Source organism: Kitasatospora sp. NPDC001603 (assembly GCF_040298365.1).
Classification (GTDB): Bacteria; Actinomycetota; Actinomycetes; order Streptomycetales; family Streptomycetaceae; genus Kitasatospora.
Genome location: NZ_JBEPAA010000008.1, coordinates 1 through 182,491, shown reverse-complemented (window position 1 = coordinate 182,491; position 182,491 = coordinate 1). Strand labels below are relative to the sequence as shown.

Annotated in this window: 152 protein-coding genes, 4 pseudogenes and 1 riboswitch; of the genes and pseudogenes, 73 read left to right on the top strand and 83 right to left on the bottom strand. The window is 73.1% G+C overall.

All coding sequences use genetic code 11. The features are described 5' to 3' along the window. From ABT263_RS08505 to ABT263_RS08485, 5 genes are all read right to left on the bottom strand, one after another. Nucleotides 1–840, bottom strand: an 840-nt coding sequence (locus tag ABT263_RS08505; protein ID WP_352288957.1) for a DUF2637 domain-containing protein, incomplete at its 3' end; no start/stop codon positions are given. Further along, the gene (locus ABT263_RS08500) at nt 837–1,421 is read right to left on the bottom strand and encodes a WhiB family transcriptional regulator (protein ID WP_352288954.1); all 585 of its coding nucleotides are present in this window, start codon (nt 1,419–1,421) and stop codon (nt 837–839) included. The genes ABT263_RS08505 and ABT263_RS08500, both read right to left, overlap by 4 nt. Before the next feature lie 102 nt (nt 1,422–1,523). Then, nucleotides 1,524–2,231, bottom strand: coding sequence for an ATP-binding protein (locus tag ABT263_RS08495; RefSeq protein ID WP_238863344.1), 708 nt, complete (start codon nt 2,229–2,231; stop codon nt 1,524–1,526). Beyond that, entirely contained in the window at nt 2,231–3,217 is a 987-nt protein-coding gene (locus ABT263_RS08490) for a hypothetical protein (RefSeq protein ID WP_352288951.1), read from the bottom strand. The genes ABT263_RS08495 and ABT263_RS08490 overlap by 1 nt, the downstream gene beginning before the upstream one ends. Next, nucleotides 3,217–3,495: a hypothetical protein gene (locus tag ABT263_RS08485; RefSeq protein ID WP_352288948.1), complete on the bottom strand. Its 279-nt coding sequence runs from the start codon at nt 3,493–3,495 to the stop codon at nt 3,217–3,219. The genes ABT263_RS08490 and ABT263_RS08485 overlap by 1 nt, the downstream gene beginning before the upstream one ends. 848 nt (nt 3,496–4,343) lie before the next feature. Between ABT263_RS08485 and ABT263_RS08480 the strand changes: the two genes are divergently transcribed. Together ABT263_RS08480 and ABT263_RS08475 are read left to right on the top strand one after the other, a co-directional pair. After that, a complete protein-coding gene (locus ABT263_RS08480; protein ID WP_352288945.1) occupies nt 4,344–5,276 on the top strand; it encodes a quinone oxidoreductase family protein in 933 nt (310 codons plus the stop codon). A gap of 103 nt (nt 5,277–5,379) precedes the next feature. Next, entirely contained in the window at nt 5,380–6,231 is an 852-nt protein-coding gene (locus ABT263_RS08475; RefSeq protein ID WP_238863340.1) for an IclR family transcriptional regulator, read from the top strand. Between the two features lie 71 nt (nt 6,232–6,302). Here ABT263_RS08475 and ABT263_RS08470 read toward each other — a convergent pair whose 3' ends face one another. After that, a complete protein-coding gene (locus ABT263_RS08470) occupies nt 6,303–7,295 on the bottom strand; it encodes a hypothetical protein (RefSeq protein WP_352288942.1) in 993 nt (330 codons plus the stop codon). An 851-nt stretch (nt 7,296–8,146) separates the two neighbouring features. Between ABT263_RS08470 and lysS the strand changes: the two genes are divergently transcribed. Beyond that, nucleotides 8,147–9,805 (top strand): lysine--tRNA ligase, encoded by a 1,659-nt coding sequence (gene lysS, locus ABT263_RS08465; RefSeq protein WP_502885773.1) that lies wholly within the window; start codon nt 8,147–8,149, stop codon nt 9,803–9,805. A gap of 95 nt (nt 9,806–9,900) precedes the next feature. Here lysS and ABT263_RS08460 read toward each other — a convergent pair whose 3' ends face one another. The 7 genes from ABT263_RS08460 to ABT263_RS08430 are packed head-to-tail and all read right to left on the bottom strand — an operon-like array spanning nt 9,901 to nt 15,818. Next, the gene (locus ABT263_RS08460; protein WP_352288936.1) at nt 9,901–10,440 is read right to left on the bottom strand and encodes a P-loop nucleotide/nucleoside kinase family protein; all 540 of its coding nucleotides are present in this window, start codon (nt 10,438–10,440) and stop codon (nt 9,901–9,903) included. 26 nt (nt 10,441–10,466) lie between these two features. Continuing rightward, nucleotides 10,467–11,312, bottom strand: coding sequence for a class I SAM-dependent methyltransferase (locus ABT263_RS08455; RefSeq protein WP_352288933.1), 846 nt, complete (start codon nt 11,310–11,312; stop codon nt 10,467–10,469). Continuing rightward, nucleotides 11,309–13,066: an amino acid--tRNA ligase-related protein gene (locus tag ABT263_RS08450; protein ID WP_352288930.1), complete on the bottom strand. Its 1,758-nt coding sequence runs from the start codon at nt 13,064–13,066 to the stop codon at nt 11,309–11,311. The genes ABT263_RS08455 and ABT263_RS08450 overlap by 4 nt, the downstream gene beginning before the upstream one ends. Next, on the bottom strand, nt 13,063–13,716 hold the full coding sequence (locus ABT263_RS08445; protein WP_352288927.1) for a hypothetical protein: 654 nt from the start codon (nt 13,714–13,716) through the stop codon (nt 13,063–13,065). The genes ABT263_RS08450 and ABT263_RS08445 overlap by 4 nt, the downstream gene beginning before the upstream one ends. Next, entirely contained in the window at nt 13,709–14,248 is a 540-nt protein-coding gene (gene dcd, locus ABT263_RS08440; RefSeq protein ID WP_352288924.1) for a dCTP deaminase, read from the bottom strand. Before dcd ends, ABT263_RS08445 begins: the two co-directional genes overlap by 8 nt. Beyond that, nucleotides 14,245–14,751 carry a dCTP deaminase gene (locus ABT263_RS08435; RefSeq protein ID WP_352288921.1) on the bottom strand — a complete coding sequence of 169 codons (507 nt, stop codon included), beginning with the start codon at nt 14,749–14,751 and terminating at the stop codon, nt 14,245–14,247. The genes dcd and ABT263_RS08435 overlap by 4 nt, the downstream gene beginning before the upstream one ends. Beyond that, nucleotides 14,748–15,818, bottom strand: coding sequence for a cytochrome P450 (locus tag ABT263_RS08430; protein ID WP_352288918.1), 1,071 nt, complete (start codon nt 15,816–15,818; stop codon nt 14,748–14,750). Before ABT263_RS08430 ends, ABT263_RS08435 begins: the two co-directional genes overlap by 4 nt. Nucleotides 15,819–16,269: 451 nt before the next feature. Here ABT263_RS08430 and ABT263_RS08425 point away from each other — a divergent pair, with 451 nt between their 5' ends. The 4 genes from ABT263_RS08425 (at nt 16,270) to ABT263_RS08410 (ending at nt 19,622) form a co-directional block, all read left to right on the top strand. After that, nucleotides 16,270–17,127, top strand: coding sequence for a helix-turn-helix domain-containing protein (locus ABT263_RS08425; RefSeq protein ID WP_352288915.1), 858 nt, complete (start codon nt 16,270–16,272; stop codon nt 17,125–17,127). Next, nucleotides 17,124–17,414: a DUF397 domain-containing protein gene (locus ABT263_RS08420; protein WP_352288912.1), complete on the top strand. Its 291-nt coding sequence runs from the start codon at nt 17,124–17,126 to the stop codon at nt 17,412–17,414. The genes ABT263_RS08425 and ABT263_RS08420 overlap by 4 nt, the downstream gene beginning before the upstream one ends. Nucleotides 17,415–17,671: 257 nt before the next feature. After that, entirely contained in the window at nt 17,672–18,907 is a 1,236-nt protein-coding gene (locus ABT263_RS08415; RefSeq protein ID WP_352288909.1) for an NsdA family TPR-like regulatory protein, read from the top strand. Nucleotides 18,908–18,923: 16 nt separating this feature from the next. Beyond that, nucleotides 18,924–19,622 (top strand): 2'-5' RNA ligase family protein, encoded by a 699-nt coding sequence (locus ABT263_RS08410; protein WP_352288906.1) that lies wholly within the window; start codon nt 18,924–18,926, stop codon nt 19,620–19,622. A gap of 48 nt (nt 19,623–19,670) precedes the next feature. Here the strand turns inward: ABT263_RS08410 and ABT263_RS08405 are convergent, their stop codons facing one another. Together ABT263_RS08405 and ABT263_RS08400 are read right to left on the bottom strand one after the other, a co-directional pair. Next, nucleotides 19,671–20,663 (bottom strand): aldo/keto reductase, encoded by a 993-nt coding sequence (locus ABT263_RS08405; RefSeq protein ID WP_352288903.1) that lies wholly within the window; start codon nt 20,661–20,663, stop codon nt 19,671–19,673. Further along, nucleotides 20,660–21,136 carry an ATP-binding protein gene (locus tag ABT263_RS08400; RefSeq protein ID WP_352288900.1) on the bottom strand — a complete coding sequence of 159 codons (477 nt, stop codon included), beginning with the start codon at nt 21,134–21,136 and terminating at the stop codon, nt 20,660–20,662. Before ABT263_RS08400 ends, ABT263_RS08405 begins: the two co-directional genes overlap by 4 nt. Before the next feature lie 454 nt (nt 21,137–21,590). Between ABT263_RS08400 and ABT263_RS08395 the strand changes: the two genes are divergently transcribed. The 5 genes and pseudogenes from ABT263_RS08395 to ABT263_RS08375 all read left to right on the top strand — a co-directional run. Further along, on the top strand, nt 21,591–21,944 hold the full coding sequence (locus ABT263_RS08395; protein WP_352288897.1) for a hypothetical protein: 354 nt from the start codon (nt 21,591–21,593) through the stop codon (nt 21,942–21,944). 185 nt (nt 21,945–22,129) lie between these two features. After that, the gene (locus ABT263_RS08390) at nt 22,130–23,389 is read left to right on the top strand and encodes a glutamate ligase domain-containing protein (protein ID WP_352288892.1); all 1,260 of its coding nucleotides are present in this window, start codon (nt 22,130–22,132) and stop codon (nt 23,387–23,389) included. Nucleotides 23,390–23,447: 58 nt separating this feature from the next. Further along, entirely contained in the window at nt 23,448–23,990 is a 543-nt protein-coding gene (locus tag ABT263_RS08385) for a helix-turn-helix transcriptional regulator (RefSeq protein WP_352288889.1), read from the top strand. After that, the gene (locus tag ABT263_RS08380) at nt 23,987–24,205 is read left to right on the top strand and encodes a hypothetical protein (RefSeq protein ID WP_352288886.1); all 219 of its coding nucleotides are present in this window, start codon (nt 23,987–23,989) and stop codon (nt 24,203–24,205) included. The genes ABT263_RS08385 and ABT263_RS08380 overlap by 4 nt, the downstream gene beginning before the upstream one ends. Before the next feature lie 68 nt (nt 24,206–24,273). After that, a pseudogene (locus tag ABT263_RS08375) lies at nt 24,274–24,321 on the top strand (hypothetical protein); the annotation flags it as partial. A 33-nt stretch (nt 24,322–24,354) separates the two neighbouring features. Here the strand turns inward: ABT263_RS08375 and ABT263_RS08370 are convergent. Further along, nucleotides 24,355–24,816: a hypothetical protein gene (locus ABT263_RS08370; protein WP_352289014.1), complete on the bottom strand. Its 462-nt coding sequence runs from the start codon at nt 24,814–24,816 to the stop codon at nt 24,355–24,357. Between the two features lie 202 nt (nt 24,817–25,018). On the opposite strand from ABT263_RS08370, the gene ABT263_RS08365 reads away from it, so the two are divergent. Then, nucleotides 25,019–27,157 (top strand): Helicase associated domain protein, encoded by a 2,139-nt coding sequence (locus ABT263_RS08365; protein WP_352288883.1) that lies wholly within the window; start codon nt 25,019–25,021, stop codon nt 27,155–27,157. A gap of 179 nt (nt 27,158–27,336) precedes the next feature. On the opposite strand, the gene ABT263_RS08360 is transcribed toward ABT263_RS08365, so the two are convergent. Further along, nucleotides 27,337–28,485, bottom strand: a complete 1,149-nt coding sequence (locus tag ABT263_RS08360; protein WP_352288880.1) for a helix-turn-helix domain-containing protein — start codon at nt 28,483–28,485, stop codon at nt 27,337–27,339. Nucleotides 28,486–28,488: 3 nt separating this feature from the next. After that, nucleotides 28,489–28,911 carry an NUDIX hydrolase gene (locus tag ABT263_RS08355; RefSeq protein WP_352288877.1) on the bottom strand — a complete coding sequence of 141 codons (423 nt, stop codon included), beginning with the start codon at nt 28,909–28,911 and terminating at the stop codon, nt 28,489–28,491. A gap of 177 nt (nt 28,912–29,088) precedes the next feature. On the opposite strand from ABT263_RS08355, the gene ABT263_RS08350 reads away from it, so the two are divergent. The 14 genes from ABT263_RS08350 (at nt 29,089) to ABT263_RS08285 (ending at nt 43,329) form a co-directional block, all read left to right on the top strand. Then, nucleotides 29,089–29,907, top strand: coding sequence for a TauD/TfdA family dioxygenase (locus tag ABT263_RS08350; protein WP_352288874.1), 819 nt, complete (start codon nt 29,089–29,091; stop codon nt 29,905–29,907). A gap of 149 nt (nt 29,908–30,056) precedes the next feature. Beyond that, nucleotides 30,057–30,224, top strand: coding sequence for an FxLD family lanthipeptide (locus ABT263_RS08345; protein WP_352288871.1), 168 nt, complete (start codon nt 30,057–30,059; stop codon nt 30,222–30,224). 160 nt (nt 30,225–30,384) lie between these two features. Continuing rightward, nucleotides 30,385–33,306, top strand: a complete 2,922-nt coding sequence (locus tag ABT263_RS08340; RefSeq protein ID WP_352288868.1) for a lantibiotic dehydratase — start codon at nt 30,385–30,387, stop codon at nt 33,304–33,306. Then, nucleotides 33,303–34,562 (top strand): lanthionine synthetase C family protein, encoded by a 1,260-nt coding sequence (locus ABT263_RS08335; protein WP_352288865.1) that lies wholly within the window; start codon nt 33,303–33,305, stop codon nt 34,560–34,562. The genes ABT263_RS08340 and ABT263_RS08335 overlap by 4 nt, the downstream gene beginning before the upstream one ends. Nucleotides 34,563–34,585: 23 nt before the next feature. After that, complete coding sequence (fxlM, locus tag ABT263_RS08330; RefSeq protein WP_352288862.1) at nt 34,586–36,676, top strand: methyltransferase, FxLD system; 2,091 nt, start codon at nt 34,586–34,588, stop codon at nt 36,674–36,676. A gap of 5 nt (nt 36,677–36,681) precedes the next feature. Further along, entirely contained in the window at nt 36,682–37,860 is a 1,179-nt protein-coding gene (locus ABT263_RS08325) for a hypothetical protein (RefSeq protein WP_352288860.1), read from the top strand. A gap of 170 nt (nt 37,861–38,030) precedes the next feature. After that, complete coding sequence (locus tag ABT263_RS08320) at nt 38,031–39,401, top strand: NUDIX hydrolase (protein ID WP_352288857.1); 1,371 nt, start codon at nt 38,031–38,033, stop codon at nt 39,399–39,401. Beyond that, nucleotides 39,398–39,889, top strand: coding sequence for an NUDIX hydrolase (locus ABT263_RS08315; protein ID WP_352288854.1), 492 nt, complete (start codon nt 39,398–39,400; stop codon nt 39,887–39,889). Before ABT263_RS08320 ends, ABT263_RS08315 begins: the two co-directional genes overlap by 4 nt. Continuing rightward, the gene (locus tag ABT263_RS08310) at nt 39,886–40,773 is read left to right on the top strand and encodes a phosphotransferase family protein (RefSeq protein WP_352288851.1); all 888 of its coding nucleotides are present in this window, start codon (nt 39,886–39,888) and stop codon (nt 40,771–40,773) included. Before ABT263_RS08315 ends, ABT263_RS08310 begins: the two co-directional genes overlap by 4 nt. A 33-nt stretch (nt 40,774–40,806) precedes the next feature. Further along, the gene (locus tag ABT263_RS08305; RefSeq protein WP_352288849.1) at nt 40,807–41,292 is read left to right on the top strand and encodes an NUDIX domain-containing protein; all 486 of its coding nucleotides are present in this window, start codon (nt 40,807–40,809) and stop codon (nt 41,290–41,292) included. Continuing rightward, nucleotides 41,289–41,516 (top strand): hypothetical protein, encoded by a 228-nt coding sequence (locus ABT263_RS08300; protein WP_352288846.1) that lies wholly within the window; start codon nt 41,289–41,291, stop codon nt 41,514–41,516. The genes ABT263_RS08305 and ABT263_RS08300 overlap by 4 nt, the downstream gene beginning before the upstream one ends. A gap of 23 nt (nt 41,517–41,539) precedes the next feature. After that, nucleotides 41,540–42,016, top strand: a complete 477-nt coding sequence (locus ABT263_RS08295) for a GNAT family N-acetyltransferase (protein ID WP_352288843.1) — start codon at nt 41,540–41,542, stop codon at nt 42,014–42,016. A gap of 67 nt (nt 42,017–42,083) precedes the next feature. Beyond that, on the top strand, nt 42,084–42,596 hold the full coding sequence (locus tag ABT263_RS08290; protein WP_352288841.1) for an NUDIX domain-containing protein: 513 nt from the start codon (nt 42,084–42,086) through the stop codon (nt 42,594–42,596). Nucleotides 42,597–42,636: 40 nt separating this feature from the next. Further along, on the top strand, nt 42,637–43,329 hold the full coding sequence (locus ABT263_RS08285; protein ID WP_352289011.1) for a hypothetical protein: 693 nt from the start codon (nt 42,637–42,639) through the stop codon (nt 43,327–43,329). A gap of 9 nt (nt 43,330–43,338) precedes the next feature. On the opposite strand, the pseudogene ABT263_RS08280 reads toward ABT263_RS08285, so the two are convergent. The 8 genes and pseudogenes from ABT263_RS08280 to ABT263_RS08245 all read right to left on the bottom strand — a co-directional run. Then, a pseudogene (locus ABT263_RS08280) lies at nt 43,339–43,491 on the bottom strand (ubiquitination-like system serine protease family protein); the annotation flags it as partial. A 50-nt stretch (nt 43,492–43,541) separates the two neighbouring features. Beyond that, entirely contained in the window at nt 43,542–44,711 is a 1,170-nt protein-coding gene (locus ABT263_RS08275; RefSeq protein ID WP_352288838.1) for a ThiF family adenylyltransferase, read from the bottom strand. Further along, the gene (locus tag ABT263_RS08270) at nt 44,686–44,946 is read right to left on the bottom strand and encodes a multiubiquitin domain-containing protein (RefSeq protein WP_352288835.1); all 261 of its coding nucleotides are present in this window, start codon (nt 44,944–44,946) and stop codon (nt 44,686–44,688) included. The genes ABT263_RS08275 and ABT263_RS08270 overlap by 26 nt, the downstream gene beginning before the upstream one ends. Nucleotides 44,947–45,072: 126 nt before the next feature. After that, entirely contained in the window at nt 45,073–45,357 is a 285-nt protein-coding gene (locus ABT263_RS08265) for a DUF3892 domain-containing protein (RefSeq protein ID WP_352288832.1), read from the bottom strand. A gap of 145 nt (nt 45,358–45,502) precedes the next feature. Next, on the bottom strand, nt 45,503–46,528 hold the full coding sequence (locus tag ABT263_RS08260) for an ImmA/IrrE family metallo-endopeptidase (RefSeq protein WP_352288829.1): 1,026 nt from the start codon (nt 46,526–46,528) through the stop codon (nt 45,503–45,505). Between the two features lie 11 nt (nt 46,529–46,539). Beyond that, the gene (locus ABT263_RS08255; RefSeq protein WP_352288826.1) at nt 46,540–47,448 is read right to left on the bottom strand and encodes a hypothetical protein; all 909 of its coding nucleotides are present in this window, start codon (nt 47,446–47,448) and stop codon (nt 46,540–46,542) included. Nucleotides 47,449–47,523: 75 nt separating this feature from the next. Beyond that, a complete protein-coding gene (locus ABT263_RS08250; RefSeq protein ID WP_352288825.1) occupies nt 47,524–48,474 on the bottom strand; it encodes a hypothetical protein in 951 nt (316 codons plus the stop codon). A 556-nt stretch (nt 48,475–49,030) separates the two neighbouring features. Continuing rightward, entirely contained in the window at nt 49,031–50,029 is a 999-nt protein-coding gene (locus ABT263_RS08245) for an adenosine deaminase (protein WP_352288822.1), read from the bottom strand. Between the two features lie 241 nt (nt 50,030–50,270). On the opposite strand from ABT263_RS08245, the gene ABT263_RS08240 reads away from it, so the two are divergent. Together ABT263_RS08240 and ABT263_RS08235 are read left to right on the top strand one after the other, a co-directional pair. Next, a complete protein-coding gene (locus ABT263_RS08240; protein ID WP_352288819.1) occupies nt 50,271–50,555 on the top strand; it encodes a DUF6158 family protein in 285 nt (94 codons plus the stop codon). A gap of 124 nt (nt 50,556–50,679) precedes the next feature. Beyond that, entirely contained in the window at nt 50,680–52,068 is a 1,389-nt protein-coding gene (locus tag ABT263_RS08235; protein ID WP_352288816.1) for an NADP-dependent succinic semialdehyde dehydrogenase, read from the top strand. Between the two features lie 43 nt (nt 52,069–52,111). Here the strand turns inward: ABT263_RS08235 and ABT263_RS08230 are convergent, their stop codons facing one another. Together ABT263_RS08230 and ku are read right to left on the bottom strand one after the other, a co-directional pair. Next, complete coding sequence (locus tag ABT263_RS08230; protein WP_329486470.1) at nt 52,112–52,393, bottom strand: hypothetical protein; 282 nt, start codon at nt 52,391–52,393, stop codon at nt 52,112–52,114. Between the two features lie 52 nt (nt 52,394–52,445). Then, nucleotides 52,446–53,507, bottom strand: a complete 1,062-nt coding sequence (ku, locus tag ABT263_RS08225; protein ID WP_352288814.1) for a non-homologous end joining protein Ku — start codon at nt 53,505–53,507, stop codon at nt 52,446–52,448. A 153-nt stretch (nt 53,508–53,660) separates the two neighbouring features. Between ku and ABT263_RS08220 the strand changes: the two genes are divergently transcribed. Together ABT263_RS08220 and ABT263_RS08215 are read left to right on the top strand one after the other, a co-directional pair. After that, nucleotides 53,661–53,870 (top strand): hypothetical protein, encoded by a 210-nt coding sequence (locus ABT263_RS08220; protein WP_352288811.1) that lies wholly within the window; start codon nt 53,661–53,663, stop codon nt 53,868–53,870. A 161-nt stretch (nt 53,871–54,031) separates the two neighbouring features. Next, nucleotides 54,032–56,281: an MMPL family transporter gene (locus tag ABT263_RS08215; protein ID WP_352288808.1), complete on the top strand. Its 2,250-nt coding sequence runs from the start codon at nt 54,032–54,034 to the stop codon at nt 56,279–56,281. Nucleotides 56,282–56,336: 55 nt separating this feature from the next. Here ABT263_RS08215 and ABT263_RS08210 read toward each other — a convergent pair whose 3' ends face one another. Further along, entirely contained in the window at nt 56,337–57,596 is a 1,260-nt protein-coding gene (locus tag ABT263_RS08210; RefSeq protein ID WP_352289008.1) for a metallophosphoesterase, read from the bottom strand. Between the two features lie 274 nt (nt 57,597–57,870). On the opposite strand from ABT263_RS08210, the gene ABT263_RS08205 reads away from it, so the two are divergent. The 5 genes from ABT263_RS08205 (at nt 57,871) to ABT263_RS08185 (ending at nt 66,078) form a co-directional block, all read left to right on the top strand. Beyond that, the gene (locus ABT263_RS08205) at nt 57,871–59,328 is read left to right on the top strand and encodes an amino acid permease (protein WP_380393866.1); all 1,458 of its coding nucleotides are present in this window, start codon (nt 57,871–57,873) and stop codon (nt 59,326–59,328) included. Between the two features lie 207 nt (nt 59,329–59,535). Then, a complete protein-coding gene (locus tag ABT263_RS08200) occupies nt 59,536–60,456 on the top strand; it encodes an EI24 domain-containing protein (protein WP_352288805.1) in 921 nt (306 codons plus the stop codon). 570 nt (nt 60,457–61,026) lie between these two features. Then, nucleotides 61,027–61,701: an aggregation-promoting factor C-terminal-like domain-containing protein gene (locus ABT263_RS08195; protein ID WP_352288802.1), complete on the top strand. Its 675-nt coding sequence runs from the start codon at nt 61,027–61,029 to the stop codon at nt 61,699–61,701. A gap of 282 nt (nt 61,702–61,983) precedes the next feature. Continuing rightward, complete coding sequence (locus tag ABT263_RS08190; protein WP_352288799.1) at nt 61,984–63,018, top strand: glycosyltransferase family 2 protein; 1,035 nt, start codon at nt 61,984–61,986, stop codon at nt 63,016–63,018. 165 nt (nt 63,019–63,183) lie between these two features. Beyond that, nucleotides 63,184–66,078 carry an FAD-binding and (Fe-S)-binding domain-containing protein gene (locus ABT263_RS08185; RefSeq protein ID WP_352288796.1) on the top strand — a complete coding sequence of 965 codons (2,895 nt, stop codon included), beginning with the start codon at nt 63,184–63,186 and terminating at the stop codon, nt 66,076–66,078. Between the two features lie 26 nt (nt 66,079–66,104). On the opposite strand, the gene ABT263_RS08180 is transcribed toward ABT263_RS08185, so the two are convergent. Continuing rightward, nucleotides 66,105–66,569 carry a CBS domain-containing protein gene (locus ABT263_RS08180; protein WP_329486479.1) on the bottom strand — a complete coding sequence of 155 codons (465 nt, stop codon included), beginning with the start codon at nt 66,567–66,569 and terminating at the stop codon, nt 66,105–66,107. Beyond that, nucleotides 66,566–67,564 carry a slipin family protein gene (locus ABT263_RS08175; protein ID WP_352288794.1) on the bottom strand — a complete coding sequence of 333 codons (999 nt, stop codon included), beginning with the start codon at nt 67,562–67,564 and terminating at the stop codon, nt 66,566–66,568. The genes ABT263_RS08180 and ABT263_RS08175 overlap by 4 nt, the downstream gene beginning before the upstream one ends. Before the next feature lie 152 nt (nt 67,565–67,716). Here ABT263_RS08175 and ABT263_RS08170 point away from each other — a divergent pair, with 152 nt between their 5' ends. Next, complete coding sequence (locus tag ABT263_RS08170) at nt 67,717–68,532, top strand: uracil-DNA glycosylase (RefSeq protein ID WP_352288792.1); 816 nt, start codon at nt 67,717–67,719, stop codon at nt 68,530–68,532. 15 nt (nt 68,533–68,547) lie between these two features. Here the strand turns inward: ABT263_RS08170 and ABT263_RS08165 are convergent, their stop codons facing one another. From ABT263_RS08165 to ABT263_RS08155, 3 genes are all read right to left on the bottom strand, one after another. Then, nucleotides 68,548–70,533, bottom strand: coding sequence for an anthranilate synthase family protein (locus tag ABT263_RS08165; protein ID WP_352288790.1), 1,986 nt, complete (start codon nt 70,531–70,533; stop codon nt 68,548–68,550). Continuing rightward, on the bottom strand, nt 70,530–71,204 hold the full coding sequence (locus ABT263_RS08160; RefSeq protein ID WP_352288788.1) for an isochorismatase family protein: 675 nt from the start codon (nt 71,202–71,204) through the stop codon (nt 70,530–70,532). The genes ABT263_RS08165 and ABT263_RS08160 overlap by 4 nt, the downstream gene beginning before the upstream one ends. A 216-nt stretch (nt 71,205–71,420) precedes the next feature. Next, on the bottom strand, nt 71,421–72,635 hold the full coding sequence (locus ABT263_RS08155) for a 3-deoxy-7-phosphoheptulonate synthase (protein WP_352288785.1): 1,215 nt from the start codon (nt 72,633–72,635) through the stop codon (nt 71,421–71,423). A gap of 532 nt (nt 72,636–73,167) precedes the next feature. Between ABT263_RS08155 and ABT263_RS08150 the strand changes: the two genes are divergently transcribed. Further along, complete coding sequence (locus ABT263_RS08150) at nt 73,168–73,935, top strand: SDR family NAD(P)-dependent oxidoreductase (RefSeq protein ID WP_352288782.1); 768 nt, start codon at nt 73,168–73,170, stop codon at nt 73,933–73,935. Between the two features lie 30 nt (nt 73,936–73,965). Here the strand turns inward: ABT263_RS08150 and ABT263_RS08145 are convergent, their stop codons facing one another. After that, entirely contained in the window at nt 73,966–74,868 is a 903-nt protein-coding gene (locus tag ABT263_RS08145; protein WP_352288779.1) for a ScbA/BarX family gamma-butyrolactone biosynthesis protein, read from the bottom strand. Nucleotides 74,869–75,001: 133 nt separating this feature from the next. On the opposite strand from ABT263_RS08145, the gene ABT263_RS08140 reads away from it, so the two are divergent. The 3 genes from ABT263_RS08140 (at nt 75,002) to ABT263_RS08130 (ending at nt 79,095) form a co-directional block, all read left to right on the top strand. Further along, the gene (locus tag ABT263_RS08140; RefSeq protein ID WP_352288776.1) at nt 75,002–75,655 is read left to right on the top strand and encodes a ScbR family autoregulator-binding transcription factor; all 654 of its coding nucleotides are present in this window, start codon (nt 75,002–75,004) and stop codon (nt 75,653–75,655) included. Nucleotides 75,656–75,897: 242 nt separating this feature from the next. Then, nucleotides 75,898–77,055, top strand: a complete 1,158-nt coding sequence (locus ABT263_RS08135; protein ID WP_352288773.1) for an IS701 family transposase — start codon at nt 75,898–75,900, stop codon at nt 77,053–77,055. A gap of 834 nt (nt 77,056–77,889) precedes the next feature. Continuing rightward, a complete protein-coding gene (locus ABT263_RS08130) occupies nt 77,890–79,095 on the top strand; it encodes an IS701 family transposase (protein ID WP_502885775.1) in 1,206 nt (401 codons plus the stop codon). A gap of 65 nt (nt 79,096–79,160) precedes the next feature. Here ABT263_RS08130 and ABT263_RS08125 read toward each other — a convergent pair whose 3' ends face one another. From ABT263_RS08125 to car, 3 genes and pseudogenes are all read right to left on the bottom strand, one after another. Next, a complete protein-coding gene (locus tag ABT263_RS08125) occupies nt 79,161–79,874 on the bottom strand; it encodes a ScbR family autoregulator-binding transcription factor (protein ID WP_352288768.1) in 714 nt (237 codons plus the stop codon). A gap of 509 nt (nt 79,875–80,383) precedes the next feature. Beyond that, nucleotides 80,384–81,094, bottom strand: a complete 711-nt coding sequence (locus ABT263_RS08120; protein ID WP_352288765.1) for a methyltransferase domain-containing protein — start codon at nt 81,092–81,094, stop codon at nt 80,384–80,386. Between the two features lie 97 nt (nt 81,095–81,191). Then, nucleotides 81,192–84,632: pseudogene (gene car / locus ABT263_RS08115) on the bottom strand (carboxylic acid reductase); the annotation flags it as partial. Nucleotides 84,633–85,197: 565 nt separating this feature from the next. Between car and ABT263_RS08110 the strand changes: the two are divergent. Then, nucleotides 85,198–86,601 (top strand): MFS transporter, encoded by a 1,404-nt coding sequence (locus ABT263_RS08110; protein ID WP_352288762.1) that lies wholly within the window; start codon nt 85,198–85,200, stop codon nt 86,599–86,601. A gap of 119 nt (nt 86,602–86,720) precedes the next feature. Here ABT263_RS08110 and ABT263_RS08105 read toward each other — a convergent pair whose 3' ends face one another. From ABT263_RS08105 to ABT263_RS08095, 3 genes are all read right to left on the bottom strand, one after another. Next, entirely contained in the window at nt 86,721–86,873 is a 153-nt protein-coding gene (locus ABT263_RS08105) for a hypothetical protein (protein WP_352288759.1), read from the bottom strand. Between the two features lie 94 nt (nt 86,874–86,967). Further along, nucleotides 86,968–87,354, bottom strand: coding sequence for a hypothetical protein (locus ABT263_RS08100; protein ID WP_329486498.1), 387 nt, complete (start codon nt 87,352–87,354; stop codon nt 86,968–86,970). Beyond that, nucleotides 87,351–87,743 (bottom strand): hypothetical protein, encoded by a 393-nt coding sequence (locus ABT263_RS08095; protein ID WP_352288757.1) that lies wholly within the window; start codon nt 87,741–87,743, stop codon nt 87,351–87,353. Before ABT263_RS08095 ends, ABT263_RS08100 begins: the two co-directional genes overlap by 4 nt. A 538-nt stretch (nt 87,744–88,281) precedes the next feature. Between ABT263_RS08095 and ABT263_RS08090 the strand changes: the two genes are divergently transcribed. The 3 genes from ABT263_RS08090 (at nt 88,282) to ABT263_RS08080 (ending at nt 90,728) form a co-directional block, all read left to right on the top strand. Then, the gene (locus ABT263_RS08090) at nt 88,282–88,959 is read left to right on the top strand and encodes a hypothetical protein (protein ID WP_352288755.1); all 678 of its coding nucleotides are present in this window, start codon (nt 88,282–88,284) and stop codon (nt 88,957–88,959) included. Between the two features lie 214 nt (nt 88,960–89,173). After that, nucleotides 89,174–90,001, top strand: a complete 828-nt coding sequence (locus ABT263_RS08085) for a DsbA family protein (RefSeq protein ID WP_352288752.1) — start codon at nt 89,174–89,176, stop codon at nt 89,999–90,001. A gap of 64 nt (nt 90,002–90,065) precedes the next feature. Continuing rightward, the gene (locus tag ABT263_RS08080) at nt 90,066–90,728 is read left to right on the top strand and encodes a vitamin K epoxide reductase family protein (protein ID WP_352288749.1); all 663 of its coding nucleotides are present in this window, start codon (nt 90,066–90,068) and stop codon (nt 90,726–90,728) included. Between the two features lie 109 nt (nt 90,729–90,837). Here ABT263_RS08080 and ABT263_RS08075 read toward each other — a convergent pair whose 3' ends face one another. Together ABT263_RS08075 and ABT263_RS08070 are read right to left on the bottom strand one after the other, a co-directional pair. Continuing rightward, complete coding sequence (locus tag ABT263_RS08075; protein WP_329486504.1) at nt 90,838–91,194, bottom strand: hypothetical protein; 357 nt, start codon at nt 91,192–91,194, stop codon at nt 90,838–90,840. A 21-nt stretch (nt 91,195–91,215) separates the two neighbouring features. Then, the gene (locus tag ABT263_RS08070) at nt 91,216–98,445 is read right to left on the bottom strand and encodes an RHS repeat-associated core domain-containing protein (RefSeq protein ID WP_352288747.1); all 7,230 of its coding nucleotides are present in this window, start codon (nt 98,443–98,445) and stop codon (nt 91,216–91,218) included. 350 nt (nt 98,446–98,795) lie between these two features. Here ABT263_RS08070 and ABT263_RS08065 point away from each other — a divergent pair, with 350 nt between their 5' ends. Continuing rightward, nucleotides 98,796–103,688: a LamG-like jellyroll fold domain-containing protein gene (locus ABT263_RS08065; RefSeq protein WP_352288745.1), complete on the top strand. Its 4,893-nt coding sequence runs from the start codon at nt 98,796–98,798 to the stop codon at nt 103,686–103,688. A 117-nt stretch (nt 103,689–103,805) separates the two neighbouring features. Here ABT263_RS08065 and ABT263_RS08060 read toward each other — a convergent pair whose 3' ends face one another. The 3 genes from ABT263_RS08060 to ABT263_RS08050 form a co-directional block, all read right to left on the bottom strand. Further along, nucleotides 103,806–104,888 carry a serine hydrolase domain-containing protein gene (locus tag ABT263_RS08060; RefSeq protein WP_352288742.1) on the bottom strand — a complete coding sequence of 361 codons (1,083 nt, stop codon included), beginning with the start codon at nt 104,886–104,888 and terminating at the stop codon, nt 103,806–103,808. A gap of 58 nt (nt 104,889–104,946) precedes the next feature. Further along, entirely contained in the window at nt 104,947–105,435 is a 489-nt protein-coding gene (locus tag ABT263_RS08055) for a GNAT family N-acetyltransferase (protein WP_502885774.1), read from the bottom strand. Between the two features lie 75 nt (nt 105,436–105,510). Next, nucleotides 105,511–105,927 (bottom strand): ankyrin repeat domain-containing protein, encoded by a 417-nt coding sequence (locus tag ABT263_RS08050; protein WP_329486509.1) that lies wholly within the window; start codon nt 105,925–105,927, stop codon nt 105,511–105,513. A 429-nt stretch (nt 105,928–106,356) separates the two neighbouring features. On the opposite strand from ABT263_RS08050, the gene ABT263_RS08045 reads away from it, so the two are divergent. The 3 genes from ABT263_RS08045 to ABT263_RS08035 all read left to right on the top strand — a co-directional run bounded on the left by ABT263_RS08045 (nt 106,357) and on the right by ABT263_RS08035 (nt 108,944). Beyond that, the gene (locus tag ABT263_RS08045) at nt 106,357–106,551 is read left to right on the top strand and encodes a hypothetical protein (RefSeq protein WP_327674940.1); all 195 of its coding nucleotides are present in this window, start codon (nt 106,357–106,359) and stop codon (nt 106,549–106,551) included. A 115-nt stretch (nt 106,552–106,666) separates the two neighbouring features. Beyond that, nucleotides 106,667–108,289: a hypothetical protein gene (locus ABT263_RS08040; protein ID WP_352288737.1), complete on the top strand. Its 1,623-nt coding sequence runs from the start codon at nt 106,667–106,669 to the stop codon at nt 108,287–108,289. 280 nt (nt 108,290–108,569) lie between these two features. Continuing rightward, nucleotides 108,570–108,944 carry an RNA polymerase-binding protein RbpA gene (locus ABT263_RS08035; RefSeq protein ID WP_030396357.1) on the top strand — a complete coding sequence of 125 codons (375 nt, stop codon included), beginning with the start codon at nt 108,570–108,572 and terminating at the stop codon, nt 108,942–108,944. A gap of 128 nt (nt 108,945–109,072) precedes the next feature. On the opposite strand, the gene fxsA is transcribed toward ABT263_RS08035, so the two are convergent. From fxsA to ABT263_RS08010, 5 genes are all read right to left on the bottom strand, one after another. Further along, nucleotides 109,073–109,642, bottom strand: coding sequence for an FxsA family membrane protein (gene fxsA / locus ABT263_RS08030; protein WP_329486512.1), 570 nt, complete (start codon nt 109,640–109,642; stop codon nt 109,073–109,075). Between the two features lie 145 nt (nt 109,643–109,787). Continuing rightward, on the bottom strand, nt 109,788–111,431 hold the full coding sequence (gene lnt / locus ABT263_RS08025; protein WP_352288734.1) for an apolipoprotein N-acyltransferase: 1,644 nt from the start codon (nt 111,429–111,431) through the stop codon (nt 109,788–109,790). Between the two features lie 170 nt (nt 111,432–111,601). Beyond that, complete coding sequence (locus tag ABT263_RS08020; protein WP_352288732.1) at nt 111,602–112,057, bottom strand: GNAT family N-acetyltransferase; 456 nt, start codon at nt 112,055–112,057, stop codon at nt 111,602–111,604. Nucleotides 112,058–112,100: 43 nt separating this feature from the next. Further along, nucleotides 112,101–113,765 (bottom strand): amidohydrolase, encoded by a 1,665-nt coding sequence (locus ABT263_RS08015; protein ID WP_352288730.1) that lies wholly within the window; start codon nt 113,763–113,765, stop codon nt 112,101–112,103. A gap of 31 nt (nt 113,766–113,796) precedes the next feature. Next, nucleotides 113,797–114,237, bottom strand: a complete 441-nt coding sequence (locus ABT263_RS08010; RefSeq protein ID WP_329486516.1) for an Lrp/AsnC family transcriptional regulator — start codon at nt 114,235–114,237, stop codon at nt 113,797–113,799. A gap of 229 nt (nt 114,238–114,466) precedes the next feature. Between ABT263_RS08010 and ABT263_RS08005 the strand changes: the two genes are divergently transcribed. Next, nucleotides 114,467–114,919 (top strand): hypothetical protein, encoded by a 453-nt coding sequence (locus ABT263_RS08005; protein ID WP_329486517.1) that lies wholly within the window; start codon nt 114,467–114,469, stop codon nt 114,917–114,919. A 127-nt stretch (nt 114,920–115,046) separates the two neighbouring features. On the opposite strand, the gene ABT263_RS08000 is transcribed toward ABT263_RS08005, so the two are convergent. Next, nucleotides 115,047–116,210 carry an acyl-CoA dehydrogenase family protein gene (locus ABT263_RS08000; protein WP_329486518.1) on the bottom strand — a complete coding sequence of 388 codons (1,164 nt, stop codon included), beginning with the start codon at nt 116,208–116,210 and terminating at the stop codon, nt 115,047–115,049. 350 nt (nt 116,211–116,560) lie between these two features. Between ABT263_RS08000 and ABT263_RS07995 the strand changes: the two genes are divergently transcribed. After that, on the top strand, nt 116,561–117,118 hold the full coding sequence (locus ABT263_RS07995; protein ID WP_352289002.1) for a uridine kinase family protein: 558 nt from the start codon (nt 116,561–116,563) through the stop codon (nt 117,116–117,118). Nucleotides 117,119–117,547: 429 nt separating this feature from the next. Then, entirely contained in the window at nt 117,548–119,653 is a 2,106-nt protein-coding gene (locus ABT263_RS07990) for an AAA family ATPase (RefSeq protein WP_352288999.1), read from the top strand. Nucleotides 119,654–119,684: 31 nt separating this feature from the next. Here ABT263_RS07990 and ABT263_RS07985 read toward each other — a convergent pair whose 3' ends face one another. From ABT263_RS07985 to ABT263_RS07940, 10 genes are all read right to left on the bottom strand, one after another. Continuing rightward, nucleotides 119,685–120,668 carry an NAD-dependent epimerase/dehydratase family protein gene (locus tag ABT263_RS07985; protein WP_352288728.1) on the bottom strand — a complete coding sequence of 328 codons (984 nt, stop codon included), beginning with the start codon at nt 120,666–120,668 and terminating at the stop codon, nt 119,685–119,687. Between the two features lie 110 nt (nt 120,669–120,778). Then, nucleotides 120,779–121,825: a hemolysin family protein gene (locus ABT263_RS07980; RefSeq protein ID WP_352288726.1), complete on the bottom strand. Its 1,047-nt coding sequence runs from the start codon at nt 121,823–121,825 to the stop codon at nt 120,779–120,781. Then, nucleotides 121,822–123,165: a hemolysin family protein gene (locus ABT263_RS07975; protein ID WP_352288724.1), complete on the bottom strand. Its 1,344-nt coding sequence runs from the start codon at nt 123,163–123,165 to the stop codon at nt 121,822–121,824. Before ABT263_RS07975 ends, ABT263_RS07980 begins: the two co-directional genes overlap by 4 nt. A gap of 306 nt (nt 123,166–123,471) precedes the next feature. Continuing rightward, nucleotides 123,472–123,906 carry a PH domain-containing protein gene (locus ABT263_RS07970; protein ID WP_329486522.1) on the bottom strand — a complete coding sequence of 145 codons (435 nt, stop codon included), beginning with the start codon at nt 123,904–123,906 and terminating at the stop codon, nt 123,472–123,474. 136 nt (nt 123,907–124,042) lie between these two features. Beyond that, complete coding sequence (hisG, locus tag ABT263_RS07965; protein ID WP_329486523.1) at nt 124,043–124,891, bottom strand: ATP phosphoribosyltransferase; 849 nt, start codon at nt 124,889–124,891, stop codon at nt 124,043–124,045. A gap of 50 nt (nt 124,892–124,941) precedes the next feature. After that, the gene (locus ABT263_RS07960; RefSeq protein ID WP_352288722.1) at nt 124,942–125,214 is read right to left on the bottom strand and encodes a phosphoribosyl-ATP diphosphatase; all 273 of its coding nucleotides are present in this window, start codon (nt 125,212–125,214) and stop codon (nt 124,942–124,944) included. Between the two features lie 111 nt (nt 125,215–125,325). Further along, nucleotides 125,326–125,799, bottom strand: a complete 474-nt coding sequence (ribH, locus tag ABT263_RS07955) for a 6,7-dimethyl-8-ribityllumazine synthase (RefSeq protein WP_329486525.1) — start codon at nt 125,797–125,799, stop codon at nt 125,326–125,328. A 37-nt stretch (nt 125,800–125,836) separates the two neighbouring features. Then, complete coding sequence (locus ABT263_RS07950; RefSeq protein ID WP_352288720.1) at nt 125,837–127,096, bottom strand: bifunctional 3,4-dihydroxy-2-butanone-4-phosphate synthase/GTP cyclohydrolase II; 1,260 nt, start codon at nt 127,094–127,096, stop codon at nt 125,837–125,839. Continuing rightward, the gene (locus tag ABT263_RS07945) at nt 127,093–127,740 is read right to left on the bottom strand and encodes a nicotinamide mononucleotide transporter family protein (protein WP_352288717.1); all 648 of its coding nucleotides are present in this window, start codon (nt 127,738–127,740) and stop codon (nt 127,093–127,095) included. The genes ABT263_RS07950 and ABT263_RS07945 overlap by 4 nt, the downstream gene beginning before the upstream one ends. Then, nucleotides 127,737–128,399 (bottom strand): riboflavin synthase, encoded by a 663-nt coding sequence (locus ABT263_RS07940; protein ID WP_352288715.1) that lies wholly within the window; start codon nt 128,397–128,399, stop codon nt 127,737–127,739. The genes ABT263_RS07945 and ABT263_RS07940 overlap by 4 nt, the downstream gene beginning before the upstream one ends. A gap of 195 nt (nt 128,400–128,594) precedes the next feature. After that, nucleotides 128,595–128,722: riboswitch (FMN riboswitch) on the bottom strand. Between the two features lie 247 nt (nt 128,723–128,969). Here ABT263_RS07940 and ABT263_RS07935 point away from each other — a divergent pair. Next, on the top strand, nt 128,970–129,218 hold the full coding sequence (locus ABT263_RS07935) for an SCO4226 family nickel-binding protein (protein ID WP_329486529.1): 249 nt from the start codon (nt 128,970–128,972) through the stop codon (nt 129,216–129,218). 47 nt (nt 129,219–129,265) lie between these two features. On the opposite strand, the gene ABT263_RS07930 is transcribed toward ABT263_RS07935, so the two are convergent. Further along, on the bottom strand, nt 129,266–129,571 hold the full coding sequence (locus ABT263_RS07930) for an antibiotic biosynthesis monooxygenase family protein (RefSeq protein ID WP_352288713.1): 306 nt from the start codon (nt 129,569–129,571) through the stop codon (nt 129,266–129,268). A 127-nt stretch (nt 129,572–129,698) separates the two neighbouring features. On the opposite strand from ABT263_RS07930, the gene ABT263_RS07925 reads away from it, so the two are divergent. Further along, complete coding sequence (locus ABT263_RS07925; protein ID WP_352288710.1) at nt 129,699–130,394, top strand: MSMEG_1061 family FMN-dependent PPOX-type flavoprotein; 696 nt, start codon at nt 129,699–129,701, stop codon at nt 130,392–130,394. A 174-nt stretch (nt 130,395–130,568) separates the two neighbouring features. Beyond that, complete coding sequence (locus tag ABT263_RS07920; protein WP_352288708.1) at nt 130,569–130,988, top strand: HIT family protein; 420 nt, start codon at nt 130,569–130,571, stop codon at nt 130,986–130,988. 107 nt (nt 130,989–131,095) lie between these two features. Here ABT263_RS07920 and ABT263_RS07915 read toward each other — a convergent pair whose 3' ends face one another. Continuing rightward, on the bottom strand, nt 131,096–131,869 hold the full coding sequence (locus ABT263_RS07915) for a GntR family transcriptional regulator (protein ID WP_352288705.1): 774 nt from the start codon (nt 131,867–131,869) through the stop codon (nt 131,096–131,098). 323 nt (nt 131,870–132,192) lie between these two features. Here ABT263_RS07915 and ABT263_RS07910 point away from each other — a divergent pair, with 323 nt between their 5' ends. From ABT263_RS07910 to ABT263_RS07890, 5 genes are all read left to right on the top strand, one after another. After that, entirely contained in the window at nt 132,193–133,242 is a 1,050-nt protein-coding gene (locus ABT263_RS07910; RefSeq protein WP_352288996.1) for a glycoside hydrolase family 19 protein, read from the top strand. A gap of 156 nt (nt 133,243–133,398) precedes the next feature. Continuing rightward, the gene (locus tag ABT263_RS07905; RefSeq protein WP_352288702.1) at nt 133,399–134,472 is read left to right on the top strand and encodes a serine hydrolase domain-containing protein; all 1,074 of its coding nucleotides are present in this window, start codon (nt 133,399–133,401) and stop codon (nt 134,470–134,472) included. 133 nt (nt 134,473–134,605) lie between these two features. After that, nucleotides 134,606–135,790, top strand: coding sequence for a thiolase family protein (locus tag ABT263_RS07900; RefSeq protein ID WP_352288699.1), 1,185 nt, complete (start codon nt 134,606–134,608; stop codon nt 135,788–135,790). Nucleotides 135,791–136,050: 260 nt separating this feature from the next. Then, nucleotides 136,051–139,677 (top strand): SpoIIE family protein phosphatase, encoded by a 3,627-nt coding sequence (locus ABT263_RS07895; RefSeq protein ID WP_352288697.1) that lies wholly within the window; start codon nt 136,051–136,053, stop codon nt 139,675–139,677. 172 nt (nt 139,678–139,849) lie between these two features. Then, a complete protein-coding gene (locus ABT263_RS07890; RefSeq protein ID WP_352288694.1) occupies nt 139,850–140,296 on the top strand; it encodes a nuclear transport factor 2 family protein in 447 nt (148 codons plus the stop codon). 24 nt (nt 140,297–140,320) lie between these two features. On the opposite strand, the gene ABT263_RS07885 is transcribed toward ABT263_RS07890, so the two are convergent. The 3 genes from ABT263_RS07885 to ABT263_RS07875 form a co-directional block, all read right to left on the bottom strand. After that, complete coding sequence (locus ABT263_RS07885; RefSeq protein WP_352288692.1) at nt 140,321–141,388, bottom strand: S-adenosylmethionine:tRNA ribosyltransferase-isomerase; 1,068 nt, start codon at nt 141,386–141,388, stop codon at nt 140,321–140,323. Then, a complete protein-coding gene (locus ABT263_RS07880; protein WP_329486541.1) occupies nt 141,385–142,137 on the bottom strand; it encodes an SDR family NAD(P)-dependent oxidoreductase in 753 nt (250 codons plus the stop codon). Before ABT263_RS07880 ends, ABT263_RS07885 begins: the two co-directional genes overlap by 4 nt. Before the next feature lie 72 nt (nt 142,138–142,209). Beyond that, nucleotides 142,210–143,271, bottom strand: coding sequence for a pseudouridine synthase (locus ABT263_RS07875; protein ID WP_352288689.1), 1,062 nt, complete (start codon nt 143,269–143,271; stop codon nt 142,210–142,212). A 121-nt stretch (nt 143,272–143,392) separates the two neighbouring features. Between ABT263_RS07875 and ABT263_RS07870 the strand changes: the two genes are divergently transcribed. The 3 genes from ABT263_RS07870 to ABT263_RS07860 all read left to right on the top strand — a co-directional run bounded on the left by ABT263_RS07870 (nt 143,393) and on the right by ABT263_RS07860 (nt 145,988). Further along, the gene (locus ABT263_RS07870) at nt 143,393–144,484 is read left to right on the top strand and encodes a PP2C family protein-serine/threonine phosphatase (RefSeq protein ID WP_352288686.1); all 1,092 of its coding nucleotides are present in this window, start codon (nt 143,393–143,395) and stop codon (nt 144,482–144,484) included. A gap of 138 nt (nt 144,485–144,622) precedes the next feature. Beyond that, a complete protein-coding gene (locus ABT263_RS07865) occupies nt 144,623–145,018 on the top strand; it encodes a DUF3224 domain-containing protein (RefSeq protein WP_352288683.1) in 396 nt (131 codons plus the stop codon). Nucleotides 145,019–145,124: 106 nt separating this feature from the next. Beyond that, complete coding sequence (locus tag ABT263_RS07860) at nt 145,125–145,988, top strand: DUF5995 family protein (RefSeq protein ID WP_352288680.1); 864 nt, start codon at nt 145,125–145,127, stop codon at nt 145,986–145,988. Nucleotides 145,989–146,033: 45 nt separating this feature from the next. Here the strand turns inward: ABT263_RS07860 and ABT263_RS07855 are convergent, their stop codons facing one another. The 4 genes from ABT263_RS07855 to ABT263_RS38885 all read right to left on the bottom strand — a co-directional run bounded on the left by ABT263_RS07855 (nt 146,034) and on the right by ABT263_RS38885 (nt 150,529). Further along, entirely contained in the window at nt 146,034–147,497 is a 1,464-nt protein-coding gene (locus ABT263_RS07855; RefSeq protein WP_352288993.1) for a GuaB1 family IMP dehydrogenase-related protein, read from the bottom strand. Between the two features lie 331 nt (nt 147,498–147,828). Next, the gene (locus ABT263_RS07850) at nt 147,829–148,917 is read right to left on the bottom strand and encodes an rRNA adenine N-6-methyltransferase family protein (RefSeq protein WP_352288677.1); all 1,089 of its coding nucleotides are present in this window, start codon (nt 148,915–148,917) and stop codon (nt 147,829–147,831) included. A gap of 855 nt (nt 148,918–149,772) precedes the next feature. Then, nucleotides 149,773–150,036 carry a hypothetical protein gene (locus tag ABT263_RS07845; protein WP_352288675.1) on the bottom strand — a complete coding sequence of 88 codons (264 nt, stop codon included), beginning with the start codon at nt 150,034–150,036 and terminating at the stop codon, nt 149,773–149,775. Nucleotides 150,037–150,208: 172 nt separating this feature from the next. Next, nucleotides 150,209–150,529 carry a DUF7848 domain-containing protein gene (locus ABT263_RS38885; protein WP_502885772.1) on the bottom strand — a complete coding sequence of 107 codons (321 nt, stop codon included), beginning with the start codon at nt 150,527–150,529 and terminating at the stop codon, nt 150,209–150,211. A gap of 421 nt (nt 150,530–150,950) precedes the next feature. Here ABT263_RS38885 and ABT263_RS07840 point away from each other — a divergent pair, with 421 nt between their 5' ends. Continuing rightward, entirely contained in the window at nt 150,951–151,619 is a 669-nt protein-coding gene (locus tag ABT263_RS07840) for a DUF5919 domain-containing protein (protein ID WP_352288673.1), read from the top strand. A gap of 146 nt (nt 151,620–151,765) precedes the next feature. Here ABT263_RS07840 and ABT263_RS07835 read toward each other — a convergent pair whose 3' ends face one another. After that, nucleotides 151,766–152,026, bottom strand: coding sequence for a hypothetical protein (locus tag ABT263_RS07835; protein WP_352288671.1), 261 nt, complete (start codon nt 152,024–152,026; stop codon nt 151,766–151,768). Between the two features lie 1,004 nt (nt 152,027–153,030). Here ABT263_RS07835 and ABT263_RS07830 point away from each other — a divergent pair. Further along, on the top strand, nt 153,031–154,554 hold the full coding sequence (locus ABT263_RS07830) for an SDR family NAD(P)-dependent oxidoreductase (protein WP_442906768.1): 1,524 nt from the start codon (nt 153,031–153,033) through the stop codon (nt 154,552–154,554). Nucleotides 154,555–154,608: 54 nt separating this feature from the next. After that, on the top strand, nt 154,609–155,064 hold the full coding sequence (locus ABT263_RS07825; RefSeq protein WP_352288668.1) for a nucleotide triphosphate diphosphatase NUDT15: 456 nt from the start codon (nt 154,609–154,611) through the stop codon (nt 155,062–155,064). A gap of 121 nt (nt 155,065–155,185) precedes the next feature. Here the strand turns inward: ABT263_RS07825 and ABT263_RS07820 are convergent, their stop codons facing one another. The 3 genes from ABT263_RS07820 to ABT263_RS07810 are packed head-to-tail and all read right to left on the bottom strand — an operon-like array spanning nt 155,186 to nt 158,618. After that, the gene (locus ABT263_RS07820; RefSeq protein WP_352288666.1) at nt 155,186–157,414 is read right to left on the bottom strand and encodes an ABC transporter permease; all 2,229 of its coding nucleotides are present in this window, start codon (nt 157,412–157,414) and stop codon (nt 155,186–155,188) included. Beyond that, on the bottom strand, nt 157,411–158,097 hold the full coding sequence (locus ABT263_RS07815; RefSeq protein ID WP_352288664.1) for an ABC transporter ATP-binding protein: 687 nt from the start codon (nt 158,095–158,097) through the stop codon (nt 157,411–157,413). The genes ABT263_RS07820 and ABT263_RS07815 overlap by 4 nt, the downstream gene beginning before the upstream one ends. Then, a complete protein-coding gene (locus tag ABT263_RS07810) occupies nt 158,094–158,618 on the bottom strand; it encodes a PadR family transcriptional regulator (protein ID WP_352288662.1) in 525 nt (174 codons plus the stop codon). The genes ABT263_RS07815 and ABT263_RS07810 overlap by 4 nt, the downstream gene beginning before the upstream one ends. A gap of 448 nt (nt 158,619–159,066) precedes the next feature. Between ABT263_RS07810 and ABT263_RS07805 the strand changes: the two genes are divergently transcribed. Continuing rightward, nucleotides 159,067–159,735 (top strand): Rv1733c family protein, encoded by a 669-nt coding sequence (locus tag ABT263_RS07805; protein ID WP_352288659.1) that lies wholly within the window; start codon nt 159,067–159,069, stop codon nt 159,733–159,735. Nucleotides 159,736–159,878: 143 nt separating this feature from the next. Here ABT263_RS07805 and ABT263_RS07800 read toward each other — a convergent pair whose 3' ends face one another. Next, nucleotides 159,879–160,526, bottom strand: a complete 648-nt coding sequence (locus tag ABT263_RS07800; protein WP_352288991.1) for a DUF1275 family protein — start codon at nt 160,524–160,526, stop codon at nt 159,879–159,881. Nucleotides 160,527–160,787: 261 nt separating this feature from the next. Here ABT263_RS07800 and ABT263_RS07795 point away from each other — a divergent pair, with 261 nt between their 5' ends. The 3 genes from ABT263_RS07795 to ABT263_RS07785 all read left to right on the top strand — a co-directional run bounded on the left by ABT263_RS07795 (nt 160,788) and on the right by ABT263_RS07785 (nt 164,742). Beyond that, nucleotides 160,788–161,156 (top strand): BlaI/MecI/CopY family transcriptional regulator, encoded by a 369-nt coding sequence (locus ABT263_RS07795; RefSeq protein WP_352288988.1) that lies wholly within the window; start codon nt 160,788–160,790, stop codon nt 161,154–161,156. After that, nucleotides 161,153–162,040, top strand: coding sequence for a M56 family metallopeptidase (locus ABT263_RS07790; RefSeq protein ID WP_352288657.1), 888 nt, complete (start codon nt 161,153–161,155; stop codon nt 162,038–162,040). The genes ABT263_RS07795 and ABT263_RS07790 overlap by 4 nt, the downstream gene beginning before the upstream one ends. Nucleotides 162,041–162,327: 287 nt before the next feature. After that, nucleotides 162,328–164,742, top strand: a complete 2,415-nt coding sequence (locus tag ABT263_RS07785; protein ID WP_352288655.1) for a galactose-binding domain-containing protein — start codon at nt 162,328–162,330, stop codon at nt 164,740–164,742. 63 nt (nt 164,743–164,805) lie between these two features. Here the strand turns inward: ABT263_RS07785 and ABT263_RS07780 are convergent, their stop codons facing one another. The 7 genes and pseudogenes from ABT263_RS07780 to ABT263_RS07750 all read right to left on the bottom strand — a co-directional run bounded on the left by ABT263_RS07780 (nt 164,806) and on the right by ABT263_RS07750 (nt 176,642). Then, nucleotides 164,806–165,819 (bottom strand): LacI family DNA-binding transcriptional regulator, encoded by a 1,014-nt coding sequence (locus ABT263_RS07780; protein ID WP_329486553.1) that lies wholly within the window; start codon nt 165,817–165,819, stop codon nt 164,806–164,808. Nucleotides 165,820–165,985: 166 nt separating this feature from the next. Continuing rightward, on the bottom strand, nt 165,986–170,284 hold the full coding sequence (locus ABT263_RS07775) for a discoidin domain-containing protein (RefSeq protein WP_502885771.1): 4,299 nt from the start codon (nt 170,282–170,284) through the stop codon (nt 165,986–165,988). 58 nt (nt 170,285–170,342) lie between these two features. Continuing rightward, nucleotides 170,343–171,938 (bottom strand): annotated as a pseudogene (locus ABT263_RS07770) (glycoside hydrolase family 13 protein); the annotation flags it as partial. Between the two features lie 32 nt (nt 171,939–171,970). Next, nucleotides 171,971–172,864, bottom strand: coding sequence for a carbohydrate ABC transporter permease (locus tag ABT263_RS07765; RefSeq protein WP_352288653.1), 894 nt, complete (start codon nt 172,862–172,864; stop codon nt 171,971–171,973). A gap of 81 nt (nt 172,865–172,945) precedes the next feature. Then, nucleotides 172,946–173,878, bottom strand: a complete 933-nt coding sequence (locus ABT263_RS07760) for a carbohydrate ABC transporter permease (protein WP_352288651.1) — start codon at nt 173,876–173,878, stop codon at nt 172,946–172,948. A 96-nt stretch (nt 173,879–173,974) separates the two neighbouring features. After that, entirely contained in the window at nt 173,975–175,372 is a 1,398-nt protein-coding gene (locus tag ABT263_RS07755) for an extracellular solute-binding protein (protein ID WP_352288648.1), read from the bottom strand. 247 nt (nt 175,373–175,619) lie between these two features. Next, a complete protein-coding gene (locus ABT263_RS07750) occupies nt 175,620–176,642 on the bottom strand; it encodes a C40 family peptidase (protein WP_352288645.1) in 1,023 nt (340 codons plus the stop codon). Between the two features lie 364 nt (nt 176,643–177,006). Here ABT263_RS07750 and ABT263_RS07745 point away from each other — a divergent pair, with 364 nt between their 5' ends. Genes ABT263_RS07745 through meaB form a run of 3 tightly spaced genes read left to right on the top strand, consistent with a single transcriptional unit; the run spans nt 177,007 to nt 182,119 of the window. Then, complete coding sequence (locus ABT263_RS07745; protein WP_352288643.1) at nt 177,007–178,914, top strand: methylmalonyl-CoA mutase family protein; 1,908 nt, start codon at nt 177,007–177,009, stop codon at nt 178,912–178,914. Further along, on the top strand, nt 178,911–181,118 hold the full coding sequence (gene scpA / locus ABT263_RS07740) for a methylmalonyl-CoA mutase (protein WP_380386602.1): 2,208 nt from the start codon (nt 178,911–178,913) through the stop codon (nt 181,116–181,118). Before ABT263_RS07745 ends, scpA begins: the two co-directional genes overlap by 4 nt. Nucleotides 181,119–181,129: 11 nt before the next feature. Further along, entirely contained in the window at nt 181,130–182,119 is a 990-nt protein-coding gene (meaB, locus tag ABT263_RS07735) for a methylmalonyl Co-A mutase-associated GTPase MeaB (protein WP_352288641.1), read from the top strand. Nucleotides 182,120–182,491 lie beyond the last annotated feature (372 nt).

Here is a 182,491-nt window from a genome sequence, read left to right as displayed (position 1 = left end):
CGTGCCCGGACCGTCCACGCCCGGACCGCCGGACCGAGAGCCCGGACCGTCCACGCCCGGACCGCCGGACCGAGAGCCCGGACCGTCCACGCCCGGACCGCCGGACCGAGAGCCCGGACCGTCCACGCCCGGACTATCGCGGTCGATGCGTCGGCGGATCCGTGTCGCGATGCGTTCGCGCAGCCGTGTGCCCTTGCGGTGCGCGCGGAGTTTGTCTTCGGCGGACCTGGGCGCTGGCGTTGGGGTCCGTTCGGGCGCGGGCTCCAGTTCCGCTCGGGTGACGGCCTTCATCAGTGTGCTGGTCGCGGCGTCGAGGTGGTCGGTCGCCTCGACGACCGGGTCGGTGCCTGTTCCGGCAATGGGGCCTACTGCGGCCGGCAGGGTGGGCTGGTCTGCGGATTCGGGCGTAGTGGTGCCGTGGCGCGTGACGATGATCCCGAGGTGGACGGCGCCGGCCAGTGCGAGGGGCGCGATGGTGCTCAGGGCTCCGACGGCGGTGTCGCCCAGTTGCAGGCTGTCCGCTTGTGCGGCGGCCTGTTGGTTCAGGCGGACGGCGTGGGCGGCGTTGGCCCACACGCTGGTGCCGGTGGCGCTGGAGAACAGCGCCCAGGTGTAGGCGCGAGCGGTCCAGGGTGCTTCCCGCAGGATCACCAGCGCGCGGACGCCGTAGCCGATGAAGCCGTCGACGACGACCGGGAACAGGTAGGAGAGCTGTCCCCGGACGTGGATCGCCTGTGCCATCTGCTGGAGAGCGTCGTAGGAGAGGGCGAAGCCGAAGGCGCCGAGCACGCCGATCGCCGCGAGGTCCCAGGGGGATACCCGGGGTCGGCGGTTGATCACGCGGCGACCGCCAGGCGCGTCGTGGGGACCTTACGCAGCTCCTTCGACAGCGTGATCTCCTGGTGGCGCATCGAGGCGGGGATGCTCTCCAGCTGGGTGTTGGCCCGGCTGCGGCGCTTGGCCGCGGCCTTGTAGCCGATGCCCAGTGCTTCGGACCAGACGGCGAGCGGGATGCCGGCCTCGATGGCGACGCGGACGACCGCGCGCTTCTCGCGTTCGGACAGACGCGGGCGCTGGGTGCTGGTCAGGGTGGTGCGGACACGGTCGAGGTCGAGTCGGCGGTCCTCGTGGTAAGTGACCATCTCGTCGAGCTGGTCTTCCATGTGGCCTCCGCGGATGCCGTCGCGCACGCCGCACTCGACGGCGTCCTGGAGGCACTCGCTGCGGACCGGGCACTGCCGGCACAGGGCGAGGGCCTGGCGGTGGCCGGCGACGCGGGGCGGGGCGAAGAAGATGTCGGGGTTGGGGATTTCGGCGCACTCGGCCTTCAGGCGCCAGCGGGGGTCCGGGCGGTCCGGGCGGTCCGGGACGGTGTAGGCGGCATCGAGGTCGGCCGCGACAGCAGCGGTGGTCGTGTTCATTCGGGGCAGGTCTCCGGTCGCGCCGCCGGATCGGCGGGCGGGCATGGCGGATCCCGGGGGCGGCTCGGCCGGCCTCGCGCGGGAGCGCTGGGTGTACGGGGATCAGAAGAGGGGGGCGCGTCGCCGATCGGGTCCGGCGAGGACTGCCTTGTGGCACATCTGGCGCAGGCGGCTGGCCGTGCGGTCGCCGAGCAGGCCGGCCAGTTCGGCCGGGGTGATGTTGCTCGTGATGATGGTCGGCAGCTGCTGCTCGTACCGGTGGTTGATCAACCGGTACGTCGTCTCCTCGGTGAACTCCGAGGCCCGGCCTGCGCCGAGGTCGTCCACGAGCAGCAGGGGGGTGCGCTCCAGGTCTCGCATCTCGCGCTCGGCGTCCGCGCCGGGGCGCGGTCGCATCATGGCGTGCAGGCCGACCGAGGTGATCGCCTGCCAGCGCAGCCGGACGCCGGCGCCGAGCAGGGAGCGGATCGCACCGTACGCCTGGTGGGTCTTGCCGGTGCCGGTCTCACCGAGCAGCAGCAGCGAGGAGGCGCGAGCGATGCCGAGCTGCCCTTCGGGGCCGCGGCGGGCGGCTTGCTTGACGTGCTCGACCCAGGCAAGGACCTGCGGGTCGTCGGCCGTGGCGTCGTGGAAGCGGGGCGGGATCCGCGAGGCGGCCAGCTCCAGGGCGTCCCGGTTGTTGGGCTGCGGGACGGCGGAGCGCTCGGGCACTCCGATCACGGCGGGGTCGACGCCGAGGCGCGCGAAGCGGTCGACGATGCCCTGCAGGCCGGTGCCGGCCCGGCGCGGTTCGCGGTCGCGGCCGGCCATCACAGCTCCCCGGTGTAGGCGGCGGACCCGCCGGTCGGGTTGGTCCACGCCCGGTACGGCGCGCCGGCGCTGCGGGGGCGGCCGGGGGTGAGTGCTTCCTGGACGAAGCCCTCCAGTGCGGAGGGGTTCATGGGCTTGTGGGCCAGCAGCCGCAGGCCCGCCCGGACCTGCTCCTGGCTGTAGCCGGAGGCAAGGAGCTGCTGCACCTCGCGCCCGAGGTGCCCGCGAAAGCGCGGGCTGGGCGGCTGCGGGCAGGTGCGGACGTATTCGGCGACCAGAGCGTTGGCACCGGTGGTGTGCGGGTGCATCGCGGCAACGCGCTCCGCGTCCGGCCCCTCCACCGTGCAGTCCTCGGCGGGCGCGGCGCAGCCGCCCCCCGGAGGGGGTGATCCAGGATCCGTGATCCTGGATCCCTTCGTGGAGGCTGTCGTCGAGGGTGTCGTCGAAGGGTGCGGGGTCTGCTCTTCGGCGCTCTCGGTGTGTCCGGCGGTGTCCTGGTTCCCGGTGCCGGGTACCTCGCTGGAGAGGTGCTCGGGGTTGCGGTCGGTCGCGGCCTTCCTGCGAGCGCGGGCAGCGGGGGCCGGCCGGTCGAGTGCGGCTTCCTGGGTCTGGTGGAGCGGGCAGGGAGCCAGCCTGCTCTGGCTGGGGCGGTCGATCTTCTGGTGCTTGTTGAAGGTGACGATGTGGAGGAGTTCCTCGCCGTCGTCAGCAGGGTTGAGGTAGCGGCAGACGAGGCCGACGTCGGCCAGCTGGCTCAGGTCCTCCTCGACGCGCTCGGCGGTGTGGACTCCGCCGTCCCAGCTCTTCTTCCTCTTCCAGATGAGCCCGCGAACGATGCCGGCGTCGTCGATGATCCGGCCGGTGTCGTCGACGTAGTTGAGCATGTATATGAACGTCCGCTCGGCGCTGAGGGAGACCTCCGCCAGCTTGGCGTCCCGGGACATCTCAGGCTTGTGGGTGCGGATGCGCCCGTCCTGGACCGCCATCACGCCGCCTTCGCGAGCGCGCCGGCCGGGACCACGGTTCCGGTGGCGAGGTCGACGTCGTGCTGGTGGCGCCAGTCCAGGGAGGGGAGGTCTCGGGCGACCCAGTGGGCCACCGCCTCCTCGACCGCGAGCGGCAGTCCGACGGGCATGTGGGCGCGGTCGTAGGCGCGGGCCAACCACAGACCGTGAGGCTCGGACACCGAGATCCGCACGACGTCGGCGTCCGGGGCGACCCGTCGGAGACTGTCCGTGACGGCGTGCCGGGTGCCTTCCGACATCCGGTCCAGGACTGCGGGGTGGTGCGCGGCGGGTCGGCCCTGTGCCGCTCCGCCTGTACGCAGAAGCGCAAGCATGGTTCACTACCTTCTGTGTGGTAGCAGGCTGGCCGGGCTCGTCCAAAGGCAGGCCGCCTGCGGGTTGTGTCGAACGACTCACACGGTGTTACGACAGGCGCTCGGAGTTCCAGCTCCGGGCGCCGTCGTCGTTTCCGCCCCGACCCTCGGGGCTCAGTCAGGGTCGCCGCCCTGAGTCACCACCGACCGCTGCCGAGATAGCGGCGGCGAGCGACGGCGGCAGGCGATGTCACTGTTCGTACAGGCCGCACCTTGCGCAGGTTTTCACCCACCGTGACAGCCGCCGCCGGGAGGTCGGCGACTTGCGGAGCGACCCACGCCGGAACCGGCCATATAAATTGTTCCGCCATCGAAATGTGACCCCCCGTCAAAAATGCAGCGCAGGTCTGCACCGCCGGGGACGACAATAGGTAGCCACCTGGATACCGGTCAACGAATTCGCGGGATCTACGCGGGTAGCGCGACCGGTTTTCCAGAGGCTGGAAAATGATCTTGGAATGCCGGATGGAATCACCCTCCGCAAGGGGGCGGGCAGCCAACGCACACATCACGACCTGCAATCCTCACAGTGAGCAACGACCCGACTCCTGCAACTCTGAGTGACGTGACATAGAACACTGGGTAAGGGATCTTGATCGATTCGACGACCGGAGACCCCTATATGCAAAATCGAAGTCGCCGATTCGAAGGCCGGTATATTCCATAGCCGAGCCCCCGGGTTCGCATGAATACCAACTTCGAATGTTCAGGGTTGAACAATGCGTGCGATTGCTGTGAAAGAATTCGGCGGCCCCGAGGTCCTGGAGCTGTGCGAGATACCCGAGCCCGAGATCCGGCCGGGCCGGCTGCGGCTGCGCACCATCCTCGCCGGCGTGAACTTCGCCGATATCCACCTGCGGGAAGGCACCTACCCCGCGCCGATGCCCTGCCCGTTCGTCCCGGGCAACGAGGTCCTCGGCGAGGCCGAGGACGGCCGGCGCTACGTGGCCCTCGGCAAGGGCGGCGGCTACGCCGAGGTCGTCGCGGCGCACCGGAAGCTGGCCTTCGAGGTGCCCGACGGCGTCAGCGACCACGACGCCGTCGCGCTCATGCTCCAGGGCAACACGGCCTGGCACCTTCTGCACACGGACCTCAAGCTGACAGCCGAGGACACCCTGCTGGTGCCCGCCGCGGCAGGCGGCGTCGGCTCGCTCGCCGTGCAGCTCGCCAAGCGCACCGGGGCGAAGGTCGTCGCCATGGCCGGCACCGAGGACAAGCGCCGGATCGCCCTCGGCCTCGGCGCCGACGCCGTCGTCGACTCCTCCACTACCGAGGACCTCGCCGAGCGGATCGTCGAGGCGGCCGGCGGGCAGGTCACCGCCGCTCTGGAGATGACCGGCGGCGATGTCTTCTACGCCACGCTCAACGCCCTCACCCCCCGCGGCCGGATGTCCGTCTTCGGCGCGGTCACCGGCGTCGAAGGACTCGTCCCGATCACGCAGCTCGTCGGCCAGAGCAAGTCGGTCACCGGATTCTGGCTGCCCTCCCTCTACCCGTCGCGCACCCACATCAACGACTCAATGACCGCGCTGTTCGACGCCGTCCAGGAAGGCTGGCTCAAGCCGCTGCCGGGCCCCGTCTACAAGCTCGGCCAGGCCCGCCAGGCGCACACCGACCTCGCCGCCCGCCTGACCTCCGGCAAGGTCGTCCTCAACGTCCGCAGCTGACCCCAGGGTCACCCACTCCTCGCCTGGCCCCCACCGCGCGGGCCAGGCGACCTCCCAATCGCGACCCGGAAGGGCACGACTAACCCTCTGGGGGAACCTACACATGACCATCAGCACCGCGCACGAGGACAGCGTTCCCGTGCACCGTCAGGGCAGCACGCAACCCGCGAAGTCCGGCTCCCTCGCCGCCCGCGCCTACGTCGTCCAGCAGGCGCTCGCCCAGCTTCCGGGCCATGTCCACGCACTGCGGGACATCGCCCGCGTGGCCAAGCTGCCCGAGGCCACCACCCACCGCATCCTGCAGGACGGCGTCGACAAGCACATCTTCGAGCAGGTCGGCCGAGGCATGTACCGGCTCGGCACCGGCACCGCCCGCGCCGGCGTCCAGGCCATGAACCGCCTTCCGGGAGCCACCGGCACGCACACCTACCTCGTCCGGCTCCACCAGGCCACCGGCGGCCTCGCCCTCCTCTACGTCCTTTCGGCGTTCGGCGGCGCGAAGCGCCTGTGCACCGACTACGAAATCGGCGGCATGGACCCGGCAGAGGTCGGCATGACGGCGGAGGACGTCGTCTCGGTCTCCCGGTCGCTGCGCACCGGGGCCTCCGGCCGGGCGATCCTCGCTTATCTGCCGCAGGACGCCCGCGAGCAGGTCCTCGCGGAGGAAGTGCCCCCCACCGCGGGCCCCGGCGTGATCAGGGACAACCAGCAGCTGGCCGACTCCCTGCTCGTCATCCGCGAACGCGGCTACGCCATCGGCCGCCAGGAGTGCATGGCGGGATGGGACAGCGTTGCGGCCCCCGTGTTCTGGCGCTCCCAGGTCATGGGCTCCGTCCTGCTGCTGAAGCCCACCAGCACGATGCCGGAAGACCTGCGCCCGCTGATCCACCACACCCTGCGGGCCGCCAAGGACATCAGCGACCTGACCACCACCCCGGTCTCCGCCGTTCTCTAGCCCCGCCAAGCCGTGTCGGCCGTCCCTTCGAGGGGAGGGGACGGCCGACGCCACCCTCGGCGTACCCGCTGTCACACCGTGGCCGGCTGCCGCCGCCCGCGCATCGCAGCCCGGGCCCGCGCCGCCCCGGCCGCCGTGTACGGCTCGCCGCTGCCGATCCCGGCGACAACGCGGCCGGAGCGTCCCGAGCACCGCCCGCACAACCCCGGCCTGCTCATCGGAGCCCGGCAGTTGTCGCACTCGTGCTCGCACACGGGCGCCAGCGACTCCGCCCGGCGGATCGAGGGCGGCATCTTACGCAGGAGCCGATCGCGCACCACCGCCGCTGGGGAGAAGATCTGCCCCGGCAGCCCCGGCAGCAGCGCGGCGGCCAGCTCCGCCGGACCGCAGCCCACCGCCAGCCAGCGCCCCACCAGCGGCGCCAGCTCCACCACCTCCGCCTCGCCGAGCCGCAGACGCGGCTCGTCCTTCAGCACCCGGTACAGAGCCAGGGCCGCCGCCTGCATCGGTCCCTCCAGGTCCTCGATCGAAGCCTTCGCCCTCCCGCCCTCTGCCTCCGGGCGCCGCGCTGGCGACGCGGAAGGCTTCCGGTCACCTTCGTCGCCACGGGCGGGGAGGGAGGGTTCTTTCTCCAGTTCCTTTAGTACAAGGACGCCAGCACCACCGGAGTCCGGCACACCGGACGCCGGACGCGCCACACTCGGCCCCACCTGCGGCTTCGTCGCCTCCAGTAGCTCCTCGGCAGCCTTCAGGCCAGGGAGCTGCGGGGTGTCGTAGACGTGCGCCTCGCTACGGATCCGCCCGTCGGCCCCGCGGATCTTGCGAACCACGTAGTACCCGGCCTCGATCAGCTCCTTCAGCGCCTTGCGGACCGCCGCCCGGCTGTCGGGGCCCGAGTCGGCCATCTGCCGGGCGTCCTCGCGCCAGCGCTTGGGCCGGGACAGAAGGTCGCTGAGCAGGCCGCGGGCGGCCATGGTCAGCCGTCGGTCCTGGAGAATGGAGTTGGGCAGCACGGTGAAGTTGCGCGCGTGGGCGCTACGATGTACCTGCATCGGGAGTCGCATCTCCTGTTGCCGGACCCCGGGGTGTTAGCGCACCGCCGGGGTCACCTGTATTTGATTGGACTACGGAACGTAGCACAGACAAGTCCCATCACCGGAAGCCCAGTTCGAGCGACCTCGATCACAGTCCGGGCACGCGGTTGCGGTCCCTGTGGCGGGAGCTGCCCACACTGCTGGACTGCACACCAGCTTCGGGCGTCGGCCCTCGCTCGCTCTGCCAATAGAGCGACAGGGCTCGGGAAACCAGCTCAGGGACTCCCACGGTCTCAATACCGAACTGGTGGTAGTAGGCGGAGCGGCCTTGGAGAAGCACCGAGGGCAGTACGCGCCAGGCTCGGGGTCGTCGCGATGCCTTGGGATCACGTGCGCGTGGAGGTGCGGGACCGCGCTGCCCCGAAGTTCGTAGTTCATTTTGGCCAGTCGCAGGCACTGCTCGATTGTGCGGCCTGCGCAGAGCACCTCGGCGAAGAAGCCGATCGCCTCGTCCGGGGCATACTGGGTCGGCTCGGAGACGTGCGGTCCGTTCCAGATCGCCACGGCGTATCCGCGCAGGAGGACCCAGTTCAAGCAGACATCGGCGTAGCTGCCTTTCAGGGTGTGCACCCCGTACCCGCTGTCTTCCAGACCCCGGTTGGCGTACATCCCGCAGTCAAGACCGGCCGTTCGGTCGGTCCAGTCGGCGGGCCAGGTGGACTCGTTCATGACCCCTGCATGGCTCGCCCCACCTCTGCCGAGCGGGCACGGTCGCGGAAGGGACCTGCAGACAGTGACGCACTGTCGCGTTGTGGTTCGGATCAGCTGATTTCGGCTCTAATCTATGACCACCTGAATCCCCATCAGCCGGAGGACTTGACGTGGGCGTGAAGCAACAGAGCGATTGGGTGGTCGCCGCTGCGGACCAGGTGATCGCCGAGGGCAAACGCCGTGGCGGGGCTCCGCTGGTGTGCGCATCCGGAATTAGTCCGTCCGGGCCGGTGCACCTGGGAAATCTCCGCGAGATCATGGTTCCGCACTTCGTGGCGGACGAGATTCGGCGCCGGGGGCTGGAGTGTCGGCATCTGTTGTCCTGGGACGACTACGACCGGCTCCGCAAGGTGCCGGCTGGCGTCCCGGCCAGCTTTGCCGAGCACATCGGACGACCCCTGACCGCGGTGCCCGATCCCTGCGGCGAACATGACAGTTGGGCGGAGCACTTCAAAGCCCCACTGCGTTCGGCCCTCGCCCAACTCGGCGTCGAGGTTGAGGAGATCAGCCAGACGCAGATGTACAAATCCGGGGCCTACCGCGAGCGGGTCGTGCACGCGATGCGTCACCGACAGCAGATCGACGGCGTCCTCGGGCGGTACCGGACGAAGAAGACCGACGTCGAGGTGGAGCAGGACGAGGAGGACGTGGCTGCCGGCGGCGCCGGGGGCTACTACCCGTATCGGCCGTACTGCGAGGTCTGCGGCCGGGACTCCACAACGGTCACCAGCTTCGATGACGCCAGTACGGCCATGGAATATCGGTGCGAGTGCGGTCACGGAGGCGGATTCGCGCTGGCCGAGACCGATGGCGGGAAGCTGGTCTGGAAGGTGGACTGGCCGATGCGCTGGGCCTTCGAGGGTGTGACCTTCGAGGCCGGCGGTGTCGATCACTCCTCGCCGGGCTCGTCCTTCACGGTCGGGTCGCAGGTGGTGCGCGAGGTCTTCGCCGGACTTCCCCCGTCCTACCTCGGGTACAGCTTCGTCGGGATCAGTGGTATGGCCAAGATGAGCAGTTCGAAGGGTGGCGTGCCCACTCCGATCGACATCTTGGAGGTGCTGGAGCCTGCGGTGCTTCGCTGGCTCTACAACCGGCGTCAGCCGCGGCAGTCGTTCCAGATCGCGCTGGACGCGGAGATCCTGCGGGTCTATGACGAGTGGGACGCGCTCGGCCGCAAGGTGGCCTCGGGTACGGCCACGGACCTTGAGGCAGCGGTGCGGGCCCGTTCGGTGGGCCCGGCGTCCGGTCCGCTTCCGACCACGCCCCGCCCGCTGCCTTTCCGTACGCTGGCCTCGGTGGCGGACGTCGCGGCCGGCGACCCGGAGCAGACTCTTCGTATCCTGCAGGACTTCACCGTCGAGGAGCCGCTGGCGGGCCTGGACGAGGCCCGGCCTCGGCTGGACCGCGCGCAGGCGTGGGTCAGTACCTATGTCCCGGCCGAGGACCGGACCCAGGTACGCACGGAGCCGGACCGGGAGCGGCTGGAGCAGCTGTCGGCGGCGAAGCGGGAAGCGCTGAAACTGCTGCTGGACGGTCTGGACGGGCACTGGTCGCTCGATGGGTTGACGTCGCTGGTGTACGGGGTGCCGAAGGTCCAGGCGGGGCTGCCATTGGACGCTCCGGCGTCGCCGGAGCTGAAGGTGGCCCAGCGGGAGCTGTTCGTGCTGTTGTACGAGCTGCTGGTGGGGCGGGACACCGGTCCGCGGCTGCCCACCCTGCTGCTGGCGCTCGGGGCGGAGCGGATCCGGTCGCTGCTGACCGTCGCGTAGTGCGGGAGGCCGGGGCCGTGGTCGCCGGCCTTCTCGCACAGGCGGCCGAGGGCCGGGCCGGAGCGTGTTGCTCCGGCCCGGCCCTCGGCGTCGGGTCAGGCTGCGGGTCGGAGTCCGGTGCGGGTGAGGATCTCATCGGCGACCTCGGCGGCCGGACGGTGAGCGGTGTCGATGTGCTCGGCGAAGGCCGGTTGTCGCAGGGCTTCGAGGCAGCGTTCGACCTGGTTGCCCTCCCAGCTGAGCGGGCCCCACTTGTCCGGGCCTTCGCCGCGCTCGCGCAGACGGGCGCGGATGACGGCGGGCGGGGCGAGCAGGGTGAAGTGGTGCACGTGGTGGCCTGCCTCGTGCAGGGGGCGAACGATCCGGTCGAAGACGGTGTGGCGGGCGATGGTCATCGGGACGATGACCGGGCGGTCGTAGGCCCGGGCGGCCTGGTCGAGCATGCAGTGGGTGAGCGGCGGCCAGAGCGGTTCCAGCTCGAACTCCTCGGTGCGCAGGGCCTCGGGGAGCTGGTCCCAGAGCATGTGGCCGATGGCCTCGGGGTTGATGACCAGGGCCTGGGGCAGCTGTTCGGCGAGCAGGGCGGTGGTGGTGCTCTTGCCGACACCGAACGGGCCGTTGACGAAGACGAACACGGTCGGGACCTTTCTCCGTCGGGCGGTCAGAAGAGTTCGACGTAACGGTTCGGGTAGGCGCGGGCGTCGTAGCGCAGGACCAGCACGGTGTAGCGCTGGTGGGCGCGCAGGGTGTTCGTGGCGTGCTTGATCTCGCGAAGGCGTTCGGTCATGGCGGTGCGGACGGCGGGGTCGGTGTTGCCGCTCTGCTCGCACGCGCGGTCGACGGTGGAGCGGCAGTAGTGCTCGATGGCGGCGGCGGGTTCGGCGGTGAGGGTGTGGTCGGCCTGGTGGAGGACGTCGAGGCCGGCGAACAGGGCGAGAGCCTGGTCGCGGGTCTCCATGGGGCTGGTGATGCCGAAGACCTCGCGGCGGACGGCTGCGGCGTGGTCGGGGAGTGGCTCGGAGGCCCAGAACGGGGCGGCGAGGACGTATCCGCCGTCGTCGAGGAAGCTGAGCAGCCGCGTCGCCATGGCGGGCGGGTCGGGGAAGAAGCCGAGGGCGGCGCCGACGGCGATGTGGCTGAAGGTGTGCTCGGGCCGGTAGGTGGTGCCGTCGGCCTGGTGGTAGGTGAGGCGGAGAGTGGGGTCGAGGAGGCGGTGGTTGTAGCGGGCGAGGGCGACCGAGTCATGGCTGAGGTCGAACCCGGTGGCGGTGCAGCCGGTGAGGCGGGCGAGTTCGCGGGAGGTGAAGCCGGTGGTGCACGCGGCGTCGAGGAGGTGGTACTGGGGGCCGAGGCGGGAGTGCAGCGCCCAGGTGTTCAGCGTGGCGTGGGCGCCGGGCATGACGTTGGTCTGGTTGGTCATGGCGACGAAGTCGGGATAGCTGGCGGCCCGGACGGCGTCGGCGGACCTGGGCGCCGTGGGCAGGGGCCATGTGGTCGCGATGGTCATGGGGTCCTTTCGGTGGTACGGGCGGGAGTGCGGCGCTGGGCCGGCACGAGGGCGGGGCGCAGGTCGGCCAGGCGGGTGACGCTCATGCCGAAGCCGACGCACGGGGGCAGTGCGCTGTCGAACAGGTCGATGACCTGCTGGTAGGTGCGGTGGGCGAGGTGGCGGTCGGCCGTGAACTGGGTGGCGAAGGCGGCGGCCAGGCGGGCGGGGTCGCGTTCGTTGGCGGCGATCTCGGCGAGTTCGAGGCCGTCGGCGTAGAGCCAGACGCGGTGGGCCCGGCGGCCGGTGCCGGCGATCAGGGGGGAGGCGGGGCCGGGGATGTGGGTGATCGCGGTCAGGCCGCGCAGGTGCTGCCGGACGCTGTGGCGCCACAGGCGCCGGGCGAGGCGGTCGGGCTCGTCGGTGTGCTCGGCGGTGTACGGGGTGCGCTCGGCGGCGAGGGCCCGGACGGCGGTGGTGTCGGCGGGGTGGATTCCGGTGATCTCGGCGAAGGCGTCGTCGAAGGTGCGGCGGGCCAGCGGCGCGGCGATGCCCGTGGTGGCGGTGACAAGGTCGGCGAGGTAGACGGTGGCCTGGTCGAGAGTGAGGTCGGCGGCGTACGCCTCCAGCATCACGAACTCGACGGCGGACCGGCCGCGTTGTCCCTCGTTGCGGAAGCTCGGGCCGATCTCGTAGCAGCGGGTGGTGCCGGCCGCGATGACGGCGAGCAGGTCGAGTTCGGTGGTGACGCGCAGGTACTGGCGGCGTCCGGCGGCGTGCGCCCAGGTGGTGAACGGCCGTGCTGCACCGCCGAAGAAGCCGTCGGTGAGGACGGGGCTCATGGTCTCGCGGAAGTCGGCTGCGGCCAGGTACGCGCGGAGCGGGCCGAGGAGTGGAGTGAGGGGGGCGGCGGACGGTAACGGTGGTGGGGCACCGGGCTCGTGGCGCTCCAGGTGGCGGATGAACAGGGTCGGGCGGCCTGTGCGGCTGGTGGAGCAGGTGCCTCGGGCAGCGACGAGATCGCCGGTGTGCAGGGCGACGGCGGGGTCGAAGGCGAGTTGGGCGCTGTGGCGGTCCCAGGTGAGGTCGGCGAAGACGACGTGGCTGTGCGCGCGGACCGCGGTGATGCGCCCGGACAGGGTAAGGACTTGGCCGGGAGCCGGCCAGAGGTCCCAGTCAGCGAGCGGGAGCGGCTCCAGCGGGTGTTCACGGGTTCGGGAGCGGCTACGGGGGGCCGGGGCGATCGGGTCGTAGGAGGCGGTGAGGGTCAGCAGCAGGGTGACCGGGTCGTCGGTTCGGGGGTCGAGGAGCCAGGCGGTGCGGCGGATCAGGTCGCGGTGGAGGTGTTCGTCGGTGTCGGGGAGCAGGCGCAGGAGGTGGAGGACCGCGGCGGCGCGCAGGGCGGTCAGGCGGCAGGGGATGGTGGCGGTGAGCGCGTGGGCGGTGGCGGCCAGGCGGGCGGGGTCGGCGGGGCCGTAGGGCCAGGGCGGTCGGCCGGGTTCGGCGGCGGCGGCGAGGGTGTGGTGAAGGATGTCCCGTTCGCGCGGGCCCCGGGCGGGCGGGTCGGCGTGGAGGGTGACGGCGGGGTGGGGGCCGTGAGCGAGAAGGCGGGCGATGCCGGCCAGGAGTTCGTCGGTGCCGTCGGCGGGGTGGGTGGTGAACAACACCGCGGCGGCGCTGAGCAGTTCGGTGGGCGCGTCCCACGTCGTGGGTGTTGTGGAGCGGTGCGTGGCGGCGATGGTGTCGGCCAGGGTGGCGAGGGTGGTGGTGGTCATGTCCTCTCCGGTTCGGTCGGGCGGGGGTGCCACCAGGTGACGGGCGGGTCACCGGGGCCGAGTGCGGCGACGAACTTGGCTGCCTCGGTCGTCCCTTGGGCGAGCTCGGAGTCGTAGGGGGTGCCAGCGGCGTGGTGGGCGTCGCGGATGCGCTCCCGGACGGCGGGCGCGATGACTGTGCCCTTGGGGGTGGCATGCCGGTCGAAGGTGTGGACGGGCTGGAGGAGGAGGAAGGTGGAGGCCGAGCCTCGGGTGGAGCGTGGGGAGGTGTCGGGATAGCAGGGGGCGAAGACGACGAGGAACCAACGGATGCCGGCCAGCCGCAGCCACCAGCCGTCGGCACCCGCGTGTGCGAGTTCGGCGGCCGGGTCGGCGCCGGTCGCAGCCAGCAGGCCGGTGACGGTCTTCCGGACGGTGGTGACGACGGCGTCGAGGGTGGCACCGAGGCCGGGGTCGGTGAGTTGGAGGACGAGGCCGTCGAGTTCCTCGTCCTCGACGCGGCGCGCGAAGTCGACCAGGACGGGCCCGGCTGCCAGGCCGGCCTCGAACGGCTCGGTCCCCGGGTAGGCGGGAGCGGCCTCGATGCGGGCCCGGGCGGCGAACGGGCAGGCGGATCCGCGGCGGATGGGCTCGAAGCCGTTGTCAGCCACGGGCGGCCACCGCCCAGGCGTCGAGGTGGCTGCGCGAGGGCACCGGGCCGTCCGCGCCCTGGTACTTCCCGGCGTACAGCTGGTCGATCTCCCCGAACGTTTGCCAGAAGCTGACCTGTGCCACGGGCATGCCGGGGTACAGAAGCGTCGGGAGAGTGGCGTACAGCTGGAGGGTGGAGCGCCCGTAGAAGCCGAGGTCGATGAGGTCGGCGGTGCAGTGGGCGAACGTCCCGCGGCGGGCGAACCCGGACTTGGCGTGCACGATGGGTACGAGCGCGTCGCTGCCGAAGCGTTCGACGGTGTGGCCCAGGACGAAGTCGCCGCGCTCCAGGCGGTACCCGGTCGACGGGATCTCGCGGTACTCGACCTCGGGCTCGTGCCTCGGGTCCAGGACCTCGTCGAGGTAGACGCCGACCAGGCTGCCCAGCGCCAGGTCGTAGCTGTTGGTGGTACACCGGGCCGGATCGAACGGGTCGATCCTGATGCGGCCCTGTTCGACTTCCCGGGCGATCTGGGGTCCGGTGAGGATCACGACGGCGCTCCGATCATCGGCGGCTGGGTCTCGCAGGCGTGGTTGAAGAGGGCGTAGGTCGCCAAGGTGGGTCGGATGATCCCGGTGTTGTGCCAGAAGGAGACCTGGCCCGCGACCATGCCTGGGTAGATCCGCATCGGCAGGGCCGCGACGATCTCCAGCGTCCAACGGTGACAGGACGTGGTGTGGCCCAGGTCGGCCGACAACTGGAGAAACAGCCCGCGGCGGCCGTTGCTGCTGCATCCGATCAGCCGCATAGCGAACAGGCTGCTGCCGATCACCTCCTCGGTGTGCCCGAGGTACATGCGATGCGGCTCCAGCTCGAACCCGCCCTCCGGCAGCTCGACGCCCGTCCAGATGCCGGCAGCATCGTCGAAGACCTTGAGCTCGCGGCCCAGGTGGTAGTTGATGCTGTTCGGGTTGACGCCGGCCCGGTCGTACGGGGAGAAGACGATCTCACCCCGGCCGATGAACCGCCGGATCGCCTCGCCGGTAAGGATCACCGGTCCGCCTCCCGCTCGACACGCATCGGCAGGAAGATGGCGGAGCGGATCACCTGCGAGGGTTTCCAGACCACTCCGTCCTCCGCATGGAGCCGGCAACCCCACCGGGCGACGGCACGCAGCACTGCGGCGGCCTCCATGCGGGCCAGCGCGGCACCGAAGCAGGCGTGCGGGCCGTAGCCGAAGGCGACGTGCGGGTTCCGCCGGCCGGGACGGAACTCCTGCGGGCCCTCGAACACCTCCGGGTCACGGTTCGCGGACGCCTGGAGCAGGACCAGGCGACGGCCCGCCGCCACCGGGATGCCGAGAACCTCGCAGTCCTCCGCGGCCGTCCGGGCGGTGATGAGCGCCGGGCCGTCCAGGCGCAGGACCTCCTCGACGAAGCCTCCGACGGCCTCCGCCGACCCGACTGCCGCCCGGGCCTCCCCCGGGTGACCGGCGATCGCCCGGAGGACCGCGCCGATCAGACCGGTTGTTGTCTCGTGGCCGCCGATCAGCAGAGCGATCAGGTTGGAGACGGCTTCTTCGAGCGTGAGGCGTTCACCCTGCTCCTCCACCTCAACCAAGGCCGAGACGATGTCGGCGGACGCATGGCTGCGGCGTCGCTCGACGAGCCCGCTGAAGTAGTCCCACAGGCCCGCCCATGCGGCGGCGAGCCGCTTCTCCTGGCCGTCGGTGAGGGTCGGCTCGGTCAGCAGGATGACGTCGTCGGACCAGCCCTTGACGAGCTCCCGATCGCCTTCCGGAATGCCGAGCAACGCGCAGATCGTGTGGACCGGCAGGGGCTCCGCGACGCTGCGCACCGCGTCACCTCCGCCGGCCATCACGAACCGCGAGACCAGCGCATCTGCCGCCGCCGCAATCTGCGGTTCCAAGGCGGCGATGCGGCGCGGAGCGAACGCGCGCGCCAACAGGCCCCTCAACCGCGAGTGCTGCGGCGCATCCGCGTAGAGCACCCAGGACATCACCGGCTCCATCGCCGGACGCAGGTCCGGGTTGATCTCGTCCAGCAGGCCGGCAGCGGTCGGCGCGCAGACGAACTCCGGGCGCCTGAGCAGGTGGCGCACCTCCCGGTAGCGGGTGAAGACGAGCCGTCCGCTGCCGAGCTCCGGACAGTCGATGGCCCGGGGGCCGTCGCCCAGGGCCACGAGCGCGGCCTCCCGCTCCGGACCAGTAGTGAGTGCTGCCAAGACGGTTGTCTGATCCATGTGTGCTCCCGTCCGCCCGGAAGTCCGCGAAGAGCCGCCCCGGCCGCGTCGCAGAACGGACGTCGTAGCACCAGGGACGAGCCCGCGAGCAGCAACCAGGCTGTGGTGTAGCGAGGTTCGATGGGCCGAAGGGGGGCGCCTCTCCGCGTAGGCTGGCGCGCGGCCCCGTTTCCGACCGTGAACCGATGATGACGCTACGTCAGACTAACGGCAAGAGGGTCGGAAAGGAAACCCTGTCCTTTTCGCTGAACCGGCATATGCGAGCACCTGTCCAAGCGCTAGCCTTTCCCGAAGAAGGGGAGGTGCCGTAGTGCCCGTCGAGCCGACACCCAGGCGACGCCGTCTCGCCAGCGAGGTCCGGCTTGCCCGCAAGCGCCTTGGCTGGAGTGTTGAACAAGCTGCCGTCGAACTCGGATACGGCTCCGCGTCCACCGTCTCGAAGATCGAGAACGGCACTCAGGGGATCAAGCCGCAACAACTCCCGCACTTCTTCGCAGTTCTTGGGATCACCGAACCTGCGGTGCAGGAAGCCTGGCGCGACATGGTCCGGAACGCTCGCGACCAGGACTGGCACCAGCGCTACCCCGGTGTCGCGGACGATCCACTCGGCGACTACCTCGCCAACCTGGAGATCGCGAGCAGCTTGTTCATCTGGTCTCCCGTGGCCGTTCACGGCCTGCTCCAATGCGACGCCTACGAGCGGGCGGTGATCATCGCCGGCCGCGCCTGGAAGAGCGACGAGGACATCGATCGCTTCATCACCGTGCGGCGCAACAGCCGGCATGCCGCTCTCTCCCGCAAGACCCCGCTCAGGATTCGGGCGGTCCTGACCGAAGCCCAACTTCGCCAGGAGGTCGGCGGCCGGGCCACTGCCAGCGCTCAGGCGCTGCACCTCATCGAATTGGCCCGCACGCACAGGAACATCGCCATCCAGGTGATCCCGCTCTCGCACGGCGCGCACGCCGGCTGCGACGGCCCGTTCATGGCGTGGACGTTCCCGACCGGACACGACTCCGTCACCATCGAGGGCATGAAGACTGCCCTCCACCTCAACGACCCCGACACCGTCACCGACTACCACACCACCAGCGATCACCTGAAGACCGACGCACTGCCGCCGAAGGAATCGCTCGAACTCCTCGCTCAAATCGCCAAGGACCTTTCGTGACCCACGATCTCGCACCTCACCACCCAGTGTCCGATTCCGACAGCATCGTCACGGCAGAAGAGAAGAACTCCCTCGATCCGGCCTGGGTCAAGGACCAGCTCGAACGCGCGACGTGGCTGACAGCAAGCACAGGCGGGAGCAACTGCCTCCGGGTCGCGTTTCTTGACCGTGGGCTCGTCAGCACCGGCGACTCGCTGAATCCTGACCGGGCTCCCCTTCTCTTCGCAGCAGGCGAGTGGGACGACTTTCTTGCGGGCGCCAAGGCGGGACGGTTTGATCGTCCCTGACCCCACAACGCCGGGCATGTCGACTCGGCATCGGGGTGGCGCGAGTGTCAGCGCTCCAGGCCAACGCCATGAATGGCTGGGTACTGGTTTGCCAAGTCCCGCTGATCAGCGGGCTTCTGATGTGATTTCCCGGCAGTAGAAATGCGTACCGACTGTATCGTTGCTCGCCGCCTACGGGCTGGCCGTTCAGTGGGGGAGGTGTCCAAGTGCTGCGTATTGCCCAGCTCTGCCAGCGACGTGGTTGGACAAGGTATCTGATGTTCGACATCGAACTGAGTAGAGCCCGGAAGCTCGCTGCGCAGGGGGACGACAACCGGGACCTGCTGTTCGTGACGGTGTCGCGTCGGACCTTCTACCGTTGGATGGGTGACGGCGACCGGCATGAGCCGAAGCCGGAGACCGTGCGCGTATTGATGTACATGTTCGACATGCTCGATGAGCCGCCGATGGCCCTGTTTGAGGAAGTCGGGGACGTGCCTCTTGGCGCGGCTCCAAGCCCCTTCGATGCGAGTGCCCTGCTGGGCATCGGATCGGCGCCTTCGGCTGTGGACCCGGCGCTCCTGGCCCTGGCCGCAGGCCAGATCACCGAAATCGTGGAGCACTACGAGATGCTCGGGCCTCAGCAGTTGGCGCGTGAGGCACTGCTTCTTCGGTCCGTGCTTCACGTGCTTCTCAGCGGACGTCAGACGCTGCGCCAGCGCGAGCGCACGATGCAGTTATGCGGACAGGTCTCGGCCCTGCTCGGGTATATGTCGGTCAACTCCGGCCAGCCGCGAACAGCTGAGGGCTACCTCGCCGAAGCCATGGGCGTGGCGGTGGAGATCGAGGACACCGCGCTCCAGATGTGGGTGCTCGGCACGCAGTCGTTCAGCCTTTACTACCAGCAGGATTACAAGAAGGCGGACGAGGCGGCGCGGATGGCGGTCGAGCTGGACCCGAGCAGCCCGCTGGCGATTCGTCCGCTCATCAACGGGCGAGCCCGCGCGCTCGCCCGCCTCGGGGTGAAGCGAGAGGCCGAGTACGTGATCGGCGCCGGACTGGCCCTTGCCGGACGCGCGGACGATCTGCCGGAGGGCGTGAGTTCCTGCATCTCATTGGGCGCGTACTCGCCTGCCCGTACGCTCGCCAACGCGATTACAGCGCACCTTTCCCTCGGCGACACTTCGAAGGTGTTCTCCCTGGCCAAGGAGATCGAGCCGATGGTCGTTTCCTCTGAGTCGGTCTGGACGCGAGCCCTGGTGGGCCTCGACCTCGCAACCGCGCACCTCCAGGGCAACCGCCCCGACATCGAGCAGGCCATGGCGCTGGGCACCACTGCGATCGAAGCCGGCGGGATGCCCCCGATTCGCTCGGTCCACCAGCGAGGTGGCGAGCTGCTGCGACAAGCTGGTGCCTGGCGCGGCGAGGCCGGGGTGCGGGAGTATGCGGAGCGGCTGCGTTCCTGGGAGGCAAGTCCTCTCGTGGCCCCGCTCGTGGCGAGCGCGACGACCTAGCAAGGAGTTCTGGCACGTGCTTCTGACCGACAGCCGGGCGTTCCCGGCCGAGCCTCCCGCCGACCTGGACAGCCCGGAAGCGATCACCGCACACGACCAGTCGGTGTTCGACGCGACCGCGACCATGAAGAATCATTGGGACCGGGCGGGCTGGAGCTCGGAGCGACGTGCGTTGTACTGGTTCCTGACCTTCCCGGATAATTCCGCTCTGATCGGAGCTGCCCGCGCGTGCCAGGACGGGCTCGACGGGCTCGGCCTGGACCTGGTCCCGGCGGGCGGTCTGCACGTCACCGTGGTACGGATCGGCGAATCCGCGGACACCCCTCCGGAGGTGCTGGCGGAGCTGGTTCGGCGGGTCGGGCAGCTCGGGTTGAAGCGCTTCGAGATCGCGGCGCATCCGCTTGCCGGCTCCCAGGGGGCGGTCCGTTTCACCCTGGCGCCATGGCGGCCCCTGGTGAGACTTCACGCAGCACTGGCTGCCTGCGGGCAGGAAGCCGGGGTACCAGGCGGCCGACAGACCTCCTCGTTCCGGCCGCACCTGAGCATCGCCTACAACCCTTCGATCCGGCCGGCTCAGCCGATCATCGACCAGGTCTCGCGACTCCGGGAGATCCCGCCGATCCCGCTGGAGATCACCGGGGTGGACCTCGTGGAGCTGCGCCGGGAGGCACGTGAATACCGGTGGGAGGTTCTCCACCGCCTCGAACTTCAGTAGGCGGCGGATTCGGCACGGGATTCGCATGTCAAGCTGAGGTTCCACCCGTCACTGGATCTTGGCAAGGTCCAGGGTGTGGTGGTGCAGCTGTGCCCGTACCGAGGCATAGACGCTGTCGGCGAGTTCGATGTCGGACTCGCCGAACGCGTACAAGTTGGTGAAGTTCTGGACGATATGCTCGTGGTTGCCGAAGCCGGCGACTACAACCGTGTTCGGGCTCTGCTCGATGCAGTATCGCAGGGCGATCGCCGCCTCACCGCCCGGAAGATGCGAGACATGGTCGCGGAGCGGCCGTAGTCCTCGGCGGAGGGCAGCCCACGCGGATGCGGGAAGCTTAGGCATCGGCGAGATGCGTCGGCGGGTGTCAGCGAGAGTGCCTCTGGCCAGGGGAGCACAGAGAAGGAGCCCGACCTTTCGCCGCCGGGTGAAGGTGAAGAGATCCTCCCCTTGAACGATGACGAGCTGCTGCAGCGGGTTGAAGCGGGTCAGGACGACATCCGGTTGAACGACCTCGAAGACTTCCGCGAACCGCTGCGTCTGATCGGCTCCGGTTGTCCGGCTCGGATGGGGGCCGCGCAGTCCCACGGCGCCAATGACCCCCATACGCCGGAACGCCGCCAGGGCCTCGGCTGCCTCGTGGAGGTAGCGGTCGTCCGGCCCGAAGTCGAGACTCGGCAGAACGTAGAGCGCGACGTGGTCGTCCCGGAGGTTGTCCAGGGTCTGCTCCAGCTGGTGACGCACGTGAGGTGATGCGTACGGGTGGGGTGCGGTTCCGGCATTCTGGATCTTGGTGACGATTTGGAGTCCGACGCCTCGGTGCTCACCGATCAGCTGACCGAGAATTCGCTCGGCGTGGCCTTGGCCGTAGGTGTCGCCCGTGACGAAGAGAGTCGCGCCGGCCTCTACGGCGGCACGAAGTGCGCCGAGCGTCTCGCGGTCCTGCCGCAGGCCGCCGATGCCGGTCGAACGGCATCCGACGCCAAGTGGGTGGGCTTGGATCGTCCTGCTCAGATGGCGTGCAGCCGGGCTGGACAAGGTCACCGAGCCACGTCCTTCTCCGGGCTGAACAGTGCGGTGACGACCGTGCCTCCGGGGACCAGCTCGACGCACCATGCGGTCGCGCAGTGGTCCACCAATGCCAGCCCTCGCCCGCCTTCGGCCAGTTGGCCGGTAGAGCCCGAGCAAATCGGATCGTGAAGGACGGATGCTCGGTGGGTGATGGTGTCCGCCCCGTTCATCGCGTCCCTCACCGCGATAGTGATCCCGCTCGGGTACCAGCGGATCGTCAGTTCCTCCGCACCACCCGCATGGTTGATCGCATTGGCCACGACCTCGGTAGCGACCAGAACGGCGTCGTCGAGTTGCGAGGCAGGAACCCATCCGGAGACGACTTGCTTCACCATGGTCCTGGCGTAGGAGCACGGCGAGACGTGTGTGTTCAGCAAGGTTCGACGTTCGCCGATGAGATCGCCGAGTCGGAACTGCCCAAGCGTGGTGGAGGCTGCGAAGCCCATCGGCGCCTTCCTGCAACGTAGCCGTCGGATGCAGGTGGTCCTGCTCGCCCTCTCACCATCAGGCAACGCGGGCGGCAAACCAGTGCCAAGCCAGTGCCAAGCCGACGCCGACACCCACGAGCGGTGAGATGTCGTCACCAGAACATGGGCAATCCGTCCTGAAAAGAACTGGCCCTGAGCACAGACGGCGAGGGACCAGCGAACCCGGCACTGCCATGGCACTGCCATGGCACTGCCATGGCACTGGTTTGCCGTCTGGCCTACCCCAGAGTGGAATCCCTGGCCCCAATGAGGTCGTGGAAGCGCCCTCCGAGGCCGTCCGCGACTGTCACAGGGGCAGCCCGAACAACGGTCGCGACCGGGTCGTAGCCGGCACCGTCACCACCGTCCCTCACCATCCGGCAAAGGAGTACTTGTGCAGCCACATCCACAGTCGCTTTCCCTCAGCGATTTAGTGACCGCGACCACAGGTGCTGTCGCCGCCATCCACGTCAGTCCGGAGGGCCTGGTCATGGAGACCTCGCCCGGGATCGCCCGCGACGATGCCGACGGGTGGGCCGCCGCAATGGCCGCGTTGGGCACCGTGAGCGCCGCGAGCGTCGGCATCGTCGGCGACCTCACCGCCGGTGGGTACCCGTGGGGGCACAGCATCATCGAGGACCGGGTCGGCCAGACCCTCGTCCTGGTCGGTGCTCCCGATCAGTCGATGATCGCCGTGGTCGGCGCCAAGGGCGCGGACCTGGGGGAGATCGTCGGCCGGATGATCGAACTCGCGGACCGGGGCCTCCTCCTGCCGGTGACGGCGTGAACGCCTCACCGACTCTCCCGCTTCCCGATGTTCTGGCGGCCCCGCACTTCCCGGATCCAGCGAGTCCTGGGATGGCCGGTCTCGCCTGCTACCTCGCTCGGCGCGGGGCCCGAGTGACGGTAGCGCCGTTGCAGGACGACCGTTACGGCGAGATGATTCGGCGACTCGAGCGCGCCGGTTCCCTCGTGCAACCCGCGGACCCGCGCACCACGACGCTGGTCTGGGGCGGGCACGACGCGGCGGTACCGGAAATCCTGGAGGTCGCGACCGGCCGGTGCCTGCCGACGGTGAGCCACTCCCGGGCCATCGAGCTGCTGGCCGCCACGATGCCGGCGGTCGTCGCGGTCGTCGGCAGCCACTCCACCACGATGGTCGCCGCTGCCCTGACCTGCGCGCTGACCGTTCGTGACCCGGGCTGGATCCTCACCGCCTCCCCGCAGGGTGACGCGCCCGGCTACGACGGCGGCGGCGAGGTTCTGGTGGTGGACCTGTGCCCGGACCTCGCCCTTCACGACGCTGTGCCGCCCGGTCAACGACACCGCGCCTTGGGCTCCGGTGTGCACCCGGCAGTCACGGTGGTCACCGCCGCGGACGCCGCGCCCCCGCAGCACTTCTCGCGCGAGGAGGCGCTCGACGAGATCGAGGCCCTCGCCCGCCGCAGCGGGAGCGTGGTGGTGTGGTCCGAACAGCCGGGCTGCGCGGAGCTGGTGGAGCGGCTTCGCCGCAGGCCGGGCCCGCGGGTGGTGACAGTCGGGCGGGGCCCGGGCGTGGACGTGGCGGTCCTCGGGCTGCTGTGGAGCGGGGAGGACCACCGCCTCACGATCGAGGCCGCAGGTGAACGGTCCACCGTCACGGTGCCCGTCGCGGGCACGAAAGCAGCGCTCGGCGTCGCGAGCGCGTTCGCGGCCGGCTGGGCGCTCGGTGTGTCCGGTGCCGACCTCGCCGACGGCCTGGCCGTCTTCACCGGGGTCGAGCGCTCGCTGACCCGGTTGGGCGCGGCCGGCGGGATCACCGTGATGGAGTCCGTCGCACAGCACCCCGAGGAGATCGCCGCCGACCTCCAGGGCGCCCGAATGCTCACCGAAGGCGCGGTGGTCGCCGTGGTCGAGCCGGTCGGCCACCTACGCACCGCCGCGCTCGCCAGCCGGATCGTCCAGGCCCTGAACGGCGCCGATCACACTGTGCTGCTACCCGTCCTGTCCACCCAGGTCCGCGCCGCGCGCCACTCCGACGGCGCCGAGGCCCTCGCGCACGCCGACCGGCGGGGCACGCTCGTGATCCCCGAGACCGGACCGGGCCCGACGGGCGCCGAGGACGCGGCCGTGGACCTGGCCGTCTCCCTGCTCCGGACCGCAGATCTGGTCCTGACCGTCGGCCCCGACGCCGCCCGCCGCATCGGCCCCCGACTCCTGGCCGCGCTCGATCGGCCCCGGCCCGCCCAGTAGCGGCCCCGCTCCGCCAACTGGCCACCCCTGCCCGCACCCCGCCACAAGGAACTTCGCCATGCGTGTCTCCGTGCCCGAATCCGTGCCCGAGCGGCCCGACCTGTCCACGGCCGAGGTCCTGCTGCTGCGCCAGGTGGCCGGCGGCCATCTGATCGCGGCGGTCAGCCGCGCCACCGGTATCCCCGAGCCGGACGTCACCAGGTCCGTCGACGCACTTCTCGACAGGCTCGGCACGCGGCACCGCCACCGGGCCGCCGCCCTCGGCGTGGGCTGGGGTTGGGTGGGAAGGACGGACGTGCCCGTGTTGAACCCGAGCGGCAAGGCGCTGTCCGCCCGGCCGCGAGAGGTCCTGACGGGCCTGGTCGCCGGGGAGGCGACGGAGGAGACCGCGGCCCGGCTGGGCCTGGCGGAGGCCACCGTGCGGTCCTACGTGCAGACGATCCGGGTCACCCTCGGAGTGCGCTCCCGGCCGCAGGCGGCCGCCCGCGGCCTGCTCGCGGGGATCGTGCCGATGAGCGCCCTGGGCGAGGGCTGGCCGGACATCACGCTCGGCGCGGTCACGGCCGCCGCAACCGACGCGCGGCTGGCCGGTGCGAGGTGAGGTCCGGCCCCGGGGTCTGGGCGGCACTGGTCGGCGGGGCGGCGTGCGTACTGCTCGTGCTCGCGGCCGGTGCGGCGACGGACGCGGCGCTGCGGTACGGAAACGCCGGACAGGGCCAGGTGATACTGGCCGGCGCCACCTACATTTCCGGCCTGGGCCTGCTACTGGCCGCCCTGCTGCTCGGGCCCCGGGGTGGGCGAGGGGGCACGCGGTGAACCCCCATTCCGTCGAGGGCGCGCTGACCGCACTGCAGACCGCCGTCCTGGACCGGGTCGGCGTCGGGATGAGCAACCGCCAGATCGCCGCCGAACTCGCGCTGGGGCCCGACACTGTCAAGCGACACCTGGCGCAGGCGGCCGTACGCCTAAACACGCGGGGCAGGGTCCATTCGTTCGCGCGGGCCTGGCAGGCGGGCCAGGTCCCGCACGGCCGGCCGGTGGCCGAGGCACCCGGCACGGGCAAGGAGCAGACGCTGATCCTGCGGATCTGGGCGTCCGGTGGCGGTCAGGGCGACGTCGCCCGAGCCCTGCATGTCTCGCGCTCCACCGCTGGCCGCCGCGAGCAGGACGTACTCGCGCTCTTCGCCACCCGTCACCGCGCGGTCGCCGTACGCGGCGCGCTGGAGCACGGGCTGATCACCCCGGACGGCGCGAGCCTCGACGTCCTGTGCACCAAACCCACAGCGACCGAATCGAGCCAGGGGCGAACCTACCCACTCCACGATGAGGAGACGACCGATGCCCAGCCCCCCGTAGGCCGTCCGGATCCGGACGCCGCGAGCCGCTTCGAGGAGGTCCTGCGCCGCGCGTCGGGCATGGTCGTGCACCTGGGCACCCTGGCCGGACTGCCGCCCGCGCCGGCCTGCGGGAGAGGACGCGGTGATGAGCGACCCGCTGCCCGTCCGCACGCCGGCCGGGCCCTGGCCGCCGCCCCGGCCGAGCGCACCACCAGCGCCGACGCCACCAGTTCACCCTCACCGCCACGCCGCCGACCACCGTTCCTTCCGCCCGCTCCTCGCAAGGACGCCCATGCATCGCACCGCCCCCGGGATCGAGGACGCCGTCCTGCCCGCAGCCGCCCCTTCCCTCCCTGCCCGGCGTCCGCGTGCGTTCGCCGGCGTGACCTTGTGGCCGGACCAGGACGAGGCGGTCGACAAGGCCACCGCCGCGCTGAACACCACTCCACAGGTCGTCGTCCTGATGGCCTGCGGGTCCGGGAAGACCGTGGTCGCGGGCGCCATCGCGCAGGAGGTCCTCCCCCGCACCGGCAGTGTGCTGATCGCCGTTCCCACGCTGGACCTGGTCAGCCAGACCCTCGACCAATGGGCCAGCGCCTTCGGCCCCGATGCCCTCGGCGAGGTGATCGCGATCTGCTCGGACCGGCGGGTCCTCGGTGACGCCTCCGCCAGTCGTGGTGCCCGGGTCGTCAGCGATCCTCGGGAGCTTGGCGACCTCAGGGCGACGGGGCGACGGATCACCGTGATCTGCACCTACCAGAGCCTGCACATCGTGATCGCCGCCCACCAGTCCGGCGCCGGTGTCTGGGACCTCGTCATCGCCGACGAGCTGCACCGCTCGGACAGCAACACCTGGGCGCGGATCCACAATGATGGGCTCGTTCCGGCCCGGCTCCGGGTATCTCTGACGGCGACCCTCAGGGACCTCGTCGGCACCGACGGCATACCGGTCCGGCCCGACCGGTTCGGGCCCGTCGTCCACCGGCTGTCCGTGGGCGAGGCCATCGAGCGGGGCCGGCTCGCCGACTACGAGCTGGTCATCGCCGACGCCTCCGCCCGGGCCGTCGCCGACCTCGTCCGCCAGGGCACCTTCCTGACGGTGGGCCCCATGCACGTCGAGGCCGGTGTCGTGGCGAAAGCCATCGCGGTCCTGCGCGCGGCCGCGGAGCGCGGCTCCCGCCGCATGATCACCTACCACTCGACGGTCGCGGCGGCCCGCGCCTTCGCCCAACTCCTGCAACACCTGGTCGCCCACCTGCCGTCCGAGCACCGGCCCGCCTCGCTGTGGACCGGACACGTCCACGGCCGGCAGGACCGTGCCGTGCGCCGCCGGATCCTCGACCGCTTCCGGTCGAGCACCGAGGGCCTCGCGGTCCTCACCAACTCCCGGCTCCTGATCGAGGGATTCGACTGCCCGGAGACCGACGCCGTCGCCATCGTCGACCCGCGCCGTTCGAAGATCGAGGTCACCCAGATCGCCGGACGGGCCCTGCGCCGGGGTGACCGGAGCCGCGAGAAGGTCGCGGCCATTATCGTCCCGGCCATCACCGCAGCGAACGCCGGTGAGGACAGCGGGTTCGACACCGTCCTGGCCACCGTCGAGGCCATGGCCGCCATGGACGAGCGGCTCTACCGCCACCTCACCCGCATGCGACGCGCCCGCGACCGCCCCGCCCGACCGGCCCAGCCATCGGGGCTGCCCAAGTGGATCTCCTTCAGCGGGGCCGGCGAGATCTCCGTCGGCTTTATCGAAGCGATCACCACCAGGGCCGTGCTGTCCACCGGTTCCCGCCGGGAGCGGCACCTGGCGGACCTGAGGGCCTTTCGCGCCAGGACCGGACACCTGCGCGTCGCGCGGGACTGGATCGGCCCCAGCGGGGAGAGGACCGGGCAGTGGCTGAACAATGCCAAGTACCGGTACCGCCAGAACTCCCTGCCCGCCTCCGTCGTATGCCGGCTCGAAGACCTCGGTGTCGTCTGGCACACCGGGGACGCCGAATGGAAGCAGTTCCTCCAGGACCTGACCGACTACAAGGCCGCGCACGGCAATCTCCTGGTGCCCAGCCGATACGTCACGCCCGGCGGTCGGCCCCTCGGCTCCCAGGTCCGTGTCAGGCGAAGGCGGGGCGACTTCCTCAGCGCCGACCAGCGCCGCGAACTGGACGCCCTCGGATTCGTGGCCGACGTCGCGGAGGAGCGCTTTCTGGGCAACATCGCGCTGCTGAGGGAGTTCGTGGAGGAGAACGGCCATGCCCGCGTACCGCCATCGGACCGAGGCGGTGACCGCGATCGCCTCGGGAACTGGCTGAAGAACTGCCGAAGGAACGCTCGCCAGGGACGGCTGCCGCTGTGGCAGCACACCGAACTGACGGCATGCGGCGTCGAACTTCCCCTGCATCCCGACAGCACGACCGACCCGCAGCACGAGTAACGCCGACACCTTCATCGCCGGGGTGGAGAAGCACCGCACCTTCGGCCTCCGGCTCCCCAGTCGCGCCTGCACCGCCCTGGAGGAGTGAAGACGCAGGAAGACCGCGGCCAGCCGGTCGTGGTCACAGGCCCCAAGGCCGAATCCGAAGGGGGGAAAGACGAGTGACCTGCGCCAGCTACTCAGGCTGCTATCTCCGCCCGCAGGCGGGTGAGGGTGCCCAGCGCCTGCTCGTGGACATCCGGGAGTCCGCTACTGGCCCGGATAACTCGCTGAACTTGGTGAGGCAGCCGATGAAGCTCGGCTCCGTCCAGAGCAGCGTGCATCTGCTCGCCGGCCGCGTCCCGGTCGCCGCGTCGGAGCAGGATCTGGCCCGCGGTGATCGCGGAGATGATGCGCCACTGCGGGCTGGTCTGGAACCCCGGCGCGGGGGCGCGTTCCAGGAGTTCGACGGCGCGGGGAACGCGGCCGGTGGCGGCGAGGCCGCGCACTTGGACCTCGTGGAGGGTGAACTCGGAGAACAGCGGAGTGGCGTTGGCGGTGTCGAGCAGGCGTCGGCTCTCGACGACGGCGTCGTCGAAGACCGTTGTGGCGCCGGCTGTCCCGGCGGCGCGGGCGAGGAGGATAACGGACGCGGCGCGCTCGTCAGGGGTGCGGGAGAGGTCTCGGGCGCGGCCGAGGCGTTCCAGGGCGGCGTGGTGCAGGCCGGCCTTGCGCAGTTCGTTGCCGTGGTGGCGCAGGGCGTGGGCGTGCAGGGCCCGGTCGTCGAGGCGGCGGGCAATGGCGACGCCCTTGCCGGTCCAGCGCGCCGCGGTGGCGAGGCGCTCCTCGGGCAGGACGTGGCCGAGGGCGACGCCGAGGCCGACGCGAGCGCGAGCGAGCAGACGCAGGACGTCGGTGTCGGTGTGGCCGTCGGCGGCGCGGGCTTCGAGGCGGACAACCAGGGGCCAGAGTTCGTCGACGGCGGCGGCGGCCTGTCCGGCCTGGCGGGCGATCTCGGCCAGGCGCAGGACGCTCTCACCGAACTGGATCATGGCGTGGTGGTCTCCGTCGGCGTCGTCGGTGATGCCGAAGACGTGGGGCGGCAGGCCGAGGCTCTGGGCGATGTGCCGCAGCGCGCCGATGTCGGTGATGGTCCGGTTTCCGTTCTCCACGCGGGAGATGTAGCTGGTGGAGTAGCCGAGGAGGGTGCCGAGTTCCTCCTGCGGAAGCTGGTTGAGCTGCCGGTAGAAAGTGAGGATCTCGGGCAGGCTGCGGCGGCGCAGAATGTCCTGGGCCCGGGGGGTCGTCCAGTGCCAGCGGATGCCGCCGTGCGGGTCGCGGCGTGTCACCGGTCAGGCCCGGCCCTGCAGTTCGTACCAGCGGGCGACGGAGTCCTTGTAGCCCTGGGGCATGACCAGGTGGGGCACCTCGTCGCGGTGGAAGAGCGCGGCTTCCTTGTGCTCGTGGCTGACTGCCGGCGGCCGGTGGGCGTCGGTGGCCGTGCAGCCGTAGGTGACGATGAAGACCTTCCGGCCGGGGATGGGCTCGTACATCCACACGTCCAGCAATGGGCCGGCGGTGGCCGTCCAGCCGCTCTCCTCGCGGATCTCGGTCTCCACCCGCTGTTCCGGTGTCTCGGCGCCTTCCAGCTTTCCGCCGGGCAGCTCCCACTCGGCCCGTTCGTTCTTCAACAGCAGCACTCGCCCCTGCGGGTCGAGGACCACGCCCTTGATCGAGATCGGGAAGGCCGGCGGCACATAGGGCTGTTCAGTCATCTCTACTTCCACGGCGCACGGACGGGCACGGGCCCGACGAACGTAGCAGCCGAACGCCGCCAAACGCTCTCACGGTGCAGTGATCGATCTTTGACAATTTGTCACTTCACTCGGGGCGGGTGCGCCCGCCACAGTGTGTCCTCTCCCATCCGCCCGTTCTCACAAGGGGGATCCTCCATGCCGTCTTCCGGTACCGCACTGCCCGCCGCAGGCGAAGAGTTCACCCTCGGCGCGCTGGGTGGTGACGGGTTGGAACGGGCCGCAGCCGTGCTACGCGAGCGCGGCCTGGTGCGGCTCTCTCGCCTCGGCGGTCGCAGCGATGTGCTCGACACGGCGGCGCTGCTGATGTCCGCGCGGTGGCAGCACCGCGACGCCGATCCGGACGGATTGACCGTCATTCGCGACACCGGCCGGCACGAGGGCCGGACGGGCTTCGCCGGCCTCGGACGCGGCGACCTCGCGCTGCACACCGAGTGTGCCCAGCTGCCCCAACCGCCTCGGCTGATGCTGCTGGCCTGTGCGCGGGCGGCCGAGGAGGGCGGCGAGAGCCTGGTGGTGGACGGCCGAAGTGTCCTCGCCGAACTGGCGGCCTCCCACCCGACCGCGCTGGAGGCCCTCTCTGGGCCGCGGGCCGCGTACTTCGGCGGATCGGACGGCCACTTCGCCCCCGTCCTGGAGCACCTGCCCGACGGGCGATGGCGCCTGCGGCTGCGCCAGGACGAGCTGGCCCGGTTCTCGCCCGAGGCCGAGGCCCACCTGCCCGCGTTGCGCCGAGCCGTCGAGCGCCACACCACCCGCCTGCGCCTGGCCTGCGGGCAGGGCCTCGTGCTGGACAACCACCGCGTCCTGCACGGACGCACCCGCTTCACCGGGGAGCGGCTGCTGCTGCGGGCACTCGGACAGCCGCACCCCTCTCTCGGCCTGGCCGCCGGATTCCCGGCCCCGTGGCCCGCCCCCGGCCCGGCAGGCACCGCACCCCCGGTGGACCGCGGCTGACCGCGGCTGCATCCGGGCGGCCACTTGCCCCCATGTCTTCCGGGGCGGATCCGACGGTCCGCCCCGGACTCACCGACTCCTGGTGATGCGAGGCGCATCCCGCGCTCTGCCGCCAGGTCCCGCAAGGGAAGTCCCCACAGGAGGAACACATGGCCCAGAAGATCACCGCCGAGACCAAGGCCGCCCCGGTCACCGTCAACGACGAGTTCGACCTCGACGTCCGCACCGTCGAGACCACCGACGCGGCCAGCCTGCAGGTCCTGACCGACGACGGCTGCGGCAGCACCTGCGGCGCCTGCACCACCGGCGTGCACTGACCCGCCCGGCCGGTGCCCCGGGGGAAGCACCCCGGGGCACCGGCCGCCACCCCGACCCGATCCGCCCCGACCCCGAGGTCCGCCACCCATGCGCCCAACCGCTTCCTACCGCGCCGCCGGCGTGGCTCTCGTGCGTGCCGTCGCGGACCCCGTCCCTGCGGTGCCTGCCTGGCCGGACCTCGACGAGGCGGGCCAGGCCGACCGTCAGCTGCAGTGGCTGCGCGAGGTGTGGGCGGAGCCGAGCCTCGCCGAGGCCCTCGAACAGGCCAGCCCTGTCCTCGCCCAGCAGGTCCGGCAGCTCACCGCCGCCGACGGCCCCGAGCCCCGCAAGGTGCGGCACGCGGCACTCTCCACCGCCCGCTACGTGCTGCGCGCGACAGGCCGCCCCACTCCGTTCGGCTACTTCGCCGGCGTGCAGGGCGCCTCCTTCGCCCCGGTGTCCGCCCTGCGCTGGGGGCGCGGACACCGCGCCACCCGTACAGCCTCGGCCGCGCGGCTCGACGAGGCGGTCAAGCAGTTGGAGCGCCTCCCCGGTCTGCTGGACCTCCTCGACGTGGTCGCGAACAACACCGTCCAGGTCCGCGGCGAGCGCCTCGTCGTTCCGCACCGCCCGCTCGCCCGCCCCGGCCTCGGCACGGCCGCCGCCGAGACGACCCTGCGCCGCACCCGCCCCGTCGCCCTCGCTGCGGAGACCGGCCGCGCCCCGGTCCGCTTCCGCGACCTCGCCGAGAAGGTCCGCGCCGAGTTCCCCACCGCGACCGCCGAACAGGTCACGAACGTCCTGACCGAACTCGTCACCCACCGCGCACTGATCACCAGCCTGCACGCGCCGTCCACCGACCCCGCCCCCGTCACTCACCTGCACACCACCGTGCAGGGCGTGGGGGCCGCCGAACTGCCGGGCGTCGCCGAGATCCTGGACAACCTGCGCACCGCCGGCACCGACCCCGCGGGGGCGACCGTCGACCTGCGACTGGACGCCGACGTCGTCCTCCCGCAGGCCGTGGCCGACGAGGCTGCCCACGCCGCCCTCCTCCTGACCCGGCTCAGCCCGGCTCCCAAGGGAACAGCCGCGTGGCGGGCCTACCATCAGCGCTTCTACGAGCGGTACGGCCGGGGCACGCTGGTGCCGCTGCTCGACGTGGTGGCGGACAGCGGGATCGGCTGGCCCGACGGCTACCCGGGTGCCCGGCCCGCCGACCGCCCGCGGTTCGACGAACGCGACGAACTGCTCGCCGCCCTCTCCCAGCGCGCGGCGCTCGACGCCGAGCACGAGGTCGTCCTCGACGACGCCCTGCTCGCCTCGCTCGACCTCGCCGGGGACGAGCCGCGGCTGCCCCCGCACCTGGAGATCATCGCCCGCATCCACGCCCGCACCCGGGAAGACCTCGACCGAGGAGCCTTCCACCTGGAGGCCGTCACCGCGTCCCGCGCGGCCGGCGTCTCCGTCGGCCGCTTCCTCCACCTCCTCGAACCCGCACACCGGGCCGCGTTCACCGGCCTGATGACCAGCCTGCCGACGATGGACGAGCACGCCGTCACCGCGCAGCTCTCGTACCCGCCGCTGGACGGGGCGAGCGGGCACGTCGCCCGCAGCATCGCCACCGGTCAGCTGGTGATCGCCCTCGCCGAGCACCGCCCATCCGCAGACGGCGTCCTCGGTCCCGAGGACCTGGCGGTGGGCTGCGACGGGCGGCGCATGTACCTGGCCGCGCCGGCGCTCGGGGTGCGGATCGAGGCCGCCGCCACCCACGCCCTGAACCTGCGAACCCACACCCCGCCGCTGGCCCGGCTGATCACCGAGCTGTCCCGCGCCCACACCGCGCAGGTCACCCGCTTCTCCTGGGGCGCCCTCGGCGCGCTGCCGTTCCGGCCCCGGCTTCGGCACGGCCGCGTCATCGTCTCCGCGGCCTCCTGGCGCCTGACCTCTGCCGAACTCCCGGCCACGACCGCCGGGTTCGCCGAGTGGGACAGGATGCTCTCGGGGTGGCTGGCTCGGCGCCGTGTCGCTCGGCACGTCACGCTGGCCGCCGACAGCCAGGGCCTGCCCCTGGACCTCGACCACCCCGGTCACCGCGTCCTGCTGCGCGAGCACCTTCGCTCCGCCCCGCACGCCGTCCTCGTCGAGGCCCCAGAGCCGGCCGACCTCGGCTGGGCCGGCGGCCGGGCCCACGAGATCGCCATTCCGGTGACGGCCACCCGGGCCCCTGCCTGGCCGCGCCTGCCCATGCCCACACCGGCCAGGATCCTGCGACGCGGCCACGGCGACGCCCCCGCCACCTCCCCGGTGCTCCTCGCCTCCCTCTACGGCGACCTGGAACGCCAGGACACCGTCCTCGCCCGCCACCTGCCCGACCTGCTGGAACGCCTCGGCAACCCGAGGTGGTGGTTCGTCCGCTTCCGCGACCCGCGCCAGCACCTGCGGCTGCGCATCGCACTGCCCACCCCGGACGCCTTCGGCCCCGCCGCCACCGTGATCAGCGGCTGGGCCGCCGAACTCCACCACGCCGGGCTGCTGTCCGAGGTCGTGTACCCGACCTCCTACGCGGAGACCGGCCGGTGGGGCGAAGGCCCGGCCTGGGCCGCCGCCGAGCAGGTCTTCCGCGCCGACTCGGCCGCCGTCCTCGCCCACCTGACCCGGATCGCGCTCCCCGGACGCGAGGCCCTGCTGGCCGCCCACGCGGTCGCCATCGCGGCCCGTTTCACCGGATCGGCAACCGCTGGGCTGCGCTGGCTGATCGCCAATGTCCCCTCCAAGCCCCCGGCGCCCGTCGCCCGGCCGGTGTTCGCCGAGGCGGTCCGCCTCGCGGATCCGGCCGGCGACTGGGCCGCGCTGCGCGCCGAGCCCGGCGGCGCCGCGGTCGTCGACGCCTGGGCCCCACGCGATGACGCACTGGACGCCTACCGCCGTCACTTCCCCGGGCCGTACACCCACGGTGTGGCGGCGGACGACGTGCTCGGCTCCCTGCTGCACTGCAGCTTCGTCCGGGCGCATCGCATCGACTTCGACGACGAGGCCCGAGTCCTGTACCTGGCCCGCGCTGCCGCCCTCGCCCGCCTCTCCCGGGACGGTGACCTGTGAACGCCCCGCACCCCGCCCTTCGGCTGTCCGACCGGATCGCCGAACTGCTCACCGACCCGGCAGCTGCCCCCGTGGCCTGGTCGTCGCGCCCGCAGTGGCGCCAGTCCCTCGCGCACGGCGCCCCGGGCATCGCCCTACTGCACATCGAGCGCGCCGCCACCGGACTGGGCCCGTGGGAACCGGTACGCGCCTGGCTGTCGATCGCCGCCAGTACCGCGGTCACCAGCGGGACGGACAGCTACCTCTACTACGGCGCCCCGGCGCTCGCCCACGCCCTCACCTGCGCCGCCCAGGCCCGCCCCGGCACCTACCAGCGTGCCCTCGACCATCTCGACCAGGTCGTGGCCGCCGACGCGTTGCGCCGCTGCGATCAGGCCGAGGCCCGGACTGCACGGGGCGACCTGCCGACACTCGCCGAGTTCGACACGATCCGGGGGCTGACCGGCATCGGCTCGGTCCTGCTTCGCCGGGCCCCCGACGGGGAGCCGATCCGGCGGATCCTGACCTGCCTGGTCCGCCTGACCGAGGACGTCAAGCACGACGGGGAGGTCCTGCCCGGATGGTGGACCCTTGACGGCCCGTCCGGCGAGCGGGACGAGCGGTTCCCCGGCGGGCACGCCAACAACGGCCTCGCGCACGGGATCGCCGGGCCGCTCGCGCTCCTCGCCCTCGCGCTTCGGCGTGGCATCGAGGTCGACGGCCAGCGCGAGGCGCTCCGCACCGTCCTGGCCTGGCTGGAGCGCTGGCGCGACGGCCACGCCTGGCCGTACTGGATCACCCCCGCGCACTTGTCCGGCCCGGACCGCAGACCGCTCGCGCCGCAGCGGCCGGGCTGGTGCTACGGCACCGCCGGCCTCGCCCGCGCCCAGCAGCTCGCCGCCCTGGCCCTCGCCGACCCGCACCTGCGAAACGACGCCGAGAGCACGCTGGCCACCGCGCTGGTGGACCCGAAAGCTCTCGCCGCGACCACCGACCTGTCCGCCTGCCACGGCTACGCCGGGCTCGCCCACATCGCCCACCGCACCGCCGCCGACGCCACCCCGCGCAACGCCGGCCGGCTTCGCTCGGCCGCCGCCCTGCTCCTGGACACCACCCACCCGCCGCACGCCGACCCCGACGAGCAGGCCCACCGCCTCCTGGCGACCGCAGGTCCGGCCTTCCTGGAAGGCGCCGCCGGGACCGCCCTGGCCCTGCTCGCCCCCGCCACCGACAGCACCCCCGCGACCCGCTGGGACGCCTGCCTGCTCACCTCCTGACCACCCGACCGAGGACCGATCCGATGACCACCGGCTGGATCCAGCACGACCTCGCCTTCGCCGAACCCGCCACCGTCGAACCAACCGCCGCCCACCACCTGGCCCCCGTGCTCGCCTTCGCCCAGGACAACGGCGACCTGGACGGCTGGTGGTACATGCGCAAGAAGGGGCTGCGACTGCGCTACCGGGCCGCCGCCCCCGTGCCCGTCCTCACCTCCCTGCTGGACACCCTCGCCGAGGAGGGCCTCGTCACGGGCTGGGCCACCGTGATCTACGAGCCCGAGACCGAGGCGTTCGGCGGCCCCGAGGCCATGGAGATCGCCCACCGCCTCTTCCACGCCGACAGCCGCCACCTGCTGGCCCGGGCCGCCGAGCCGAACCCGCCCGCCCTCGGCCGCACCGAGACCGTCGTCGTCCTGACCTCCACGATGCTCCGCGCGGCCGGACTCGACTGGTACGAACAGGGCGACGTCTGGGCCCAGTTCGCGATGCTCCGCAATACCCCCGTACCCGTGGCCCCCGAACGCGCGGTCACCCTGACTGCGGCGATGCGCCACCTGATGCGCCTCGACACCTGGGCCCTCACCCGCGACACCACCCCGCTCGCCCACCACGGCGGCTGGGTCCACGCCTTCGAACAGGCCGGGCAGGACCTCGCCCGCCTCGCCCGCGACGGCCGCCTCACCCGCGGGCTGCGGGCGGTCCTCGCGCACCACCTCCTCTTCCACGCCAACCGCGCCGGCCTGCCGGTCGACCACCAAGCCGCTATGGCCGCACGGGCGTTGGACGCCGTCTTCCACTCCGGCGAGGGCCCAGCGCCCTCGATGCCCACCATCCGCACCACTACTAGGGTCACCCATATGACTACTCTCAGCAGCGACACCGCTTCCGCCAGCCCGACCGCCGAGGAGCTGCGCGCCGCCCTCACCGACCGCCTGCTCGAACAGGGCGCCATCCGCACCACCGCGGTGGAGGACGCCTTCCGCACCGTCGCCCGCGAGCACTTCCTGCCCGGCTTCCCCCTGGAGACCGCGTACGCGGACAACCCCACCTACACCAAGGCCGACGGCTCCGGCACGCAGATCAGCGCCGCCTCCCAGCCCGCGATCGTCGCCCTGATGCTGGAGCAGCTCGACCCGCAGCCCGGCGAGCGGATCTTCGAGGCCGGCGCGGGCACCGGCGTCAACGCCGCCTACATGGGTCGCATCATCGGCCCGGACGGGCACGTGACGGCCGTGGACGTGGACGAGGACCTCGTCGACGGCGCCCGCAAGCACCTCGCCGACGCCGGCATCACCAACGTCGAAGCGGTCCTCGGCGACGGCGCCCTCGGCCACCCTGCCGGCGCGCCGTTCGACCGGATCATCGCCACCGTCAGCACCAGCGAGATGCCCACCCCGTGGCTGGAGCAGGTCAAGCCCACCGGGCGGATCGTGCTGCCGCTGCGGCTGCGCGGCACCGCCTCCCGGACCATCGCCTTCGAGCGCGGCGAGGACGGCTGGGTGTCGGTCGACGACCAGCTCGCGGTCTTCATGCCGCTGCGCGGCAGCATGGACGACGCCCGCCGCACCGTCCACCTCACCGGCGAGGGAGACGTCACCCTCCAGGTCCACAAGGACCAGGACGACGCCATCGACGCCTCCCTGCTGCTCGGCGTCCTCGACAGCGGACGCCACGAGACCTGGACCGGGGTGACCATCCCCGGCGGCACCACCTACGAGTACCAGGACCTGTGGCTGGCCCTGATGCTGCCCAACTCCCTGATGCGGATGAGCGTCACCGGCTCCGCCCGCGAGCGCGGCATCGTCACCCCGATGTTCGGCTGGGGCGCCATGGCCACCGTCCGGGACGGCTCCCTCGCCTACCTCATCCTGCGCCCCGGCGAGCCCACCGCCGACGGCCGCAAGACCTACGAGACCGGCGTCATCGGCCACGGCCCCGACGGTGCCGCGCTCGCCGACCTCGTCGCCGAGGAGATCCGCGTCTGGAACGCCGGCTTCCGCACCCGGAGCCTGCGCATCGCCCTCCCCGACACCCCCGGCGCCGCCGACCCGGCGGCCGGCCACTTCGTCCTGGAGCGCCCGAACCACCCGATCACCGTCACCTGGGAGTAGCCGCCGTGCACCCGACCGGACCCGTCGCCCGGCGATTCCCGCTGGTCGCCAGGATCCGGCCCGCGTGCCTGCCCCTGAACGCCCGTGTCGGCCGGCTCTCGGAGCTGGCCGACACGGCCTCACGGCAGACCGATCCGGGCCTGGCATCCACCGTCTTCAACCAGGCGGCCCTCCTCGCCTCCGACCTCGGCCTGCCCGAGTACGCCCGCGAGCTGTGCCACCGCCACGCCGACCTCTACCTGCCCCGTGGCCCGCTGACCGCGATGAGCGCCATCCGCGGCCTGGAGCCGATCGTCAACCTCGCCCGCCTCCACATCCGCGCCGGCCACCACCAGCGCGGCCACCAGCTCCTCCTCGACCTCTACCGCGCCGTCACCACCGCCGCCGCCCCCCTCCTCGACGGCATCACCGTCCCGGCCGAGCTGACCGAGACCGACCAGCAGCGCGCCGAGGTGCGGGCGTGGCTGTGGCGGGTCGTCATCGCCGACGGCACCCGCGCCCTCACCGCCGCCGGCCGCTGGAAGGACGCCCTGCGCCACATCGAGGAGCACCGCGGCATCGGCCGGCGCATCCTCGACGGCCGCCAGGTCGCCGTCCTCGCCTGCGCCACCACCGGCGACCTGCCGGGCGCGCTCGCCCTGCTGGAGGACACCGAGCCAGGCGATACCTGGGAGGCCGCGGTCACCGCTGTGCTCACCGCGCTGTGCCGGCCCGGCGACCACGACGCCGCCGACCAGGCGATCGACCACTGCCTCGCGCTCGACACAGAGGAGGGCCTCGCCGCCTTCACCACCCGCCTCACACTGACCGCCCTCGACGCCGCCGACCCGGACACCCCCTCCGCGCAAAACCTGCTGCGGCGGCTGACCAGCCGAACGAGTGAATCCGGCGACGGCTACGCACTTCGCGACCTCCTCGCCCACGAGGGCATCCGCACCCGCCTCGAACCGGACCGGATCAGCCCGCTCGAACGGGCGCTCGCCGCCTGCGCACTGGACGCCGGCGCCCTGCCCGAGGCCCTGTGGGGCCGCCTGGAGGAGGCCCTCGACCGCGCCCGACGGGTGCTCGAAACAGCCCCGTTCGACCCGGGATCGCCCGGGGGAAATCCGCTTGAGCGACGCAATCGAACAGCACCATCATCGGTCGCCACCCCACACGCCGGACCGCCCAACTCGACTTCTTGACAGCACACTTGCGGCGAACTTCGCTGTCGACAGCCGGTTCGGCGTGCACGGACACCACCAGCGCCCGGAGGTACCCCTGTGGAAGGCCCGACCATCCCGGCCCTCAGTACCCGCGCCCGGCCTCACCACCGGGTGACCCTGCCCGCCCGCGACACCGAGGAGCCCCTCCAGTGATCGACTTCGACACACTCACGGCCCTGGCCGCCAGCGAAGGCATCGAGCGAATCGGCGTCGGCGTCGTGGTCCGGGACACCTCGGGCCGGATCCTGATGATCCGCCGATCCCCCGACGACGTCCTGCCCGGCCTGTGGGAGTACCCGGGCGGCGGCCGGGAGGGCGACGAGCCCGTGGACGCCGGTGCGGTCCGCGAACTCGCGGAGGAGACCGGGATCACCGGCCTGCCGCTGGAGTACGCGCGGCACCTCGACTCCACCAGCCAGTACGGCAACCGGGTACGGCAGTTCGTCTTCACCACCGTCGTGCCGGACGGCACCCCGATCGCCCTCTCCCGGGACCACGACGACCATCAGTGGGCAAGTGCGGACGCTCTGCCTGCGACCGGCGACGGGCAGCGGGAGGTCGTCGAGTGGCTCGTCCGCCGTCTGGCCATCCCAGGCTGGCGGCCGGTCGGCGGCTACATCACCACCGTCGCCCGCCCCACGGCCTACGGCAGCTTCCTGGTCACCGACCCGCAGGGCCGCCTCCTCGGCATGCGCTCGACCATCAACCCGGACGTGTGGAACTTCCCCGGCGGCAACGTCGAGCACGGCCGCACGCCGTTCGCGACCGCGCTGATCGAGGGCATGGAGGAGCTGGGCCTCGATCTCGCCGCGGAGAATCCCGAGATCATCGCCCAGCGGCGCCTGGTGGCCGTCATCCACGAGCAGGCGGGCACGGAGTACCCGGTGCCGGTCTGCGGCTATGTCTTCGACGGTGGCGTCCTCACCCCCGAACAGCAGGCGAGGATCCAACTCGATCCGGCCGAGCACACCGAGTGGCGGTTCGAGACCGCGCACGACTGGCGCGCGCTCATGGAACCGCACCGCTACCAGCGGCTCCTGCAGGTGCTGCGCGCCCACCGCAGCGGCACGCCGCTGTACGTGGAGCGTCCGGCACCACCAGAGGACGACTTCGAAGGTGTCATGGTCCTGGTCACGGACGCCCGGGGTCGACTGCTGATGCACCACCGCGACCACAACCCGGGCATCGCGTGGCCGGGCCACTGGACGCCGATCGGAGGCTGGCGCGAGGGCCGGGAGACGGCCGAGGAGACCGCGGAGCGCGAGGTAGCCGAGGAGGCCGGGATCACCGTCTCCGGCCTACGGCCGGTACCCGGCCCGCAGCACGACCTCGTACACCCGCTCACCCGCGTCCTGCACGGCGTCTGGGACGGCCCCGAGAGCGACCTGCAGCTCGGAAACGAGGGTCTGGCCGTGCGCATGGTCCCCCTCGACGAGGTACCGCTGCTCAAAGTCCCGCCCTATATGCAGCACTACCTGCCACTACTCGCCGTCGGCCAGTCTCCCGGGAGGACGGCGTGAACCAGCGCGACGACCTCCGCCCCGCCGCTGCCCCGGCCTCCGGGACGGATCCGCTGACCCTGGTCGTCGGCGTCCACCTCGTCCTCACCGACGCCGACCGCGTACTGCTCGGCCGGCGCCGCAACACCGCCTACGCGAACGGCCTCTGGCACCTGCCGGCCGGGCACATGGAACGCGGCGAGCCGGTCACCCGCTCCATGACGCGCGAGGCCGAGGAGGAACTCGGCATCACCATCGCCGAGCACGACCTCGCGCTCGTCCACACCCTGCACCACCTCGACGCCGACGACGGCCGCAGCCGCCTCCAGCTGTTCTTCCGCCCCACCCGCTACCACGGCCACGTGCGCAACGCGGAACCGCACAAGTGCGAGGAACTGCACTGGTGGCCGCTCGACTCGCTGCCGGACGACACCGTCCCCTACACCGCCCACGCGCTCACCGAGATCACCCGCGGCAACACCCTGTCCACCGTCGGGTGGACCCCGTGAGCGCCCCCGACATGCCGCCCGACGTCGACCAGCTGCTGCGCACGACGGCCAAGGACTACAAGCTGCTGGGCGTGCGCTCCCTCGACCGGGCCGGCCACCCCGTCGTCTGGGAGGTCCTCGGTGCCGCCGGGCGCAGGCTGTTCGCCAAGCGCCACAAGAACGCGCTCATGCACCAGCGAGAAACCGCCGCCTACCGTCTCCTCGCACCAGCGCTCGGCAGCGGCCGGGCACCGGCCCTGCTTGCCGAGGACACCCGGTCGCTGCTCGTCGTCACCTCCGCGCTGCCCGGCACCCCGGTCATCAGCACCGACCTCACCGCCGCCGAGGAGCAGGAGGTGTACCGGCAGGCCGGGCACCTCGCCGCGGTCATCCACGCGCAGCCGACGGCCGGCGCTCCCGTCGGCGAGTACCTGCCCTGGGACCAGGAGCGCAAACGCGCGCTGGCCCGCGCACGGGAGGCGCGCCTCCCGGAGGAGGACATCACCGTCTTGGCCGAGGCGACCCGCCACGAACCCCCGCGCACGGCGCTCGCCTACTGCCACGGCGACTTCGGCCCGCGGAACTGGATCGTGCGCCGCGAGGGCGACCGGCTGCTGCTCGGGGTCATCGACTTCGAGCGCAGCCACGTCGAAGCACCCGCGCGACGCGACCTGATGCGCCTCACGCTCCAGCTCACCCCCCGTCGCCCCGACCTGCGAGCCGCATTCACTACGGGATACGGGCGCGAACTCACGCCGCAGGAGCGGGCGGCGTGCCGGGCGTGGGCCGCGATCGACTGCCCCGCCGCCCTGCGGTGGGCCCTCGATCACCACCACGACGAGGAGGTCCTCGGCTACGCCCGCACCGTCCTCGACCTGCTACGCCACCCGAACCCCGTTGCGTGAACTCCCATTTCCTCACTACCGGTTGGAGTCTCCGTGCAGTCCCTGCGTCAGGCCGTGTGCGTCATCGTCCACGACGAGAAGGCGAGCAAGGTCGCCTGCGTCCACTACGCCAACGACTCCTGGTCCACCGTGCCTGCCTGGACCGTCCCCGGTGGCAAGGTCGAGGAGGGCGAGCGTCTGAATGAAGCCGCCGCCCGCGAGCTGCGCGAGGAGTCGGGCCTGGTCGTCGCCCCCGAGGACCTGCGGCTGGTCCACACCATCCAGGTCAAGGCCGGGTGGGACGGCAAGGGCCCGTTCCTGCTCTCGGTCTTCGCCGCGACCTCGTGGCGGGGCGAGCTGACGAACACCGAGCCGGACAAGCACCTCGCCGTCCTGTGGATGGACGCCAAGACGCCGCCCACCCCGATGTTCCCCACCTCGCACGCCGCCCTCATCGCCTACCTCGCCGGCGACGGGCGGGGGTTCTCCACCTACGGCTGGGACGCCTCGGAGGACCTGCGCGCCCTGCTCGGGGCGTGAGGCCGGCGGGCCGTCACCGGCGGCCACCCGACCCGGCGCTGCCGACGGACGCCGACATCCGGCTCGACGCGGTCGGCCGTCGGCAGCACGTGGTGGAGGAAGGCTTCGTCGTCTTCCCGAACAGCACCGTCCCGTACGCCTACCGCACCGTGCACCGCCCGGACGGCGGCGTCGACCGGCACCTCGTCCGACTCGATCCCCCGCCACCGCACCTGCCCCACTGACCGCCCCTCCTGGAGGAATCCCCGTGCCCGGCCTTCACGTTCGCCCTGCCGGCCCGCAGGACGCCGACGAGTTGCTGCGCCTGCGCGTCGCGGTCCTCGACGGCGCCCAGCCCACCGACGAATGGCGCACGACCTTCCGCGACGACATGCGCGAACGCCTCGGTAACGACCCGAGCCTGCTCGCCTACGTCGTCCCCGCCGACGAGCACACGCTCGCCTCGTGCGCCATCGGCATCGTCTACCGCGGATACCGCGGCCCCACGCACCCCAGCGGACTGTGGGGCCGCGTCCACACGGTGGCCACCGACCCCGCCCACCGGCGCCGCGGACACGCGCGCTCCGTCACCACCGCCATCCTCCAAGCGCTCAAGGCAGCCGGCTGCGGCTCCATCGAGCTGCGCGCCACCGAGGCCGGTGCCCCGCTCTACCGCTCGCTCGGCTTCGGGCCGCTGGACGGCTACATGGCGCTGCGCCCCGGCCCGCAGGGCTGGACCCAGTGAGCGGCCTCAACCCCACCCCCGGCCTGCGGTCCCGCCCCGGCCACTGCGACCAGCGAGGAGCCTGTCCGTGGCCTTCGTCCCTCCCGAGCAATTCGTCCCGACCCTGCCGCACGGCGTCTCCTACGCTGGCGTGTTCCTCACCGACCGCCACGACCGGCCGCTGCTGCTCACCTCCGTCCACCACCCGGGCGAGTACCAGTACCCCGGCGGTCTCCTCGACCCGCGCGAGGACCCGTGGGCGTGCGCGCTGCGGGAGACCGCCGAGGAGATCGGCTTCGTCCCCGCCTGCCTCGACGACGCGCCGCGCCTGCTGATGCTCTCCTTCACCCCGCCCGAGCCGCCGTGGCCGTGGAAGCTCGGCGTCACCTTCGACGGCGGCCGGCTCACCGACGAGGAGATCGGGCGCATCACCCTCGACCCCGCTGAACACAGCGGCCACGCCGTGCGCACCTTCGAGGAGTGGTCGCACATCGTCGCCCCGCGCCGGCTGCGCACGCTCCGCGCCTCGCTCACCGTCCGTCGCACCGGCGCCGCCGCCTACCTCGTCTCCGAGCCCCGGATCCCCGGCGAGAACGGATGACGGTGTCCCAGCTCCGCAGCTTCCACACGAAGGAGAGTGCTTGAAAACCCGCTTGACCTCCCCCGAGGCCGACCCCGACGAGATCGTCTCCGACAGCGAGCGGTTCCTCTTCGGCGGTCGTCTGCGCTACGACTACGGCTTCACCTCCCACGAGCAGACCATGCTCAAGATCAGCTCCCTCACGGTCGCCCGCCAGATCCCCGGCATGCTCCGCACCGCCATTCAGCTGACCTGGCATGCCGACCGCGCGGCCCTGGTGGTCATCGCCGTCGCCGAGATCGGCCGCACCCTGGCCACGGCGCTCGGCCTGCTGGACACCAACCGGGCGCTCTCCTCCCTCTTCTCCTCCGGTGCCGCCGACCAGCTCCTGCGCGCCGCCCTGCCGACCGCGCTCACCGTCGGCGGCGCCTCCGCCCTCTCCGCACTGCTGGGCATCGCCTCGTCCTGGGCGGGCGACCGGCTGGAGCCACCGCAGGCGTTCCGGGCTTCGCCTCCGCCGTCACGCTCCGTACCTGCGAGCCGCTTCGCCAGGGCGGTGGTTCATCGACCTACGGGCACAAGAACCGCAGATAGCGGCGGAGTCTGGACGGCGGTCTGGCTCGGGGACCGTGGTGTCCAGGTCCAGCAGACGACGGTCCCGAGCCCGGTTCTGATCGATCTCGGCTGCCGAGTACCGGCGGCTCCAGCGGACGCGGCCGTCATGGATCCAGTAGTGCGACTGGCAGGGAAATGACCAGTTGCCGACCGACGGGGCAAGGGACACGTTCTCACCGTCATAGGCGATCGACCACTGCGCCGGGGCGAGCGGTGTGATGACTTCGTGTCCGCAGCCGCAACAGCACAGGTGACCGCAGGTGCGATAAGGGATCGAGACGTACAGCACCCCTGGTTCCATTGTTGGGGGGAATATCTCGGTGAAGACCGGGCGCAGGGTGTCCTGGGCGTTCACGGCAGGTCCTCGTTGGCGATCTCGTTGGTGATCAGCGAGTACGTGGTGTGGCCTTCGTCGGTGGCGTCGGCATAGACGCCGACGGAGCGCTTCCAGCGGATGACGGCCAGGACGGCGTTGAGCGCGTTCAGGTCCGCGGTCTGGATGTTCCGTGTGTAGGCGTCGCGTTCGGGCGCCGGCTGCGGGATGCGGCGGCGGGCTGCGTCACGGCGGCCGGGAAGGCTGATGGTGACGCGCAACAGTCCGCTGAGGCGGCCGTCGATCTCCTCGACGCCCATGCCGACGTCGGTGAACGGCACGTCGTGGGCCTCGAGCCAGTCGATGATCGCTGGCTTGCCGGCGGCGGCGTCGGAGGCGAGGAAGACGAACGTCGCTCCGGTGAGCAAGTGGAGGTTGTCCTCGTCCAGGTACTCCTCGCAGGCCTTCACGCCCCGGTGCATGTTCGCGTAGATCGAGGCGAGGTAGGCGGCCTTGGCCGGGCGGCCGCGCAGGGTCTCGAGAGTCGGGGCGCCCGGAGCTCGGAACGCGTTGTGGTTGTCGAAGGTGTCGCCGTCGACGAGGAGGATCGAGTCCACCTCGGTCTTGGCCACTTGGTCGAGGATGTAGCTCCCGCTGCCTCCGAGACCGACGATCACAACGCGGTGGCCTCGGAAACGGCGGTTGACGGCAGCGATGCCGGCGCGGGAGGTGGCGGTATCCCGGTAGACGAAGGGACTGTCGTCGTCGATCTCCTGCCACGCCGCGCCCGGCGTAGGGGTGGCCGAGGAATCGAGTGCGTGCGCCTGGTCGGCGATGATCCGCGCGTACGCGGTGATTTTCGTGTACTCGTCCGGGTAACCGTCGGGCCCGGGCTTACTGGAGAGCATGAAGTCCGCCCGCACGCCCTCGGCGACCTCCCGCAGCTCGGGGCTCGCCAGGGCCAGCGGCCGGCCGTGCTCGTCACACGGGACGGAGCCGCTGAACCAGATGCGGTGGTCGGTTCCGGAGACCAGGCGGTCTCCGCTGACGGTCACGGGGTAGGCGAGGAAGCCGTGCTCGACGCTGCGGTCTTCGGTGACGTACGGGATGTGCCGGACGATGATGTGGCCTCCGTGGACGACGACGTCATAGCCGTCGTCGAGAAGTCGGGCCAGGTCGGGGTCACGAGCGAGAAGTGCGGTAGACATCGAAGACCATCCCCTTCTTCACCGTGACGCTGTGGCCGACCGTGAGGCTGCCCGCTCCGTGTCCGTCGTGGCCGCGGCTGTAGCGGACCGTGTAGGTGTCCTGGTCGGTCGGCACCTGGCCGGGGTAGGCGAGGTCGACGACCTGCTCGAAGGTGATCTCCTTCGCCCCCCAGGTGTGCGGGCGGGTGTTGACGACAATGGTGACGGGCGCGGGCCCGTGGCTGTCCTGGGACATGAGTCCTCCTGAAGGTGTGATGTGCGGTCGGCCCCGGGTTCTCCCGGGAATTGGTGGGGCGGGCGGGTCGTTCGGCGTGCCGCCGGGAGCGGCGGCACGCCTGACGGGCCCGTGCCAAGCGCTGGGTCAGCGCCGGGGAAGGGCGAGGAGGTTATTGGTCGACACGCCGTCCGCGCGGGTCCGCAGGTACTTCTCGCCCTGGGCGGGCGTCACCACGAAGACTTCCGCGCGGCGCCCGGCCGCGTCGCTGGTGTAGGCCTTTCCGGACTGGTTCTCGATCCACTCGACGGTCTGCGCCCGGGTACTGCTTCCGGTGTTGCCGGATGTCTGGTTGGTCCACCACAGGTGGGTGATGTGCTCGTGCGTGGTACCGCCGGGGGACAGACGTACTGCGGTGATCTGAATGGCCATCGTTCTGTTTCTGCCGGCCGGGGTTCCGACGGCCCCGAGGCCGGCGCCCAGGATCCGTGAGCACCCGGTTCGGGTGCTTCGCCTGGGACAGACGACGTAACTCGCGAGTAGCGGTGTAGGCGGTGCGGATGGGACTTGCGGAGCGTCAGGAACAGTTCACGCAGCGGTCGCTGCCTGGCGAGAACATTCTGGGAGGGTGCAGAGTGAAGCAGTTGGGGCACAGGCGTTCGGCGACGCGGGGCGGGCAGGTGCAGCGGCCGCACTCAGGGCAGCTGGGGACGTGGCAGCGCGGGCAGGCCGGTTCGAAGGAGTGGTACTCCTCGTCGCAGTTCGCGCAGATGTACTCGCGTGACCGGGGGCCGGTGTCGGGGGTTGGCGGGGTGAAGGCGCGCCAGGGGGCGGAGTCGGCGACGAGGACGGCGACGAGGTAGCCGTCCATCGGCGCAATGTCGGTGTGCAGTTCACGTCCGAGGATGCCGTCGCGGTAGCGGACCTGGGTCCGCCCCCGGGCGCGGCCGGAGCCGGCCACGGCGCGGTCGACGACGGGGATATCGCTTTGGAGGCTGCCGCGTGGCAGCGGCGGAAAGCCGTGGGAGGCGCCGAAGACGAGGCGCCCCGCACGGTCGAGGAGAAGGATGTGTCCGGGCGCGGGCAGCCGCTGGGCGGCCCGGACACACACCGCCATTCGGGAGGCATTGCTCGCCCGCCACAGCTGGGCGACCGCCGACGCGTCGGGTCCCTTGGCGTCCAAGTGCCGGTCAACGAGGGAGGCGGGCAGCAGGATCTCCGCGGCAAACGCGTCACAGGCCGCGTCCTCGAGGAGGACGCCACCATCAGGTTCCCTGCTGAAGGCATCCATGAGGGCGAAGCTGTTCTTCTGCAGATGGTGGCCCAGCTCGTGCAGGGCGGTGAAGTCCCGCCGTGCGTGGCTGGCCGAGGTGGCGACCGACAGACGCGGTGGCGGCCCGAAGTCGTACGCCCCGGCGACACTGCATCCTTGCTCCGCCGTATTCTCCTCAACATCCACAACGATCAGCTCGGGCCAGCTCCTCAGCTCCGCGAGAGCGCCCTGCCCCAGGCGATCTACCGCACCGCAACGGGCCGCTTCGAGCTCCTCGACCATCGCCGAGGCCTGGGTCCGGGCCGCGCCGGCAAGCACGTAGTCGACCACGCGTCACTCCCCTACTCGCCCAGAACCAGTTCGAAATAGCGGTCTGTGCGTGCCGTCCAGTTCGGTCCGGCAGGTCCCCCTTGACGCGCCGCAAGCGCGAAGATGCCGTACGCGGCACGCAGCCGCGCATCGTGCTCGGCCTCGTCGTATCGCCCAGCAAGCGCCTTCACCTGCGCGCGGCGCAAGGGCCGGTTCAGCTCGTGCACGACATCCGGCGGCAGGGCGGGGTTGGCTGCGATCAACTGGCCGGCCGGCTGACCGAGGCGCTCGGCCAGCGCGGCGGCCTGATCGGCGGTGAGGGGCTGCTGTCCCCTCCACACGGCCAATGCTTGCGGCGGCGGCAGCTTCAGCTCGGCCGCGAGATCCGCCGCAGTGACAGCCTTGTCTCGAAACAGCTGCGGCAAGCCTCCTGATCCCTGCGGGGCCCACTGCCCCGAGCGGAGGACCGCGATCCGGTCGGCCAGGACCTCGCGGTACTCGTTGCCCGCAGCGGACACGGCTGCGGCACTGCCCCGCCGCGAGCCGGCTAGGGCATCGGCGAGCGTGTGTACCGTGAGGGCGGGAGGACGGCTGGTCAGCTCGCTGACCTGCCGGTCCAGCACACACCACGGAAGGGTGGTCTCCAAGCCCCACCACAGTGCCAACGGCTCCTCCAAGGTGGATGCCGAGGCGGGCAGGAGCAAGGTGTCGGCGTCGGCGAACCGCTCGAAGGACGCCGGTACAGCCTGCACAGTGTCATAGTCGCCGACCGCTGTGACGAGCAGCAGTTGGACCACTTCCTCCCAGACCGCGCGCCAGATCTGGCCAGGTTGCGGGTCCCGGGGTGGTGCGGCGGTTACCCGGAGGACAGCGTCGGGTACCTTCAACTGCGCCGCAGCTGCCACCAGCCGCTGGTAGGCCGTGGTGTGGACAGAACTCATACCGTCTCCCCCGTGGCTGTGGTCCATCAGTGCATTCTCTCTTCACCGGATCCGGACGACATAACTCGAGGCCGTTCAGGACGGGGCACCGCCGCAGCGCCGCAGCAGCGCCGCCATCACCGACTGCTGGTCGCTTTCCGCCGACAAGGCCCTACCAAGCGTCGTCTTGAGGTTCGACAGAACAGCAGCCGCGTGGCCGCGCCGGATCTCCAACAACTGCGCCGCGTGATGAGCGTCCTTGTCGAGGTGGGGAAGCAGCAGGCGCTCGTTGGGGGACAGACGCTGCCAGATGTCGTCGGCCACCCCCTCGACCCCGACAGGATCGGCCGTAGCAGCCGAGCGCTGTGGGACGAGTTCGGAGACAGTCCCCTCATCTGCGTACAGCGTGATGAAACGAGCCGGCGCCAAGAGCTCGAACCGGGCCTGGAGCACCTTGGCGAGATCTTCCTCCCGCACCGCGCCCTGCGCATAATGCAGCACGTTCAGGAGAATGGTCTTGAGGGCATGGACTGTCTGCTTGGGTGTGGGGCCGGAATGGTTCCAGCGGGTGATGCCGACTCCTGTCACCCGTGCCGCTTGCGCAATCAGGTCGTCGAGGTCTCCCTGCCATACGGCGCCCTCGGCATGCTCGGCCAATGCCCATCGCGGTGGCGAACCCGGGCCCTTACGGTAGACCGGGTCCTCGCTCATCAGACGGGCGATCCGGCGCCGGACCTTGCCCCGCGGCGTCTTCTTCGCCTCGTCGATGAAGAAATTCTTGATCGCTGCGAGAAATAGGCGCTCTAGCGAGGCTTCGTCGACAGCGAGAACGGAGCAGCTGGTGACGAACTTCCGTCCCTCTCCCTCGCGGGTCAGCATCGACGTGATTACGTCGTCGGCTGCATCATCGCTCCACTCTGCGTACCCGTCGGGCGGCGGAAAGCCGTAGGTTCGGCGTACCTGGTGAACCAGCCGCCGCAACAGATCGAGTGTGACAGGCCCCAGCTCGCCTGTCGGCGACAGTTCCTCGAAAGCGCTACTTGCCACGAGCCACCCCGATTCCCCGCTCCCCGTCCGGCGTCCGCAGCCAGAGGGCCTCGACCTGCAACACCAACATCTGCACCCATGGCGCGGGACGCGCCGAGGATTCCGAGAAGCGAATATTGGCTGTGCCAATGTTGGAATACAGTAGGCCCCGGCAAATGGCTGATCAAGAGCTCAGGTATGCTCCATCGCTAGCGCCTACGCCTACTACTCGCTCGGCCCTCTTCACCAGTCCCCCGGCCCATCTGACGGCCACGTCCGGACTCGCTGGAGCGTTCGTCGCTCGGAGGCCGCCGTCCCCTCGAGCTGGACGTGACGCGGCGCCACGCAGAGGGCACATCTGAGGGCACATTCGAGCGGGTCACCCCGGGACAGTCCAGGTCAGAGGCTTGTCCGATTTCCACCACTTGCCCGAGTGAAGGCATATTTGCGCAGGCCAGCGCGGTCCGCGTCCAGTCCTGGTACTACTGGCGCACGCTGGTCTGAGCCTCCCACCGGCTCCGGGCCCGTCGCGGCCCGGAGCCGGTGCCTCCGGATTCGATGCCTCCGGAGTCGGGGCTCAGACGCCGGCCGGCTCGAACGCGTAGGCCGCCACCTCGGCCAGCAGCGCCGCCCGGCGGTCCTCGTCCAGGAACGAGGCGCGGAAGGAGTTGGCGGCGAGCAGGCGCAGCGTCTCGGGCGCGAGCGCGAGGGCCCCGGCCACCGCACGGAAGTTGTCGTCGACGTAGCCGCCGAAGTACGCCGGGTCGTCGGAGTTGACGGTCACCAGCAGGCCCGCCGCGAGCATGGCGGGCAGCGGGTGGTCGGCCAGCGTGTCGACGCAGCGCAGGCGCACGTTGGAGAGCGGGCAGAGGGTGAGCGGGATCTGCTCGCGGACCAGGCGGTCGACCAGCGCCGGGTCCTCCAGGCAGCGCAGACCGTGGTCGATCCGCTCGACCCCGAGGACGTCCAGGGCCTCGGTGACGTACGAGGCCGGGCCCTCCTCCCCCGCGTGGGCGACCCGGTGCAGCCCGGCCTCGGCGGCGCGCCGGTAGACCTCGCGGAACTTGGCCGGCGGGTTCCCGACCTCAGCCGAGTCGAGTCCGATCCCGGTGATCCGGCCGAAGTGCGGCCGGGCGGCCTCGAAGGTCTCCAGCGCGGACTCGGCGGACTCGTCCCGCAGGAAGCACATGATCAGCCGGGTGCTGACGCCGTACCGCTCCTCGCTGCGGTCCAGGGCCCGCCCGAGGCCCTCCACCACCACGTCCAGCGGCACCCCGCGGGCGGTGTGCGCCTGCGGGTCGAAGAAGATCTCGGCGTGCCGCACCCCCTGCCCGGCGGCCCGGGCCAGGTACGCGTCGGCGAGGTCGGCGAAGTCCGCCTCGGTGCGCAGCACCGTCATCAGCGCGTAGTAGAGGTCCAGGAAGGACTGCAGGTCGCTGAAGGAGTAGGCCCGGCGGAGCTCCTCGGTGTCGGCGTACGGGAGCGTGACGCCGTTGCGCGCGGCGAGCGCGAAGGCGAGTTCCGGCTCCAGGGTGCCTTCGATGTGCAGGTGGAGTTCGGCCTTGGGCAGCGGCATGGGTGATCGTTCCGAATTCTGGGAGGGAAAGGAAGGGACGTCCGGATAGTCATCGTACGATCCGGTCACCCGCCCGCCACCTCCCCGGGCCCCCGTGCGAGGCGTCCGGGCGGCACGCCTCGCGAAAGGCCCCGGGGGCGACGACACTGCCGGTACGGGAGTCCCGTCGGCACACCGGTGTACCGGCCGCGGTCGGGGGCACCCGGGTACGGGGGGATTCGCGCCGAGGAGGTAGTGGACCATGCGGCACCCGGACGACGCTCCGCACACCAGGCCCGCGGGGATCTCCCCGCACGCCCTGGGCAACGACACCCTGCTGCACGAGCTGGAGCAGCTGCACCGGACCAGGCACGAGACCTTCCTGTACGGGTCGGAGGAGGCCCTGAAGCGGCACACCCTGCGGACCGGGCAGCTGGAGGCGGAGTACCTGCACCGGTTCCCGAACCGGCTGGTCACGGCCGGCCGGACCAGGGCGGGTGCCCGCGCCCGGGAGGCCGCGGCGCGGGTGGAGTCGCTGCCGGAGTGAGGCCGCGGCGGCCGGTGCCCGGCGGGACACGCCGGGCGGCGGTGGTGCGCTCGGGGCGGGGTGTCGGCCAGGGTGGAGCAACGACTCCGGAGCAATCCCCCACGGACACCTGGGAGCCCACCGCATGGCCATCGCAAGCGTCAACCCCGCGACCGGCGAGACCCTGGAGACCTTCGAAGCGCTGGACGCCGCCGGCATCGAGCAGCGGCTGGCCCGCGCCGAGGCGGCGTTCCAGTCCTACCGCACCACTTCCTTCGCGTACCGCGCCGAGCTGCTGCGCCGCGCCGCCGACCTGCTGGACGCCGACCTGGAGTCCGTCGCCCGCACGATGACCGAGGAGATGGGCAAGCCGCTGGCGGCCGCCCGCGCCGAGGCCGCCAAGTGCGCGAAGGCGATGCGCTGGTACGCCGAGAACGCCGAGGGGCTGCTCGCCGACGAGCACCCCGCCCCGGCCGACGTCGCCGACTCCGGCGCCGCCCGGGCCTACGTCCGCTACCGCCCGATCGGGGTGGTGCTGGCCGTGATGCCGTGGAACTTCCCGTTCTGGCAGGTGATCCGGTTCGCCGCGCCGGCCCTGATGGCGGGCAACGTCGGCCTGCTGAAGCACGCGTCCAACGTGCCCCGGACGGCGGTGGCCCTGGAGGAGCTGTTCCGCCGGGCCGGGTTCCCGGAGGGCTGCTTCCAGACCCTGCTGATCGGCTCGGGCGCGGTGGAGGGCGTGATCCGCGACCGCCGGGTGGCCGCGGTGACGCTGACCGGCAGCGAGCCCGCCGGGCGGGCGGTGGCGGCGACGGCCGCGGACGAGGTGAAGAAGGCCGTGCTGGAGCTGGGCGGCAGCGACCCGTTCGTGGTCCTGCCGAGCGCGGACCTGGACGCCGCCGTGGCCACCGCCGTCCGGGCCCGGGTGCAGAACAACGGGCAGTCCTGCATCGCCGCCAAGCGCTTCATCGTGCACACCGCCGTGTACCGGCCGTTCACCGAGGCGTTCACCGCGGCCATGCGGGCGCTGACCGTCGGCGATCCGATGGAGGAGGCGACCGAGGTCGGCCCGATGGCCAGCAGCCAGGGGCGGGACGACCTGGAGGAGCTGGTCGAGGACGCCCGGGCGCACGGCGCCGGGGTGGAGTGCGGCGGCCGCCGACCGGCGGGCCGGGAGGCCGGCTGGTTCTACGAGCCGACGGTGCTGACCGGCATCACCCCGGCGATGCGGATCCACCTGGAGGAGACCTTCGGGCCGGTCGCCACCGTCTACGAGGCCGCCGACCTGGACGAGGCGGTGGCGCTGGCCAACGACACGCCCTTCGGACTCAGCTCCAACGTCTGGACCACCGACCCGGCCGAGCAGGAGCGCTTCGTCCGGGACATCCAGGCCGGCGGGGTGTTCTTCAACGGCATGACGGCCTCGCACCCGGCCCTGCCGTTCGGCGGCGTTAAGCGCTCGGGCTTCGGACGCGAGCTGAGCGGCCACGGGATCCGGGAGTTCTGCAACATCACCACCGTCTGGGTGGCCTGACGGCGGCCGGGGCGGGGTCAGGACGGCCCCGCCCCGGCCGGTGTCAGGCGGCCATCCGGTGCCTGCCCTGGCCGGGCGTCATCCAGCGGGCGACCATGCCGCACAGCGCGATCAGGGTGACGCCCCACACGATGCTGAAGACGATCAGCCAGGGCAGCGAGGTCACCTGGGACCCGACGGCGCCGAGGCCGAGCGAGAGCGCGAGCATCAGCACCACGGCCGTCGGACCGAGGCTGAGCAGGCCGTGCCAGGCCCGGTGCGCCAGGCTCGGGTGCCGCGGCGCGTCGGGGCCCGTGTCGAGCGCCTTGTAGGTCAGTAGGTCCATCTGGGATCGCCTCCGGACGTCGGGGACTGCCGGTGATCAGCTCACCAAGGCCTCACGAGACCTTGCGGGGAGCTGCGGACTTCCTGCTGGTGGTCTTCTTCGCGGCCGCGGCCGGCTTCGCGGTGCCGGCCGCGGTCCTGGTGGCGGCCCGGTCCGCGGTGGCCCGGCCGGTGGCCGTCCTGGGAGCCGTCGCCTTCTTGGCCGCCGCTTTCCCGCCCGCCGCCTTCCCGGCGGGCGCGCGCTTGCGGGGTGCCGGGGCCGCCACCGGGGGCGGCTCCTCCACCGCCGTCGGACCGGCCTCCGGTTCGGCGCCCGGCCCGGCCCGGCGGCTGCGGTGGGCGCCCTTGGCCTCCTTGAGACTGCTGCGCAGCGCCGCCATCAGATCGATGACGTTGTCCGGAGCCTCGCCGGGCTCCTCCTCGTGCGGCACCTCGACGCCCTGGATCCGGGCCTCGATGACCTGCTGCAGCGCCTGCTGGTAGTCGTCGTGGAGCTGGGAGAGGTCGAAGTCCTCGGAGAGCGTGTCCATCAGCGAGCGGGCCATCTTCAGCTCCTGCGGCCGCACGGTCACCTGCTCGTCGGGCGCGATCCCGGCCGCCGGGCGGACCTCGTCGGGCCAGATGCAGGTCTGCAGCACCAGCGTCCCGTCGTGCACCCGCAGCACGGCCGGCGACTCCCTGGTCCGCAGCGCGATCTTGGTGACCGCGATCCGGCCGGACTCGGTGAGCGCGTCGCGCAGCAACGCGTACGGCTTGGCGGCGGCCTTGTCGGCGACACCGACGTAGTAGGCCTTGGAGAACATCAGCGGGTCGATCTCGGCCGCGTCCACGAACGCCAGCACGTCGATGACCTTCTTGCTGGGCAGCGGCAGCTCGGCGAGGTCCTCGTCGGTGAGGGTGACGGTCCGCCCGTCGGGCGACTCGTAGCCCTTGGCGATCTCCGCGTAGGGGACTTCCGTCCCCTCCTGCTCGCAGTACCGCTTCATCCGCACCCGGCCGCCGTCCTTCGCGTGCACCTGGTGCAGCGGGACGTCGTGCTCCTGGGTCGCGGAGTACAGGTGGACGGGGATGCTGACCAGCCCGAAGCTGATCGTCCCCTTCCAGGTGGTCTGCATGGGGTGTCGCCCCTTCCCGGACGGTCCCCCTCCCGGAGATTTCCACTGTGCCCGGATTCACCCCGATCGGCCACACGGTCCCGGTCCGGGCCGACGCGGCGCCGGACCGGGCCGGACCGGCGGACAATGGCCGGGAGCCGAGGAGGTGGCACCATGCCGGGGACGCGCCCGCCCCCGCCGCCCGAGCGGACCACGTACGTCGTGACGTACGCCGTGGCCGGGGAGCCCGGGGTCCGGCGGGCGGAGGTCACGGTGGTGCCCGGGTACTCGCAGGAGAGCGACATCCCGCGGATCCTCGCCGCCCGCCTCACCGGGCGGCCGGAGGGCGCGCGGATCGTCCTGCTGGAGCTGCGCCCGGCCTGAGGCTCCGGCCGGCCGCGGGGGCGGGACCCGCCGAACGGAGGCACCGGGGCGTGTCACCGGGTGATCGCGCCGGATCGCCCGGCACCGCTCCCTAGCATCGGGACTCCGTGGTCCCGCCCGACCAGGCGTGACGGAACGTCACCCCGGCCCCAGGAGCGTTCATGCCCTCGTCCTCGGGCGGCCCCGCCCGCATCCCCGGCCCGGCCCGCCCCCCGCAACCGCCCCGGCGCGGCGCCCTGCGGCGACTGGGCGAGTGGTGCGCGCGCCACTCGGTCCTGGTGATCGTGCTCTGGCTGGTCGCCCTGGCCGGCGTCCAGGTGATCGACCGGGCGGTCGGCGGGACGTTCTCGGACGACTTCTCGCTCTCGGACACCCAGGCGCAGGAGGGCCGCAACGTCCTCCAGGCGCACGAACCGGCGGCCGGCGGCACCAGCTCCCAGGTGGTGCTCCACGACAGCCGGTCACTGACCGGGTTCCAGAGCCAGATCGACCAGGTGGTCGGCTCGCTGAGCGCGCTGCCGCACGTGCAGTCCGCGCAGAGTCCGCTGCCGCCCGCCGGCCAGCCCTCCCCGCCCGGCGGCCCGCTGGCCGCGGACGGCCTCACCGGCTACCTCACCGTCCGCTTCGACGTGAACCCCACGACGCTCGGCGGCGACTACCTCGACGGCGTCGACGCCGCCGTCGCCCCGTTGCGGGCGGCCGGGGTGGAGGTCGAGTACGGCGGGCCGCTGGGCGAACTGGCGCGCCCGGTGGCCGACGACCGGGTCAGCGAGCTGATCGGCTTCGGGGTCGCGATCGTCGTTCTGCTGATCGGCTTCGGCAGCGTGATCGCGGCCGGCCTGCCGCTGGTCACCGCCCTGATCGGGGCCGTCGTCGGCCTCGGGGTGCTCGGCCTGCTGGCCGCCGCCACCACCTTCGCCACGGTCGCCCCCACCCTGGCGACCATGATCGGCATCGGCGTCGGCATCGACTACGCGCTGTTCCTGCTCACCCGGCACCGACAGGGCCTGATGGACGGCAAGGACCCGGTGGCCTCCGCCGGGCACGCCGTGGCGACCAGCGGCCGGGCGGTGCTGGTCTCCGGCTGCACCGTGGTGATCGCGCTGGCCGGTCTGGTCGTCTCCCGGGTCAACTTCATCGCCAAGCTCGGCGCCGCCGCGGGGGTGACGGTGATCTCCGCCGTCCTCGCCGCCCTCACCCTGCTCCCGGCCCTGATGGGCCTGATCGGCCGCCGGATGGACCGCTGGACGGTGCATTCGCCGGTCGCCGAGACCGGCGTCGCGCCCGGCGAGGAGATCACCGGGACGTGGCACCGCTACGCCCAGCGGGTGGAGCGCCGTCCGTGGTGGTTCCTGGCCGCCGGGGTGGTCGTCGTCGGCGTCCTCGCCGTCCCGCTCTTCTCCATCCAGCTCGGCCACATCGACGACGGGGCCGACCCGACCACCTTCACCGACCGGCGCGCCTTCGACCTGATGTCCGACGCCTTCGGCCCCGGCTCCAACGGCCCGATCACCGTGGTCGTCGACCAGAGCGCCGTCGCGGCCGACGCCCGGCCGGCGCTGCTGAGCTCCGTGCAGCAGGCGCTGGCCGGCACGCCCGACACCTCCGGCGTCACCCCGCTCCAGACCAGCTCCGACGGTGACGTGCTGTTCAACACCGTCACCCCCGCCCAGCGGCCGCAGGACGAGCAGACCACCCAGCTGGTCGGGCACCTCTCCGGCACCGTCCTGCCGCAGGCCGTGGCGGGGAGCGGCGCCAAGACCTACGTGACCGGCACGACGGCCGCCCAGGTGGAGTTCGCCGACATCGTGGCCGCCCGGCTGCTGCCGATCATCGCGGTGGTGGTCGGCCTGGCCTTCCTGATCATCCTGACCGTCTTCCGGGGCCTGCTGATCGCGGTGAAGGCGGCCGTGCTCAACCTGATCTCCATCGCCGCCTCCTACGGCGTCCTGGTGGCGGTCTTCCACTGGGGCTGGGGCGGGCCCGCGCTGGGGGTCGCCGGGACGGTGCCGATCGAGAGCTACGTCCCGATGATGATGTTCGCCATCGTCTTCGGCCTCAGCATGGACTACGAGATCTTCCTGCTCTCCCGGGTGCACGAGGCCTGGCTGAGCACCGGGGACAGCCGGGGCAGCGTGGCCCACGCCCTGGAGATCACCGCCAGGGTGATCACCTGCGCGGCGCTGATCATGGTCAGCGTGTTCGCCGCCTTCATCGTGAGCGACAACATCGTGATCAAGATGATGGGCCTCGGGCTGGCCGTCAGCGTGCTGATCGACGCCACCGTGGTCCGGCTGCTCATGGTCCCGGCCGTGATGACCCTGCTGGGCCCCGCCGCCTGGTGGACGCCCCGCTTCCTGGACCGGGTGCTCCCGCACCTCGACACCGAGGGCGCGGGCGAGCGGGCCTGAGGGCGGCGGGGCGGCCGGCCCGGCGGGGCGGCGCGGGCCGGGCGGGCCGCCCGGCTCAGGCCTGGAGCGAGGCCAGCGTGACGATGGTGATGTCGGACGGCGCGCCGACCCGGACCGGCGGGCCCCAGGCCCCGGCCCCACGGGTCACGTACAGCTGGGTGTCGCCGTACCGCTCCAGCCCGGCGACGGTGGGGTTGGCCAGTTCGGCCAGGTAGTTGCCCGGCCAGAGCTGGCCGCCGTGGGTGTGGCCGGAGAGCTGGAGGTCGACGCCGTGCCGGACGGCGTCGTGGACGGTGACCGGCTGGTGCGAGAGCAGCACCGAGGTGCGGGCCCGGTCGCGGTCGCCGAGCGCCTTGTCGAAGTCCGGGCCGTCGCCCTCGGTGCGCCCGGCGATGTCGTTGACCCCGGCCAGGTCGAACCCGGCGAGCTCCACCCGGGCGTTCTGCAGCGGGTGGACGCCCAGCTCGCGGACGAAGTCCACCCAGGGGGCCGCGCCGGAGAAGTACTCGTGGTTGCCGGTGACGAAGTACGCGCCGTCCCGCGCCCGCAGCTGCGCCAGCGGCTCCGCCGCACGCCCGAGTTCGGCGACCGAGCCGTCCACCAGGTCACCGACGATCGCGATCAGGTCGGGCTGCGCGCCGTTGATCGTGTCGACGATCCGCCGGGTGTGCTCGCGTCCGAGGATCGGGCCCAGGTGGATGTCGCTGACCACGGCGATCCGGTAGCCGTGCGCCCGCGCGGGCAGCTTGGCCAGCGGCACGGTGACCTGCTTCAGACGCGGCCCGCGCAGCACCCCGTAGGTGCCGGTGCCGACCACGGCGGCCGCCGCGCCGGAGGCGCCGATCGCGAGCGTCCGGGCGACGAAGAGCCGGCGCCCGGGCGAGGGCACGGCGGTCGGCACCGGCTCGCCGGCGGCCGGCTCGGCTGCGTCGCCGTCCGCCGCCGCGGGGGCGGCCGCGGATGCGGGGGCGGCCACCGGCTCCGGCGGGGTCGCGGCCCGCGGCCGCGGCAGCCGGAGCAGCAGCGGGCGGAGGGCCTCACCGACCGCCACCGCCATCAGCAGGTAGAGCAGCACCGCCAGCCAGAGGTAGCCCGGCCAGGCCAGCCAGCGCTCGACGGACATCGGCAACCCCCGCCCGCCGACCAGCGCGCCCAGCGAGAGCAGCGGCAGCACGACGGCCAGCACGGTGCCCGCCCGGCGCCACCGACCGCCGGGAGCGGAGACGTCGCGCACCAGGCGCCGCCAGAGGTACCAGTGCGCGAGGGCCAGCACGGCCAGGACGGCGAGGACGCCGAGCACCACGAGGACGATCATCACGCCGCCAGTATGAACGCCCGCCCGGCCGGCGCCGACAACGGCCCCCGAGGCCGCCGCACCGGCTGGCGCTGTGTCAGATTTGAGCTTTCCACCACCCCGGTCCACCCGCTCTGACCTGGCGCTTTGTGTCCGCTGAGCGAACATTTCCGAAGGCCTTGTTCCGATACTCGTAGGTAGAAGTTAAGTTGCACCGCAATGCGCGGGTCCGTCCCCCACCCTCCGGCGTTCGAGCCGAGGGGCAGCCGCGCGGGAAAGGCACAGGGCACCCTCGATGAGTGCGGAAACCACCACCTCGGCCGGCTCGCCGCCGGCCGATGCCGCTCCGCAGCAGCAGAAGCAGCTCCAGCACGGTCAGGGCGCCGACGGGCACCTGAAGGCCGGGCTCAAGAACCGCCACCTGTCGATGATCGCGATCGGCGGCGTGATCGGCGCCGGCCTGTTCGTGGGCTCCGGCGCGGGCATCGCGGCCACCGGCCCCGGCATCCTGCTCTCCTACACCCTCGCCGGCGTGCTGGTCGTCCTGGTCATGCGGATGCTCGGTGAGATGGCGGCGGCCGACCCGCAGAGCGGATCGTTCTCGGCCTACGCCGACCGGGCGCTCGGCCGCTGGGCCGGCTTCTCGATCGGCTGGCTGTACTGGTTCTTCTGGGTCGTGGTGCTGGCCGTCGAGGCCACCGCCGGGGCGAAGATCCTCAACAACTGGGTGCCCGGCGTGCCGCAGTGGGCGTTCGCACTGATCGTGATGGCGGTGCTGACCGCCACCAACCTCTTCTCGGTGGCCTCCTACGGCGAGTTCGAGTTCTGGTTCGCCGGCATCAAGGTGGTGGCGATCGCCGCCTTCCTGGTGATCGGCACGCTGGCCGCGTTCGGGCTGCTGCCCGGCACCCACGCGGTCGGCACGGAGAACCTGACCGGCCACGGCGGCTTCCTCCCGCACGGTGTGGGCGCGGTCTTCACCGGCATGCTCACCGTGGTCTTCGCCTTCATGGGCAGTGAGATCGTCACCCTGGCCGCCGGCGAGTCGGAGGACCCGGAGAAGGCGGTCAGCAAGGCCACCAACAGTGTGATCTGGCGCATCGGCATCTTCTACCTGGGTTCGATCCTGCTGGTCGTGACCCTGCTCCCGTGGGACTCGGCGGCCGTCAAGGGCAGCCCCTACGTGGCCGTGCTGGAGCACGTCGGCATCCCGGGCGCCGGCCAGGTGATGGACGTGATCGTGCTGACCGCCGTGCTCTCCTGCCTCAACTCGGGGATGTACACCGCCTCCCGGATGGCCTTCTCGCTGGGCCAGCGCGGCGACGCCCCCAAGGCCTTCGCCTCGGTGACCAGCCGCGGCGTGCCGCGGATCGCGATCCTCGTCTCGGTGGTCTTCGGCTTCGTGGCGGTGTTCTTCAACTACACCTCCCCCGACACCGTCTTCTCCTTCCTGCTCAACTCCTCCGGCGCGGTGGCGCTCTTCGTCTGGCTCGTGATCTGCTTCTCCCAGTTGAGGATGCGCAAGATCATCGAGCGCGAGACGCCCGAGCGCCTGACCGTCCGGATGTGGCTGTACCCCTACCTCACCTGGACCGCGATCGGCATGATCGGCTTCGTGATGGCGTACATGTTCACCGACGCCGACGGGCGGAAGCAGATGTACCTGTCGCTGGTCGCCGCAGCCATCGTGCTGACGGCATCGGCCGTGGTGGGCCGCAGGCGACGGGCTGCGGCAGTGGCGCCGGCTGCCTGAGCCGTCGCGCCGCCCGCACGCCGGGCCCGGGAGCCGTTGCGGAGGCTCCCGGGCCCGGTGGCGTTTTCCGGCCCGGCGCCCCGGGGCCGGGACCGTCTCCGGCGCGCGGTGCGATTTCCGGCCCGGTGCCCGGCGGGCCCGCCCCCGGTACCGGATCAGGACGGGACGGAGATGACCCGCCGACGCCCAGCCCCTACCCTTCCCCCTATGCGAGATCTTGCAGCGGGGTTGGGGTACCTGGCCAAGGGCCAGAAGTGGGTGGGCCGGCACGGCCGCTGGTGGGGCTTCGGGATGCTGCCCGCGCTGATCACCCTGGTCGGGTACGTGGTGGCGCTGGTGTTCCTCGGCGGCTGGTCGGAGGAGCTCGCCGAGTGGGCCACCCCGTTCGCCGACGGCTGGGGCTCGCCCTGGCAGGGCCTGCTGCGCACCGCCCTCGCCGCGATCGTCTTCGGCGGCGGGCTGCTGATCTCCGTCATCACCTTCACCGCCGTCACGCTGCTGGTCGGCCAGCCGTTCTACGAGTCGCTCTGCGAGAAGGTCGACGAGACCGAGGGCGGCGCGCCCACCCCGCCGGACGTGCCGCTCTGGCGCGAGCTGGCCGTCTCGGCGCGGGACAGCCTCTACGTGCTGGTCCGGGTGGCCGGGTTCGGCGTCCTGCTGTTCGCCTGCGGGTTCATCCCGGTGGTCGGGCAGACGCTGGTGCCGGTGGCCGGGTTCCTGGTGTCCGGCTTCTTCCTCACCGTCGAGCTGACGGCGGTGGCCCTGCAGCGGCGCGGCGTGCCGCAGCGCGAGCGGATCCGGCTGCTGCGCTCCCGGCTCGGGCTCGCCTTCGGCTTCGGCGTGCCGCTGATCCTGGGCTTCCTCGTCCCGCTGGTGACCGTCCTCGCGATGCCCGGCGCGGTGGCCGGTGCCACCCTGCTGGCGCGCGACCTGGTGCCGGTGGAGGACGCCGAGGACGAGCCGGACGAGCAGGACCGGCAGGACCGGCAGGACCCGGCGGACGATGCGGGCGGGGCGCCGGAGGTGCCCGGGTACGGCGAGCATGGACCGGTGCCGGGGAACCCGTACGCGACGGGCCCGGAGCCGGTCCGGCCGTACGGGGGGCCGAACCCGTACTCCTCCCGCTGAGGGCCGGGGGCGCGGAGCGGTGACCGTCCGGTCACCGCGCGTCGCACCGGGGCCGCCGCGCTGTGAAGCCGCCCACACGGCTCCGCGCTGCTACTGCCCTCGATAGTTGTCGCCGGGCCGCGGTTCGCCCACGCAGCCGCGGAGCGGCACCGCCCGGCCGTACCGGCCCGGTGGCCGGACCCGGAGCGGACCGCGAAGAACGCAGGCCACCGCGCCGATTCACCCCCTGCTCCGTCGGACCGGCGGTCGACCGGCCGTCGGTCGACGGGATCGGACCCCCCACCTCGAAGCGCCCGGCCGCGGCCGGGCGCTTCGCCGTTCGGGCCGCCCCACCCACTACCCGCCGTAGTAGCCGCTGCCTTTGCCGCCCCCGCCGGGCTCTGCGAAGAATGGCCAGTCGCCAGGCAGCGCGAACCGGTCCGTCCGCCGCGCGTCCCGCCCGCCCCGCCGTCACGGCCGGGGTGCCATGGCCGTCCCGGACGGCCTCGCGGGCCCTGTCCGCCCGTGTCCTCGTGCCGGAGCCCCCGTGCTCCCCGGTACGGCCCCCGACGGAAAAGGATCGTCCGCTCCATGCAGCTCAGCCATGCCCGCCGCAACTCGCTGATCACCGGTATCACCACCCTCGTGGTGGCGGGTGCGGCCACCGCCGCCCTCGCCGTCCCGCAGAGCGGCGGCAGCGTCGCCGAGGCGGCCGCCCCGGTGGCCGGTGTCTCCGTGGACGGGCAGCCGGTGGCCGACCCGGCCGCGGCCGACGCCGCTGCTGCGGCTGCGGCTGCTGCCCAGGCACAGGCGCAGGCCCAGGCCCAGGCCGAGGCGGACGCCGCCGCGCAGGCGCAGGCCGCCGCGCAGGCCCAGGCCGAGGCGAAGGCCCAGGCGGACGCCAAGGCCAAGGCCGACGCGGAGGCCGCCGCCTCCCGCTCGCAGGAGCGCGCCGCGCTCAACGCGAAGCCCGCCTACTCCGGCAGCGCCCGGGAGATCGCCGCCCAGATCGTCCCGGCCGGCCAGCTGCAGTGCTTCAGCAACATCGTGTCCCACGAGAGCAGCTGGAACCACCTCGCCGTCAACGCCTCCTCCGGCGCCTACGGCCTGGTCCAGGCGCTCCCCGGCTCCAAGATGGCCTCGGCCGGCGCCGACTGGCGCACCAACCCCGCCACCCAGATCAAGTGGGGCCTGGACTACATGAACTCCCGGTACGGCAGCCCCTGCGGCGCCTGGTCCTTCTGGCAGAGCCACCACTGGTACTGAGCCGACCCGGCCGGTAGCAGCCCCGAGGACCCCGCGCGGCAGACCCGCGCGGGGTCCTCGCCCTTTCTCGCACCCAGGGGTCCGGGACCGCGCCGCGACCGGCCCGTCCGCGCGGCACCGGCGCCGTCGTCCGATCCGCCCGGCGGCGCCGTTCGACGTGGACACGTCCGGCATGCCGGGTGAAGATATGGCGCACGCTCGTACGATTTGACGCGGATTGATCAGAATTACCGACCGTCAGGGCTTTGCCACCTTCCGGCCGCGCTCCTACGCTCCGGCCTCATGCCCTCTCCCCTGATCAGCGTCGTGCTCCCCGCCTACGACCAGCAGAAACAGCTCGCGGAATGCCTCGACTCGCTCCTCGCGCAGTCCTTCCGCGACTTCGAGGTCATCCTGGTCGCGGACCGTTCCCCCGAGACCCCGGCCGACCTCGCCGACGCGTACGCGGCGCGGCACCCGCAGGTCTCGGCGCTGCACCTCAACGCCGCCGTCGGCGTGGGCGTCAGCCGGGACGCGGGCGCCGCCCGGGCGACCGGCGAGTACCTGCTCTTCCTCGACGCCGACCACCTGCTCCCCCGGGACGGCCTGCGCTCGCTCGCCGACCGGCTGGAGCAGACCGGCCCGGTGGACGTGCTCCTGTTCGGGCACACCCGGCGGCACGGCGGGCGCGACTGGCCGGGCGGCGCGGAGGCGGTGCTGGCCGACGCCGGGCCCGAGGTCACCGGGCCGGCCGCCCGCCCCGAGCTGCTCGGCGCGCCCGCGCTGATCTGGGACCGGCTGCTGCGGCGCGACTTCTGGCAGGGCCGCGCGCTCGCCTTCCCGGACGGCCGCTACGAGGAGATCCCGGCCGTGCACCGGGCCATGCTGACCGCCGGACGGATCGCCGTGCTGCCGCGCGCCTGCGTCCAGCTGCGGCGGCGGGAGACCGTCCACCCGGCCGGCTCGCCCGGCAGCAGCCAGTTCGACATCTTCGACCAGTACGAGCGCAGCTTCGCCCTGCTGGACGAGGTGGCGGCCTGGCAGCCGGAGCTGGAGGCCGTCCGCGACTCCCTGTTCACCCGGATGGTCCGGCACTACCTGTTCGTGTTCGACCTGGCCGGGTGCGTGGCGCGGGCCGAGCGGCCCCAGTTCTTCCACCGCGCCGCCGAGCACCACCGCCGCTTCCAGCCGGCCGGGCACCGGCGGCCCGGCGGGCGCGAGGGCGTGAAGTTCTCGCTGCTGGCCGGCGGAGCCTACCCGGCCTTCGAGATGGCCAAGCTCTCGCACATCGCCAAGGGCACCCTGACCGGCTCGGCCCGCCGGCGGGCCTCGGCCTGACCCGGACGGCCCCGGGCCGGGAGACCGGACAGCCGTCCGGCGGAGCCGGAGCCGGCGTGCGGCCGACACTCCGTCGGCCGCACGCCGGGGTGGCCCGTACCGGGCGCGCCGTCCGGCTGGGATGATCGGCGGCGGTACGCCGAGCCCACCCCCGGGAGGACCCCCGTGAGCCGACCGTCCGCCGCCCCCGGCGCCGACCTCGCCCGGGAGCTCGCCGCGACCCTGCGCGGCGACGTCCGCTTCGGCGCCGCCGAGCGCACCGTCTACAGCCACGACGCGTCCAACTACCGCCACCTGCCGCTCGGCGTGGTCAAGCCGGCCGACCTGGACGACGTCCGGACGGCCGTCGCGCTCTGCCGGCAGTACGGCGTACCGGTGGTGCCGCGCGGGGCCGGCACCAGCATCGGCGGGCAGGCGATCGGCCCGGGCGCGGTCGTCCTGGACTTCCGGCGCCACCTGGGCGCGGTGCACGGCGTGGACCCGGAGCGCCGCACCGCCCGGGTCGAGCCGGGCGCCGTGCTGGACCACCTCCAGCGGGCCGCCCGCCCGCACGGCCTGCGCTTCGGGCCGGACCCGTCCACGCACGGCCGGTGCACCCTCGGCGGCATGATCGGCAACGACTCCTGCGGCGCCCACTCCGTCGTCTGGGGGCGCACCTCCGACAACGTCGAGTCCCTCGACCTGCTGCTCGCCGACGGCACCGAACTCACCGTCGGCGGCCCGCTCGGGCCCGCCGAACGCACGGCGCTGCGCGCCCTGCCCGGGCGCGCGGGCCGGCTCCACCGCGACCTCCAGGACTTCACCGACCGCAACCTCGCCGTGATCCGCCAGGGCATGCCGGACCTGCCGCGCCGCACTTCCGGCTACCCGCTGGACGCCCTGCTCCCCGAACGCGGCCACCACCTCGCCCGGGCCCTCACCGGCACCGAGGGCACCTGCGCGCTGCTGCTCGGCGCCACCGTCCGACTGGTCGAGGACCCGCCCGCCCGCGCCCTGGTGGTGGCCGGCTACCCGGACGAGACGGCCGCCGCCGACGCCGTCCCCGCCCTGCTGCCGCTGCGCCCGCTGACCGTCGAGGGCATGGCCGCCGACCTGATCGCCGCGCTGCTCGCCGCCGGACCGCGCCCGCCCGCACTGGACCGGCTGCCCGAGGGCGCCTGCTGGCTCTTCCTGGAGACCGCCGGCGCGACCCCCGCCGAGGCCCTCGACGCGGCCCGGCGGCTCGCCGACGCCGTCCGCCGGGAGCGCTCCGCCACCACCTCGCTCGTCACCGACCCCGGCGAGCAGCGCCAGCTCTGGGGCGTGCGCGAGGCCGGCGCGGGGATCGTCACCCGGCTGCCCGGCGGCGGCGAGGCCTGGCCAGGCTGGGAGGACTCCGCCGTCCCGCCGGAGCGGCTCGGCGACTACCTGCGCGACCTGCGGGCGCTGCTGCGCCGCCACCACCTGCGCGGCGTCCCCTACGGGCACTTCGGCGAGGGCTGCGTCCACCTGCGGATCGACTTCCCGCTCACCGCGCCGCACGGGCCGGCGGTGTTCCGGGAGTTCCTGGAACAGGCCGCCGACCTCGCGGTCTCGTACGGCGGTTCGCTCTCCGGTGAGCACGGCGACGGGCAGGCCCGCGCCGAGTTGCTGCCCCGGATGTACCTGCCCGGGATCATCGCGCTCTTCGGCGAGTTCAAGCGGATCTGGGACCCCGACAACCTGCTCAACCCGGGCGCCCTGGTGGACCCGCGCCCGCTCGACGCCGACCTGCGGCTGGCCGGGCCGGTGCGCGCGCTCCCGCTCGCCCTCCCGTACGCGCAGGACGACGGCAGCCTCGCCAAGGCCGTGCACCGCTGCGTCGGGGTGGCCAAGTGCGTGGACCCCGACACCGGGGTGATGTGCCCGAGCTACATGGCCACCGGCGAGGAGCGCCACTCCACCCGGGGCCGCGCCAGGCTGCTCGCCGAGATGCTGCGCGGCGCGGAGGGCGCCATCCCGGACGGCTGGCGCTCACCGGAGGTCAGGGAGGCGCTGGACCTCTGCCTCGGCTGCAAGGGCTGCGCCGGCGACTGCCCGGTCCACGTCGACATGGCCACCTACCGGACCGAGTTCCTGCACCAGCACTACCGGCACCGCCCCAGGCCCCTGTCGCACTACTCGATGGGGTGGCTGCCGCTCTGGCTGCGGGCCGTCGCCCTCGCCCCCGGCGCGGCGAACCTGATCGCCCGGTCGGCCGCCGCCGGCCCGCTGAAGCGGCTCGGCGGGGTGGACCGGCGCCGGCCGGTCCCGGTGTTCCCGCCCGAGACCTTCACCCGCTGGTACCGCCGTCACCGCGCCGCGCACCCCGCCCCGGCCGGCGCCCGCCCCGTCCTGCTCTGGCCGGACACCTTCTCCGACCACCTCCAGCCGAACGTGCTGCGCGCCGCCGTCGAGGTGCTCTCCCACCTGGGCTTCGACGTCCGGCTGCCGGACGGCCCCGTCTGCTGCGGGCTCACCTGGTTTTCCAGCGGCCAGCTGGGCACCGCCCGGCGGGTGATGCGGCGCAGCCTGCGCGCGCTCGCCGCCACCGGGCTGCCCGCCGGCACCCCGGTGGTCGGCATGGACCCGAGCTGCACCGCCACCCTGCGCGAGGACCTGCCCCGGCTGCTCGGCGCCGACGGCCGCCCGCTCGCCGAACGGACGCGCACCTTCGCCGAGTTCATCGACCAGTACGCGCCGGACGCCCCGCTCCCCCGGCTCCCGCTGGACGCCGTCACCCAGACCCACTGCCACCAGCACGCCGTCCTCGGCACCGCCGCGGACCGCCGGGTGGAGGCCCGCACCGGTCTGCGCAACCGCGTCCTCGACTCCGGCTGCTGCGGGCTGGCCGGCAGCTTCGGCTTCGAGCGGGGCCACTTCGAGGTGTCCGTGACGATCGCCGAACGCGTGCTGCTGCCCGAGCTGCGCGCGGCGGACCCGGACACCGTCGTGCTGGCCGACGGCTTCAGCTGCCGCACCCAGATCGCCCACCTGGCCGAGGGCCGCCAGGCCCTCCACCTCGCCGAACTGCTGCAGCGGGGCCTCCGGGAGCAGCACTGACCGCCCGGTGGGAGCGGCGTGCGGCCCTAGACCGCCTGCGGCTCCTGCACCTCCGTCGACCGCGGCGGCTCCTCCGCGCAGACCGCCGAGACGAACTCCGCCAGCCGGGCCTGCGGCAGGCCGCGCGCGATGTCCGCCTCGCTGATCATCCCGACCACCTCGTGCTCCGGGTGGTTGATCACCGGGAGCCGGCGCACCCGGTACTGCTCCATCATCCGCAGCACCTGCTCGGCGTCCTCGTCCGCCTCCACCGTCATCGGCCGGCCCTGGGCGATCTCGCCCGCCGTCACCTGCTCGGGGTCGCGGCCCTCGGCGACGCACTTCAGCACGATGTCGCGGTCGGTCACGATGCCGAGCAGCTTCTGCCGCTCACCGCAGATGGGCAACGCCCCGACGTCGCGCTCCCGCATGATCCGGGCGGCGGAGGCGAGGGTCTCGTGCTCACCCACGCACGCCGCGCCCGGGTGCATGATGTCGCTGGCTCTGGTCATGATCGGCCTCCTGACGTGCCTGCCACTCCCGTCCCTCCATCGTGGTCCGGGCCAGGGGGCGCCGCCACCGGGCCCGGCGCGGGGTGGCCGGCGCCGTTCAGCCGGTCCACCGGCGACTGCTCCAGCACCTCCTCCAGCGGCGGGAGTTCGAGCTGCTCCACCTCCGGCAGCGGCGGCGGTTCGGCCGGTGACGGCTGCGCGCCCGCCTGCTCGCCGCCGTCGCCCACCGTCTTGCGGTGCACCTCCGCCGCGCTGTCCAGGAACCGCAGCAGCTCGACCGGGAACGGCAGCACCAGCGTCGAGTTCTTCTCCGCCGCCACCTCCACCACGGTCTGCAGCAGCCGCAGTTGGAGCGCCGCCGGAGTCGCGCTCATCACCGCCGCGGCCTCCGACAGCCGCGCCGAGGCCTGGTACTCGCCGTCCGCCGTGATGATCCTCGCCCGGCGCTCCCGCTCGGCCTCCGCCTGCCGGGACATCGAGCGCTTCATCGACTCCGGCAGGGCGACGTCCTTGATCTCGACCCGGTCGATCTCGATGCCCCAGCCCAGCGCCGGGCTGTCGATCATCAGCTCCAGTCCCTGGTTGATCGGCTCCCGGTTGGCCAGCAGGTCGTCCAGCTCGCTCTTGCCGATGATCGAGCGCAGCGAGGTCTGGGCGACCTGCGAGATGGCGAAGTTGTAGTCCTGCACGTTGACGGTCGCCTTCACCGGGTCCTCCACCCGGAAGTAGACGACCGCGTCCACCCGGACGGTCACGTTGTCGCGGGTGATGCCCTCCTGGGCGGGGATCGGCATCGTCACGATCTGGACGTTCACCTTGCGCAGCCGGTCCGCCACCGGCATCAGCCGCACCAGCCCGGGGCCCTGGACCTGCTCGCGCACCCGGCCGAAGCGGAACACCACGCCCCGCTGGAACTGCTGCACGACCCGGACGCTCAGCCCGGCCCACACGGCCACCAGTACGACGGCCGCCAGCACCGCATCGAATATCAGCATCGCGGTCTCCTCGCGCGCACCGCCGCCCCGGCGGTCGCCGCCCCGGCCCGGCCGGGGGCCGCCGGAGCAGCCGGTTCCACGCTACGCCTGCGGAGGCGCCGCCGGAACGGGCCGCCCGTCGGCCGCCGGCCGCCGCGCCTAAGATCGTCCCCATGTCCCAGCCCGCAGCCGACGGCCCGGCCACCGGCCCCCAGGACCCGGGCCACCCCGTCGCGGCCGCCGCCCGCACGGCCACGGTCCCCGCGCTGGACGCCGTCGTCACCGGCTGCCGCGCCTGTCCCCGGCTGGTCGAGTGGCGCGAGGCGACCGCGCGCACCAAGCGCCGCGCCTACCTGGACTGGGACTACTGGGGCCGCCCGATCCCCGGCTTCGGCCCGCCCGACGCGCCGCTGGTCCTGGTCGGCCTCGCCCCCGCCGCGCACGGCGGCAACCGCACCGGCCGGATCTTCACCGGCGACCCGTCCGGCGACCTGCTCTACGCCACGCTCCACGCGCTCGGGCTGGCGAACCGCGCCGAGTCGGTCCGGCACGGGGACGGCCTGCGCCTGCACGGGGTCCGGATCACCGACCCGGTGCGCTGCGCGCCGCCCGACAACAAGCCGACCACCGCCGAACGGGACACCTGCCGCCCGTGGATCACCCGCGAGCTGGAGCTGCTGCGGCCGACCGTGCGGACCGTCGTGGCGCTCGGCGGCTTCGCCTGGCAGGCGCTGCTCCCGGCGGTCGCCGCCGCCGGCTGGCAGGTGCCCCGGCCCCGGCCGGTCTTCGGCCACGGCGCCCGGGTCACCCTGCCGGCCGCCGACGGCGGACCGCCGCTGGAGCTGTACGGGTGCTACCACGTCAGCCCGCGCAACACGAACACCGGCCGGCTGAGCACCGTCATGCTGCGCGAGCTGCTCCGCGAGGCCGCCCGTTCGGCCGGTCTGGACCCCCTCCCGGAGCGCCCGGGCGCCGGTGGGGAGCCGTAGCCGTCCGGCGGCCCCTCAGCCCGCCAGTACCTCGGTCAGCAGCCCGCCGACCAGCCGGACGCCGTCCTCGGTGAGGATCGACTCGGCGTGGAACTGCAGCGAGGCGAAGTACGGGCCGCGCAGCGCGTGCACCTCGCCGGTGTCCGCGTCGCGGCTCACCTCGACCAGGCCGACGCCCTCGCACTCGACCTTGGCCTCGACGCTGCGGGCCGCGAAGGTGTTGTAGAAGCCCACCCGTTCCCGGACGCCGAAGAGGTCGATCTCCCGTTGCACGCCCTGGTTCGGTGCCTCCCGGCGGACCAGCGGGAGGCCGAGCCGCAGGCCGAGCACCTGGTGGCTGAGGCAGACCGCGAAGAACGGCCGCCGCTCCCGGAGCAGCGTGTCGATCGTCGACCGCAGCCGCGCGATCTTGGGGTGGCCCGCGCCGCGCGGATCTCCCGGGCCGGGGCCCATCACGACGAGGTCGTACCCGTCCGGCGCGTACGGCTCGTCGAACCGGCGGACCGTCACCGCGAGGCCGAGCGAGCGGAGCTGGTGGTCGATCATCGCGGTGAAGGTGTCCTCCGCGTCCACCACGAGCACCCGGCGACCGGTCAGGGCGGACCTCGGCCGGGAGCGCGCGGACACCGGTGCCAGCCAGAAGTCGGCGATGCCGGCGTTGCGCCGCTCCAGCGCGGCCCGGACGTCCGGGTGCGCGCCGTAGACGGCCGGGGTCGGGGCCGGGGTCGGGGTCAGGGCCGGGGCCGGGGCCGGGGTCAGGGTCGGAGTCGGGGCCGGTGCCGCCGGGCCGTCCGCCTGAAGGGCCGCGAGCAGGCCCGCCGCCTTCGCCCGGGTCTCGGCCACCTCCTGCTCGGGGTCGGAGTGGCGCACCAGGGTGGCACCCACCCCGATCCGGACCCGGCCCGCGTCGTCGATGTCGGCCGTGCGGATCAGGATCGACGAGTCCAGCGCGGATCCGCCGTGCTCGTCGCGCCCGATCAGCGCGACCACCCCGCTGTAGTAGCCGCGGCCCTGCGGCTCGTACCGGCGGATGACCCGGCAGGCGCTCTCCAGCGGGCTGCCGGTGACGGTCGGGGCGAACAGCGTCTCGCGCAGGATCTCCCGCGGATCGCGGTCGGTGCGCCCCTCGATGAAGTACTCGGTGTGCGCCAGCCGCGCCATCTCCTTGAGGTACGGGCCCACTACCCGGCCGCCCTCCGCGCAGATCCGGGCCATCATCTTGAGTTCCTCGTCCACCACCATGTACAGCTCGTCGGCCTCCTTGCGGTCGGCCAGGAAGTCCATCACCCCGGGCAGGGTCGGGCCGGACGGCGGGTACCGGTAGGTGCCGCTGATCGGGTTCATCACGGCCCTGCCGCCGGCGAGGCTGAGGTGCCGCTCCGGGGTGGCGCCGACGAACGTACGGGCGCCGGTGTGCACGATGAAGGTCCAGTAGGCGCCCGACTCGCCCCGCACCAGCCGCCGGAAGAACGAGAGCGCGCTGTGCGTGGTGTAGCCGGTGATGTCGGCGAGGAACGAGCGCTTGATCACGAAGTTCGCGCCCTCGCCCCGGCCGATCTCGTCGGCGACGACCCTGCGCACCGTCCCGGCGTAGGTCTCGTCGTCCACGTCGAAGTGGCCGCCGGCCAGCGTGATCGGCACGTCCGGGAGCCGTCGCAGCACCTCGGCCAGCGGCAGCACGCCCTGGTCGGTGACGGTCATCGCGATCAGCGGCTCGCCGTCGTCGGCGCAGGCGTAGCCGCGCTCGGCGATCTGCCGGTAGGGGACGATCGCCAGCACCTCGTGACGGGCGTCCCCGGCGGCGGCCCCGGCGGGAACGGCCCCGGCGGGAACGGGAAGCTCGGCGAGCGTCCCCGGCGTCGACACCGTGCCGACCAGCACGTCCAGCGCGTCCGGCCCGGTCGACTCCGGGCGGTGGATGAGGGCGAAGGGCGGCGGCCGCAGTCCGAGGACGCGGTCCAGCAGGTCCACGGGGTACGGCGCCGCCCCGGCCCCGGTCATGCGCCGGCCTCCCCCGGGCCACCGGCCGCGACGGCGGCCGGCCGGAGCCCCGCGAGGACGTCGTCGGTGGTGACGACCACGGCGCAGCGCTGCGCCGCGTAGTCCAGGGCCAGCCGGTGGTACTCCTCGGAGAAGTCCGCGACGGCGTCCGCCACCAGGAACGGCTGGATGTCGTTGGTGAACGCCTCGACCGCGGACATCAGCACCCCGACGTGCGCGTAGACGCCGCAGAGGACGAGCTGGTCGCGGCCCTGCTCGCGCATCCGGTCCAGCAGGCCGGAGCGGAAGAAGGCGCTGTACCGCCACTTGGTGAACACCCAGTCGGCCGGGGCCGGTTCGAGCGGCTCGACGACCTGCCGGTCGACCGGGTCGACCCGCATGCCCGGCCCCCAGAAGTCCTTCAGCAGGCCGCGCTCCTCCTCGGTCATGCCGCCGGGCTGGGCGGTGTAGGCGACCGGGACCCCCAGGGCGGCGCTGCGCTCGCGCAACCGGGCGGCGTTGCCGACCAGGTGGTCGCGGACGGCCGCGGGGAACGGCCGCAGGAAGTAGCGCTGCATGTCGTGCACGAGCAGCACCGCCCGGTCCGGGTCCACGGTCCACCGGGCGGTGTTGCCGGGCAGGTCGGCCGCGGTCGGCATCGGGTACGGCGCGATGGGGGGTATGCCCGCCATGGCCTTCCTCTCCTGGGTTCCTGGGTCGAATCGCTGGTGGGGCTGGTGGGACCGAGCGCTGTCGAGCGGGAGCGGACGGGCCGCCGGGTGGGGTGGTGCGGGCGGCCGCGCCGGTGGGCCGGTCCGGCGCCGCGGCCGCCGGGGGCGGTGGCGTCCGCGGTGCCGGACCGGGGCACGGTGGCGCCGCGGGTACGCGGCGCCCGGGGGCGGGTGGGCTCAGCCCTGGGCCGCGGCGGCGCCCACCGGGGTCGACCGGCCGGTCAGCCACCAGGCCGAGACCACGGAGAGGGCCTGGCCCGGGTTGAGCCGGGGGTCGCAGAAGCTCGTGTACTTGGCCCCGACCTCGTCGATCCGGGCTTCGCTCTGGACGCATTCGGTCACGTCGTCGGGAGTCGTCTCCAGGTGGAGCCCGCCCGCCGTGCCGCCGGCGTTGCGGACGGCGTGCTGGAACTCCCGCACCTCGCGGGAGATCTCCCGCACGAACCGGGTCTTGAGGCCGTCCGGTGTGCTGACGGTGTTGCCGTGCATCGGGTCGGTGAGCCAGATCACCGGGTGGCCCGCGGCCTTCACCGCCTCGACGAGGACGGGCAGCCGCCCGGCCACCGCCTCGGCCCCCATCCGGGCGATCAGGGTGAGCCGGCCCGGCTCGCGCCGGGGGTCGAGCCGCTCGCACAGGGCCAGCAGGTCGTCGACCGTCATGGTGGGACCGACCTTGCAGGCCACCGGGTTCATCACCTCGGCGAGCAGGGTGACATGGGCGCCGTCGACCTGCCTGGTCCGCTCGCCGATCCACGGCCAGTGGGTGGAGGCGAGCAGCAGCCGCCCCTCGTCGTCCCGGCGCAGCAGGGGGACTTCGTAGTCGAGCAGCAGTGCCTCGTGGCTCGTCCAGACGGGCGTCCCGATGGAGAGGGGCCCGCCGCGGCTGCGCCAGCCCAGGTGTCCCATGACGTCGTAGGCGGTCTGGTAGCCCGTCAGCAGCCTCAACGGGTCGGGGCGCCGCAGCTCCGGGTCGGGCTCCGGACTGTTGACCATGTGACCCCGGTAGACCGGCAGTTCGACGTTCCCGACCCGCTCGGTGGGGTGGGAGCGGGGCTTGGCGAACTGTCCGGCGATCCGGCCGGCGCGGATCACCGGCTTGCAGGTGTCCAGTTGGAGCGCGCCCGCGAGCAGGTCGAGCACGCCGACCTTGCGGGCCACGTAGCCGGGGGTGCACTCGGCCGGGTCCTCCGCGCAGTCGCCCGCCTGCACCACGTGGGCTTCGCCCGCGGCGACCCGGGCCAGCAGCGCGCGCAGGGTACGGACGTCCTCCGCCTCGACCAGTGCGGGGCGGGTCGCCAGTTCCTTCCGCACCTGGCGGACCAGCGCGGTGTCCTCCCACGGTGGTTGCTGCAACGCGCTTTCCAGTCGGATATCGAGCAGAGTACTTTCCACCGATTTCTCCAAATCGCGAACGGGCGATGGGCGCGGTCGCCCCACGGCCGAGCAGGCGAGCGTCGTGCGCGGCTGTCAACGGAGCCGGAATTCGAATCCACACAGGCCCGGGGGGCGCGGTCGCCGCACCGTCGGCGGGACCGGGGAACTTCTCGTTCGTCCTGGGTGAACGTCGATGGAACACGGGGGCGGTGGGCGCAGAGGTCGGGCCGGACCGCCGCATCGCGACGGTGGGCGCCGAACCGTCGGCGGCCTCCGCCACCGTCCAAATCATGGAACAGAACGGAGTGCCGGCCAACGTTCGTCACCGCACTTCGTCAGGTGACCGGCACTTCGTCAGGTGACCGCTACTCCGTCAGGTGCCGAATAGTCCATCAGGTCGCTGCGGGCACGTAGCACCACCGGCGGGCACACCGGTTCGACGGGGCTCCGAAGCCAGCTCGACGAACTGAATCGGCGTCAAATCATCGTGACAGCAGGACGACAGGCCGACCTGGTGACGTCCGGACGAGGGCCTGCGAGACTTCGGGCCATGAACAGCGACCTCCTCTCCGGCAGAATCGTCCTCATCACCGGCGCGAGCAGCGGCATCGGCGCCGCGGCGGCCCACGTGTTCGCCCGGGAGGGCGCCACCGTGGTGCTCACCGCCCGCCGGGAAGAACGCCTGGCCGCACTGACCGCCGAACTACGCGAAAAGGGAGCCCGCGCCGCGTACGTGGTCGGCGACGTATCCGTCGCCCGAGATGCCGCGAGGGCGGTGGAGTTCGCCGTGGCCGAATTCGGGCGGCTCGACTCGGCCTTCAACAATGCGGGGATCGGCGGTGACCGCACCCCGCTGCACCTGATGTCGGACGACGTCTACGACACCGTCATGGACACCAATGTGCGCGGCGTCTTCAACTGCCTGCGGTACGAGATAACGGCGATGCTGGAACAATCCGGCGGGGGCACCATCGTCAACAACAGCAGTGTGGGCGGCCTGGTGTCGATCCCCGCCGCCGCCCCCTACATCGCCTCGAAGCACGCGGTCATCGGCTTCACCAGGGCCGCCGCCGACGAGTACGCCAAGCAGGGCATCCGGGTGAACGCGGTCGCCCCCGGAACCACCCGCAGCGAGATCACGGCCGACTGGTTCGGCCGCAATCCCGGCCTGGAGGATCTGGCCAACTCGCTGACGCCGCAGGGGCGTACGGCGGCTCCGGAGGAGATCGCGGAGGCGGCGGCCTGGCTGCTGAGCGACCGCTGCCCGTTCCTGACCGGTACCGTCCTGCCGGTGGACGGCGGCTTCGTCAACCGGTGAGCCGCCCCCGGCCGCCCGGCGGTGGCACCGTCACCGCCGCAGACCGTTGAACTCGACCCGGAAGGCCGGCTCCCCGCCCTGCGTGCCCGTGACCCGGACGGCGCACCGGGCGGGGTGGCCGGCCGGTGTCTCCTCCGCCTCGATCCAGCACGGCCGGTCGAACTCCACGTACCGCCGGAAGCTGGTGGCGACCCGCAGGGGCAGGAAGGACGACCGGCCCCGGAGGGCCTGCGCGGCCTGGGCCGCGGCCTCCAGCAGGGCCAGCCCCGGGACGTGGTCGACGGGATGGTCGAAGAGCAGGTGGTTGTCGATGTCGTTGCGCAGCAGCCAGCGGTGCGGCCGGTCGCCCGGCGCGAGGGCGACGTCGGTGGCGCGCGGCCGGGCCACGAGGTCGGCGGCTATCGGCTCCGGTAACGGCCAGGCGCCCCAGCCGACCCCGAGGCCGTCTCCCCGCACCCGCCGGTAGGCGGCGGGCGAGATCCAGCCGAACTCGGAGTCCGCCCGGGCCGCCACGACGCCGTCGCAGCGGATCAGGATGCCCATCCGCAGAGAGCTGACGGACCGTCGGTTCCGCACGGCGCCCGCCACCGTGACCCGCACGTCCAGTCTGGCGCTCCGGCCGCGTGGCGCGCGGAAGTCCGGGTCGATCGTGTAGTCCAGGGTGCTCAACACGGTCTGATGGGTCAGCGGGACGCCGTACTCGGCGTGCGCGACGACCAGGCCGCTCTGTCGGATGGTCTGGGCGAGTATCCGCGGGTCGTACGGCAGACCCACCTGCACGGCCGGCCACCGGACGCCGACCCCGAACTCGTCGGCCCCCAGTCGCTCCCAGCCGGTGACCAGGACGGACGTGCTCCGCCGCAGATGCGCGTAGGCGCCTACGAGAGCAGGCGAAGGAGTGGATGAACGTGGTGCGAGCGTGACGTCTTGCAAGGCCCCCCCTTGGTCTGACGGGTCGGCACAGCTCAGTGGACTGTGCTATTCAAGTACCGGCTCTCCGGTCGGTTTCGAACCATGAGCAAGTCTAGTTCAAGCAATGGTAAAGAGAATGCAGTGGAGGCATAAAGTGTCAAGGCAGGAGCGCGCGATCCATACCCGCCGGCTGATCCTGGAGGCCGCGGCCGAGATGTTCAACGAGCTCGGGTACGACGCCACCACCATCGGCGGCCTCATCGAGCGCATCCAACTCACCCGCGGCGGCCTCTACTTCCACTTCACCACCAAGGAACAGCTCGCCCGCGGCGTGCTGGCCGAGGCGGTGACCATGGAGGGGCTGGCCCCGCAGGCCTTCAAGCTGCAGGAGTGGGTGGACCTCGCCCTGCTGCTCGCCCACCGGCTGCCCCGGGAGCCGATGCTGAGCGCCGCGATCCGGCTGTCCGTGGACGTCAAGTCCCGCGGCCTGTTCGGCACCCGCTGGCCCGACTGGATCGAGGTGGGGCAGGGACTGCTGACCGAGGCGAAGGAGCGCGGCGAACTGCTCGCGCACGTCGACCCGGCCGAGACCGCCCGGCTGTTCGTGGGGGCGTGGACCGGGGTCCAGCTGATCACCGAGACCCTGCCGGAGCGGACCCTCTCCCAGGAGATCTCGAACCTGTTCGCACTCGTCCTCCCCAATGTCGCCAGCGCCGGCGTGCTGGCCAGGCTGGACTCCTCCCCCTACCGCGCGAAGCGCCTCCTGGAGGAGGCCGGCCGGGCCGGGGCGCCGTCCCCCGTCGACTGACCGGCCGTCCGGACCACCGCCCGACCACCCTCGCCCCGCCGACCGTGCCGGCCGGCCGGCACGGAATTCGCACCTGCGATTCCCGCGCCCACGCGGCACGACGGGGCAGCCACCGTCCGCGCCGGCCTGTATAAATGAGAACAGGACAGCAGTCCTCTTTTGGGAGTCCGACCCGGACGACGCCGATGCGGGGCGGCGGTCCGTCCGGTCGGCTGGGGTGGCGGACCACGGGGGGATCAACCATGCGGCACCTGCACGGATCCGTCGGCGCGACGGACGGCGAACCGGCCGCCGACACGGCGCTCGACCCCGAGCTCAGCGCCCAGTTGTTCGGCTCGCTGCGGCGCAGCGGCCAGCGGCTCAAGGCCGAGCAGTACGTCCGCGGCCTGCTCGCTCTGGAGGGGCGCAAGACCCTGCGCGGCATCGCGGCGCAGTTCGACGGCGCCGCGGCGCAGCAGAGCGTCCACCACTTCATCAGCGCGTCGCCCTGGGACTGGATGCCGGTGCGGCACGCCCTGGCCCGCGAGGTGCAGCGGGCCCTGGCCCCGCAGGCCTGGGTGATCAGACCGATCCTGATACCCAAGGCCGGCTCCCATTCGGTCGGCATCGACCAGCAACTGCTGCCGCTCGGACGGATCGTCAACGGCCAGCACGCGGTGGGGGCCTGGCTGGCCTCCGGACACTGCGCCGTCCCCGTCGACTGGCAGCTGCGGCTCTCCGACCGCTGGCTGACCGATCCGCTGCGGCAACGGGCGAGCGTTCCCGCCGACGCCGCGGTCGCCACCATCGAGGACTGCGTCCGGGCCGCGGTGGCCGACATCCGGGAGATCGGCGGGGTGCTGCGCGGGCCGGTCGTGGTGGACGTCGGGGAGGTGGACGCCGTGGCGGTCGCCCGCCACCTGGCGGCCCTGGGCGTCGCGTTCGTGGTGCGGGTCGGCCCGCAGGCCCAGCTCTGGCTCGACCGGACCGAACTGCCCAGCTACAGCGGCCGGGAGCACACCGTGGGCGAGCTCGCCGAGTCGCTCCCCCGGCTGCGCCGGCAGGTGAATCCGGGCGACGGCCCGACGACCGCGGTGGCGATCCCGGTGGTGACCTCGCCGGCCCGCGGGGAGCGGATGCTGCTGCTCGGCGAGTGGCGGCCCGCCGGGCGCCCGCGCCGGCGGCTCTGGCTCACCAACGCCGACGCGCCCTCCGTCCTCACCGCGCTGCGGCTCACCCGGCTGCCGGGTGTCGTCCTGCGGGACTTCACCGCGATCTCCGAGCGGGTGGGGGTACGGGACTTCGGCGGGCGGTCGTTCCCGGGCTGGCACCGGCACATCACGCTGGCGTCGGTCGCCCACCTGATCGCCACCCTGGAGAACCGGCGGCCGCTGCTGCCCGGCGGCCGGGCCGGACGCTGACCCACCGGCTCCGGCTTCACAGGACTACTGTCCGGTAATGTGACACTCTCACACCTCATGCCATGGCATCGCCCCGGTTCGCTCCTTACTGTCTGGAGCAGCGCACGAGCACGTTCATGACCGCCCCGGGAGACCGAACAGGAGTGTGCACACGTGGAGTTCACCTTTGCCGGACTTCCCTGGCGGAGCTCCGGACGGGGCCCAGCACGGGCCATGCCCGCAGGACAGGATGGGCGTCCGCTCAGTGGCTTTGCCTCCCGCCCCTGATCGAGCGCGGACCGGTCGGCTCCCGCACTGAGGACAGGGGCGCCGCACCGCCAGGAAGCCGCTCCCCCACCCGCGGCAGGGCCCGGCGACGGCCGGTCCCGCTTCCGACCCTCACCCCGACCCGCGCCTCCCTGACCCGACCCGACCCACCTTGACCCGCACCGCCCCGACCCGACCCGACGCTCCCGATCCGCCCGGCCACCGCGAGGCCGGGCCCCGCCGCCGCCGTCCGGCGCCTCCCCCGAACACCACGACCACGGAGACGACTTGACCTCTCAGACGTTGGCACAGCGACGGCGCACCCAGGCTCCGGTCGGCGACAACGACCGGTCGAAGCCCTCCGCCCGCCCCCTGCGCCCCACCGGATTCCCCTCTTCCGTTCCGGCCCCCGTCCCGGCCCCCATCCCGCCTGCGGCCGCCTCGCCGTGCCCGGCGCCGGCCGGTCCGCACGGCACCGCCTCCCCGGTCCGGCTCGCGCCCGGAGGGCCGTCCGCGGCGGCCGAGCCGTCCGGACCGGGCCCGGCCCGGCACCCCCGCACACCGTTCCCGCCCGGCGCCCACGACGTCCTGCTCACCGAGCTGTGCTCGATCCTGTTCACCTCGCTGTCCCGCAGCGACCAGTGCCGCAAGGGCATGCAGTACCTGCGCGGGCTGCTGGAGACCGAGGGGCGCAAGTCGATCCGCAACATCGCGGCGCTGCTCGGCAAGCCGGCCTCGGAGCAGAACCTGCACCACTTCATCTGCAGTTCGACCTGGGACTGGATCCCCATCCGCCGGGCGCTGGCCCACTACCTGGCCGGTGCGGCGGCCCCCCAGGCGTGGGTGGTGCAGCCGATGATCATCCCCAAGACGGGGCAGCACTCGGTCGGCGTCGAACGGCACTTCTTCCCGACCCTCGGGCAGGTGCTGAACGCCCAGCACGCCATCGGCGTCTGGGCGGCCTCGGAGGAGCTGAGCACCCCGGTCAACTGGCGCCTGCATCTGCCCGAGGCCTGGCTCAAGGACGATCTGCGGCGCAGTCAGGTGTCGATCCCGGACGAGGCCGGGGTGGAGACCCTCGGCGAGTGCGTGACCGAGGCCTGCCTGGAGACCACCACGGGCTGGGGGCTGCCGGTCCGGCCCGTGGTGCTCGACATCGGTGAGTCACAGGCCATGACGATCTTCGGGAAGCTGCACGCCCACGGGGTGCCGCTGCTCGCCCGGGTCGGCGGCGACCTCCGGCTCTCCGTACTGGACCAGGCCCTGCCCGCCTCGGGGAGCAGGCCGCAGCCGGCGCTGCGCATCATGAGCCTGGCCAAGGACCTGCGCCGGCTCGTCCCCGGCCGGGAGCACGGCCGGGAGCACGGTCCGCACACGGCCCCCCGGGCGGTACCGGCCGCCACCGTCCGGGTCGGCCTGCCCGCGCCGTCCGCACCGGGCACACCGACCGCACCGGGCACTCCGGGCACTCCGGGCGCTCCGGGCACTCCGGGCGCTCCGGGCGCTCCGGGCGCTTCGAGTGGTGAACTCCAGCTGCTGGGCATCGGTGAGGAGGGCGGGCACTGGCCCGCGGAACTCTGGCTGACCAACCTGACCGCCGTGCCACCGGCCACCCTGGTCCGGCTCAGCCGGCTCACCGGAAAGGTCGACCGGGACTTCACGGAGATCGCGGACCGGGTGGGCATCCGCGACTTCACCGGGCGCTCCTTCAGCGGCTGGCACCGGCACGTCACGCTGGCCTCGGCCGCCCACGCGGTCGTCGCCCTCGCCGACCGGCGCGAGCGGCCCGCCTGAGCGAACCACCACCGGCCGGGGGCGGCCGGGCTGGCGAGCGGCGGGGGCGGCGCCGGCCCCGGCCGTCAGCAGCAGGACAGCGCGTCGCAGGGCTTCGCCGCCCGCCGCCCGCCGGCCTCGCCCCACTCCGCGCCGACCGCCCGCTCGCCGCCCTCCGGCGGCTCCGCGCAGCTGCCCTCCGGGGCGATCCCGGCCCGCGCCTCCGCCGTCGCGAGCTGCGGCAGCATCAACCGCCAGAACGGCGTGACCGCCTGACGCGAGTTCCACCGGGGGTCGCGCCGCCCGAGCACCTCCAGCCCGGCGACGACGGCCGTGATCGCGGCCACGGCGTCGTCGAGCACGATGTCGGCGGCCAGGCTGCCCCGGGCCCTGGCGACGGTCAGCATCAACTGGACCCAGTCCTGCCACTGCTGCCACAGGTCGGCGCCGCCCGGCCAGGTGGCGTCGCTGCCGAGGCAGAACCCGGCCCGCAGCACCGCGTCGGTGGAGAGCCGCCGGGCCAGCAGGTGCGAGGTGTCGACGAGCAGCTGGAGCGGTACGGGGTGCCGCAGTGGAACGTTCCCGGTGATGTGCAGCAGGGTTTCCGCGGCGGCCGATTCGACCGCCTCGCCGAGCGCTCGCTTGTTCCCGAAGTGGAAATGCAGCGCACCGTGGCTGAGACCGGCCCGGACACAGATCTGGGTAATGGAGGATTCCGCGAATCCGGATCGGGCGAAGGTCTCCGCGGCAGAACGGATCAGTTCCTGCCGGGTGCGGACGGCACGATTCTGCTTGGCCATGGGAGCGCTCCGGAAATGGGGTGAGCGACGGGTGAAACGCACGGAAGCATGCCGCGGGGCGACAAGGGAGGCGTCGATTCCGGTAGCCGTTACGCGGCCCGGCCGGATCGTGCCCGACAGCACTCGCGCCGGGGTGGATCGCGCCCGGTCCGGATCGGCCTGGATCGGCACCCGGAGATTACCGCCGGGGCCGCCGCCCCCGGCCTGATCGGCATGCGCGCATTCACACGCACCGGGTCGGATTCTATCACCCCGGCAACCCTCCATGTACAGAACGTAATGGCCCGGAGCGCTGTCCCGGCTCGAATTGCTCGCCCTTTCGTTCGACCGCTCCGGCAACCACCCGGCATTCGCATGCCGCTGGAATATTCCGGCCCCAAACGGCCACCCCCGACCGCCCCGGGCCGCATGCGGAACCGCCCGGAGGGCCGGCCCGACGAATGCGGGCCGGCCCTCCGGGCGACCGGGTGTACGGGTTGCGCCGCGGGCGGTGTGCGCGCTCCCTGCGGTCAGCGCTCCAGCGGGCGGATCTCGAAGAGCTTGTAGGTGACGTCCACGCCCGCCAGCTGCCGGTCGGCGCTGCCCAGCATCGTCAGCGAGCTCCCCGCCTCGGCGGCGAGCTGGGCGATCCGGGCGGCGTCACCGAAGCTGTTGAAGGTGACCAGGGCCCGGCCGCCGGGCAGCACCCGGTCGTGCACCTGGGCGAGGTAGCGGCCGAGGGCGCTGTAGCCGCGGTCGAAGATCGCCCACTCGACGTCCTGCTTGAACTCGAAGTCCTTCGGCGCCTCGAAGACGCTGCAGTTCCAGAAGACGGTGTCGAAGCGCTCCTCGGGTCCGAGCGCGTCGAACACGTCGCTGCGCAGCACCCGGACCCGGTCGGCGACGGCGTGCCGTGCGGCGTTGCGGGCGGCACTGTCGACGGCGGTGTCGGTGATGTCGGTGGCGGTCACCCGCGCACAGCCGTGCAGGGCCGCCCAGACCGCGGTGACGCCGGCCCCGCAGCCGATCTCCAGGAAGCTGCCACCGGCCGGGTAGGGGATCGCGCCGGTGTACCACTCGGTGCCGGTGCCCGGTCGCGGCTCGTAGGTGCCGGGGATCAAGTCCCATTCCAGGCCGAGGAGTTCGAAGGTGGTCGGCTCGGTCTCGACCGGGCCCAGCTGCTCGACGAGACGGCGCCCGAGATCGTAGCGCTCCTCGAACTTCGCGGATGTCTGTTCCATGGTTCTCTGCTCCAGGGTTCGATGTCCGATGGGCGGTGGGTCGTTCGCGCGGCGGGCCGTCCGGCACCGCCGGGGGGTGCGGCGACGGCCGCGGGTCTCACCAGCCGAGGCGCTCGCCGAGCAGCTTCAGGTCGGCGGCGTACTTGGCGATGAAGGCGGGCGAGAGCTGCGGGATGTCCCGCGCCGGTCCGATTCCGGCGGCCCGGACGGCGGCCCGGAACCGGTCGGAGGGGATGACCGACCCGGGCACCGCCTCCTCCGGCCGCTTGAACGCGTGGACCAGCGGCAGCGCCGAGTGCTGCCGCTGCCCCTCGGGCAGGGCCCGCATCGCGGCCTCGAACCGGACGAACCAGTCGTCGTAGTCGGCCACCCGCTCGATCCGGTGCCCGGCCTCGGCCAGCCAGTCCACGAAGCTGTCGAGCGACACCCCGTCGTCGTTCGGGTTGACCAGGCTGAAGGTCCGGTAGCCCTCGGTGCCCTGCCCGCCCAGGGCCACCACCGCGGCGGCGGTGAAGTCCACCGGCAGGCCGTCGTAGTGCGCCCGCCGGCGGTTCCCCCGGTCGTCGGTGCGGTAGAAGGAGTGCGGCGCGATGCCGGTGGCGATCACGCTGAGCAGCAGCCGGGTGAACTGGTCCGGGACGTTCAGCTGCCCGGCGTAACGGCTGTGCGCGAGGATCATGTTGGAGCGGAACGTGGTGACCGGCAGTCCGCACCGGTCGTGCGCCTCGCGCAGCAGGACCTCGCCGGCCCACTTGCTGGTCGCGTAGCCGCCCGCGTAGCCCTCGTCGGTCTGCTGCACCGGGAGGGCGGTCCTGACGTCCGAGTCCTCGTCCAGCGCCCCGCCGGCCCGGGAGGTGGCGACGGCCACGCTGGAGATGTAGGTGAAGGGCTTGATCCGGCCGGTGAGCCCCAGCCGGATCAGCTCGGCCGTGCCGACGACGTTGGCCTCGAACAGGTGGTGGTACGGGAGGACGTGGTTCACCAGGGCGCCGGCGTGGACGATCACGTCCACCTCCTCGGAGAGCCGCTTCCAGGTCGTGTCGTCCAGGCCCAGCCGCGGCTCCGCGATGTCGCCCGCCAGGACTTCCAGGTGCCCGTCGGCCAGCTCCCGGTAGCGGCGCACCAGTTCCTCGTCGCCGCTGACGAAGGCCTCGTCGAGGCGCCCGCGGGCCGCGTCCGCGTCCCGTCCGCGCACCACGCAGATCACCGTCCCGCCGACCGGGGCCAGCCGCTCCAGCCACTCCAGGCAGAGGAAGTGGCCGAGGTAGCCGCTCGCGCCGGTCAGCAGCACCGTCCGGGGCTCGCCCGAGGGCCGCGGCAGGGTCCGGGCGTCGGCGACGGTCCGGTCGTCGAGGAACTTGTCCAGCGTGAGGTCCCCGGCGCGGACCCGCGTGCCGTCCTCGCCGTGCACCGAGGCGAAGGTGGTCCCCCGCAGGCCCGTCGCGCGCTTGGTCTCGATGTAGCCGGCCAGTTGACGCAGGTCGTGGGCGGGGCTGATGACGGTGTCGACGGGGACCCGTACGCCGAAGATGTCGTGGAGCAGGTTGGAGAAGGAGACGGCGGTCAGCGAGTCCCCGCCGACGTCCCGGAAGCGCGCGGCGGGGCCGACCTCGACGGTGGAGCCCGCGAGCAGCGCCCGGGTGGCCCGCTGGACCGTCTCCAGCACCGGCCGGTCGGCGCCCGTACGGCGCAGCTCCAGCAGCTCCCGGCTCTCCCGGGCGGCTATGTCGGCGTACAGCTCCTCCAGTTCGCGGCCGTAGCGCTCCTGGAGCCGGGGCCGCAGCAGCTTGCGGTGGTCCGAGAGCAGGCCGTTCGCCTGGTCGAAGGGTTCGGCCTCGATCAGGACGTCGCGCGGGATCTCGTAGGAGTTCAGTCCGGCCTCGCGGGCGATCTGCTGAAACGATTCGCTCAGCAGCTGGCGGAGGTGTTCCCGGTCGTCGCCGAACTGGTCGAGGGCGGCCGGCGTGGGCACGACCACGGCCAGCAGATAGGACCGCTCGCTGTTGCCGTACACGAAGATCTGCCGGACCAGCGGGCTCGCCGCGAACTCGGACTCCAGCCGCGCGGTCGCCACGAACTCGCCCTGGGAGAGCTTCAGCACGCTCTTGCGGCGGTCCAGGATGGTGAACCGGTCCGGCCCGAGCTCCGCGACGATGTCGCCGGTCCGGTAGTAGCCCTCCTCGTCGATGATCTCCGCCGACAGCTCGGGCTGCTTGTAGTAGCCGGGCACGACGGCCTCGGACTTCAGCAGCAACTCCCCCCGCGGGTGCGGGGAGTCGGTCCGGTAGTAGCCGAGTTCGGGCACGTCGGCCAGCTTGTAGTCGATCACCGGTGGGCGGAGCAGCTTGTCGTCGACGGAGACGGCGGCGGCCTCGGTGGAGCCGTAGATGATGGTCAGCTCGAAGCCCAGCAACGCCTCGACGAAGACCCGTAGTTCGGCCGAGAGCGGGGCGGAGCCGCAGCTGGCCCAGGCGAGCCGGCCGCCCAGGAGGTTCTCCCGCAGCTCGGCCAGGACCTCGGCCTCGACCGCCCGCCGGTCGGCGCCGGCGAGCTCCCGCCGGTCGAGTTCGCTCTGGTACTTCTGGTAGAGCATCTCGCAGACCCGTGGCACCAGCGACAGTTCGGTGGGCCGGACCAGTGCGATGTCCTCGAAGAAGGTCGACATGTCGCTGCTGGCCGTGAAGTAGCTGATCCCGCTGCGGGCGAGGGTGTTCTTCAGCGACGAGTGGCCGGCGACATGGCTCATCGGCATGTAGTTGATGTTGATCGCGAGGAGGTCGGAGAACAGCTTCGACCAGGCCCCGCCCCACATCGCGCTCAGTAGCGTGTCGGTGTACATCGCGCCCTTGGGCGTTCCGGTGCTGCCCGAGGTGTAGATCAGCATGGCCAGCGGGTCGTCGCCGTCCTCGGGGACGAACAGCGGCGCGTCGGGCAGCGCGGATCCGCGGCCGACGACGTCCGCCAGGGTGTCGATCGCCACCTCGCGGCCGGCCCCTGCGAGGCGCTCGCGCGCGGCGGTGAACTTCTCGAACTGGTCGGAGACGTCCGGGTGGTAGTCGAAGACCACCAGCCGGCGGGCCGACGGGTTCACCAGTAGGAGTTCGACCGCGACGTGCAGCCGCTCGATGCTCGCCGCGACGACGAAGGGCTCGGTCTCCTCGACGATCGAGGCGAGTTGCGCCAGCGGGGCGCTGGTCTGCAGCGGGACGCTGACCACGCCGAGGTAGTTGCAGGCGAGGTCGACCACCGCGTAGTCGCCGCTGGCGAAGCCGAGCAGGGCGATCCGCTCGCCCGGCTCCAGCGGATGCTCCGGGTGCCGGTGCCATTCCGCGGCCACCGCGCGGACCCGCCCCCAGAGTTCGCTGTAACTGGTCGTTTCGTAGTGCGCCAGGAGGCGGAGCGAAACGCGGCCGGTGTCGGCGTCCCGCACGAACTCCTTCGCGCGTTCACCGATTGCGGGCCGGTCCGTGTGGCGCTGCATGACTTTTGCTAACGTTTGCGCAAGCCGCATTCTGGGTCTCCGCATCGCATCGCCGGCAGACTGCCGTGGCTGTTATTCGAAGGACCGGTGCTGGTCGGCCTGCACGCCGACGACGGCACACTCGTCTCCCGGACGCTCCGTCCATTGCTCCGAGTTCGTGCCCCGATGCTAACCAGAGCCGAACCGGGTTCCTGAACAAACGAACGACGATCTGTCAGGTCGGCCGTTTGCCGGGCCCCGTACGCCGAGTTCTTCTCGGGCCCGCACAAAGTCCTTCGCCTGCGGTCTTGTTGCCGTCGGACCGGGTCGGCCGGTGGGAACCACCGGTGCGCCGCACCGCGGAGCGGGCGCATGCGACGCGGTCGAACGAGCCGGCCGCGCGCCGCCGTCGATGACCGCCGTCCATGGCCGCCGACCGGGCCCGGAGAGCCGTAGTTGACACGCTTGCCGTGTTCGCCTTGCGCAGGTCTGGTTACTTAGGGCAGCATCAAGCTTATGCAATATAGCGCGTAGACAATTATCGCGGACGCGGATTGAGCGCGCTCAAGATCATTCTAGTGGGAGGGATGTGCCCATGTCAGGCAGCTCGGCTCCGAGTGAACACCGGACGGGAGGCGACGCCTTGGCAGCACCCGAGGCGCCGTCCGAGACTGCAGCACCGGAGGTCCAGCAGGACTCCCTGCGCTGGTCGGCACGGTTATGGGTGTCGCTGCTGATCTTCAGCGGCGTGATCCTGCTCGACGGGCTCGACATCTCGATGATCGTGGTGACCATCCCCGAGATCCAGAACGAGCTCGGGATGACCGCGGCCACCGCCCAGTGGCTGGTCGGCGCCTACATCCTGGCCTTCGGCAGCTTCCTGCTGCTGGGCGGGCGGGTCGCCGACCTGTTCGGCCGACGCCGGGTGCTGGTGATCGCGATGGCCGCGTTCGCGGTCGTCTCACTGTTCGGCGCGCTCGCCGACAGCTCGGTCCTGCTGATCGTCTCGCGCTTCGTCAAGGGCATGGCGGCGGGCTTCGCCGCCCCGGCCGCGATGTCGCTGCTGACCACGACGTTCCCCGAAGGGCCCCAGCGCAACAAGGCGTTCGGCATCTTCAACGTCTTCGAGGCGTCCGGCTACTCCTCCGGCCTGCTGGTCGGGGGCCTGCTCGCGGGCCTGAGCTGGCGGTCCATCTTCATCCTGCCGATCCCGCTCTCCGTGCTGCTGCTGATCGGCGCCCTGCGCTTCCTGCCGCCGGACCCGCCGCGCACCGAACGGCCGCGACTCGACATTGGCGGCGCCGCGACCCTGCTCGCCGGCACCCTCCTGCTGGTCTTCACCGTGGTCTCCGCCGCCGAGGCCGGCTGGGGCTCGGTGCGGGCGATCGGCGGATTCGCCCTGTCCGCCGCCCTGTTGGCCGCCTTCCTGGTGATCGAGCGCAGCGTGAAGGAGCCGCTGATCCGGCTCGCCATCTTCCGCAACCGCAGCCTGGTGAGCGCCAACGTCAGCATCGCCCTGCTGTACGGCGGCGCGATGGGCTTCCAGTTCCTGCTCGCCCTCTACCTCCAGGACCTCCAGGGCTGGCGGCCGTGGCAGATGGCCCTGGTCCTGCTGCCGGCCGGCCTCATGGTGGTCATCATCGGCCCCAAGCTCGGCGCGCTGATGGAGCGGTTCGGCGTGACCAAGATCCTGATGGTCGGGCTGGTCGCCTTCCTCCCCTGCTACCTGCTGATGCTCTTCATCGGCCCCGAACCCGACCTCTGGCGCGTGCTGTTGCCCGCCTCCGTGCTGTGGGGCGTGGGCTTCGCGCTCAGCATCGCGACGCTCATGGTCGCGGGCACCAACGGCGTCGCGGACGAGGAGCAGGGGCTCGCCGCCGGCCTGCTCAACAGTTCGCTGCAGGTCGGCGGCGCATTCGGCCTCGCCGTCGTGACCGCGGTCATCATGCCCGGCACCGAGCTGTCGATGTTCTACCCCGGCCTCGCGGTCATCCTCGGCTTCGCCGTCCTCACCCTGATGGCGCAGTTGACGAACCGTCAGAGGTGACCGACCGGCGCGGCGGGCCGGAGCTCCGGTGACCGCCGCGCCGGACGCTCCGGCCCCTACCGGACGGTCGACCGGTCGGTGAGGGGAACCCGGCCGAGCAGCCGCCCCATGACGATCCGTCAGCCGAACCGCGCCGGCTCCCGGCCGGACGCCCGCGCCCACCGCCCACCCGCTGGGCGGAGCGCCGCGCGCGCCGCCGCGGCGAGCACCGCGGCCCGCACCCCGGTCCGGTCGAGCACCACCGCACCCGCGGTGGTGTCGTGTGCGGCCATGCGCGTTCACCCCTTCACCTCGGGGTCGACGGGACGCCTTCCCGGCGGGCCCGGGGCCCGGGCCCGCCGGGGGCGGGAACCGGCCGAACCGGACTCAGGGCCTCAGTTGGACCGCCAGCGACATCGTGTAGCCGACGAGCGCGGCGAAGAAGCAGACCGCGGTGGCGTGCCGCGCGGTGAAGGGCAGCCCGGACAGCGAGGGGAAGAGCAGGACGGCGGTGCCCGCGGCCAGGTCGGCGATGTAGAGGCCGCCGGGCGGGACCACCCCGGTGGAGCGGGCGGCCCAGCCGGTGGCCACCAGGAAGCCGGTGAGCAGGATGAACCCCGAGAGCAGCCCGGAGCCGATGCTGGCCAGGGCGGGGTGCGGCTCGGGCGGATCCTCGCCCTCGGGGAGGGCGGGGCGCAGCCGGTGGGCGACGGCGAGTGCGGTCATCGCGACCGTCACGGCCGCGACGGCGCTGAGCAGGGGGCCAGGGTTCACCTGCGGCTCCTGGAGGTCGGGGGGTGGTGGCCGAGGACCGCGGCCAGCGCGGCCGGGACCAGCACGGCGAGGATCATGACGGTGGCCCAGACGGTCGGTTCGAGGGCGGGCGGCGCGGGCCCGCCGGCCGGGGGCGGGGGCGCGGCGACGACCGCGACCGTCGCGGACGGGCTCGGGGGCGGGGCGAGGACCGGGGCGGGAGGCGGGGCGGGAGGCGGGGCGGGAGCCGGGGCGGGAACCGGCCGCGGGGACGGGGTGACGGTGGCCACGGCCGCCGGGGCGACCGCCGGGTGCTGCGCGGCGGCGGTCTCCGCGGCCGCCGGCCCGGGCACGGCGGACCGGGTCGGGGCGGGCGGCGTCGGGGCGGCCGAGATCGGGGTGGCCGACATCGGGGCCGGCGGCACGGGCTGGGCGGATCCCGGAGCCGACGGCGCGGGCGAAGGCGTGGGCGAAGGCGGGTGCCCCGGTACCGGACAGTGGATCGGCGGCAGGTGGCTGAACGGCGGCACCGGCGGCTCGGGCGGCACGGGGAGCACCGGAGGCCAGAACGGTGGCGGCGAGGGGGGCGAAAGGAGCGAAGGAGGCCAGGGCAGCGGAGCGGGCACGAGGGCGGGAGGGGCCGGCACCGGCGCCGACGGCCGGGGCGGCCCCTGCACCGGAGGGTGCGCCTCGGCGGCGGCGGGCGGACGCGGGTGCGCCGCGCCGGTGGCGTGGTCCATCGCCCGATTGTCGGAGCGCCGCCCCCTCCGGCGGCAGCCCCTGACGCCCGCTCACCCCGGCTCCGGCGCCCAAACCCATCCCACCGGTGAACCCACCACCCCCGTACCGCAAACGAACGACCGATGACGGGCCATCTGTTCGCCGGTCACCGCTCACCCGCCGACGCACCCTCGTGCGGCGTGTAAGCGTCGTGGCATACTCCGGGGCATGACGACTTCCACCCCTGCGACCAGGGCCCTGCGGGCCGCGGTGTTCACCGCGCTCGCCGTGCCGCTGTCCGCGCTGGGCCAGGTCGTCATCACCGGTCGTCCGCTGCCGCTCGCCCTGGTCGCCGCCGCGACCGTCGTCGTCTTCCTGGTCGCGACCGCGCTGGCCGGCCGGGAGCGGCGGCTGCTGCACATCTCGGCCGTGCTGGTCCCAATCGAGCTGCTGCTCAACACCACCTTCAACCTGGGCCAGGCCGGTTGCGGCCCGGTCCTGGGCGCCGGACACGCCCCCGCCCGCGGGATGAACCTGCTGGTCTGCGGCGGCGGTTCGGTGGACGGCTCGCTGTTCTCGGGGCCCCTGGGGCACACCGGGCCGGTCGCGCCCGCCGCCACCCAGCTGCTGGTCCTGCTGGCCCATCTGCTGGTCGCGCTGGCCGCCGCCGTCTGGCTGCGGCTGGGCGACGCCGCCCTGTCCGGTCTGGCCCGGGCGCTGCGCGCCCTGCGCCACGCGGTCGCGGCCCCGCTGCGGGCGCTGCTCCTGCTGCTGGCGCCGGTACCGCTGCGGCCGGTGCGGCGGGTGCCGCTGCCGGTCTCGGACCGCCCCCGGCCGCTCCGCGAGGCCGTGGTGCTCAGCCCGGCGCCGCGGCGCGGTCCGCCGGCCTTCGCGCCTGCCTGCTGACACCCCCGTCCGGCTTCGCGCCGGTCCGTAGGGCTCCCGGCCCGCGGACCCCGCCGGCCGGACCGGCCCCGGGCCACCGCCCGGCGCCCGCAGGCAGCGCGCCGACTCCCGAGCCCACCGACCCGGCCCCCTCGTGCCCGCGGCCTTCCGTGCCGCGCCGAGGCGGCCACCCAGGAAGCGCATGTCGCGCGCCGTGTCCAGGAGTTGACCCACCATGGCCCAGCCCACCGAAAAGCCCGCCCGTCAGCAGTCCCAGCGCGTCAGCGCCCGCGAGCGGATCCAGGAGGCGCAGCTGCGCGAGCGCGCCGCCGCCAAGCGCCGGCAGCGGATCGTCGTCGGCGTCTCGATCGTCGCCGTCCTCGCCCTGGCCGGCGGTACCGCGCTGGCGATCAACGCGGCGGGCGGCGACGACTCGTCCAGCGCGTCCGCCGCCGCCGACCCGACCGCGCTGGTCGTCCCGGCCAACACCTCCGGCCCCGACGGCACCGTGATCGTGTACGGCAAGCCGGACGCCGCCCACACCCTCCAGGTGTTCGAGGACTTCCGCTGCCCGGTCTGCAAGAGCTTCGAGGCGACCAACGGCGACACCGTCAGGAAGCTGGCGGACGACGGCACCGTCAGGGTGGAGTACCACCTGGCGGCGTTCCTCGACAAGAACCTCGGCGGCAAGGGCTCGCGCACCGCGCTCGCCGCCGTCGGCGCGGCGCTCAACGAGGGCGTCGACAAGTTCAAGCAGTTCCACGACGTGCTGTACGCCAACCAGCCCGACGAGCGCGAGGACGGCTTCGGCGACGTCAACCACCTGCTGGACCTGGCCGGCCAGGTGCCCGGTCTGAAGACGGACGCCTTCGTCAAGGCGGTGACCGACCGCACCTACGCCCCGTGGGCGAAGAAGGTCGCGGACGCCTTCAACGACAGCGGGGTGACGGGCACGCCGACGGTCAAGCTGGACGGCAAGCCGATCACCCTGTTCAGCGGGAACCGCGCCACCACGCCGGAGCAGTTCACCGCCCAGGTGAAGCAGGCCGCGGGCTTGCAGTGAGCACCACCGGCCCGGCCGACCACCCGGCCGGGCCGGCCCTTCACACCCACCGGAGTGCTCCGCGATGACCGCCCCGACTGCCGTGAACCCGCCCCGCTCCCGCTCCGCCGCCGCCTCCTCCCCGCCGCACGGCACGCCGATCGGCGCCGGCCGGGCGTTCGCCCTGTTCGTGTTCCTCGGCGGACTCCTCGGCCTCGCCGCCTCGGCCGTCCTGACCTTCGACAAGCTCCGCATCCTGGAGAACCCGTCCTACGTCCCCAGTTGCAACATCAACCCGGTGATCAGCTGCGGGTCGGTGATGCGCACCGAGCAGGCGGAGGTCTTCGGCTTCCCGAACCCGCTGCTCGGCCTGGCCGCCTTCGGTGCCGTCGCCGCGGTCGGCGCCGGGCTACTGGCCGGCGCCGCCTACCGGCGCTGGTTCTGGCTGGCCCTGCAGGCCGGCACCCTGGCCGGACTGGTCTTCGTGCACTGGCTGATCGACCAGGCGCTGTACGACATCGGCGCGCTCTGCCCGTACTGCGTGGTGGTCTGGGCCACGGTGGTGCCGCTCTGCTGGTACACCACGTTGCACAACCTGCGCTCCGGGGTGATACCCGTCGGCCCCCGGCTGCGACCGGTGGTCCGCGAGGCCGCCCGCTACCACTGGGCCCTGCCGGTGCTGTGGGCCGCGGTGATCGCCCTGCTGGTCCTCAACCGGTTCTGGTCCTACTGGAGCACCCTGCTCTGACGCCCGCCCAGGAGAACGCCCCCGCCCCGAGAACGACGTCGGCCTCCAGGACCCGTGGGGGGTCCTGGAGGCCGACGTCGGGTACCGGCCCCCGGGCGGGGGCCCGCGCTCAGGAGGCGCGGTGGAACCGCTGGGGAAGCGTCCCCTTGCGCCACAGCTGGTCGAGGCGCTCGAAGAAGCCGTCGGAATCGGCGGAGACCACGCGCCGCTCGTCCGCGGTCATCCGGGCGAACGGGTCGTCGAACGCGAGCTTCTTCGGCTTGACGCCGACGGAGCTGCACATCCGGCGGCACGCGTGGCACCACGTCCGCCAGAACAGCACCGGGCGGCCCGCCCTGCTGCCCTCGTAGACGTAGCTGCGCACCGCGACCTTCCGGCAGACCGGGCACTCCTTCTCCGACTGGTCGTCGACGAAGTTCGGCTGGGTCGCCAGCTGACGGATCTCACTGTCGATGTAGGACTTCATTCCGGTGCTCCCACTGCTCTCCTACTTCCTCCCCTTCGTCCGGCGGAGGTACTCGGCGTAGCGCTTGTCCGCGTAGGCCTCGGCCTGGGCCTCCATGTCGGGCATGTGGCCGTTCTTGTGATGGTAGAGCTCGTGGAGGATCGTCTTGAGGGCCGTCTCCATGTCCCGCAGCCCGTCCGTACTGATCTCGATCAGCGGGAGCTTGTTCGGCCCGACGACGGCGACCCGCAGCGCGTTCCCGTTGCCCTTCCCGGTGTAGGGGCTGTTGCCGAGGGCGATCGAGTTGGGGTGCTCGATCTTCGGCATGTGGACGATGTCGTACCCCTTGACGCTCATCCCGGCCCGGCCCAGTGCGATGCGCACCGACTTGATGCTGACGCCGGTCCGGGCCGCCGCCTCGGACCCCCCGCCGGTCGCGGCGGCGGAGGTGCCGCCACCGCCCGGCGTGCCGCCGGTGCCGGTGGGCGTGTCGCCGGTCGCGGCGGGCTCGCCGCCACCGCCGTCGCCGGAGCCCTTCCCGCCCTCGGGCGCCTTGTCGGCCTTGCCTCCGCCGCCGGGTTCGCCGGGCTCCTTGCCGGTGCCCGACTTCGGGTTGCTGGGGCCCTCCGTCTTCGGTGTGGTGGGCGCGGGTTCCGCCTGCGGGGCGGTCGTGGTCGGCAGGTCGCCGTCCACGAACTTCCGGACCGCGCTGATGAAGCCGTCGCCCTCCGACATCGCGAGCTTGATGGCCTTGGCGCTCTTGAAGCCCCAGATGGTGCCCTTGACGAGGCCGACGCCGTCGATGGCCAGCGAGCCGATGGTGCCGGTCCACTGACCGGCGACGTAGGCGGTGGAGCTGGAGTCGGTGTCGAACAGCTCGGCCAGCGGGTCGTCGTCGACGTAACCGGTGTGGCCCAGCTTGTACGGGGTGTCGTTCTCGTAGTCGAAGATCTCGTTGAAGACTTCGTTGTCCCCGTTGTAGCAGTCCGCGGCGGCGTTCCACCCGTCCGAGAGGGTGTTGACGCTCCACTGCCACGGGTCGCCGACGACGGAGTCGCCGACGCCGGTGAAGAAGCCCCCGATGTCGTCGAGGCTCCACCACAGCCCGGTCGGGTCGCTGCCCGAGACCGGGTTGTTCGCGGCGTAGGTGTAGCCGCCCATCTGGTTGGGATCTCCGGCCTCGAAGACCGGGTCCACCGACAGGAAGCGGCCGAGCACCGGGTCGTACTGGCGGGCGCCGAGGAGGTCCAGGCCGGTCGTCGGATCGGCCGGCTTGCCCAGGAAGCCGTGGTTGTCCGCCCAGGAGGCCGGGGCGGGACCGCGCTGGTTGCCGTACGGGTCGTAGGCCCGGCGGGTGATCGCCAGCGTCTTGGCGTCGACCTGGAGCTGGGCGGTGCCCTGCGGATTGGTCGGCTGGTAGCTGATGGTGCCGTTGCTCGCCCGGACGATGGTCGTGCCGTCGGGGCAGCTGTAGTACCGCAGGGCGCTGACGGCCTTGGTGGCCTTGTCGAGGGTGAGCTGCTCCGTGCCGCCGAACAGGTAGAGCGTGGTGCTGGTGGGCCCGCGCTGCAGGAGCAGCGCGCCGTCGGCGTCGTAGAGGTAGGTGGTCTCCTTCCCGTCGGTGGTGATGCCGGAGGTCGCGCCCTCGGCGTCGTAGCTGATGACCTGGTCGAGCGGCGCCGCTCCGGTGCCGACCCGCCTGGTGGTGTTGCCCGCGTTGTCGTACGTCGGGGTGAGCGTGCTGGTGCCGGTCGTCGGATTCGAGGTGACGATCCCGGTCGCCGCGTTCGGCCGGGTGGTCGGCGTCGCGCCGGCCACCGGGTAGCTGCTGGACTGCGTGGTGTCCTTGGCCGCGTTGCCGGTCACGTCGTGCTTGACCTGGAGCGTGCGGTCACCGAGCAGGTCGTACTGCCAGTCGGTCCAGTACGGGGCCGGGCCGCCGATGGTCGAGGGACCGGGCGTACTGGTCTTGCAGGCGGCGAGCTGCCCGGCCGTCGGGCTGGTGATCCCCTTCGTGTCGGTCCAGGCGGTGGTCAGCCGGCGCAGCGCGTCGTAGCTGAAGCACTGGGTGTCGGTGACCCGGTCGGCACCGCCCGAGGACTGGGTCTCGGAGACGGTGGTGAGGTTGCCCACCTGGTCGTAGCCGTAGGTGGTGTCGGAGATCGGGTTGGCGGTGTTGGTCTGCAGGGTGACCCGGTTGGTGGCCAGCCGGCCGGTGACCTGGTCGTAGGTCTGCGCGGTGCGCAGCTGCTTGGTCGGGGTGCCGATGGTGGTCTGCAGGACCTGGCCGAGCGGGCTGTAGCTGGTGGTGTTGACGTAGGGGGTGGTCGGCGAGCCCATGGAGACCAGGCCGCCCTGGAGGTTGTAGCCGAAGCCGACGGTCTCCTCGGCCAGACCGCCCGCGGCACCGAAGGTCGTCGAGCCGAGCAGGCCGACGGTGTCGGTGTAGCTCGCGGCCGTGGTGTACGTGCCGGCGAGCTTGCCCTCGCCCACCGGGACGGTCACCGTGCTGCCGGTCGGCTGGTACGCGGTCGTGTACCCGTCGATCCGGGTGACGTAGGCGTCGCCGGCGCGGCCGTTGACGTACCGCGTCGTGGCGTCGGGGTAGCCCTTGGCCTTGGCGTCGAAGCTCCACTCGGCGAGCAGCTTCGTCTGGTCGGTGGTGCTGGTCCCCGCGTACTTCGCGGTGGTGCGGCCCATGCCGTCGTAGACGTACGACAGCCACTGGCCCCGGCCGTCCCGCGCCCTGGCGAGCCGGCCGAGGTCGTCGTACTCCTTGACCGAGGTGCCGCTGTCGGGGTCGGTCTGCGACACCAGCTGACCGCGCAGGTCGTAGGTGTAGCTCCAGACGTTGCCGGCGGTGTCCTTGACCGACGCGACGTCGCCCCTGGCGTCGAAGGTGTAGCTGGTGGTGACGTCGGCGCTGCCGACGGCGCCGGCGGGCCCGGTGGACCAGACGACCGCGTTGGACGCGTTGGACACCGCGACCACGCCGTCGCCCCGGACCATGAGGTAGGCGCCGGTGGCACCGGTCGTGCCGCTCCTCCAGAGCCGGGCCGTCCTGGTCGCGTTCTGGACCACGAAGTCGCCGTCGGCCTGCATGACCGCCACGGCGCCCGGGTTGCCGGACGTGCCCGAGGACCAGAGCGTCCGGCCGTCGGCGAGCCCGGTCAGCACCAGGTTCCCGTCCGCCCGCATCGCCAGCCGGACGCTCTTGGACACCACCGACGTGCCCGAGGCCATCACCGTGCCGGCGGTCAGCTTCCGGTCGGGGGTGTCGTCGTGCACGACGGTCGAGGTGGTGCGGCCGAGGCCGTCGGTGTAGGTCGTCGTGCGCGCCGCACCGACCGTGGTGTCGACGCGGTCGGCACCCGGGTAGGACGTGCCGGACTGCCACAGGGTGCTGGCGAACGAGACCTGCTGGACCGAGACCGGCCTGCCCTGTCCGTCGTAGGCGGTCCTGGTCACCGACGGGCCGGTGTTGTTGGTCTCCGCCCACATGCCGGTGCCCGCCTCGTGCGCGGCGTCGGTGTAGGGGGCGATGTTGGAGACGGCCCAGCCGTGCGAGTCGTAGAAGCTCGACGACACGAGGCGCCCGGCGGAGTTGTCCGCGGTCGTGGTCTGGCTCTGCCGCGGCCTCAGCAGCCCGTCGTAGTAGGTGACGGACTTGTTGTACGAGCCGTTCTCGCGCAGGGTCTCGGTGGTGACGGCGGAGGGGTCCGGCTTGTCGCCGGCACCGTGCACGTCGTAGCCGAACTTGCGGTCGGGGCTCTGGGTCGCCTTGCTGCGGCCCGGCGTCCACACCTTGGTGCGGCGGCCGAGCGCGTCGAACTCGACGTCGGTGATCCGGCCGTTGACGTCGACGGCGTGCGTGACGGCGCCGCGCGCCACCGAGATCGTGCTGGTGGCCACCCAGCCCAACGGGTTCCTGGTCGACAGCGAGTCCGGGAGGACGCCGTCGGCCGGGAGGTAGGCGGTCGTGGTCGCGGCACCCACCGCGTCCACCGTCTTGGTGACGCGGCCGTACTTGTCGTACTCCAGCCCGCCGAGCGACTGGTAGGACGGCTGCCCGGGGGCGGTGTACGACTTGATGGACTGGGTGCCGGTCACCAGCCCGAGCGAGCTGCCGTTGCGGCCGAGCACGCCGTAGGCGGCCGGGTCCGGCACTCCGGCGGCGCCGTCGTAGAAGAAGCGCTTGCCGTAGAGCGTGGTGGTCCCGCCGGGTGTGGTGCCGCACGGCCCGGCGACGGTGAGGACCTCGCTCGGGTAGATCAGCATCATCGGATTGGCGGCGGGCGCCGGGGCGTAGCCGGTGGTGGTGCAGGTCTGCTGCCCCGAGGCCGCCAGGTCGCCCTTCTCGTCGACCTGGTGGACCCGGCCGAGGTCGTCCATGGTGGTCACGGTCTGCACGGTCCGCCACGAGCCGTCGGACAGCAGGCCCAGCGAACGGGCCGAGGTCGAACGGACCTGGTGGGCCTTCAGGTCGGGGAGCGTGGACAGCTTCGCGGGTGCCGGGTCCTCCGAGGTCCAGGCCGTCCGGGCGGCACTGGCGGTCTCGGCGACCGTCGGCGGGTCGGCCAGCGTCTTGGCGACGACGCTGCCGCCGGCCTTGGTGAAGGTCTGCGTCTCGTAGGGGGCGCCGGCCGACCAGGGGTTGTCGGTGATCTCCTCGTTGAGCGAGTTCCGCACCTTGGCGGTGCGCCTGGTCCCGTCCGCCTTGTAGTCGCCGTCCATGCCCTGGAGGTAGGAGACGACGCTCTGGGTGATCGGGTCCGGCGCGGCGCCGGTGGTGGTGGTGACGGTGCGGTAGCCCCGGAACTGGTTCCAGGTGCGGTGCTGGTCGTCGGTCAGGTCGGAGTCGTCACGGTGCCAGGCGGCGCCGTCGCTGTAGGCGTAGTTGGTCACCTTGGCCGGCGAGCCGGCCTTCGTCCGGTCGCTGTCGGTGACCTGGGCGACCAGGGTCTTGTGGAACCAGTCCTCGATCGGGTCCTTCCCGCCGGGCGTCGTCCACCAGACCGGGTAGCAGGCCATGGTGTTGGCGTCGGCCGAGGCCGGCATGGTGTTCTTCTCGCGCGAGCACTCCGGCGCCCGGTAGGTGACCGCGACGGATTCGCCGGTCTCGGTCTGGATGCTGGAGACGCGCGGGTGGAACAGCGGCGGGGCGGCCGGAGAGAGGCCGTCGACCCGGTTGTCCATCTCGATGCCGGTGAAGGTGACCGGGTCGAGGGTGAGCGGGCCGCCGCCGCCGGCGGAGGTGTCCCGGCCGGTGTGGACGATCTCGGAGAGCCACATCACGGACTGCAGGGCGCCGGCGTTCGTCGGGTCCTGGGTCTTGCCGGTGACCGGGTCGTAGGTGCCGCCGGCGTCGGAGAAGACCTGCTTCAGCTCGAAGCTGTCGACGTCCTGCCAGCCGGAGCCGGTACGGACCTTGGTGTCCACCGACTTCAGCCGGAAGGTCGACCAGAAGGTCGGTCCGCCGGTGAGGCAGACCCCGTCGGTGTCGTCGTCCTCGACCTTGTTCTTGTCGGTGGCGAGGCAGGTCAGGTCGTACGGCGTGTCCGGCCAGTTGGTCGCGGTGTCCCGCGAGAGGTTGTCGAGGGTGCAGACGGTGTCGGAGGTCGTGCAGCGCTGCGCCGCGTTGAACACGACCTTGGCGGCGGGCTCGCGGCCGGCCTGCGCGTCCGTCAGCTGGTAGCCGTAGGAGATCTGGGTGAGGCGGCCGCCCCGGGTGTACTGGGTGAGGGTGCCGCCCTTGTCGTCCTTGGCGACCTGGCCGTAGCCCATGTTGTAGTAGTTGGACTCGGTCGACCAGTCGTAGCGCTGGACGTTGCCGTGCGGGTCCACGGCGAAGTCGAGGTTGAACCGGTAGCCGACCGGCTGGTCGCACCGCGAGTCATTGCCGTCGGCGGAGTCGTGGCACGGGTCCTCCGCCTTCGGGTGGTACACCGGCACGCCCCAGGCGCTGTTGGTCGCCGTGTCCGACGTGGTGCCCGGCGCGTGGTTCAGGCCCAGGTAGTACGCGGTGCCGTCGGTGGTGGTGACCTTGAAGTACTCACCCTGCCAGAGGCCGTTGGTGGCCCCGGTCAGCCGCTCGATCCTCGTGCCGTCGTCGTTCTGCAGCCGGTAGCCGCCCGAGGAGTCCCGGAGCAGCTCGCCGGTGTGCGAGCCGAGCGAGATCGTGGCGTTCCAGCCGCCCCAGCACTCGTCCCCGGAGTCCTCGATGCCCTGGTCCTTGCACGCCTTGTAGGAGCGCTCGATGAAGCCCGGGCTGTAGCCCCAGCCGTCACCGATCCACGAGGACTGCGAGTTGCGGGCCGAGGTCTCGCCGTCCACCGACTGCGAGTCGTAGGCGAGGGTGACCGCGGGCGCGGCGCCGCCGAGCGACGGCGGCACGGTGATCGGGTAGGCGTAGGTGAACGCGCCGGAGGCGGAGGCCGTCCAGGCGCCCGAGGCGGACAGCGAGGTCGCGCCGTAGTCGCCCTGCGAGCCGCCGGAGCCGGCGACCGCCGCGACCGCCATGGTGGCGCCGGCCGAGCGCGCGGCCGACGACGCGGCGGCGAAGCCGCTCGTACCGGTGCGCGCGGCGGAGGCGACCGCGACCGTACCCGACAGCGTCCGGGCCCGCGGGTCGTTGGTGAACTCGATCGGCGTCTGCCGGCGGCACTCCGCGCGCTGCGGCGTCGTCAGTGCACAGCCCGGCAGCGCGACCAGCCGCAGCCGGGAGGCCCAACCGCCGCCGTAGGCCTGCTCGATGGAGCTGTAGTCGAGCGACACCGAGACGCCGCCCACCCCCGGCCTGCCGTCACCGCGGGCCAGTCCGACCAGGAGCCCGTCGACGCCGGCGGCCCTGGCGCCGCTCCGGTCGGCCAGCCGGACCTCGACCGAGGAGAGCGGCGCGACCGGGGCGACCGGGGCGATCAGGCGCCCGGACCGCGGGCCGAGCGCCGAGGTCGGGACGGCGGACACCGAGACCGGGGTACCGCCCGCCTTCGGGCGCCCGGTGGCCGGCGAACCGCCGAGGTCGACGGTGGCGGTGGAGCCGCCGGGCCAGCGGGCCGCCTCCGGGGTGTGCGTCCGGAGCTCCCGGGCGCCCTTCGGAACGGCCGGCTTCGGGGTGGTGCGCGCCGCGCCCACCGGCCCCCCGGGCACCTTCGGTTGCTGGGGGAGCGGGTCGGCCGACCATATCTCGCCGGTGTAGCGGTAGGGGCCTACGAGGACGTCGGTGGCCACCGCCAGCGGCGTCGCCAGCGAGAACGCGGCAACCGTCGCCATCGCGACCGTCCCCCGTCTCGCCCATCCCCTCCCCCGGGCAGCACGAGACCATCGCACTTTCGCGCGCATCGTGAATCATCCCCCTATTAACAGTTTTGGACGGCCCCGGTGCTGATGCGCCATCACGCGATCCCGCCCCTGGCCAGGGCGAACCGTATTGCCACACACGCATCACCGGCAATACCCTTCCCCGGCAGTCACATCGCTCACAACAATCACACCCGACCCAGGGGTTTCGACGGGTCAGGTGTCCGATGCCTGCGATGTGGCCAAATCCACTGCCCGCCAGGGGGGTTGTGAATCCCCCCGCGAAACGGTCGCGGGCGCCAGACACATTCGAAGGATCTTTCGTGGGGGAAAACACCCGCGTCCCACGCGGTGGGACGCGATCGCCAGGACGTCGGCTCGCGCTGACGGCGGCGCTCGCCGGCCTGATACTCGGCACCGCCGGCCCGGCCCTGGCCGACGACCGGCCCGCGGACCGGCCCGCCGTCTCCGACTCACCGATGAGGGCGGCCTCCGAACGCGCGAAGAAGGAGCGGAAGCCGGTCGCGGTCGAGGAGTTGACCTCCGAGACGACCCAGACGGTGGCCAACGCGGACGGCACCTTCACGCTGACCGACCACGTCCAGCCGGTCCGGGTGAAGCGCGACGGCTCCTGGTCGGCCGTGGACGCGACCCTGGGGAGGAACGGCGACGGCACCTTCTCGCCGAAGGCCACCCCGGCCGGGCTGGCCCTCTCCGGTGGCGGCTCCGGCCCGCTGGCCACGCTCACCGACGCCAAGGGCCGCCGGCTCTCCGTCACCTTCCCGGTCGCCCTGCCCGCTCCGGCCGTCACGGGTGACAGCGCGACCTACGGCAACGTCCTGCCCGGCGTCGACCTGCGGGTCATCGCCAACGACCAGGGCGGCCTGCGCGAGGTCCTGGTCGTCCACGACGCCACGGCCGCCGCCGACCCGGCGCTGAAGTCCCTGAAGCTCGCGGTCGCCACCAGCGACGGGCTGACCGTGGCCGCCGACGAGAACGGCTCCGTCACCGCGCGGACCACCGACGGGACGACGGCGTTCACCGCGCCGACCCCGGTCATGTGGGACTCCTCGACCACCGCCGGTACGGTCGCGGCGCGGCCCGCCGAAGCACCCGCCCCGGCGGCGCGCAAGGGCGAGCTCAGGTCGGCCCGCGTCGACGAGGCGCCGCCCGCCGCGCCCGCCCCCACCCGCTCCACCGAACGCGAGCCCGGCACCGGCGCGCAGCTCAAGCGGATCGCCGTGACGGCCGAGGCCGGCGCACTGACCCTGGTACCCGACGCGGGGCTGCTGACCGGCCCGGACACCGTGTGGCCGCTGTACATCGACCCCTCGGTCAGCCCGGTGACCAACGGCACCAGCCACTACGCCACGGTCCGGGAGGGCTGCCCCGGCATCGTCGCCTACGACGAGCCGCAGGACAACGGCCAGGGCGCCGGCTACCAGCACTGGAACGACTGCCAGGGCCTGTACCGGTCCTTCTACCAGATCGACACCAGCAACCTGACCGGTGACATGGTGGTCTCCCGGTCGGAGTTCCACATCACCGAGACCTACGGTGCGTCCTTCGACTGCAACCACACCGCGCCGGTGTCCCTGGCCACCGTCAGCGAGCTCGCGACCGACACCAAGTGGTCCAAGCAGCCCTGGGTGACCGGCGACGGGTGGCTCGGCGGCGCGCAGTACCCGAAGAGCTCCAACATCTCGAACCACTGCGGCAACCACGAGGCCGTGTTCAACGTCACCGGCCAGATGCAGAAGCTCGTCGGCCACAACTCCAACTGGACCGTCGGCATCTTCGGCAACGAGACCAAGTCGTCGGGCAACAACGACTTCATGCGGTTCAACACCAATCCGTACGTGGTCACGGTGTTCGACATCGCGCCCAACGCCCCCGACATGATCAGCGTCAGTCCGCAGCCGCACAGCCCGGACAGCAACGGCTGCGACGGCGTGAACATCGGCTGGATCGGCAACTCCGGCACCACCGGCAGCGCCTCCAACATCACCCTGAACGCCCGGCTCTCCACCAAGATGAGCGGTGTCAACCTCCAGGCCATGGCGCACGTCTGGGACAACATGTCCAACGACGGCGGTGGCAACCCGGCCAGCAAGTCCTGGCCGTGGAGCGCGTCGGTGAGCAACTGGGGCACCGTCTACGACAACGTCGGCTTCACCGTCGAGGACGGCCACCAGTACGGCTGGAACATGATCGCCAGCGACGGCACCCTGACCGGCCCCAGCTCCCCCTACTGCTACTTCAACGTCGACCTGACCCCGCCGAGCATCCCGACGGTCGCCGACAACGCGGCCTTCCCGCCGCTCGGCAGCGACAGGACGCCCACCGGCCACGCCGGCGCCACCGGGGCCAAGGTGCGGGTCACCGCCAACGACCCGGTGCCGGGCGGCTGCACCCGCGGCAGCTGCGTCAGCAGCGGGATCGACCGGTTCGAGTACTCGCTGGACGCCAACATCCCCGGCGGCGGCCCGTCCGTCCCCGCCGTCCAGGCGGCCGGCGGCACCGCGACCGCGGACGTCCCGATCAGCGTGAGCAGCGCCCAGTGGGGCACCCACACGCTGTTCGTGCGCGCCGTCGACAAGGCCGGCAACACCCAGGGCACCGTCGCCCAGTACAGCTTCTTCGCCCCGTTCGACCCCAGCGCCAAGGTGGCCCCGGGCGACCTGAACGGCGACGGGGTCCCGGACCTCGCCGCCACCACGACCGCCGGCGACCTGGTGCGCGTCCCGGGCGGCGGCTCCACCGAGGACCTCGAGACCATCTCCACCCCGGCGACCAGCCCCGACGGCACCGGCTGGAACAACTACCTGGTCGCCCACCGCGGCACCCTCACCGCGGCCATGGCCGACGACCTGTTCGCCTATCAGAAGACGACCCACAAGCTGTACCTGTACCAGAACGACGCCAACACGGCGGGCGGCACCACGGGCCACTTCACGCTGACCCAGAACGTCGTCCCCCTCAACAACTCCGCGGGCTGCCCCGCCAAGGGCTCGGACGGCACCTGGAACAAGGTCACCCAGATCCTGGCACCCGGCAAGCTCGCCCAGATGGCCGACGTACCGGACCTGGTGACGGTCGACAACGCGGAGCTCTGGTACTTCCCGGGCACCTACCAGGCAGGCTGCAACCTCGCCGCCGGCGTGAAGATCGGCACCGGTGACTGGTCCCGCACCACCCTGCTCGCACCGGGCACGGTGAACGGCGTCCCCACCCTGTGGGCCCGCGAGAACGCCACCGGCGCCGTCAGCAGCTTCCCGCTGACCTTCGACGGCAACGGCGTCCCGACCACCCGGATCACCGCTCCGACCAGGGCCCCGCTGACCTCCGGCGTGCTCGACACCGCCGGTAAGAACATGTGCCTGGACATCAACGGCTCGAACACCGCCAACGGCACGCCGGCGCAGATGTACAGCTGCAACACCACCGACGCGCAGAGCGCCGCCCTCGGCACCGACAGCAGCGTCCACCTGCTGGGCAAGTGCCTCGACGTGAGCCGCGGCGGCCTCGACAACGGCAGCCCGGTCCAGCTCTGGGACTGCAACGGCACCGGCGCCCAGAAGTGGGTCCCCGGTCCGTTCGCCGGCTCGCTGCTCAACCCGCAGTCCGGCCGGTGCCTGGCCGACCCCGCGGCGTCCAACACGCCCAAGACCCAGCTGATCCTCTGGGACTGCCTGACCGACCACGCCGAGCAGGTCTGGGCCGCGACCACCACGGGCAAGGCCCTGCCGCCGGCCCAGCCGGTCCTCCCGACCGGCCTCGGCGACCGGCTGGCCCCGACCGTGGCCTCCCCCGGTGACGTCGACGGCGACGGCAACCCCGACCTGTACGGGACGTCCGCCACCGGCACCGTCACCCGGCTCCCGGGCGTCCGGACGCCGGCCGCCCAGGCGGCCGACCGCTGGAGGCTGACCGACACCACCGACAGCCGGCGGGCCAACGACCTGACCGTGGCCGGCGGAGCGGCCGTCGGCCCCGACGCCACCCGGGGCACGGTCCTGAACCTGCCCGGCGGCACCGGCTACGCGGTCAGTGCCACCGGCTCCGTCGACACGCGCAAGAGCTACACCGTCTCCGCCTGGGTCAAGCCCGGCGACCTGGCCAACACCTCCGTGTTCGTCAGCCAGGGCGGCACCAACAACGTCGGCCTCCAGCTGTACTACTCCGCCTGGGCGCACGCCTTCGCGTTCGGCCGCAACGTCGACGACTCGGCCGTCGACACCTTCAACGCCGTCTACGGCCCGACCACCGGCGGCCTCAGCCCCAGGATCAACACCTGGACCCACCTGACCGGGGTCTACGACGCCGGCACCAAGCAGCTCCAGCTCTTCGTCAACGGCGCCGCGGCCGGTGCCGCGGCCTACGCCGGCACCGAGTGGAACGCCACCGGGCCGGTCCAGATCGGTCGGCGGGTCCTGGCCGGCGGGTACGCCCAGTACGCGACCGGCGCGGTCGGCGACGTCGTGATCGTCCCGTCCGCGCTGCCCGCCACCGCCGCCGCGGCGCTGGCCACCGACACCGCCCAGTTCGACGCCCCGGTGCTGCTCGGCGACGTCCACCGGCCCACCGACCGGTGGAGGCTCACCAACTCCGCCGACGAGATCCGGCCGGCCAACAGCCTCACCGTCTCCGGCTCGGCCTCGTTCGTCAACGACACCACCCGCGGCACCGTCCTCGGCCTGTCCGGCGCCACCGACGCGCTGGCCACCACCGGCGGCCCGGTCGTCGACACCGCCAGGAGCTACTCCGTCTCGGCCTGGGCCTACCTGACCGGGACGAACGACTACGCGACCGTGGCGGCCCAGTCGGGTACCAGCGTGAGCGCCTTCTACCTGCAGTACTCGAAGGCCTTCAACGCCTGGACGTTCGTCTCGCCGTCCGGCGACTCGACCGGACCGGCCTCCTACCCGGCCGCGTTCGCGAGCAAGCCGCCGGCCCTCAACACCTGGACCCACCTGGTCGCCACCTACGACGCGCCCGGCCAGACCATGAGCCTCTACGTCAACGGCAAGCTCGCGGCCACCGCCGTCAACTCCACGCCGTGGGCCTCCACCGGCCCCCTGACCATCGGCTCGGCCAAGAACGGGAACAGCTTCCCCGGCCGGATCAGCGACGTCCAGACCTGGACCAGCGCGCTCTCCCCGGCCGCCGTCGCCTCGCTCGACTCGGAGCAGCCCGTGCTGACCCAGCTCGTCTGATCCAGCTCGTCCGACCCAGCTCGTCCGACCCGCTGGGCCGGTCCATGACGTCGGCCTCCGGGACCCGCCAACGGTCCCGTAGGCCGACGTTCCGCTGTGCGGCGCCCCTGCGGACGGCTAGCCGAAGACCGCCCGGCGGAAGGCGTTGCGCAGGTCGGTGAGGGGCTGGGTCTCGCGGCTGTAGTGCACCTTGTTGGTGAGCAGCAGCGCCCAGCGGCCGAGCCGGCGGGAGACCCAGATCCCGGTGCCGGTGAAGCCGTAGTGGACGAAGGTGCCGTCGGCGGGGTCGGTGCCGGGGGCGCAGAGCCAGGACAGGCCGCGCGCGGGGGCGAGTCCGCCGGTCTGTTCGCGCAGCGACTCGGCGATCCAGGGCCCGGCCCAGGGCAGCGCGGCCGGCGGGTCGACCAGGGCGGTGAGGAAGCGTTCGAGGTCGCGGGCGGTGGAGAAGGCGCCCGCGTTGCCGCAGACGCCGCCGAGCAGCCGGGCCGACGGGTCGTGCACCACCCCGCGCAGCGGGGCGCCGACGGCCCGGTCGTACTCGGTGGGTGCGGTGCGGGCGGCCGACGCCGGACCGAGCGGGCCGAAGCGGGTGTCGGTCATGCCGAGCGGGCGCCAGACCTGCCGTTCGGCGAGCGCGTCGAGCGGGGCGCCGGCCAGGTCCTCGACCAGGTGGCCCAGCAGCACGGCGGCACGGTCGGTGTACTCGACGGCGGTGCCGGGCGGGCGGTGCAGCGGGGCGGCGACGACGCCGGCCCGGATCGCCGTCCGGTCCCGGCCGTAGCGCTGCTCGAACTCGGTGCGCAGCGGCAACCCGGCCGTGTGGGCAAGGAGTTGACGGGCCGTCACGTGCCCCGTCGGCTGCCCGGCGGCCGGCGGCCAGTAGTCGCCGAGCGGGCGGTCGAGCGGGAGCCGGCCGGCCTGCCGGAGCGCGCCCGCACACGGCCAGAGCGCGACGATCTTCGTGAGGCTGGCGAGGTCGAAGAGCGTGTCGGGCCCCATCTCCAGCCCCTCGTACGGGCCTTGGCCGAGCACCCCGACGGAGCCCCGGCCCCGCTTGCCGGCGGCGTCACCGACGGCCCAGACGCCGCCCGTGCCGACCCGGCGCAGGCCCGCCTCCACCAATCGCTCCAACTCCCCGCCGGGGGCGCCGAGCACGGCCGGCGGGTCGGGGGCCGCGGCCCGTACCGGCTGCTCGTCCACGCCTGCCCCCGCCCGCTCGGCCACCGGTCCGCCCGGAGCCTACCCAGCGGGCGGGCGGTCAGACGGCGGGCACGCCGCCGAACTCCTTGCCGAGGCAGATGCTCTGCGGGTGGTCGCGGTAGATGCCGAACTTCTGGATCGGGTCGTAGCCCTCGGATCCGTAGAGCGCGACCGCCTCGGGCTGCTCGGTGCCGGTCTCCAGCACGAACCTGGTCCGGCCGGCCTCGGCGGCGGTCCGCTCCAGGCGGCGCAGCACCGTCCGCGCGAGGCCCCGCCCGCGGGCCCGGGGGACGACGAACATCCGCTTCAGCTCGGCGTCGCCGTCGCGCAGGCCGTGCGGGCCGGCCTGCTTGGCGCGCCAGCCGCCGCAGGCCACCGGCTCGCCGTCGAGGTAGGCGATCAGGAACAGACCGGCCGGCGCCTCGAAGTCGTCGGGGTGCAGCTCGGTGAGGTCGCCCTCGCCGTAGCGGCGGACGTACTCCTCCTGCACCTCCGCCGAGAGGCGCTGGGCGTCCGGGTGGCCGTAGCCGGTGACGCGGATCTCGATGAGGTCGCCCTTGCCGTCCCGCAGCTCGGCGGTCCCCGTGATGCTCTCCATGGTTGAAGAGACTACGACCTCGGGTCAGCGGCCCTCGAACCGGGCGACCAGCTCCTCCTTGCCGAACATCCGGGCGGTGTCGACGGCGGACGGCGTACCGGCCGTCGGGTCGGCGCCGCCCGCCAGCAGGGCGGTCAGCACGTCCTCGGCGCCCTTGAAGACGGCGCCGGCCAGCGGGGTCTGGCCGCGGTCGTTGGCCCGGTTCGGGTCGGCGCCGCGCGCCACCAGGGCGGTGACGGTGGCGGCGTGCCCGTGGTACGCGGCGAGCATCAGCAGGGTGTCGCCGCGGTCGTTGGTCAGGTTGGCGGGCGCGCCGGCGTCGACGTAGGCGGCGAGGGTGTCGGTGTCACCGGCCCGGGCCGCGTCGAAGAGCTTCCCGGCCAGCTCGATCACCTCGGAGTCCGGGGCGTCGGCGGGCTGCTGGCTGGCGGCGTCGGTCATGGCGGGCCTCTCCTGGGCGTTCTCGAGCACCCCGGGCCTCGCCCGGGAGCTTCTCGGTCTGTCGGTCGCGCGTACCGCACCGTAGCGGCCCGGTGCGCGGACGATCCAGCGCACGTCCGGACTTCGGACGCCGGCCGGACCGCGGCATTCCCCCACACGACACACGGGCGGGAAGGTTTCGCCGCCGTTCGAGCGAACTTCCCGGTCCCCCCGGTGCCTTCCCGGCCACCCGCCGGGAATGCCTCGCCGCGCCGGTACACGGGGCCGCCGGGCCCCGTTCCGGGCGGTTCGCATACCTCCCCCCGGCGCCCATCCGGGTATTGGCCGAGAAGACCACCCATTTGCACCGTTCCATCATCTATTACTTTTTGTCACGATTAAGGCACATTCCGTGACACTGTCCCTGTCCCCCTCCCCGAGGAGCAGAGCGTGATCCTCTCGATTTCCGGCATCGTCCTGTTCGGCACCATCGCCTTTCTCTTCTTCCGCAGGGACGGACTAAAGGTCTCCCACGCGATCGTCTGCGCCCTGCTCGGCTTCTACATCGCCGGTTCCTCGATCGCTCCGAGCATCACCGCGGGCGGCGCCAGCCTGGCCAGCCTGCTCGGCGGCCTCAAGTTCTAGCGCGGCCACTCCCCCGTACGGGCCCGGGCGCGGATCCCACCGCCCCCGGGCCCCGTCGTACACCCGACGCCGACCCCCTGAACCCGACCGTCCCACTCGCCCGGGGAGCCAAGGAATGCCGCTCAACCGCCACCTCAGCAAGGGCCGCGACCTCGCCCGCACGGCCGGCGACCACGCCTCCGACATGTTCGCGCCGCTGACCGTCATCGGGCGCGGGATGCGCCACCACGTCGCCTGGGCCAAGAGCCGCTGGCAGGCCACCCCGAAGGACCGGCGCGGACCGACCGTCTTCCTGGTCGCCGCCATGCTGCTCGGCATCTACCTGCTGCCGCACGGGCTGCTGTTCGCGCTGGTGGCCCTGATGGCCAGCGCCGCCTGGAACGGCCGCTCCCCCAAGGCCCCGGCGGGCCCGCCCGAGCCGGACGTCGTCGACGTCAAGCTCACCGCCCTGTACGCCGCGCTGACCCCGTACCTCGCCTCGCCGGACGACCTCAGCCCGCTCTACCACCACGAGGGCGGCTACAAGGACGTCTTCGGCTCCTGGGAGTTCGACGCCGAGGGGCGGCTCTCCCGCCTGGAGCTGGTCTACCCGGCCTACTTCACCGACACCGAGCCCGCCGCCCGGGCCCGGATCGAGCAGGTCGTCCAGGGCAAGGCCGGCCGCGCCCGGGAGTACCGCTTCGACTGGGACGAGGAGTCCAACCGGCTGCGGATCGCCGCCCTGGCCCCGCTGCCCACCGACATCGCGGCCCAGCGCTTCGTGACCACCCCCGGCGAGATCGTGCTGGGCTTCACCGACGAGGCCGGCAGCGCCCGGACCATCCCGGTTGGCCAGGGCGGCGCCGTCACCCAGCAGCCGCCGGTGGTCTGGCGCACCGGCCCCCGCTCGGGCGAGCCGCACCTGCTGGCGCTCGGCGTGACCGGCTACGGCACCTCCAGCCTGATCCGGTCGATCGCGCTCCAGGCGCTGCCCCACGGCGACCTGGTGGTGATCGACGGCGCCGGCACCGGCGAGCACGCCTGCCTGGTCAGCCGGCCCGGCGTGCACACCGTGGAGACCAGCCTGCACGGCGCGCTGGCCGCGCTGGAGTGGGTCGCCCAGGAGACCGAGCGCCGGCTGACCGCGCTGAACGCCGCCCGGCACGCGGGGGCGGCCGCGCCCGAGGACGTCACCCGGCCGCTCTGGCTGCTGCTCGACCACCCGACCGAGCTGAGCGAGCTGGCCCACGCCGAGGGCCGGCCGGACCCGCAGGAGCTGCTGGAGCTCCCGCTGCGGCACGGCCGGGCCGCCCGGGTCACCGTCGTGTTCGCCGACGACATCGAGGCCCGGGACCGGATCACCCCGACCGTGCGGGCCACCACCCGGGCCCGCGTCCTGCTCGGCCCGACCGGCCCCGAGGAGTCCTACGGCACGCTCGGCGCGCCGCTGGACATCGTGCCCGCCGCGCACGCCCCGGCCGGCCGCGGCTACGCCCGGATCGGCACCGGCACACCGGTCCGCCTCCAGGTGCCGGCCACCGTCGACCCGCTGGACGAGGAGGCCCCGGCCCAGCTGCGCGAGGCGGTGATCGCCCTGCTCCCGCACCGCGACACCCGGACCGAGGCGGCCGCGCCGGTCGACGTCCCGCCGCGCCCGGCCGGCCCGCCGCCGGTACCGGTGGCCGAGCCGGTCCAGCAGCCGCAGGCGGTCGACCTGGGCAAGGAGCACGCGCCCCTGCGGTTCCGTCCACTGGCCTGAAAGGGGCCCGCCGGGGCGGGGCGACGTAGGGCGGTGGATCCCGTCCCGGTAGGCTCGTGGTGGAAAGGCCGACCGATCACCAGATGTGAAATAGGTGACACCTGGGGTGATATCCACGGCCAGATGTGACAAATCGGGCGCCGGTGGGTACAAACAGGGGCGGCACGACAGACGACGCATGTCCCGGGACGGGAATCTTCGTCGGAAGCCGAGCGTTGACCGAACGACGAAGAACAGCGACCACTAGTCCTGTGGGCCATAAGCCCGGGAGGCACGATTCATGAGCGAGCGAGCTCTCCGCGGCACGCGACTCGGGGCCACTAGCTACGAGACCGACCGTGGTATCGATCTGGCTCCCCGCCAGACCGTCGAGTACGCATGTCAGAACGGACACCGATTCGAGGTTCCTTTCTCGGTCGAGGCGGAGATCCCCTCGGCCTGGGAATGCCGCTTCTGCGGCCAGGAGGCAGTACTCCTCGACGGTGACGAGCCTGAGGAGAAGAAGACCAAGCCCACGCGTACCCATTGGGACATGCTGATGGAGCGCCGCACGCGCGAGGAGCTGGAGGAGGTGCTGGCCGAGCGGCTGGCCGTACTCCGCTCCGGAGGGATGAACCTCGCGGTACACCCGCGGGACACCCGCAAGAGCGCCTGACCCGTTTCCCGCCCCGGCGGGAGCACGCGAAAAGGGACCCTGGCCCCCAGGGTCCCTTTCGCATGTCCGGGCCCTTCGACGGCGGCCGCCCCGGCGCGCTGATGCCCCGGGGCGGCCGCCGTCGCCGGTCAGCCCTTCAGCGGCGGACGGTAGGTGGTGTCCGGGCCCTGCGGGCCGGCGCCCGGCTCGACCACCTCGCCCTGGATGACCTTGCCGTCCGGGCGGTGGATGCGCAGCTGCTCCTGCAGCCGCACCGCGTCCGCGAGCGGATCGGCCCCGAGGCCGGCGGTGCTGCGCAGCGCCTTGTCCGCGAAGCGGCGCCCGGCGGCCCGCCAGAGCGCCCGGGTCGGCGGGAGGAGCAGGGTCAGCGCCAGCGCGTCCGAGAGGAAGCCCGGCAGCATCAGCAGCAGGCCGGCCAGCACGGTGAGGCTGGTGCCGGTCTGCGGCTGCTGCGACTTCGGGTCCCGGCTCTGGTCGATCGCCGCGGACAGCGCCTTCAGCCCCGCGCGCTTGATCAGCGAGCCGCCGATCAGGGCCCCGGCGATCAGCAGCAGCACGACGGTCAGGCCGCCCAGCCACGAGCCCACCTGGACCAGCAGCCAGATCTCCAGCACCAGCCAGGCGGTGACCACCAACGGCAGCACCCGGCGGAGCTTTCCGCGCCGGGCCTGAGGGGCAGGGGTAGCTTGCTGGGTCACGGTACGAATCCACTCCATAGCGGTGCTCTGCGCGCCGCACGGGAGATCCGGGCCGGCTACGGCACCACCTGGTCCAACGACCGGCCGCCGGCCGGTGTTCCACCGCCGCCCGGGCCGACGGGCCCGCCGACCGGCCGCGCCGGGGTCAGGAGGCCGTCGGGCCGGAGGGCTCGGAGGCGGCCGGGCCGGTCACCCGGCGGCGGCCGATCAGCAGGGCCGCCCCGCAGGCCAGCAGGCCCGCGACGGCCAGCGTCCACTCGGGCGCGACGCCCACCCGGTCCGCCACCGTCGTGCCGTCGCGCAGCGGGACGACGGCGGACAGCTCGGCGGCGGTCAGCTCCTCGGTGCGCTGCTGCACCGAGCCGTCGGGGGCGATCACCGCGCTGATCCCGCTGGTGGCGGCGATCAGCACGGCCCGGCCGTGCTCGACGGCACGCAGCCGGGACATCGCGAGCTGCTGCTCGGGCTGGCCGGTCTTCGCGTAGGTCGCGTTGTTGGTCTGGACGACGAGCACCCGGGCGCCCTTGTCCACGGTGTCGCGGACGATCTCGTCGTACGCCACCTCGAAGCAGATGACGTCGCCGATCTTCGCCGGGCCCAGCTGCATGACGCCGTTGTGGTCGCCGGGGTAGAAGTCGCGGGCGACCCGCTGCAGCCGGGTGATCACCTTCATCAGCTGGTCGCGGAACGGCACGTACTCGCCGAACGGGACGGGGTGCTGCTTGGTGTAGGAGGCGCCCGGGCCGGTCTTCGGGTCCCAGACGATGCCCTCGTTCTGGACGTGCCGCTCGTCCGGCCCGTCCACCAGGGTGCCGACCAGGGTGGGCACGCCGACCGCCTTCACGGCGTCGTCGATGCGCCGGTAGGCCAGCGGGTCGCTGAACGGGTCGAGGTCGGAGGAGTTCTCCGGCCAGATCACCACGTCCGGCTTCTCCACCCGGCCGGCCTCGATGTCGGCGGCGAGCTTCTCGGTGGCGGCGGCGTGGTTGTTCAGCACCATCATCGGCCGGCCGAGGAAGTCCATCCCCGGGTTGGGCACGTTGCCCTGGATCAGGGCGACCTTGACGGTGTCGGCGGCCGCGGTGGGCACCGGGACCAGATAACCGGCCAGCAGGGCCGCGACGGCGCCCAGCGCGGCCAGCGCGGCGGCCCGGGGCGCCCGGCGGGGCCCGCGCAGCCGCAGCGCCGCCCAGGCCAGCAGGGCACCGGCCAGCGCGACGGCGAAGGTCACCAGCGGGGCGCCGCCGATCGCGGCGAGCGGGGTGAACGGGGTGGCGGTGTTGGCGAACGCGAGGCGGCCCCAGGGGAAGCCGCCGAGCGGCAGCCGGTCACGGGCCCACTCCTGGGTGATCCAGAGGCAGGCCGCCCAGAGCGGCCAGCCGGGCAGCCGGGAGGTGAGCGCCAGACCGGAGCCGAGGGCCGCCAGGAAGAGCGCCTCGATCACCGAGAGGCCGACGGTGGCGTCCCAGCCGACCACCCGCAGCCAGCTGAGCAGCAGCAGGAAGAACGGCAGCCCGAAGGCGAAGCCCGTCCAGGCGGCCTGCCGGACGGTGCGGCCGAGGGTGAGCAGCGAGAGCGCGGCGACGCCCACCAGCGAGAGCGGCCAGAGGTCGAACGGCGGGAAGGCCAGCGCGAGGAGCAGCCCGGCGAGGACGGCCAGGCCGGTGCGGGGCAGTCCGGCGCGCACCTTGGCGACGGCGCGGGCGGCCCGGCCGGGGGCGGGGGCGTCCGACGTCACGGACGCCCCGGGGAGGGCGTCCGACCGCTCCTGTGTGACGTGGAGTGCCACCGGCGCACCATCTTCCTGGTCGGGCTGTCCGCGCTTGGCTGTCCGTTGGCGCGTTCTTCACCGCCCGTTGAGTTCGGACGCTGTGCGAAAGACGGTACCCCGGAACCGGCCCCGCGCGTGAGGCCGGGTGGCCCGCCGAGCAGCGGGTTCCCGGCCCTGGTGGGGCGGTGTCAGCGCGGGCTGTAGCGGACCGTGCGCAGCGGCCAGTCGGCGGCGAGCCAGGCGGCCACCGCGCGGTACAACGGGGCGTCCAGCTCGGCGCGGTCGGCGCGGACCCAGGAGCTGACCGTCGTGGTGGCCGGGTCCTCGTGGTCCGGGTAGATGTACACGCAGCCGACGACGTCGCCGCCGGGGTCCGCCAGCACGGTGTAGGTGAAGCCGCGGCGGTGCTCGAAGTCGGCGGCGTGCCGGCGCAGGTCGGCCAGGTTGCGCTCCGGCGTCATGCCCTCGGCGGGCGGCCAGCTGCCGGTCCAGCCCGGGGTGGCGTGGATGTGGTCGATGCTCGACGTCCAGGCCGCGAGGTCGGAGTCGTTGTGCTGCTCGCCGAGGGGCTCCAGGCGGAACCCCTCGGCGGCGAGGGTGCGGGGGACGACGAAGCCGGCGGGTACCAGCGGATGATCACTCATGCCGGTCAACCTACGCAGCGCGGGCCGCCCCGGTCACCCGGACCTACCGCGCGGCCGCCCGCTCCGCCACCGCCCGGTGGACGGTCCGGCCGCGGACCACGGTGCGCAGGCAGACCGGCAGCGGGCGGCCCGGGGTGAGGTCGGGCAGCCCGGGGGTGCCGGAGCGCGGGTCGGTGGACCAGCCGGCCACCCGGGAGTCGGGGGCCTGGACCACGAGCTCGTCGGCGGCCCAGACCGCGTAGCTGGCGATCGCGCCGGGGACGAGCACGCCGTCCTGGTCGCGGCCGATCGCCCGCCAGCCGCCCCGGGTGTGGGCGGTGAAGGCGGCGCGGGCCGAGATCCGGTGGTCGAGGGTCCGGTGGAAGGCCGCCGCGCGGACGGTGCCCCAGGGATCGAGCGGGGTGACCGGGGCGTCCGAGCCGAAGGCCAGCGGGACGCCGGCCCGCAGCAGCGCGGCGAACGGGTTGAGCGCGGCGGCGCGCTCGGCGCCGAGCCGCTGGACGTACATGCCGTCCGGGCCGCCCCAGGCGGCGTCGAAGGCGGGCTGCACGGAGGCGGTGAGGCCGAGCTCGGCGAAGGCCGCGACGGACGCCCCGTCCAGTGCCTCGGCGTGCTCCACGCGGTGGCGCAGCGCCCTGACGCGGTCGGCGCCGACCCGCTCGCCGGCCGCCCGGACGCCCGCGAGGACGGCGCCCACGGCGGCGTCGCCGATGGCGTGGAAGCCGGCCTGCAGCCCGGCCTCGGTGCAGGCGGCGACGTGGTCGGCGACCTGCTCGGCGCTCAGGTAGGAGGCGCCGGTGTGGTCGGCGTCGGCGTAGGGGCTGTGCAGGCAGGCGGTGTGCGAGCCGATCGCGCCGTCGACGAAGAGGTCGCCGCCGGCGCCCACCGCGCCGAGCCGGCGGGCCGTCTCGACGCCGCCCAGCTCGCCCCAGTAGCCGAACACCTCGGGCCCCTCGCCGTCGGCGGCGAGGTCCAGCAGCGCGGCGAGGTCCTGCTCCGAGGAGATCTCCGGGCCGGCGCACTCGTGCAGCGCGCCGATGCCGAGCTCGGCGGCCCGGGCCAGCGTCGCGCGCTGGGCACGCCGGCGCTGCTCGGGGGTGAGGTGCGCGAGCGCGGTCCGGCGCACGGCGTGGTGGGCGTCGCGGGTGAGCGGGCCGTCGGCGGAGAAGCCGGGCCGGTCGGCGAGGCCGGCGGTGAGCGCGCGCAGCGCGGTGGTGGCCAGCGCGGAGTGCACGTCGGTGCGGGAGAGGTAGAGCGCGGCGCCGCCGGCGGCCGCGTCCAGCTCGGCGAGCGTCGGCGGTCGGCCCTCGGGCCAGCCGGTCTCGTCCCAGCCGTGCCCGATGAGCACGCCGCCCGGCTCGGAGCGGTCGGCCGCGAAGGCGGCGAGGGCCTCCAGCGCGGCGGCGAGCGAGGGCAGGCCGGTGAGGTCCAGACCGGTGAGCGCCAGACCGGTGGCGGTGGCGTGCACGTGGGCGTCGACGAAGGCGGGGGTGACCAGGGCGCCGTCGAGCTCGACGATCTCGTCCGCGGCGTCGGCGTACGCCTCGGCCGCGCCGTCGCTGCCGACCCAGGCGACGTGCTCGCCCTCGACGAGCATCGCGGTGGCGAAGGGGTCGGCGGGGCTGTAGACGGCGCCGCCGCGCAGCAGGACGGTTCGTGGGCCCCTCTGGCCCGAGGGCGGGCCGGGAGGGAGGGTGCGTTCGGTCATGACGCCAAGTCTGCACCTCCCGGAGGTGCGGTCAGAGCTTCGGGGGCCTCGCCTCGTAGGGCGTCGAGAGCACGACGGTGGTGCGGGTGGAGACGCCGGCCGCGCTGCGGATCCGGGCCAGCAGGTCCTCCAGGTCGCCGGGGGCGCCGACGCGGACCTTGAGGATGTAGTTCTCGTCCCCGGCGACGCTGTGGCAGGCCTCGATCTCGGGCAGCCCGGCGAGCCTCTCCGGGGTGTCGTCCGGGGCGCTGGGGTCGAAGGGCTTGACCGAGATGAAGGCGGTCAGCGCCAGCTCGACCGCGTCGGGGTCGACGATGGCGGTGTAGCCGCGGATCACGCCGCGCTGCTCCAGACGGCGCACCCGCTGGTGCACCGCCGAGGTGGACAGGCCGGTGGCCTTGCCCAGGTCCGTGTAGCTCATCCGGCCGTCCTCCAGGAGCAGCTGAACGATGCGTTGGTCGAGATCCTCCACAAGGCGCAAACCTACCCGGTCGGGGGCGCGCGCGGCGCCACAGCGGGCGCGCACGGTGTCACTCGCGGCCGCGCCGGGTGCCGGGCGGGCACATGCCGGGCGAATGTGGCGAAGGACACACCCGGTGCATCACAGTGCACCGGCCTGCAGGATTATGAGTCCGCGTCGGCGGGAAGTGCTGGTTGTGGCCCCGGGCGACCACGCCGGGCCCGATCCGAGGGGGATCACCATGCGTGCAACTGACCGGCACTCGCTGAGCGCCGACGACACCCACGATATGACCGGCCGCGAGGATCTCGCGGTCCCCCACGAGCCGTCGGCGGGGGTGGATCCGGGCGAGGGCGAGACCTGGGACATCGTCCGGGTGCACTGCCCGGAGTGCCGCCGTCCGATCGCCCTGGTGGGCGACGAGGAGCGGCTGCCGCAGCACGCCGTGCTGCCGACCGCCTGGCACCCCTTCTCGCCCGCGCTCTGCCCGGGCTCGGGAGCGCCGACGGACGACCTGGCGGAGGTGGAGTCGGCGGAGGACGCCGGGACCGCCGGTCTGGAGGCGCTGCTCGCCCTCCCGTCCGAACTCGACTGGCGCACCCAGCCGTTCTCCCACGCCGTGGCGCACCGCCCGGTGCGGACGGCGCCCGCGCCGGCCATCCCGCAGCAGCGCAGCCGGCTCGTCCGGCACTGACGGCCGCGCCCGTCCCGGGGGTTGACCGGCCGTCAGCCGACGGCCGGTCCCGACCACCGGGGCGGGAGACGCCTCCGGGCGTCACTCCGCACCCTGGAGTGACGCCCGGAGGCCGTTACGGGGGCCGTCAGCCGGAGGTGAGGTGGCGGCCGATCACCAGGCGCTGGATCTGGTTGGTGCCCTCGACGATCTGCAGCACCTTGGCCTCGCGCATGTAGCGCTCGGCCGGGAAGTCCTGGGTGTAGCCGTAGCCGCCGAGGACCTGGACGGCGTCGGTGGTGACCCGCATCGCCGCGTCGGTGCAGAACAGCTTGGCCATCGCCGCCTGCTTGGAGAACGGCCGGCCGGCGTCGCGCAGCCGGGCGGCGGCCAGGTAGAGCGAGCGCCCGGCCTCGATCTGGGTGGCCATGTCCGCGAGCATGAAGGACAGGCCCTGGAACTCGGCGATCGGTCGGCCGAACTGGCGGCGGGTACCGGCGTACTCGACCGCGAGGTCGAGCGCGGCCTGGGCGACGCCGATCGCGCAGGCGGCGATGCCGAGCCGGCCGGAGTCCAGGGCGGCGAGCGCGATCTGGAAGCCCTGGCCCTCGCTGCCGATCAGCCGGCCGCGCTCGACCCGGGCGCCGTCGAAGTGCAGCTGCGCGGTCGGCGAGGACCGCATGCCCATCTTGTGCTCCGGCGGCGCGGCCGACAGGCCGGCCACCCCGGCGGGCACCAGCAGGCAGCTGATGCCGCGCGCGCCCGGCTCGCCGGTGCGCACCAGGGCGCTGTAGAAGTCGGCCTCCCCGCCGTGGGTGATCCACGCCTTGGTGCCGCTGACCACGTACTCCTCGCCGTCCAGGTCGGCGCGGGTGCGCAGCGCGGCGGCGTCGGAGCCGGACTGCGGCTCGGAGAGGCAGTAGGCGCCGAGCTGCTCGCCGGAGAGCATGCCGGGCAGCCAGGCGGCGCGCTGCTCGTCGCTGCCGAAACCGGCCAGGGCGTGGCAGGAGAGGGTGTGCACGCTGACCCCGAGGCCGACCGCCAGCCAGCCGCCCGCGAGCTCCTCCAGGACCTGGAGGTAGACCTCGTAGGGCTGGTCGCCGCCGCCGTACTTCTCCTCGTAGGGGAGGGAGAGCAGACCGGCCTCGCCGAGGGTGCGGAACACCTCGCGCGGGAAGCGGCCGGCGGCCTCGTCCTCCGCCGCGCGCGGCTGGATCTCGCGCTGGACCAGCTCCCGGGTGAGGCTCAGCAGTTCGCGGGCCTCGTCGGTCGGCAGCTGGCGTTCCACGGCGTTCGCTGGGGACGGGGTCATGGCGGCTGGTCGCCTCCTCGTTCGGGCACCGGGCCCTGGTGTGGCGGGCCCGACGCGGGTGTGGCACGTCGGGCCGACCGGCACCGGGTTACGGTGAACGGCCGTTCACATGCGTGGCGAAGTGAGTATGCCCGATCCCGGCGCTGCCGTCACGACCTGCACGGAATCACTGTCCGTCCTGGCGTACGGGCCCCCGTAGGGTTGCCGATGTGGCCTCTTCCGAAACGTCCAGCACCCCTCCCGGCGGCCCGGCCGCCCCCGCGGCCGGCGGGGCTCCGGACGCGCTCGGCGCACCCGGAGCGCCCGCCGCGCCCGAGGGCCTCCCCGACCTCGCCGGCCTCGCCGCCGGGCTGCGCGCGCTGGCGCCCTCCTGCGGCCCGGTCCGGCTGGTCGCGGTGGACGGGCACGCCGGCTCCGGCAAGACCACCTTCACCGGCCGGCTGGCCGCCGCGCTCGGGGGTGCGCCGGTGGTCCACCTGGACGACCTGGCCACCCATGCCGAGCCCTTCGGCTGGACGGAGCGGTTGCGCACCCAGGTGCTCGACCCGCTGGCCGCCGGCCGGGACGCGGCGTACCGGGTGTACGACTGGACGCTGGGGCGCTTCGCCGGCACCGCGGCGGTGCCGCTCGCCCCGGTGGTGCTGATCGAGGGCGTCGGCGCCGGCCGGCGGGCGGTGCGGCCCCGACTGGCGCGGCTGATCTGGATGGAGCTGGCCGCCGAGGACGCCCGGCGGCGCGGGGAGGAGCGGGACGGTCCGGCCCTGGCGGAGTTCTGGGCGGGCTGGGCACGGGCGGAGTCGGCGCACTTCGCCGCCGACCCCAGCCGCCCGTACGCGGCCACCATCGTCGACGGAGTGACCGGGCGGATCGCACCGAGCACCGTCGGTGAACCTTCAACAAGCCCTTGACCTGCGGTGTCACCAGGACTTAGGTTCTCCTCAGTTGCCGAGGTTGTTGATCGCGCAACATCGGACTCGGCATCCCCGGCTTGTTCCCCCGTGAGCCGGGGGTGCCGTCCCCCCTCCCGCCGCCCGGACCCCGCCCGACCGGGGCCGAGGCCCGGCCGGATCGCACCGGCGCCCAATCCCCGCGCGCGCGATCGCATTTGACTCCGCACGGCACTCTTCCGGATCAGCGCCGCGCCGGTACGATTCCTGGAGGCGCATATGCGCCCCGGGGGCTATCGACGACCGGCCGGCTTCTCCGCACCTCGAATCGCCGACCGAGCCCCAGGCACACCGCGGGGGGCGTGAGTGACGACGGTGGACAGTTCCGACGGCAACAACACGGGCGGCCCGGCTCCGAACCGGCTCGCCGACCGCGCCTGGCTGCGTGCCATGGACGCCTACACGGCGGGCGCGTACGCCCGCGCGGAGGAGGAGTTCCGCGCGGCCGTGCGGCTCGATCCGGGGATGGCCGACGCCTGGCTCGGCCTGCACGCCCTGCGCAGCGACACCTCCGGGGCGCTGCTCGCGATGTACCGCCACCGGACCCGGTTCGGCGAGCAGCGCCGGCTCCACCGGCGCCCGCTCAGTTCCTGGTACTGGCTGGGCTGGTGGGTGCAGCCCGTCCTGGAGGACAGCCGCGACCTGGCGCTCGCGCACGCCTCGCACTGGCTGGACGGCCGCCATCTCGCCGAGCTGGACAGGGCGTTGGAGCAGTGCCCGGTCCCGGAGGAGGACCCGTCCGCGCGCTTCCTGCACGCGTGCCGGTCCTACCTCCTCAAGGACTGGGAACAGCTGATCCGGGACACCGACCGGCTGCTGGACGACCAGTTGCTGGGCATCGAGGCCGGGCTCTTCGCGGGCATGGCGCGGGTCCGGCTGGACATGTGCGCCCAGGCGCAGGCCCCGCTCGCCGCCTCGCTGGCCCGCTGCCGCTCCGAGCAGCCGCAGCGCAAGGAGCTGCGGTACTGGCTGGCCCGGGCCTACGAGGGCGCCGGGCGCAGCGCCGCCGCGCTGCCGCTCTACCGGGCGGTGCACCGGGCCGATCCGGCCTTCATGGACACCGCGACCCGGCTCGCCGCGATCTCCGCCGAGGACGGCGTGGTCGACGCGCTGCTGGACGCGGTGGGCGGCCTCGGACGTGAGGGCGGGAAGCCCTCGGGCGGCGACGAGGCCTTCGACGCGCTGTCGCTGGGCCTGGACACGGTGGGCGCCGAGGAGGCCGGGCTGGACGACGCGGCGCTGGAGGCCTCGGGGTGCGAGGCCCCGGGCCTCGAAGCCGCCGGGTACCCGGGCGAGGCCTACCCCGGTGAGGCCCTCTCCGGCGAGACCTACCCCGGTGAGCCCTACCCCGGTGAGCCCTACCAGGCCGCGCCCTGTTCCGGCGAGCCGTACCGGACCGAGCCCGGCCAGAGCGAGGCGTACCCCGCCGGGGCCTTCCCGGCCGGGACCGGTGGGCCGGGCGCGCAGGAGCCGCCGGGGGCGGGCGCGGCCGCCGACCGGGAGGCCGGACCGGCGCTGCCCGCCGGTGAGCGCTCCGGCGCGCCGCTGCCCCCCGCCGGCTCCGGGCCCGCCGTGCCGGTCCGCGGCGAGGCGCCGCCCAGACCCGCGGGCGGCTACCCGGCCGCCGGACGCGACGGCGACGAGCGGGAGCTGGACGCGGCGCTGGCCGAACTCTCCCGGATGGTCGGCCTGGAGCCGGTCAAGCGCCAGGTCCGGGCGCTCTCCGCGCAGTTGAGGATGTCCCGGCTGCGGGCGGCGCAGGGCCTGCCGGTGCAGCCGCCCAAACGCCACTTCGTCTTCTCCGGCCCCTCCGGTACCGGCAAGACCACCGTGGCGCGCATCCTCGGGCGGGTCTTCCACGCCCTCGGGCTGCTCTCGGGGGACCACCTGGTCGAGGCCCAGCGGGCCGACCTGGTGGGCGAGTTCCTCGGCCAGACGGCCGTCAAGGCGAATGAGCTGATCGACTCCGCGCTGGACGGCGTGCTCTTCATCGACGAGGCCTACAGCCTCTCCAACTCCGGCTACAGCAAGGGCGACGCCTACGGCGACGAGGCGCTGCAGGTGCTGCTGAAGCGGGCCGAGGACAACCGCGACCGGCTGGTGGTGATCCTGGCCGGCTACCCGGAGGGCATGAACCGGCTGCTCGCCACCAACCCCGGCCTCAACTCCCGCTTCACCACCCGGGTCGACTTCCCCAGCTACCGCCCCGGCGAACTCACCGCGATCGGCGCCGCGCTGGCCGACCGGGACGGCGACGGCTGGGACGAGGACGCCGCCGAGGAACTGGCCAGCATCTGCATCCACGTGGTCCGCGAGGGCTGGATCGACGACCTGGGCAACGGGCGGTTCATCCGCACCCTGTACGAGAAGTCCTGCGCCTACCGGGACCTGCGCCTCTCGCTGCTGCGCGAGCCGCCCGGGCGCGAGGACCTGGCGACCCTGCGGCTGCCGGACCTCGTGCAGGCGTACGGCGAGCTGATCGACGGCCGGGGCTGAGCCGGCGGAGCGGGTCCGCCGGCTCCGCCGCTCAGCCCCCGAGCACCGTCGCCTCCCGCTCCGCGTCCAGGCCGACCACCGGCCGGTCCGGGCGCTGCGGGGCGGTGCCGCCGATGGACCGCAGCCAGGCCCAGGTGTCGGCGACCGTCTCCGCGACCGGGCGGCAGCGCAGCCCGGCGGCGACCGCCTTGGCCACGTCGGAGCCGTGCACGGTGTCGTGCAGCTCGCCCGGCGGGACCCAGACCGGCAGGTCGCTCCACGGTTCGATGCCGGCCGCCAGGATCCGGTCGGGCTCCGTCCAGCGCAGCTCCGCGTCCGAACCGGTGGCCCGGACGCAGGCCTCCAGCAGCTCGCCCATGGTGGCGTGCCCCCGCGGGCTGACCAGGTCGTACGCACCGCCGTGGCCGGCCACCAGGGCGTCGAGGGTCCAGACCGCGATGTCCCGGGCGTCGATGTACTGCACCGGCAGGTCGCGCGGGCCGGGGGCGAGCACCGGGCCGCCGCGGGCGATCCGGCCCAGCCACCAGGGCAGCCGGCCGATGTTCTCGTACGGACCGATGATCAGCCCGGCCCGGGCCAGCAGCGCCCGGTCGCCGAAGGCGTCCAGCAGCGCCAGCTCACCGCCGCGCTTGGCCTGCGGGTAGGCGACCTCGCCGGCGTCCGGCGAGCCCTCGACCAGCGCGGCGCTCTCGTCCGCCCCGGCCGGGGTCGGGTACGCGTACACCGACCGGCTCGACACGTAGGCGTAGCGGCCGACCCGGCCGGCCAGCAGGCGGGCGCTGTCGCGCACCGCCGAGGGCGCGCCGGACCAGGTGTCCACCACCGCGTCCCACTCCCCCTCGGCCAGCGCGGCCAGGCCGTCCTCGGCCCGCCGGTCGCCGTGCAGCGCCCGCACACCGGCCGGCGGCGCGTGCGTCCCCCGGTGGAAGACCGTCACCTCCCACCCGCGCTCCAGCGCCTCCTCGGTCACGGCCCGACCGACGAACTCCGTCCCACCCAGCAGCAGCAGTCTCATACCGACCACCCTGCCGAGCGGACGGCGTTCTGGGAACGGCCGCATGCTCAGGGCAGAATCGCCCACAGCGGAACCCGGCGGCCCGGGAGGGCGGCCGCCGGGACGGGCCGTCAGGCGGCGGAGCGGTGGTCCGGGTCGTGCACCTCGCCGACCAGTTCCTCCACCACGTCCTCCAGCGTCACCACGCCGAGCGTGCGCCCGTCCTGGTCGACCACCGCGGCCAGGTGGCAGGCGGCCCGGCGCATCGCGCCGAGCGCGTCGTCCAGCGGGAGCGTGCCGCGCACCACGGTGATCGGGCGCCAGAGGCGGGCCGGCACCGGCGCCGCCTGGTCGTCGACGTCCAGGATGTCCTTGAGGTGCAGGTAGCCCAGGTAGCCGGGGCCGGCCGGGTCGCCCTCGGTGACCGGGAAGCGCGAGAAGCCGGTGCGCAGCGCCAGCTCCTCGACCTGGGCGGCGGTCACCTCGGTGTCCACGGTGACGAGCTGCTCGGGCTTGAGCAGCACCTCGGTGACCGGGCGGCGGCCCAGCTCCAGGGCGTCCTCCAGGCGCTCCTGGCGGCCCTCGTCGAGCAGACCGGCGTCCCGGGAGTCGACCAGCAGGTACATCAGCTGCTCGGTGGTGAAGACCGACTCGACCTCGTCCTTGGACTCGACCTTGAACAGCCTCAGCACGGCGTTGGCGAAGGCGTTCAGGAAGAAGATCACCGGTGCGAGCCAGCGGGCCAGCCGGTCCAGCGGCGGGCCGAGCCGGAGCGCGGCCTTCTCCGGCCCCGCCAGCGCGAGGTTCTTCGGCACCATCTCGCCCATCACCATGTGCAGGAAGACCACCACGGCCAGCGAGATCCCGTAGGAGAGCGGGTGCATCAGGCCGGCCGGCACGCCGAGGGCGTGGAACGGGCCCTCCAGCAGGTGGGCGATGGTCGGCTCGGCGAGCGCGCCCAGGCCCAGCGAGCAGACCGTGATGCCGAGCTGGGCGGCGGCGAGCATCGCGGAGACGTTGGAGAGCGCGTGCAGCACGGTGCGGGCGCGCTTGTCGCCCGCCTCGGCGAGCGGTTCGATCTGGCTGCGCCGGACGGAGACCACCGCGAACTCGGCGCCGACGAAGAACGCGTTGCCCAGCAGGAGCAGGACGGCGAGGGCCAGTTGGAGCACGGTCATCGGGCGCCGCCCTCGTCGTCACCGGGGCGCGGGCGCCCGCTCGTGCGCTCCACCCGTACCCGGCTGGTGCGGTGGCGGTCCACGGCCTCGACGGTGAACCGCCAGCCGGGCAGCTCGGCCTGCTCGCCCGGGACGGGAAGCCGGCCGAGGAGGTCCGAGACCAGGCCGGCCAGGGTCTCGTAGGGGCCGTCGGGCGCGTGCAGGCCGATCGACTCCAGGTGGTCGATCCGGGCCCGGCCGTCGGCGGCCCAGACCGGCAGCCCGTGCAGCGGCGGCAGCGGGATCAGTTCGGGGGTGTCGGCGGGGTCGTGCTCGTCCTGCACCTCGCCGACCAGCTCCTCGACGATGTCCTCGACGGTGACCACGCCGGCGGTGCCGCCGTACTCGTCGACCACGATGGCCATCGGCTGGAGCCGGCGCAGCTGGTCCAGCAGGCGCTCGGCGGGGAGCGTCTCGGGCACCAGCAGCGGCGGCACCGCCAGATCGCCGACCCTGACCAGAGCGCGCCGGGCGGGCGGCACCGCGAGGGCGTCCTTGAGCGTGACGGTGCCGGTGACCTCGTCCAGGCTGTCGGTGTAGACCGGGAAGCGGGAGAGGCCGGTGGCCCGGGTGAGGTTGAGCACGTCGGCGGCGCTGGCGTCGCGCTGGAGGGCGGCGACGTCGATCCGCGGCGTCATCACCGACTCGGCGGTGAGGTCGCCGAGGCCGAGGGTGCGCACGAACAGGGTGGCTGACTCCTCGTCCATCACCCCGGCCCGGGCCGAGTGCCGGGCGAGCGAGCCCAGCTCGGCGGGGGTCCGGGCATGGCCCAGCTCCTCCTGCGGCTCGACGCCGAGGGCGCGGACGGTGCGGTCCGCCGAGCCGTTCAGGAAGCTGATCAGCGGGCGGCAGGCGTGCGAGAAGGCCATGTGCGGGGCGGCCACCGAGCGGGCCACCTGGAGCGGCCGGGAGATCGCCCAGTTCTTCGGGACGAGCTCGCCGATCACCATCTGCACCACGGTGGCCAGCAGCATGCCGACGATCACCGCGACGCCCCGGGCGGCCCCGTCGGGCAGGCCGACGGTGGTGAACACCGGCTTCAGCAGGACGGAGAGGGCCGGCTCGGCGAGCATGCCGACCACCAGCGAGGTGACGGTGATGCCGAGCTGCGCGCCGGAGAGTTCGAACGAGAGGTGCCGCACGGCGCGGACGACCCGGGCGGACCGGGCGTCGCCGGCTTCGGCGGAGCGCTCCACCGCACCCCGCTCCACGGTCACGAAGGCGAACTCGGCGGCCACGAACAGGCCGTTGGCGAGGATCAGCAGGAACGCCGCGAACAGCAGCAGCCAGGCGGTGATCACAGTGCCGCCTGCCTTCCGATACCGGGAAGCCGGGCGGCGCGGGTACTACCGGACGGATCGTCCATGGACGGGGGGAGTCACTCCTCAAGTCGTTTCCGCGCAGGGCCCGCTGTCGGGCGGCGCCGGTCAAATGGCATGGCTTTGCCCTGCTTTTTACCAGCGTAGACGATACCCGTGCGACTGTCGGCCCCCCGTTCGGACCCGCCAGGGGGCGGCGCCGGGCGGACAGGGGTCGGCCCGGGCGGCGTAGGGGGCGGTCCGGGCGGCGTAGGGGGCGGGCGAGCCGGGGGTGGTCGGGGCGGCGGATCAGCGGCCGCGGCGCTCGACCAGGTCGCGCAGCGCCCGGGCGTCCGCGATCGCCTGCGCCTTGCCGAGCCCGGACTGGATGCCGACCACGGCCAGCGAGGTGCCGTCGGCCAGGTCGAGGGTCGCCCACGGGTCCCCCTGGCGGAAGTTGACCCGGACGATCTCGGCCCAGGCCAGCCGGCGGCGGCGGACGAAGTTCACCACGGTGATGCCCTCGGTGTCGGCGCTCACCCGGGGCCGGGCCAGCATCAGGCCGACGCCGGCGAACAGCACGCCGCTGAGCACCATCATGAGCCGGTCGTTGAACTGCCAGCTCGCCGGGAGCGCGAGGGCGATCGCGACGAACATCACGACCAGCAGTACGCAGACCGGCAGCAGCACGGCCCGGGTGCGGCGCGGGGCCCAGGTGACGGGGAACTCGGCGGGGCTGGTCACGTGCGGTCTCCGGGGGGTCCAGGCGGGGCGGCACCGGCGGCCGGGTGCCGGCCGTCGACGAAAGGGCGGGGGCGCCGACCGGCGCCCCCGCCCCATTGAACCGCTGTTTAACTCCGCTGCTTCACGCGCGGGGGTGTCAGAGGCGGCAGGCGTGGATGTTCGTCACCAGGATCGCCCGGGCGCCGATGCCCCAGAGGTCGTCCATGATCCGCTGGGCCTCCTTGCGGAGCACCATCGACCGGACGGCCACCCAGCCCTCGGTGTGCAGCGGGGAGACGGTCGGCGACTCCAGGCCGGGGGTCAGCGCGACGGCGGCGCCCACGTTCTCGGCACGGATGTCGTAGTCCATCAGCACGTAGCGACGGGCCACCAGCACGCCCTGGAGGCGGCGCAGGAACTGGTCGACGCCCGCGTCCTCCCCCGCGCCCTTCGGGCGGATCACCACGGCGTCCGAGACCAGGATCGGCTCGCCGAAGACCTCCAGCCCGGCGTTGCGCAGGCTGGTGCCGGTCTCCACCACGTCGGCGATCACATCGGCCACGCCCAGCTGCACCGCGGTCTCGACCGCGCCGTCCAGCTTCGTCACGGTGGCCTTGACCCCGTGGTCGGCCAGGTGCTGCTCGACCAGACCGGTGTACGAGGTGGCGATCCGCAGCCCCTCCAGGCCCTGCACGTCCTTCACGTCCACACCCTCCGGGCGGGCGAAGCGGAAGGTGGAGCCGCCGAACCCGAGGGCCAGCACCTCCTCGGCGTTGGAGTGCGAGTCCAGCAGCAGGTCGCGGCCGGTGATGCCGACGTCCAGCCGGCCGGAGCCGACGTACACCGCGATGTCGCGCGGGCGCAGGAAGAAGAACTCGACCTCGTTGTTCGGGTCGACGAGCACGAGCTCCTTGGGATCCTTGCGCTGGCGGTAGCCGGCCTCATGGAGCATCTCCGCCGCGGGACCCGAGAGCGAACCCTTGTTGGGGACGGCGATGCGCAGCATGGAAGTCGGTTCCTTACCTGGTGGGGGTGGGGTGTGCTGTTCGGACCGGTTCAGAGGTACTTGTAGACGTCGTCGAGCGTCAGTCCACGGGCGACCATCATCACCTGAACGTGGTACAGGAGCTGGGAGATCTCCTCGGCGGTCTGCTCGTCCGACTGGAACTCGGCGGCCATCCAGACCTCGGCGGCCTCCTCGACGACCTTCTTGCCGATCGCATGGACGCCCTGCTGGACGAGCTGCGCGGTACGGGAGGACGAGGGGTCGCCGGTGGCGGCCTTCTGCTGGAGCTCGGTGAAGAGCTCCTCGAATGTCTTCGAAGCCATGATGGACTCACCTTACGGCGTGCGGGCTTACAGGCGGTAAACGGTCCCGGACCGTGGACAGTCCGGTGGACGTCCACGGTCCGGGACCGTGCCGTGGGTCGGTGCGGCGCGTCAGGCGAGCGACTTGAGGACGGCGGCGGTGGCGACGGCCGCCGTGACGGCCTCGTGCCCCTTGTCCTCGGAGGAGCCGGGCAGGCCCGCGCGGTCCACCGCCTGCTGCTCGTTGTCGCAGGTCAGGACGCCGAAGCCGATCGGGACGCCGGTGTCGACGCTGACCTGGGTGAGGCCGGCGGTGGCGGCCTGGCAGACGTAGTCGAAGTGCGGGGTGCCGCCGCGGATGACCACGCCGAGCGCGATCACCGCGTCGTAGCCGCGGTCGGCGAGGCGCTTGGCGGCGACCGGCAGTTCGAAGGTGCCGGGCACCCGCAGCACGGTCGGCTCGTCGATGCCGAGCTCCTTGAGGGCGCGGTGGGCGCCGTCCAGCAGGCCGTTCATCACCTGCTCGTGCCACTGGGCCGCGATCACGGCGACCTTGAGGCCGGCGGCGTTGTCGATGGTCAGCTCGGGGGCTCCGTGGCCGCTCATGTGCTGTTCCTCTTCCGGGGGTCGTGACGGGGGTGCTTCAGGAGCCGAGACCGGGCAGGTCGTGGCCCATCCGGTCGCGCTTGGTCCGCAGGTAGCGCAGGTTGTGCTCGCCCGCCGGGGTCTCGACCGGCTCGCGGCCCTTGACCTTCAGGCCGTGCTCGGTGAGCGCGGCGAGCTTCTCGGGGTTGTTGGTGAGCAGGGTGAGCGAGCGGACGCCGAGGTCGCCGAGCATCTGGGCGCCGATGCTGTAGTCGCGGGCGTCGGCGGGCAGGCCGAGGTCCAGGTTGGCGTCGACGGTGTCGCGGCCCTGCTCCTGGAGCTGGTAGGCGCGCAGCTTGTGCGCGAGGCCGATGCCCCGGCCCTCGTGGCCGCGCAGGTAGAGGACGACGCCCCGGCCGGCCTCGGTCACCCTGCGCAGCGAGGCCTCCAGCTGCGGGCCGCAGTCGCAGCGCAGCGAGCCGAACACGTCACCGGTGAGGCACTCGGAGTGGACCCGCACCAGCACGTCCTCGCCGTCGGGGAGGCGGCCGTCGGCGTCCAGGCCGCCGGCCACCAGGGCGAGGTGCTCGACGCCGTCGATGGTGCCGCGGTAGCCGACGGCGGTGAACTCCCCGTACGCGGTCGGCAGCGCGGTGACGGCGGCCCGGTCCACGTGGAGCTCGGTGCGGCGGCGGTAGGCGATCAGGTCCTCGATGGAGATGATCGCCAGGCCGTGCTCGCGGGCGAAGGCGACCAGGTCGGGCAGCCGGGCCATCGTGCCGTCGTCGTTGACCACCTCGGCGATGGCGCCGGCCGGTGCCAGCCCGGCCAGCCGGGCCAGGTCGACGGCGGCCTCGGTGTGGCCGGGGCGCACGAGCACGCCGCCCTCGACGGCCCGCAGCGGGAAGACGTGCCCGGGGCGGGTGAGGTCGCCGGGCTCCGTCCCGGTGGAGGAGAGCAGCCGGACGGTCCGGGCGCGGTCGGCGGCCGAGATGCCGGTGTCGACCCCGTCGCGGGCGTCGACCGAGACGGCGTAGGCGGTGCCCTTGCGGTCCTCGTTGACCTGGGTCATCGGGGGCAGCTTGAGCCGGTCCAGCTCCGGGCCGGTCATCGGGACGCAGATCACGCCGGAGCTGTAGCGGATGGTGAAGGCCATCAGCTCGGGGGTGGCGGCGGAGGCGGCGAAGACGATGTCGCCCTCGTTCTCGCGGTCCTCGTCGTCGACCACGATGACGGCTCGGCCGAGCGCGATGTCGGCGACGGCCCGCTCGACCGGGTCGAGCGCGAGGTCGAGGTCGGCGGTCTGGTTGGCGGTCATGCCGTGGCTCCCTGCGGGACGGTGGCGGACGTGGTGCGCGGCTCACGGGTGCTCAGCCACCAGGAACGCAGGCCGAGCAGTACCAGGACGAAGTAGATCGAGTAGGTGAGGCCGGAGAAGGAGTAGCCGCTGTTGAACGCGAGCGGGACGCCGACCACGTCGACGGCGATCCAGGCGAACCAGAACTCCACCCAGCCGCGGGCCTGGGCGACCATCGCCGCCAGCGTGCCGACGAAGATGTAGGCGTCCGACCAGGGGCTCCAGGAGAGGCTGGGGTTGGCCAGGAACAGCCAGGCCAGCGCACCGGTGCCGAGCGCGGTGCCGGCCACCAGGGCGGCCCGCTCGGGCCAGCTCGCGAACCGGACGGCGATGCCGTCCGCCCCGCGGCGGCCGCGACGCCACCGCGTCCAGCCCCAGGCGGCCGTGGCGACCACGATCAGCTGCTTGCCGATCAGGCCCGGGACGTGGCCGTTCAGGTAGGCCGTGATCAGCACGGCGCCGGAGAGCAGCTGCACCGGCCAGCTCCACACCGAGCGGCGCCAGCCGAGCGCGAGGCCGCCCAGGCCGAGCAGGTTGCCGATCATGTCGGCCCACTTCACGTGCTCACCGAAGACGGTGAACGCTTCTCCGCTCAGCCAGTTCACTGGGCTTCTCCGGTGGTCGTCGAGGGCAGGGTGCGGGAGTCGAGCAGCCGCTCCACGTACTTGGCGAGGACGTCGACCTCCAGGTTGACGCTCTCGCCGACGGCCTTGGTGCCGAGCGTGGTCAGCGCGAGGGTGGCCGGGATGAGGCTGACGGTGAAGCTGTCGCGGGCGGCCTCGACCACGGTCAGGCTGACGCCGTCCACGGTGATCGACCCCTTCTCCACCAGGTAGCGGGAGATGGTGGCGGGCAGCGAGAAGCGCAGCACCTCCCAGCGGAGCTTGTCGTCGGCGTCGCGCTCGCCGGGCTCGCGGCCCAACAGGGCGCCGGTGGCGTCGACATGGCCCTGGACGAGGTGCCCGCCGAGCCGTGCGCCGAGGGCCATCGCGCGTTCCAGGTTGACCCGGGAGCCGGGGGCGAGCTCGCCCAGACTGGAGCGGTGGAGCGTCTCGGCCATCACATCGGCGCTGAACTCACCGGACCGGCCGGCCAGTTCCTCGGGAGTGTCGACGACGGTCAGGCAGACGCCGTTGACCGCGATGGAGTCGCCGTGGTGCGCGTCCTGACAGACCACCGGTCCGCGCAGGCGGATTCGCGAGGAGTCGCCGATCTCCTCGATCGACACGACCTCGCCGAGCTCTTCGATGATGCCGGTGAACACCCGGGTTCTCCTCGCGCTTGGGGGCGCGGACTCCGGGGCGGGCATGGGAGAGGACACGGACGGGCACGGGTGCGCGGGCCACCGGACAGGACCCGTCGCCGGGCTGTCGCGCAACCGCCGGGAGAGAGCTCTCCTCTCCCGTCGCACACCTGCCCGCGGTCCACCGGGGAACCACGGGTACTGCTCATCGTCCGCCGCGCACGCCTCCCATCCGGACTTTAACCGTCGGTCCAGGAATTTCACCTGGTCAACCGGCCGCTGGCTGCGGACGGGTCGCGGACTGTAACCGCCGGTTCGGATTTTCACCGACCCCGGAGTGCGCTGAACGTCACTGCTACTGCTGACGTCATTGTGCCATGGCCCGCACAGGCCCAGGGAGAGGCTTCCGCTGTGGTCTGTTTCACGCGGGCGGCGGGAATGCGCGGGCCGGCGCGGGCCCGGTGGGGCGGCCCGCGTAGGGGTGCCGGGCCGGCCGGGCCGCCGTCCGGTGGCGGCCCGGGGTGCGACGGGCGCAGGCTGGTGGTACACGGCCGGTGCCGACCGGCCGGGACTCCTGGAGGTGCGAGGACGATGGCCAAGTTCATGGACGTCCACCACGGCATGACCGGAATCACCGGCGAGGAACTGCGGATGGCCCACCAGGCGGACCTGGCGGTCCAGGAGAACGAGGGCGTGCAGTTCGAGCAGGCCTGGGCCGACCCGGAGTCCGGCACCGTCTACTGCCTCTCCGAGGCGCCGTCGAAGGAGGCCGTGCAGCGCGTCCACGAGCGCACCGGCCACCCTGCGGACGAGATCCACCCGGTGCCGCTCGTGGTCTGACGGCCCTCGCCCGGCCGGTCACCTGCGCTCCGGGGCGGGGCGGCGTTTCAGGTGGCCGGTACCGGGGTGAAGTGGCTGACCTCGGGCGGGTGCGCGAGGTAGCGCAGCTCGCCCTCCGACCAGACCGGTCGGATCCGCCACATCGGCCCCGCGTACCCGCGTAGCGCCTCCTCGTCGCGCCACCGGCTGAGCACCAGCACCCGGTGGCCGTCCTCCGTCACCGAGCGCAGCAGTTCGCCGCCCAGACAGCCGTCGGTCCGGCCGAGCTGGGGGATCACCTGCGTGGCGAGCACCGCGCAGAACTCCTCGACGTGTCCGGCCATGACCTGCCCGGCCCAAATCCTGACGATCACGTCCACCACCTCCCGCGAAAGTCCTTGGCCCCATTATCGGCGCGGAGCCGCTGGTGGGGAGGGTCCGGTGGCTCCCCGGACAGGACCAGGGCGCCGGCCGCCGGACGAGCTTCGCTAGATTCCCGGTATGACCACCACACCGGAGACCGCCGTTCCGTCCAGCACCCCGCCCGAGGCGCCGGAGAGCCTGTTCGCCGCCCTCGGCGGCCACGCGCTGCGCACCGCGGCGGACCTCCGGGAGGTCTACGAGCAGCCCGGCGACCACGCGCGCCGCAAGCAGGTGGACCACCTCCACGAGCCGGCGCGGCAGTTGATCGCCTGCTCCTCGCTGGTCCTCGTGGCGAGCGCGGACGCGGCCGGACGGTGCGACGTCTCGCCGCGCGGCGGGCCGCCCGGGCTGGTGTCGGTGCTGGACGAGCACACCCTGGCCATCCCCGACGCCACCGGGAACAAGCGGCTGGACACCCTGCACAACATCATCGAGACCGGCCGGGTCGGGCTGCTCTTCGTGGTGCCGGGCCGGGACACCACGCTCCGGGTCAACGGGCGCGCCTGCGTCTCCACCGACCCGCGGCTGCTGGAGCAGCTGACGGCGGTCGGCAAGCCGCCGCGCAGCGCCGTCGTGGTGGCGGTGGAGGAGGTGTACGCGCACTGCCCGAAGGCGTTCCTGCGCGGCTCGGCCTGGAAGCCGGAGAACTGGCTCGGCACGGACGAGCAGCCCAGCTCCGCCGAGGTCACCCTGTCCCACCTGCGCGATCCCGGCCTGACCATCGAGATGATCGAGGAGACCGAGCGGGAGTCGCTGCTCTACCGGTACGAGTAGTCGGGCCCGGCCGGGCCGGCCCGCACCGCGCGGCGTCGGCCCGCCCACTCGTGCCGGGCTCGGACCGCGGCCCCGACGTCCACCACGCTCGCGTCGGCGGCCGGACGGGTGAAGCGGCGCGGATGCGTGGTCCGCGGGCGTGCCGGGCCGGCGGGTGGTGGCTTGAATGGACGGATGGACTGCGTCTTCTGTGCGGTGGTGGCGGGCGAGGAGCCCGCCCACCGGGTGCTGGACGACGAGGCGGCGGTGGCCTTCCTGGACCGGCGTCCGCTCTTCCCCGGCCACGTCCTGGTCGTGCCGCGCGCCCACCACCGCACACTGGCGGACCTGCCGGCGGCGGAGGTGGGGCCGTTCTTCCTGCGGGTGCGGCGGGTGGCCGCCGCCGTGGAGCTGGGGCTGGGGGCGGCGGGCAGCTTCGTCGCGGCGAACAACCGGATCAGCCAGTCGGTGCCGCACCTGCACGTGCACGTCGTGCCGCGCAATCCGAAGGACGGGTTGCGCGGCTTCTTCTGGCCACGGGGGAAGTACCCGGACGAGGCGGCCGCGGCGGCGGTCGCCGAGCGGCTGCGGGCCGCGCTCACCGCGCCCGGGTAGCCGGACGGCCCGGGCGTCGGGTCCGCCGGGCCGTCCGGGGGCCCGGGCGCGGTGCGGCCGGGCGCGGCGGGGCCGGGTGCGGCGGGGCCGGGCCCCCGGACGGGGCGTCAGCCGGCTTCCAGCCGGGTGGTGAAGCTGAACCGGTCGCCCCGGTAGAGCGAACGGACCCGCTCCAGCGGCACGCCGTCCGCGTCCCTGGTGAGCCGGTGGAGCAGCAGCATCGGCAGGGCGGGCGGGGTGCCGATCAGCAGCGCCTCGCGCGGGGAGGCGAGCACCGTCTCGATCCGCTCGTCGGCCCCGCCGAACTCGATGCCGGCCTTCTCCCGGAGGAAGGCGTAGAAGGACGCCCCGGGGTCGAACTCCCGGTCCAGCGCGGGCACCCGGGCCACCGCCAGGTAGGTGCTCTCCAGGCCGACCCGCTCGCCGTCCGCGAGCAGCACCCGCTCCAGGTGCCAGACCCGCTCCCCCACCGCGATGGCCAGTTGCCCGGCGAGCAGCGGATCGGCGGCGAACCGCTCCAGCCCGATCAGGTTGCGGCCGGGCAGCCGCCCCTGGCGGCGGACGCCCTCGGTGTAGCTGGCCAGCGAGAGCGGCTGCTCCAGCTTCGGCCCGGCGACCACGGTGCTGCGGCCGCGGCGGCGGACCCGGCCCTGGATCAGCAGATCGCGCAGCGCCTGGCGGAGGGTCTCCCGGGCCACCTCGAAGCGGGCCGCGAGATCGCGCTCGGTCGGCAGCACGCCGCCCTCGCCGAGCTCGTCCAGCAACTCCTCCAGCCGGCCCTTGACGGCGTAGTACTTGGGCACCCGACCGTGGTCGGGGATGCCCGACCTGATCGGCGCGCCGGGACCGGCCGGGGCGGCCGGCCCGGGAGTCTCTTCCATGGCGCCATCCTCGCAGACTCCGCGGCACCGTCCGGTTCCGGCCGAATTCGCGCCGAACCCCCGCCATGCCCTTGACAGGTATAGACCATTCCGCTTGAGTCTGGGGTTAACCCCGCACGGCCCGCACCGGCCCGTACCCCCGGCCGGACCGCACCTCTCCCGGCCGCATCCCGGTCGGCCGCACCTCGGGCGGCCCGTCCCCCACGACGCGCCGCACACCGCGGGGCCGCGCGCTCCCTGTCACGACCCACCTCCCTCCACGACCGTGCGGCCCCCACCGCACAAGGGGTGATCAAGTGTCAACGAAACGCCTGCTCGCACTGATGTCCGCGCTGGTCACGGCGCTGGCCGTGTTCCTGCTGCTGCCCGCCTCGGCGGCCAACGCGGCCGCCTGCGCCACGCCGTGGAACGCGTCCACCGCGTACACCGGCGGCGCGGCCGTCTCCTACAACGGGCACAACTGGTCCGCCAAGTGGTGGACCCAGAACGAGACCCCGAGCACCGCCGGCACCGGCGTCTGGGCCGACCAGGGCTCCTGCGGCGGCTCGACCGACCCGACGCCGACCCCCGGCGGCTGCGTCTACCCGGACTGGGTCGCCGGACGCGCGTACACCACCGGCGCGATCGTCCGCTACACCAACGGCGGGTACTACCGGGCCACCCACGACAACCCGGGCTACGACCCGGTGATCAGCACCTGGTACTGGGAGCCGTACAGCTGCGGCCCGACCACCCCCACCACCCCGAACCCCGGCGGGTTCCCGGTCAGCCAGGCGCAGTTCAACCAGATGTTCCCGAACCGGAACTCCTTCTACACCTACCAGGGGCTGCTCGACGCGCTCAGCGCCTACCCGGCCTTCGCGAACACCGGCGGCGACACCGTCCGCAAGCAGGAGGCCGCGGCCTTCCTCGCCAACGTGAACCACGAGACCGGCGGGCTGGTCTACGTGGTCGAGCAGAACACGGCCAACTACCCCCACTACTGCGACAGCTCGCAGCCGTACGGGTGCCCGGCCGGGCAGGCCGCGTACTACGGGCGCGGTCCGATCCAGCTGAGCTGGAACTTCAACTACAAGGCCGCCGGCGACGCCCTGGGCATCGACCTGCTGCACAACCCCGGCCTGGTGCAGACCGACCCGGCGGTGGCCTGGAAGACCGCCCTCTGGTACTGGAACACCCAGACCGGCCCGGGCACCATGACCCCGCACAACGCCATGGTCAACGGGGCCGGCTTCGGCGAGACGATCCGCAGCATCAACGGCTCGCTGGAGTGCAACGGCGGCAACCCGGCGCAGGTGCAGAGCCGGATCAACGCCTACCAGTCCTTCACCCAGATCCTCGGCACCGTCCCGGGCCCGAACCTGGGCTGCTGACGCCACGCCAGGGGCGACTCCGCCCCGCTACGCCCCGCCGCTCTCCCCGCACATCAGGGGGAGCAGCGGGGCGTACTCCTGACGGAGGACCGGCGGGGGCGGGAATCGTCGTCCGGGCGGACGACCGGGCTCCGCCGGACACCTAGGCTCGAAGCCATGAACGACCTTGGCAGCCTTGTCCAACAGACCGCCGACCGGCTCGCGACCCAGCAGGTCGGCGTGGTGGTCGCCGGCCTGGCCGGCGGCGCGGTGGAGATCCGGGGCGCCGGGAGCACCGCCGCCGACCGGCCCGGTGACGTGCCCGGCCCGCGGACGGTCTTCGAAATCGGTTCGGTGACCAAGGTGTTCACCTCGCTCGCGCTGGCCCGGATGGCGCTCGACGGCTCGACGGCGCTCGACGAACCGCTGGCGGACGTCCTGGCGGGCGCCCTGCCGGCCGGGGTGAGCGTGCCGGCCAGGCGCGGCAGGCCGATCGCGCTGCGGCACCTCGCCACCCACACCTCCGGCCTGCCCCGGCTGCCCGCCGGGATGCTGCTGCCCGCACTGCTCCGCCCGAACAAGCCGGACCCGTACCGCGGCTGCACCTCCGACATGCTGCTCACCGGGCTCGCCCGGACCAGACCCCGGGCCGCGCCCGGGCGGGGCTTCCGCTACTCCAACCTCGGCGCCGGGCTGCTGGGCCTGGCGCTGGCCCACCGGGCCGGCACCGGGTACGAGGAGCTGGTGACCCGGGAGGTCTGCGAACCGCTCGGGCTCACCGACACGGTGATCCGCGTCAACGGGGAGCGGGCCGGCCGGCTCGCCCAGGGCCACACGCCCGGGCGCCGACCGGTGCCCGGCTGGCAGCTGGCCGACCTCGCCGGCGCCGGCGGGCTCCGCTCGACCGCCGCCGACCTGGCGGTACTGCTCCGGGCCCAGCTGGCCTGCGGCACGGACGGCGGCGAGCCCCTGGCGCCGGCGATCGCCCTCACCCGGGAGGTGGAGCACCGGGTCAACCCGTTCGCCTGGGTGCACCTCGGCTGGCTCGGCCACCGGCTGCACCCCCGCCAGGGCGGCCACCTGCAGATCTGGCACAACGGCGGGACGGGCGGCTTCCGCTCCTTCGTCGCCTTCGACCCCGAGAAGCAGGTGGGCGTGATCGCCCTGGCCAACACCCGCCGCTCGGTCGATCCGGGCGGCATAGCCCTGCTGCGGACCCTGCAGAGCCGATGCCCGGAGGCCGCCGCCTGACCGGACCCGAGGACGGACGAGATTCAATGGTTGGATTTCCAAACCCACTCCCCTATAGTGGGTTCGGCTTTCCAACTACCCTCGTGCCCCGGGCCCGACCGCCCGGAGCCCCTCGCAGAGGAAGGCGGCCGTCATGCGTGACGCCGTAATCGTCGAAGCTGTCCGCACCCCCATCGGCAAGGGCAAACCGGGGGGCTCGCTCTCCGCCGTCCACCCGGTGGAACTGCTCGCGCACACCCTCCGGACCCTGGTCGGACGCAGCGGGATCGACCCGGCCCTGGTCGACGACGTGATCGGCGGCTGCGTCGACCAGGTCGGCGAGCAGGCCATGAACACCACCCGCTACGCCTGGCTGGCGGCCGGTCTGCCGGAGTCCGTCCCGGCGACCACCGTGGACCGGCAGTGCGGCTCCTCCCAGCAGGCCGTCCACTTCGCCGCCCAGGGCGTGATCGCGGGCGCGTACGACCTGGTGGTGGCCTGCGGCGTCGAGTCGATGAGCCGGGTGCCGATGTGGTCCAACGTACCGCCCGGCGCGGACCCGTTCAGCGCCGCGATCAACGCCCGCTACCCCGGCGGGCTGATCCCGCAGGGCGTCAGCGCCGAGCTGATCGCCGCCAAGTGGTCCGTCACCCGGGAGGCGATGGACGCCTTCGCCCTCGACTCGCACGCCAAGGCCGCGCACGCCCACGCCGCCGGCTGGTTCGAGGCGGAGCTGGCCCCGGTGCCGACGCCCGCCGGGATCGTCACGAGGGACGAGTCGGTGCGTCCGGGCAGCACGCCCGAGGTGCTCGCCGGACTGCGGCCCTCCTTCACCGACCCCGCCATGGCCGAGCGGTACCCGCAGATCCAGTGGTCGGTGACGCCCGGCAACAGCAGCCCGATCAACGACGGCGCCTCGGCGGTGCTGATCACCAGCAGCGAGACGGCCGCCCGGCTGGGCCTGCGCCCGCTGGCCCGGCTGCACTCCTTCGCGGTGACCGGTTCGGACCCGCTGCTGATGCTCACCGGCGTGCTCCCCGCCACCGAGAAGGTGCTGCGGCGGGCCGGGCTCTCGCCGGCGGACATCGACCTGTTCGAGGTGAACGAGGCGTTCGCCTCGGTGGTGCTGGCCTGGCTCCAGGAGACCGGGGTCGACCCGGCCAAGGTCAACGTGAGCGGCGGCGCGATCGCGCTCGGCCACCCGCTCGGGGCGAGCGGCACCCGGCTGATGACCACCCTGGTGCACGCGATGCGCCGGCGCGGCGCGCGCTACGCCCTGCAGACCATGTGCGAGGCGGGCGGCCTGGCCAACGCCACCGTCCTGGAGGCGCTGGACTGACCTCGCGGGACCGACCGCGGTGGCGCGCCCGCGTCCCGCCGCGTGCGGCCGGGGCAGGGCGGGCGGCGGCGCCCCGGCGGAGTGCGCGGGGCGGGGGTGCGGGGGCCGTGGGAAGATGGCAGGGCTGGCAGAAACGATCTCCGGGCGGTTCTCTGGCCATGGTGAACGAGCAACGTGATACCGGCGGCTCCGAGGGGCCGCGCCCGGGCGCCGGGGGGTCGCGTCAGGACGCCGGGGGGTCGCGTCAGGACGCCCTGCTGATGGTCCCGATCGCGACCGCCCTGATCGAGGCGGACGGGCGGATCCTGCACTGGAGCAGTGACGCCGAGGCCTTGCTCGGTTACAGCGCCGAGGAGGCCATCGGCTCGCTGGCCGCGCAGCTGCTGGCCACCGACGACCAGCGGCCCGAGGTCCTGGAGCTCTTCCAGGAGATCGTGGACGGGCGCGGCTGGTCGGGCGTCTTCCCGGTCCGGCACCGGGACGGCCACTACGTGAACCTGGAGTTCCGCACCCACCCGATCTCCGGCCCCGGCGGCAGTCCGCTGGTCCTGGCCGTCGCGTCCGACGTCACGACGCTGCGCCGGATCCAGGCGGACCTCGCCGTCCTGGACGGGTTCTTCACGCAGTCCCCCGTCGGGATGGCCGTGTACGACAGCCGGCTGGCCTTCGTCCGGCTGAACGACGCACTGGCCCGGGTCAACGGCCTGCCCGCCGAGGCGCACCTGGGCCACCGCCTCACCGAACTGCTGCCCGGCATCAACGGCGCCGAGAGCGAGGAGGTGATGCGGCAGGTGCTGGAGAGCGGCGATCCGGTCGTGGACGCCCGCTCGCACGGCCGCACCCCCGGCGACCCGACGCACGACCACGCCTGGTCGGCCTCCTACTTCCGGCTGGAGGACCCGGGCGGCGAGGTCCTCGGGGTCAGCTCGACGCTCATCGACATCACCGAACGGTTCCGCGCGGACGCCCGGGCCGCCCGCGCCCAGGAGCGGCTGGCGCTGCTCGTCGACGCCACCGCCTCCATCGGCACCACCCTGGACCTGCGGCAGACCGCCCGGGAGCTGGCCGACGCGATGGTGCCCAGGGTCGCCGACATCAGCGGGGTGTTCGCGCTGGAGGCCCTGGTCGCCGGGCGCACCGTGGAGCCGCTCGACCCGTCCGTCCCGCACCTGGTCCGCCGGCTGGCGCTCGCCACCACCGACCCGCTCTACCCCGCCGAGGCACTGCCGGTGGACTCGGTGTACGAGCTGTCGCCGGACTCCCCGTACGGGAGGGCGCTGGCGACCGGGCGGACGGTGGTGACGCCGTCCTGGGAGCTGCCGCCGCTGAGTTCGGCGATCACCGAGAGCCGCCGACAGGCCTACCTCGGCGACCGGCCCCGCTCGGTGCGGATCACCCCGCTGGTGGCGCGCGGCACCACGCTCGGCATGGTGGTGTACTCCCGGCGCGGCGAGCGGGAGGCGTTCGCCGAGGCGGACATCACGCTCGGTGACGAGCTGGCCTCGCGGGCCGCCGTCGCCATCGACAACGCCCGGCTCTACCTGCGCCAGCACCAGACGGTGCTCGCCCGCCAGCAGGCGCTGCGCGAGGCGAAGGCCGCGCAGGAACGGCTGGCCCTGGTCAACGTCGCCTCGGCGCGGATCGGCACCACCCTCGACCTGGCCCAGACCGCGAAGGAGCTGGCCGAGGTCGCGACGCCGCGGCTGGCCGACACCGTGGTGGTGGAGGTGCTGGACGACCTGGTGCGCGGCGAGCGCGAGGTCCGCGCCCCGGCGGACGGCTCCGCCGTGCTGCGCCGGATGGCGTTCCACTCGGCGCACGGCTCGACGCTGGAGCCGATCGACCGCACCGGCGGGGTGCAGCGGTTCGCGCCCGGCTCGCCGTACGCGTGGAGCCTCGCCCACCGCAAACCGGTGCTGGTGCCGCGGATGGACGAGGAGGGGATGGCCTGGTTCGCCGACGACCCCGTCCGCACCGCGGCCGCGCGGGAGCAGAACGTCCTCTCGTTCATGGTGGTGCCGCTGATCGCCCGCGGCTCGCCGGTCGGCGTCGCCGCCTTCTACCGGACGGTGGTCGAACGACCGTACGAGGACGACGACCTGGCGCTCGCCGGAGAGCTGGCGGTCCGGGCGGCCGTCTCGATCGACAACGCGCTGCTGTTCACCCGGGAGCGCGACGCGGCCGCCGCCCGCCAGCGCGCCCTGGACGAGGCCTGGGCGGCCCAGCAGCGGCTCTCCCTGCTCAACGAGGCGAGCACCCGGATCGGCACCACGCTCGATCTGCACCGCACCGCCGAGGAGTTGGTGGAGGTGGTGATCCCGCGGTTCGCCGACTTCGTCACCGTCGACCTGCGCGACGCGGTCCTCGGCGGCGAGGACCCGAGCCCGGTGCCGGACGACGGCTCCGTCCTGATGCGGGCGGTCGCCGTCGGCGAGGCCGGCGCGGACGGCACCATGGCGGCCGCCGCCGACCAGGTGGGCGCCACCTCGCAGTCCGCCCAGGTGTACGCGCAGAGCCTGCGCACCGGCCGGTCGATCCTGGTCTCGGAGGTGGACGAGACGGCGCTGCGCGGGATCGTGGCCGCGCCGGACCGGGTGCAGCCGGGCCTGGACGCCGGGGTGCACTCCTATCTGATGGTGCCGCTGCTGGCCCGCGGGATGGTGCTGGGCGGCGCGGAGTTCCTGCGGACCAGGAACCCGGTGCCGTACGGGCCGGCGGACCGCGCCCTCGCCGAGGAGCTGGCCGCGCGGACGGCGCTCGCGATGGACAACGCCCGGCTCTACCGCCGCGAACGGGACACCGCGCTCACCCTGCAGCGCAGCCTGCTGCCGCAGGAGATCCACCGCGCGATCGGCCTGGAGATCGCCTACCGCTACCTGCCCAGCAGCGTGGTCAGCGAGGTCGGCGGCGACTGGTTCGACATCGTCCCGCTCTCCTCCGGCCGGGTCGCGCTGGTGGTCGGCGACGTGATGGGCCACGGCATCCGGGCCGCCGCCACGATGGGCCAGCTGCGCACCGTGGCACGGACGTTGATCACCCTCGACCTCGACCCGGAACGGGTGATGCACCGGCTCGACGAGGCCACCGCCGAGATCGGCGAGGGCCAGTTCGCGACCTGCGTCTGCGTGATCTACGACCCGGTGGACCGGCGCTGCACCGCCGCCTGCGCGGGCCACCTGCCGCCGGTGGTGGCCGACGCCGACGGCCGGGCCCAGCTGGTCGAACTGCCCCCGGGCGCACCGCTCGGCGTCGGCGGGGTCCCCTTCGAGAGCATCGAGTTCACGCTCCCGGAGGACGGCATCCTGGCGCTCTACACGGACGGCCTGGTCGAGCGCCGGGGCCGCGACCTCGACGAGGGCCTGGACCTGCTCTGCCGGACCGTCGGCGACCGGCACCGCACGCTGGAGCAGACCTGCGACGCCGTGCTCGCCCAACTCACCGGCCGCACCAGCGAGGACGACATCGCGATCATCCTGGCCCAGGCCCGGCCGACCGGCACCGACCGGATCGCCACCCTCTCGCTCAGCGACGACCACGCGATGGTCGCGCACTCCCGCCGCTTCACCCGGGAGACGCTGACCGGCTGGGGCCTGGGCGCGCTCGCCGACTGGACCGAACTGCTCACCAGCGAGCTGATCACCAACGCGCTGGTGCACGCCGGATCCCCCGTCCAGCTGCGGCTGTTCCACAACCGGGTGCTCACCGTGGAGGTCGCCGACCGGGACAGCGAGTCGCCGCGGATCCGCCGCGCCCGGGAGGAGGACGAGGGCGGGCGCGGCATGCACCTGGTCAACGAACTCGCGCACCGCTGGGGCACCCGGCGCACCCCGGAGGGCAAGGTGGTCTGGTTCGAGCTGGAGCTGCCGCCGGGCAGCCGGCCCTGGTAGCTCCTCCCCCGGCCGCGCACCCGCCCCGGCCTGGTACGACAACCGACCCTTGTCGCCGCCCACGCCGGGTTGTTGGCCCGCCCGGCGGCCGGGCGGTTGGCTTGGTCCCACAGGACGGCGCGGCCGGGCGAGGGGCCCGGCGACCGTCCCGGACCGCAACCCAGGAGCCGTCGTGAACCGAGCCGTCGTGAACCGAGCCGTCGTGAACCCGCTGGACCCCCGCACCGTCGTGGAGCGCTACGTCACCGCCATCGCCGAGGGCGACCTGCCCACCGCGGCGGCCTCGTTCGCCGAGGACGCCACCTGGTCCTACCCGGGCGACCTGCCGCTGTCCGGGGTCTGGCGCGGCCGGACCGTCATCCTCGACGACTTCCTCGGCTCGGTGGGCACGCTGTTCGCGCCCGGCACCCCCCTGGAGGTGACGCTGACCGGTCTGCTCGCCGACGGCCCGCAGGTGGTCGCCGAGTGGACCGCGCGGGGGACGGCGGCCAACGGCGCCGCGTACCACAACCGGTGCCTGGGCGTCTTCACCGTCGAGAACGGCCTGATCACCGCCGTCCGCGAGTACCTCGACACCGACCACGCGGCGCGCACGCTCTTCGCGCCCGCGGCCGGCTGACGGCCGGCCGCCGCCCGGCCGGGCCTAGTCCGGCAGCAGCAGGTTGACGTCGCCGAACTCGTGCCACAGGTAGCGCTCGTGGACGGCCGCCGCGTAGCAGCGTTCCAGCAGCGGCCGGCCGGCCACCGCGGCGAGCATCAGCAGATGGGACGCCCGGGGCTCGTGCCAGCCGGTGAGCAGGCCGTCGACCGCGCGCACCCCGCGCTCGGGGGTGACCACCAGTTCGGTCCAGCCCTCGGCCTCCCGGACGCTCCCGTCCGGCCCGACCGCCGACTCCAGGGCCCGGACGGCGGTGGTGCCGACCGCGATCACCCGCCCGCCACCGGCCCGGACGTGGCCGACCAGCCGGGCCGTGGCGGCCGGTACCCGGAACCACTCGGCGTACGGCGCCTCGTGCGCCTCCGGCGAGGCGACACCGGTGTGCAGCGTGATCGGCGCGACCAGCACGCCCCGCCCGGCCAGCCTGGCCACCACCCCGGCGGTGAAGGGCCGGGCGGCGCTGGGCATCTCGCTGCTGCCCGGAACGGTGGCGAAGACCGTCTGGTAGGCCTCGATCGGCCAGTCCCGGTCCACGTAGCCGTACCGGATCGCCTTGCCGTAGCGGCCCAGGTAGGCCACCAGCGGTTCGGGCAGGGCGAGTCGGGCGTGCCAGAGCCGGGGCGTGAACGCCTCGACCAGGTCGGCCGCGGCGCCGCCCGGCAGCGCCACCCGCAGCCCCGGCCGGGCCGGGGACTCCTCCGGCGGCCAGAAGGCGGCCGCCGCGCCGGGGGCGGGGCGGCGCAGCTCGACCAGGAAGGCCCCGCGCCGGTCCGGCCGGGCCGAGGAGAGGTGCAGCGCCACGGGGGTGCCGTCGGCCAGCCGGCCGGGCAGCGCGGCGGGCAGGGTCGCCGAGTTGTTCACCACCAGGAGGTCCCCGGGGCGCAGCACCTCGGGCAGCTCGGTGAAGCGGCGGTGCCCGACGGCCGGCCCGCTCCGGCGGCCGACCAGCATCCGCACGCCGTCGCGGGCGGTGCCGCGCGCCTCCGCCGGGGCCCGGGCGGAGAGTTCGGGCGGGACGGTGACGTCGATCCCGGGGTCCGCGGCGGCGGTCATCGCGCGGCCCGCGCACCTGCCGGGAGGTGCGCGGCACGGTAGCGGCCGGAGGGCCGGCTGCCGCCCACCAGGGCGAGCAGCGCGGGCACCACGGTCTCGGGGAGCGGCTCGCCGGAGATGTCCTCGCCCGGGCAGGCGTCCTGGTACATCCGGGTGCGCATGCTGCCCGGGTCCACCGCCCAGACCCGCACCGCCTCCTCCTCCCGGGCCAGCACGGCGGAGGCCTGGTCCAGTGCCGCCTTGCTGGCGCCGTAGCCGCCCCACCCGGGGTAGGCCTCGACGGCCGCGTCCGAGCTGATGTTCAGGACGGCCCCGCCGTGCCGGCGCAGCTGGGGCAGCACGAGCTGGGTGAGCGCGATCGGCGCCAGGGCGTTGACCTCGAAGGTCTCCAGCAGATCGGGCAGCGGGACGTCGGCGAGGCGGGGCAGCGGGACGTCGGTCGTGTCGGAGCCGTTGAGCGTGCCGGCGTTGTTGACCAGGAGCCGTGCTCCGCCGAGGCCGGCGGCCGCCTCGGCGAGGCGGGCCCGGTGGCCGTCGTCGACGACCGAGCCGGCCGGTGCGACCACCGTGGTGACGGCGGCCAGTTCGGCCTCGACGGCGGAGAGTTCGGCCGCGTCGCGGGCGGTGATCACCAGCTGCCAGCCGTCGGCGGCGAGCGCCCGGGCCAGCGCCCGGCCGAGGCCGCGCGAGGCACCGGTGACCACGGCGACGGGGGCGGCGGATCCTGCGGTGTGCTGAGGTGCGTTCATGGCACCACGATCGCTCCGGGGCGGTCCGGTGCGGATCGGACCGCAGGCCGGGGGGCCGGTGGTCCGTTCGGCCTAGATCGCCGGACCGAGGCCCGGGCCGTGGTCCCGGTCCCGGTCGGTGTCCCGGTCGGAGTCCTCGTCGGAGCCCCGGTCCGGATCCCGAGCCGGACGGGGTGCGGGGACCGGCGCGTCGGCGGCCGCCCAGGACTGCGGATCGGCCCAGGCGGCCAGCGTGCGGCGGGTCTCGAAGCGGTGCGGCCGGCCGGTCAGCGGGTCGGTGAACTCGACCACGGAGGCGAGCAGTTGCAGCGGCCGGCGGAAGTCGTCCGGGGCCGGCTCGGGCAGCACCACCGGGTACACCGGATCCCCCAGGATCGGCACCCCGAGTCCGCTCATGTGCAGCCGCAGCTGGTGGGTGCGCCCGCTGAGCGGCCGCAGCCGGTAGCGGCCCAGACCGTCCCGGTGCTCGACCAGGTCGATCCGGCTCTCGCTGTTGGGCGGGGCGTCCAGCTCCCGCGCCGCGATCACGCCGCGCTCCTTGACGATGTGGCTGCGGACCGTACGGGGCAGCGCGAGCGCCGGATCGTGCGGTGCGACGGCCTGGTACTCCTTGCGCACCAGCCGGTCCCGGAAGAGCGTCTGGTAGGCGCCCCGGTCCTCCGGCCGCACCACGAACATCGCCAGGCCCGCCGTCAGCCGGTCCAGCCGGTGCGCCGGGCTGAGCGCGGGCAGGTCGAGCCCGTGCCGCAGCCGGGAGAGCGCCGTCTCGACGACGTGCCGGCCGCGCGGGGTGGTGGCCAGGAAGTGCGGCTTGTCGACCACCACCAGGTGGTCGTCCCGGTACAGCACCTCCAGCTCGAACGGGACGGGGACCTCCGCGGGCAGGTCCCGGTAGAGCCAGAGGTGACCGGCGGGGCGGAACGGCTCCTCCGGCCCGATCGGGCCGTCCACGCCGACGATCTCGCGCCCGCGCAGCAGCGCGTCGATCCGCGCCGGGTCGACGGTCGGCAGCCGCTCGGCCAGGTAGGCGCGCACCGTCGGCCACGGCCCCTCGGCGGGCAGCCGCAGGTGCACCGGGTCCACCCCGCGGCGCTGCGGGAGGGGTGCGGTCGGTGCCTTGCGCTTGCGTCTCATCTCACCGCCACCCTAACCGGGGCCCCCGCGGCTCCCGGGGCCCGGCCGGATGCCCGAGGTGCCGGGGACGGCCGGGCCGGTGGAGAGTGGACAGTGGGCCCCGCCCACCGGAGGTGTACGCGTGACCAGAGACGGCCCGGAGGACGTGCTGCCGGCGTTGCGCCTGCCCCGGCGGGCCAAGCGGCTGCTCGGCTGCGCGTTCCTGCTGCTGGTCGCGGCGGTGGTGGCCGACCTGATCACCGGGCCGGGGACGACGCTGTCCCCGGTGCTCGCGGTGGCGCCGATGCTGGCGGGGGCGATCACCCGCTCGGCCCGGGTGCCCCTGTTCGCCGGGGCGGTCGCCACCGCCGCCGTGGTGCTGCTGGAGCTCAGCAACAGCGGGCTGCCGCTGTCCGTGCACCTCGCCGCGCTGATCACCGTCCTGGCCGCCACCCTGGCCAGTGCCGCCAACGTCGTCCTGGTGGCGGCCCGGGAGCGCGAACTCACCCAGGTCCGGACGGTGGCCGAGGCGGCGCAGCGGGCCCTGCTGCGCCCGCCGCCGGAGCGGATCGGACCACTGCGGGTGGCCGTGCGGTACGCCGCCGCGGCGGCCGAGGCCCGGATCGGCGGGGACCTCTACGAGGTGGTGGACACCCCGCACGGGATCCGGATCCTGCTGGGGGACGTCCAGGGCCACGGGCTCCCGGCGGTGGAGACCGCCACGGACGTGCTGGGCGTGTTCCGGGAGGCCGCGCGGACCGAGCCCGACCTGGTCCGGGTGGCGGAACGGCTGGACGCCGCGCTGTCCGAGCGCCGGGTCAACGAGCGCTTCGCGACCGCCTTCCTGCTGGACGTGGCACCGGCCGGCGGGCCGGCCCGCTTCGTCAACTGCGGGCATCCGCGCCCGCTGCTGCGCCGCGCCGGCCGGGTGACCGAGCTGGCTCCGCCGCTGCACGCCCCGCCGCTGGGCCTGCTCGGGCTGATCGGCGGGCACTACCGGGCGGGCGGCTTCGAGCCGCTCCCGGGGGACCTGCTGATCCTCTACACCGACGGCGTCTCGGAGGCCCGCGACACCGCGGACCGGTTCTACCCGCTGGCGGAGCGGCTCGCCGCGCTGCCGGCGACCGGCCCCGGGGCCGTCCTGGACGCGCTGCTCGCCGAGGTGGGCGACTGGGTCGGCGCCGCCGGGCCGACCGACGACGCGGCGCTCCTCGCCCTGCGCTGGGAGCAGTGAGCGCCGTCCCGGGAGCGGTGAGCCCCGGCCTGGGTACGGTGACCGCCCGCCGTCCGGGCCGTTGTCGGTCCCCCGTGCCAGGCTGTGGACGCGACCGGCGCGGTGCCGGCCGAGCAGCGGCGTCGAGGGGACAGTGCCATGGGCCGGAGCACGCACGGATCGTTCCAGCTGACCGCCTTCGAGCCGGAGGAGACGGACGAGCAGCCGGGCGCCACGCTCGGCCGGATCCGGATCACCAAGGAGTTCACGGGCGGCCTGACCGGCAGCAGCGTGGTGCGGATGCTCTCCGTGCTGGACGGCGCGGGCGGACCGGCCGCGTACGTCGCGGTGGAGCGGTTCACCGGCGAGCTGGACGGGCGCGAGGGCTCGTTCGTGCTCCAGCACGCGGCGCCGGGCAGCCAGGGCGAGCCGCTCGCCATCCGGGTGGTGGCGGGCACCGGGGCGGGTGAGCTGGCCGGGATCACCGGCACCTTCGAGCTGTCGGTGGACGACGACGGCGGCCACACCTACGCCCTGGAGTACGAGCTGGGCTGACGGACCGGGCGCGCACCGGCCCGGCCTCCGCGCGGCGCCCGACCGTTCACCCGGGCCGCTGTCACGATGATGCGATCAGTGCACGATCGACATCGGAGCGTGACGCATGCCCGGTACGGCGGCCTCGGTGACGGGGGCGGGAGCGGGGGCACCGGCGACGAGGACGGTCGAAGAGGTGCTCGGCCGGCTGCGGGCGATCGGGGCCGGGCTGCCCCCGGACGACGGCGTGGCGGTGTTCAACCGGATGTACCTCACCGTCACGGACGCGGTGCGCCGCCGGCTGGCGCGCCCGGAGCGCTCACGCGGCGCCCCGGACCGCCCCGGCCGCCCGTACTTCGCCGACCCGGCCGGGATGGCCGAGCTGGACGTCGTCTTCGCCGGGCGCTACCTGCTGGCCCTGGACGCCGAGGCGGCCGGGCGGCCGGTACCGGCCTGCTGGCGGCCGCTCTTCGCCCTGCGGGCGCACCGGGGCGTGCACCCGCTGCAGTTCGCGCTGGCCGGGATGAACGCCCACATCCAGCACGACCTGCCGCTCGCCGTGCTCGACACCTGCCGGCGGCTCGGCTGCGGGCCCGAGCGGCTCGCCGGGGACTACCACCGGGTCAACGACCTGCTGGCCGGGGTGGAGATGGCCGTCCGGGAGCAGCTGATGCCCGGGCCGGACGCCCTGGAGCGGGCCGAGCCGCTGACGCACCTGCTGGGCACCTGGTCGGTCGACGCAGCCCGCGAGGCGGCCTGGGCGACCGTCCGCGCGCTCTGGCAGCTGCGCGGCGTGCCGTCGGCCGCCGCGGCGCTCGCCGCCGCGCTGGACACCTCGGTCGGCCTGCTCGGCCGTGCCCTGCTCACCCCGCTCGGCCCGGACCGGCCCCGCGCCGGGGGCGCGGCACCCCCGGCGGACGGGCCGCCCGCTCCCGAGCGGCCGACGGCCGGCCGGCTCCCCGTGGCGAGGAACCGGCCGGCCGTCGGTTGACCGTGCGTCGGGCGCCTGGTCCCTCCTCGGTCCGGACCGCCGCGATCAGGCCCAGCTGGAGTGCAGCGGCTTGCCCTCGGCGTAGCCGGCCGCGCTCTGGATGCCGACCACGGCCTTCTCGTGGAACTCCTCCAGGCTGGAGGCGCCCGCGTAGGTGCAGGAGCTGCGCACCCCGGCGACGATCGAGTCGATGAGGTCCTCGACGCCCGGGCGGGCCGGGTCGACGAACATCCGGGAGTGCGAGATGCCCTCCTCGAAGAGCGCCTTGCGGGCGCGGTCGTAGGAGGAGTCCTGCGACGTGCGGTTGCTCACCGCGCGCGCCGAGGCCATCCCGAAGCTCTCCTTGTACTGGCGGCCGTCGGCGGTGGTCTGCAGGTCGCCCGGGGACTCGTACGTCCCGGCGAACCAGGAGCCGATCATCACGTTGGACGCGCCGGCGGCCAGCGCCATCGCGACGTCGCGCGGGTGGCGGACGCCGCCGTCGGCCCAGACGTGCTTGCCGAGCCGGCGGGCCTCGGCCGCGCACTCCAGGACGGCGGAGAACTGCGGCCGGCCGACGCCGGTCATCATCCGGGTGGTGCACATCGCGCCGGGGCCGACACCGACCTTGAGGATGTCGGCGCCCGCCTCGACCAGGTCGCGGACACCGTCGGCGGAGACCACGTTGCCGGCCACGATCGGGATCCGCGGGTCGAGCCCGCGCACCGCGCGCAGCGCGCTGATCATGGACTCCTGGTGACCGTGCGCGGTGTCGACCACCAGCACGTCGGCGCCGGCCTCGATCAGCGCCTTGGCCTTGCCGGCCACGTCGCCGTTGATGCCGACGGTGGCGGCGACCCGCAGGTGGCCCCGCGCGTCGACGGCCGGGGTGTAGAGGGTCGCGCGCAGCGCGTTCTTGCGGGTCAGGATGCCGACCAGGCGGCCGTCGGCGTCGACCACCGGCGCGAGCTTGCGGTGCGCCTCGGTGAGCTTGTCGAAGGCGGCGCGCGGGTCGATGCCCTCCTCCAGCAGCAGCAGGTCGCGGGACATCACGTCGGCGAGGCCGGTGAAGCGGTCGACGCCCTGGCAGTCGGAGTCGGTGACCACGCCGATCGGCCTGCCGTCCTCGACCACGACCAGCGCGCCGTGGGCGCGCTTGTGCAGCAGCGAGAGGGCCTCGGCGACGGTGGCGCCCGGGGCCAGCGTGATGGCGGTGTCGTGCACCAGGTGGCGCTGCTTGACCCAGCCGATGACGTCGGCGATCACCTCGGTCGGGATGTCCTGCGGGATGGCGACCAGACCGCCGCGGCGGGCCACGGTCTCGGCCATCCGGCGGCCGGCGATGGCGGTCATGTTGGCCACCACCAGCGGGATGGTGGTGCCGGTGCCGTCGTTCGAGGAGAGGTCGACACCCTGCCGGGAGCCCACGGCGGAGCGGCTGGGGACCATGAAGACGTCGTCGTACGTGAGGTCGTACGGTACCAAAGAACGGTCTTCGTAGCTGCCGGTCTGGGAGTTGAGGAAGCGCATTGAAAGGTTCTCCGGCTGTCGTAGATACACCTGCGGTGCGGACTGGGCCGGGAACGGGTGGACGCACATGGCTCCCTTGACCCGTGGACCAATCCTCGCTTAACCGCAGGTGAAAACGCCAGTCCGGATGTCAGCCCTGAACGTTCACACGAGGTCTAGTCCACCGGTCACGGTGCGGCTTGTAGGAACACACAGAGCCCCCGGCAGGTGCAAGCCGGGCGCTCTGCTCACCCTCCGCTGGCGTACCGGGGACGAATCCGGTAGCGCGAGGATGTCCAGGGGGCCCGACCGCCCCGCGGGGGACGTATGGCGGCCGGGCCGGCTTCAGGGGCTATCCGATGAGGTGCTCCGGGCTGTCCAGCCACGGACGGTGCTCCCCGTCGACGGTCACGGTCATGCCGAACCGAGTGAGATCCGGCCTGCCCTTACGGACCCACCAGGCATGTGCAGCCGTCACCTCTTCCCACAGTGAGCGTGGGCCGGACTGCGACACCGCGTGCTTGCCGTCCCAATCCGCCAGACGACAATGGGCGTACGACACCCCGTCCCAGACCTCGAAGCGGCCCGTGCCGAACCGGTCGTAGCCGGCCCACACGTCCTGCCGGAAAAGGTCCGGCATCCGCAGGCCGATGGCGAAGGCCGCATGCGTCTGTTCTGCCACATCAGCGGGGTCGATGTCGGACGCCCCGTGCCGGACGTCGTCAATCTCGAAGTCGCCGCTCTCGGGCCGCTGGTCGCGCACCCACATGAACGACACATCCTCGACGAATGGGCCGCTCGCCGACCGGCCGTCCGCAGCCACGGTGAGCCGCAGTAGCCCCCCATTGCAGAACGGTGTGCCGTACGGGGCGAGGATCACTCCTCCGGGCGTCATCTGCTCGATGAGTGGGGACGGCACCCGCTGCACTGCTGCTGTCAGCTGGGCCCGATGGAACGGCGCACCTTCCGGGTGCCCCAGCATCCCGTCTCCGGCTGCGACGGTCGGCAGCAGCCCCAACGCATTCAACCGGTCGCGCGCTTCAATCGCGAGAACAGGATCCACCTCAACGGTGGTCACATTCTCAGCGCCAAGCCGGTGCGCCAGAAGTCCTGCCGTCCAACCGGTTCCGGTGCCCACCTCCAGCACCCGCATGCCCGGCATGACGTCCAGGTGCCGGAGCATCTGCGTGACCACCGTCGGCATGGAGCTGGAGGACGACGGGGTTGCCTCGTCGTCGTACGTCTGCGTTGCGAGCGGCAGATCCGAATTCACCAGGCTGTTCCAGCGGTCCGGCTCTGCAGCCCGGTCAGTCCACTCGCCGTCGTGGAGGATTCGGTCCGGGGTGAAAAGGGTGCGCGGCACTGCACGGAACGTCTGCTCCCAGTCAGCTGACAGCGCACCGGAGTTCTTGAGCGTGTCGGCCAGTTCGCTCCAGGTCATGGGTACCCCTACTTCTTCGGCGGAGCGTCGCGCTTGCCGTCGAGCGGCGCCGTGTCGGGCTTCCCGGAGTGTCCGCCTCCCTTCCCGCCTCCCGCGGTCCCCTTTCCGTCGCTTCCCGATCCTCCGCCGTGCTTGCCCATGGGTGGTACCTCCAATGGATTCGGTTCTGGCTGTGATGTTGGACGCTCTGATCCCTACCCGTCAGTGACGGATCCGGCTTCCGGCGGCACCGGTCCGGGCGGGCGCGTCGGCTTTGCCTTGGGCGGTACAGGCATACTTGTCTCTGCCTCACGCTGCGAAGGTTCCGTCGTCACTCAACGGCGGGTCGTGCGGTGTTGCGGAACCCGCTCCGACTGCTGCTCTCTGCCAAGATTTCGGCGGCCGGGGCGGGAGTCTGGGCCCGTACCGGCCGGTTAGCTGTCCACAGGGGTAGCCGGCCGGGGCGGAAGCCTTAGGTGGGCCGGTGGGCGTCCAACCCGGGCCCGCTCGTACTGGACTTCGGTCACGAGCGCGTCGGCGCATCGGATCGTCTTGCGGACCGGTCGGCCGCCCTCCACGCAACGGATCATTACCGTCGTGGAGCGCACCCTGCCGGTGAGGGGATCGGCCACGCGCTCCCGCCCAAGGACCGTCCACAGCCGACGGAAGCGGTCCCGAAACTGCCCCTGTAGTCCAGGGAGGCCCAGATCCTCCACGCACCCGCCGTCGGCGCGCCGGGGACACTGGCAGCCCATCGCGCTCTCGTCCGGGTCCAACTCTGCGAAGATGTGCCCCTCTACGCTGGCGTACAGAGGCGGTGCCAGCGGCTCGCGGTACCGCGGACGTCTCAGCTCCGGCACGACCGTCCCTTCCCCTTCATCGGATCCTCGGGTGGTGGGCACCGCGCACTCGGGCCAGCAGTTCGGCGCGGCGCTCGCGCTGGTCCGGCGTCAGCGGCGCTTCGGTGTGCTCCTCCGGCGTGAGGACGGGGCCGGGACCCAGGGGCCGCTCCGGCGGCCAGCCGTGGCCCCTGAGCCACGCGTAGGGGTCGACGGGCTCGTCCTCCCAGGCCTCCGGCTCGTACGGTGCGGGGCCTCCGAGGAACGCCAGCCACGTAGAGGGCCACTGGCTATCTGACATGCGCTGCCTCCAGTGATGCGTACTCTTCGTCGGCCTCATGGGCTGCACGGGCCCGGGCGAGCCGGCGCGCGATTGTGGGGTAGTCCCTTGCCGGGTACTGCGCCTCAGCGCGGGCGAAGTAGTCGCACTCGGAGCACTCGGAGCGCTCGTTGAGACTCTTGGTGGCTGCCACTCAGTGCTCCGACGGGTAAAACCGCGCCGACCGCGCGCGCTGCTCCGGCTCAACCGCCGGGCTCAGGACGTAGGGCATCTCGACCGCGTCGTAGAACGAGCGGTGCGCGGGGTGCTCACCCGCGTGTGAGAACACCCAGGCATGCGCCCTCTCGGCGGACTCGGAGCGTGGGCCCTTCGCCCCACAGACGTTCCCGCCCTCGTCCTCAGAGACACAGCAGAGCTGATGCGTGACCGGCGGCGCGTCGGGCTCCCGGTCCGGGCTGAGCGTCCATGCCACTCTGGTGGAGAACACTGGTGTTTGATCGCTCGCGCCGCTCATGCCGCGCTGCCCGACGTGTGGAACCCTCGGCCGCTGTCAGGCGTCGGCTCGATCTCCGACAGGTAGGTTTCCCACTCCACCCCGCCACGTGCGGGTCGGAGGTACACCACCTGACCGTCGATTCCCATGAACTCTCCGACAGCCTTCGTGAGCCTGTCGTGTACAAGGTCCCCACGCTGCGGGACGTACTGCCGCGTCACCATCGGTTGCCTCCTCTCGGCTCGACGTCTCAATCATCGGCCGCAGAGGAACCCAATACGCCTTACAACGAGCGGACATGACGGCCACTCAGGCGCTACAGTCTAAGAAAGACCAAATGTCCGGGGGTCAAGTCTTGAACACCCAGCTTCGTGATGCTATGGCGAGAGCAGGAATCAAGCCGGCAGGGCTGGCGGCAGCCGTACGGGTTACACCTAAGACCGTGGGACGCTGGCTTCGAGACGAGTCGGAGGTGCCACACCAGCGGAATCAGGACGATGTGGCGCGAGTGCTAGGGGTAGACGACGTGGCAGTACTGTGGCCGTCGGGAATTCGTGCAAGGGTGAAAACCGGGTATGACAAGCAGGTTTTCGCCGTCTACCCCTACCGCTCTGCCTGTCCAACGTCTGTGTGGGGCAGGCTAATCGAAGACTCATCCTCGGACTTGATCTTCAGCGGCTACACGAACTACTTCTTCTGGCCCCAGCAGCCAGACTTCAGTAACACTCTGCGGCGCAAGTCGGACGCCGGCTGCCGAATCCGCTTCCTGCTCGGAGACCCCGAGTCCGAGGCGACCAAACACCGAGAGCGGGTGGAGGGCGTCGCGCTGACCGTCTCGACGCGCATTCGGATGACCCTGGAGGAGCTGGCCAAAGTCGGCCAGCTACCCGGGCTGGAGGCCCGCTTCAGCGCTGCCGAGGACGGTCCCAACCACGTCAGTCTCAGCGTCTTCCGGTTTGACGCGGACGCCATGGTGACGCCTCACCTAGCCTCGGTTGTTGGCCACGACTCGCCGCTCATGCACCTTCGACAAGGGGAGCCCGGCGGCCTCTTCGACCGCTTCTCAGACCACGTCGAAGAGCTGTGGGAGCGTGGTCGGCCGATCGCCTAAGGTCCTTTCGTCAGGACGGCACTCGTGTGCGCCAGCCGCCCTCTACTGTCACGCCAGTGAACGTCGGCTCAGGGTCCTCTCCGCGGCACGGCTGGCACACCCGGGACGGGACAAGCCCGGGGCCCGGCAGGCGCCGCAGGTGTGCGTCACGGGGCGCGGGACGGATCGAGGTTCGCAGCCGGCCGGCCTGGGATCTTCGACAGCCGGGCGGAGATGACCGCTCCCACGCTGCGGGTGATCTTCTCCGAGAGCGGCATGGAGAGGATCCGCAGCAGGTCCTCAGCCGGCCATCCCCCGGCCAGCAGGCCGTTCACCACGGCGGATTGGTCGGTCAGCACCCTGTCGGCCAGGGCCATGCGCGGGTCGCGACGGCCCAGTTCCAGCAGCAGCGCCATACCGTCGGACATGGCGGGATGTGTCGGGGCCTGACGGGGCTCAACAGGCTCTCCGTGGCCGCCAGCGGCTTGTTCACGGGTGCGATGGAGACTTCCTCGTCCGCCCCTCCGAGAAGGGCTGAGAAGGCCGCGTGCGCCTCTGCCATCTCCCCCGGATCCATGGGGCCATGAGGTCCGGATCCTCAGCCAGCGGCTCTTCGGTCGGAGGGATGGAAGGTACTTCAACTTCCCTCCGAGCCAACGTCTTTACCCTCACGTAGGCGCTTCCCACCTTCCCGCCGCCCGGCTCCCCAGCTCCAGGTCCACCAGCGGCCGGGAATGCGGGAAGCGGTGGCGCCGCGTGCACCGGCTTGGCCGACGTCACCGGGACCTCGTGGACGGACACCGTGGTACGCACCTGCCCCGCCAGTGCGTCGCGTCGCGGTCGGTCCGGCGGACGCGGTGGCCGGCGGCCGGCGGCCGGCGGCCGCCAACCCGTTCAGCGCGCGAGCGATCGCCGTACGCCCTTCGCGCGACTTAGCGGCCAGCGTCCTGACGTCCTCCCGGGAGGCGTCGGGGAGGCTCAGCAGGTACGCGAGCGGTCCAGCTCGGCGAGTGCTTGCGGATGACATGCCCCTTGTCCAAGATCGTGAACCCGCGCGTGTGCGCAAGGAATCGAACCTCCGGGCGTGGGTTTGGAGTCCGCCGCTCTACCACTGAGCTAGGCCCATAAGTGACGTCAAGGGTCCGGATTCGAACCGGTCAGCGGCTTGACCCGCTACGACCCCCTCCGGGGCCCCGAGCTTCGCCGGAGCTACGCTCGGACTCCGCCCTGACGTCGACAACCGGCTCCGGCACGGGGCGGGCAAAAGCCAGTTCGACGCCGATCGCTGGCACAGTGCACAACACATGATCAGCAGCGCGGGCCCCGCCTTGGAGCTTCCTCCAAGTGATCGCCTTTTCGCCCCGGCCAGGGCCGCTCCCGTAGCATTCACGCGGTAACGGCGAGGCAATCCAGGAAAGCGGCAGCGGGCATCATGACGGCGGGCGTGGACATCGAGCAGGGCATCGAGCAGGGCGGCGGCACGGAGGTCAGCACCGAGGAGGAGATCGACTACGGTCCCGGCCTCGACCCCGAGCGGCTGCGGCTCTGCCTGGACGTGATCGCCGAGCTGGACCAGCTGCACGTCGACCACCCGGACGCGATCACCGTCCGCCAGGCCGTCGGCGGCATATTCCGCACGCTCAAGCAGCGCCGCCGCCAGGAGACCCGGGCCCGCAAGACCGCGAACGACCGCGAGGTCACCGCCCGCACCGCCACCGGCGCGCCCAGCCGGATCGACGACGAGACGGCCGGCGCGTTCGGCCTGACCACCGTCACCACCACCGAGATCGCCGGCATCCTGGAGCGCCCGCGCTCCTGCTACACCTGCAAGCAGCGGTACGTCGAGGTGGACGCGTTCTACCACAACCTCTGCCAGACCTGCGCGGTGAAGAACCGCGCCCGCCGGGACGCCCGCGCCGACCTCACCGGCAAGCGCGCGCTGCTCACCGGCGGCCGGGCCAAGATCGGCATGTACATCGCGCTGATGCTGCTCCGCGACGGCGCGCACACCACCATCACCACCCGGTTCCCCAACGACGCCATCCGCCGCTTCACCGCGATGCCGGACAGCGCCGACTGGCTGCACCGCCTGAAGATCGTCGGCATCGACCTGCGCGACCCGGCCCAGGTCCTGGCGCTGGCCGACGAGGTCGCCGCCGACGGCCCGCTGGACATCCTGATCAACAACGCCGCGCAGACGGTGCGCCGTCCGCCGGAGTCGTACCGCGAGCTGGTCAACGCCGAGTCCGCGCCGCTGCCGGCCGGCGAGCTGCCGCAGTCCACCACCATCGGCCGCTTCGGCAGCGGCAGCGTGGACCTGCCCGCGCTGCCCGCCCAGGCGACCGGCGGCGGCGAGCGGATCTCCGCCGAGGACGTCACCTCCCTCGCCCTGGTCACCGGCTCCGCCACGCCCGCCCGGATCGAGGCCGGCACCGCGATCGACGCCGGCGGGCTGGTGCCCGACCTCGCGCCCACCAACAGCTGGGTGCAGACGGTCAACGAGGTCGGCCCGGTGGAGCTGCTGGAGGTCCAGCTCTGCAACTCCACCGCGCCGTTCATCCTGATCAGCCGGCTGCGCCCGGCGATGGCCGCCTCGGCGTCCCGCCGCAAGTACGTGGTCAACGTCTCCGCGATGGAGGGCGTCTTCGCCCGCGGCTACAAGGGCGCCGGCCACCCGCACACCAACATGGCCAAGGCCGCGCTGAACATGCTCACCCGCACCAGCGCGCAGGAGATGTTCGAGTCCGACGGCATCCTGATGACCGCCGTCGACACCGGCTGGATCACCGACGAGCGCCCGCACCCGGACAAGATGCGGCTCGCCGACGAGGGCTTCCACGCCCCGCTCGACCTGGTCGACGGCGCGGCCCGGGTGTACGACCCGATCGTCCGCGGCGAGCAGGGCGAGGACCTCTACGGCTGCTTCCTGAAGGACTTCGACCGCGCCGCCTGGTAGGCCCCACCGCCCGGTGGACCCCGCCGTCCGGTAGACCCCGCGAGGAGGACCGAGTTGACCACCGCACCGCTGATCGGCGCCGGCGTGATCGTGCCCACCGGTGACGGCCGGGTGCTGCTCGGCCACCGGATCACCGCCGGCGAGCCGCCCACCTGGAGCCTGCCGGGCGGCAAGGTGGACGACCCGGGCGAGTCCTTCGAGCAGGCCGCGGCGCGCGAACTCGCCGAGGAGACCGGCATCGTGCTGCCGGCCTCGGCGATGCGGGTGCTCGCCGTGCTGCTCGACCACGAGCTGGGCCGCCCCCGGCTGACCGCGGCCGTACTCGCCCCGCCGAGCCTGGCCACGGCCCTGGTCACCGAGCCGCACGCCTGCGCGGGTTGGGAGCGCGTCGCGATCGACGCGCTGCCCGAGCCGATGTTCTACCCGTCGGCGCTGGTCCTCGGCAGCTGGCTGCCGCACCTCCCCCCGGTGATCCGGGCCGGGACGCACGCGTACCCCGTCGCCGGGTAGGGCGACGGGGCACCGCGGCCCGGGCGGGCCTGCCGCGGGCGGGTTCGGCGGTGGGCAGTTCGGCGGTGACCGGGTCAGGCCGTGAGCGGGTCGAGCCGTGGGCGGGCCGGCTGAGGGCGGGTCAGCCGTTGCGGGCCGCCTCCGGGCCGGTCAGCCGCCTCAGCAGCGGGAGCGTCGAGGCGATGATCCCGAGCGAGGCCGCCAGCCCGAGCGCCACCAGCGCGAAGTACACCACCCCCGGTGACACCAGGGCGTAGTGCATCTGCGACCTGAGGAACATCGCCGCCGCCCCGAACCCGGTGCCGGTCGCGATCACCGACACCACCAGCAGCGGCAGCGCGCTCTCCAGCCCGACCACCCGTCGCAGCAGGCCGAGCGGCGCCCCGGTGAGCCGCAGCATCGCGAACGGGCGCCGGCGGTCCGAGAGGCCCGCCACCACGCTGACCGCGAGGCTGCACCCGGCGATCGGCAGCGTGGTCAGCAGCACCACGTTGGCCAGCTGCCGCCAGCCGGCCAGCTGCTTCTGCTGGCTGGAGCCCCAGTCGCCGACCGTCCGCGCCCGGTACTGCGGGTACGCCTCGGTCAGCAGGGTGCGGGTCCGCTCCATGGCCGCGACGGACCCGTCGGTGGACACGTAGACGTTGCGCACCGGGAGCGCGGCCGCCTCCTCGGCGGAGACCGGCGCGGCCGGCCACTCGTGCGCGGCGTTGGACCGAAGGTCCAGGAAGGCCCACTGCGGGACGCCCGCGACGCTCGCACCGGCCGGGCAGTGGCCGGCCACCGGGGTCTGCGCGAGGTCGCCGCAGAGCACCAGGCTCGGGGAGAAGCCGGGCCGCTCGCCCGGCTCGGCGCCGAGCGCCCGCGGGTTGTCGTGGCCCACCGTGAGGCCCCGGAACCCCGGCACCGCCCGGAGGTCCGCCAGCAGTCGCTCCGGCAGCGCGTCCGTCATCGGCGGCTCGTCGACCATCGCGCCGTGCTCCACCACGACCCGGGTCTGCGGATCCCCGCTGAGCGCGCCGCGGTTCTCGTTGATGGTGCCGATGATGCAGACCGTGGCCGTGGTGACGAAGAGGGCGAGGACGAGCCCGGCGACCGAGCGGAACCCGGCCTTGGGGTCGTCCGCGAGCCGCCGCACCGCGATCAGGGTGGCCGGGCGGCTGGTGCGGGCGGCGACGGCCCGGGCCGCGACCATGGTGAGCCAGGGCCCGGCGACCACCAGCCCGAGCATGATCAGCAGGAAGCCGGTCAGATAGGCCGCCGTCTGCTGGTCGGTGGTGTCCGGGCGGCGGTTCACGAAGAAGCCGAGCTCGGCGAGGCCGGCCACCAGCGGGACCAGCCGCCAGTGGGTCGGCGGCCCGGGGGTGACCCGGCGGGTGACCCCCAGCGGGGAGACGGTGACCCGACGCAGCGCCAGCCGGGCCGCGACCGCCGCCGCCACCGGGACGCCGACGGCCACCGCCACCGCCTGGAGCGGGGTGAGCGTCAGGTCGTCGAGGAAGAACCGGTCGCCGGTGAACGGGACGGTCGCCACCAGCGGGCGCAGCGCCAGGTGGAGGCCGAAACCGAGGACCGTGCCGACGGCGGCGGCCACCGTGGACTCGACCGCCGAGATCAGCGCGATCTGCCCCGGGGTGGCGCCGACCAGCCGCATCGCCGCGTAGCGCTGCTCGCGGGTGGCGGCGGAGAGCCGGGTGGCGGTGCCGATGAAGACGACCACCGGGAAGATCAGCGCCCCGGCCACGACCGAGAGGATCAGCGTCATGGCGTCCCCGCGCGTGCCCGGCCCCGGGCAGTCGTCGTCGCAGCTGGGCGGCAGGGCGGTGGCGATGGTGGTGACCTCCCGCGCCCCCGGCACGGTCGCGATCTCCGCCGCCGTCCGGCCCACGACCACGAACAGGGAGTCCGGGGAGGGCAGCGCCGCGTCGCCGAGGACGCCGGCCGGCCGGCCGGGGAAGCGGTCGCCCAGCTCGCCGGCCGGGGTCCTGCGCAGCAGTTCGGCCAGCGCGGGCGAGACGTAGTACTCCCCGGGCGCCGGCACCGCGTCGAGCCCCGGCGGGACGGGCGCCGTCGGCCCGGTGGCGGCGACGTCGACCCGCAGGATCTGCTCGCCGTCGTAGTAGTCCCCGTGGGCCCACCACCGGAGCGGGTCCACCGGGGCCGTCTCGGTCCGGCTCGCCGCGCCGCTGTTGGTCCACACGGCCCGGTCGTTGGCCTGGCCGACGGCGTTGATGCTCGCCAGTGTGGAGAGCAGCAGACCGACGCCGATCGCCACGGCGGCGGCGATGACGGCCAGCCGGGCCAGGGCCTCCCGCCCGCCGCTGACGGCGAGGCGCAGCGCGAAGGCGATCACCGGCCCACCGGGCCCGCCGCGAGCGAGGTGGCCCGGCCGTCGCGCACGATCGCCTCGCGGTCGGCGTAGGCGGCGACCCGGGGCTCGTGGGTGACCAGGATGACGGTGGTGCCCTGCTCGCGGGCCGCGCCGACCATCAGCTCCATCACCTGCTCACCGGTCAGCGAGTCCAGCGCGCCGGTCGGCTCGTCGGCGAACAGCACCCGGGGGCGCGCCACCAGGCCGCGGGCGAGCGCGACGCGCTGCGCCTGACCGCCCGACAGTTCACCGGAGCGGCGCTTCTCCAGGCCGTCCAGGCCCAGCCGGGCGAACCAGGGCCGGGCCTCGGCCAGCGCCGCCGCCCGCCGGGTGCCGCTCAGCAGCAGCGGCAGCGCGACGTTCTCCTCGGCGGTCAACTCGGGGACGAGCTGGCCGAACTGGAAGACGAAGCCGAACCGGTCACGCCGCAGCGCGCTGCGCCCGGCCTCGTCCATGGTGTCGATCCGCTGCCCGTCGAACAGGACCTCGCCGGAGGACGGGGTGAGGATGCCGGCCAGGCAGTGCAGCAGCGTCGACTTGCCGGAGCCGCTGGGGCCCATGATCGCGAGCACCTCACCGGCGCCGACGGCCAGGCTCGCGCCGCGCAGGGCCGGGGTCTCGCCGTAGGCGAGCGTGATGTCGCGGGCCTCGATCAGCGGCGTCACGACCGCACCGCCTCGGCGAGCGCGTCCAGGCGGGCGGTGGTCAGGTCGATCCAGCGCAGATCGGCCTCCAGGTGGAACAGCCCGTGGTCGGCGAGCAGGGCGTCGACCAGCTCGCCGCCCCGGCGCAGGTCGGTGAGTTCGCGCATCCGCCGCAGGTGGGCGGCGCGCTGGGTGTCGAGGTACACCTCGGCGTCGCGGCCGAGCATCAGGGCCAGCACCACCTTGGTGAAGAGCACCGTCTGCAGGCTGGGCTCGGGCGCGACGGGCTCGGTGAGCCAGTGCTCGAACTCCGTCACACCGGCCTCGGTGATCACGTAGCGCTTGCGCTCGGGGCCGTCGCCGGGCTCGGCCTCGCCGGGCACCACCTTGCCGTCCCGGGCCAGTCGGCCGAGCGTGGCGTAGACCTGGCCGTAGGGCAGGGGCTTGCCCCGGCCGAAGAAGGTGTCGTAGTCGCGCTTGAGGTCGTAGCCGTGGCTCGGCTCTCGCTCCAGCAGCCCGAGAAGGGTCAGGGGAACACTCATGAGAGGACCATACACCCGACGTATACCCCGAGTGTATAGCTGGCGAGAATACGGCTCCGAACTGCGAAGACGCTGATCCGTTGGAGGAATCGGCCTCCCGGGAACCGGCGGGGCGGTGAGCGGGAGGCGGCCCCACACCGCCTCCCGCTCCACACCGGCGGCCCGACCTGCCCCCACAGCCGGCCGGGCCGACCGCGTCCCGACACCTCTCGGACGCGGCACCCACCAGCCTGCCCCGGGCACCCCTCCGGCGCCGAGGGCCGAACGTCCCGGTCGCGCGGCGGGCCCCGGTCCTGACGGCCGGTCGGCGGGCGGGCGCCGCGGTACGGGCGCGCACGACTCTTGTGCCGCGGCCGGAGCGGAGGGAGATTGAGAGCCGGAGCCCGGCGGACGATCCCGGCCGGGCGCCCGAGCGCCGCTGCGACCTACCACCCGAGGAGCACGCATCGTGTCCAGCACCTCCGGCCCGGTCCGGCCCGCGTCGCTCCCGCGGCGGGCCGGACGGCAGCTGCGGCAGGCCCTCGGCAGCCACCGCTCCCCCCTGGTCCGCCCGCTGGACCGGTCCCGCGGCCGGGCCTGGTGCACGGCCGCGCTGGCGATCCTGCTCGCCCTGACCGCCGCCGTCGTCGGCGCGCTGCTCGGCTACCGGACCGTCGGGCGGGACGCCGACGCGGACCTGGCACGGCTGCGCCGGGTCGACGCCGTCGTGCTCTCCACCGACCGGCACGGAGCCGCCGTGGGAAGCCGCTCGGCGGGCGGCTACCAGGGCAGGGTGGCCGCCGAGGCCACCTGGACCGCACCGGACGGGCAGTGGCGCACCGGCACCATCGAGGTGCACCGGACCGCCGTGGTCGGAACCACCGTCCCCGTCTGGGTGGACGAGGCCGGGCTGGTGACCGATCCCCCGACCACCCGGGCGGGCGTGGCGATCGAGGCGGTCTGCGTGGGCCTCGCGGGCTTCACCGTCGTCGGCGCGGGCGTCGTGGCCGCCCTCGCCCTGCGCCTGCGGGCCCTCGACCGGCGGGCCGACCTCGCCTGGCAGCGGTCCTGGAGCAGACTCGAACCGCTCTGGAGCGGCCGCGCGAGCCACAGCCCCGACGGGGCGCAGGGCGACTGACCCCGGCCGGGGTCAGTCGGGCCGGGCCGACGGCCCCCGAAGTCCGCCGCCCGGACCGGCTCCGGGTCCGGGTCCGGGTCCGGGTCCGGGTCCGGGTCCGGGTCCGGGTTCGGGTTCGGGTCCTCTGCCCGCCCGTCGGCGCCTCAGGACCCGCCGTCCCACCCGGTCCAGGCCGGGGCGGGGAGGGCGGCGGACGCCCGGTGGGTGAGCACGGCGACGGCCACCAGGAGGGCCAGCGCCAGGGCGAGGGCGATCGGCACATCGGCGTTCAGGACCAGCGCGGCGCCCAGGACGGCGCCACCGAACATCCAGACCGCCGAGGCGAAGCGGCGGATCCCGGCCAGGTCGGCGGCCAGGCCGGTCAGGGTCATGGTGAGCACGGTGGTGGTGAGGTCGGGCACCTTGAGGGAGCGGACGACGGCGTTCTGGAGCCCCATCGCGAACCCGAGCAGACCGGTCAGCGCGTAGCGCGCGGGCTCACCGGTGTGGCCGGCCAGCGCCGCCAGGGCGGTGCCGAGGGCCAGCAGCACCGCCTGGACGGCGGCGGAGACGACCAGCAGCCGGCCCCGGTGGCCGGGCAGGCGTTCGCTGAGCCGGCCACCGGCGAGCGCGCCCGCCAGGAAGGCGCCCAGCGCGGTGAGCGAGGCGGTGGCGGAGAACCCGGCCGCGCCCGCCAGGGCGAAGCCCAGGAAGACCACGTTGCCCGTCATGTTGGCGACGAAGACATGCCCGAGGGCGAGGTAACTCACCGCGTCCACCAGCCCGGTGACGACGGTGAGCAACAGCAGCATCGGCACCAGCGGGCCGTGCCGGGGGTCGCTCCACACAGCTGTCCTCCTCCGGTTCGCGCGCTCCGGTGGGCTCCGGCGCTCCGTCCGTTCTACGCCCGTCCGCCCGCCCGGGGCACGCCGAACCCCCGCCGGTGCCCGAACGGCTCCACCGCGCCCACCGGGAGAGCGCCGTACGGGCACCTCGGCCGCCGCCCGTACGATGGGCCGGTGGGCGGCCGGGCAGGGCGGCCGGGTGCGGATGGAAGGGGCGTTCGGGCGGTGTTGCGCGGGTTCGGCGATCTGGAGGCCGAGATCATGGACCGGCTCTGGTCCTGGGGCCGGGCGGCCACCGCCCGCGAGATCGTCGACGACCTGCAGCTGCGGCGGCCGCTCGCCTACACCACCGTCACCACGGTGGCCGACATCCTGCACACCAAGGGGTGGCTGCGCCGGGAGAAGGTCGGCCGGGCGTGGGTGTACGAGCCGACCTGCACCCGCGAGGCGTACACCGCCCAACTGATGCACCAGGCACTGGAGACCACCTCCGACCGGGCCGGGGCCCTGCTGCACTTCGTCGACCGGATGAGCGGGGACGAGGCCTCGGCCCTGCTGGCGGCCCTGGAGCAGGTGAAGGAGCGGGACACCCCGTGACGCTCGCGCTGCTGGCGCTCCACCTCGTCCTGGTCGGTGCCGTCCTCCCCCGGTGGCTGGCCGGTTCGCGCCGGCTCCAGGCCCGGCCGGCGGCGGGCGTCGCGGTCTGGCTGGCACTGATGGCCTCCTTCGGGACCGCGCTGCTGCTCGCGGCGCACCACCTGGCGGCGACGCTCGGCCACCGGCCGGCCGGGCTGGCCGGACTGCTCCCGCACGTCGAGGCCGGTCCGGCCACCGACCCGCACGCGCACGGCTGGTGGGCGCCGGCCGCGGTGGCGCTCGCCCTGGGCGGGGTCGCCGTGGCCCTCGGGACGCGGGCCGCGCGGCTGCGGAGCCGGCACCGGGCGGTGCTGGACGTGGTCGCGGTCCGCGACCGGCACCACCGCGCGCTGGTGCTCGACGACGCCCGGCCGGCCGTCTACTGCCTGCCCGGCCGCCGGGCCCGGGTGGTGGTGTCGCGCGGCGCGGTGGAGCTGCTCGACGAGCGCAGGCTGGCCGCCGCGGTCGCGCACGAGCGCGGCCACATCCGGGGGCGCCACCACCTGGCGCGGCTCGCGGTGGACACCTTCGCCCTGCCCCTCGGCCGGCTGCCGCTGGCCCGCACCGGCCGGGCGGAGGTGGCGCTGCTGCTGGAGATGGCCGCCGACGACGCCGCGCTGGCGACCGCGACGCGCTCCGAACTCGCTTCCGCCCTCTGCCTGCTGGCCACGGCCGACCCGGCCGGCGGGCCCGCGTTCGCGGCGGCCGCCACCGGCGTCCTCGCCCGCGTCCAGCGCCTGGGCCGGCCCGAGGTCACGCCCCGCCCCTGGGTCTCCGTCTGCCGCGTCGGCGCGGCCTCCGCCCCACTGCTCCCCTACCTGCTGGCCTGCGCGCAGCACCCGTAGGGCGCCGGGCCGGAGCGATCCGGCCATGTCCGGGTGCGGCCGGCGGGGCGGGAGCGGCGGAGCGGGAGCGCGTCGGGCCGGGGCCGGCGACGCGGTGGATATGACCCGCTCCGGGCGTACCTGCCGGATCGTCGGTCGGGCGCTCCCCGGGGCATGCTCCGTCGCGAACTCCTCCCTTCTTGCGGAGCGCCTGTCAATATTTTGCGCATATCCATGGACTCCATGCAGGAGCACCCTTAGTGTTCCCCTCGCTCGGCCTCCCACCCACGCCAGTGAGGACGTCGCCCATGCCACCTCCCGCCTTCCGCCGTCTGCGCGCACCGCTCGCCGCGCTGACCGCCGCCGCCCTCTCCGCGGCCGCCCTGCTCACCGTCACCACCCAGCCCGCGCACGCCGCGGCCGTGCCGACCCTCTCGCCGCTGGACGTCCCCGGCCGGGGCGCCGCCGTGAAGTTCAAGGAGCAGGAGGCCGAGTTCGCGGCCACCAACGGCACGGTGATCGGACCCGAGCGCCGCTACGGCACGCTCCCCTCGGAGGCCTCCGGCCGCCAGGCCGTCACGCTGTCCGCCACCGGCCAGTACGTCGAGTTCACGCTGACCGCCCCGGCCGACGCGATGAGCTTCCGCTACAGCCTGCCGGACAGCGCGGACGGCCGGGGCCGGGACGCCTCGATCGACCTCCTGGTCAACGGGTCGAAGCTGAAGTCCGTCCCGGTCACCTCGAAGTACGGCTGGTACTACGGGGGTTACCCCTTCAACAACAACCCCGGGGACACCGACCCGCACCACTTCTACGACGAGACCCGGACCATGTTCGGCTCCTCGCTGCCCGCCGGCACGAAGATCCGGCTGCAGGTGTCCTCGACCGCGCAGTCCCCCGCCTTCACCGTCGACCTGGCCGACTTCGAGCAGGTCGGCGCGCCGATCGGCAAGCCCGCCGGGGCGATCGACGTGGTGGCGGACTTCGGCGCCGACCCGACCGGGGCCGGCGACAACACCGCGCGGTTCCAGAGCGCGGTCGACGCCGGCCGGGCCCAGGGCCGGACGGTCTACATCCCGCCGGGCAGCTACACGCTGTACGACCACGTGGTGGTGGACGGCGTCACCCTGGCCGGGGCCGGGCCCTGGTACAGCGTGCTCGGCGGCCGCGACCCGGTCAACCGCAACCGGGCCGCCGGGATCTACGGCAAGTACGTGGCGGGCGGCGGCTACGGCGGGGCGGTCCGGCCGCAGGAGGCCAACGGGCCGAGCCGGAACGTCACCCTGCGGGACTTCGCCGTCATCGGCGACATCCGCGAGCGGGTGGACGACGACCAGGTGAACGCGCTCGGCGGGGCGATGAGCGACTCCACCGTGGACAACCTGTGGATCCAGCACACCAAGGTCGGCGCCTGGATGGACGGGCCGATGGACCGGTTCACCATCCGGAACAGCCGCATCCTGGACCAGACCGCGGACGGCGTGAACTTCCACACCGGGGTGACGAACTCGACGGTGACCAACACCTTCGTCCGCAACACCGGTGACGACGGCCTCGCCTCCTGGCCGGAGCGCGTCCCCAACGCGGGAGACAGCTTCACCCACAACACCGTGGTCGTCCCCGTGCTGGCCAACAACATCGTGACGTACGGGGGCCGGGACTTCACGATCTCCGACAACGTGATGGCGGACACCGTCAGCAACGGCGGCGGCCTGCACATCGCCAACCGGTACCCGGGGGTCGGCTCGGGCTGGGGGACCGCCGTCGCGGGCACCGTCAACGCGCTCCGGAACACCCTGATCCGGACCGGGAACAGCGACTACAACTGGAACTTCGGCGTCGGGGCGGTCTGGTTCAGCGGCCTCAACGAGCCGATCAGCGGAGCCGCGATCACCATCGGCGACACCGACATCCTGGACAGCTCCTACGAGGCGATCCAGACCATCGAGGGCTCGTCCAGCGGGATCGCCTTCACCGGCGTGACCATCGACGGCGCGGGTACCTACGCCATCCAGGCGCAGGCCGAGTCGACGATGCGGTTCACCGGTGTGAAGGCCCGCAACATCGCCCAGTCCGCCACCCCGACCCACAACTGCGTCGGCGCCGGCTTCCGGATCACCGACGGCGGCGGCAACTCCGGCTGGGCGGGCTCCACCTGCGGCGGCACCTGGCCGGCCCCGCAGTTCACCTACGGCGGCCGGCCGGGCGGCGGCCCGGGCACCCCGAGCCCGTCCGGCACCCCGAGCCCCTCGACCACGCCCTCGCCCACGCCCACGCCCACGCCCACCCCGTCGACCACGCCGCCCGGCACGGTGGACCTGCTGCACGGCAGGGCGATCGCGGCGAGCAGCTACACCGACGTCTACCCCCCGCAGCGGGCCGACGACGGCGACCGGGCCAGCTACTGGGAGAGCGCCAACAACGCCTTCCCGCAGTGGATCACGGGTGACCTCGGCAGCCCCGTCGCGGTCGGCCGGCTGGTGCTCACCCTGCCGCCCGGCTGGGAGGCCCGGACCCAGACCCTGACCGTCCAGGCCTCCACCGACGGCGGCTCCTGGAGCACGGTGAAGCCCTCGGCCGGGTACCGCTTCGACCCGGCCACCGGGAACACCGTCACCGTCCAGGTGCCCGGGACGACCGCCCGCTACCTGCGGCTCACCTTCACCGGCAACACCGGCTGGCCGGCCGGCCAGCTCTCCGAGTTCCAGGTGTACGGCCCCTGACGGACCGGCACGGACGGAGGCCCCCGGAGACCGACACGGTCTCCGGGGGCCTCCCCGTCTCGGTCAGGACCGGGCGCGCGGCGGCGCCGTCGACCCCCGGACCACCAGTTCCGGCTCGAACAGCAGCTCGTCGTGGGTAATCCGGGCTCCGCCGATCTCCCCCACCAGCAGGTCCACCGCGGCCCGGCCCATCGCCTCGATCGGCTGCCGGACGGTGGTCAGCGGCGGATCGGTGCAGGTCATGAAGGACGAGTCGTCGTAGCCGATGACCGACACGTCGTCCGGCACCGAGAGACCGGCCCGGCGGGCCGCCCTGATCGCGCCGAGCGCCAGCGGGTCGCTGGCGCAGATGATGCCGGTGACGCCCTCGCGGAGCAGCCGGGTGGTGGCGGCCTGGCCGCCCTCCAGGGTGAACAGCGCCCGCTCGACCCGGCTCTCCGGGAGGTCGAGGCCGGCCTTCGCCGCCGCGGCCCGCGCGGCGGCCAGCTTGCGCCGGGACGGCACGTGGTCGGCCGGGCCGAGCACCAGCCCGATCCTGCGGTGGCCGAGCTGGCGCAGGTGCCCGACGGACTGCTCGACGGCGACCGCGTCGTCGCAGGACACCCGGGCGAAGTCGAGGCCCTCGATGGCCGCGTTCAGCAGCACCGTCGGCAGGCTGCGCTCGGCCAGCCGGTCGTAGTGGTCGTGGGCGGCGTCGGCCTGGGCATAGAGGCCGCCGAAGAAGACCACGCCGGAGACCTGCTGGGAGAGCAGCAGGTCGACGTAGTCCGCCTCGGACACCCCGCCGGCGGTCTGGGTGCAGAGGACCGGGGTGAACCCCTGGCCGGCCAGCGCGCCGCCGACCGCCTCGGCGAAGGCCGGGAAGATCGGGTTCTGCAGCTCCGGCATGACCAGGCCCACCAGCCGGGCGCGTTCGCCGCGCAGCTGGGTGGGGCGCTCGTAGCCGAGCACGTCCAGGGCGGTCAGCACGGCGGCCCTGGTCGCCTCCGAGACGCCGGGCTTGTCGTTCAGCACCCGGCTGACGGTGGCCTCGCTGACCCCGACCTTCTGCGCCACCTGGGCAAGTCGTCGTGTCATGGGGGGAGTGTACGTCGTTCCTCGCAAGGATTTGCGTCTTCTTGCGCTCTCTTGAACCGCCTTGCGCTCGCTCCAACCGCCCCGGAGCGCCCGGCGGCGGACAGCCCGAGGTGCCGCCGGGACGGGGGGTCCGTCCCGGCGGCACCGGTGTCGGAGCGCTTCGGGGCTACGGGTTGACGGTGATGGTGAAGGTGGAGGTGGTGTTCCTGATGTCCTGGTCGTTGCCGGCCAGGCGCAGGTGGTTGAAGACCACCGAGCCGACCGCCGGGCCCTGCCCGGGCTCGGCCGACTCGTTCGCCCAGATCCCGACGCCGGACCTGGCGTCGAAGGCGTCACCGCTGCGGCGCGCCCCGGTGATCGAGACGTTGCTGAAGACGGTGTCCTTGACCGGGAACTGCGGCTGCCCGCCGGAGTAGTTGGTCTGGAACATGATGCCGTGGTACGTCGGGTCGACGATGTCCACATCGCTCACCCGGATGCCCTGGAACACCTTGGAGGCCGAGAACACCCAGATCGCGGGGAAGGTCTGGGAGCCCCAGAAGTGGCCCCCGGCCCGGACGATCGAGATGTTCTGCAGGGCCGTCGGTTCGGTGCCGAAGCCGTTCATCGGGTACCCGAAGTCCAGCGAGCTGATGGTGACGCCCGAGTAGACCAGGGTGTCGGCGATGTAGATGTTGCGGAACGTGTTGGCGTAGCCGCCGTACACGGCGATCCCGGCCGCCCGCCAGGTGAGGATCGAGGTCAGGTTCTCGAAGACGTTGTTCTTCTCGTCCGCGCCGCCCGCGTCGATCGCGGAGAACAGCGCGAAGGAGTCGTCCCCGGTGGCCCGGGCCTCGTTGTTGGTGATCAGGTTGTCGGTGGAGCCGTTGGTCATGTTGACGCCGTCCGCGAAGGTGTCGCGGATCCGGCTGTTGCTGATGGTCATGGCGTCGGTGTTGGCCCCCCAGTAGAGGCAGACCATGTGCTCGGCCCAGATGTCGTCGATCACCATGTGGGCGACGTTGGCGAAGTCGAAGACCTTGCCGGGGCCGTCGATCCGCGAGGTGTAGTTGCCGAAGTAGGCGAACCCCGCGAAGGTCGAGCCGTTGGCCGTCGCCTCCGCGCGGAAGCCGACGTCGGTGTTGCTCTGGGTGGCGGGCGCCCGGAACCGGGTGAACCAGGGGCCGGCGCCGATCACCTTGACGGGCTTGCCGTAGACCTGGAACTTGCTCGCCGTCTGGTAGTCGCCCGCCGGCAGGTAGACGCCGACCAGGGTGCCGGTGGTGTCCATCCGCACCTTGTCCAGGGCGTTCTGCACGTCCTGGTGGGTGAAGCCGGCCGGGACAGCGTAGTGCGCCGGGTCCGGGTTCGGCGTCGCGGTGGCCTGCTCCAGGCTGACGAAGTCGATCGCGTAGCGGGAGGTGTCGCCGCCGTCCTTCTGCAGCCTGATCCGGCTGCCGGCCGGCACGGTGGTGCCGAGCAGCACGTTCGCCTCGTCGTAGACGTGCCGCGGGGCGCCCGCGCCGGGCGAGTTGCCCGGCGCGGTCTCGGCGCCGTACAGCCAGGCGTACTTGGAGGTCAGGTCGATCTTCTTGAGGAAGGCGCCGTCGACGTAGACGCTGAGCGTGGCGTCGGTGCCGTCGCCGCCGGGGGCGTCCGGGATGGAGAACCGGGTGACGAGCGTGTTGGTCGGCGCCCGGGTGGTGAACTCGACCGAGGCGCCGGTGGAGTTCAGCGTCACCGCGCGCCGGCCGCTGGCCTCGCCGGCGAGGTCCCCGACGACCCGGTTCGGGCCGACCAGGCCCGCGCCGCCGGCCAGCACGCCGTCCTCGGCCTCGTAGGTGTCGTAGGGCATGGTCGCGCCCCGGCCGACGTGGAGCGGCTGGGTGGAGGTGTTGTCGGTCTGCTTGGCCGGCGGCTCGTTGGCGTCCGCCGCGATCACCGTCTTCACGGTGTACCGGCCGTTCGCCGCCGTCCAGGTGCCGAGCGTCACCGGCGCGGTGGTCGCGCCGGGGGCGATCGTGCCGGTGTAGGCGCCGGAGAGCGTCTTCACCACGGTGCCGGCGGCGTCGGCGACCGTCAGGGTGATGGCGTGGGCGCCGCCGGCCGAGGCCGTGGTGCCCTGGTTCCTCACCGCCACCGAGAAGGTGACGGTGTTCCCGGCGGCCGGGTTGGCCGGGGACCAGGCGGTCGGGGCGGCGAGCAGGTCGGAGCCGGGGGCCCGGGCGACCACCAGGGGGGCCGGCGCGGTGGCGGTGTTGTTGGTCTCGTCCCGCTCGATCACCGCGTTGGCCTCGTCGACCTTGGCGGAGAGCTGGTAGCTGCCGGCCGCGCGCACGCCGGCGTCCAGCGTGACGGTGCCGGAGGCGCCGACGGCCAGCGGGCCGACCTGGGCGGTGCCGACCTTGGTCGAGCCCAGGTAGAAGCCGACGGCGGTCGCGGCCGAGGGCAGGGTGCCGAGGTTGCGGACCGTCGCGGAGAGCGTGACCGGGTCGGTCTCGACCGGCGCGGCCGGGGTGGCGGAGACGTCGGTGACGGTGAGGTCCGGGTTGGCCGCCGGGGTGCCGATCACCTGGAACTCGGCCACCTGGCCGCCGGTGGACCCGGTGTTGGCGGTGATCCGCAGCTGGACGTCGGCCGCGGTGGCGCCGACCGGGACGGTCACGGCGTTCCCGGCGGGCTGGACGAAGTCGTAGCCGCGGGCCGGTACCAGGGTGGTGAAGCCGGTACCGGACTGGTCCCGGCCGAGCACCTCGATCGTCTGGCTCCGGCTGGACCAGGCCGCGGCCGGGTTCAGCTTGACCACGACGGAGTCCACCGCCGCGTTGGAGCCCAGCGCCACCGTCAGGGTGTCGGGGTAGCTGTTGGCGTTGCCCTCCCAGTAGGTGGCGGTGTCGTTGTCGTTGGCGTTCGCCGCGACGAAGGTGTTGATCACGGAGGAGGCGCTGATCGGCTTGCCGGCCGCCAGGTTGGTCCCGCTCCCGCCGCTGCCGGCCCGCACCACGGTGTTGCTGCTCGCGGACTGGTTGCCGGCGGCGTCCCGGGCCTTCACGTAGTAGGAGACGGTGGCACTGTCCGGCTGGCCGTCGGTGTAGCTCAGCACGGCGGCGGCCACGCTCGCCCGGAGCGCGCCGTTCGCGTAGACGTCGTAGCCGGTGACCCCGGTGTCGTCGGTCGAGGCCGACCAGGTCAGACGGATCCGGCCCGCCGCGGGCTGGTCGTAGCCGAGGGCGCCGGGCGCGGACGGCGCCTGGGTGTCGCCGCTCTGACCGGTCCTGGTCACCGTGTTGCTGCTCGGCGACTGGTTGCCGGCGGCGTCCCGGGCCTTCACGTAGTAGGAGACGGTGGCGCTGTCCGGGCGGCTGTCGGTGTAGCTCAGCACGGTGCCCGGCACGCTGGTCAGCAGCGCGCCGTTCGCGTAGACGTCGTAGCCGGTGACGCCGGTGTCGTCGGTCGAGGCCGACCAGGTCAGGTGGATCCGGCCGGGCGCGGGCCGGTCGTAGGCGAGGCCGCTCGGGGCGGTGGGCGCCCGGGTGTCGCCGGTGGCCGGGCCGTACACCTCCAGTTCGGCCAGTTGGGCGGCGGCCCAGCCGGTGTTGGCGGTCACCTCGACCCGCACGAACCGGGTGGTGGTGGCCCCCAGGTCGAGGACGACGGCGTTCCCGCTGGCCGGGTCGAAGACCCGGGCGGCCGAGGCGGCCAGGTCGGTGAAGGCGCTGCCGTCGGTGCTGCCGCGGACGGCGAGCGTCTGCGTCCGGCGCTCCCAGCCGGCCGGCAGCCGCAGCGCCACGCGGTTGACCGCCACGGCGGCGCCGAGGTCGACCTGGATCCACTGCGGCAGCGCGCCGTTGGCGCTCTCCCAGTAGCTGGCCGCGTTGCCGTCACCGGCGTTGGCCGGGGCGTAGGCCTGGCTCTGGCTTCCGGCGCTGAACGGCCGCCCGAGCGCCAGGTTCGCCCCGGCGGAGCCGGCCGCGCGCACCTCCAGCTCGGCGATCTGAGCGGCCGGCCAGCCGGTGTTGGCGGAGACCGCCAGCCGCAGGTAGCGGGTGCTCGCCGCCGGGAAGGCGATCCGCACGGTGTTGCCGGTACCGGGCGCGAAGGCGTAGCCGGCCGAGCCCACCAGGGTGGTGAAGCCGGTGCCGTCGGCGCTGCCCTGGACGGCGAGCGTCTCGGTGCGGCTCTCCCAGGACGCGGGGAGCTTCAGCACCACCTCGTCGACCGCGGCGGCGGCGCCGAGGTCGACCTGGACCCACTGCGGCAGCGCGCCGTTGGCGCTCTCCCAGTAGGTGGCGGCGTCGCCGTCGTTGACGGCGGTGACCGGCCGGCCGGCGGTGCTGCTGCTCGCGGCGGCGGGCCGGCCCGCCGCCAGGTCGGGGCCGCCGGCCGCGGCGGCGGTGGTGGCCGGCAGCAGCGGGCCGGCCAGGGCCAGCAGGCCGGTGGCGAGCGTGCCCGCCAGCCAGCGGAAGATCGGTGCTCGGGTTCTCACGGGGTCCTCTGTCTCGTCTCGTCCGAACGCGTGGATGGGGGTGGGGGGTGGGGCCCTGTCCGGCCGTCAGGACCGGGTGCGTGCGGGGGTGAGCGGGCCATCCGTGGCTCCGGGGGGGGCAGCGGCGGGCCGGGGCGGCGCCGAGGTTCACCACGCACTGGAAGCCGGCGCCGCGGTGGAACGCCAGCACCTCGCCGGAGGCGGCGGTCCAGCCGAAGGCGTCGCCGCGCAGGGCGTCCTCGGCGCGGCGCAGCCGCAGCGCGGCGCGGTAGAGCGCGAGCATCGAACCAGGGTCGGCCGACTGGGCCTCGACGGTGAGCGGGGCCCAGTCGGCCGGCTGCGGGAGCCAGGGCTCGGCCGGAGCCTGGCTGAACCCGTACGGGGGTCGGTCGCCCGACCAGGGGAGCGGTACCCGGCAGCCGTCGCGACCCGGGTCGGTACCGCCGGAGCGCAGGTGCATCGGGTCCTGGAGGCGGTCCGGCGGCAGGTCCTCGACCTCGGGCAGGCCGAGTTCCTCGCCCTGGTAGAGGTAGACCGCGCCGGGCAGGGCCAGCGAGAGCAGCGCCGCCGCCCGGGCCCGGCGCCGGCCCAGCGCCGGGTCGGTCGGGGTGCCCCAGGCCTTGGCGGCGAAGTCGAACCGGGTGTCCCGGCGGCCGTAGCGGGTGACCGTCCGGGTGACGTCGTGGTTGGCGAGCACCCAGGTGGCCGGGGCGCCGACCGGGGCGTGCAGCCCGAGCGTGGTGTCGATCGACTCGCGCAGCGCGGCCGCCTCCCAGGGGCGGGCCAGGAAGTCGAAGTTGAAGGCGGTGTGCAGCTCGTCCGGGCGCAGGTACCGGGCGAAGCGCTCGGCGTCCGGCAGCCAGACCTCGCCGACCAGGATCCGGGTGTCCGGGTAGCTGTCGGCGATGGCCCGCCAGGAGCGGTAGACGCCGTGCAGCTCCTCGCGGTCGGTGAATGGGTGCGGGTCGCGGCCCTTGACGAAGTCGGGCAGCGCCGGGTCCTTGGCCAGCAGCGCGGCGGAGTCGATCCGGACGCCGGCCGCGCCCCGGTCGAACCAGAAGCGCAGGATCTCCTCGTGCTCGGTGCGCACTCGGGGGTGGGCCCAGTTGAGGTCGGGCTGCTGGGCGGCGAACAGGTGGAGGTACCACGCGCCGTCCGCCGTCCTGGTCCACGGGCGGCCGCCGAACTCGGAGACCCAGTCGTTGGGCGGGAGTTCGCCGTCCGGGCCGCGCCCGGCGCGGAAGTGGAACAGTTCGCGCTCCGGACTGCCGGGGGCCGCCGCGAGCGCGGCTCGGAACCACGGGTGCTGGTCCGAGACGTGGTTCGGCACGATGTCCACGATGGTGCGGATGCCGTGACCGAGCGCCTCCGCGATGAGCTGCTCGGCGTCCGCGAGGGTGCCGAACAGCGGGTCCACGCCCCGGTAGTCGGCGACGTCGTAGCCGCCGTCAGCCATCGGGGACGGGTACCAGGGGTTGAACCAGACGGCGTCGACGCCGAGGTCGGCCAGGTAGGGCAGCCTGCTGCGGACGCCGGCGAGGTCCCCCGTGCCGTCGCCGTCGGCGTCGGCGAAGCTGCGCGGGTACACCTGGTAGATCACCGCGTCGCGCCACCAGTGCGGGGTCTCGAACGGGAGCCGGGATTGCTGTCCCACGGTGGGTCCTTTCGGATCGGCGCCCGGGCCGGTCAGCCTTTGAGTCCACCCGAGGTGAGCCCGGACATGATGTTGCGTTGGAAGATCAGGAAGAAGACGACGGTCGGCGCCGAGGCGATGGCCAGGGCCGCGATGACGACGTTCTGCGGCACGCCCGTGGAGAGCGACTTGATGCCGATGTTGAGGGTCTGCCGGGCCGGGTCGGGCTGGACGAGCATCGGCCAGAGGAAGTCCTTCCAGACGTTCACCACGGCGAAGATCGAGACCACGCCGAGGATCGGCCGGGACATCGGCAGCACGATGGAGCGCAGGGCGCGCAGCGGGGTGGCCCCGTCGATCGCGGCGGCCGCCATGAGGTCCTCCGGGATGGAGTCGAAGAACCGTTTCAGCAGGAAGATGTTGAAGGCGTTGGCCACCGTCGGCAGCCAGATCGCCCAGGGCGTGTTGATCAGGTTGACGTGCAGCAGCGGCAGGTCCAGGACGGTCAGGTACTGCGGGACGACCAGCACCGCGGCCGGGATCATCAGGGTGGCCAGCATCATGCCGAGGATCAGATTGCCCAGGACGGGCCGCAGCTTGGACAGCGCGTAGGCCGCCGCCACGTCGAGGACCAGCTGGAAGGCGAGCGCGCCGAAGGCGTAGTACAGCGTGTTGAAGAGCAGCCGGCCGAGGCCGAGCCGGCTCCACGCGGTCGCGTAGGTGTCCGGGTGGAGCTCGGCGGGGAAGAGCGTGGGCGGGTTGCGGACCACCTCGGCGGTGGACTTCAGGCCGCCGGTCACCAGCCAGTACAGCGGGCCGAGGAAGACCAGGGTGAAGACCACGACGGTCACCACCAGGGTCAGCCGGTAGAGCAGGCGGCCGCGTGGGCGGTCGAGTTGGGTCTGCGAGATCAGCGTCCGGGTCTGCGGCTGCACCGGGGCTCCCATGGGTCTGGTCGGGTGTGGTCCGGGACTGGACGGCCCCGGGGCGGCCTAGGGGCGGTCGACCCCGGGTCGGGCGGCCCCGGGTCAGTCGGCCTCGCGCGACAGCCGCGCGTACAGGGCGGAGAATCCGGCCAGCACCAGCAGCATGATCAGGCCGAGCGCCGAGGCGGCGCCGTAGTTGTTGAAGTTGAAGGCGTACTGGTAGACGAGGTGGACCACGGTGGTGGTGGAGCCCTGCGGCCCGTTGCCACCGGTCAGCAGGTAGGGCTCGACGAACACCTGCATGGTGGCGACGATCTGGAGCAGCAGCAGGAGCGAGAGCACCAGCCTGGTCTGCGGGACGGTCACGTGCCAGATCCGGCGCCACAGGCCGGCCCCGTCCAGTTCGGCCGCCTCGTAGAGCTCCCCCGGGATGCCCTGGAGGGCCGCCAGGTAGATCAGGGTGGCGCCGCCCATGTTCATCCAGGTGGAGGCGATGACCACGGAGAGCAGCGCGGTGTCGGGCGAGTCGAGCCAGGCCGAGGTCGGCAGGTGGAGCGCCCGCAGCACGCTGTTGAACAGCCCGTGGTCCGGGTCGTAGAAGTACTTGAAGAGCAGCACGGAGGCCACCGGCGGCATCATCACCGGCAGGTAGACCAGCACCCGCAGGTAGGCCTTGGCGTGCCGCAGCTCGTTCAGCAGCACGGCGACCAGGAACGGCACCGCGAAGCCGAACACCAGCGCCAGCAGGGTGAACACCAGGGTGTTGCGCCAGGCCTGCCAGAACGCCGGGTCCTGGAGCAGCTGGTCGACGTTGTCCAGGCCGACCCAGCTGGTCCGGCCCCGCCTGGTCCGCTGGAAGCTCATGACGACTTCACGGACCATCGGGTACCAGGTGAAGAAGCCGAAACAGAGCAGTGCGCCGAGCAGGAAGCCGTGCGCGGTGAGGTTGCGCCGCAGCCCCCGCCCCAGCCGGCCGCGCCGCCGGGGCTCACTGGCGGGCCGGGCCGCCTTCCCGGCGACACTGATCGCTGCCATCCCTCGTTCTCCGATTCGTCGCTGTCCGTCGCTGTCCGTCGCTGTTCACCGGTGGCCGTCGGTGGCCGGGGGCGCGGGGCCGGCCCCGCCCGTTCGCTACTGGAGGCTGGCCAGCACCTGGTTGACCTGGGTCTCGGCGTCGTTCAGCAGCTTGGCGACGTCGGCGCCCTTGTCGGTCAGCACGGCCGACATCGCGTTGTCGAGCACCTTGTAGATCTGCTGCGCGTGGGCCGGTTCGGTGCGGCCCGGCACGGACGCGGCGAGGTAGGGCGCGTAGTTCTGGACCGGGACGGTGGCGCTGGCCGCCTTCGCCCGGTTGTCCTGCTCCAGCGAGGCGCCGGTGAGGAAGAAGGGCTGCGGGAGGCCGACCGGCAGGCCGTCCGCCTTGGTCCGGGCGTAGTCGAACTGGCCCTTGCCCTGGGTGAGGAACTTGAAGTTCACCCAGGCGACGGCCGCCCTGATCTGGTCCGGGCTGGAGCCCTTCTTGACCATGTAGTCGTTGCCGCCGAGCAGCGCGGCCTTGCCGCCGGGCATCGGCCCCATGCCGTAGTCGGCGTAGTCCCCGTTGAGGGTCTGCACCATGTAGGTGATGTCGTCCGGGGCGCCGATGTACATCCCGAGCCGGTCGGTGGACATCTGGGTCATCAGGTCGGGCCACTTGAGGCTCTGCGCGGAGCCCATCGAGTCGTCGGTCCAGCGCATGTCGTACAGGGTCTGCAGGACCTGCCGGCCCTCGGCGGTGTTGAACGCGGCCTTCCGGCCGTCCTCGCCGACCATCCGGCCGCCCAGCCCGTACAGCTCGGCGGTGAAGTGCCAGCCGCCCTGGTTGGTCGCGCTGTAGTCGCCGTAGCCGTTGATCCCGTTGCCGAGCGCGGCGATCCGCTTCGCGGCCTCGCGGATCTCCGGCCAGGTCGTGGGGGGCTTGTCCGGGTCGAGCCCGGCCTGCTTGAACAGCTTGCGGTTGTAGAGCAGGCCCAGCTTGTAGTTCGAGGTGGGCAGGCCGTAGAGCTTGTCGCCGTCCTTGAGCGTGGCGAGCACCGAGGGGTCGATGTCCTTCAGCGCCGGCACGGTCGTCTCGTCGACGTAGGCGGAGATGTCCTCGGCCGCGCCCTCGTCCAGCACCTGGTCGAGGTCGGTGAAGTAGGTGTAGAAGACGTCGGTCTGGGTCCGGCCCTTGAGCTGGGCGGTGAACGGCGCGGGCTCCTCGCAGGGCGAGGCGTCCTTGCTGGTGATCGTGACGTTCGGGTAGCGCTGGTGGAACGCCTCGACGTCCTCGGCCCACTGCTTGCGCTCGGCGGCCTTGGTGACCGGGGGCTGGCAGTCGACGCTGATGGTGACCTTCGCGTTCGGGTCCAGGGTCGAGCCGGCGCCGCCCGACGGCGCCGCGCCGGCTGCCCCGCTGTCGTCCGAACTGCCGCACGCGGCAAGGGAGAAGGCCAGTCCTGCGGCCACGGCGACGGCGGCGGTTCTCCGGCGGAGCCCGGTTCTGTTCATGGCGGACGGCCCTTCTGCAGGCATGGGTGGTGGGGGCGCCGCGGTGCTCGTCCGGCGGCTCCGCCACTTAACCACCGCGCAACAGAGGGCCACAAGATGTCGACAGGACTTTGCAAGAAATCGACTTCATAACGTCAGATCAACACCAGGGACGCCGAACGGCGAACGCCCCCGGTCGGAACCGGGGGCGTTCGGCAGGTCGGACGGCGGGTCGGTGCGGGTCGGGCGGCGGGTCGACGGCCCGCCGCTACAGGCGGACGGCGCCGACGTACGGCATCACGTCGATCGGCAGCACCTCGACGTTCTTGCCGGTGCGCGGCGCGTGGATCATCTTGCCCTCGCCGATGTAGAGGCCGACGTGGTGCAGGTCCGGGTAGAAGAAGACGAGGTCACCGGGCTGGAGGTCGCCGCGGGCGACCCGCAGGCCGGTCTTCCACTGGTCCTGGGAGATCCGGGGCAGCTTGACGTCGGCGGCCCGCCAGGCCGCGCCGGTCAGACCGGAGCAGTCGAAGCCGGCGGGTCCGGTGGCGCCCCAGACGTAGGGCTTGCCGAGCTGCGCGTAGGCGAACCGGACGGCCGCCGCGGCCCGGCCGGTGGCCGGGCCGTCGTAGGCGGGGCGCTCGGTGGCCCGGGACGCCCGGCCGGCGGCGTCCTGGGCGTTGACCTTGGCCCGGTCGGCGGCACTGAGCCGGTTCAGCAGCGCCTGCGCCGCGGCGAGCTTCCCCTGGATCGCCTTCTTCTCCGCGGCCAGCGCGGTGCCGGCCGCGTCGAGCTCGGCGAGGGTGGCGGCGGCCTCGGCGCGGTCCTGGTCGAGCCGGCGCTGCTCGCTGCGGGCCTGCGCGAGCAGCGCGGCCTGGGAGTCGAGGACCTGGTTCTGCGCCGAGGCCTTGGCCAGGTAGCCGCCAGGGTCGGAGTCGAGCATCAGCCGCACGGACGGGTCGATGCCGCCGGTGCGGTACTGCTCGGCGGCGACGGCGCCCAGCCGGGTGCGCAGCTCGTTCATCGCCCCCTGGCCCCGGGCCACCTCGTCCTGGATCCGGTTGGCCTCGCCCTGGAGCCGCTGCCGCTTCTCCTGGAAGCCGTTGTGGCGCTCGATCGACTGTTCGGCCTCCTCGTTGAGCCGGTCGACCTGCGCCTTGACGGCGTCGGGCGTGGGCGCGGGCTCGGCCTGCGCGGTACCGGCCGCGAGCACCGCGCCGCCCGCCAGCGCCGTGCTCATGACCGCCATCCGGGCCCGACCGGGCGGGCTGGGCTTTCGGCGCTTTCCCATGGCGGTGGGCTCCTTCACGTGGCACGGCGGCACGACGGCGCGTCACCCCGGCCGGCGGGCCCCGCGAACGGGACCGGACGGGACAGGAGTGGGCAGGGCAGGGCGAAGCAGGCGCAGGGGTACATCCCCGACGGCTTCTACTAAGCAACTTAATAGATAGCCGGCACGGTTCCGCAACCCGCCCGCCGTAGCGCGCCCCCGGCCCGGCCGCGCCACTGTCCACACCCTGAGAAACTCCCCGACCGGTTTCCCCCGCAGTTGGACGCCGCCGACCCCTCTGAAGTGCGAGGAAGCGGAAAGCGAGGGCAAGGTCACACCCTCGGCCTCTGCTGCGCCGACGCAAACGAGCGCTAACCTGCGGGGCATGACGGTCCCGCCCGAAGGGCTTCCCCTGGCCGCCGAATTCCCGGCCGCACACCGCGAGCAGTGGCAGCACCTCGTCGAGAGCGTGCTGCGAAAGTCGGGTGCGCAGCCCGCGGACGGCGCAGCGGCCGAGCAGGCGCTCACCACCGCACTCCAGGACGGGCTGCGCGCCCGCCCGCTGTACACCGCCGAGGACTCCCCGGCCGAGCCCGGCTACCCCGGCTTCCCGCCGTTCGTCCGCGGCGGCCGGCCGCAGGGCAGCACGGTCTCCGGCTGGGACGTCCGCCAGCGGCACACCGATCCGGACCCGCGCCGGGCCAACGAGGCCGTGCTGGCCGATCTGGAGAACGGCGGCAGCTCGCTCTGGCTGGAGCTGGGCGGCGACGCCCTGCCGGTCGCGGCCCTGCCCGACGTGCTGACCGGCGTCTACCTCGACCTGGCCGGCATCGTGCTCGACGCCGGCCCGGAATTCACCGAAGCCGCCGAGCAGTTGTTCAAGCTCTACGAGGAGCGCGAGGTGTCCGCCGGCGCCGCCGCGGGCAACCTCGGCGCCGACCCGCTGGGCCTCCAGGCCCGCACCGGCCAGGCCGGGCGCACCGAGGCGCTGCTCACCGGGGCCACCGCCCTCGCGGCCCGCTGCGCCGCGGGCTTCCCGGGCCTGCGCGCCCTCGTCGTCGACGCCCTCCCCTACCACGAGGCCGGCGCCTCCCCCGCGCAGGAGCTCGGCTGCTCCCTCGCCACCGGTGTCGCCTATCTGCGGGCCCTCACCGCCGCCGGACTGCCGGTCGACGCCGCGCTCGGCCAGCTGGAGTTCCGCTACGCGGCCGACGCCGACCAGTTCCTGACGATCGCCAAGTTCCGGGCCGCGCGCCGGCTCTGGGCCCGGGTGGCCGAGGTGTCGGGGGCCGCGCCGGAGGCCTCGGCGCAGCGCCAGCACGCCGTCACCTCCGCCGTGATGATGACCGAGCGCGACCCGTGGGTGAACATGCTGCGCACCACGGTGGCCTGCCTGGCCGCCGGGGTCGGCGGCGCGGACGCGGTGAGCGTCCAGCCGTTCGACAGCGCGGTCGGCCTGTCCGACGCCTTCGCCCGCCGGATCGCCCGCAACACCCAGGCGATCCTGCTGGAGGAGTCGCACCTGGCCCGGGTCGTCGACCCGGCCGGCGGCTCCTGGTACGTGGAGCGGCTGACCGACGAGCTCGCGCACGCCGCCTGGGCCTGGTTCCAGGAGATCGAGCGGGCCGGCGGCCAGCAGGCCGCCCTGGGCTCCGGCCTGGTCGGCGAGCGGATCGCCGCCACCTGGGCGGAGCGCTCGGTGGCGCTCGCCAAGCGGCGCGAACCCATCACCGGCGTCAGCGAGTTCCCGAACCTCGGCGAGCAGCCGCTGGTCCGCGAGCCGGCTCCGGCCGGGCCCGGCGGCGGTCTGCCGCGGGTGCGCCGGTCCGAGGCCTACGAGGCGCTGCGCGCCCGCTCGGACGCCCGGCTGGCCGCCACCGGGGCCCGGCCGGCGCTCTTCCTGGCCTCGCTCGGGACGGCCTCCGCGCACACCGCGCGGACCACCTTCGCGGCCAACCTGTTCCAGGCCGGCGGCATCGCGACCACCTCCGCCGAGACGGCGCTGACCGGGCCGGACGTCGCGGCCGCGGCCGCCGGGGCGTTCACCGCCTCCGGCGCCCGGGTGGCCTGCCTCTGCTCCAGCGACCAGGTGTACGGCGAGCACGCCGAGGCGGTGGCCGCGGCGCTCAAGGCCGCCGGCGCCCGGCGGGTGCTGCTGGCCGGCCGGCCCGGCGAGCGGCGCGAGGCGTACGAGCGGGCGGGCGTGGACGGGTTCGTCTTCGCGGGCGGCGACGCCGTCGCGGTCCTGACCTCGCTCCTGGACGAGATCACCGACGAAAGCGGAGTGGCCTGATGATCCCCGACTTCACCGGAATCGGGCTGGACGCGGACGGCCGCTCGGACGTCACCGGCGAGCAGTGGCGCGCCTCCTGGCGGCAGGCGACCGGCAAGGACGTCGACGAGCAGCTCTGGGACACCCCCGAGGGCATCGGCGTCAAGCCGCTCTACACCGCGGACGACCTGGCGGGCCTGGACTTCCTGGGCACCTACCCCGGCATCGCCCCGTACCTGCGCGGCCCGTACCCGACGATGTACGTCAACCAGCCGTGGACGGTCCGGCAGTACGCCGGCTTCTCCACCGCCGAGGAGTCCAACGCCTTCTACCGCCGCAACCTGGCGGCCGGTCAGAAGGGCCTGTCGGTCGCGTTCGACCTGCCGACCCACCGCGGCTACGACAGCGACCACCCGCGGGTCACCGGCGACGTCGGCATGGCCGGCGTGGCGATCGACTCCATCTACGACATGCGCCAGCTCTTCGACGGCATCCCGCTGGACAAGATGTCGGTGTCGATGACCATGAACGGCGCGGTGCTGCCCGTCCTGGCGCTGTACATCGTCGCGGCCGAGGAGCAGGGGGTGGCGCCCGAGAAGCTCGCGGGGACCATCCAGAACGACATCCTCAAGGAGTTCATGGTCCGCAACACCTACATCTACCCGCCGCAGCCGTCGATGCGGATCATCTCGGACATCTTCGCGTACACCTCGCAGAAGATGCCGCGGTACAACTCGATCTCCATCTCCGGCTACCACATCCAGGAGGCCGGGGCCACCGCCGACCTGGAGCTGGCCTACACCCTGGCCGACGGCGTGGAGTACCTGCGGGCGGGCCTGGACGTCGGGCTGGACGTGGACGCCTTCGCGCCGCGCCTGTCGTTCTTCTGGGCGATCGGGATGAACTTCTTCATGGAGGTCGCCAAGCTGCGCGCGGCCCGGCTGCTCTGGGCCAAGCTGGTCAAGCAGTTCGACCCGAAGAACGCCAAGTCGCTGTCGCTGCGCACCCACTCGCAGACCTCCGGCTGGTCGCTGACCGCGCAGGACGTGTTCAACAACGTCACCCGCACCTGCGTCGAGGCGATGGCGGCCACCCAGGGCCACACCCAGTCGCTGCACACCAACGCGCTCGACGAGGCGCTGGCGCTGCCGACCGACTTCTCGGCCCGGATCGCCCGCAACACCCAGCTGCTGCTCCAGCAGGAGTCCGGCACCTGCCGGTCGATCGACCCGTGGGGCGGCTCCGCGTACGTCGAGAAGCTGACCCACGACCTGGCCCGCCGCGCCTGGCAGCACATCCAGGAGGTGGAGGCGGCCGGCGGCATGGCCAAGGCCATCGACGCGGGCATCCCCAAGCTGCGCGTGGAGGAGGCCGCCGCCCGCACCCAGGCCCGGATCGACTCCGGCCGCCAGCCGGTGATCGGCGTCAACAAGTACCGGGTGGACAGCGACGAGCAGATCGACGTGCTCAAGGTCGACAACTCCTCGGTCCGCACCCGCCAGATCGAGAAGCTGCGCCGGCTGCGCGAGGAGCGCGACGAGGCCGTCACCCAGGCCGCCCTGCACGCGCTCACCCGGGCCGCCGAGGCCGGTCCGCAGCGCGGCGGCGGCCTGGACGGCAACCTGCTCGCGCTGGCCGTGGACGCGGCCCGCGCCAAGGCCACCGTCGGCGAGATCTCGGACGCCCTGGAGAAGGTGTACGGCCGGCACTCGGGCCAGATCCGTACCATTTCTGGTGTGTACCGAGACGAAGCCGGGCCGTCGGCCCCCCTCCAGCGCACCCGTGACCTGGTCGAGCGGTTCGAGCGGGCCGAGGGCCGGCGTCCGCGCATCCTGGTCGCCAAGATGGGCCAGGACGGCCACGACCGCGGCCAGAAGGTGATCGCCACCGCCTTCGCCGACCTCGGCTTCACGGTCGACGTCGGTCCGCTGTTCCAGACCCCGGCGGAGGTCGCCCGCCAGGCCGTCGAGGCGGACGTGCACATCGTCGGCGTCTCCTCGCTGGCCGCCGGCCACCTCACCCTGGTGCCGGCGCTGCGCGCCGAACTCGCCGAGGCAGGCCGGGAGGACATCACCATCGTGGTCGGCGGGGTCATCCCCCCGGGCGACTTCGAGGCCCTCTACGAGGCCGGGGCGGCCGCCGTCTTCCCGCCCGGCACGGTGATCCCGGAGGCCGCCTTCGACCTGCTGAAGTCGCTCGCCGCCGACCTCGGCCACGAGTTGTGAGCCGCTGAACGATGGCGCCCCGGACGATCGACCTCGACCAGTACGCCCAGGGGGTGCGGGAGGGTTCGCGCGCGTTCATCGCGCGGGCCATCACCCTCGTGGAGTCCACCCGGCCCGACCACCGCGCGCTGGCGCAGCAGTTGCTCACCCGGCTGCTGCCGCACGCGGGCGGCGCGGTCCGGGTGGGCATCACCGGCGTCCCCGGTGTCGGCAAGTCGACCTTCATCGACGCCTTCGGCACCCGGCTCACCGCCCTCGGGCACAAGGTCGCGGTGCTCGCCGTCGACCCGACGTCCAGCCGGACCGGCGGCTCGATCCTGGGTGACAAGACCCGGATGGAGCGGCTCGCGGTCGACCCCGCCGCCTTCGTCCGCCCCTCCCCCACCTCCGGCACGCTGGGCGGGGTGGCCCGGGCCACCCGGGAGTCGATGGTGGTGATGGAGGCCGCCGGCTACGACGTGGTCCTCATCGAGACGGTCGGCGTCGGGCAGTCGGAGACCGCGGTCGCGGGCATGGTGGACTCCTTCCTGCTGCTCTCGCTGGCCCGCACCGGGGACCAGCTCCAGGGCATCAAGAAGGGCGTGCTGGAGCTCGCCGACGTGATCGCCGTCAACAAGGCGGACGGCCCGCACGAGACCGACGCCAAGGCCGCCGCCCGCGAACTCGCCGGCGCGCTGCGGCTGTTGCAGGCCCCGGACGCGCCGTGGACGCCGCCGGTCCTCACCTGCAGCGGCCGCGACGGCACCGGCCTGGACACCCTGTGGGAGCGGTTGCAGCAGCACCGCAAGGTCCTCGACGCGACCGGCGCGCTGGAGGCCCGCCGCCGCGACCAGCAGGTCGAGTGGACCTGGGCGATGGTCCACGACCAGCTCTTCGCCCAGCTCCACGAACACCCCGAGGTCCGCCGCCTGGCCCCCGCCCTGGAACGCGAGGTCCGCGAGGGCACCATCCCCGCGAGCCTGGCGGCGCAGCGCCTCCTGGACGCCTTCCGCACCCCCTGACCAACGGCCGACGGCCCCGGACCGCACGCGGTCCGGGGCCGTCGCACCACCGCACGCGCCGGGTCAGGCCGACCGGCTCCGCGTCGACACTCGGGCCACCGCCGCGCCCGCCCTCACTGGTCAGCGGTCCCACCCCACGCCGAACCCGGCCGTCACAACGGCGGAGAAGAAGAACCACCACACCAGGCGTGCGACGGTCGACCTGTCGAGGCCCGCCACTACGCCGCCTCGGGCAGCGCGCGAAGGCCGTACGCCGTGGCCCCCCCCCGGGGGGGGGGGGGCGCCCCGCCCCCCCCCCCGAACACGAACCCGGCCCCCATGCCCCCGCCCCCCCCCAGCCACCCCCCCGCCGGCGCCAACGCCGCCCCCCAC

Bases quoted from the DNA above. Each gene is read 5' to 3' on its own strand.
- ABT263_RS08385 (WP_352288889.1), top strand. From the start codon at position 23,448: ATGCGTGTCTCCGTGCCCGAATCCGTGCCCGAGCGGCCCGACCTGTCC.
- ABT263_RS08000 (WP_329486518.1), bottom strand. From the start codon at position 116,210: ATGACCCCGTCCCCAGCGAACGCCGTGGAACGCCAGCTGCCGACCGAC.
- ABT263_RS08125 (WP_352288768.1), bottom strand. From the start codon at position 79,874: ATGGCCAAGCAGAATCGTGCCGTCCGCACCCGGCAGGAACTGATCCGT.
- ABT263_RS07830 (WP_442906768.1), top strand. From the start codon at position 153,031: ATGACGGCGGGCGTGGACATCGAGCAGGGCATCGAGCAGGGCGGCGGC.
- hisG (WP_329486523.1), bottom strand. From the start codon at position 124,891: ATGCTGCGCATCGCCGTCCCCAACAAGGGTTCGCTCTCGGGTCCCGCG.
- ABT263_RS08020 (WP_352288732.1), bottom strand. From the start codon at position 112,057: ATGAGTGATCATCCGCTGGTACCCGCCGGCTTCGTCGTCCCCCGCACC.
- ABT263_RS07760 (WP_352288651.1), bottom strand. From the start codon at position 173,878: ATGGCAGCGATCAGTGTCGCCGGGAAGGCGGCCCGGCCCGCCAGTGAG.
- ABT263_RS07980 (WP_352288726.1), bottom strand. From the start codon at position 121,825: ATGACCGTGCTCCAACTGGCCCTCGCCGTCCTGCTCCTGCTGGGCAAC.
- ABT263_RS08475 (WP_238863340.1), top strand. From the start codon at position 5,380: ATGACCATCAGCACCGCGCACGAGGACAGCGTTCCCGTGCACCGTCAG.
- ABT263_RS07860 (WP_352288680.1), top strand. From the start codon at position 145,125: ATGCCCGGTACGGCGGCCTCGGTGACGGGGGCGGGAGCGGGGGCACCG.
- ABT263_RS08355 (WP_352288877.1), bottom strand. From the start codon at position 28,911: ATGACTGAACAGCCCTATGTGCCGCCGGCCTTCCCGATCTCGATCAAG.
- ABT263_RS07950 (WP_352288720.1), bottom strand. From the start codon at position 127,096: ATGACCGCCAACCAGACCGCCGACCTCGACCTCGCGCTCGACCCGGTC.
- ABT263_RS08230 (WP_329486470.1), bottom strand. From the start codon at position 52,393: ATGGACCTACTGACCTACAAGGCGCTCGACACGGGCCCCGACGCGCCG.
- ABT263_RS38885 (WP_502885772.1), bottom strand. From the start codon at position 150,529: ATGAGCGGCGCGAGCGATCAAACACCAGTGTTCTCCACCAGAGTGGCA.
- ABT263_RS08095 (WP_352288757.1), bottom strand. From the start codon at position 87,743: ATGTCGGCCACCCCGATCTCGGCCGCCCCGACGCCGCCCGCCCCGACC.
- ABT263_RS08240 (WP_352288819.1), top strand. From the start codon at position 50,271: ATGCGGCACCCGGACGACGCTCCGCACACCAGGCCCGCGGGGATCTCC.
- ABT263_RS08415 (WP_352288909.1), top strand. From the start codon at position 17,672: ATGTTCGACATCGAACTGAGTAGAGCCCGGAAGCTCGCTGCGCAGGGG.
- ABT263_RS08090 (WP_352288755.1), top strand. From the start codon at position 88,282: ATGACGACTTCCACCCCTGCGACCAGGGCCCTGCGGGCCGCGGTGTTC.
- ABT263_RS07850 (WP_352288677.1), bottom strand. From the start codon at position 148,917: ATGACCTGGAGCGAACTGGCCGACACGCTCAAGAACTCCGGTGCGCTG.
- ABT263_RS08165 (WP_352288790.1), bottom strand. From the start codon at position 70,533: ATGACCGGGGCCGGGGCGGCGCCGTACCCCGTGGACCTGCTGGACCGC.
- ABT263_RS08235 (WP_352288816.1), top strand. From the start codon at position 50,680: ATGGCCATCGCAAGCGTCAACCCCGCGACCGGCGAGACCCTGGAGACC.
- ABT263_RS07745 (WP_352288643.1), top strand. From the start codon at position 177,007: ATGACGGTCCCGCCCGAAGGGCTTCCCCTGGCCGCCGAATTCCCGGCC.
- ABT263_RS07865 (WP_352288683.1), top strand. From the start codon at position 144,623: ATGGGCCGGAGCACGCACGGATCGTTCCAGCTGACCGCCTTCGAGCCG.
- ribH (WP_329486525.1), bottom strand. From the start codon at position 125,799: ATGAGCGGCCACGGAGCCCCCGAGCTGACCATCGACAACGCCGCCGGC.
- ABT263_RS07985 (WP_352288728.1), bottom strand. From the start codon at position 120,668: ATGAGACTGCTGCTGCTGGGTGGGACGGAGTTCGTCGGTCGGGCCGTG.
- ABT263_RS07765 (WP_352288653.1), bottom strand. From the start codon at position 172,864: ATGGGAGCCCCGGTGCAGCCGCAGACCCGGACGCTGATCTCGCAGACC.
- ABT263_RS08180 (WP_329486479.1), bottom strand. From the start codon at position 66,569: ATGACCAGAGCCAGCGACATCATGCACCCGGGCGCGGCGTGCGTGGGT.
- ABT263_RS08490 (WP_352288951.1), bottom strand. From the start codon at position 3,217: ATGGCGGTCCAGGACGGGCGCATCCGCACCCACAAGCCTGAGATGTCC.
- ABT263_RS08215 (WP_352288808.1), top strand. From the start codon at position 54,032: ATGCCCTCGTCCTCGGGCGGCCCCGCCCGCATCCCCGGCCCGGCCCGC.
- ABT263_RS07905 (WP_352288702.1), top strand. From the start codon at position 133,399: ATGAACGACCTTGGCAGCCTTGTCCAACAGACCGCCGACCGGCTCGCG.
- ABT263_RS08150 (WP_352288782.1), top strand. From the start codon at position 73,168: ATGAACAGCGACCTCCTCTCCGGCAGAATCGTCCTCATCACCGGCGCG.
- ABT263_RS07810 (WP_352288662.1), bottom strand. From the start codon at position 158,618: ATGAGTGTTCCCCTGACCCTTCTCGGGCTGCTGGAGCGAGAGCCGAGC.
- ABT263_RS07800 (WP_352288991.1), bottom strand. From the start codon at position 160,526: ATGCTGCTGTTGCTCACCGTCGTCACCGGGCTGGTGGACGCGGTGAGT.
- ABT263_RS07780 (WP_329486553.1), bottom strand. From the start codon at position 165,819: ATGACACGACGACTTGCCCAGGTGGCGCAGAAGGTCGGGGTCAGCGAG.
- ABT263_RS08105 (WP_352288759.1), bottom strand. From the start codon at position 86,873: ATGGCCGCACACGACACCACCGCGGGTGCGGTGGTGCTCGACCGGACC.
- ABT263_RS08270 (WP_352288835.1), bottom strand. From the start codon at position 44,946: ATGTCCCAGGACAGCCACGGGCCCGCGCCCGTCACCATTGTCGTCAAC.
- ABT263_RS07845 (WP_352288675.1), bottom strand. From the start codon at position 150,036: ATGTCAGATAGCCAGTGGCCCTCTACGTGGCTGGCGTTCCTCGGAGGC.
- ABT263_RS08350 (WP_352288874.1), top strand. From the start codon at position 29,089: ATGCCGTCTTCCGGTACCGCACTGCCCGCCGCAGGCGAAGAGTTCACC.
- ABT263_RS07925 (WP_352288710.1), top strand. From the start codon at position 129,699: ATGACCACCACACCGGAGACCGCCGTTCCGTCCAGCACCCCGCCCGAG.
- ABT263_RS08485 (WP_352288948.1), bottom strand. From the start codon at position 3,495: ATGTCGGAAGGCACCCGGCACGCCGTCACGGACAGTCTCCGACGGGTC.
- ABT263_RS07880 (WP_329486541.1), bottom strand. From the start codon at position 142,137: ATGAACGCACCTCAGCACACCGCAGGATCCGCCGCCCCCGTCGCCGTG.
- ABT263_RS08500 (WP_352288954.1), bottom strand. From the start codon at position 1,421: ATGAACACGACCACCGCTGCTGTCGCGGCCGACCTCGATGCCGCCTAC.
- ABT263_RS08455 (WP_352288933.1), bottom strand. From the start codon at position 11,312: ATGACCATCGCGACCACATGGCCCCTGCCCACGGCGCCCAGGTCCGCC.
- ABT263_RS08365 (WP_352288883.1), top strand. From the start codon at position 25,019: ATGCATCGCACCGCCCCCGGGATCGAGGACGCCGTCCTGCCCGCAGCC.
- ABT263_RS08345 (WP_352288871.1), top strand. From the start codon at position 30,057: ATGGCCCAGAAGATCACCGCCGAGACCAAGGCCGCCCCGGTCACCGTC.
- ABT263_RS08075 (WP_329486504.1), bottom strand. From the start codon at position 91,194: ATGAAGTCCTACATCGACAGTGAGATCCGTCAGCTGGCGACCCAGCCG.
- ABT263_RS08160 (WP_352288788.1), bottom strand. From the start codon at position 71,204: ATGGCGGGCATACCCCCCATCGCGCCGTACCCGATGCCGACCGCGGCC.
- ABT263_RS08470 (WP_352288942.1), bottom strand. From the start codon at position 7,295: ATGCGACTCCCGATGCAGGTACATCGTAGCGCCCACGCGCGCAACTTC.
- ABT263_RS08175 (WP_352288794.1), bottom strand. From the start codon at position 67,564: ATGCTGATATTCGATGCGGTGCTGGCGGCCGTCGTACTGGTGGCCGTG.
- ABT263_RS07785 (WP_352288655.1), top strand. From the start codon at position 162,328: ATGCCACCTCCCGCCTTCCGCCGTCTGCGCGCACCGCTCGCCGCGCTG.
- fxlM (WP_352288862.1), top strand. From the start codon at position 34,586: ATGACCACCGGCTGGATCCAGCACGACCTCGCCTTCGCCGAACCCGCC.
- ABT263_RS07910 (WP_352288996.1), top strand. From the start codon at position 132,193: ATGTCCGCGCTGGTCACGGCGCTGGCCGTGTTCCTGCTGCTGCCCGCC.
- ABT263_RS07920 (WP_352288708.1), top strand. From the start codon at position 130,569: ATGGACTGCGTCTTCTGTGCGGTGGTGGCGGGCGAGGAGCCCGCCCAC.
- ABT263_RS08265 (WP_352288832.1), bottom strand. From the start codon at position 45,357: ATGGCCATTCAGATCACCGCAGTACGTCTGTCCCCCGGCGGTACCACG.
- ABT263_RS08495 (WP_238863344.1), bottom strand. From the start codon at position 2,231: ATGGCCGGCCGCGACCGCGAACCGCGCCGGGCCGGCACCGGCCTGCAG.
- ku (WP_352288814.1), bottom strand. From the start codon at position 53,507: ATGCAGACCACCTGGAAGGGGACGATCAGCTTCGGGCTGGTCAGCATC.
- ABT263_RS08005 (WP_329486517.1), top strand. From the start codon at position 114,467: ATGCGTGCAACTGACCGGCACTCGCTGAGCGCCGACGACACCCACGAT.
- ABT263_RS08050 (WP_329486509.1), bottom strand. From the start codon at position 105,927: ATGACCGACGCCGCCAGCCAGCAGCCCGCCGACGCCCCGGACTCCGAG.
- ABT263_RS07855 (WP_352288993.1), bottom strand. From the start codon at position 147,497: ATGCGCTTCCTCAACTCCCAGACCGGCAGCTACGAAGACCGTTCTTTG.
- ABT263_RS08400 (WP_352288900.1), bottom strand. From the start codon at position 21,136: ATGGGCTTCGCAGCCTCCACCACGCTTGGGCAGTTCCGACTCGGCGAT.
- ABT263_RS08275 (WP_352288838.1), bottom strand. From the start codon at position 44,711: ATGTCTACCGCACTTCTCGCTCGTGACCCCGACCTGGCCCGACTTCTC.
- ABT263_RS08220 (WP_352288811.1), top strand. From the start codon at position 53,661: ATGCCGGGGACGCGCCCGCCCCCGCCGCCCGAGCGGACCACGTACGTC.
- ABT263_RS07935 (WP_329486529.1), top strand. From the start codon at position 128,970: ATGGCCAAGTTCATGGACGTCCACCACGGCATGACCGGAATCACCGGC.
- ABT263_RS08135 (WP_352288773.1), top strand. From the start codon at position 75,898: ATGCGGCACCTGCACGGATCCGTCGGCGCGACGGACGGCGAACCGGCC.
- ABT263_RS08210 (WP_352289008.1), bottom strand. From the start codon at position 57,596: ATGATCGTCCTCGTGGTGCTCGGCGTCCTCGCCGTCCTGGCCGTGCTG.
- ABT263_RS08015 (WP_352288730.1), bottom strand. From the start codon at position 113,765: ATGACCGAACGCACCCTCCCTCCCGGCCCGCCCTCGGGCCAGAGGGGC.
- ABT263_RS07990 (WP_352288999.1), top strand. From the start codon at position 117,548: ATGGACGCCTACACGGCGGGCGCGTACGCCCGCGCGGAGGAGGAGTTC.
- ABT263_RS07755 (WP_352288648.1), bottom strand. From the start codon at position 175,372: ATGAACAGAACCGGGCTCCGCCGGAGAACCGCCGCCGTCGCCGTGGCC.
- ABT263_RS08190 (WP_352288799.1), top strand. From the start codon at position 61,984: ATGCCCTCTCCCCTGATCAGCGTCGTGCTCCCCGCCTACGACCAGCAG.
- ABT263_RS08085 (WP_352288752.1), top strand. From the start codon at position 89,174: ATGGCCCAGCCCACCGAAAAGCCCGCCCGTCAGCAGTCCCAGCGCGTC.
- ABT263_RS08245 (WP_352288822.1), bottom strand. From the start codon at position 50,029: ATGCCGCTGCCCAAGGCCGAACTCCACCTGCACATCGAAGGCACCCTG.
- ABT263_RS07895 (WP_352288697.1), top strand. From the start codon at position 136,051: ATGGTCCCGATCGCGACCGCCCTGATCGAGGCGGACGGGCGGATCCTG.
- ABT263_RS07750 (WP_352288645.1), bottom strand. From the start codon at position 176,642: ATGGGAAAGCGCCGAAAGCCCAGCCCGCCCGGTCGGGCCCGGATGGCG.
- ABT263_RS08200 (WP_352288805.1), top strand. From the start codon at position 59,536: ATGCGAGATCTTGCAGCGGGGTTGGGGTACCTGGCCAAGGGCCAGAAG.
- ABT263_RS08120 (WP_352288765.1), bottom strand. From the start codon at position 81,094: ATGGAACAGACATCCGCGAAGTTCGAGGAGCGCTACGATCTCGGGCGC.
- ABT263_RS08070 (WP_352288747.1), bottom strand. From the start codon at position 98,445: ATGGCGACGGTTGCCGCGTTCTCGCTGGCGACGCCGCTGGCGGTGGCC.
- ABT263_RS07915 (WP_352288705.1), bottom strand. From the start codon at position 131,869: ATGGAAGAGACTCCCGGGCCGGCCGCCCCGGCCGGTCCCGGCGCGCCG.
- ABT263_RS08450 (WP_352288930.1), bottom strand. From the start codon at position 13,066: ATGACCACCACCACCCTCGCCACCCTGGCCGACACCATCGCCGCCACG.
- ABT263_RS07900 (WP_352288699.1), top strand. From the start codon at position 134,606: ATGCGTGACGCCGTAATCGTCGAAGCTGTCCGCACCCCCATCGGCAAG.
- ABT263_RS08080 (WP_352288749.1), top strand. From the start codon at position 90,066: ATGACCGCCCCGACTGCCGTGAACCCGCCCCGCTCCCGCTCCGCCGCC.
- ABT263_RS07835 (WP_352288671.1), bottom strand. From the start codon at position 152,026: ATGTCCGACGGTATGGCGCTGCTGCTGGAACTGGGCCGTCGCGACCCG.
- ABT263_RS07875 (WP_352288689.1), bottom strand. From the start codon at position 143,271: ATGAGACGCAAGCGCAAGGCACCGACCGCACCCCTCCCGCAGCGCCGC.
- ABT263_RS08040 (WP_352288737.1), top strand. From the start codon at position 106,667: ATGCCGCTCAACCGCCACCTCAGCAAGGGCCGCGACCTCGCCCGCACG.
- ABT263_RS07960 (WP_352288722.1), bottom strand. From the start codon at position 125,214: ATGGCTTCGAAGACATTCGAGGAGCTCTTCACCGAGCTCCAGCAGAAG.
- ABT263_RS07885 (WP_352288692.1), bottom strand. From the start codon at position 141,388: ATGACCGCCGCCGCGGACCCCGGGATCGACGTCACCGTCCCGCCCGAA.
- ABT263_RS08195 (WP_352288802.1), top strand. From the start codon at position 61,027: ATGCAGCTCAGCCATGCCCGCCGCAACTCGCTGATCACCGGTATCACC.
- ABT263_RS08205 (WP_380393866.1), top strand. From the start codon at position 57,871: ATGAGTGCGGAAACCACCACCTCGGCCGGCTCGCCGCCGGCCGATGCC.
- ABT263_RS08170 (WP_352288792.1), top strand. From the start codon at position 67,717: ATGTCCCAGCCCGCAGCCGACGGCCCGGCCACCGGCCCCCAGGACCCG.
- meaB (WP_352288641.1), top strand. From the start codon at position 181,130: ATGGCGCCCCGGACGATCGACCTCGACCAGTACGCCCAGGGGGTGCGG.
- ABT263_RS08255 (WP_352288826.1), bottom strand. From the start codon at position 47,448: ATGAGTTCTGTCCACACCACGGCCTACCAGCGGCTGGTGGCAGCTGCG.
- ABT263_RS08035 (WP_030396357.1), top strand. From the start codon at position 108,570: ATGAGCGAGCGAGCTCTCCGCGGCACGCGACTCGGGGCCACTAGCTAC.